A 226,450-nucleotide genomic window follows, 5' to 3' on the forward strand; every position below is an offset into this window, starting at 1 on the left:
CGGCGTTCTTGTCGAAGCCGGCGGCCAGTCCGAAGGGGCTGTGCAGGCGCAGTCCGAGCGCCTCGGTGCGCAGTTCCTCGTACCGCGGGGCGAGCACGGCGGCGACGAAGGTGCGCAGCACGGGGACGCGGGCGACGCGGCGGATCCAGCGGAAGGCCATGTGGTGGGCCTCCTCCGGGTCCATCCGGGAGAAGAGCAGGGTGAAGAGAATCCTGTACATGGTGTCCTCATGGAGAGGGGGACACCGTTTCCGGTGTCCCCCTTCGGGCTACTGGTCCTCGCGGGCCGCGGTCAGATGTTCCGCGTGTTCCTGGAGCGAGCGGACTCCCACGTCGCCCCGGTTGAGCGCGTCGATGCCCTGGACGGCGGCGGCGAGCGCCTGGACCGTGGTGAGGCAGGGCACCGAGCGGGCCACGGCCGCGGTGCGGATCTCGTAACCGTCGAGCCGGCCGCCCGTGCCGTACGGGGTGTTGACGATGAGGTCGACCTCGCCGTCGTGGATGAGCTGGACGATGGTCTTCTCGCCGTTGGGTCCGGTGCCCTCGAACTGCTTGCGCACGACGGTGGCCTTGATGCCGTTGCGCTTGAGGACCTCGGCGGTGCCGGAGGTGGCGAGCAGCTCGAAGCCGTGCGCCACCAGCTCGCGCGCCGGGAAGATCATCGAGCGCTTGTCCCGGTTGGCGACCGAGATGAAGGCGCGGCCCTTGGTGGGCAGCGGACCGTAGGCGCCGGCTTGCGACTTGGCGTAGGCGGTGCCGAAGACGCTGTCGATGCCCATGACCTCGCCGGTGGAGCGCATCTCCGGGCCGAGGACCGTGTCGACGCCGCGGCCGTGGATGTCCCGGAAGCGGGACCACGGCATGACGGCCTCCTTGACGGAGATCGGCGCGTCCAGCGGCAGTTCGCCGCCGTCGCCCTTCGCCGGGAGCAGGCCCTCGGCGCGCAGCTCGGCGACGGTGGCGCCGAGCGAGATGCGCGCGGCGGCCTTGGCGAGCGGCACCGCGGTCGCCTTCGAGGTGAAGGGAACGGTGCGGGAGGCCCGCGGGTTGGCCTCGAGGACGTAGAGGATGTCCCCGGCCAGCGCGAACTGGATGTTGATCAGACCGCGCACGCCGACACCGCGCGCGATGGCCTCGGTGGAGGCGCGCAGCCGCTTGATGTCGTGGCCGCCGAGGGTGATCGGGGGCAGGGCGCAGGCCGAGTCGCCGGAGTGGATGCCGGCCTCCTCGATGTGCTCCATGACGCCGCCGAGGTAGAGCTCGGTGCCGTCGTAGAGGGCGTCGACGTCGATCTCGATGGCGTCGTCGAGGAAGCGGTCGACGAGGACCGGCCGGGAGGGGCTGATCTCGGTCGACTCGGCGATGTACGCCTCGAGCCGGTTCTCGTCGTAGACGATCTCCATGCCGCGGCCGCCGAGCACGTAGGACGGGCGGACGAGGACCGGGTAGCCGATCTCGTCGGCGATGGCCTTGGCCTCGGCGAAGGTGGTGGCGGTGCCGTGCTTGGGGGCCGGCAGGCCCGCCTCGGCGAGGACGCGGCCGAAGGCGCCGCGGTCCTCGGCGGCGTGGATGGCCTCCGGGGAGGTGCCGACGATCGGCACGCCGTTGTCCTTGAGCGCCTGGGACAGGCCCAGCGGGGTCTGGCCGCCGAGCTGGACGATCACACCGGCGACCGGTCCGGCCTGCTGCTCGGCGTGGACGATCTCCAGCACGTCCTCGAGCGTGAGCGGCTCGAAGTAGAGCCGGTCGGAGGTGTCGTAGTCCGTGGAGACGGTCTCCGGGTTGCAGTTGACCATCACCGTCTCGTAACCGGCGTCGCTCAGGGCGAAGGAGGCGTGGACGCAGGAGTAGTCGAACTCGATGCCCTGGCCGATGCGGTTCGGGCCGGAGCCCAGGATGATCACCGCGGGCTTCTCCCGGGGCGCGACCTCGGTCTCCTCGTCGTAGGAGGAGTAGAAGTACGGCGTCTGCGCGGCAAACTCGGCGGCGCAGGTGTCGACCGTCTTGTAGACCGGGCGGATGCCGAGCGCGTGGCGGACCTCGCGGACGACGTCCTCGCGCAGGCCGCGGATCTCGCCGATCTGATGGTCGGAGAAGCCGTGCCGCTTGGCCTCGGCGAGCAGGTCCGGGGTCAGCTCGGGGGCGGCGGCCAGCTCGTCGGCGGTCTCCTTGATGAGGAAGAGCTGGTCGACGAACCACGGGTCGATCTTCGTGGCGTCGAAGACCTCCTCGGGGGTGGCGCCCGCGCGGATGGCCTGCATGACGGCGTTGATGCGGCCGTCGGTGGGCCGGACGGCCTCGCGCAGCAGCTCGGCCTTGTCGCCGGGCTCGCCGGTGAAGGTGAACTGGCTGCCCTTCTTCTCCAGGGAGCGCAGCGCCTTCTGGAAGGCCTCGGTGAAGTTGCGGCCGATGGCCATGGCCTCGCCGACCGACTTCATGGTGGTGGTGAGGGTGGAGTCGGCGCTCGGGAACTTCTCGAAGGCGAACCGCGGGGCCTTCACGACCACGTAGTCGAGGGTCGGCTCGAAGGAGGCCGGGGTCTCCTGCGTGATGTCGTTCGGGATCTCGTCGAGGGTGTAGCCGACGGCGAGCTTGGCGGCGATCTTGGCGATGGGGAAACCGGTCGCCTTGGAGGCGAGCGCGGAGGAGCGCGAGACGCGGGGGTTCATCTCGATGACGATGACCCGGCCGTCCTCGGGGTTCACCGCGAACTGGATGTTGCAGCCGCCGGTGTCGACACCGACCTCGCGGATGATCGCGATGCCGACGTCGCGCAGCACCTGGTACTCGCGGTCGGTCAGCGTCATCGCCGGGGCGACGGTGATCGAGTCGCCGGTGTGGACGCCCATGGGGTCGAAGTTCTCGATGGAGCAGACGACCACGACGTTGTCGTTCTTGTCGCGCATCAGCTCCAGCTCGTACTCCTTCCAGCCGAGGATGGACTCCTCGAGGAGCACCTCGGTGGTCGGCGAGAGGGTGAGGCCCTGGCCGGCGATGCGGCGCAGTTCCTCCTCGTTGTGCGCGAAGCCGGAGCCGGCGCCGCCCATGGTGAAGGACGGGCGGACGACGACGGGGTAGCCGCCGAGCTCCTCGACGCCCTTGAGGACGTCGTCCATGGAGTGGCAGATGTAGGAGCGGGCGGACTCGCCGTGGCCGATCTTGCGGCGGACCTCCTCCACGACCTCCTTGAACAGGTCGCGGTCCTCGCCCTTGTGGATCGCCTCGACGTTGGCGCCGATCAGCTCGACGCCGTACTTGTCGAGGACGCCGTTCTGGTGCAGGGAGATCGCCGCGTTGAGGGCCGTCTGGCCGCCCAGGGTGGGCAGCAGGGCGTCCGGCTGCTCCTTGGCGATGATCTTCTCGACGAACTCGGGCGTGATCGGCTCGACGTAGGTCGCGTCGGCGATCTCCGGGTCGGTCATGATCGTCGCCGGGTTGGAGTTGACCAGGATGACGCGCAGGCCCTCGGCCTTGAGCACGCGGCAGGCCTGGGTGCCGGAGTAGTCGAACTCCGCGGCCTGGCCGATGACGATCGGGCCGGAGCCGATGACCAGGACGGACTGGATATCGGTGCGCTTAGGCACGCTGGCCCTCCATGAGCTTCACGAAGCGGTCGAACAGGTAGGCGGCGTCGTGCGGGCCCGCTGCCGCTTCGGGGTGGTACTGGACGCTGAAGGCCGGCTTGTCGAGCAGCTGGAGGCCCTCCACCACGTTGTCGTTCAGGCAGACGTGGGACACCTCGGCGCGGCCGAACGGGGTGTCGGAGACCTGGTCGAGCGGCGCGTCGACGGCGAAGCCGTGGTTGTGCGCGGTGACCTCGACCTTGCCGGTCGTACGGTCCTGCACCGGCTGGTTGATGCCGCGGTGGCCGTACTTCAGCTTGTAGGTGCCGAAGCCGAGGGCGCGGCCGAGGATCTGGTTGCCGAAGCAGATGCCGAACAGCGGGGTGCCCCGCTCCAGCACGCCCCGCATCACGGCGACGGCGTGGTCGGCGGTGGCGGGGTCGCCGGGGCCGTTGGAGAAGAACACGCCGTCCGGGTTCACCGCGTACACGTCGTCGACGCTCGCGGTGGCGGGCAGCACGTGCACCTCGATACCGCGCTCGGCCATCCGGTACGGGGTCATGCCCTTGATGCCGAGGTCGACGGCGGCGACGGTGAACTTCTTCTCGCCCTGCGCGGGGACGACGTACGCCTCCTTGGTGGCCACCTCGGCGGAGAGGTCGGCGCCCGTCATCTCGGGGGCCTGGCGGACCTCGGCGAGCATGGTGCCCTCGTCGGGCAGGGCGTTGCCGGAGAAGATGCCGACGCGCATGGCGCCCCGCTCGCGCAGGTGCCGGGTGAGGGCGCGGGTGTCGACGCCGCTGATGCCGACGACGCCCTGGGCGGCCAGTTCCTCGTCGAGGGTGCGGCGGGAGCGCCAGTTGGACGGCACGCGCGCGGGGTCGCGCACGACGTAGCCGGAGACCCAGATCCTCTTGGACTCGGCGTCCTCGTCGTTGACGCCGGTGTTGCCGACGTGCGGGGCGGTCATCACCACGACCTGGCGGTGGTACGACGGGTCGGTGAGGGTTTCCTGGTAGCCGGTCATGCCGGTGGAGAACACCGCTTCGCCGAAGGTCTCCCCCACCGCCCCGTAGGCACGGCCCCGGAAGATCCGGCCGTCCTCCAGGACGAGTACGGCGGGAACCTTGGCGGTTCCCCTGGTGGAGGTTGTCATCGTGCGCCTTCCGTCTTGTTGATCATGTTGGTGAGGGCGTCGACCCACTCGGTGTGCTCCGCCGCGTGGTCGGAGCGGAACCCGGAGTCGATGAGCCGGTCGCCGTGCTGCCAGGTGATCACCAGCAGGCCGCCCTCGGTGAGGACCTTGCCGGCGATGCCCTTGTCGAGCCGGGCCTCGCGCAGTGCGTCAGCCGGGACGAAGAAGTTCTCCGCGCCGGGGCGCACGACGTCCAGTCCGGCGTCGCTGAGCGTCAGCTCGGCACGGCTGCGGGTGCCCAGGCCGTGCGCCACGATGCGGTCCAGCCACTGACCCGCGGTGGTCGAGCCGTGGTAGCGGCCGCTCATGGTCAGTGTCGCCGGGCCGGGGTCGTCCGGCGCGCTGTGCAGCTCGGGCAGGTCGCTCTGGAGCGTGCCGCGCCACTTCCAGCCTTCGCGCATCAGCCAGTAGACGAGCGCGACGAAGAGGGCGAGCCCGACGACCCAGCCGATCCGGGCGGCCCAGTCGGTCACTTCCGCCGATTCCTTCTCGGCGGCCAGCAGGATGAGAGATGTCACGTGAGCTTCCCGTCGACGAGCGTGGCCTTGCCCCGGAGCCAGGTGTGGGTGACACGGCCCGGCAGCTCGCGGCCCTCGTAGGGCGTGTTGCGGCTGCGCGAGGCGAAGCCCGCGGGGTCCACCGGTCCACGGTATGCCGTGTCGACGAGGGTGAGGTTGGCGGGCTCACCTGCCGAGACGGGCCGGCCGTGGCCCTCGGCGCGGCCGATGCGCGCGGGGGCGAGGGACATGCGCTCGGCGACGCCGGCCCAGTCCAGCAGGCCCGTGTCGACCATCGTCTCCTGGACCACCGACAGCGCGGTCTCCAGGCCGACCATGCCCATGGCCGCGGCGGCCCACTCGCAGTCCTTGTCCTCGTGCGGGTGCGGGGCGTGGTCGGTGGCGACGATGTCGATGGTGCCGTCGGCGAGCGCCTCGCGCAGGGCCAGCACGTCGCGCTCGGTGCGCAGCGGCGGGTTGACCTTGTAGACCGGGTTGTAGGAGCGCACCAGCTCGTCGGTGAGGAGCAGGTGGTGCGGGGTGACCTCGGCGGTGACGCGGATGCCGCGGGACTTGGCCCAGCGGACGATCTCCACGGAGCCGGCGGTCGACAGGTGGCAGATGTGGACGCGGGAGCCGACGTGGTCGGCGAGCAGCACGTCACGGGCGATGAGCGACTCCTCGGCGACGGCCGGCCAGCCGCCGAGGCCCAGCTCGGCGGAGACGACGCCCTCGTTCATCTGGGCGCCCTCGGTGAGGCGGGGCTCCTGGGCGTGCTGGGCGACGACGCCGTCGAAGGCCTTCACGTACTCCAGGGCGCGGCGCATGATCACGGCGTCGTGGACGCACTTGCCGTCGTCGGAGAAGACGGTGACGCCGGCCGCGGACTCGTGCATGGCGCCCAGCTCGGCGAGTTTCCTGCCCTCCAGGCCGACGGTGACGGCGCCGATCGGCTGCACGTCGCAGTAGCCGTGCTCCCTGCCGAGCCGCCAGACCTGCTCGACGACGCCGGCGGTGTCGGCGACCGGGAAGGTGTTGGCCATGGCGAACACATTGGTGTAGCCGCCGCTCGCCGCCGCGCGGGTGCCGGTGAGGACGGTCTCGGAGTCCTCGCGGCCGGGCTCGCGCAGATGGGTGTGCAGGTCGACCAGGCCCGGCAGCAGCACCTTGCCGCCGGCCTCGACCACCTCGGCGCCCTCGGCGGAGAGGCCGGTGCCGACCTGAGTGATCGTTTCGCCGTCGATCAGGACGTCCTGGGGCTCGCCGCCGAGCACCTTCGCACCACGGATCAGGGTCTTGCTCATCGTTGTCAGCTCTCCTCGGCGGTACGGGCGGGGGCGGCGGGCGTGCTCGGGGTCTGGAACTCGGCTCCGCCGAGCAGCAGGTACAGGACGGCCATCCGGATGGAGACGCCGTTGGCGACCTGCTCGACGACGGTGCACCGGTCGGAGTCGGCGACCTCGGCGGTGATCTCCATGCCGCGGACCATCGGGCCGGGGTGCATGACGATGGCGTGCTCCGGCATCCGCGCCATGCGGTCGCCGTCGAGGCCGTAGCGGCGGGAGTACTCGCGCTCGGTGGGGAAGAACGCGGCGTTCATCCGCTCGCGCTGGACGCGCAGCATCATCACGGCGTCGGACTTGGGCAGCGTGGAGTCCAGGTCGTAGGAGACCTCGCAGGGCCAGGTCTCGACGCCGACCGGGAGCAGGGTGGGCGGGGCGACGAGGGTGACCTCGGCGCCGAGGGTGTGCAGCAGGTCGACGTTGGAGCGGGCGACCCGGCTGTGCAGGACGTCGCCGACGAGGGTGATGCGGCGGCCGTTCAGGTCCTGGCCGAGCCCGGCGTCCCGGCCGACGAGCCGGCGGCGCATGGTGAGGGCGTCGAGCAGCGCCTGGGTGGGGTGCTGGTGGGTGCCGTCGCCGGCGTTGATGACGTGCGCGTCGATCCAGCCGGAGGTGGCGAGCCGATAGGGGGCGCCGGAGGCGCCGTGCCGGATGACGACCGCGTCGACGCCCATGGCCTCCAGGGTCTGGGCGGTGTCCTTGAGGGACTCGCCCTTGGAGACGCTGGAGCCCTTGGCGGAGAAGTTGATGACGTCCGCGGACAGCCGCTTCTCGGCGGCCTCGAAGGAGATCCGGGTGCGGGTGGAGTCCTCGAAGAAGAGGTTGACGACGGTACGTCCGCGCAGGGTGGGAAGTTTCTTGATCGGCCGGTCGGCCACCCGGGCCATCTCCTCGGCGGTGTCGAGGATGAGGACGGCGTCGTCGCGGGTGAGGTCGGCGGCCGAGATGAGATGACGCTGCATCTGTCAGGCTCCGTAAAGGCAGTTCAAAGAGGCGAAATCGGGCAGACGGGTACGCGCGTGGGCGTGCCGCGCCGGCGCACACCTGTCCGGCGCGCGCTTCGCGGTGCTACTGGGGGGTCTGCTTGGCTCCGAGCAGCACGGTGTCGCGGCCGTCCTCCTCGGCGAGCAGGACCTTGACCGTCTCCCGCAGCGACGTGGGGAGGTTCTTGCCGACGTAGTCGGCGCGGATGGGCAGTTCGCGGTGGCCGCGGTCGACGAGCACGGCCAGCTGGACCGCGCGGGGGCGGCCGATGTCGTTCAGCGCGTCGAGGGCGGCGCGGATGGTGCGGCCGGAGAAGAGCACGTCGTCGACGAGGACGACCAGCTTGCCGTCGATGCCGTCACCGGGGATCTCGGTGCGGGCCAGGGCGCGCGGCGGCTGCAGGCGCAGGTCGTCGCGGTACATGGTGATGTCGAGCGAGCCGACCGGGACCTTGCGCTCGGTGATCTGCTCGAGCTTGTCGGCGAGCCGCCGGGCGAGGAAGACGCCTCGCGTCGGAATGCCGAGGAGCACCACGTCGTCGGCGCCCTTGGCGCGTTCGACGATCTCGTGGGCGATGCGGGTCATGACCCGGGCGATGTCGGGGGCCTCGAGAACGGGCCGTGCGTCCGCCTGCGACGCGGGCGGCGGTTGCGGATCGTGCGTGTCCATACGAAACGGACCTCCTTCTCCGCCTCACGGGACGGACCTTAAAGGACGTCGGATTGCGCCCCCAGGCTAGCAGGTCGTTTTCCGGCCGCAGCGACACCCCCGATCACCCGTATGGAGCAACCGATCTTCGCTACCACGGAAGAGTCGGTGTGGACCATTCGGCTTGACGCACGAGAGTAACGCTGCGTAACCTCACAGTGAGTTACCAGCCGCGCGGCATGGAATCCAGCCATCCGCGTCGACACAGTGCCGGGGAGCTATATGTCCAGCGAATACGCCAAACAGCTCGGGGCCAAGCTCCGGGCGATCCGCACCCAGCAGGGCCTTTCCCTCCACGGTGTCGAGGAGAAGTCCCAGGGCCGCTGGAAGGCGGTCGTGGTCGGTTCGTACGAGCGCGGCGACCGCGCCGTGACCGTACAGCGCCTTGCGGAGCTGGCGGACTTCTACGGCGTCCCGGTGCAGGAGCTGCTGCCGGGCACGACCCCGGGCGGCGCCGCCGAGCCGCCGCCGAAGCTGGTCCTGGACCTGGAGCGGCTGGCCACGGTGCCGGCCGAGAAGGCGGGCCCTCTGCAGCGCTACGCGGCGACGATCCAGTCGCAGCGCGGTGACTACAACGGCAAGGTGCTGTCGATCCGCCAGGACGACCTGCGCACCCTCGCCGTGATCTACGACCAGTCGCCCTCGGTCCTCACCGAGCAGCTCATCAGCTGGGGCGTGCTGGACGCGGACGCACGGCGTGCGGTGGCGTCCCACGAGGACGCGTAGGCGCTCCGCGGGGGCGCAGAAACGTGCCGCCGGGGTGCCGGAACCTTTGGGTTCCGGCACCCCGGCGGTTTTTTCGTCTGCCGGCTGCGGCCGGATGTCGGCCGCGGGCCGTTCGGGGCTGAGCGCGCAGTTCCCCGTGCCCCTGACGGGGCGCTCTACTGCTCGTCGCGGCGAAGGGAGGGCTTGAGTTCCTTCAGGCGGCCCAGCAGGCCGTTGACGAACGAGGGGGACTCGTCCGTGGAGAACTCCTTCGCCAGCTGCACCATCTCGTCCAGCACGACCGCGTCCGGGGTCTCGTCGACCCAGATCAGCTCGTACGCGCCGAGCCGCAGGATGCTGCGGTCCACCACGGGCATCCGGTCGAGCGTCCAGCCGACCGAGTACTGGGCGATCAGCTCGTCGATGCGCTTCGCGTGCTCCGCGTAGCCCTCGACGAGCTGCATCGTGTACTCGCTCACCGGCGGCTGCCGGGGGTCGGTCCGGGAGTGCCGGATCCAGTCGGCGAGGACCGTCAGGACCTCGGTGCCGCGCTGGTCGCCCTCGAAGATGATCTGGAAGGCGCGCTTGCGGGCCGTGTTGCGGGCAGCCACGGTTAGCTGTTCACCCGGCCGAGGTAGTCGCTCGTACGGGTGTCGACCTTGATCTTCTCACCGGTGGTGATGAAGAGCGGGACCTGGATCTGGTGGCCGGTCTCCAGCGTGGCGGGCTTGGTGCCGCCGGTGGAGCGGTCGCCCTGGACGCCCGGCTCGGTCTCCTGGATCGTCAGCTCGACGGCGGCCGGCAGCTCGACGAAGAGCACCTCGCCCTCGTGCTGCGCGACGGTGGCGGTGAAGCCCTCGACGAGGAAGTTGGCGGCGTCGCCGACGGCCTTGCGGTCGACCATGAGCTGGTCGTAGGTCTCCATGTCCATGAAGACGAAGTAGTCGCCGTCCATGTAGGAGAACTGCATGTCGCGCTTGTCGACGGTGGCCGTTTCGACCTTGACGCCGGCGTTGAAGGTCTTGTCGACGACCTTGCCGGAGAGCACGTTCTTGAGCTTGGTGCGCACGAAGGCCGGGCCCTTGCCGGGCTTGACGTGCTGGAACTCGACGACGGACCAGAGCTGGCCGCCTTCGAGCTTGAGCACCATGCCGTTCTTGAGGTCGTTCGTGGAAGCCACGGTTGCGGAATCTCCTGGACTGGACTGACGTGGACGACGGCCGGGGCGAGGGCAGGCGCACTGCGCGAGGTCAGAGCGCGAGCAGCTCCTTGGTCGTGATGGTGAGTAGCTCGGGTCCGCCGTCCGCCTCGGGGCGCACGACGAGCGTGTCATCGATCCGGACGCCGCCCCGGCCGGGGAGGTGGACCCCCGGCTCGACGGTGACCGGCACGCAAGCGTCCAGTTTACCCATGGCCGCGGGGGTCAATTGAGGGTCCTCGTCGATTTCCAGTCCGACGCCGTGACCTGTGACGACGGGAAGCGCCTCCGCGTACCCGGCGGAGTCCAGCACCTGGCGGGCCGCACGGTCCACGTCACGGCATGCGGCGCCGGGCGCCAGGAACTCGCGTCCCGCGCGCTGGGCGGAGAACACCAGGTCGTACAGCTCGATCTGCCAGTCGGCCGGGGCCGTGCCGATGACGAAGGTACGGCCGATCTCGCAGCGGTAGCCGCGGTAGGTGGCGCCGAGGCAGACGGAGAGGAAGTCGCCCTCCTCCACCCGCCGGTCGGTGGGGCGGTGACCGGGGCGTCCGGCGTGGGGTCCGGTGGCGACGGAGGTGGGGAAGGCAGGGCCGTCGGCGCCGTGGTCGACGAGGCGGCGCTCCAGCTCCAGGGCGAGGTGGCGTTCGGTGCGGCCGACCAGGATGGACTCCAGGAGTTCGCCCAGGGCCTGGTCGGCGATCTCCGCGCCGATGCGGAGACAGGAGATCTCCTCCTCGTCCTTGACCACACGCAGCTGTTCGACCGCGCCGCCGACGCCGGTGAGGCGCAGCCGTGGGGCGAGGTCGCGGATCGCGCGGTGCCGGGTGACGGTGAGGTGGTGCTCCTCGACGGCGAGCGCGTCGACGCCCTGGGCGACCGCGAGGTTCGCGGCCTCCACGGCGGGGTCGCCGCCGATGCCGGTCATGACGTGCAGACGCAGCGCCTCGTCGGGACGGTTGTGCGGGACGCGGTCGTCCGGGGGCTCCGCGCACACCAGTACGTCCTCGGTCCTGCCGAGCAGCAGCACGGCGTTCTCGGGGGCGGCGCCGGACAGGTAGCGGACGTTGGCGGGCCGGGACACCAGCGCGGCGGTGCTGCCGCTCGCGTTGCAGCGTTCCCGGAGGCGCGTCCGGCGGACCGCGTAGACCTCAGACATGGTTCGAGCGTAGGAGCGGCGGCGGGATGTCGCCGGTCGAGCGGGGCCGACCGGGGGCAGCGCGGCCGCCCCGCGCCGGGGTCCGCGACCCCCAGGGCCTGTCCGGCGGATCAAGTCGGGGGAAAGGCGCAGCGTCTTGCAACCCAGGTGAGCGGGGTCTGGTGCGTCCAGCTGCAAGGCGGAGGAGGGAGTCGACGCGGAGCGTCGGCGAGTGACGACAACGCCGCAGATGGGCGTGCCAGACCCCGCGTCCTCGGCGTGATCCGCCGGACAGGCCCTAAGAGACGCGTGTCACCACTTCGGGGGGCTGGCGATCGCCCGGGTGAGGACGTCGTCGAGGACGCGGGCCGTCTCCGGCACGTCCAGCTGGGAGTTGTCGATGATCGGCAGCCCCGAGCCGTACCAGCCGGCCATGCGGCCGTGGATGCGGGCCACCTCCTCGTCGCCGAGGCGGCGGTTGCCGGTGCGCTCCGCGTTGCGCTCCAGGACGACGTCCAGGCCGGGCAGGAGGACGACGGGCAGCAGGCCGGGTCCGACGTGCCGCTTCCAGCCGCCGAGGCCGACGACCGGGCGGTCGGGGAAGACCGCGTCGTCGAGGATGCAGGAGATGCCGTTGGCCAGGAAGTTGCGGGCGGCGAAGCCGCAGGTGCGGCGGGCCAGGCGGTACTGCGCCTCGGAGTTGTCGTTCCAGCCGGTCTGCGGGTCGGCGAAGCCGGAGCGGACCCATTCGCGGACGTCGTCGAGGCTGATGTGCGCCGTGGGCACACGGCGGTGGTCCGCCCAGTACTTGGCGACGCTCGTCTTGCCGGCGCCCGCGGGGCCGATGAGCAGCACGGCGAGGGTCGTCGCGGTCGGGTCGGGGGTCGCCGGGGCCTGCGGCACGCTCGGTATGCCGACCGGGCCGCCGGGCGGCAGCGTGACATGGCCGGTGGCGTCCGGCGGCGGGGACATGGAGGCGTGCTGGGGGCCCGCCGGGGGCGGGGGCGCCGGGTAGCCGGGAGGCTGGGTGTGCGCCGGGGCCGCGGGGCCCTGCTGCTGATGCTGACCTGGGTGGTGCGCGGCCGGTGACCAGCCGGCGGCCGGTCCGTGCCCCGGCTGGTGGGGCGGCGGCAGCGGAGAACCCACTGCGTGCTGCATCCGGTGCCACTCCGTCTCGTACAGGCAATGGGTCACTGACAGCGGGGGGCCGTCCCCGCGTTACCGAACGGTACCGCCCCCTGCCGCCGTTGTGTGAACGGCCGGGGGCGGTGATGAGTGCCCGTCAGGCGGCTACTGCCCCACCTCGCCGTAGGCGGCGAGCAGGACGGCCGGGTCGGGGCCCTCCAGCACGGTGGGCTTGGCGAGCCCGTCGAGGACGACGAAGCGCAGCAGGTTGCCGCGGGACTTCTTGTCGACCTTCATGTTCTCGACCAGCTTGGGCCACTGGTCGTGGCGGTAGTGCAGCGGCAGCCCGAGGGACTGGAGGACCGTGCGGTGGCGGTCGGCGGTGGCGTCGTCCAGGCGGCCGGCGAGGCGGCCGAGTTCGGCGGCGAAGTGCATGCCGACGGCGACGGCGGCGCCGTGGCGCCACTTGTACCGCTCGTTCTTCTCGATGGCGTGGCCGAGGGTGTGGCCGTAGTTGAGGATCTCGCGGAGGCCGGACTCCTTGAGGTCGCTGGAGACCACGTCGGCCTTCACCCTGATCGAGCGTTCGATCAGCTCGGCGGTGTGCGGTCCGGCCGGGGTGCGGGCGGCCTCGGGGTCGGACTCGATCAGGTCGAGGATCACCGGGTCGGCGATGAAGCCGGCCTTGACGACCTCGGCGAGCCCGGAGACGTAGTCGTGGACCGGGAGGGAGTCGAGGGCGGCGAGGTCGCAGAGGACACCGGCGGGCGGGTGGAAGGCGCCGACGAGGTTCTTGCCCTCGGCGGTGTTGATGCCCGTCTTGCCGCCCACGGCCGCGTCGACCATGCCCAGCACGGTGGTCGGCACGGCGATCCAGCGCACGCCCCGCAGCCAGGTCGCGGCGACGAAGCCGGCCAGGTCGGTGGTGGCGCCGCCGCCGACGCCGACGACGACGTCGGTGCGGGTGAAGCCGGACTGGCCGAGCGCCTTCCAGCAGTAGGCGGCGACCTCGGCGGTCTTGGCCTCCTCGGCGTTCGGCACCTGGATGGCGACGGCCTCGTAGCCCTGCCCGGCGAGGTCGGCGCGGAGCGCCTCACCGGTCTCGGCGAGCGCCTCGGGGTGAATGACGGCCACCCGCTGGACGCCGTCGCCGATCAGGCCGGGGAGTTCGTCGAGCAGCTGCCGGCCGACCAGGACGTCGTACGGCTCGGTGCCCGCCGTTCCCGCGACGTGGATGCGGGTCACTGCCTCGTTGCTCATGCTTCCTTCAGCTCCAGTGCGTCAAGGACCGCCTCGGCGACCTCTTCGGGCGTACGGCCGTCGGTCGGCACGACGGCCGTCGCGGTCTCCTCGTACAGAGGGCGGCGGGCCTCCATCAGCTCGCGCCACTGCCTGCGCGGGTTGACCGCGAGGAGCGGGCGGGCGGCGCCGAGGCCGGTGCGGCGGACCGCCTCCTCGACGTCCATCGACAGGTAGACGACCCGCTCCCCGGCGAGCAGCGCGCGGGTGTCCGCGTCGAGGATCGCGCCGCCGCCCAGGGAGAGGACGCCGTCGTGCGAGGCGAGCGCCTGCCGCACGGCCGCCTTCTCCAGGGCGCGGAAGGCGGGCTCGCCGTCCTCGACGAAGATGTCGGAGATCTCGCGGCCCTCGGCGGCGACGATGTCGTCGTCGGTGTCCCGGTAGCCGACGCCGAGACGCTCGGCGAGGAGCTGCCCGACGGTGGACTTGCCGACGCCCATCGGGCCGGTCAGGACGAGCCGCGGGCTCACCGGATCGCCAGGTTGTCGAGGTACGAGGTGACGTTGCGGCGGGTCTCGGTGACGCTGTCGCCGCCGAACTTCTCCGCGACCGCGTCCGCCAGCACCAGGGCGACCATGGCCTCGGCGACGATGCCGGCCGCCGGGACGGCGGAGACGTCGGAGCGCTGGTGGTGGGCCTGCGCGGCCTCGCCGGTGGTGACGTCCACGGTCTTCAGTGCGCGCGGCACGGTGGCGATGGGCTTCATCGCGGCGCGGACGCGCAGCAGCTCGCCGGTGGACAGGCCGCCCTCGGTGCCGCCGGCCCGGCCGGAGACCCGCTTGATGCCGTCGGGGGTGTTGACGATCTCGTCGTGCGCCTTGGAGCCGGGCACGCGGGCCAGCTCGAAGCCGTCGCCGATCTCGACGCCCTTGATGGCCTGGATCCCCATGAGGGCTCCGGCCAGGCGGGCGTCCAGCTTGCGGTCCCAGTGCACGTGCGAGCCGAGGCCCACGGGGACGCCGTAGGCCAGCACCTCGACGACGCCGCCGAGGGTGTCGCCGTCCTTGTGCGCCTGGTCGACCTCGGCGACCATCGCCTTCGACGTGTCCGCGTCCAGGCAGCGCAGCGGGTCGGCGTCCAGCTTCTCCACGTCGGCCGGCGTCGGGTACACGCCCTGCGGCGCCTTCACCGAGCACAGCTCGACGACGTGGGAGACGATCTCGATGCCGGCCGTCTCCTTGAGGTACGAGCGGGCCACCGCGCCCAGCGCCACACGGGCGGCGGTCTCGCGGGCGGAGGCGCGCTCCAGGATCGGACGGGCCTCGTCGAAGCCGTACTTCTGCATGCCGGCGAGGTCGGCGTGGCCGGGGCGCGGGCGGGTCAGCGGCGCGTTGCGCGCGAGGCCGGCCAGCACCTCCGGGTCGACCGGGTCGGCCGCCATGACCTGCTCCCACTTCGGCCACTCGGTGTTGCCCACCATGATCGCGACCGGCGAGCCCAGGGTCAGTCCGTGCCGGACGCCGCCCAGGAACGTGACCTCGTCCCGCTCGAACTTCATCCGGGCACCGCGACCGTAGCCGAGCCGCCGCCTCGCCAGGTGGTCCGCCACCATGTCCGTGGTGATCGGCACGCCGGCGGGAAGGCCCTCCAGCGTCGCGACGAGTGCGGGACCGTGGGACTCCCCCGCGGTCAGCCAGCGCAACCTGCTCAACGGTGCTCCTCCGTGTTCGCGCCCCGGTACTGCCCTGCGCACGCTCGTGTTCGCGTGCGCGCGCGGCGGGACGGGGTGCGCGGGTCCCGGTCCGCCGTCCTCCGATCCTCCCACGTCGGGCGCCGTGTCCGGCCGCCGGTCCACCTGACGGACGACTCGGATCACCAGGCGGCCGCGGTGATCAGCCCCGCCCGCCGTCCTCACGCCGCGGGGCGTAGGCGCCGAGGAAGTCGGCTCCGCTGGGCTCGCGGCCGCCCGGGTGGGCGGTCCCGCCTGCTTGGTTCCGCGGGGCGTACGGGCCGAGGAAATCGGCCCCGCTCCCCTGCGCGTGGACGGGCGCGCCCGCACGCAGGGCGCGGCGGGCGGCGATCCGGCGCTTGAGTTTCAGCACCCAGCTCGTCAGGACGGCGAGCACCACCAGCGCCAGCACGGTGATCTGCACCCAGTCGGGCAGAAAGCCCAGCAGCGACTCGAAAATCTGCGTCTTCCAGGACGCCAGCGGCACGCCTGCGGACATGAAAAAGGGTCCCCTCCCCCGGAGTTCCGCCCCCTGCGGAACGCTGAGGGATCCTACCGGGCGGCCAGGGCCTTTTCGCCCGCGCGGCGCATGGCCTCCAGCGGGGCCGGGGAGCGGCCGGTCATCTGCTCCACCTGGAGCACCGCCTGGTGCACCAGCAGGTCGAGCCCGCTGACCACCGCACCGCCGTACGCGGACCAGCGGGCCGCGAGGACCGTCGGCCACGGGTCGTACAGCACGTCGAACAGGGCCGCCGGGCGCTCGGGCACGGCGTGGGCGAGGGCGTCGGTGACGCCGGCGGGGGTGGTGCTGACGACCAGCGGGGCGTGCAGAGCCTCCGCGGCGTCGTCCCACGAGGCGATCCGCACGGTGACGTCGAGGCGTTCCGCCCACTCCCGCATCTCGTCGGCGCGGGCCTTGCTGCGTACGTGGACGACGATCTCCCCGGTGCAGACGCGGGACAGCGCGGCGAGCGCGGAGGAGGCGGTGGCGCCGGCACCGAGGATCGCGGCGGTGTCGACCTTGTCGATGCCGTGCTCGTGCAGGGCGGCGACCATGCCGGGGATGTCGGTGTTGTCGCCGGTGCGGCGGCCGTCCTCGGTGAAGACGACCGTGTTGACCGCGTCGACGGAGGCCGCGGTCTCGCTGATCCCGTCGAGCAGCGGGATGACGGCCCGCTTCAGCGGCATGGTCAGCGACAGCCCCGCCCACTCCGGACCGAGAGTCTCGAAGAACCCGGGCAGCGCCTTCTCGTCGACCTCGAACCGGTCGTACGTCCAGCCCTCCAGGCCCAGCTCGGCGTAGGCGGCGCGGTGCAGGACGGGCGAGAGGGAGTGGGCGATCGGGGAGCCGAGCACGGCGGCACGGCGGGCGCCCGGCATCAGTTCCCCCTCGACGCGTTGAACTTGTCGACGAGCCTCTGGTGCTCGGCGATGGTCTTGGCGAACTCGGTCTTGTCCATGCCGTCCGTGGCCACGAAGTACATCCAGCCGTCCCTGGTCGGTTTCAGCGCGGCCTGCAGCGCCTCTTCGCCCGGGTTGCCGATCGGACCGGGCGGCAGACCCTTGTTCGTGTACGTGTTGTACGGGTCGGGGTTGCTGTTGATCTCCGACTCGGAGATGTCGATCTCGCTCTGGCCCAGGAGGTAGTTGAACGTGGAGTCGAACTGGAGCTTCTGGTTCGTCTCCGTGTTCGTCGGCTTCAGCCGGTTGTAGACGACCTCCGACATCTTGCGGAAGTCGTCGTGCGTCTTGCCCTCCGCCTGCACCAGGCTGGCCACCGTCACCAGTTCCCACGGCCCCTCCAGGCCGAGGCTCTTCGACTTGGTCTCGAAGCCCAGGGACTCGTACTTCTCGGTGGCACGAGCCACCATCTGCTTGAGCACGTCCTCCGGCTTCTGCCCCTTCGCGACGGCGTAGCTGGAGGGGAAGAGGAACCCTTCGAGCGGGTCCTTCACGTCCGGGTGGTTCATGGCCCAGTCGGGCAGTCCGAAGGTCTTCCACTTGGTCTCGGCGACCTTGGCCGTGGTGCCCTTCTTGACCTCGAGGCGTGCGTCGATCATCTCGTAGACGGCGGCGTTGCGCTTGCCCTCGGCGATGATCAGGTTGTTGCGGCTCTTCGGGCTGAGCATCAGTTCGACCGCGCTCGCCGCCGACATCTCCTTCTGGAGCGTGTAGACGCCGTCCTGGATGCTCTTGCCGTCCGGGTTGGCCGCCTGGGCCGCGACGAACGCGTCGACGCTCTTGACGACGCCCATCTTCTTGAGCACCTGGCCGATGGCGTAGCCGCCGGAGCCCTTGGGGATGGTGACGGTGACCTGCTCGCCGTTACCGGAGCCCGCGAAGTCCGGGGCGCTGCCGAAACGATCCTGGTAGAACTGGTAACCGAAGTAGCTCACCCCGGCCAGTCCGCCGCCGAAGACGGCGACGACCACGAGGCAGGCCAGTCCGCTGCGCCGCTTCTTCTCCTTGCCGCCGCCCCTGCGGTCCCCGCCGCCCCGGCGCTCGCCGCGTCCGCGCCGGTCGGGCTCGTCGTCGCGGCCGTCCTCGTCGTCACCGGCGAAGAACGCGTGTTCGCCCTGATCGGGTCCCGGGTCCCAGTCGGTCTGCGGTTCGGGCCCGCGCTCCGGCTCGGGCCGCCGCCGGCCCGGGGGCTCGGGCGGCGGGTAGGCCTCGGGGGTGCCGTAGTAGTCGGACTGCTGGCCGCCGTAGGGCGCGGGCTGCTGTGCGTACGGGTCCTGCGGGCCGCCGGCGTACGGGTCCTGGGGATAGGAGCCCGTCGGCCAGCCGTTCTGGTCGTACTGCTGCTGCGGGTGCTGCTGAGGCGCCTGGTGCTGATGCGGGTGCTGCTGGTGCTGCGGCTGCTGAGGCGCGTACTGCTGACCGTACTGGTCGTACTGGTCGTACTGCGGGTACGACTGGTCGCCGTACCCCTGCTGATCACCCGTGCCCCAGTCGCCGTACTGCTGCTGCGGCTGCTGCGGGTACTGCTGCTGGCCGCCGTAGGACTGCTGGGCCTGCTGGGCGGCCTGCTGTCCTCCCCATCCGCCGTCCCCGTACAACGGGTCGTCCGGATGCCACGGTTCGGAGCCTTGGCCCCGGCCATACTCAGTCATCGATCCCCTAGAGCCGCGAGGCGGCGGCAGCCCGGCCACCTGAAGACCAAGGCGTGCGTTCCGCCTCTCTCTGTGCGGCGGCTGTTCGAACACCGCCCGCATCGCGCGGAACGTTACCGTATCGCGATCAGATGACCACTTCGACGCCCTCGCCGGGTGGTCTGCCTGACACCCGTTCGGATTCGAGTGCCTGCTGGAGGATGATCACAGCGGCGGCCTGGTCGATGACGGAGCGCCCCTTCTTGGACTTCACGCCCGAGGCGCGCAGTCCCTGACTGGCCGTCACCGTGGTCATGCGCTCGTCCACGAGCCGCACCGGGACCGGCGCGATCACGCGTGCCATCTCCTGCGCGAAGCCGCGGACTTTGGCGGCGGCGGGGCCCTCGCCCCCCTTGAGGGAGCGAGGGAGACCGACGACGACCTCGATGGGTTCGTACTCCTCGACGAGCTGCCTCAGCCTGCGGTGCGCGGCCGGGACGTCCCGGCCGGGGACGGTCTCGACCGGGGTGGCGAGGATGCCGTCGGGGTCGCAGGAGGCGACCCCGATCCGGGCGTCCCCGACGTCGACCGCCAGGCGGCGGCCGCGGCGCATGGCCGGGCCGTCCGCCTGCTCGTGCGCGGGACCGTTCACTTGGCGGTGTCCGCCACGAGACGCTCCACCGCGTCGATGGCCTCGCCGACGGCGGCCGGGTTCTGGCCGCCGCCCTGGGCGACGTCCGGCTTGCCGCCACCGCCGCCGCCGAGGGTCCTGGCGGCGGTGCGCACCAGCTCGCCGGCCTTGAGTCCGCGCTCGCGGGCGGCCTCGTTGGTGGCGATGACGGTGAGCGGCTTGCCGTTGACCGTGCTGAACAGGGCGACGACGGCGGGCCGTCCGCCCTGGATGCGGCCGCGCACGTCGAGCACCAGCTTGCGCAGGTCGTCGGCGGTGGTGCCGTCCGGGACCTGGCCGGTGACCACGGCGACGCCCCTGATGTCCTTGGCGGACTCGGCGAGGCCGGCGGCGGCCTGGAGCACCTTCTCGGCGCGGAACTTCTCGATCTCCTTCTCGGCGTCCTTGAGCCGGCCGAGCATGGCGGAGACCTTCTCGGGCAGCTCCTCGGCGCGGCCCTTGAGCAGCTCGGTGAGCTGGTTGACGACCGTGTGCTCCCGGGCGAGGAAGTTGTAGGCGTCCACGCCGACGAGGGCCTCGATGCGGCGCACGCCGGAGCCGATGGAGGACTCGCCGAGCAGCTTCACCAGGCCCAGCTGGGCGGTGTTGTGCACGTGGGTGCCGCCGCACAGCTCCTTGGAGAAGTCGCCGATGGTGACCACGCGCACGCGGTCGCCGTACTTCTCGCCGAACTCGGCGATGGCGCCCTGCTTCTTGGCCTCGTCGATGCCCATGATGTCGGCGCGCACGTCGAGGTCGCGGGCGAGCACCTCGTTGATCTTCTGCTCGACGTCCGTCATGACCGTCTGCGGGACGGCGGACGGGGAGCCGAAGTCGAAGCGGAACCGGCCGGGCTGGTTCTCGGAACCGGCCTGGGCGGCCGTCGGGCCGAGGGCGTCCCGCAGGGCCTGGTGGGTGAGGTGGGTCGCCGAGTGGGCGCGGGCGATGGCCTTGCGCCGGCGGTCGTCGATGGCGGCGTGGGCGCGGGAGTCCACGGTGACCTCGCCGACCTGGACGACGCCCTTGTGCACATAGACGCCCGGTACGGGCTTCTGGCAGTCGCGGACCTCGATCACGGCGCCGGACTCGGTGCGGATGCGGCCGGTGTCGCCGATCTGGCCGCCGCCCTCGGCGTAGAAGGGGGTGCGGTCCAGGACGATCTCGACCTCGTCGCCCTCGGTGGCGGCGGGCGAGGGCACGCCGTTGACGAGGATGCCGACGATGGTGGACTCGCCCTCGGTGTCCGTGTAGCCGATGAAGTCGGTGGCGCCGGCCCGGTCGGCGATCTCGCGGTAGGCGCCGAGGTCGGCGTGGCCGGTCTTCTTGGCCTGGGCGTCGGCCTTGGCGCGCTCCCGCTGCTCCTTCATCAGGCGGCGGAAGCCCTCCTCGTCCACGGAGAGGCCCTGCTCGGCGGCCATCTCCAGGGTGAGGTCGATCGGGAAGCCCCAGGTGTCGTGGAGCAGGAAGGCCTTGTCGCCGGGCAGCACGGTGGAGCCGGAGGCCTTGGTCTCGGACACGGCGGTGTCGAGGATGTTGGTGCCGGCCTTCAGCGTCTTGAGGAAGGCGTTCTCCTCGGCGAGGGCGACCTTCTCGATGCGCTCGCGGTCGGTGATCAGCTCCGGGTACTGCTGGCCCATCATGCCGATGACGACGTCGATGAGGTCCTTGACGACCGGGCCGGTGGCGCCGAGGAGGCGCATGTTGCGGATGGCGCGGCGCATGATGCGGCGCAGCACGTAGCCGCGGCCCTCGTTGCCGGGGGTGACGCCGTCGCCGATGAGCATGGTGGCGGTGCGCATGTGGTCGGTGACCACGCGCAGGGAGACGTCGGAGCTCTGGGCGTCGCCGTAGCGGACGCCGGTCAGCTCGGTGGCCTTCTCGATGACGGCCATGGAGGTGTCGATCTCGTACATGTTCTGCACGCCCTGCAGAATCATGGCGAGCCGCTCGAGGCCGAGGCCGGTGTCGATGTTCTTGCTGGGCAGGTCGCCGAGGATCTCGAAGTCGTCCTTGCCGGTGCCCTCGCCCCGCACGTACTGCATGAAGACGAGGTTCCAGATCTCCACGTACCGCTCGTCGTTGACGGCGGGGCCGCCCTCGGCGCCGAACTCGGGGCCGCGGTCGTAGTTGATCTCGGAGCAGGGGCCGCAGGGGCCGGGGACGCCCATGGACCAGAAGTTGTCCTTCTTGCCCAGGCGCTGGATGCGCTCCTTGGGCACGCCCACGACCTCGTGCCAGATCTGCTCGGCCTCGTCGTCGTCCTTGTAGACGGTGATCCAGAGCTTCTCCGGCTCGAGGCCGTAACCGCCCTTGTCCTGGGGTGTGGTGAGAAGCTCCCAGGCGAGCTTGATGGCGCCCTCCTTGAAGTAGTCACCGAAGGAGAAGTTGCCGCACATCTGGAAGAACGTGCCGTGGCGGGTGGTCTTGCCGACCTCTTCGATGTCGGGGGTGCGCACGCACTTCTGCACGCTGGTGGCGCGGGAGAAGGGCGGCTTGACCTCGCCGAGGAAGTAGGGCTTGAAGGGCACCATGCCGGCCGGGACGAGGAGCAGAGTCGGGTCGTCCGCGATGAGCGACGCCGACGGGACGACGGTGTGCCCGCGCTCCTCGAAGAAGCTCAGCCAGCGGCGGCGGATCTCGGCCGACTCCATCAGTGGTCCTCATTCCGGTTGTACGGGTACGTCGGGTACGTCGACTTCTTCGGGCCCTCGACGTACGGGGGGCTGTTGCGGTTCTCGATCACGGCGTAGCCGCGGGGCGCGGGCAGTTCGCGGTCGACGGGGGCGCCCAGCCCGAGCGCGTCGCCGAGTTCGGCCTCGCGCCGGTCCATGTGGTCGCGGACCTCGAGGGCGAAGTCCACCGCCCGGTCCTTGAGCCGGCCGCCGGCCTCGATCGCCTTGTTGGCCGCGGCGACGGCGAGGTGCTCGGGGGTGAGCTGCTTGAGCTTGCGGTTGACCTTGGTGGTGGCCCACACGCCGGCGGCGACGCCGGTGGTGAACCAGAACGTACGGCGGAACATCGTCGGGTCAGTCCCTCTTTCCCCGGGTCCGCTTGTCGCGCCGCGCGCCCGGGACGGTGCGGCCCACGATCACGTCGCGCCGGGTCCTGGCGGCCGGCGCGTCCTCCTTGCGGCCGCCGAGGGCCCGGCGCACGCCGTAGCCGAAGGCGGCGACCTTGACCAGGGGCCCGCCGAAGGTGGAGGCCACGGTGGTGGACAGCGCGGAGGCGTTGGAGGTGACCTCCTGGACGTCGGAGGCGATCGCGTCGACCCGTTCGATCTGGGTCTGCGCGGACCGGACCGCCGTGGAGGCGTCCGCCAGCAGCGGGACGGCCTGGTCGGTCACGTCCGCCACCAGCTTGGTGGTCGCCCGGAGCGTCTGGGCCAGCCTCGCCAGTGCGACGGCGAGGAAGGAGACCAGGATCGCCCAGAAGACGGCCACCAGGATTCCGGCCACCTCGCCACCGGACACTGTGTGCACCCGCTCCCTTGAAACGCGCCTGAACATCGAGAAAGTCGTGTGACCGAGCCTATCGCGCCGGTGACGGGTCTCCGTACCGGATTACCGTCCGCCACGGCGCGGGTCCCGGCGGACGGCGGCGGAAGGGGCCCGGGCGAGGACGAGCCCGCCGCCTCCCCGCCCCGGAGGGCGGAGGGACGACGGGCTCGGGATACCGCGCGCCTGCTGGATCAGCGGGCGTAGTACTCGACGACGAGCTGCTCGTCGCAGATCACCGGGATCTCCTTGCGGTTCGGCTCGCGGTCCAGGCGGAACGCCAGGGCCTTGAGGTTCACCTGGAGGTAGCGCGGGATCTCACCGTCGGGGGCGAAGCCACCCTCACGAGCGATCGTGAAGAGCGTCTTCTCCTTGCTGCGCTCGCGGACCTCCACGACGTCGTCCGGGCGGACACGGAAGGAGGGCTTGTCGACCTTCTTGCCGTTCACCTGGATGTGGCCGTGGGTGACCATCTGGCGGGCCTGGTAGATCGTGCGGGCGATGCCCGAACGCAGGACCAGCGCGTCGAGACGGCGCTCGAGCTCGATGACCAGGGCCTCGCCGGTCTTCATCGAGGTCTTGGAGGCGCGCTCGTAGGCACGGACGAGCTGGCGCTCGGAGAGGTCGTACTGCGCGCGCAGACGCTGCTTCTCCAGCAGACGGACCTTGTAGTCCGAGTTCTGCTTGCGGCCACGGCCGTGCTCACCCGGGGGGTACGGGCGGGCCTCGAAGTACTTGACGGCCTTCGGGGTCAGCGCGATACCGAGGGCACGCGACTTCTTGACCTTGGGGCGGGACTGGTTCGCCACTTCTTTTCCTTTTCCTTTTCGGCTGCCTCAGGGTTACGGGAGGTCGCATCCGCAGCCCGGGAATCCCGGCAGGTCCGCGTGGGACGAGCCAGGCAGCCGCTCCCTGGTCTGGGCACATACGTGCAGCACACGAACGGCCCACCGACCGGTCCCTGGACGTACGGGGTGGTGGTGGGCTGCCCGCGACACCTACGACGGTGCGCGACGCTCCTGGATCGAAAGATCCGGCTGGTCGTCCCGCCTGAGGCGCCGACCGGAGCCGGACACGGGACACAGCACTTCGCGTGATTCTACAGGGTGCTCAGGACCGCCTGCGACCGAGGTGCTTCCTGGTCCACTCCACGGCGTCCGCGTACCGCGCCTCGGCGCCGTGCCGCGTCGGCTCGTAGTACTCGCGGTCCTTCAGGGCGTCCGGGGCGTACTGCTGCTCGGCGATGCCCTCGGGCAGGTCGTGCGGGTAGGTGTAGCCCTTGCCGTGGCCGAGCTTGCCGGCGCCCTTGTAGTGGCTGTCGCGCAGATGCGAGGGCACCGGTCCGGCCAGTCCCTTGCGGACGTCCTCCAGGGCGGCGCCGATCGCGGTGGTGGCCGCGTTGGACTTGGGGGCGAGCGCCAGGGCGATGGTGGCGTGGCTGAGGGTGAGGGCGGCCTCGGGGAAGCCGATCATGGCGACGGCCTGGGCGGCGGCGACCGCGATCTGCAGGGCGTTCGGGTCGGCGAGGCCGATGTCCTCGCTGGCGGAGATCATCAGGCGTCGGGCGATGAAGCGGGGGTCCTCGCCGGCCTCGATCATGCGGGCCAGGTAGTGCAGCGCGGCGTCCACGTCGGAGCCGCGGATGGACTTGATCAGGGCGCTGGCCACGTCGTAGTGCTGGTCGCCGTCGCGGTCGTACTTCACGGCGGCCCGGTCGACCGTCTCCTCCAGGGTCGCCAGGCTCACCTCGGACTCGCCCTTGTCGAGCGCGGCGCCGGCGGCGGCCTCCAGCGCGGTGAGCGCGCGGCGGGCGTCCCCGCCGGCGATGCGCAGCAGGTGCTCGGCGGTGTCGTCGGGGAGGGTGACGGCGCCCTTGAGGCCCCGCTCGTCGGTGAGGGCGCGCTTCAGCAGGCCCCGGACGTCGTCGTCGGTGAGCGGCTCGAGGGTGAGCAGCAGGGAGCGGGAGAGCAGCGGGGAGATGACCGAGAAGTAGGGGTTCTCGGTGGTCGCGGCGATGAGCGTGACCCAGCGGTTCTCCACGGCGGGGAGCAGGGAGTCCTGCTGCGCCTTGCTGAAGCGGTGGATCTCGTCGAGGAAGAGGACGGTCTCCTGGCCGTACCCGCCGGAGGCGCGGCGGGCGCCGTCGATGACCGCGCGGACCTCCTTGACGCCCGCGGTGATCGCGGACAGCTCCACGAAGCGCTTGTTGGTGGCCTTGGAGACCACGTAGGCGAGGGTCGTCTTGCCCGTGCCGGGCGGGCCCCAGAGGATCACCGAGGAGGGTCCCGCGGGGCCCGAGGAGCCCTCGCCGACCAGTCTGCGCAGGGGGGAGCCCGGCTTCAGCAGGTGCTGCTGGCCCACCACCTCGTCGAGGGTGCGCGGGCGCATCCGGACCGCCAGCGGGCTTCCGGCGGGGTCCTTCTCCTGGCGTTCTTCTGCTGCGGCGGTGAACAGGTCGGGCTCCACGCTGAAACCCTAAAGCACCGCGCCGACAGCCCGGGCTGGCGGTCAGCTGGTCCAGAAGTCCCACCAGCGGGTCAGGATCAGCATGCCGATGATCCCGATGTGCAGCACGGGCAGGACCCAGGTGAACTCGCCGAAGAAGCTCTTGAGCCAGGAGGGCGCGGGCAGGAAGCCCTTGCGGACGTTGAAGGAGGTCACGTACCAGAACATGACGATCGTGGCGACCCAGGCGAGGCAGCACCACAGGCACAGGGCGTTGATCCGGTACAGGGACTGGACCATCAGCCAGGCGCAGAAGCCGACGCCGAAGAGGGTGCCCGCGTTGAAGGTGAGCCAGTACCAGCGGGGGAAGCGGGCCCGGGCGAGCAGGCTCATGCCGACGCAGACCACGATGCCGTAGGTGACCAGGCCGAGCATCGGGTTGGGGAAGCCGAAGACGGAGGCCTGGTCGCTCTCCATGACGCTGCCGCAGGAGACGACGGGGTTGAGGCTGCAGCCGGGGACGAACGTCTCGCCCTTGACCTTGGCCTCGAGCAGCTTGAACTTGTCGAGCGTGATCACCCAGGCGGCGAGCACGCCGGCCGCGCCGGTGATCACCAGGAGCAGCGCGAGGGCACGGCTCGCGCCCTCGGTGCGCGGTGCGTCCGCTGCTCGCTGCTGCGAGGCGGAGGGTTCTGGCTCCATGTCGACGTCCCTGACTGTCGTCCTGCTCATACGCCGATTCCGTCACTGGTGAGTCTGGACCTGCTTCGGGCAGGGGTCATTGTGCCGTACGGCCCCGTGAACGCGCCGTTGGACCCGCATAAGAACGCACGGGCGTTCGACCCCGGGTGCGGGGTTTCGGCCGGTCCTCACGGGCGCTTCGCACGCGCGTCCGGCCCGGGGCTCCCGGCGGGGTGACCTGGAGATCCGTGCCGTTGACGCACGCGGGCGCCGGGCCCCTCGCAAGGGGACCCGGCGCCCGGGACGGGACGACGTCTCAGCCGAGGCGGGACTCGAGCTCCGCCACGATCTCGTTCATGCCGACCGCGGTCTGCTCGCCGGACTCCATGTCCTTGAGCTGGACCACGTCCTGCTCGATGTCGCGCTCGCCGAGCACCAGCGCGTAGCGCGCGCCCGAGCGGTTGGCCGCCTTCATCGCGGCCTTGAGACCCTTGCCGCCGAAGGCGAAGTCCGCGGCCACGCCGTTCTTGCGCAGCTCGGTGACCTTCGCGAACAGCACCCGGCGGGCCTCGTCGCCGAGCGGCACGGCGAACACGCTGGTGGTGGCGGGCAGTTCGAGCTCGACGCCCTCCGCCTCCAGGGCCAGCACCGTGCGGTCGACGCCGAGCGCCCACCCGACGGACGGCAGCGCGGGGCCGCCGATCATCTCGGACAGGCCGTCGTAGCGGCCGCCGCCGCCCACCGCGGACTGGGAGCCGAGGCCGTCGTGGACGAACTCGAAGGTGGTGCGGGTGTAGTAGTCCAGGCCGCGCACCAGCTTGGGGTCGTCCTCGAAGACCACGCCCGCCGCCGTGACCAGCTCGCGCACCTCCTCGTGGTACGCCTTGCAGGCGTCGCACAGGTAGTCGCGCAGCAGCGGGGCGCCGCCGAGCTGCTTCTGCACCGACTCGCGCTTGTCGTCCAGGACGCGCAGCGGGTTGATCTCCGCGCGGCGCAGGGTGTCCTCGTCCAGGTCCAGGCCGCGCAGGAAGGTCTGCAGGGCCTCCCGGTAGACGGGACGGCACTCCTTGTCGCCCAGGCTGTTGAGCAGGATGCGGAAGTTCCGCAGGCCCAGGGAGCGGTACGCCTGGTCGGCCAGGATGATCAGCTCGGCGTCCAGCGCCGGGTCCTCCGCGCCGATCGCCTCGGCGCCGACCTGCGAGAAGTGCCGGTAACGGCCCTTCTGCGGGCGCTCGTAGCGGTAGTACGAGCCCGAGTACCAGAGCTTGACCGGGAGGTTGCCCGCCTTGTGCAGGTTGGCCTCCAGCGCGGCGCGCAGCACGGAGGCGGTGCCCTCGGGGCGCAGGGCGAGCCGGTCGCCGCCCTTGGTCTCGAAGGCGTACATCTCCTTGGTCACGATGTCGGTGGACTCGCCGACACCGCGCGCGAAGAGCTCGACGTTCTCGAAGCCGGGCGTCTCGATGTAGCCGTAGCCGGAGCCGCGCAGCGGGGCGGCGATCGCCTCACGGACCGCCAGGAACTTGGCGGAGTCCGGCGGCAGCAGGTCGTAGGTGCCCTTGGGGGCCTTGAAGGTGCTCACGGAAGGTCTCGTCACATTCCTCGTCGGGGAGCCTCGGTCCGGGCTCCCGGGCCGGCGGCCACCTGCCGCAGATAGGGGTTGGCGGCGCGCTCCTGGCCGATGGTGGTCTGGGGGCCGTGGCCGGACAGCACCACGGTCGAGTCGTCGAGCGGCAGGCACACGCGGGCCAGCGAGTCGAGCATCTCGGCCATGTCACCGCCGGGCAGGTCGGTGCGTCCGATGGAGCCGGCGAACAGCAGGTCGCCCGAGAACATGACCGGCGGGATGTCGGCCGACTCGGGCAGGCTGAAGGTCACCGACCCCTTGGTATGGCCCGGGGCGTGCGCGACGGAGAACTCCAGACCCGCCAGCTTCAGCGCGGCGCCGTCGGTGAGCTCCTTGACGTCGTCCGGCTCCCCCACCGTCAGCTCCCCCATGAGCGGCATGCCGATGGCGCGGCCTATACCCTTCTCCGGGTCGCTCATCATGTACCGGTCCTCGGGGTGGATCCAGGCGGGCACGTCGTGCGCGCCGCAGACCGGGACCACCGAGGCGACGTGGTCGATGTGGCCGTGGGTGAGGACGACGGCGACGGGCTTCAGCCGGTGCTTGCGGACCGCCTCCGCCACACCGTCGGCGGCCTGGTGGCCCGGGTCGATGATCACGCACTCCTCGCCGGCGGCGGGGGCGACGAGATAACAGTTCGTCCCCCATGCCCCGGCGGGGAACCCGGCAATGAGCACGATCGTCCTTCGTTTGTGTCGGTACGGGAGGCTTGCGACGGGCTGCGCCCGTGGTCAGAGCCTACCGGCGCTGCCGATTCCTCAGCGAACCCATATACGGTACGGGGCACACGCAGGCGGTCGGCTCACCGCACGCACGCACGCGTACCGGCCGGCACACGAGACGCATGAGGAGAGAACCCGGTGGTCAGCCAGGAGCAGCGGCGGCGTCAGCTCGCCCGGGAGAAGTTCTTGCGGCAGCAGCAGCGGCGGACCGAGGCGCGGCGCAAGGCGCGCGTCCGCAACGCGGTCATCGCGTCGGTGCTCGGTGTGACCCTGATCGGCAGCCTCGCGCTGTACACGACCGGGGTGCTCAAGCAGGACGACGACAAGACCAACGCGGCCGCGGAGGTCACGCCGGAGGCCGAGGCGCCCTCGAAGGCCCCGGACCCGTGCGAGAAGCCGGCCCCGGGCGAGGTCGGGAAGCAGACGTGGAAGAAGGAGCCGGCGATGTCGATCGACAAGTCGGCGAAGTACACGATGAAGCTCGAGACAACCTGCGGGACGATAGACGTCGCACTGAAGACGTCGGCGGCCCCGCACACGGTCAACTCGTTCAACTTCCTCGCGGGCAAGGGCTATTTCGACCACACCAAGTGCCACCGGCTCACCACCGACGGCATCTACGTCCTGCAGTGCGGCGACCCGACGGGCACGGGCAGCGGCGGTCCCGGCTACACGATCCCGGACGAGAACCTGAAGGACGCCGGCCTCAAGAACAACACCTACCCGGCGGGCACGGTCGCGATGGCCAACACCGGGCAGAAGGACAGTGGCGGCAGCCAGTTCTTCCTGGTCTACGAGGACAGCCAGCTTCCGCCCAACTACACACCGTTCGGCACCGTCTCGGACGCGGGCCTGAAGGTTCTGAAGAAGATCGCCGACGCCGGGGAGAGCACCGGGGCCGGCGACGGGGCGCCCAACGCGACGGTCGTGATCGACAAGGCGACCGTCACCGCATCCTGAGCCCCAACTGCGTAATTTCGGTCGCGCGGGATGCGGACAGGCATCCCGTCGGTCGCCTATGTTGGCCGTGACGAAACTGTGGACGATGCCCGGGGGAGCACACAGGCCCCTCGACGGCATCATGTGGAGGAGGCGCTGTGAGCAGCGACCCGTGGGGCCGCGTCGACGAGACGGGGACCGTGTACGTGCGTACGGCCGACGGCGAGAAGGTCGTCGGTTCCTGGCAGGCCGGCTCCCCTGACGAGGCGCTGGCCTACTTCGAGCGCAAGTACGAGGGCCTGGTTGTCGAGATCGGCCTCCTCGAGAAGCGGGTGAGGACCACCGACCTGTCGTCCAAGGACGCCATGGCCGCGATCGACCACCTGCGCGAGCAGGTCGACGCCCATCACGCGGTCGGCGACCTGGACGCCCTCAGGGTCCGGCTGGACAAGCTCGTGGAGCTGGTCGACAAGCGCCGCGAGGAGCGCAAGGCGCAGCGGGCCCGGCAGTCCGAGGAGGCGCGACAGGCCAAGGAGGCGCTGGTCGCCGAGGCCGAGGAGCTGGCGCAGTCCGACCAGTGGCGGGCGGCCGGCGAGCGGCTGCGGGCGCTGGTGGACACCTGGAAGGGGCTGCCGCGGCTGGACCGCAAGTCCGACGACGAGCTGTGGCACCGGTTCTCGCACGCGCGGTCGGCGTTCTCCAAGCGGCGCAAGCAGCACTTCGCGCAGCTGGACGCGCAGCGCGAGGACGCCCGCCGGGTCAAGGAGCAGCTGGTCGCCGAGGCCGAGGCGCTGTCGGGTTCGACGGACTGGGGCCCGACCGCGGCCCGGTACCGCGACCTGATGGCGCAGTGGAAGGCCGCGGGCCGTGCCCAGCGCGAGCACGAGGAAGAACTGTGGAACCGCTTCCGCGGCGCCCAGGACGTCTTCTTCGCGGCCCGTTCCTCGGTGTTCGCGGAGCGTGACGCGGAGCAGGCGGAGAACCTCAAGCTCAAGGAGGAACTGGCCGGCGAGGCGGAGAAGCTGCTGCCGGTCACGGATCTGAAGGCCGCCAGGGCCGCGTTCCGGGCGATCAACGAGCGCTGGGAGGCCATCGGCCATGTGCCGAGGGACGCCCGCCCGAAGGTCGAGGGCCGGATGCACGCCGTGGAGCGGGCGATCCAGGAGGCCGAGGAGGCCGAGTGGCGCCGGACGAACCCGGAGGCCCGTGCCCGGGCCGAGGGTCTGACCGGTCAGCTGCAGGCCGCCGTGGACAAGCTGAAGGACCAGATCGAGCAGGCCCGCGCGCAGGGCAACACCGCGAAGGCGGAGAAGCTGGAGCGCGAGCTGGAGGGCCGCCAGGCCCTGCTGGACCAGGCCCTGAAGGGTCTGCAGGAGTTCGGCGGCTGAGCCGAGGCGACAAGCACGACGAAGGGGCCGCCGTACCTGAGGTACGGCCGCCCCTTCCGTGTGTCTTGCCCGCGTCATAGGGCCTGTCCGGCGGATCAAGTCGGGGGAAGGGCGCAGCGTCTTGCAACCCAGCCGCGTCCTCGGCGTGATCCGCCGGACAGCACACCTAGCCGCGGTTGCGGGCCGAGGTGACGCGGTAGACGTCGTAGACGCCCTCCACGCCGCGTACGGCCTTCAGGACGTGGCCCAGATGCTTCGGGTCGCCCATCTCGAAGGTGAAGCGGGAGGTGGCGACCCGGTCGCGGGAGGTCTGGACGGCCGCGGACAGGATGTTGACGTGCTGGTCGGACAGCACGCGTGTGACGTCCGACAGCAGCCGGGAGCGGTCGAGGGCCTCGACCTGGATGGCGACGAGGAACACCGAGGACTGGGTGGGCGCCCACTCGACCTCAAGGATCCGCTCCGGCTCACGGGACAGCGAGTCGACGTTCACACAGTCGCTGCGGTGGACGGAGACGCCGCTGCCCCGGGTGACGAAGCCGATGATCGGGTCGCCCGGCACCGGGGTGCAGCAGCGGGCCAGCTTGACCCACACGTCCTCGACGCCCTTGACGACGACGCCAGGGTCGGCGCTGGAGCGGCGCTTGCGGCGGCTGCGGGTGGGCGGGACCGACTCGTCGATCTCCTCGGTGGCCGCCTCCTCGCCCCCGAGGGCCTGCACCAGCTTCTGCACGATGTTCTGCGCGGAGACGTGCCCCTCGCCGATCGCCGCGTACAGCGCGGAGATGTCCGAGTAGCGCATCTCGTGCGCGAGCGTGACCAGCGAGTCGCCGGTGAGGATGCGCTGGATGGGCAGGTTCTGCTTGCGCATGGCGCGGACGATGGAGTCCTTGCCCTGCTCGATCGCCTCGTCGCGGCGCTCCTTGGAGAACCAGGCGCGGATCTTGTTGCGGGCGCGGGGCGACTTCACGAAGCCGAGCCAGTCGCGGGAGGGGCCCGCGCCGGCCGCCTTGGAGGTGAAGACCTCCACCAGGTCGCCGTTGTCGAGGGTCGACTCCAGCGGCACCAGACGGCCGTTGACCCGGGCGCCTATGGTGCGGTGACCGACCTCGGTGTGCACGGCGTACGCGAAGTCCACGGGAGTGGCGCCCGCGGGCAGCGCTATGACGTCGCCCTTGGGGGTGAAGACGAAGACCTCGTTGCGCGAGAGGTCGAAGCGCAGCGACTCCAGGAACTCGCCCGGGTCCTCGGTCTCCTTCTGCCAGTCGAGGAGCTGCCGCAGCCACGCCATGTCGTTGAGGTGGTCGTCCTTGCTCTTGCCGGACGACTTGGGCGCGTCGGTGCGGATCTTGGAGGCGCCGGCGACGGCCTCCTGCTTGTACTTCCAGTGCGCGGCGATGCCGTACTCGGCGCGGCGGTGCATGTCGAACGTGCGGATCTGCAGCTCGACGGGCTTGCCGCCGGGGCCGATGACCGTCGTGTGCAGCGACTGGTACATGTTGAACTTGGGCATCGCGATGTAGTCCTTGAACCGGCCGGGGACCGGGTTCCATCGCGCGTGCACCGTGCCGAGGGCCGCGTAGCAGTCGCGGACGGTGTCCACGAGGACGCGGATGCCCACCAGGTCGTAGATCTCCGCGAAGTCACGGCCGCGGACGATCATCTTCTGGTAGACGCTGTAGTAGTGCTTCGGGCGGCCGGTGACGGTCGCCTTGATACGGGCGGCCCGCAGATCCTGCTGGACCTCGTCGGTGACGATGGCGAGGTACTCGTCGCGCTTGGGGGCGCGCTCGGCCACCAGACGGACGATCTCGTCGTACATCTTGGGGTAGAGGATCGCGAAGGCGAGGTCCTCCAGCTCCCACTTGATGGTGTTCATGCCCAGGCGGTGGGCGAGCGGCGCGTAGATCTCCAGGGTCTCGCGCGCCTTCTTCTCCTGCTTCTCGCGCTTGAGGTAGCGCATGGTGCGCATGTTGTGCAGGCGGTCGGCGAGCTTGATGACCAGGACGCGGGGGTCCTTGGCCATGGCGACGACCATCTTGCGCACGGTCTCGGCCTGGGCGGCCTCGCCGAACTTGACCTTGTCCAGCTTGGTGACGCCGTCGACGAGCAGCGCGACCACGTCGCCGAAGTCGCGGCGCAGGTCCTCCAGGCCGTACTCGGTGTCCTCGACCGTGTCGTGCAGCAGCCCCGCCATCAGCGTGGCCGGGTCCATGCCGAGCTCGGCGAGGATGGTGGTCACCGCGAGCGGGTGCGTGATGTACGGGTCGCCGCTCTTGCGCTTCTGGCCGCGGTGCCAGCGCTCGGCGACCTGGTAGGCCCGCTCGATCTGGCGCAGCGTGGCGTTCTCGATCTTCGGGTCGTTGCTGCGGACGATCCGCAGCAGCGGCTCCAGCACCGGGTTGTACGGGTTGGCCCGCTGGACGCCGAGCCGGGCCAGGCGGGCGCGGACGCGGTTGGAGGAGCCGGAGCGGGGCTGGCCGGTGTTGGGGCGGGACGCGGAGCGCTCGGGAGGGGACGGCTTGGGAGCCGGCTGCTCGGGCTTGTCCACGGGAGCCCCCTGGGCACGCTGGACCGGCCCGCGGGTGTCGTTCTTCGCCTGGGGCGTGTCCGGCGCGGGCTTGGCCGCCGGCGCCGAGGCGGGCTCGGGCTTGGCGGCGGTCAGGTGCTGGGCCTCGTCTGGCAAGAGGGCTCCTCGTGCGCGATCCGGGTCCCCGGTCAGGCTCCGGAGACCCCATGGTAGCGAGCCCGGGCTCGCCGAACGTCTCCGGAGCGGTGTGAGGACCGTCAACAGGAGAAACGCACGAGGCGGACGCCGGATTCCTCCGGGTCCGCCTGCGTGCTGTTTCCGGGGCCGTCTCCGGCGCCCCAGGGGTTTCTCAGACCGTGAGCAGCGCCTCCAGCGGGGCGCCCGCCAGGGCGGGCTCGAGCCGGGCCCGGCCGTCGAGGAAGCCGAGCTCCATCAGCACCGCGAGGCCCGCGACCTCGGCGCCCGCCCTGCGGATGAGCTGCACGGACGCCTCGGCGGTGCCGCCGGTGGCCAGGACGTCGTCGACGACCAGGACGCGGTCCTCGGCGCCGAGGTCCTCCGCGTGGACCTCGATCTCCGCCGAGCCGTACTCCAGGTCGTACGACTGCCTGAGGGTGGCCCCGGGGAGCTTGCCCGCCTTGCGGACGGGGATGAAGCCGAGGCCGGCGCGGACGGCGACCGGGGCGCCCAGGATGAACCCGCGGGCCTCCAGGCCGACGATCTTGGTGGCGTCGGCCCGGCGGGCGACGTCCGCGAGAGCATCGGTGAGCGCGTCGAACGCCTTGGGGTCGGCCAGGAGCGGGGTGATGTCCTTGAACATCACGCCCGGCTCCGGGTAGTCCGCCACGTCCCGGATGCGGCTCAGCAGCAGGGCGGACAGGTCGGCGTGGTCGCTCATCGGCGCTTCCCCGAGGGTCGGCCGCGGCCACGGGCACGGGACGCGGGCTGGTTGCGGGGCCCGACGACCGCCGCCGCGACGTCGGGCTCGTCCTGGTCGTCGTCGGGCACGAGGGCGTCCTGGCCCTCGTCCGGGTCGCCGCCCTGGGCGCGCTTGGCCAGCACGCGCTTCTTCAGGCTCTTCATGGCCGGCTCGCGCTCCTTGAGGTCGGCGACGAGCGGGGTGGCGATGAAGATCGAGGAGTAGGCGCCGGCGGCGAGGCCGACGAACAGCGACAGGGAGATGTCGTTCAGCATGCCGGCGCCCAGGACGCCGCCGCCGATGAACAGCAGGCCCGCCACCGGGAGCAACGCGACCACCGTGGTGTTGATCGACCGCACCAGGGTGCTGTTGATCGACCGGTTGGCGATCTCGCTGTAGGTCCAGCGGGTCTGCTTGGTGATGTCCCTGGTCTGTTCCTTGAGGCTGTCGAAGACGACCACCGTGTCGTACAGGGAGTAACCGAGGATGGTGAGCAGACCGATCACCGTGCCGGGGGTGACCTCGAAGCCGACGAGGGCGTAGATCCCGACCGTGATGGTGATGTCGTGGATCAGCGCGACGAACGCGGCGAGCGCCATCCGCCACTCGAAGGCGATCGCCAGGTAGATCACCACCAGGATCAGGAAGATCCCCAGGCCCTGCCAGGCCTTGTTGGCGATCTGCTCACCCCAGCTGGGGCCGACCAGTTCGGCGTTGATCTTCTCCGCGTCGACCTTGAGGTCCTCGGCGAGCCGGTCCTTGATGGTGTCCGAGGTCTTGGTGTCGATGCCCGCGACCTGGATCCGCATGCTGCCGTCGCCGAGCTTCTGGACGATGGCGTCGTGGCCGGAGGCGTCCTCCGCGTAGCCCTCGGCGGTGGACACCGAGACGCTCATGTTCTTCGGGGTGGTGAAGACCGCGCCGCCCTGGAACTCGATGCCCATGTGCAGGCCGCGCACCGCCAGGCCGACGATGGCCGTGATGGTGATGAGGATCGAGATGCCGTACCAGATCTTGCGGTTCTTGACGAAGTCGTAGCCGATCTCGCCGTGGTGCAGTCGGGCGCCGAGGGTGCCGAGCTTCGACATCTCTCACGCCTCCTTCGTCTGGGCAGGGGCGGAGGGACGACGGGTGCGGCGCAGCGGCGGTTTCGCGCCCAGCGCCTTCGGGTCGAGACCGGACCACTTGTGGCCGCTCGCGAAGAACTTGCGGCGGGCCATCAGCGTCAGCAGCGGCTTGGTGAAGAGGAACACCACCACGACGTCGAGGACGGTGGTCAGACCCAGGGTGAACGCGAAGCCCTGCACCTTGCCGACGGTGACCACGAAGAGCACTGCGGCGGCGAGGAAGGACACGAAGTCGGAGACCAGGATGGTGCGCCGGGCGCGCGGCCAGGCCCGCTCCACGGAGGGGCGCAGCGAGCGGCCCTCGCGGATCTCGTCCCGGACCCGTTCGAAGTAGACGATGAACGAGTCCGCCGTGATGCCGATGGCGACGATGGCGCCGCAGACGGCCGGCAGGTTCAGCGCGAAGCCGATGGTCGGGCCGAGCAGCGCCATGATCACGTAGGTGAGGGCCGCGGAGACCATCAGCGACGCGACGGCGATGAACGACAGACCGCGGTAGTAGAAGAGCAGGTACAGGATCACCAGCGCGAGGCCGATGGCGCCGGCGATCAGACCGGCCTGGAGCTGCTCGCCGCCGAGGGCGGCGGTGACGGTGGTGACGCTGTCCTCGCGGAAGGTCAGCGGCAGCGCGCCGTAGGACAGCATGTTGGCCAGCTCCTGCGCCGACTGCTGGTTGAAGTTGCCGGAGATCTCGGCGTTGCCGCCGGTCAGGGCCTGCCGGACGTACGGGTCGGAGACGACCTCGCCGTCCAGGACGATCGCGAACTGGTTCTGCGGGGACTGCTTCTGCGCGAGCTGGCCGGTGATGTCGGCGAACTTCTTGGAGCCCTCGCCCGTGAACTTCATGGTCACGGTCCAGCCGGCGCCGGACTGCGTGTTCAGGACGGCGTCGGCCTCGTCGACGTCGGTGCCGTCGACGGCGGCCGGGCCGAGGATGTACTTCTGCCACTGGCCCTGGGAGTTCTGGCCGCAGGCGACGGTGGACTCGGTGGCCTTGGCGCCGTCACCGGCCGTGGCGCGGACGCTCTCCTTGGTGCAGTCGAGCTTGGCGTACTCGGCCTGGAGCTTGGCGTCGGGGTCGTCGGACGCGCCGCCCGTCGCGGACGGGGAGGGGCTGGCCTTGTCCGTGGCGGCCGGGCTCTCGTCGGCCTTCAGGGCGTCGGTGACCGCGCGGCCCTGGGTGGTGGCGCTCGCCGAGGGGTCGGCGGACGCGGAGGAGCCGTCGGTGGCCTTCTCGCTCGCGCCGTCCGTCGCCTTGTCCCCCTTGTCGCCGGCTTTGTCGTCGGCCTTGTCGCCGGAGGGGGCGGCGGAGGGCTCGCCGGTCGCGCTGGGCTGCGGGGCGGCGCCGCCCTCGGCCAGCTCGGTGGCGATCACGGGACGGAAGTAGAGCTTGGCGGTGGTGCCGACCTGTTCCCGGGCCTGCTTGGAATTCGTGCCCTTGGGAATGTTGACGATGATGTTGCGGTCGCCCTGCGTCTGGACCTCGGCCTCGGAGACGCCCAGACCGTTGACACGCCGCTCCATGATGGAGACCGCGGTGTCCATGTTGGTCTTGTTGATCGCGGACTCCTGGCCCGCCTCGGGGACCGCTGCCAGCGTGATGCTCGTTCCGCCGGCCAGGTCGATGCCGAGACGCGGAGTGGTGTGCCCGGAGGCGAACATCCCTCCGGTGAGCGCCACGATGGCGATCAGGATCAGAGCCAGCGAGCGCCACGGCTTGCTTGTGGCGCTCGCGTTCCGTCCCTTTTTGAGTGCTGCCACCTTCTCGTACTCCCTCTCGGGCCGCCTCGTCCCCGGTCGGGAGGCCGGCGGCCATGACATGGTGTCGGGATGATCCCGTGCGAGCCGGGCATGATCCGGGGCGCGCGGGCTCCACCCGCGCGCCCCGGAACGCGGCTACTTCGCGTCGGAGTCGCCCTCGGACTTCTTCGCGTGCGCGTCCGCCGTGGCGTCGGCCGGCTCGTCCTCCGCGTCCTTCTTGCCGAGGTCGACAGGCGTGTCGTCGGAGTCGGCGGCAGCGTCGGAGGCGTCGTCGGTCTCGGTGAGGGAGGAGGCGTCGTCGGGGACGACGTCGGCGTCGGACTTCAGGTCGTGCTCGATGCCGTGCACGATGCGGTTGTACTCCTCGTCGGTCAGGACGGCACCGATCGAGTTCTTGGCGAACAGCAGCTCCACACCCGGCCCGGCGTCGAGGAGGACGGTGTCCTCGTTGACCTCCTTGACCGTGGCGTACATGCCCCCGATCGTGCGGACGCCGGAACCGGGCTGCATCTGGTTCCGCATCTCGATGGCCTGCTGCTGCTTCTTCTTGGCCGACCGGGTCATCAGGAACATGGCCCCGATGAGCACAATGAACGGGAGGAGGGTCAGGAGACTCACGGGTCGGAACTTCCTTCACACGACCGCGTTGGTGAACGGCCTGATGGTTGGGGGTATGTGGTGCCGCCGGCAAGGGCGGCATCGGCGGAGTCTAAGCGAGTCCGCACCAACGGAACAACGCTCAGCATGGCACCGGGGTTCCTGCCCGGACCAGCGTGCTCGCCGTCACGCCCCGAACAGGTCCCCTTGTCCGTTTCCGGCGGCCTGCCGGCGCGGCGGCGTGAGGCCGAGATGCGACCAGGCCGCGGGCGTCGCCACCCGTCCCCTCGGGGTACGGGCGAGCAGACCCTCCCGGACCAGGAAGGGCTCGGCCACCTCCTCCACGGTCTCACGCTCCTCCCCCACCGCGACGGCGAGCGTGGACAGGCCGACCGGGCCGCCGCCGAACAGTTTCAGCAGCGCCTCCAGCACCGCGCGGTCCAGCCGGTCCAGGCCCCGGGCGTCCACCTCGTACACCGCGAGGGCCGCGGCGGCGACGTCCTGGGTGATCCGGCCGTCCGCCTTGACCTGCGCGTAGTCCCGGACGCGGCGCAGCAGGCGGTTGGCGATGCGGGGCGTGCCGCGGGAGCGTCCGGCGATCTCGGCGGCGCCCTCGGCGTCGATCTCCACGTCGAGCAGGCTCGCCGAGCGGTGGACGACCCGCTCCAGCTCGCCCGGCTCGTAGAACTCCATGTGCGCGGTGAAGCCGAAGCGGTCGCGCAGCGGGGGCGGCAGCAGGCCGGCCCGGGTGGTGGCGCCGACCAGGGTGAAGGGCGGCAGCTCCAGGGGGATGGCGGTGGCGCCGGGTCCCTTGCCGACGATCACGTCGACGCGGAAGTCCTCCATCGCCATGTAGAGCATCTCCTCGGCGGGCCGGGACATGCGGTGGATCTCGTCGAGGAAGAGGACCTCGCCCTCCTGGAGGGAGGAGAGGATCGCGGCGAGGTCGCCGGCGTGCTGGATGGCGGGGCCCGAGGTGATGCGGATGGGGGCGCCCATCTCCGCGGCGATGATCATGGAGAGGGTGGTCTTGCCGAGGCCGGGGGCGCCGGAGAGCAGCACGTGGTCGGCGGTGGCGCCGCGGGCGCGGGCGGCGCGCAGCACCAGGTCGAGCTGCTCGCGGACCTTCTCCTGGCCGATGAACTCACCCAGGTCCTTGGGGCGCAGCGCGGCCTCGACGGCCTGGTCCTCGCGGTCGGCGACCGATTCCACCAGCCGCTCGGAGGCGGCGGTGTCGTTCGTGTCGTCCCAGTTCATGTGCGTGTGCCTCAGCTCTCCGTACGGACTCGGGCGCGGTCGTGGGCCGGCGGGCGGCGGTCTATCGGGCGCGGTTCAGCGTCTGCAGGGCCGCCTTGAGCAGCTGCCCCACCGGTACGGCGCCCTCGGCGGCCTCCGCCTGGGGGGTCACCGCGGCCACCGCCTCGTCGGCCTCGCGGGTCGCGTACCCCAGGCCGATGAGGGCGGCGTGCAGCTGGTCGCGCCAGCCGGAGGTGACGGGCGCGCCGACGGCGGGGGCGCCGGTGGGCTCGCCGAGCCGGTCCTTCAGCTCGAGGAGCAGCTTCTGGGCGCCCTTCTTGCCGATGCCGGGGACGGCCATGAGCGCCTTCTCGTCGCCGGTGGCCACGGCACGGCGCAGGGCGTCGGGGCTGTGCACGGCGAGCATGGCCTGGGCGAGCCGGGGGCCGACGCCGCTGGCGGTCTGGAGCAGCTCGAAGACCTGGCGGCCGTCCTCGTCGGCGAAGCCGTACAGCGTGAGGGAGTCCTCGCGGACGACGAGGGAGGTGGCGAGCTTCGCGGGCTGTCCGACGCGGAGCGTGGACAGCGTGTCCGGCGTGCACCGGACGGCCATGCCGACGCCGCCGACCTCGACCACCGCGGTGTCGGGGGTGAGGGCGGCGACCGTGCCGCTGACGAAGGCGATCATGCCGTACGGCCTTTCGATGCGTGACGGGCCGCGGGGGCCCGGGGTGTGGTCGGCGGGGTCCGCGCCGCGTGGGCGGCGACGGCCTGCTGGAGGCGGTTGTGGGCGGGGGCGCGCCAGATGTGGCAGATGGCGAGCGCGAGGGCGTCGGCGGCGTCGGCCGGCTTGGGCGGCGCGTCGAGCCGCAGCAGGCGGGTCACCATGGCCCCGACCTGGGCCTTGTCGGCGCGGCCCGAGCCGGTGACGGCGGCCTTGACCTCGCTGGGCGTGTGCAGCGCGACGGGGATGCCGCGCCGGGAGGCGCAGAGGATGGCGACGGCGCTGGCCTGGGCGGTGCCCATCACCGTGCGCACGTTGTGCTGGCTGAAGACGCGCTCCACGGCGACGAACTCCGGGCGGTGCTCGTCGAGCCACTGCTCCAGACCCTGCTCGACGGCGACCAGGCGGTGCCCGAGGTCGGCGTCGGCGGGTGTGCGGACGACGCCCACGCCGAGCATGGTCAACGGGCGTCCCGCGACCCCTTCGACGACGCCGACACCGCACCGGGTCAGCCCCGGGTCCACCCCCAGTACGCGCACGCGTCGCCCCCTTGCTCGATCACCTGTTTGTGCAGGCTATCGGGTGCCACCGACAAAGCGGCGGGCCGACGGGGTGTGTCCCGTCGGCCCGCCGCCGTGCTACGCGTCAGGCGTCGACCTTCTCCATGATCTCGTCGCTCACGTCGAAGTTGGCGAAGACGTTCTGCACGTCGTCGCTGTCCTCCAGCGCGTCGATGAGCTTGAAGATCTTCTTCGCGCCCTCCTCGTCCAGCTGGACCTGCATGGTCGGGACGAAGTTGGCGTCGGCCGACTCGTAGTCGATGCCGGCGTCCTGGAGCGCGGTGCGGACCGCGACCAGGTCGGTCGGCTCGCTGATCACCTCGAAGCTCTCACCGAGGTCGTTGACCTCCTCCGCGCCCGCGTCGAGCACGGCGGCGAGGACGTCGTCCTCGGTCAGGTCGCCCTTGGGGACGATCACCACGCCCTTGCGGTTGAACAGGTACGACACCGAGCCCGGGTCGGCCATGGAGCCGCCGTTGCGGGTCATCGCGACCCGGACGTCGGAGGCGGCGCGGTTGCGGTTGTCCGTGAGGCACTCGATGAGGACCGCGACGCCGTTGGGGCCGTAGCCCTCGTACATGATCGTCTCGTAGTCGGCGCCGCCGGCCTCGAGGCCCGCGCCGCGCTTGACCGCGGAGTCGATGTTCTTGTTCGGCACCGACTGCTTCTTCGCCTTCTGGATGGCGTCGTACAGCGTCGGGTTGCCGTCGGGGTCCGCTCCGCCCATCCGGGCCGCGACCTCGATGTTCTTGATGAGCTTCGCGAAGAGCTTGCCGCGCTTGGCGTCGATCACGGCCTTCTTGTGCTTCGTCGTGGCCCATTTAGAGTGGCCGGACATCTGCCTGTCTCCTTCGCGTAACCCATCTCTGCAACGAACGCAGGAATCCTACAAGGACTCGCCCCGCCGGTCCGCCCGCACCATGTCGGCGAAGAAGCGGTGCACCCGGTGGTCCCCGGTGAGTTCCGGGTGGAAGGACGTCGCCAGCGCGTTGCCCTGGCGGACCGCGACGATGTGTCCGCCGTGCTCGGCGAGCACCTCGGCGGACGCGCCGACGGACTCCACCCAGGGGGCGCGGATGAAGACACCCTCCACGGGTTCCCCGGAAATCCCCTTGACCTCGACGGCGGCCTCGAAGGACTCGTTCTGCCGTCCGAAGGCGTTGCGGCGCACGATCATGTCGATGCCGCCGACGGTCTCCTGCCCGGAGCGCGGGTCGAGGATCTTGTCGGCGAGCATGATCATGCCGGCGCAGGTGCCGTAGACGGGCATGCCGGCGCGCACGCGGGCGCGCAGGGGCTCCATGAGGCCGAAGAGCACGGCCAGCTTGGAGATCGTGGTGGACTCCCCGCCCGGGATCACCAGGCCGTCGGCCTCGGCGAGCTCCTCCGGGCGGCGGACGGGCCTGGCCACGGCGTCCGCCGCGGCCAGGGCCACCAGATGCTCCCGTACGTCACCCTGGAGTGCGAGCACTCCGATCACGGGAGCGGTCATCACCAGCCCCGGTTGGCGTAGCGCTCGGTCTCGGGCAGGGTGTCGCAGTTGATCCCGACCATGGCCTCGCCCAGGTTGCGGGACGCGTCCGCGATGATCTTCGGGTCGTCGTAGAAGGTGGTCGCCTTCACGATGGCCGCGGCGCGCTTGGCGGGGTCGCCGGACTTGAAGATGCCGGAGCCGACGAAGACGCCCTCGGCGCCCAGCTGGCGCATCAGCGCGGCGTCGGCGGGGGTGGCCACACCGCCGGCGGAGAACAGCACGACGGGCAGCTTGCCCAGCTCGGCGACCTCCTTGACCAGCTCGTACGGGGCGCGCAGCTCCTTGGCGGCGGCGTACAGCTCGTTGTTGTCGTAGCCACGCAGGCGGGCGATCTCGTTCTTGATCTGGCGCAGGTGGCGGACGGCCTCGACGACGTTGCCGGTGCCGGCCTCGCCCTTGGAGCGGATCATCGCGGCGCCCTCGGCGATGCGGCGCAGGGCCTCGCCCAGGTTGGTGGCGCCGCAGACGAACGGGGTGGTGAACGCCCACTTGTCCGAGTGGTTGACCTCGTCGGCCGGGGTGAGGACCTCGGACTCGTCGATGTAGTCGACGCCGAGCGACTGGAGCACCTGGGCCTCGACGAAGTGGCCGATGCGGGACTTCGCCATCACCGGGATGGACACGGCGTCGATGATGCCCTCGATCATGTCCGGGTCGGACATGCGGGCCACACCGCCGTCCTTGCGGATGTCGGCCGGGACGCGCTCCAGGGCCATGACGGCGACGGCGCCCGCGTCCTCGGCGATCTTCGCCTGCTCCGGCGTGACGACGTCCATGATCACGCCGCCCTTGAGCTGCTCGGCCATGCCGCGCTTCACGCGCGCGGTGCCGGTCTCGGGACCCTGGTTTTCGGAGAGCGTGCTGGACACGAATGACCTCGCTGGGATGAGGGGGATTCTGCAGCACCGAGGAAACGTGACCGGAGCAGGCCACAGCAAGGGCCAATGATGAGCCGGTGGCTCGTTTTCGGTCGGGGCGGGGGTGCCGGGTGGCCGGAAACCGCTGTCGGGCCTCAGGCGGCCCGCTCGATCAGCGCGGCCGGGGGCTCGTCGTCCATCTCGAACGCCATCGGGAACGGGGCGTGTCCGGCGAGCCGGAACCAGCGGACCTTGCGGTGCAGGCGGAGCGCGCGGGCGGCGCGTACGGCGTCGTTGTGGAAGCGGCGGGCCATGGGGACCCTGCGGACGGCCTCGGCGAGTTCCAGGGCGGCCTCCTCCCCCCCGGGGGCCTCCTTGACCGCGTCCACCTGCTGGGGGTCGGCGAGGACCGCCCGCAGCGCCTGGCTGAGCTCGCTCTCGGCAACCTCGCGCTGTTCCTCGACGGCCTGCCTCGCGGCGTGCGCGGCCTCGTACAGCACGATCGAGGCGGCGGGGTCGAGCACCCCGGAGGTGGCCAACTCCTGCGCCACGGAGGCGCGGCGCAGCAGTTGCGCGTCGAGCGCGGCCCGGGCGGCGTCGATCCGGGCGTGCAGGCGGTCCAGCCGGCCCGCCGTCCAACTGAGGTAAAGCCCTACGGCGATGAGGACGACGAGGATCCAGATGAGGGTTGGGGTCACGGGCGGCAAGGCTAGTACCGGCTGCGCCGGGTTCTGTCCTGGGGGCGTACGCCCACCGCCGCCTGCGGGCAGTCGTGCCGCTTGGGGCGGCACGGGTGGGCGCAGGCGGCACCCTCCCGGCGAGGCTCGGCTGCAGCGCCGTACCTGCGGCTGACGGGGTTGCCTCGCGGCGTCGTACGCCGGGTGCGGTCCGTCGAGGGCTCGTCGCGCAGTTCCCCGCGCCCCTTTGGAGGTGCAGCCGCCGCCGTCTGCGCCAGCCCCCCGCCGCCTGCGGGCGAGTCGTGCCTCCCCCAGTGCCTTGAGGGCCTGGGAGGTGCCCCCAGGGCGACGGGGGTCCCCCGCTCGGGCGAAGCCGAGGTGGGCCCAGGCGGCACCCCTCAGCGGGCCTCGGCTGCAGCGCCGTACCTGCGGCTGACGGGGTGCCTCGCAGCGTCGTACGCCGGGTGCGGGCCGTCGGGGGCTCGTCGCGCAGTTCCCCGCGCCCCTCCGCACGTTCACCCCGCCGATGTCGGCGAGGGCTCAGTCCCGGGCCAGGCCCAGGCGGGCCCTCAACCCCGTCGCCCTGTCGTCCGTCGCCACCGCCGCCGCGCCCGCCGTGACCGTCTCGTAGACGGACAGGATGTCCGCCCCCACCGTGGACCAGTCGAAGCGCCGCACATGCGCACTCCCCCGCGCGCGGAGCTCCTCCCGGCGCTCCGGGTCGCCCAGCAGCCGCACCGCCGCGTCCGCGAGCGCCTCCGCGTCCTCGTTGGCGAACAGCTCCCCCGCCGCGCCCTGGTCCAGGACCTGTGCGAAGGCGTCCAGGTCGGACGCCAGCACCGGCGCCCCCGCCGACATCGCCTCGACGAGGATGATGCCGAAGCTCTCCCCGCCCGTGTTCGGCGCCACGTACAGGTCCACGCTGCGCAGCAGCCGCGCCTTGTCCTCGTCGCTGATCATGCCGAGGAACTCGACCCGGGAGCGGAGTTCCCTCGGCAGGTCCTCCACGGCCTCCTTCTCGTCGCCCCGGCCCGCGACCAGCAGCCGCGTCTGCGGCCGGGCCGCGAGGATCTTCGGCAGGGCCCGCATCAGCACCGGCAGTCCCTTGCGGGGCTCGTCGATGCGGCCGATGAAGCCGATGGTGTCGCCCTGCCACTCGGGCCTGGGCTCGGCCTTGGCGAAGAAGTCGACGTCGACGCCGTTGGGGATGACGACGGCGTCCCCGCCCAGGTGCTCCACCAGCGTGCGCCGGGCGTACTCGCTCACCGCGATCCGCGCGCTGATCTTCTCCAGCGCGGCCTGGAGGATGGCGTACGCGGCGATCATCGCCTTGGAGCGCGGGTTGGAGGTGTGGAAGGTCGCCACCAGCGGCCCCTGCGCCGCCCAGCAGGTCAGCAGGCCCAGGGACGGAGACGACGGCTCGTGGATGTGCACCACGTCGAAGGAGCCGTCGTGCAGCCAGCGCCGTACCCGCGCGGCGGACAGGAACCCGAAGTTCAGCCGGGCCACCGAGCCGTTGTACGGCACCGGCACCGCGCGGCCCGCGGACACGACGTACGGGGGCAGCGGGGTGTCGTCGTCCGCCGGGGCGAGGACGGACACCTCGTGCCCCTGGCGGATGAAGTACTCGGCCAGGTCGCGGATGTGGAACTGGACGCCGCCCGGCACGTCCCAGGAGTACGGGCAGACGATGCCGATCCTCACGCCGTGCCCTCCCGGTCCCGCCCGGGGGCGCGCGCGGGGTCGAGGTCCTCGGTCCACAACCGCTGCAGCATGTGCCAGTCCTCCGGATGCTCGGCGATTCCCGTGGCGAAGGCGTCGGCCAGCGCCTGTGTCATCACAGACGTCTTCTCGGCGCGCGTACCTGACGCGGGAACCTCGACCGGGGGATGCACCCGGCCCTGCATCACGGGCGACTCGTCGTACCAGAGGGTCACGGGCAGCAGCCGCGCGCCGGTCTGCTGGGCCAGCAGGGCCGGCCCCGCGGGCATGCGGGCGGCGTGGCCGAAGAAGTCGACCTCGACGCCCGAGGCGGACAGGTCCCGGTCGGCGACCAGGCAGACCAGGCCGCCGTCACGCAGCCGCCGGGCGAGCGTGCCGAAGGCGGAGCCGCCGCTGTGCGGGAGGACCTCCATGCCGAGGCCCTCGCGGTAGGCGACGAACCGGTCGTACAGCGTCTCCGGCTTCAGGCGCTCGGCGACGGTGGTGAACGGTATGCCGAGCTTGGTGGTGACCCAGGCGCCGGCGAGGTCCCAGTTGGCGAGGTGCGGCAGCGCCAGGACGACGCCCTTGCCGGCCGCCATGCCCTCGTTGAGATGGTGCAGGTCCTTCGCCGTGAAGGACTCGGCGATCCGCTCCGGTCTCCAGGCGGGCAGCCGGAAGGACTCCATCCAGTACCGCAGGTACGACCGCATCCCCGCGCGGGACAGCTCGGCGAGCCGCTCGGGGGTCGCGTCGGGCACCACGCGCGCGTAGTTGCTCTCCAGCCGCTGCACGCCCTTGCCGCGCTGCTTCCAGGCGGCGTCGGCGATGGTCCGGCCCAGGCGCACGGCGACCGGCTCGGGCAGCTTCTTCACGGTGCCCCAGCCCGCGCCGTACAGGGCGTCGGTGAGCCGCTCCCCGGCGCTCACTGGGCGGCCTCGCTCCCCTGCGCCTGCTGCTCCGCGGCCTCCGCCTCGGCGGACTCGCGGCGCACGGTGACCACGCGCTGGATCAGCGTGACGAGGCTGCCGACGGCGACCGCCCACAGGGCGATCGGCAGCAGGTACTGGATGCCGGGCACGCCGAACTTGTGCATGCCCGCGAGCCCGGCCGCGACCAGCGAGATCACCAGCCGCTCGGCCCGCTCCACCAGCCCGTTGACGGCGACCGGCAGCCCGATCGACTCGCCGCGCGCCTTGGTGTACGACACCACCTGGCCGCTGGCGAGGCAGAAGATCGACACCGCGCACAGCACGTTGTCGTTTCCGGAGCCCGCGTACCAGAGGGCGAAGCCGCCGAAGACCGCGCCGTCCGCGACCCGGTCCAGGGTGGAGTCCAGGAAGGCGCCCCAGCGGCTGGAACGGCCCAGCTGCCGGGCCATGTTGCCGTCGACCAGGTCGGAGAACACGAACAGCGTGATGACGACCGTGCCCCAGAAGAACTCGCCGCGCGGATAGAACACCAGCGCGCCGGCCACCACGCCCGCGGTGCCGATGAGCGTGACCGTGTCCGGGCTGACCCCCCGCCGGATGAGAAACGCGGCGAACGGTGTGAGGACACGCGTGAAAAATGCACGCGCGTACTTGTTCAGCATGGCCTTCCCGACGGTCGGTGTGGCCGTGTGGCCCCTGCTGGCCACCGGCGGGCCCATCGTAGTCACCGCGCGCGGGCGTGGCTGCGGGGCACCCGGACCGCCGCGCGCGGGCCGCCGCGGCGTCCCGCCGGGACCGGGGCCGCGGCGGGGATCACGTCCTTCGTATGGACGCGCCGTGACGGGAGTGGAAAGCTCGAAGAACCGCGGGCGCCGCCGGAGCCGCACCGCAGGCGATGCCCCCGGACGGGGTCCGGGGAAGGCTTCCACGGGTCCGCGCCCACAGTGACCTCACCGTGCACGGGAGGCAGGATCATGGGCGACAAGGCGCACACACACCCCGGGGCCGCCGGCAGGGCACAGGCGGCCGACCGCCCCACGTCCGTACGGAACGTGGTGCTGGTCGGCCACTCCGGATCGGGCAAGACGACTCTGGTGGAGGCCCTCGCGCTGACCGCGGGGGCGGTGAACCGGGCGGGCCGCGTGGAGGACGGCGGCACCGTCTCCGACTACGACGAGATCGAGCACCGGCAGCAGCGTTCGGTGCAGCTCTCCCTGGTGCCGGCGGAGTGGAACGGCATCAAGGTCAACCTTCTGGACACCCCCGGCTACGCCGACTTCGTCGGGGAGCTCAGGGCCGGTCTGCGAGCGGCGGACGCGGCCCTTTTCGTCGTCTCGGCCGCGGACGGCGTGGACGGCTCGACCCGCATGGTGTGGGACGAGTGCGCGGCGGTCGGCATGCCCCGCGCCATCGTGATCACGCACCTGGAGGCGGCCCGCGCCGACTTCGAGGAGATGACCCGGGTCTGCGCGGAGACCTTCGGCGGGGACGACCCGGACGCGGTGCTGCCGCTGTACCTGCCGCTGCGCGGCCCCGAGGGACCGGACGGGCACCGGCCGGTGACCGGGCTGATCGGGCTGCTGACGCGCAAGCTGTTCGACTACTCGAGCGGCGAGCGCGTGGCGAACGAGCCCGTCGGGGACCAGGTGCCGCTGATCGAGGAGGCGCGCGGCCGGCTGATCGAGGGGATCATCTCCGAGAGCGAGGACGAGACCCTCATGGACCGCTACCTCGGCGGTGAGGACGTCGACGTCAAGACGCTGATCGACGACGCGGAACGCGCGGTGGCGCGGGGCGTCTTCTTCCCCGTCCTGGCCGCGGCGCCCGCCGCCCCCGGCGCCCGCCAGGGGCTCGGCACCGTGGAACTGCTCGATCTGATCACCGGCGGCTTCCCGACCCCGCTGGAGCACGGCACCCCGCAGGTGACCACGCCGGACGGCAGGCCGCGCGAGCTGAAGCCGTGCGACCCGGACGCCCCACTGGTCGCGGAGGTCGTGAAGACGTCGTCCGACCCCTACCTGGGCCGGCTGTCGCTGGTGCGGGTCTTCTCCGGGACGCTGCGCGCCGACCAGACCGTGCACGTCTCCGGACACGGCCTGAGCGACCGGGGCCACGAGGACCACGACGTCGACGAGCGGGTCGGCGCGCTGTCCACGCCGTTCGGCAAGGTGCAGCGGCCGGTGTCGCACGTCATCGCGGGCGACCTGGCCTGCGTGGCGAAGCTGTCCCGCGCGGAGACCGGCGACACCCTGTCCTCGAAGGACGACCCGCTGGTCATGGAGCCGTGGGACATGCCCGATCCGCTGCTGCCGCTGGCCATCGAGGCGCACAGCAAGGCGGACGAGGACAAGCTGTCCCAGGGGCTGTCCCGGCTGGTGGCCGAGGACCCGACGATGCGGCTCGAGCAGAACCAGGACACCCATCAGGTGGTGCTGTGGTGTCTCGGCGAGGCGCACGCGGACGTGGCGCTGGAGCGGCTGCGCAGCCGGTACGGCGTGCAGGTCGACGTGGTGCCGCACCGGGTGTCGCTGCGGGAGACGTTCGGCTCCGACGCGTCCGGGCGCGGACGGCACGTCAAACAGTCCGGCGGGCACGGGCAGTTCGCGATCTGCGAGATCGAGGTGGAGCCGCTGCCGAACGGCTCCGGCATCGAGTTCGTGGACAAGGTCGTCGGCGGCGCCGTACCGCGGCAGTTCGTCCCGTCGGTGGAGAAGGGGATAAGGGCCCAGGCGCAGAGGGGAGTTGCGGCCGGGCATCCGCTCGTCGACGTGCGGGTGACACTGCTCGACGGCAAGGCGCACTCGGTGGACTCCTCGGACGCCGCGTTCCAGACGGCGGGCGCGCTGGCGCTGCGGGAGGCCGCCGCGGACGCGAAGATCCATCTGCTGGAGCCGGTGGCGGAGGTGTCCGTGCTGGTCGGCGACGACTACGTGGGCACCGTGATGAGCGACCTGTCCGGGCGCCGCGGCCGGGTGCTGGGCACCGAGCAGTCGCCCGGCGGGCGCACGCTGATCCGGGCGGAGGTGCCGGAGATCGAGATCGGCCGGTACGCCGTCGACCTGCGGTCGCTGTCGCACGGCACCGCACGCTTCAGCCGCCGCTACGTCCGCCACGAACCGATGCCGCCGCAGGTCGCGGAACGGGTCAAGGGGGAGGCGCGCGCCGCCTCCTGACGCGCCGGGCGCCCGCTCACCGCCCGGCGGGCGCCCGTGTGCGCGGCCGCGCTTCCGCTTCACCCCGTCACGTCTCCCCCGTACCGGAGAACGGCTTGGAACGACCCCCGGCGGACGGCGGTGGCTGCCTATACGCTGAAGACCTGATCAACAGGTGTGCGCAGCACGGAAGTCGGGAAGGCCGCAAGACGACAGTCGCGGCGATCGGGGGCGGGAATGACCGTTGAGAGCGGTTACGCGGAGTTCTTCGGTCCGCAGGTGCCGCGCACGGGCGACGAGGGCCAGACGCCCACGTTCGCGCTGGCCTCGGCGGCCTACCGGGACAACGAGGCCGAGGAGATACTCAAGGCCAACAGCGAGTGGCACAAGTCGGAGGTCGGCAAGCCGCGGATGAAGCTGTTCCGGCCCAATCTCGGCGAGGCGTTCTCCCGGGCGATCATCGACCGGATGCTGGGCTCCGGCCGCGCCCCGCTCATCCAGTCCTTCGGCACCCAGCCCCAGGTCGTGGTGGAGCACGCGCTGGCGGCCCACCGCATCCGCCGCGAGCGCGACAACTGGCTGACCGCCGTGATGGTGCTGTGCGGGCTGCTGTTCCTGCCCGGCCTGCTCCTGTGGCTGCTGGTCTTCCAGATCCGTACGACGATGGCCAAGCGCGAGGACAAGCGGGCCGGCGCGCTCGCCACCGCCCTGCTGGTCGGCGTGGGCGCGCTCGCCGTGCTGTTCCTGCTGCGCATGCCGTTCACCGGGTTCTGGGCCTGGTACGCGCGCGCGGCGGTCGTGGCCCCGGTGCTCGGCTGGTTCTGGGCCAAGCAGATCTGCGAGCGCACCGCCCGAGACCTGCGGGAGCGCTGGGACAGCCTGCTGTCGGGCAGCAGCATCGGCGCCAAGGTGCCCGAGGCGGTGCCCAGCAGCCCCGGCGAGACGGCGGCCGAGCAGCTGCGCCAGTCGCTGGCCCGGCTCAGCGCCGAGCAGCAGTCCAACTCCGTCTTCTACGCCGGCCCCAAGGGCATCCTCGGAATGGGCACCCGCTGGGGCAGCTGGCAGCTCGCCGAGGACCTGGTGCCCGCCGACCCCGGCCGGGAGATCCACCCGTTCCGCAGCTGGGACGTCATCAAGGCCATCCACGACCGGCTGCGCATGCTGGAGCGCGGCCCGCTGAACACGGGCGGCTTCCCCAAGCCGTCGATTCGCCACTGGATCGTCACCCCCATCGGGGAGAACGCCACGGCGGTCACCCGGCCCGAGGGCACGGACGTCGAGGCGTACCAGGTGAAGCAGCACGCCGTGCAGGAGATCTGCAACAAGCAGCAGTTCGGCGCGGGCGACCGGCACTACCTGGGCGTGCAGTGGACCCTGTGGGACGGCCAGCTGGTGATCACGATGCTGATCACGGTGACCGTGCTGCACGAGACGCTGCGCATCGAGGTCACCGGACACGCCCTGGGCCCGGTGCACTCGCTGTTCACCACCAAGCCGGCGGCGAAGGAGAAGGAGGTCCAGAAGTCGGTCAAGTTCTGGGAGACCCGGAAAATCAAGCTCCCGCTGGTCGACTCGGACGAGGTGGTACGCCTGGCCGCCCGCGCGCCCCTGACCAAGTACCCGCCGCTGCTGTACTGGCTGGGCGGCAAGCTGACCCTGCCGGAGCCGTTCGGGCTGCGGCACGCCTGGGCGGACAAGCCCTGGCGGCACCGGTTCATGGCGGACGACGCGCTGCGGGCGGCGACGCCGGTGCTGCGCGTGGTGCACTCGGCGGCGATCAAGGTGCTGGACGAGAACGGCGTGGACACCACGAAGTTCGGCTCCCGCTCGTCGTCCCTGTCCACGGCGGTCCAGGAGGCGACGCCGAGCAAGGCCGACCTGTACGACGCGTAGCCGGAAGGCGGGCGGGGTGCGCCGCTGCGGACCCCGCCTCTCCCCCGCGTCCAGGGCGTCAGGCCGCCGGCCAGGCCTCCGCGAGCATCTTGCGGGTATCGGCCAGCAGCTGCGGCAGCACCTTGGTGTGGCCGATGACCGGCATGAAGTTGGTGTCGCCGCCCCAGCGCGGGACGACGTGCTGGTGGAGGTGGGCGGCGATGCCCGCGCCCGCGACCGTGCCCTGGTTCATGCCGATGTTGAAGCCGTGCGCGCCCGACGCCGTGCGCAGCGCCGTCATCGCCTGCTTGGTGAGCGCGGCGAGCTCCGCCGTCTCCTCGACGGTGAGCTCCGTGTAGTCGGCCACGTGCCGGTAGGGCACGGTCATCAGATGGCCGCCGGTGTACGGATACAGGTTGAGCACCGCGTACACCAGCTCGCCGCGGCGCAGGATCAGCCCGTCCTCGTCGGACGCGGCCGGGAGGGAACAGAAGGGGCAGCCGTCGCCGGCACCGGGGCCGCTCGGCTTGTTCTCGCCCTGGATGTAGGCCATCCGGTGGGGCGTCCACAGACGCTGGAACGCGTCCTGCGTGCCCACTCCCAACTGCTGCTCCGGCTCACTCGTCATGCGTGCAGCATATGGCGTGACCGCGGGGAGGCGGCAAAAAGGCCCCCGGGTCGTACCCAGGGGCCTCGAAGCCCCGCTGCGGCGGGGAGCACGGCACCTTGTGCTTGTGGGCCTTCCGCATCGGGCCATCCCCGCTGACGCGGGGAGTGGATCACACGTGCACGCGGCGCTCTACGACGTCAAAGAGCTTCGCCAGCGCTTCGTCACGCGGGATGCCGTTCTCCTGCGAGCCATCGCGGTACCGGAACGACACCGTGCCCGCGTTCATGTCGTCGTCACCCACGATGATCATGAACGGGACCTTCTGCCGCTGCGCCGTCCTGATCTTCTTCTGCATACGGTCCGAGGAGGAGTCGACCTCCACGCGCAGGCCCTTCTGCTTGGCCTCCGCGGCGAACTTCTCCAGATACTCGACGTGGGCGTCACCCACGGGGATGCCCACCGCCTGCACCGGCGCCAGCCACGCCGGGAACGCGCCCGCGTAGTGCTCCAGGAGCACCGCGAAGAACCGCTCGATGGAGCCGAACAGCGCGCGGTGGATCATGACCGGGCGCTGCTTGGATCCGTCCGGACCCGTGTACTCCAGGTCGAAGCGCTCCGGCAGGTTGAAGTCGAGCTGGATGGTCGACATCTGCCAGGTGCGGCCGATGGCGTCCTTCGTCTGCACGGAGATCTTCGGGCCGTAGAAGGCGGCGCCGCCCGGGTCCGGGACCAGCGGCAGGCCCTGCTTCTCGGCGACCTGGCGCAGCGTCTCGGTCGCCTCCTCCCAGGCCTCGTCCGAGCCGACGAACTTCTCCGGGTCCTTGGTCGACAGCTCCAGGTAGAAGTCGGTGAGGCCGTAGTCGCGCAGCAGGTTCAGGACGAAGGTGAGGGTCTTGTCCAGCTCCTCGGACATCTGCTCGCGCGTGCAGTAGATGTGCGCGTCGTCCTGGGTGAAGCCGCGGGCGCGGGTCAGGCCGTGCACCACACCCGACTTCTCGTACCGGTACACGGTCCCGAACTCGAACAGGCGCAGCGGCAGTTCGCGGTACGAGCGGCCGCGCGCGTCGAAGATCAGGTTGTGCATCGGGCAGTTCATGGGCTTGAGGTAGTAGTCCACGCCGTCGTCGAGCTGCATGGGCGGGTACATGCCGTCGGCGTACCAGTCCAGGTGGCCCGAGGTCTCGAAGAGCTTCCCCTTCGTCGCGTGCGGGGTGTAGACGAACTCGTAGCCCTCCTCCTCGTGCCGGCGGCGCGAGTAGTCCTCCATGACCCGGCGGATGATGCCGCCCTTGGGGTGGAAGACGGCGAGGCCGGAGCCGATCTGCTCCGGGATGGAGAACAGGTCGAGCTCGCTGCCGAGCTTGCGGTGGTCGCGCTTCTCGGCCTCGGCGAGGAACTCCAGGTGCGCCTTGAGCTCCTCCTTGGAGGGCCAGGCGGTGCCGTAGATGCGCTGGAGCATCGGGTTCTTCTCGCTGCCGCGCCAGTAGGCGGCCGCGTTGCGCATCAGCTTGAACGCCGGGATGTTCCGGGTGGTGGGCAGGTGGGGACCGCGGCAGAGGTCCTTCCAGGCCACCTCGCCGGTCTTGGGGTCGATGTTGTCGTAGATCGTCAGCTCACCGGCGCCGACCTCGACGTCCGCGCCGTCGTCGTGCGAGGCGGAGCCCTTGAGGCCGATCAGCTCCAGCTTGTACGGCTCGTCGGCGAGTTCCTCGCGGGCGGCCTCGTCGGTCACCACGCGGCGGGAGAAGCGCTGGCCGCGCTTCTGGATCTCCTGCATCTTCTTCTCGATGGCCTTGAGATCCTCGGGCGTGAAGGGCTTCTCCACGTCGAAGTCGTAGTAGAAGCCGTCCCGCACCGGCGGGCCGATGCCCAGCTTGGCCTCGGGGAACAGCTCCTGCACGGCCTGGGCCATCACATGCGCGGTGGAGTGGCGCAGGATGTTGAGGCCGTCCTCGGAGGAGATCTCGACGCCCTCGACGGTCTCGCCGTCCTGGACCTCGTACGAGAGGTCCTTGAGTTCGCCGTTCACCCGGGCGGCAATGATCGAGCGCTCGCCGGCGAAGAGCTCGGCGGCCGTAGTGCCCGTCGTCACCACGCGTTCTTCCCGCTCGGAATCGCGTTGGATGATCACACGGACGTCTGACACCGGTCTCTCCTGACTGAAGGCTGTGGTCGCGGCGCCATACCGGAGCGCACGCATGGGTGCGATCGTACCGACCCGGGACCGGTGCAGGCGAAATCAGCTGTCGCAGGACGGCCCGAAGGCCTCCCCGAAGTCGTCCGCGCTCTCCTGGAGCACCTTGAGCAGCCGGTCGCGTTCGGCCTCGTCGGCCTGGACCGGCGCGACCTGCCGGACCTCGGTGAGTCGCCGGAACCCGCTGCGTCCGGCCAGCCGGCCGCGCATCCGCACCGGGAGCCCCATGAGGTGGGCGTGCCCGGCGATCCGGTAGTCCTCCTCGCCGAGCGTCACCCGGAGGTGCCCGACCTCGGCGCCCGCCAGCACCCGCAGCCGCACCAGGCCCTCGCCCCGGGGCTGCGACCGGTACATCCGCACGACGGCCCCGGTGACGGAGGGTTCCGCGCGCTGGTAGCGGCGGCCGGCCTCCAGCAGGACGGGCAGGTCGCCGGGCGTGAACGCGACGGGCCCGGCGGCCGCGCACCCCTCGGGCACCCCGGCCGCCGGCGCCCAGTCCACGCCGACGCGGGCGCCCTCGGCGCCCCGGACCAGAGCGACGAGGGCCTCGGTGAGCTCGTGGCTGACGCCCGCGCCGACGGCGGTGGCGAAGGCGTCCATGGAGCCGGTGGCCCGCCGGTGGTCGACGGCCTCGCGGGCGGCGTGCAGGGCGTGGAACAGGCACACGGCGAGCGGGCGGCCGGTGGCGACGGGCACGAAGGCGGTGAGGCCGCGGCCGTCCGGGGCGGGGCCCACCAGCACGCCGTCCAGGGCGGCGGCGGCCGGCGGTGGCGGGCGCCGTGGTAGCCGCGCGGGCGCGGTGGCGAGCGCGGCGGCGAGCAGGGTGCGGCGGGCGGCGGTCCTGAGCTGTTCCTCCGCCGTCCAGGCGACGGCGTCGCCGGGACCTGTCGGGAGGTCGCGGGACCAGCGGATCTCGTCGCTGGGCACGGCGAGGGCGAGCAGGATCTCGCGGGCGGAGGGCGTGCCGCTGCGGGACAGCGCGTCCAGGGCCTCGGCGAGCAGGTCCTCACTGTCGGGGAAGGTCCGGCCGGCCGGGACGAGGAGGCTGGTGCCGGTGCCCGGGCCTGGCGGGGTCCAGCGGCCGTAGCGTCCGGGGGCGCCGCCGCGCCGCTCCCAGCCGTGCCGGCGGAGCAGGGCGGTGAGCACGGCGGGGTCGGCGCCGGAGGCCTCGGGCGGCGGGGCGTCGGGGAAGGCGTCGGCGGGGTGCGGGCGTACGGGCCGGGCGGGTTCGCCGGTGGGGCGGTGGGTCATGGTCTGCCTCCCCTGCCGACCCGCGTCATGATCTCGCACAGCGCCCGGTCGTCGAAGATGCGTGAGGTGGGGATCCGTACGGTGGTGCGGCGGCGGCCGGTGACGGGGTGTCCGGCGAGGTTGACCCAGTAGCAGCAGTGGCGCAGGTCGAGCCGGTCGTGTCCGGCGCGCAGCCAGTCGTCCTGGGAGCGCGGCAGGATCATCACGACGAGGATCTTGTGCACGGTGACCGGGGTGCGGGCGAGCTTTTCCAGGTGGGCGTTGTCCAGGGTGAAGGAGAAGGAGCGTCCCCGGGGGTGGGGGGCGATCTGCGAGGTGGCCTTGAGCTGCACCTTGATGGTGACCTCGTCGTCGACGAGGTGGCCGGGGGCGCTGTGGCTGACGTGCCAGTCGATGCCGTTGTCCGGGAAGGGCTGGGACAGCGAGCAGCCGGCCGCGGCGGCGACGGCGTGGAGGTAGCCGACCTGCAGGGTCTCCATGCAGGCGGTGGTGGCGAGGGTGCCGCGAGCGGCAGGTGTGCGCTCCGGCAGCAGCCCGCCCCGTTCGGGCTGCGCGATGGCCATGACCAACAGCCTTCCAGAACAGTCGAATCCCATGCGCGGGTCGCTGAACTGCAAAGACCCGTACTCCTGTTGTCTCCTCCCCGCGTAGTGCGCAAACAGGGCGGGTATCACCGCTGCGAGCAGTGGACGGCACGTCAACTGCTGGTGGTGAGCGAGGGGTTGGTGGGTATGACGTGCTGGTACGAAGGGCCGCTGGCCGCCTTCGATACGGAGACCACGGGTGTGGACGTCGAGACCGACCGGATCGTGTCGGCCGCCCTCGTCGTCCAGGACGCGCCGGGCGCCCGGCCTCGGGTGACGCGCTGGCTGGTGAATCCGGGCGTGCCGGTGCCGGCCGCGGCGACGGAGGTGCACGGGCTGACGGAGGAGCATCTGCAGCGCAACGGCCGCTGGCCGGCGCCGGTGATGTACGAGGTGGCGCAGGCGCTGGCGGAGCAGGCGGCGGTGGGCCGGCCGGTGGTGGTGATGAACGCGCCGTTCGATCTGACGCTGCTGGACCGGGAGTTGCGCCGGCACCGGGCGTCGTCGCTGAACCGCTGGTTCGAGCGGACGCCGCTGCTGGTGCTGGACCCGCGGGTGCTGGACAAGCATCTGGACCGCTACCGCAAGGGCCGCCGCACGCTGGCCGACCTGTGCGCGCACTACGAGGTGGAGCTGGAGGAGGCGCACGACGCGGCGGCGGACGCGGCGGCCGCGCTGGAGGTCACCCGGGCGGTGGGCCGCCGGTTCGCGTCCCGGCTGGAGCGGCTGTCCCCCGGTGAGCTGCACACCTTGCAGGCGGTGTGGCACGCGGCACAGGCGCGGGGCCTCCAGGCGTGGTTCGCGCGCACGGGCACGGAGGAGATCGTCGACCCGGCCTGGCCGCTGCGCCCGGACCTGCCGGCGGCGGCGTGACCTTGTGTCTCCGGCCCACGAAAACACCGTGGGCGGGGGTGTGGGTGGCGGAGCCCCCACACCGCGCGGCGAAGCCGCGCACAACCGAAGAGAGCGACGTGTGTCCGTCTTTGACGGACACACGTCGCTCTCGCGAGCGTGGGCGATACTGGGTTCGAACCAGTGACCTCTTCGGTGTGAACGAAGCGCTCTCCCACTGAGCTAATCGCCCGGGAACGCACTGAACAATACAGGTCCCAGGAGGCTTCGTTCAAACCGCTTGAAGGTGCGCCTCCAGTCCGCGCCGCCCGGCCCGCAGCATCAGCGCGTGGTTGGCCCGGAAGAGCGGTCGTCCGGGGACGGCGAGCACCCGCAGCAGCCGCGCCCGGACGTCGGCCTCCTGCTCGTAGTGGGCGGCGCAGCCGTGCGCGCCGAGGTCGGTGACGGTCCACCGCGCCCAGCCGTCGATGTCGCCGGACAGCCCTGCCTCCAGCACGCCGTTCTCCCGGTCCCGCCGCCCCTCCCGCAGGGTGAAGGTGAGGTCGTACGGGAGGACGGAGCGGATCGTGACGATGCCGGTGGTGTCGTCGAGGCGGGCGACCTCCCGCACCTGCGGCCACCACCGGGGGTAGTCCTCGATCCGCTCCAGCGCGCCGTACACCGTCGCGGCGGGCGCGGACAGCGTCCACACGGTGCGGAAGCGGTAATGATTCCGGTCCATGTACGGAGTGTGCCCGCCCGCGCCCTCCTCGTGCGTCACGGCATGCGGTCCCCCAGCAGGGCGAGGTTCTCGATGGCGGCGAGTCCGTAGAGGGCGGTGTCGTTGGTGGAGACCCAGGGTGCCTCGCTGCCGGCGACCAGGGCGGTGGTGCCGCTCACCTTCTCGGTCCTCCAGGGCGCGGACTCCTTGTAGCCGTCGGAGTCGTAGAACTTCGCCCAGGCCCGCTTGGCCAGCGCCTCGTCGCCGGTGCGTACGGCGGCGTAGGCGTCGAGGCGGGAGTGGCCCTGGAAGAGGATCAGGCTGCCGAAGTCGGTGCCGTAGCGGGCGGCCTGTTCGGCCTTGGTGGCGTTGAAGTAGCGGCAGTAGTCGTAGTACGCCTCCTCGAACTCTGGCATGTCGACGAGGTCGATCAGTTCGGCGCACAGTTCGTTGAGGCCGAAGACGGCGGACAGGTGGGAGACCTCCACCTTCGGGGTGTCGGCGACGGCGAACCGGCCGGTTTCGAGGTCGTACAGGCCGCTGCCCTGGACGAAGCCGTTGGGCTGGGCGGCGATGGTCTCCATGGTGGAGAGCACGCGCGCCCGGGCCTTCTGCCACTGGGGGCCCTTGCGTTCCCACTCGGTGAGCCAGGCGGAGACCAGGCCGCTCCAGTCGGTGCCGAAGCCGATGGACAGGGCGCCCGGGTCGGGGGTGTACGGCTCGGTGCGGATCTTGCGGAGCGGGTCGAGGGCGAGGAAGGTCTCGTCGGAGTCGACGTTGGCGTGCATGAGGTCGCCGGTGCGTTCGTCGGCGGTGAGGAAGTAGTAGAAGCGCCGGTAGGTGGTGTTGGCGATGCGCTGCTGCTTGGCGCTGTCGGCGTAGTGCTGGACGCCGTGGCGGGTGCCGAGTCCGGCCCATTCGCCGAGGTGGTAGACATCGACCTCGCCGGTGTGGCGGGTCATGGCCTCGGCGAAGCGGAAGATGTCGGCACGCCCGGAGCGCAGGTAGGCGTACCAGAGCCACAGGTCCGGCGAGAGTTCGCTGTTGTCCCAGGCGTAGCCGCCGACGTCGTAGCGCCACTGGTGCCGGACGGTGTCGTAGGTGTGCATGATGTCGCCGTAGTCCCAGAAGCCGTACCAGCGGCGCTGCTCCACCTGGTCCTTGTAGTAGGTGAAGAGGAAGTCGAGGTGGTCCTCGATCTTCTGCTTGGCGGGGGTGGAGCGGTCGGGCTCGGCGAACAGGCCCTTGCCGAAGACGCCGGCGGTGACGAGCTGCCGGGGCGGCGCGGCGAGCTGCGGCAGCACGCGTACGGCGCGGGCGCGGGCGGCGAGCTGATCGGCGTCCGGGGTGGCGGCCTCGGCCCAGAACAGCAGCTCGGAGGTGCGGGCGATGCCGTAGGGGGTGCCGAAGCCGGGCTCGTAGTCCTCGTAGGTGATGTTGAGGCCTTCGAGCTGTTCGGGGAAGGTGTCCTGGCCCATGCCGTCGTGGTAGAAGCGCAGGTCCATGGGCTGGGCCTCGGGCGACCAGAGCCAGAGGGTGACCTCGGCCGTGTCGGTGTGCGCGTCGCGGATGTCGAGCTGGGCGGGGTGCTTCTCCCAGAAGTCGCGCAGTCCGAAGGAGAGGCCGCCGCTGACGCCGCCGACGTAGCCGTAGCCGGAGGCGCGCCGCCCGCCTCCGGCGCCGATCCAGCCGTGGCCCCTCTTCGTGCGCTTGCGGACGGTGAAGCCGTCGGCGGAGAGCTGGGAGAGGGTGTGGTCGCCCCATTCGGGGATGTACTGGAGGCGGCTGGTGACGCGCTGGTCCCAGGTGGTCGGGTCGGGCAGCTTGCGTCCCTCGAACTGGGCCTGCTGCACGGCGGTTCCGGGGTCGCGGCGCAGCCCGGTGATGCCCTTGACCGCCTCGCGGAGCATCCCCTCGCCCTCGCCGCCGAGCCGGACGTGCCGGTCGTACGTCGCGTCGCGCAGCGGGACGGAGAAGCGGACGCCGATGCCGCGCACGAAGTCGCCCTTGGCGCGGCCGGGTTCCTGCTTCCCGTCGTAGGTGATGGTGTGCACCATGCGGAAGGACTCGGCGCCCGCGTAGAAGTAGAGGCGCACGGAGAAGGGCAGCAGGGTGTCACGGCCCTTGCGGTGGGTGCCGTCGACGCGGACGACCGCGCGGACGGGGCCGTCCTGCTCGACGGTGACGCCGGAGACCGTGCCGTCGAAGCGCTCGGTGCGGACGGTGGTGCGGTCGCCGTCCTCGATCTCGGGCTGGCGCACCACGACGAGGCGTCCGTCGCGGGCGATCTCGGTGGAGCCGCGGGTGACCGAGCGGACCAGGGTGTCGCCGCCGGTGCCGATCCGGGCGGTGATGACGCCGGTGGAGACGGTGACGGTGGCGCCGCGCCGGGTGACGGTGACCTTCTTGCCGGGCGCGGCGGGCGTGCCGGTCTTCAGGGTGAGCCGGCCGGTGCCGGAACTGACGGCGTGCGCGGTCCATTTGAGGGAGCCGTCGGGCCAGTACGCGAGCGGCCAGGTCTGCACGGGGACGTCGTTGCCGTCGGCGTCGGTGACGGCGAAGGTGCGCTCCTCGGGGTGGGCGCCACGGGGCCAGGGGACGCCGACGGTGGAGCCGGGGGCGGCTCCCAGGCCGCCCTCCTCCAGCCAGTCCAGGGTCACCGGGTCGGCGCCGCCGGGCGCGGCTGCGGGCGCCGCGGCGGCTTCCCTCGCGCCGAGGGTCCAGCCGGCCTGGGTGGCGGCGCCGGCGACGGCGGCCGCCTTGATGAGGGTTCTGCGGGGGATGGGAGACATGGCCCGTCCTTTCCATGGCTGCGGAGTTGCACAGTGATGTCAGGGGCATGACAGCCAGAGGTGCGGCGCCGAAGCGCCCACCCCGGTGGCGGCACCGCCCGTCAGCGGTGCCGGTGACGCTCCGCCACGGCGACGGCGGCCGCCGCGACGGCCCCCAGCACGGGGACCGCGAGGGGGGTGCTGAACCAGGCGGAGCAGACCACGACGGCCAGTCCGCCGATGAGCAGGAAGGATCCGGCGGGGTCGCGGACGGTGTGCCGCCCGGCCCGCGCCATCAGCGGCCGCCAGGAATCACCGGGCCGCCACAGCGCCGCCGCCCGCAGCAGCGCGGCGGCGGCCCCGATCAGCGCGAGCACCCCGACGGCCCCGACCAGCGGACCGCCCGGCAGCCCGGCCCGTACGGCCCGCAGGTCGGTCCAGACAACGGCCACGGCCGCCCACCCGGCGACGCCGACGAGCCAGCCGCCGCGCACCGCCGCCTTGAAGTCGGCCGTGAACTCCCGCCATCCGCCCTGCTCGTGGGCCAGATGGCGGCGCAGGTGCCGGGCCCCCGCCGCCAGCGCGGCGGGGTAGGTCACGAGCGGCAGCGCGGCCAGCGCGATCCAGACGCCGGTGAGCAGGCACTCGGCGAAGAGCGCGAACCTCCCCCAGGCCCTCGACCCGGTACGTGCCAGGGACATCGTCAGCTCACTCAGCCCTTCAGTCCGGAGGTCGCCATGCCGTCGATGAGGTAGCGCTGGAAGGCGAGGAAGAAGGCCAGCACGGGCAGCAGCGCGACCAGCGACATGGCGATCATGCCGCCGTAGTTGGCGAGTCCCTCCTGGTCGACGAACATCTTCAGCCCGAGGGAGACCGTGTACTTGCTCGGCTCGTTGAGGTAGATCAGCGGGCCCATGAAGTCGTTCCAGGCGTTGATGAAGGTGAAGATGGCGCTGGTGATCAGCGCCGGCCGGCACAGCGGCAGCACGATCGACCAGTAGATGCGCAGATGCCCGCACCCGTCGAGCCGCGCCGCCTCGTCCAGCTCCCGCGGCAGGTTCCGCATGAACTGCACCATCAGGAAGACGAAGAACGCCTCCGTGGCCAGGTACTTCCCCAGCAGCAGCGGGGTGTACGTGTTGATCATGTCGAGGTTGCGGAACAGCACGTACTGCGGGATCAGCAGCACGTGGTACGGCAGCAGCAGCGTGCCGATCATCAGCGTGAAGAGCAGATTGCGGCCCGCGAACCGGATCTTGGCGAAGGCGTACGCGGTGAGCGAGCAGGAGACCAGGATGCCGATCACCGAACCGACGGCGAGGAACAGCGAGTTGAGGAAGAAGGTGAAGATGGAGATGTCGGCGATGCCGTCGGCGAGGCTGGTGTAGTTGGACACGACCGGGTCGGCCGGGAACAGGTCCAGGCTGCCGACGATGTCCTCGCTCCGCTTGAACGACCCGCCGACGACCCACACCACCGGGTAGAGGATCACCGCGAGGAGCGCCAGCGCCCCGACGTGCCAGGCGAGCGAGCCGGGCAGCCGGCGCCGCAGGGCGCCCTTCGCCGACGGGGTACGGGTGATGTCGGTGGCCTGTGCGGTCATCGGCCGCCCTCCTCGTAGTGCACCCAGCGCTTCTGGGACCAGAACAGCACCGCTGTGACCAGGGCGACCGCGACCAGCAGCATCCAGGCCATGGCGGAGGCGAGGCCCATGCGGCTGTTCTCGAAGCCCTGGACGTACAGGTAGCAGGTGTAGACCATGGAGCCGTCCGCCGGACCGCAGGCGTTGCCGCCCGCGCCGCCGCCGACGATGTAGGCGGAGCTGAAGATCTGGAACGAGTGGATCGTCTCCAGCAGGACGTTGAAGAACAGCACCGGCGAGATCATCGGCAGGGTGATGTTCCAGAACTGCCGCAGCCTGCCGGCCCCGTCGACGTCGGCGGCCTCGTACAGCTCCCGCGGCACCTGCTTCAGCCCGGCCAGGAAGATGACCATCGGTGCGCCGAACTGCCAGACGGTCAGGGCGACCAGGCTGTAGATGATGAGGTCCGGGTCGCCGGTCCAGCCGCCGGCGTCGATGCCGAACACCTTCTGCGTCCGGTCGACGACGGCGTCGTCGGAGAAGATCGCCTTCCAGACGATGGCGACGGAGACGCTGGCCCCGATCAGCGACGGCGCGTAGAAGGCGGCCCGGTAGAAGGCCTGCCCGCGCCGCTTCTGCGCGAGCAGCAGGGCGACGCCCAGCGCCACGAGCAGCTTGACCGGCGTGCCGACGACGACGTACCAGAGGGTGACCCGCACCGAGTGGCGCCAGCGCGGGTCGCCGAACATCTCGGAGAAGTTGTCCAGGCCGATCCAGCGCGGGGCGTCGAACAGGTTGTAGTCGGTGAACGCGAAGTACAGCGAGGCGGCCATCGGGCCCGCCGTCAGCAGCAGGAACCCGGCGATCCACGGGGACATGAAGAGGTAGCCGGCCAGGTTCTCCCTGCGGCCCCGCCGCTTCAGGTCGGCGGGGCGCGGGGATGTGTCCGGACCGTGCCGCGGCTCGGGGTCCTTCGCCCGGACCTCCGTCGCGGGGGCGTGTGTCACGGCGGTTCCCATCAGCTGCTGAGGGCGGTCTTCGACTCGTTGAAGAACTGCTCGACGGCGTCGGACACCGACCGCTTGCCCAGTCCCAGCTCCTCGCCGATGCGCAGGAACGCGGCCTCGCAGATGTCGGCGCCGTTCGGGTGCGGGGTGATGGGCTCCAGCACGCCCGCTTTCACGAGGGACTCCTCGTAGGCGGCGATCGCCTTGTTCACCGGGTCGGTGGGCCGGTACGCCTCGTACTGCGCGGTGGTGGCGGGCACGCCGCGGTCGTAGCCCATGATCGTGGCGACCTCGGGGTCGTGCACCATGAAGTCGATGAACGTGGCGACCTCCACCGGATGCTGGGTGCGCCGGGAGGCGCTCAGCATCAGCGAGCCGAGGTACTGGCCGGTCCGCTTGCCGTCGGTGGTGGGGATGGGCGCGAGGCCGTACTCGCTCTTGCCCTCGGAGGTGTAGCGGACGGTGAAGTTGTCCCAGGTGAACTCGGAGCCCGCGAGTTCGGCGGAGAGCGCCGACTTGGGCTTGATCTGCGCGACCTTCTTGGGGTCGGCGAAGAGCCCGGAGCGCACGCCCTTCTCGGCCTTCGTCCACCACTGGGTCAGATCCGCCTCGGTGAAGCCGAGACCGTCCTCGGTGAAGAAGGCCTTGCCGTTCTGGCGCAGGTACAGGTCGTAGAGGTACATGACGCCGTACATGCCGCTGTCGCCCGCGCGGCCGGTGCGGTCGCGCACCCGGGCCATCGCCTCGTCGAAGTCGTCCCAGGTCCAGCCCATTTCGGGGGTGATGCCGGCGCGGGCGTAGACGGGCTTGTCGATGACGAGGGCCATGGAGTTGGAGCCCACGGGGACGCCGAGGAGTTTGCCGTCGATCTCTCCGAACGTGTCGAGGCCCGCCCGGAATCCCTCCATGCGCAGGTTGCCGGCCTTCACCTGCTCCTTGAGGTCCAGGAGCACATTCTTCGCATCGTATTTGCGGAGGAATCCGATGGCATTCTGGAAGACGTCCGGCGGATTCCCGCCGGAGGCCTGCGTGTTGAACTTCTTCCAGAAATCCGGGTACGGCTGGAAGTCGGTCTTGACCTTGATCTTCGGGAACTTCTTCTCGAAGAGATCGATGGTCTTGTTGATGCGCTGCGCCCGGTCCTCGGCGCCCCACCACGCATAACGGATCGTCACCGTTCCGTCCCCGGAACCGCTTCCGCCACCGCAGGCGGTGGCCGTCGCACCGAGCCCCGTGACGGCGAGCGAGGCCCCCGCCGCTTTGAGGACCGTCCGCCTCTCCACACCCTTGCCCTGCTGCATACGAGCCTCCCCGCGACGGTCCCGACCGCCCCATGAATCGTTTCAAGTAAGCGCTTGCTGGCACAAGGTACGGAGGGCCCAGGGGCGCGTCAATGATTCGGACAGGAATTGGTGGCGGGTGCTCGCGGGGCGGGGCGGCGGGGGCAGCCGGGGACCGTCCGGGGCGGGCGGGAAAGCGGCAGGTCCCCGGCCTTGTGGCCGACCGGCCGAACGGGGTGGCCGCGGCCGCGGCGGGGCGGGAGGCAGGTCACGGTTGGGTGAAGCGTGGGCCAAGCGGAACGGGGCGGCGAGCGGCGCCGGCGGGCCGCCCCGGGAACGACGAAGCGGCCCGGCTCACTCTTGGTGAGCCGGGCCGCTTGATCCCGGTGGGCGATACTGGGTTCGAACCAGTGACCTCTTCGGTGTGAACGAAGCGCTCTCCCACTGAGCTAATCGCCCGGGCGCAGGAAGAACATTACCCCATGTCAGGGGGTGGCTGTGACCAGCCCTGACGGTGGGCGGCCGTGACCGCCGGGGACGTGACCGCCTCGCGGGGCCGTCGCTGCCGGGGGCCGGCCGACCGGCTCCCGGACCGTGTCACTGGTCCTTGATCTTCCAGGGCATCTGCAGGCCGAACTTCCACAGGTAGAAGCCGGCCAGCGCGCCCACGACCACCAGGCCGACCGACGTCAGGATGATGTTGCGGCGGCGCACCCGCGGGTCCAGCGCCTTCTGGGCCGCCTCGGTGACCTTGCGCTTGGTCCAGCGCAGCACCAGCTGGGCCCAGACGAACTCGGTCGCCCAGATCGCCATGCCACCGAAGATCACGACCCATCCGGGGCCCGGGAGCGGCAGCATGATCACGCCGGCGGCCACCACTGCCAGACCGACGACGAATACCCCGACCTGCCAGCTCAGATGCAGCGCACGCCGCTGCTTCACGAACTCGGGCGCCCTCGACCCGAGTCCCCGCTCGTCCCGACGTTCGCTCTCGTCCACCGTCACCCCGTGGGCCGCGGTCACGGCCTCGCCGGACTCGTTACTCCCCGTGTTCATACAGCCCAACACTACCGGAGCGAATGACATCACCGGAATGGACGCAGGGCGCGAACGATCTCTCGGCCGGAAGAGTTACGTAATCCCACGCAAAACCCCCAGAGGGGTTTACAACGGCACCGTAGGTGGCATGTCGATTTCGCCGACGTGCGAATCCCCGAGCGCACACTGAGCGAAAGGCCCTGGCGCTTATGAACACCACGGTCAGCTGCGAGCTGCACCTGCGCCTCGTTGTGTCGAGCGAGTCCTCCCTGCCTGTCCCCGCAGGCCTGCGGTACGACACGGCCGACCCCTACGCCGTGCACGCCACCTTCCACACCGGAGCCGAGGAAACCGTCGAGTGGGTGTTCGCCCGCGACCTCCTCGCCGAGGGACTTCACCGCCCCACGGGCACCGGCGACGTCCGCGTCTGGCCGTCGCGCAGTCATGGTCAGGGCGTCGTGTGCATCGCCCTGAGCTCTCCGGAGGGGGAAGCCCTGCTCGAGGCCCCGGCACGGGCTCTGGAGTCCTTCCTGAAGCGCACAGACGCCGCTGTGCCTCCCGGCACGGAACATCGGCACTTCGATCTCGATCAGGAGCTCTCGCACATTCTGGCGGAGAGCTAGCGCGCCGCGCTCCGCCGTGAAGCTGTTCGGCGCCGTCGACTCGGGGTGACGGCGCCGGCCCGACAGTCGGATCCATGGGCGTCGGCCCGCGGGGTTTTTGCCGTGGGCCGGCGCCCGTGTGTTTGTGCGGGGGTCGGCGTGGGTGGGGGCGCGTAGGGGGTGAGGGCTGGGATTTCGCTGGCGGGTGCGGGCCGTCCGGGGCTGGTCGCGCAGTTCCCCGCACCCCTGGGGGGTGTCGCTCCTGACGGGGTGGGAACCCTCAGGGGTCGCTCCGCGTTGGAATCGAAGCCGTGTGCGGGCGGGGGAGGTGCTCGGTGGGGTCGAGCCACTACCATCGGCCAGCATCGGCGGGCGCCCGCCCGACCCCCAGGCCAGGGAGCGAATCGTGCTGATCACCCATGACACCCGGTGCGCGCTGGACACCGTGGTGGATCTGGTGAACACCGCACCGGAGGACGACGCGACTCCGGACGGACTGGCGGACGTCGCCGCCCTCGAGGCGTTCGTGCGGGACCACAAGGTCAGCGAGGTCGGGGTGCTCACCGAGTTCGACCTGGCCGCGGTGCGCAAGATCCGCGGCCGGTTCGCCGCGGTGTTCGCCGCCCCCGACGCCCGCAGCGCCGCCACGACGATCAACGAGCTGATCGCGGCCGCCGGCACCACGCCCCGGCTCACCGACCACGACGGCTACGACTGGCACGTGCACTACTTCGCCCCCGGCGCCTCCGTGGCCGACCACCTGGCCGCCGACTGCGGGATGGCGCTGGCGTTCTTCGTGGTCGCCGGTGAGCAGGAGCGTCTGCGCCGCTGCGAGGCGCCGGACTGCCGGTACGCCTTCGTCGACCTGTCCCGCAACCGCTCGCGCCGCTACTGCGACAGCCGCACCTGCGGCAACCGGCTGCATGTCGCCGCCTACCGGGCGCGCCGCAAGGAGGCGGCGGGCTGACCCCGCCGGGCCGCCACGGAGCGTGACGGGAGACACCGTGCCGACGCGGTCCCGACGGGTGACGCCGGGAACCGCGGGTACGGCTCACAGCCACAGCAGGTCGTGCAAGGCGGCCGTGAGCAGCAGACACCCGATCACCGCAAGGAAGATCATCAGCGGTGGCTGGGATAGGGCGAAGAGGCATCCGCGCGGCTCGTCCTGCTGCGGCGCGGCATCGCTCTGTGTCGTGTCCAGCATCTCGCCGCGATGATGACGCATCGGACGGGCCGGACGCGATCAACACCCAGGGAAAACATCCGCGCACACGGAAAGCGCGGTCCAACGGTCAGGGCGTGATCACTTCGGTCAGATTCCGTGCTTCTTGAGGATGGCCTCGATGTCGCTGAAGTCGTCGTCACCCTGCGCGGCCGGCTTCTGCCGGGGCGCGGGGCTCTGCGCGCGGGTGGACTGTCCCAGGGCAGGCGCGGAGGCGCCGGGCGACGTGGCGGCGGGGGCGGCCGCCTCCCGTGCCGCCTTGCGTTCCTTGCGGGTGCCGCCCCGCCGGCGCTCCACCGCGCGGGTCGTGGCGAACATCAGCCAGGACAGGCCCAGCACGCCGAAGCCCGCCCAGGCGATCGGGCTGAAAGCGGTGTCCGCGAGCCACTCGACGATCCCGGTCATCACCAGACCGAGCGGCACCAGCGCGTACGCCGCGATGCGGGCCGCCGTGAGGTAGCGCTTGCGGTAGGCCGTGACCACCGCGATGCCCAGGCCTGCCGCGGCGACGGCGGAGCAGACGGTCTCGGCAATCATCCGGTCCTCCAGGGCAGCGTGCGTGCGGTCACGACGGGCTTGGCCTCCGTCCCTTCCATCCTGCACCCGCCGTGCGCCGAGCGGCCATGGTCCGGGCGGACATCAGGGACATCTCCGGGTCCCGGCTCCTTCCCAGGTGCCGGCCGGCGCACCCCTACGGGATCCCGGGGCCGGATTGGGTGGTGGCGGGGCGCTGCTGGAAGACTGTCGGCCATGAACGACTCCTCCCCCGCCCGCTCCTCCGCCCCCGTTCTCGACGTGTGGTGCGAGCTGCAGTGTTCCGACTGCCGGACCGCCCTGGACGACCTCCGCGCCCTGCGGGCCCGGTACGGCGACCGGCTGGACATCCGGCTGCGGCACTTCCCGCTGGAGAAGCACAAGCACGCCTTCGCCGCGGCCCAGGCCGCCGAGGAGGCCTGGGAGCAGGGCCGTGGCTGGGAGTACGCGGAGGCCGTGCTCGGCCGGGTCGAGGAACTGGAGCGCCGGGGCGAGGCCGTCCTGGTCGAGGTCGCCCGGGAACTGGGCCTCGACGCCGACGAGGTCGACACCGCGCTGATCGACGGCCGGCACATCCTGGTGGTCGACGCGGACCAGGCCGAGGGCAAGGCGATCGGGGTGACCGGGACGCCGACGTACGTCATCGGCGGGGAGCGGCTCGACGGCGGCAAGAGCCAGGAGGGGCTGCGTGAGCGGATCGAGGAGATCGCGGACCGGCTGCTGGCCGGGCAGGACGCCTGACCCCGTGCGTCCCCTCCGCCCGGGCGGCTACAGCAGCGGCTTGTACAGCGAGCAGCGGGTCGTGGTGTAGCCGAGCGAGTCGTAGAGCCGTTCCGCCGGGGTGTTGTCCGCGAAGACGTTCAGGCCGATGGTCCGGTTGCCCGCCGCGGTCGCCTGGGCCTCGGCGAGCAGCATGAGGCTGCGCCCGTGGCCCCGGCCGCGGTGGGCGGGCCGGGTCTCGACGTCGAAGACGTACGCGCGCTCCCCGCGCACCGCGAGCCACAGCGTGCCGACGACCACGCCCTCGTGTTCGAGGACGCTGAGGAGCATGTCCTCCGTGGCGAGGCCGTCGGGCAGCAGCGCCGCCTGGTCGGCGGCGGCCTTGGCCAGCGCCTCCGTCTCCGGCACCCCGCGCCGCGCCCACTCCCGCGCGTAGTCCGCGGAGCTCTCGGCCTGCCAGGCGACGTACTCCCCCTCGGTCATGGGCCTGGCGAGGGCGCCGTCCGGCAGGGCGGGCGGGGTGACGCCGAGGGGTTTCTCCATGTTCCGGTTGCGGACGACGTAACCGAGGGCCGTGGCGAGGGCGAGGGCGGTGCCCGGTTCGGCGGGGACGGTGACCTCGATGCGGCGGCAGCCCCAGCCGCGGGCCACTTCCTCCGCCGCGAGGGCGGCCACCGTGCCCCGGCCGCGCCGGCGGTCGGGTTCGTCTACGCGCAGGCTGACGATCCTCGCCACGGCGTCGCCGAAGACGGGGTCCGTGGCGAGGTGCACCTCCCCCACGGGGCGGCTGTTCACGCAGACGTGGAAGCGACGCGAACGCGTCCCGTCGGGGTTCCGCTGGAGCGGCTCGGCCGGCCGCAGGGTGGTGGTCATCACGGGTGTTCTACCCCGCGCGGCCCCCCGTTTCAGCCGGTTTTCCGGTCCCTCACGGGTCGATGTCCGCCGCGGACCGCTCGTCGAAGATCCGCATGGCCTTGGCCGTCACCGGGCCGGGCGCGCCGGACAGTTCGCGGTCGTCGACGCGGTGCACGGCCTGCACGTCGCGCAGGGTGGAGGTGAGGAAGATCTCGTCGGCCTCGCGCAGGACGTCCAGCGGCAGGTCGGTCTCCTTGGCCCCGGTCCACTCGGCGACCAGCTGGCGGGTGATGCCCGCGAGGCAGCCGGAGTGGAGCGGCGGGGTGTGGATCTCGCCGTCGAGGACGACGAAGACGTTCGACCCGGTGCCCTCGCAGAGCTGTCCGACGGTGTTGCCGAACAGGGCCTCGGTGGCGCCGTGTTCGTGCGCGCGGGCGAGGGCGACGACGTTCTCGGCGTACGAGGTGGTCTTCAGGCCGGTGAGCGCGCCGCGCTCGTTGCGGGTCCAGGGCACGGTGACGACGGCCGTGGTGTCCGGGCGGCGGGTGGTCTCGCCGAGGGCGACGACGAGGGTCGGGCCCTTGTCACCGCGGTCGGAGCCGAGCGGGCCGTGTCCGCCGGTGTAGGTGAGGCGCAGCCGGCCGAGCGGCACGGGGTTGGCCTCGAGGACGGCGGCACAGGCGCGGCGGACCTCGTCGAGGTCGGGGTCGGGCAGTCCGAGGCCCCGGGCCGAGTGGGTCAGCCGGCCGAGATGCCGGGTGAGGGCGAACGGCCGGCCGCCCACGGCCTTCACCGTCTCGAAGATGCCGTCGCCCACGGTCAGTCCGTGGTCGAAGACGGAGACGCGGGCGGACTCGGAGTCCCGCAGCGCGCCGTCGAGCCAGATCTTCACGTCTGGATCCTTTCGCTCACCTGGTACGTCCCCGACGCTACCGCGAGCAGCCGGGAAGCCTTCAGTTCGGTCTCCCGCCACTCCCCCTCGGGGTCGGAACCCCAGGTGATCCCGGCGCCGGTGCCGAAACGCAGCACGGCCGGACCGTCCGCCTCCCGGTCGATCCAGAAGGTGCGGATGCCGACCGCGAGCACGCCGGTGCCGCGGTCGGCGTCGACCCAGCCGACGCCGCCGCAGTAGGGGCCGCGCGGGGCGGTCTCCAGGGCGTCGATGATCCGCAGCGCGCTGGACTTGGGGGCCCCGGTGACGGAGCCGGGCGGGAAGGCGGCGCGCAGCAGCCCGGGCCAGCCCTCGCCGTCGCGCAGCTCGCCGCGGACCGTGGAGACGAGGTGGACCAGGCCGGGGTGCTTCTCGACGGCGCACAGGTCGGGCACGGTGACGGTGCCGGTGGCGCAGACCTGGCCGATGTCGTTGCGGACCAGGTCGACGATCATGACGTTCTCGGCGTAGTCCTTCTCCAGCAGGTCCGCCTCGGTCCGGCCGGTGCCCTTGATCGGCCCGGACTCGACGGCCCTTCCGTCCCGGCGGAGGAACAGCTCGGGCGAGGCGGTGGCGATCTCCACGCCGTGCCGCGGAAGCCGAATCGTTCCTGCGTACGGCGCCGGGTTGCCGCGGGCCAGCAGGGCGGTGAGGGCGTCCACGTCGGCGTCCGGGGGTACCGGCGCGGACAGGACGCGGCAGAGGTTCGCCTGGTAGACCTCGCCCGCCGCGATGTGGTCGCGGATGCGGCGCACGCCCGCCGTGTACGCGGCGCGGTCGAGGGACGACGTCCAGTCGCCGGCCGCCGGCCCGTGCCAGGCGCCCGGGGCGGGCGGCGGCACCGGCTCGGTGCGGACGTCCCGGAAGCGGGCGCAGGTCAGGCGCCCCTCGAAGTCGGCGGCGACGGCCCAGAAGCCCGAGGAGTCCAGGGCGGCGGGGTCGTCGGTGACGTCGGCGAGGCCGGTGGCGACGCGGTCACCGAAGCGCGCGAGAGGTGGCAGGTCGTGCACGCCACGAGTCTATGGCGGGGGCGCGCGGGTGACGTGGCCACGCCCGTGAGCAGCCGCAGCGCAGCACGCTGCGCAAACGGGTTTTTGTACTGGCCCCGGAATCCGCTAGAGTTCAGTTCGTCGCCGGGACGCGGAAGCGGACCGAAACGACAGGCGGACGTAGCTCAGTTGGTAGAGCGCAACCTTGCCAAGGTTGAGGTCGCGAGTTCGAGCCTCGTCGTCCGCTCGAAGGAAGAGGGGGCTTCCCGGTCCCCTACACTCCTGGTGGAGTGGCCGAGAGGCGAGGCAACGGCCTGCAAAGCCGTCTACACGGGTTCAAATCCCGTCTCCACCTCCAAGGACGATTAGCTCAGCGGGAGAGCGCTTCCCTGACACGGAAGAGGTCACTGGTTCAATCCCAGTATCGTCCACTGGATCTTCGGATCCTGGATCTGTGAAGATCCGAACCCCGCGCGATTAGCTCAGCGGGAGAGCGCTTCCCTGACACGGAAGAGGTCACTGGTTCAATCCCAGTATCGCGCACGCAGTGCCCATGATCCGCTCCGCGGAGTGGTCGTGGTCCCGAGGACGATTAGCTCAGCGGGAGAGCGCTTCCCTGACACGGAAGAGGTCACTGGTTCAATCCCAGTATCGTCCACACGGCTCGAAGCCCCCGGTCCTGCGACCGGGGGCTTCGTCGTGTGCCCGTCAGCTGGAGAAGAGCATGTGGCCGAAGCTCTTGTGACGGCGGTGGCCACCGTAGTGACCGCCGTGCGGCGCTCCCCACGCCGGTGCCTGCGGGGCCACGGCCGACGGGTACGCCTGGGGCGCGGCCGGCGGGGGCGGGGCGGGCTGCGCCCACTGGGACTCGAGCCGGGTCAGCGCCTCCAGCTCGCCGTAGTCGAGGAAGATCCCCCGGCACCCGCTGCACTGCTCGATCTGGACACCGTTGCGGTTGTACGTGTGCATGGGGGCACGGCACTTCGGACACTGCATGGTCGGGTCAACTCCTCGCCGGTCGTACCTGCTTCGCGTATCAGCTGGACAGACTCTGTCCGGCTGTGGGCCGGTTGCACCCTACGTCGGGGAAATTCGTCTCAGTCCGCCGGGGCGGCGGCCGGTACGGACCGCATACGGGCGCAGGCGTCGACCAGCCACTCCTCCACCTCGTCCAGCGGCCGGCCCGCCGCGGCCGCCTTGGTCACGGCGCGAGCGGCGGTCTGCGCGGTGAGCGCCCGGGCCGGGACGTCCAGTGCGGGCCAGGGGTCGCCGTCAGGCGGTACGGCGGGGCCGCCGGCGGCGCGGTAGGCGGTGAGGAAGCGGTGCCAGGCGTCGGGGTCGAGCATTCCGACGGCGTACCAGGCTGCGGGGCGGGCCAGGTCCCAGACCGGCGGGCCCGCGCCGAGGTCGTCCACGTCGATCAGCAGCCAGGGGCTTCCCGGAGCGGGGCCGCGTATCAGCTGGCCGAGGTGGAAGTCGCCGTGGCAGAGGCATAGGGGTCCCGGCGCGGGCGCCTCGCCACGGGCCCACGGCGGGAGGTCCGCCCAGGCGTCGAGTACGAGGGAGGCGGCCGGGTGGCTCGGGACGAGGTCGCGGAGGAGCGCCACGGCGCGGGCGGCCTTCTCGGGTCCGCGCATGGAAGGGAGGGGATCGGGGAGCGGGGTGCGGTGCATTCGGCCGAGGAGGGCGCCCGCCTCCTCCCAGGGGGCGGCGTCCGGATCGTCCGGGTCCACGGGCGTGCCGTACGGCCAGTACGTGACCGGGCGGCCGTACACCCCGGCCGGGGCCGGGGCGAGCAGAGGCAGCAGGATGCCGGGGAGGCGGGCGGCGACGGCGGTGCGCACGGCGAGCGCGGCGGTGTCCGTGTCCGGGGCGTGCGCCTTGGCCACGATGGCGCCGTGCCGCACGACGGTGGTGTCCTCGCGGTGGGCAAGGGTGGCCGCGGCGCAGGAGCAGGCGGGGTCACGGGCGTGGGCCGCCTCCGCGGCACGGGCGGTCAGGGCGGGGAGGAGATCCTCGGTCACGGGGTGAGGCTACGCCGGGCGGGCGGGTGGCCTGGCGGGCGCGGGTGAAGACGCCGGCGAAAGCCGGACGCTTCCGTGAACGCCGGTGAAAGGACGGGCGTCCCCGCGGGCGCGGTGAAGGCCCGGCGTCCCCGCGGGCGCCGGTGGAAGACGGGCGTCCCCGCGGCGTCGGCCGAAGGTGTCGGGGAAAAGCAATGCCGGCGCAGCTCCCCAGCTGCGCCGGCATCTTGCCGTCCGCCGCACCCCCGTCCCCACGGGGTTTCATGGGTGGATGTCCCCGCCCGGACCGCTCTTCCGGGCCTGGGGTCGCCGAATTCAGCGCCCCAGCATCTCGCCCACGGACGACGCCTGTGTGGTCACCAGCTCCCACCCGTCGAAGACGAGGAGGAGCAGGACCGCCAGGGGCAGGGCCATGAGCGTCGCCACCAGCGGGTGCCGGCGGCCCTCGCCGCGATCCCGCGTGCGGAGCAGCGTCCGCGGTGCCGTGTACGCCATGGCCCCTTCTCCTGACCGTTTCTGTTGTCCTTGGCAGCGGCGGGCGTCCGACCTCGGGGGACGAGTGCTGCACCCGCCGCTTGACATCGAATCTAGGGGTTTCCGGCTTACGGCACGTCATGCCCTCGTACCGATCGGTGGGCCTCCCCGAGGATGAGCGGGGCGCCGCGCCGTACTCCCCTGGGTGGAGACGGAGTCCTACGCCTCGGGGACATCCCCGAGGGGACGGCCGCCGCGGCCCGCTCCCTCCGAGGTGTCCTGGCGCGGAACGGGCTGCTCGACCAGGGCGAGCACCCGGTTCGCCATGAAACGCGCGGTCCGCACCACAGCCCCGGTTCGGGTGACTTCGCTCACTTCGACCACCCCTCGTCGCACCGCCGTCTCGACCCTGCGGCCCGCCCGCGAGGCCACCACCTCGTACGTACGCGTCGTGTCCCCCGCGTCCACGACGATCTCGACCCGGTCACCCTTCACGCGATCAATCCCCCTTCGGCGTCGGGTGGTTGGGACCGGCCGGGTCCGCCCTCGCGCGAACCGGACCTGCTCGTGCCCTCCCTGACCACTCTTCAAGTCTCCCACCGGCCACTGACAATCCGTCGGACGGAGAGGGCGCGGCCTCTGCGCACGGACGGCTGTGGAAACGTAAGCTGTGGCACGTCACAGGACCGGGCAGCGGGGATGAACATGGCGATGATGCGCCTGAGGCGCGAGGACCCGCGCGTCGTCGGCTCTTTCAGGCTTCACCGACGGCTCGGCGCGGGCGGGATGGGCGTGGTCTATCTGGGCTCCGACAAGAAGGGGCAGCGGGTCGCGCTGAAGGTCATCCGCCCCGATCTCGCGGAGGACCAGGAGTTCCGCTCGCGGTTCGCCCGTGAGGTGTCGGCGGCCCGGCGCATCCGCGGCGGCTGCACCGCCCGGCTGGTCGCCGCCGACCTGGAGGCGGACCGCCCCTGGTTCGCCACCCAGTACGTGCCCGGCCCGTCGCTGCACGACAAGGTCGCTGACGAGGGTCCGCTCAGCGCCGCCGAGGTGGCCGCCGTGGGCGCCGCGCTCTCGGAGGGGCTGGTCGCGGTGCACGAGGCGGGGGTGGTGCACCGGGACCTCAAGCCGTCCAACATCCTGCTGTCCCCGAAGGGGCCGCGGATCATCGACTTCGGCATCGCCTGGGCCACCGGCGCGTCGACGCTCACGCACGTGGGCACGGCCGTCGGGTCGCCCGGCTTCCTCGCGCCCGAGCAGGTGCGCGGTGCGGCCGTCACGCCGGCCACGGACGTGTTCTCGCTGGGCGCCACGCTCGCGTACGCGTCGATGGGCGACTCGCCCTTCGGGCACGGCAGTTCCGAGGTGATGCTGTACCGCGTGGTGCACGAGGAGGCCCAGCTGCAGGGCGTCCCCGACGCGCTGGCCCCGCTGGTGCGGGCCTGTCTGGCGAAGGATCCCGAGGAGCGGCCGAGCACGCTGCAACTGTCGCTGCGGCTGAAGGAGATCGCCGCGCGGGAGGCGCAGGGGCTCGCCGACGTGCGGCCGCCCGCACCGCGTACGCCCGAGTCCGAGCGGGCCGGTGGCCGGCTCGCCGACACCTACCCCGACCGGGGCGCGCGCCGGCAAGGTGGCCGGGCCACTCCCCCGCGCGGCAGCTCCGCCTCCCGGAGCAGCGGCCCCTCGTCCTCGCGGGGCGGCCGCAGCGTGCCCCCGTCGCGGGGCACGGCTCCGGCGGAACGGGCGCCGCGCCAGGGCACACCGGCCCGTCCCCGCCCGCGCAACGCCACCCCGTCCCGCGGAGGAACCCGCCCCGGCACGGGAACGGGCGCCCGCCGCCCGGCGTCCCGCACCGGCTCGGGGCTGCGCCCGGCGAACCCCCGGCTGCTGAGGCAGCGGCTGTTCGTGTTCGTGGTGGTGACGCTGGTGGTGGCGTTCGGGATCGCCCTGGTGCAGGGGTGCCAGGGGCCGTCCTGACGGACGCGCCGCATCTTTCTGGCGGCCCCCGCCTTCGTGTCGCGAGCGCCGCCCTGGCCACACTCGGCGCGCCCTACTCCTGCGGGCGCCCCGCCGTCACCGCGTAGAAGGCGACCGCCGCCGCCGCGCCCACGTTGAGGGAGTCGACACCGTGGGACATCGGGATGCGGACCCAGGTGTCGGCGGCCGCGAGGGCGCGCGGTGAGAGGCCGGTGCCTTCGGCGCCCAGCATCAGGGCCACCCGGTCCATGCGGTGCGGGGCCGTCTCGTCGAGAGCGCGGGCGCGTTCGTCCGGGGTGAGGGCGAGGACGGTGAAGTCCAGTTCCTGGACCGTCGTCAGATCCTTGGGCCACGTCTCCAGGCGGGCGTACGGGACGGAGAAGACGGCGCCCATGGAGACCTTGACGCTGCGGCGGTACAGCGGGTCGGCGCAGTCCGGGGAGAGCAGCACCGCGTCCATGCCGAGGGCGGCGGCCGAGCGGAAGATCGCGCCGATGTTGGTGTGGTCGTTGACCGACTCCATGACGACGACACGGCGGGCCGTGCGGAGCACGTCGGCGGGGTCCGGCAGCGGCCGGCGCTGCATGGAGGCGAGCGCGCCGCGGTGCACGTGGTAGCCGGTGACCTGTTCGGCGAGCGCGGGCTCCACGACGTACACGGGGGCGTGGGAGCGGTCGATGACGTCCTTCATGACGTCGACCCACTTCTGCGACAGCAGCATGGACCGCATGCCGTAACCCGCGTCGCCGGCCCGCCGGATGACCTTCTCGCCCTCGGCGATGAACAGGCCCTCGGCGGGTTCGCGGCGGCGGCGCAGTTCGACGTCGGTGAGGTTGGTGTAGTCGTGCAGGCGCGGGTCGGCGGGGTCGTCGACGGTGATGATCTCGCCCATGTCAGGCGGCCGTCCCGTCCGGTCCTACGGCCACGACGTCGCCGATGACGATGACCGCCGGGGGCTTCACGTCCTGGGCGACGGCCGTCTCGCCGACCGTGGCGAGGGTGGCGTCGACGCGGCGCTGGGCGGCGGTGGTGCCCTCCTGGACGAGGGCGACCGGGGTGTCCGGGGACTTGCCGTGCGCGACCAGGGTCTCGGCGATGCGGCCGATCTTGTCGACGCCCATGAGGATCACCAGGGTGCCGGTGAGCTTGGCCAGGGAGGGCCAGTCGACGAGGGAGCGCTCGTCGTCGGGGGCGACATGGCCGCTGACCACGGTGAACTCGTGGGCGACACCCCGGTGGGTGACGGGGATGCCGGCCGCGCCCGGCACGGAGATGGAGCTGGAGATGCCGGGGACGACGGTGCAGGGGATGCCGGCCTCGGTGAGGGCGTGCAGTTCCTCCATGCCGCGCCCGAAGACGTACGGGTCTCCGCCCTTGAGGCGGACCACGGCCTTGCCCTGCTTGGCGTGCTCGATCAGCGCGTTGTTGATGGCCTCCTGGGCCATGAACCGCCCGTAGGGGATCTTCGCCGCGTCGATCACCTCGACGTGCGGCGGGAGTTCGGCGAGGAGGTCGCGCGGGCCGAGGCGGTCGGCGATGACGACGTCGGCCTCGGCGAGCAGACGGCGGCCGCGCACGGTGATCAGGTCGGGGTCGCCGGGGCCGCCGCCGACGAGGGCGACGCCCGCCGTGCGCGTGCGGTGGTGCGGGGCGACGAGGGTGCCGTCGCGCAGGCCTTCGACCACGGCGTCGCGGATGGCCGCGGTGTGCCGGGGGTCGCGTCCGCGGGCGTCGGTGGTGAGCACGGCGACGGTGACGCCCTCGCTGTGTCCGGTCGCCGGGGTCCAGGCGGTGGCCTGGTCGGCGTCGTCGGAGCGGACGCACCACACGCGGTGGGCCTCGGCCTCGGCGGACGCTGCGGTGTTGGCGTCCGGGTCGCTGGTGGCGATCAGCGCGTACCAGGCGTCGGCGAGGTCGCCGTCGGCGTAGGGGCGGCGGTGCCAGGTGATCTCACCGGCGTCCGCCATGGCCTCCACCGAGGGGGTGGCCTCGGGCGACACGAGGTGGATGTCGGCGCCCGCCTTGATCAGGGCGGGGAGACGCCGCTGGGCGACCTGGCCGCCGCCGAGGACGACGACCCGGCGTCCGGTGAGGCGGAGGCCTACGGGGTAGGGCGGGTGTTCGGCCATCAGCTGGGGCTCCTCGGACGAGCGATGGGTCAGCGGGCACGCTGCGGCGTCGGAGCGGGCCTGACGTGGCATTTTATGCCCGCGGGCGGCGAGGGTGGGGTGGGTCCGGAGAGTGGGACGGGTCTCACCGAGGACCGGCACGCCGGGCGCGGCCACCACGGGCGGCGTCCCCGCCCGCCCGTGGTGAGACGGGTGGACGGGGACGCCGGTCCTGCTACTTCTCGGTCACGCCCGCGGAGTCGAACGTGGCGACCTCGTGCATGGCGCGGGCCGTGCTCTGCACCAGCGGGAGCGCGAGCAGCGCGCCCGTGCCCTCGCCGAGCCGCAGGTCGAGGTCGACCAGCGGGCGCAGGCCCAGCTTGTTGAGCGCGGCCACATGCCCGGGCTCGGCGCTGCGGTGGCCGGCGATGCAGGCCGCGAGGACCTCCGGCGCGATGGCGCGGGCGACCAGCGCGGCGGCGCCTGCGCTGACGCCGTCCAGGATGACCGGCGTACGCAGCGACGCGCCGCCGAGCAGCAGGCCGACGACGGCCGCGTGCTCGAACCCGCCGACCGCGGCCAAGACTCCGAGCGGGTCGGACGGGTCCGGCTGGTGCAGGTCCAGGGCGCGGCGCACGACCTCGGTCTTGCGGGCGAGCGTCTCGTCGTTGATGCCGGTGCCGCGGCCGGTGACCTCGGCCGGGTCGGCGCCGGTGAACACGGAGATGAGGGCCGCGGACGCCGTGGTGTTCGCGATGCCCATCTCACCGGTGAGCAGGGCCTTGTTGCCGGCCGCGACCAGGTCGCGGGCCGTCTCGATGCCCACCTCGATGGCCTGCTTGGCCTCCTCGCGGGTCATCGCGGGTCCGGCGGTCATGTCGGACGTACCGGCGCGGATCTTGCGCGGCAGCAGTCCGGGCGTGGCCGGCAGGTCGGAGGAGACGCCCACGTCGACGACGCAGACCTCAGCGCCGACCTGAGCGGCGAAGGCGTTGCACACCGCTCCCCCGCCGAGGAAGTTCGCCACCATCTGGGCGGTGACCTCCTGCGGCCAGGGGGTGACGCCCTGGGCGTGCACCCCGTGGTCGCCGGCGAAGATCGCGACGGCCGCGGGCTCCGGGATCGGCGGCGGGCACTGCCGGGACAGCCCCGACAGCTGGGCGGAGATGATCTCCAGCATGCCGAGCGCTCCGGCCGGCTTGGTCATGCGCTTCTGGCGCTCCCACGCCTCGCCGAGCGCCTTGGCGTCCAGCGGGCGGATCTGCGCGACGGTCTCGGCAAGCAGGTCGTGGGGGTCCTCTCCGGGCAGGGCGCGGCGGCCGTACGTCTCCTCGTGCACCACCCAGGACAGGGGGCGCCTCTTGGACCAGCCGGCCTGCATCAGCTCGGGCTCGTCCGGGAACTCGTCGACGTAGCCGACGCACAGGTAGGCGACGACCTCCAGGTGCTCGGGCAGGTCCAGGGCGCGGACCATCTCCCGCTCGTCGAAGAAGCTGACCCAGCCGACGCCGAGGCCCTCCGCGCGGGCGGCGAGCCAGAGGTTCTCCACCGCGAGCGCGGAGGAGTACGGCGCCATCTGCGGCTGGGTGTGCCGGCCGAGGGTGTGGCGTCCGCCGCGCGTGGGGTCGGCGGTGACCACGATGTTCACCGGGGTGTCGAGGATGGCCTCGATCTTCAGTTCCTTGAACTGCTTGGCCCGGCCCTTGGGGAGGGTCTTGGCGTAGGCCTCGCGCTGGCGCATCGCCAGTTCGTGCATCCGGCGCCGGGTCTCCTCGGAGCGGATGACGACGAAGTCCCAGGGCTGCGAGTGTCCGACGGAGGGCGCGGTGTGGGCGGCCTCCAGGACGCGCAGCAGCACCTCGTGCGGGATGGGGTCGCTGCGGAAGCCGTTGCGGATGTCGCGGCGCTCGCGCATCACCTTGAGCACGGCCTCGCGCTCGGCGTCCGCGTAGCCGGGGGCGGCCGGGCCGGCCTGCGGCGCGGGCTCGGGCTCGACGCCGGCGCCCTGGGTGTCCAGGTCGTCGGGGTCCTGGGCGAGTTCGGCGTCGGCGTCGGGGGCCTCCGGTACGGCGGTCTCCGCGACGGGGGCCTCGGCGGGGGCGGGCCCGGGGGCCCTGCGGCGGGGTCGGGGCGAGGGTGGGGCGGTGGGCACCGTGCCGCCCACGGGACGAACTGACCCAGCGGCTGGTCCGCCTCGGGCTCGAGCGCAGGGTGCCGGGAGCGGGTCGCGTGCGCGGGCGTCTGCTGGGGGCCTGCACGGCTCCGGGGCGGCCGGGGCTCGACCGACACGGGGTCGGGGTGGGCTCGGCGGCCTCCGCAGCGACCGCGCCTGGGGAGCGGCCGTTCGGCGGGTGCGGGGCCTCCTCGGCGACCGGCTCCGCCGCGGCGCCACGGCTTCCGGCGCGGCGCCTGCTCACCGGCCGGACCTGGTCCGGGGCCTTCGCGGCAACGTTCTGCGGGTCCTCGGCTGCCGGTACGCGGTGTCGGGGCGTCGCGGCGGGTCTGCGGTACCTGTGCCTCCTGGGGCTCTACGGCGTCCTGGACGGGGGCGGGCTCGGACGCCTGTGCGTCCTGCGGCTGCACGGCGTCCGGCACGGGGCAGGCTCGGGCGCCTCGGCGCCTCGGGCGCCTGCGCCTCGATGGCCTCCCTGCACAGGCGCAGGCTCCTCCGCCGCCGGAGCGGCCTCGGGCGCGCCCGCCTCCACGACGGGGCCTCCTGCGGCACCTCGGCGGCGGCCTCAGGCGTACTGACCGTCTCGTCAGCGGCCACCTGCGGCACGTCACCGTCGACGACAGCGGCCTGAGCGGCGTCGCCCTCCGGTGCCTGCGCCTGCTCGGGCACGACCACCGCCGCGTCGGCGTCCTGCGCCTCCTGAGCCCGGCTCGTCAGCGACAGGCTCCTGGGCGGCGGGCTGCCCGCGCCACGGCTTCCCGCGCGCCTCAGCACCCTGGACCTCCGCCACGGGCACGCCACCGTTTCCCGCCGCACCGGCGTCCGGAACGGCAACGCCCTCGGGCGCCGTGACCGGGCCGCGTGCACCGGCACCTCCGCACCCTGGGCCTCCGGCGCGGCACGCCGCGTCCCCGGGCACACCCTGCTCCGGCACGACCGGTGTGCCCTGCTCGCCGTACGCCGCCACGGGCGTCTGCTCACCCTCGGCGGTGACCGCCGTGCCGACCGCCTGGGTGGCGACCCGGGCGACGGCCGCCCGGGCCGCGTCCGGACGCCTGTGGCCTGGGCGACCCAGGGTGCGGCCTGCCCGGCCTGGGGCCGCAGCCTCACGGGCGCGCGGGACGTCGAGGTACTCGGGGCCGAGGGTCGGCGGGCCCGGCTGACGGGCCGGGAGGTCGGCGGGGGTCGGCGAGGGAGCGGAGCGGGGGCCGGTGAGGGCGCGGGCGCCGGCGTCTGCTGCTGCGGCTCGGGCGGGCGGACGCCGCCGAGGTCGACGGAGCCGCTGTCGCGGCCGTCCGTCTCGTGCGGGCCCGGCTGGTGGACGGTCTCCACGACCGGCGCGGGCGCGGGCGGCGCGATCTCGTTGCCCCAGGCGCCCTGGGCGCCCGGCAGCAGCAGGTCTTCGTCCTCGGCGGGACTGTCGGAGAGGTAGGTGTACGCGTCCGGCGCGGCGACGCCCGGCTGCTCCACCCTGCCTGCGTTCTCCGGCAGTCCCTCGCCCGGGACCTGGCCGGTGTCGGTCATGCGTACCCCTCGCCCATCGGTTAGTGCTCCTACGACCAGCTCACCCGGAACGGCGCACCGACCGCCCCACACTGAAGAACGAGCGTGCGTCCCCAGCGGCACGAACGGCCCGCCCGAAAAAGGCGACAAAGCCATTCACTGGCATTGTCGCGGGCGCACCGCCGTCGCGTCAGCTTGATCGGCGACGGTTCCGCTGTGGACTGCGCCACGTTGCGCGTCCTCCGGTTCCTGCCGTACCACGACCCACCCCAAAACGGGCGCGCTTTTTGGACATTGACCGACGAAGTGCCGGGTGCCCAGTGCGGTACAACGATCGGCCAGCCTACCGCGCGCAGTACGACAAACCGATCACGGGGAGGGCTGGAGGGCTCAGCGGCCGCGGGCGGGCAGCACCCCGCTGAGCAGGAACGCGACACTCCGTTCCTTCTCCGTCCAGGCCCGGGTGTCGAGTTCGACGGACTGGAGCAGGGAGCACTCGACGCGGTAGCCGTGTTCCGTCAGGTTCCGGCCGATCAGTTCGGCGGCGTCGCGGGTGGCGGCGTGCGTGACGATGCGCTGCGGACGGCGGTCGGCCACGGCGGAGACGACGGCCGCTCCCCCGCCTCCGACCCGGACCACGTCGGGTTCGGGGAGGTTCTCCAGGATCTGCGGCGCCGTGCCGTGGACGATCTGCATCTGAACGCCGTGGCGGCGCGCGGCGGCGTCGGTGCGGGCGCAGGCGTGGCGGTCGCGGTCGACGGCGATGACGGCGGCACCGGCCCGCGCCGCGTCGGTGGCGAACGCGCCGGAGCCGCAGCCGATGTCCCAGACGAGGTCGCCCAGGGCCGGGCCCAGGCGGGCGAGTTGGCCGGTGCGCACGGGTTCCCGCTCGCCCTCGCCGAGGTCGCCGCCGTACTCGCCGGCGGGCAGGGTCCAGCCGCGGGGCCCCGCGGAGGGGTTGCGTCCGGCGATCCAGCCGGCGGAGTCGCCGGAGGCCACGGGGCCCCCGATGACGATGACCACGTTGGGGTCGCGCCAGGTGTGGTCGGCGGCCTTGTCGGAGGTGACGACGGTGACCTGTTCACGCTCCGTGCCGAGTTCCTCGCAGATGACGAAGGAGCGGTGGACGCCCTCCATCAGCAGGCCGAGTTCGGCGGGTCCGGCGCCGGGTGAGGTGAGAACCGCCACTTTGGTGTGGGCCCGGCATACGTTCACCGCGCGGCGCAGGGTACGCGGGTGGGCGACGACCACCTCCGCGTCGTCCCAGGGCATCCCGGCCCGGGCGAAGGCGGCGGCGACCGAGGAGACCGCCGGCACGACCTCGACCTCCAGGCCGAACTCGGGTGCGCGCAGGGTGCGCACGACCCCGAAGAAGCCCGGGTCGCCGTCGGCGAGCACGACCGCCGTGCCGCGGTGGGCGGCGATGCGGCGGGCGGCGAGGGAGACGGAGCCCAGGCGGATGCGCTCGGCGGAGGCGGGCACCTCGGGGAGCGCCAGGTGGTGTGCGGCGCCGGCGACCAGCGTGGCGGCGCCGAGCGCGGCGCGTGCCGCGTCGGTCAGCGGCGAGCCGTCCCAGCCGATCACCGTGACCCGGTCGGCCATCGTCGTCAGTCTCCTGAGGTTTGCGCAGGTCGTCGTCGGCTGTTCCGCCCGGAGGCGGTCTGCTGAGATTACCTGGTGCGGTCACGGGCCGCCGCGCCGGTGCAGGCCGCCGTACGCCCCTCGGACGTCAGTTCCAGTCGGTGTAGCCGGGGAAGCCGCCGCTGTCGGCCAGTTGTCCGTCCGCGCCCTCGATGTCCTCGGGCAGCAGGCTCCACACGATGTAGTCGGTGCGGACCTCGCTCCAGCCGCCGTCCTCGCCGCGGACCCTGGCTATGCAGGCGTTGCGCAGCACGCCCTCGCTGATGCAGCCGATCTTCTGGGCGACCTGCTGGGCGGCGGTGTTGTCGGCGGCGGTGCGCAATTCGATGCGCTGGAGCTTCTGGTCGCCGAACAGCCACTGGGCCGTGGCGAGGGCGGCCTCGGAGGCGTACCCCTCGCCGCGGGCCCAGGGGGCGACGATGTACGACAGCTCGGTGGAGCGGACGTGCCAGTTGGTGCGGGTGAGCCGGATGAGGCCGACCAGGCGCTGGGTGAGGAACTCGGCGACGGCGAGGTCCAGGCCGTGTCCGGCGGCGCGTTCGGCGGGGGCGTACTCGGTGATCCAGGTGCGGGCGGTGTCCTCGGTGAACGGCTGCGGGACGCCGGTCCAGGCACCCACCTGCTCGTCGCTCATCATCGCGGCGAGGGCGGGGACGTCGTCCGTGTCGAGGGGACGCAGCACCAACCGCTCCGTGCTGAGGGAGATGTCGGGGAAGGTGCTCGTCATGCGCCGCTCCGTAACTGAGAGACCGTCGGGTGCTGCTGAACTGCCCAGCATGCAGCATGAAAGCACCGGAACGCACCACGGGGTCCACCCCTTGCGCGGAGTGGACCCCGTGGCCGGTGCGGGGCCGGATCAGAAGGAGGCGAGCACCGAGCCGGCGTACGTGTCCTCGATGAACTTCTTCACCTCGGGCGAGGTGAGGAGCTTCGCGAGCTTCTTGACGCGCGGGTCGTTCTCCTGGCCCTCCTTGACGGCGAGGAGGTTGCTGTTCGGGTTGTCCTTGGCCTTCTCGAGGACCAGGGCGTCCTCGGCGGGCTTCAGGTCGGCCTCGATGGCGTAGTTGCCGTTGACCACGGCGGCGTCCACGTCGTCCAGGGAGCGCGGGGTCTGGGCGGCCTCGAGCTCCTTGAACTTGAGGTTCTTGGGGTTCTCGGTGATGTCCGCGGGGGTCGCCGAGGTGCCGACGCCGTCCTTGAGGGTGAGCAGGCCGTTGGCGGCGAGCAGCTGCAGGGCGCGGCCCTCGTTGACGGTGTCGTTCGGGATCGCGATCGTGGCACCGCTCTTCAGGGCGTCGGCCTTCTTCACCTTGTGCGAGTAGAGGCCGAGCGGCTCCAGGTGCACGTCGACGACCGACACGATGTGGGTGCCGTTCTTCTTGTTGAAGTCGTCGAGGTACGGCTGGGTCTGGAAGTAGTTGGCGCCGACCGAGCCGTCCTCCGTCGCGGTGTTCGGGGTGACGTAGTCGGTGAACTCCTTGACCTCGAGGTCGAGGCCGGCCTTCTCGGCGAGGTTGTCCTTCACGAAGTTCAGGATCTCGGCGTGGGGCACGGGGCTCGCGGCGACGACCAGCGGTCCGGAGGTGTCGGCGGCGGCGTCCTTGTCCGAGCCGCAGGCGGAGAGCCCGAAGGTGAGAGCTCCGGCGGCGAGGACGGCGGTGGTGATCTTGGCGGTGTTACGCACGAAAAGTGCCTTTCCTTGGGTGGTGCGACCCCGTCTTGGTGCACGGGGAGTCGGAGGGAGGGTGGTGCGGGCGGCCCTGCCGGGTCAGGCGACCTTGCCGACCTCGGCGGGGGCGGGCTCCTCGCCCTTCAGCAGCCGCAGCTTCGGACCGGGTCCGGAGCGGGCGCCGCGGCGGTGCAGGGAGCGGGCCGCGAAGTCGCCGGCGAACTGGATCAGCGAGATGACCACGGCGAGGATCGCCACGGTGATCCACATCAGGCCGGTCTCGAAGCGCTGGTAGCCGTAGCGGACGGCGAGGTCGCCGAGTCCGCCGCCGCCGACCGTGCCGGCCATGGCGGAGTAGCCGATGAGCGCGATGACCGTGGTGGTGGTCGAGGCGATCAGCGAGGGCAGCGCCTCGGGGACGAGGACCTTGCGGACGATGGTCCAGGTGTTGCCGCCCATCGCCTGCACGGCCTCCACGAGCCCGTCGTCCACCTCGCGCACGGCGGTCTCGACGAGCCGCGCGAAGAAGGGGATGCCGCCGATGGCCAGCGGCACGATCGCGGCCTCGCTGCCGATGGTGGTGCCGGTCACCCAGCGGGTGAAGTTCATCAGGGCGACCATGAGGATGATGAACGGCAGCGAGCGGCCGATGTTCACGATCTGCCCGATGACCTTGTTCACCACGGTGTTCTGCAGCAGTCCGCCCTTGTCGGTGAGGACCAGCAGGATGCCGAGGGGAAGGCCGCCGACGACGGCGATCAGGGTGGACCAGCCGACCATGACCAGCGTCTCGGTACAGGCCTGTTCCAGCAGCGGCTGCATCTCGGACCAGGTCACTTGGCACCCTCCTTCACCAGCGCGGGCTCGTCGTGGTCGACGACGTCGATCTGGAGGCCCTGCTCGCGCAGGAAGCCGATGGGCACGACGTTGTCCTCGTAGCGGCCGGGCAGTTCGATGCGCATCCGGCCGACCTGGAGCCCGCCGACGGTGTCGATGGCGGCACCGAGGATCGATATGTCGATGTTGTAGGTGCGCGACAGCTGGGAGATGACCGGCTGGGTCGCGCTCTCGCCCTGGAAGGTCACGTCGACGACGGTGCGGTCGTCGCCGCTCGCCTCGCCGCCGACGGGGAACAGCGCGGCGGCGAGTTCCGAGCCGGGGGTGGCCAGCAGGTCGGTGACCGTGCCGGACTCGACGATGCGGCCGTTCTCCATGAGGGCGGCCGAGTCGCAGATCGACTTCACGACGTCCATCTCGTGCGTGATGAGCAGGACGGTGAGGCCGAGCTGGCGGTTGAGGTCGCGCAGCAGCTGGAGGATCGAGCGGGTGGTCTCGGGGTCCAGGGCGCTGGTGGCCTCGTCGGAGAGCAGCACCTTGGGGTCGCCGGCGAGGGCGCGGGCGATGCCGACGCGCTGCTTCTGGCCGCCGGAGAGCTGTGCCGGGTAGGCCTTGGCCTTGTCGGCGAGGCCGACCAGGTCGAGCAGTTCCAGCGCCTTGCGGGAGCGTTCCTTGCCGGACTTGCCGAGGATCTCCAGCGGGAGTTCGACGTTGTCCTGCACGGTGCGCGAGGACAGCAGGTTGAAGTGCTGGAAGACCATGCCGATGCGGCTGCGCGCCTGGCGGAGCTCCCGGCCGGCGCGGGGGCCGCGGCCGGCGAGCGCGGTGAGGTCCTGCCCGGCCACGGTCACGGTGCCCGAGGTGGGACGCTCCAGCAGGTTGACGCAGCGGATGAGGGAGGACTTGCCGGCGCCGGACTGGCCGATGACGCCGTAGACCTCGCCCTCGCGGACGTGCAGGTCGACGCCGTCCAGGGCGGTGACCTCGCGGCCGCGCGAGCGGTAGACCTTGGTGAGGCCCGAGGTGGTGATCACGTGGGTTTTCCGTACTGTCGAGTGCGCGGCGCGTCGTGGGCGCCGGGCACGTGGCATGCAGGGAATGGCGGCAGGGCGGCACGGATCTCGCGGACATGCGGAAGACCGGGGAGAAACGTGCGCGGGGCGTGGCTCGGTCGCGCGTGCGGGGCACGCGGGCGGACGCGAGCCGGCTCTCGCTTCGGGGCGCGAGGCTCAGGCGGTGCGGGGGCCCTCTAGAAGGCGCGCATTCGGAGGGGACACATACAACGAGCACCGGGCGTCATGGTCGCCTCGGTCGCAGGGGTGCGGTCGCTCGTCGTGGTCATGTTCGCCAGTAAAGCAGACGTTCACTTCTGAACGGACCCGGCCGTCCGCATAGTGGACAGTCGTGGACACCCCCGCCCGCGTGTCAGGACCGTACGGCGATCTCGATCCCGGCATCCGTGACCAGTGCGGACAGGGCCGACAGGTCCTTCACGACCAGGTCGGCGGTCAGCTCCTCGGCGCGGTGGGTTGTGGCCAAGGCCACGGTCGTCATGCCGGCGGCGCGGCCTGCCTGGAGCCCGGCGGGGGCGTCCTCGAAGACGACGCAGTCGGCGGGGTCGACGCCGAGCAGGCGCGCGGCGAGCAGATAGGGCTCGGGGTCGGGCTTGCCGCGGGTGATGTCGTCGGCGGCGACCAGGGTCTTGGGCAGGATGCCGGCGGCGCCCAGGCGGGCCTCGGCGAGCCGCCGGGTGGCGGAGGTGACCACGGCCCAGCGCTCGGCGGGCAGTCCGGAGAGGAAGTCCTTCGTGCCGGGCAGCAGGCTGACGCCGCCGTCGGCGACGTCCTCCACCTCCAGGTCCTCGATGCGCGCCACGGCCTGCGGCACGACGTGGGCGGGCAGCAGGTCGGCGGCTATCTCGGCGGCCGGACGGCCGTGCAGCTCGATGCGCGCGAAGTCCTCGGCCGTCAGCCCGTACTCCACGGCCCACCGCGTCCAGCAGCGGTTGACGGAGTCCAGGGAGGACACGAGGGTCCCGTCGTTGTCGAAGAGCAGAGCACGCGCATGGATGGTCATGCCATCGACCCTACGGGGCGCGGGACGGTGACCGGGAACGGCGGCCGCGGGGCCGACGTCGGCGCGGCTTTTCCGGCGTAATAGGCTCCCTGCCATGCTGGATGTCCTGACCGTGGTGACCGCTGTCGCCGCGCTGCTGCTCGCCGCCTGGTGCGGCTGGGCCGCCTACCGTGACCAGCCGACGAAGGACTGGCATTTCATCGGCATGGCCGTGGTGACGCTGCTGGCGCTGGTGCAGCTGGTGGTCGGGATCGTGCAGCTGGCCCGGGGCGAGAAGCCGGAGCAGGGCACGACGATCTTCGTGGCGTATCTGCTGGGCTCGTTCGCCTGTGTCCCGGCGGCCGGGTTCCTGTCGCTGGGCGAGCGCACCCGCTGGGGTTCGGTGACCGTCGCGGCGAGCGGCGTGGTGCTGGCCGTGCTCGAGGTGCGGCTGTTCGACATCTGGGGAGGCTGAGGTGGCCGCGACGCAGGAGAGGCCGAACCGGACGCGGCTGGCGAGCGGGCCCGGGCTGCTGCTGGTCTGGCTGTACGGCGTGATGGTGGTGGGCGCGGTGTCGCGCTCGGCGTACCAGATCGCCACCGAGTTCGACCGGGCGCCGCTCGCCTACACGCTGTCCGCGCTGGCCGGCGTGGTCTACGGCTTCATCACCTACACACTGGTGCGCGGCGGGGAGAAGGCCCGCAGGGCGGCGCTGGTGTGCTGCGCCGCCGAACTGGCGGGCGTGCTGACCGTCGGCACCTGGACGCTGGTGGAGCCGTCCGCCTTCCCCGACGCCACCGTGTGGTCCGACTACGGGATGGGCTACCTCTTCATCCCGGTGCTGCTGCCGCTGACCGCCGTGTACTGGCTGCGCCGGTCGCGCGTCCAGGAGCCGGCCGCCTGACGGGCGGCCGGCTCCTGTCGCATCGTCACGTCAGGCGGTCGTCGCGTACGTCTCCGCGTTCTTCTCCAGCACGATCATCGGTACGCCGTCGGCGCCGCGGGACGTGCCCACCCGCTGGTAGCCGACCTTGCTGTAGAGGCGGAGGTTGCTCTCGCTGCGGTGTCCGGCGTGCAGCCGGAACGTGCGCGCGCCGCGCTCGCCGGCGAGGGCGGACTCGGCGGCCTTCAGGAGCCGGGCGCCGATGCCGTGGCCCTGGAGGCGGGGGTGGACGCAGAGCTTGCCGATCGCGGCGGCGCCGTCCTCGGTGATCCTGCCGTGCACCGACCCGACGATCTCGTCGCCGAGGCGCGCGACGAACACGCAGTCCCGGGCGACCTCCTCGCGGACCGAGTCGAGGGTCTGGACCAGGGGATCGATGCGGTAGTTGCCGTAGAGGGCCGCCTCACTCTGGAAGCACAGGTACTGCAACCTGAAGATCTGCTCCGCGTCCTGCTCGGCCGCCGCAGAGATGGTCACGCTCATGCCCATGTGCGCACGCCTCCCGCTCACCTGATCACCTGTCGTCCCCCACTCCTATCCCCGTCCTCAGCCCGCCGCAACCTCCGCCGCGAGTAAACGACGCAGACATCCCAGGCATCTGGAGCGTTCCGGACCGAGACTGCCCTGTGAGATACCCAACTCCCCTGCGATTTCCCGGTATGTCGGGTCGCGCGGGGACAGCAGCGCGGCGAGCAGACCGGGGCAGCGGCCGGGGAGCCTGCGCACCGCCTCGCGCAGGGCGCGGCGATGGGCGGCGACGAGCGCGAGGCGCTCGGGATCGTGCCGGCCGGCGTCGGCGGGTTCGCAGGTCAGCGCCGTTTCCCGGCGGACGGTGCGGCGGATGCGGCGGGACTCGGCGCGGATCGCGCGGCGCAGCCAGAGCGGCGGGTCTGCGGGCGGTCCCCCGCGGCTGAGCCGCTCGAGGAGGCGGAGCCAGACCGCCTGTTCCAGGTCGCCCGGTTCGGCGCCGCTGCCGGAGGTCTCGGCGGCGGCCTCGGCGGCGAGGAGAGGGCCGAGCCGGGCGATCAGCTCGTCGGCGGGAAGCGCGTGGGTGCTCACATGCGCAACGACCCGTGCGCCCCGGGCGGGGTTGCCCGGGGCGCATGTACCTCACCCCTTCCGGGGCGGTGCGGGTCAGCGGTTGACGAAGTCCTCGCGGGCCAGCAGTCCGGTGTCCGGCTGGTCGGTGAAGACGCCGTCGATGCCGGTGGCGAAGTAGGCGCGGTAGGCGCCGAAGACGTCGCCGTAGGCGTCGGGGTCGGAGCCCTTGCGGAACTCCGCGGGCAGGAACGGGTTCTCGTTGCGCATGGTGTAGGGGTGCAGGATCAGGCCCGCGCGGTGGGCGTCCCGGACCAGCGTGGTGGGCTCGGTGAGCCGGCCCTCGGAGTCCCGCGGAATGATCAGGTTCAGGGTGGGGCCGATGCCCTGGGCGTAGGAGGCCATCTCCTTCAGACCCCTGGGCGTGATCAGGTCGTCGACGGTGCGCGGGTCGCCGGCCTCGGTGAAGTCCCAGGGGCGGGTGCCGGCCGCGTCGAGCAGGACGACGAGCGGGTTGCCGACCAGCCGGCTCATGCGCTCGACGGCCGTCGGCTCGAACGACTGCAGGATGACGGGCGAGTTCCGGCGGTCCTTGCCGTGCCGGCGCAGCACCTTCGCCACCCGCTCCTCCAGGCCGAGGCCGAGCTTGCGGAAGTAGGTGGGGTGCTTGAGCTCGGGGTAGATCCACACCTGCTTGCCGCGCCTGCGGGTCTGCTCGTCCTGCCAGCGCAGCACCTCCTCGAAGGTGGGGATCTCCCAGCGGCCGTTGTAGAGCGTGTTGTGCGGGCGGTTGGCCGGGATGCGCTCCACGGCGCGCAGCCGCTTGAGCTCCGCGAGCGTGAAGTCCTCGGTGAACCAGCCGGTGACCTGGACGCCGTCCAGCGTCTTGGTGGTACGTCGGCCGGCGAACTCGGGGTGCTCGGCGACGTCGGTGGTGCCGCCGATCTCCGGCTCGTGACGGCAGACGAGGTGGCCGTCCTTGGTCGGGACGAGGTCGCCGGCCTCGACGATGTCGGCGCCCATGTCGAGGGCGAGCTGGTACGAGCCGAAGGTGTGCTCGGGCCGGTGGCCGCTGGCGCCGCGGTGACCGATGACCGTCGGCACGGGCAGGCTGTCGAGACCCCGGCCGCGTCCGCTCCCCCGTCCGGCGCCCTGGGCCGCGCGGGCCGTGCCGGCGAGCCCGAGGACGGTGCCGCCCGCGCCGAGGACCGCCGCCCCGAGCACGGACCGCCGGCCGGTCCCGCTCGCCTGTTCGTTCGACTCCGATGTCGCCATGAACGCCTCCTGTGTCGGCTGGTGCGGTGCGGGCCGATCGTAGGTGCGCCCGGTTGACGCACGGGAGACCTCGGACCGAACACACGGGTGGTGTCGCATGACGTACATCCCTCCTGCGGATGACGTACGTCTGTCGTATTCCGGCGGGGATGTGACGGCGCGTCCGGTTCGTGTCCGCGGGCTCGGGTACCCGGGCGGTGCGCGGGTCCGGGCGAGCTGCGTCACAGCGTGACGGCCGTGTTGCGCGCCGCCCGCGGACACGGTCGCGCAGGTGAACCCGGGTCAAGAGTCCGTAAGACCTCGGTTAACTGCCACGAGCCCGATGTGCGCGACTCCCCGGACCGCGAGTAATGTCCTCACCTGCACAGACTCATACGGCATTCGTCGACGTCCGCTTCCCACCGGAGGGCCCGTTGTCCCGCTTCGCGCTCATCAAGGCAGTGCTCGGTCCGATCATGCGCCTGATGTTCCGCCCACAGGTGGAGGGCGCGGAGCACATCCCGGGCGACGGTCCGGTGATCCTGGCCGGCAACCATCTGACCTTCATCGACTCGATGATCCTGCCGCTGGTGTGCGACCGGCAGGTCTTCTTCATCGGCAAGGACGAGTACGTCACCGGCAAGGGCCTCAAGGGGCGGCTGATGGCGTGGTTCTTCACCGGCGTCGGCATGATCCCCGTGGACCGCGACGGCGGGCGGGGCGGCGTGGCCGCGCTGATGACCGGCCGCCGGGTGCTGGAGGAGGGCAATGTGTTCGGGATCTACCCGGAGGGCACCCGCTCCCCCGACGGCCGCCTCTACCGCGGCCGCACCGGCATCGCCCGGCTGACGCTGATGACCGGCGCGCCGGTGGTGCCGTTCGCGATGATCGGCACGGACAAGCTGCAGCCGGGCGGTGCGGGGCTGCCCCGGCCCGGGCGGGTCACCGTCCGGTTCGGTGAGGCGATGGAGTTCTCCCGCTACGAGGGGATGGACCGCGACCGGTACGTGCTGCGGGCGGTCACCGACTCGGTGATGGCGGAGGTCATGCGGCTGTCGGGGCAGGAGTACGTGGACATGTACGCCAGTAAGGCGAAGGAGGCGGCCTAGTGACCTGAGTCAGGCCGACGCTTCTTTTCCGGCGGGCGCCGGCGGAGGTTTCTCCGCCGGCGCCCGCCGCCGCTTCGGGACACCAGCGGGTGCGTGGGGGCAGGCGCGCCGTTCCCCGCGCCCCTTCCGGCGCGCGCCCGTGGCCGTTGACACCTGCGGGTGCTCGGGGGTTTCTCGCGCCGTTCCCCGCGCCCCTAAGGGGTGTTGTCCAGGCGTTCGTTCTTCAGCATGAACCAGGCTGCTGCTGAGGCTGCGAGGAGTACTGCTGCTCCCGTGCCTGCTGCCAGGGTGAGGCCGTCGACGAAGGCCTCGCGGGCCGTATCCAGCATGGTCCCGGCTGTGGCCGGGGGCATGTGGGTCGCCGCCTCCACCGCGCTGCCCAGGGATTCGTGGGCGGCCGCCGGGGTGCCGTCGGGGGCGGGGAAGTCGCGGTAGACGCCCGTGACGATCGAGCCCAGGATCGCGATGCCCAGGGCCGCGCCCAGTTCGTAGGCCGTCTCCGAGACCGCCGATGCCGCGCCCGCCTGTTCCTTCGGGACGCCGGAGAGGATCACGTCCGCCGTCACCGTGAACGAGAAGCCCGCGCCCGCGCCGACCACCAGGAGGGCCGTCCCCAGCAGGGGGTAGCCGGTGGACTGGCCGATGAGGGTGAGAGCGGCCAGGGCCAGGCCGATGGCCGCCAGGCCTCCGGCGACAACCGAGCGCACCGAGAAGCGCCGGGCGGTCCGGCCCGCGACCAGGCCGGCCGCCACCGCGCCGACCGCGGCGGGGAGTTCCGCGAGGCCTGCCTCGAACGGGCGCCGTCCCTGGACCAGTTGCAGGTACTGGGAGAGGAAGAAGACCAGGCCGGACAGGCCGAGGATGGTCAGGAGGTCGGCGAGCACGGCCCCGCTGAAGCCCCGGCTGCGGAACAGCCGCATGTCGAGCAGGGGCTTCGGGAGCGCCAGTTGACGGCGGACGAACAGGTACAGGGCCGTCGCGCCCAGCAGACCCGCCGCGAGGGCGGCCGCGCCGGCGCCGTGGCTCGCGGTCTCCTTCACCGCGTAGACCACACCGATCATCCCGGCGAGGGACAGGGCCACGCTGGTCAGGTCCCACGGGCCCGGTTCGGGGGTGCGGGACTCCGGCAGGAGCTTGATGCCGACGAGCACGAGCACCGCCATGACCGGCAGGTTGATGAGGAACACCGAGCCCCACCAGAAGTGTTCGAGGAGCAGTCCGCCGAGGATCGGGCCGATCGCCGTGCCCGCGGAGGCGGTCGCGCCCCAGATGCCGATGGCGAGGCTGCGCTCGCGCGGATCGTGGAAGAGGTTGCGGATCAGGGCGAGGGTGGCCGGCATCAGCGTGGCCCCGGCGACGCCGAGCAGGGCGCGCGCCGCGATCATCACCTCGGGCGTGTGCGCGTAGGCGTTGAGCACGGAGATCAGGCCGAACGCGGCGGCGCCGTACAGCAGGATCCGTTTACGCCCGATGCGGTCGCCGAGGCTGCCCATGGACACGAGCAGGCCGGCGAGCACGAAGGAGTAGACGTCGCCGATCCACAGCAGCTGGGAGCCGGTGGGGGCGAGGTCCTCGCTGATGTACGGGGTGGCGAGGCCGAGGACGGTCGCGTCGACGGCCACCAGCAGGACGGCGAGCACGAGGACCGACAGGGCGAGCCAGCGGCCGGGGCGGGGCGCCGTGTCCTCCGCCGAGGCCGCCGTCCGCAGGGCGCTGGTCATGATTCCTTCCCTGCCGCCGGTTCGTCCGGGCGTCGTACGCCGCCGAGCAGCAGCTCGACGATCATGTGGGTGAAGTCCCTGGGGGCGACCCTGCCTTCGGCGACCGCCCAGGCGGCGGAGGCGAGCAGGCCGTAGAGGGCCTCGGTGAGCCAGGCCGGGGTGAGGTCGATGCGGAACTCGCCGCTCGACTGGCCGCGCCGGAACAGCGCGGCGATGCGCTCGTCGATCCTCGTCCACCCCTCGTTCTGCTCCTCGCCCTCGAAGAGCTGGTTCTCGGAGTAGAGGAAGGCGAGCAGGCCCGCGTGCGGTTCGATCTCGGCGACCAGGCGCCGTACGGCGTCGGTGGCGGCGCCCTCGTCGGTGCGGGCGGCGGCGAGGGCGGCCTCGCACTCGGCGATGCCCAGCGCCTCCAGCGCGCGCACCAGCGCGTCCCGGCCGGCGAACTGCCGGTGCAGGGTGGCGCGGCTGATCCCGGCGGCCCTGGCGACCTCGTCCATGGTCGCGGTGGATTTGCGGGTCAGCAGGGCCGCGGCGGTGCGCAGCACATGGTCTCGGTCGACAGCCATGAGACGACGGTACCCCATGTGAGACGTTTATGTCTCAATAGGGGTCCAGGCGTCTCATGGCGCGGATGCGCTTCTGCCGGGATCAGTGCCAGGGCAGTGTGCCCCGGTGCTCCCAGTACGCCTCGGGCGTTTCCGCCAGCGGGGCCAGGCGCGCGAGCTGGTCGTCGGTGAGGTCGACGGCCGCCGCGTGCAGGTTGGAGGTCAGCTGGACGACCGTCGCCGCGCCGGAGAGGACGACGCCTGCCCAGGGCTGGCGCAGGATGGCGGCGAGGGCGACCGCGTCGCAGCCCAGTCCCGTTTCCTCGGCAACCGCGCGCAGCGGCTCGGGGGCGTGCGGTGCGGCCAGACGGCCGTTGGCCATGCCCTCCTTCACGATCACCGTGAGTCCGGCGTCGTGGGCCTCGGCGAGCGCGGGGCCCGCGGAGGTCTCCAGGACGTTGTAGGTGGACTGCACAGTGCGGAACAGGGGTTCGCTGTCGACGGTGACCTCCAGGGCCGCGCGGATGGCGTCCGCCTGGCGGGGGCCGCTGGTGGAGAAGCCGACGGTCACGCCCCGCGCCGCCTCCTCGGCGAGGCGGGCGTGCAGGTCCTTGTCGGTGAGGGCGGGGCTGTCCGGGGTGACCGAGTGGATCTGGTAGAGGTCCAGGCGGTCGCCGAGGATCGCCTCGGTCTCGGCGCGCTGGCGTTCGTACGCGGCGAGGGAGTGGTCCTTGACCTCGTGACGCTCCGCGTCGGTGGTCCAGCCGGCGGTGTAGGTGTAGCCCCACTTGCTGCCGACGACCACGTCGGTGACGTCGGGGCGGCTCTTCAGCCAGTCCGCGAGGAACTCCTCGCTGCGGCCGTAGGAGCGGGCCGCGTCGATGTAGCGGACGCCTTGGGCGTAGGCGGCGTCGAGGAGTTCGTGGGTGCGGGTGCGGAGGTTTTCGACCGTGCGGTCGTCTTCTTCGCCGAGGGCTTCGGTCCGGTCGAGGGTGATGTAGGCGGGGCGGCCTACCGCGGCGAGTCCTAGGCCCAGGTGGGCGGTGGGGGTGGTGGCGGTGGCCAGGCGGGAGAAGGGCATGGCGACTCCGTCGGTTGGCTGCGGGATGGCTGTGCCAACGTAACCCGTGGGGTGGGTGCGGGGTCGCCTATGGGCTCGGGACTTGCCGAGGTACGGCGGGTGCGGCGGGGTGGGGGCTTGTCGCGCAGTTCCCCGCGCCCCTGGAGGGGGTGGGCCCTCCGGAGGCGGGATGCGTGGGGGTTTCTCGCGCAGTTCCCCGCGCCCCTTTGGGTGTCCTGCTCTACTGCTTCTTCGCAGTCGACCACTCGTGCTGGAGGGCTACGTTCTCCTTCAGCTCCGCGAGCTGGACGGCTACCGCGCTCGGGGCCGTGCCTCCCCTGCCGTTGCGGGAGGCCAGGGCGCCGGGGACGTTGAGGACCGTGCGGACCTCGGGGGTGAGGTGGGCCGAGATCTTCGCGAACTGTTCGTCCGTGAGGTCGTTCAGTTCCTTGCCCTCCGACTCGGCGACCTTGACGCACTCGCCGGCCACCTCGTGGGCGACCCGGAACGGGACGCCCTGACGGACCAGCCACTCGGCGATGTCCGTGGCGAGGGAGAAGCCGGCCGGGGCCAGTTCCTCCATGCGCTCCCGGTGGACCGTGAGGGTGGCCATCATGCCCGTGAAGGCCGGCAGCAGGATCTCCAGCTGGTCGATGGAGTCGAAGACCGGCTCCTTGTCCTCCTGGAGGTCGCGGTTGTACGCGAGCGGGAGGGCCTTGAGGGTGGCCATCAGGCCGGTGAGGTTGCCGATGAGGCGGCCCGACTTGCCGCGCGCCAGCTCGGCGATGTCCGGGTTCTTCTTCTGCGGCATGATCGACGAGCCCGTGGAGAAGGCGTCGTGGAGGGTGACGAAGGAGAACTCCTTCGTGTTCCAGATGATGATCTCCTCGGCGATCCGGGAGACGTTCACGCCGATCATCGCGGTGATGAAGGCGAACTCGGCGACGAAGTCACGGGAGGCCGTGCCGTCGATGGAGTTGCCGGCGCTGCCGTGCTCGAAGCCGAGGTCCTTGGCGACCGCCTCCGGGTCCAGGCCGAGGGAGGAGCCCGCGAGGGCGCCGGAGCCGTACGGGGAGACGGCGGTCCGCTCGTCCCACTGGCGCAGCCGCTCGGCGTCCCGGGACAGGGACTGCACGTGGGCGAGCACATGGTGGGCGAAGAGCACGGGCTGGGCGTGCTGGAGGTGGGTACGGCCGGGCATCGCGACGTCCGGGTGGGCCTCGGCGAGCCCGATGAGCGCGTCCTGGAGGTCGGCGATGAGACCGCCGATGGTCCGGGCGTGGTCGCGCAGGTACATCCGGAAGAGCGTGGCGACCTGGTCGTTCCGGGACCGTCCGGCGCGCAGCTTGCCGCCGAGGTCGGGGCCGAGCCGCTCCAGCAGGCCGCGCTCCAGGGCGGTGTGGACGTCCTCGTCGGCGATGGTGCCGGTGAAGGCGCCGGAGGCGACGTCGGCCTCCAGCTGGTCGAGCCCTTCGAGCATGCGGGTCAGCTCGTCGTCGGTGAGCAGGCCCGCCTGGTGCAGCACGCGCGCGTGGGCACGGGAGCCGGCGATGTCGTAGGGGGCGAGCCGCCAGTCGAAGTGGACGGACGCCGACAGCTTCTCCAGGGCCTCGGCGGGACCGTCGGCGAAACGGCCGCCCCAGAGCCGGACGTCACCGCTGTTGCTGCTCACTGCGTGCTCCTCGAGGGTTCCGGATGTGCCGCCGCCTCCCCACGGGTGTGTGAGGAGGCGGCTGTCAGGCTAGTGCGTGTGAGGGGTCGTCAGGCGTTACGGCTCAGGCGAGGTCGCGCTTGGCCGCGATCTTCGACGACAGGCTGTAGATGTCGATGAAGCCCTTGGCAGCGGCCTGGTCGAAGGTGTCACCCGTGTCGTAGGTGGCCAGGTTGAAGTCGTACAGGGACGACTCCGAGCGCCGGCCGGTGACGACGGCGCGGCCGCCGTGCAGGGTCATCCGGATGTCGCCGTTGACGTGCTGGTTGGCTTCGGCGATGAAGCCGTCGAGGGCGCGCTTCAGCGGGGAGAACCACTGGCCGTCGTAGACCAGCTCGCCCCAGCGCTGCTCGACCTGCCGCTTGTAGCGGGCCAGCTCGCGCTCGACCGTGACGTTCTCCAGCTCCTGGTGGGCGGTGATCAGGGCGATCGCGCCGGGGGCCTCGTAGACCTCGCGGGACTTGATGCCCACGAGACGGTCCTCGACCATGTCGATCCGGCCCACGCCCTGGGCGCCGGCGCGCTCGTTGAGCTGCTGGATCGCCTGGAGGACGGTGACGGGCTTGCCGTCGATGGCGACCGGGACGCCCTCCTTGAAGGTGATGATCACCTCGTCGGGCTCCCGGGGCACGGCCGGGTTCTGGGTGTACTCGTACACGTCCTCGATGGGCGCGTTCCAGATGTCCTCGAGGAAGCCGGTCTCGACGGCGCGGCCGAAGACGTTCTGGTCGATGGAGTACGGGGACTTCTTGGTGGTGGCGATCGGCAGGCCCTTGGCCTCGCAGAAGGCGATGGCCTTGTCACGGGTCATCGCGTAGTCGCGGACCGGGGCGATGCACTTCAGGTCGGGGGCGAGGGCGACGATGCCGGCCTCGAAGCGGACCTGGTCGTTGCCCTTGCCGGTGCAGCCGTGGGCGACGGTGGTGGCGCCGTGCTTCTGCGCGGCGGCGACGAGGTGCTTGACGATCGTCGGCCGGGACAGCGCGGAGACCAGCGGGTAGCGGTCCATGTAGAGGGCGTTGGCCTTGATCGCCGGGAGGCAGTACTCCTCGGCGAACTCGTCCTTGGCGTCCGCGACCTCGGCCTCGACGGCACCGCAGGCGAGCGCGCGCTTACGGATGACGTCCAGGTCCTCGCCGCCCTGGCCGACGTCGACCGCAACGGCGATGACCTCGGCGCCCGTCTCCTCGGCGATCCAGCCGATGGCGACGGAGGTGTCCAGACCGCCTGAGTAGGCGAGTACGACGCGCTCGGTCACGGGTTTCTCCTCACAGTGCATTCGCTGACATGCATGAGTATGCAGGAGTCCGCATGATTCGTCAATTCCCCTGGTCGCGGACGTCCGCCGGGACCGCACCGGGGCGATGTCGCACGGAAGTTGAACGCGGGAAACCGCTTGCGCGTAATGCTTACCGGACGCAGGCGCCGCGTCGCTCCACCCGAGACACCCCCGACCCGAGTGAGGCATTCGCATGTCCAGGGCTCTTCCGAAGTACAACAAGCGCCGCGTCGGCCTGATCGGCGGCGCCGCCGCGGTGGCACTGACCGGCGCCGTGATCGCGGGCACCGCGCTCGCGGGCGAGTCGTCCGACGTCGGCGGCGCGGACGCCCGGACCCTGGCCGCACCGGGCACGATCTCCTGCCCGGACGTCGCCTCGCAGCTACCGGCCGTCCCCGCCTCGGCGCAGGCCGAGGTCGACCGGAACCTGGACCAGCTCGACCAGCAGGTCGCCGAGGCCAACAAGCGGCTGGTCGACACCGTCGGCCAGGGCGGCCCCAACTTCGTCCGGAACGCCATCCTCGGCCCCCTGGAGGACAAGCGGATCGCCACCGTCAACCGCATCGCCACCGCCATCGGCCGCACCGCCGACCGTCCGGCCGGCCTCGACGCGCTCGCAACCTGCTCGCTCGACGCGCAGGGCGATCCGGCCGCTCCGGGGCAGGAGCAGAGCGGAGGCGACGCGGACGCGGGCGGCGGGGACGCGGGCGCCGGTCAGGGCGGGGACGCCTCCGGCGTCGGCACGATCTCCTGCCCGGACGTCGCCTCGCAGCTCCCGGCCGTCCCCGCCTCGGCGCAGGCCGAGGTCACCCGGAACCTGGACCAGCTCGACCAGCTCGACCAGCAGGTCGCCGAGGCGAACAAGCGGCTGGTCGACACCGTCGGCCAGGGCGGCCCCAACTTCGTCCGGAACGCCATCCTCGGCCCGCTCCAGGACAAGCGCGCCGCCGCCATCGAGCGCATCGCCATCTCCGTCGGCCGTACCGCCGGGCGCCCGGCCGGTCTCGACTCCCTCGCCGCCTGCACGCTCACCCAGTGACGTGACAGGCGCCGTGGCCGCCCCGTTCAAGCGCCGGCCGGGGCGGCCACGGTCAATTCCTTCCGACGCCGGGCCGTCAAATGCTTAGACAGGCGAAAGATCTGCCCGGATAATCGGTGGACATGGGAAAAACGTATGAGCGTATCGACGGGCGGCTCCGTACCTTCATCGAGGAGCAGCCGGTCTTCTTCACCGCCACCGCTCCCCTGTCCGCCGACGGCACGGTCAATCTCTCCCCCAAGGGGCTCAAGGGTTCCTTCGCGGTGCTGGACGACCTCACCGTGGCCTACCTGGACTTCGCCGGATCCAACGCCGAGACCGTCGCCCACCTCCGGGAGAACGGCCGGATCACCCTGATGTGGTGCGCCTTCCAGGGCCCGCCGAACATCGTGCGCGTGCACGGGCGCGGGGAGCCCGTGTTCCGCGACGACCCGCGGTTCAAGGAGCTGCTCGCCCACTTCCCCGACATCGACCCGTGGACCCACGGACTGCGCGCGGTCGTGGTCGTCCGCGCCGAGCTGATCCGGGACACCTGCGGCTACGCCGTGCCCTACATGGCGTACGAGGGGGAGCGGGACCTGCACGAGAGGCGGTTCGCCCGGGAGGACGACGCGTCCCTCGACGCGTACTTCACCAAGAAGGAGCACGTCGCGACGAGCCTGGACGGACTTCCCGGGCTGCCGTTGCCGCTGCCCCCGTCCAGCATGTGAGCCATGCGCCCACGTCGTGTCTCCGTCGCCGTCCTCGTGTCCCTGTCCCTGCTCTCGCTCGGCACCGCGCAGCGCCCCGCGTCGCCGCTGCCGGAGCGGATGGCGGACACCGGCGGCGGCAGCCAGCTGATCACGGCGGTGGCGGCGCGGACCGGGTCCACCACCGGCACGGTCACCTGGTGGGACCGTAAGGGCGGGCGCTGGGTGGCGGCCGGGTCCGCGAAGGCCCGCTTCGGCGCGAATGGGCTCACCGAGGGCACCACCCGCAAGCAGGGCACGAACACCACCCCGACGGGGCTGTACGGACTCCCCTACGCCTTCGGCATCGAGGCGGCCCCCTCCGGCACCCGGTACGCCTACCGGCCCGTGCGGCAGAACTCCTGGTGGTGCCAGGACAACAACTCCCGCCTCTACAACCGCTGGACCGAGCCCCGGGCCGCCGACTGCCGGGCGAGCCAGGCCGAACACCTGATCACCTACCGCACGCAGTACGCGCACGCCCTGGTCGTGGACTTCAACTACCGCCGTCCGGTGCGCGGCCGGGGCGCCGGCATCTTCCTGCACGTCAACGGCCGCGGCACGACAGCCGGTTGCGTGTCCGTGCCGAAGAGCGCGATGCGGAAGATCCTGCGCTGGGCGAACCCCGCGCGAGCCCCGCACCTCGCGATCGGCACCACCGGCGGGCGCACCGCGATCACCCGCTACTGAAACGGGCGGCGAATCCACGGTTTCCGCTGAACACTCCCGCGTGGCGGCACGTATGTGAGGGCCAAGGGCCCAGTCCCACGGAGGAACCGTGACCACCACGCTCGCCGGCGGCCGTGCCGCCCGCCGCCAGACGATGCGCCGCATCCGTCCGCGCCGCTCCCCCGCCGTCCCGCTGCTGCTCGCCGTGGGTGCGGGCGCGGGGGCCGTGCTGTGGCTCTGGTGGACGAGCACGCCGTCCATCGCGGACACCACCGGGAAGATCATCGCCGCGGGCCGGATCACCGGTCTGCTCGCCGGCTATCTGATGGCCCTGGTCGTGCTGCAGATGGCCCGGGTGCCCGCGCTGGAGCGGCGGGTCGGCTCGGACCGGGTCGCCCGCTGGCACGCGATGAGCGGTCGCTACACCGTCAGCCTGGTCGTCGCCCACGTCTTCCTGATCATGTGGGGCTACGCCCGTCAGGCGGGGAAGACCCTCTCCGACATCGTGTCGCAGACGATCACCTCCATCGACACGCTGCCCGACATGGGCAAGGCCGCCATCGGCACCGGCCTGCTCTTCGTGATCGCCTTCCTGTCGGTCGGCCCGGTCCGGCGCCGGATGCCGTACGACGGCTGGTACCACGTGCACCTGCTGACGTACGCGGCGGTGTTCCTGACGTTCTGGCACCAGATCACCACCGGCAACGAGTTCGCCGTCACCCCGTCCGCGAAGACCTTCTGGTACGGGCTGTACGGCGCCGTGACCATGCTGGTGCTGTGGTACCGGATCTTCACCCCGATCCGGCTGAACCTGCGGCACCGGATGCGGGTCCAGGCCGTCATCGAGGAGACGCCCGGCGTGGTGTCGGTGCTGATCAGCGGGCACCGGCTGCACCGGATGGGCGCCGAGGCCGGGCAGTTCTTCCGCTGGCGCTTCCTGGCCCCCGGGATGCGGTTCAGCTCCCACCCGTACTCGCTGTCCGCGGCGCCCCGCCCGGACATGCTGCGGATCACCGTCAAGGCGATCGGCGACCACAGCTCCCGGCTGCGCGAGCTGGAGCCCGGCACCCGGGTGTGGGCGGAGGGCCCCTACGGGGCGCTGACCGCGCAGCGCCGCAGCCGCGGCAAGGTGCTGCTGGTCGCGGGCGGGGTGGGCATCACCCCGATGCGCGCCCTGTTCGAGACGCTGCCCGGCGCCTCCGGCGACATCACCCTGCTGTACCGGGCGAACAGCACCCAGGACCTGGCTCTGTGGGGCGAGCTGGCGAAGATCGCCGACGAGCGCGGCGCCCGGCTGATGTACGCGGTGAACAGCCCCGACGGGGAACGCCCGGACATCTCGGCGGAGAGCCTGCGCCGCAAGATCCCCGACGTCGACCGCCACGACGTCTTCATGTGCGGGCCGCCCGGGTTCGCCCAGCAGGTGTACGCGGCCCTGCGGGACGCCGGGGTGCCCGCGCGCCGGATCCACCACGAGTCGTTCGAGATGTGAGCGGCGGGCCGTCGGCCCCGATCGCCCGTTACCCATCAGGAGCTTGAGAAGCGATGAGGAAGAGTCACCCCGTCCGGCGCACCGTGCTGGCGACCGCCGCCACCGTCTCCGGGATCGTGCTGCTGCTGTCGCTGAAACCCGCGTCCGACCCGGGGTCGGCCGAGGCGGCGGGCGGCGCCCCGCCCGCGGCGGAGTCCGTGCAGGGCGGCGCCCGCCCCATCGGCGACGGCACGGTCACCGGCGACGCGGCGCAGACCCAGTACGGGGCGGTGCAGGTGCGGCTGACCGTCAGCGGCGGAAAGATCACCAAGGCCGAGGCGGTCCAGGCCCCCAAGGGCGGCCAGAGCGACCAGATCACCTCCAACGCCGTGCCCAGGCTCAACCAGGCGGTCGTGCGGGCGCAGAGCGCGGACATCGACGCGGTGTCCGGCGCGACGTACACCAGCAACGGCTACAAGGAGTCCCTCCAGTCGGCCATCGACAAGGCGCGCGCCTCCGCGCCGGCCGACACGGGCAACGGCGGCGGCGCCGCGGCCCAGGCGAAGACGGTCACCGGTGACGTCGCGCAGACCCAGTACGGCCCGGTCCAGGTACGGATCACCGTCACCGGCGGAAAGATCACCAAGGCCGAGGCGGTCCAGGCCCCCAAGGGCGGCCAGAGCGACCAGGTCACGTCCAACGCCGTGCCGAAGCTGAACCAGGCGGCCGTGCAGGCCGGCACCGCGGACATCGACGCCGTGTCGGGCGCGACCTACACCAGCGAGGGCTACAAGGAGTCCCTCCAGTCCGCCCTGGACAAGGCCGGTGGCTGAGACGGTGGCGGAACCCGTGGAGGCGCCCGCCGCGGAGCGTCGTGTGGTGGAGACGATGGGCACCGTCTTCTCCCTCGACGTCCGCGGCGGGGAGCCCGGCGCGGTGCGCGCGGCGCTGGAGGAGGCCGCCGCCGGACTGCGCCGGGTCGACGAGGTGTTCAGCACCTACCGCGAGGACACCCAGATCTCCCGTCTGGTGCGCGGCGAGCTGGACGTCGGGCAGTGCGACCCCGAGGTCGCCGAGGTGCTGGAACTGGCGGCGGAGGCGGAGCGGGTCAGCGACGGCTGGTTCAGCACGCGCTACCGGGGGCAGCTCGACCCGACGGGCATCGTGAAGGGCTGGGCCACCGAGCGCGCGGCCCGCAGGCTCCTCGCGGCCGGGGCGTCCGGGGTGAGCGTCAACGGCGGCGGCGACGTCCAGCTGCTCGGCTCACCGGGCACGGGCCGCCCCTGGCGGGTCGGCGTGTCGGACCCGCTGCGCCCGGGCGGCCTCGCCGCGGTGGTCTCGGCGGCCGGGGCGCGGGAGCTGGCGGTGGCCACGTCCGGCACCGCGGAGCGCGGCGATCACATCGTCGACCCGCGTACGGGCCGCTCCGCGGTGACCGACCTGGTCGCGGTGACGGTGATCGCCCCCCGCCTGACCTGGGCGGACTGCTGGGCCACGGCGGCCTTCGCGATGGGCTCCCGGGAGGGCCTGCGCTGGCTGGACGCCCTCCCCGACACGGAGGCCCTCCTGATCACAGCGGGCGACGAGGTCCGCTGCACAGCACACCTCGCCCGGTGGCTGGGCTGACGAGCACCCCGAAAGGGGCGCGGGGAACTGCGCGACCAGCCACGACGTGGCCGCGCCCGGCATGCAACAGGTACTGGCACCCCGGTGGCCGCACGGCGATGCGGTGCAGGCCCGCTGCAAGGTGCCGCCTGCGCCCACCCGTGCCGCCCCGAGCGGCACGACTGCCCGCAGTCGGCAGGCGCCTCAGGAGGCGTGGCCAGCCCCTCAGCCCCCGTTCTGAGCCAGCCGAAGCAGGTGATCAGCGAGCGCCTGCCCGCCCGTAGGCTCCCGGCTGATCAACAACAACGTGTCGTCCCCGGCAATGGTGCCGAGAATGTCATGCAGCTCGGCCTGATCGATGGCGGAAGCCAGGAACTGCGCCGCCCCCGGAGGCGTCCGGAGCACCACAAGATTCGCGGACGCCTCCGCGGAGATCAACAGCTCCTGCGAGAGCCGCCGCATCCGCTCCTCCTTGGCGGACTCCCCCAACGGCGCACGCGGCGTGCGAAACCCGCCCTCGCTCGGCACCGCGTAGATCAGATCCCCGTCGTTGTTGCGGATCTTCACCGCGTTCAGCTCGTCGAGGTCGCGGGAGAGCGTCGCCTGGGTGACGCTCAGCCCGTCGTCGGCGAGCAGCTTCGCGAGCTGGCTCTGCGACCGCACCGGCTCCCGGTTGAGGATGTCCACGATCCGGCGGTGCCGCGCGGTACGGGTCTGCGGCACGGCAGGCCCGGCCTGGCCCGCCGTACGCCCCTGGTCCTGCTCCTGGCTCATCGTCGTCTCATTCTCCGGATCGTCCTTCCCCACCCGCGCGTCCGGCGGCGTCCAGGATGCCGGGCAGCGCCCCGAGGAACGCGGCCACCGCGTCGTCCCCGAGGTTCAGCGGCGGCATGAGCCGTACGACGTCGGGGGCGGCGGCGTTCACGAGGAACCCGGCGTCCTGAGCCGCCTGCTGCGCCTGGGGCGCGAGCGGCTCGGTGAGCACGATACCCAGGAGCAGGCCCGCTCCCCGGACGTGGTCGATCAGGGCGTGCCCGAGACCCTCGACGCCCTCGCGCAGCTTCTCGCCCTGCCGCTTGGCGTTCTCCAGCAGTCCGTCGCCGGCGATGGTGTCGAGCACCGCGAGTCCGGCGGCGCAGGCGACCGGGTTGCCGCCGAAGGTGGTGCCGTGGTGGCCGGGCTCGAACAGCTGGGCCGCGCGGCCGAAGGCGACGGTGGCGCCGAGGGGCAGTCCGCCGCCGAGCTGCTTGGCGAGGGTGACGACGTCCGGCAGGACGCCCTCGTGGGCCTGGTAGGCGAACCAGTCCCCGGTCCGGCCGACGCCGGTCTGCACCTCGTCCAGCACGAGCAGCGCGCCCTTGGCGGCCGTGATGGCGCGGGCCGCCTTGAGGTAGCCCGTCGGCGGGACGACCACGCCGAGTTCGCCCTGGATGGGTTCGAGGACGACGAGGGCCGTGTCCTCGGTGACGGCCGCGTCCAGCGCCTGGGCGTCGCCGAACGGCACGTGGGTGACGTCCCCGGGCAGCGGCAGGAACGGCTCCCGCTTGCCGGCCTGCCCGGTGAGGGCGAGGGCGCCCATGGTGCGGCCGTGGAAGGCGCCCTCGGTCGCGACGACGTGGGTGCGCCCGGTGAGCCGGCCGATCTTGAAGGCGGCCTCGTTGGCCTCGGCGCCGGAGTTGCAGAAGAAGACCCTGCCGTCCCGGCCGAAGAGCTGGAGCAGCCGCTCGGCGAGGGCGACGGTCGGCTCGGCGAGGAAGAGGTTGGAGATGTGGCCGAGGGAGGAGATCTGCCGGGTGACGGCCTCGACGATCGCCGGGTGGCCGTGGCCGAGGGCGTTGGTGGCGATGCCGCCGACGAAGTCGAGGTACTCCTTGCCGTCGGCGTCCCAGAGCCGCTCCCCCTCGCCCCGCACGAGGGGGAGGCGGGGCGTGCCGTAGTTGTTCATCAGCGCGCCCTGCCACCGGGCGGTCAGTTCCGCGTTGCTCACGACTCCCCCTGTTCGTCGGGCACGACCATGGTGCCGATGCCCTCGTCCGTGAAGATCTCCAGCAGGATCGAGTGCTGGACCCGGCCGTCGATGACGCGGGCGGTGTTCACGCCGCCCCGCACGGCGTGCAGACAGCCCTCCATCTTGGGCACCATGCCCGAGGACAGCTCCGGCAGGAGCTTCTCGAGCTGCGACGCGGTGAGACGGCTGATCACCTCGTCGCTGTTCGGCCAGTCCTCGTAGAGGCCCTCGACGTCCGTGAGGACCATGAGGGTTTCGGCGCCCAGAGCAGCAGCGAGTGCCGCAGCCGCCGTATCAGCATTGACGTTGTAGACATGGTGGTCGTCCTGGGAGCGGGCGATCGACGAGACGACCGGGATGCGGCCGTCGGCGAGCAGGGCCTCGATGGCGCCCGTGTCGATCTCGGTGATCTCGCCGACCCGCCCGATGTCGACCAGTTCCCCGTCGATCTCGGGCTGGTGCTTGACGGCGGTGAGGGTGTGCGCGTCCTCGCCGGTGAGGCCGACGGCGAGCGGGCCGTGCCGGTTGAGCAGGCCGACCAGCTCACGCTGGACCTGCCCGGCGAGCACCATCCGTACGACGTCCATGGCGTCCTCGGTGGTGACGCGCAGGCCGGCCTTGAACTCGCTGACGATGCCGTGGGTCTCGAGGGCGCGGCTGATCTGCGGGCCGCCGCCGTGCACGACGACGGGCTTCAGTCCGGCGTGCCGCAGGAAGACGACGTCCTGGGCGAAGGCGGCCTTCAGGTCCTCGTCGACCATGGCGTTGCCGCCGAACTTGATGACGACGGTCTTTCCGTGGTGCCGGGTGAGCCAGGGCAGGGCCTCGATGAGGATCTGCGCCTTGGGCAGCGCGGTGTGCTTACGGGTGACGGTCATGAGGAATAGGCGCTGTTCTCGTGGACGTAGTCGGCGGTGAGGTCGTTGGTCCAGATGGTGGCGGTGGCGTCGCCGGCGGACAGGTCGGCGACGATGTGCACCTCGCGGTAGCGCATGTCGACCTTGTCGCGGTCCTCGCCGACGCCGCCGTTCTTGCACACCCAGACGCCGTTGATGGCGACGTTGAGCCGGTCGGGCTCGAAGGCGGCCTTGGTGGTGCCGATGGCGGAGAGGACGCGGCCCCAGTTGGGGTCCTCGCCGTGGACGGCGCACTTGAGGAGGTTGTTGCGGGCGATGGAGCGGCCCACCTCGACGGCGTCGTCCTCGGTCGCGGCGTTGATCACCTCGACCTTGATGTCCTTGCTTGCGCCCTCGGCGTCCCGGATGAGTTGCTGGCCGAGGTCGTCGCACACCTGCCGTACGGCCTCGGCGAAGTCGGCGTACCCGGGGGTGACGCCACAGGCGCCGGAGGCGAGCAGCAGCACGGTGTCGTTGGTGGACATGCAGCCGTCGGAGTCGACGCGGTCGAAGGTGACCTTGGTGGCGGCGCGGAGCGCCTGGTCCAGGGTCGCGCTGTCGAGGTCGGCGTCGGTGGTGAGGACGACGAGCATGGTGGCGAGGCCGGGGGCGAGCATGCCCGCGCCCTTGGCCATGCCGCCGACGGTCCAGCCGTCCTTGGTGACGACGGACGTCTTGTGGACGGTGTCGGTGGTCTTGATGGCGATGGCGGCCTTCTCGCCGCCGTGCTCGGAGAGCTGGCCGGCGGCGGTCTCGACGCCGGGGAGCAGCTTGTCCATGGGGAGCAGGACGCCGATGAGGCCGGTGGAGCAGACGGCGACCTCGCCGGCGCCGACGCCGAGCACCTCGGCGGCCTTCTCGGCGGTGGCGTGGGTGTCCTGGAAGCCCTTGGGGCCGGTGCAGGCGTTGGCGCCGCCGGAGTTGAGGACGACGGCGGCGAGCTGCCCGCTCTTGAGAACCTGCTCGGACCAGAGCACGGGGGCGGCCTTCACGCGGTTGGAGGTGAAGACGCCGGCGGCGGCGCGTCGGGGGCCGTTGTTGACCACGAGGGCCAGGTCGGGGTTGCCGTTCTCCTTGATCCCGGCGGCGATGCCCGCCGCCGTGAATCCCTTTGCTGCCGTCACACTCACTGTGTCTCCTCGTTCGCCCCGCCGCGGTAGCGGCTGATGTCCTGGCCGCCCGTGCAGCGCGGAGGTGCGGGCATCGTGCTCGTCTGCGGCCCGGCGGCTGCACGTGCGTCGCTCACGGCGCGACTCCGGTCGTCGAAAGCCCACAGGTCTCGTCGAGACCCAGGGCGATGTTCATGCTCTGGACGGCACCGCCCGCGGTGCCCTTGGTGAGGTTGTCGATGGCACTGATCACGACGATCCGCCCGGCCGCCGTGTCGTGGGCGACCTGCACCTGGACGGCGTTGGAGCCGTACACGGAGGCGGTGGCGGGCCACTGTCCCTCGGGGAGGAGGCTGACGAACGGCTCGTCGGCGTACGCCTTCTCGTAGGCGGCGCGCACGGACTCGGCGGTGACGCCGGGCTTCGCCTTCGCGGAGCAGGTGGCGAGGATGCCGCGGGGCATCGGCGCCAGGGTGGGCGTGAAGGAGACGGTGACGCGCTCGCCGGCCGCCGCGCTGAGGTTCTGGATCATCTCGGGGGTGTGCCGGTGCCCGCCGCCCACGCCGTACGGCGACATGGAGCCCATGACCTCGCTGCCCAGCAGGTGCGGCTTGGGCGACTTGCCCGCGCCGGAGGTGCCGGACGCGGCGACGACCACGGCCTCGGCCTCGGCGAGCCCGGCGGCGTAGGCCGGGTACAGCGCGAGGGAGACGGCGGTGGGGTAGCAACCGGGCACCGCGACACGCTTGGACCCCTCCAGCGCGGCGCGGCCACCCGGCAGTTCGGGCAGGCCGTAGGGCCAGGTGCCGGCGTGCGGGGAGCCGTAGAACGCCTCCCAGTCGGCGGCGTCCTTCAGGCGGAAGTCGGCGCCCATGTCGATCACGAGCACCTCGTCGCCGAGCTGCTCGGCGACGGCGGCGGACTGGCCGTGCGGCAGCGCGAGGAAGACGACGTCGTGCCCGGCGAGCGCCTCCGGGGTGGTGGGCTCCAGCACCCGGTCGGCCAGCGGCAGCAGGTGCGGCTGGAGCGCGCCCAGGCGCTGTCCGGCGTTGGTGTTCCCGGTCAGGGCGCCGATCTCGACCTCGGGGTGGGTCAGAAGCAGACGCAGCAGCTCACCGCCCGCGTACCCGCTCGCTCCGGCCACCGCCGCACGTACCGCCATGGAAAACCCTCCTCCTGGATGGCATGACTATACGTTTCCCTGCACGTTTATGCAACGTGCTGCGCGGTGGGCGGCCCGGGCCGCGTCCGGCCGGCCCCGCACCCGTCGCCGTGGGCCCCTCAGCCGGGTTCGCCGAGCATGACCTTCCACACCCGGGTCGCGACCTGGAGGTTGAGGCGGTCCTCCACGTCCGTGAGGTCACGGCCGCTGATCTCGCGGATGCGCTGGAGCCGGTAGCGCAGTGTGCTGCGGTGGATCGTGAGGGACTGCGCGGTCTCGGCGTAGTTGCCTCCGCAGTCGAAGTACCGGGACAGGGTCTCCACGAGCGCCGCGCGGTGCAGGCCGTCGTAGTCGACGAGCCGCCCCAGCCATTCCCGGACGAACCCCTCCAGCTCCTGGTAGTCGCCTCCGGGGCCCAGGATGCGGTAGAGGCCCAGGTCGTCGAAGAACGTCGTGCCGTACCGGCTGCGGGAGCGCCGGCGCACCTCCAGGGCGCGCAGTGCCTCCTGGTAGCCGCCGGGGATGCCGGCGAGGGTGTCGCAGCGGGCGCTCACCCCGATCGTCCCGTCGTGCGTCCCGGTCTCCCGGACGAGCGCCTCGTACAGGGCGCGGTCGTGGGGCCTGCCCTCGGCGACCAGAACCACGTGGCCGGAACGCCGGGTCACCAGTGACCGCATGCCCACGGCCGAGGCCGCCCGGCCCACGGTCCGCGCGAAGGCGTCGTCGGGGGCCTGGCTGCTCCACCGCACGACGACCACGTACTGATCGCGGCGCAGGTCGTGTCCCAGCGCCTCGGACCGGGCGTAGGCGCTCGTCTCGTCCGTCCCGGCCAGCAGGTCGTCGACCAGTTCGCGGCGCAGCCGCAGCTCCACCTCCGCGAGATGCCGCAGGTGCGACAGTTCCATGGCGAGCGACGTGGCGGCGTGCTCCAGGGCGAACTCGGCGTAGTGGTCGGCCTCGTCCCCGGGATCGACCAGGGCCAGCACGCCGAGGACCTCGCCGCGGGGGCGTATCACGCGGATGAGCCGGTCCTTGACCCGGACGGGTCCGCCCCGCCGGGCGGCCTGCTGCAGCACCTCCTCGTGGCGTGCGGGGTCGGGGTCCGGGTAGGGGTCGGGCCGGCCGGGGCCGGTCCAGGACCTCAGCCGGCCGAAGCGGTCCTCCAGCAGGACCGGAAACCCGGTGAGCTCGTGCAGCACGCCGGTGATGGCCTCCTGGCCGCCGCCGGAGGCCGCGACGTCGGCGAGCGCCTGGTGCACGGCCCGCTGGTGTCCCGCCTCGACCACGAGTGAGATCATCCGCTGCTGGAGGGTCGCCCGTTCCCGTCGCAGCCGGTGCAGCTCCAGCGCGTCCTCCTGCCGGCGGCGGTGCGCGACGGCGGCCGAGAGCGCCGCGGCGGTGAGGCGTACCAGCATGGCGAGCAGGACGTCGTGGGCATCGGTGGGCCGGGAGCGGCACGTCACCACCAGGTAGCCGTGCACGCCGCCGGGTCCGCGCAGGGCCAGGGCCCGGCCCGGTGACCGGCCGGGAACGTCCACGGGGCCGTCCCGCCCCGCCAGCTCCCGCACCGCCCGGTCGACGGCCGGCGGGTGGTCCGTCCCGGCTCGCGGGACGGGGGCCAGCCGGCCGTTCACCCTGAGGTATCCGGCCTCGGCCGTGTACGGGCCGACGGCAGACACGTGCTCCATCGCCAGGCGCAGGATCTCGTCCTCGTTCCGGGCGTCGGTCAGGGCGTGGGAGACCGTCAGCAGTTCGCGGGGGAGTTCGGCCGGGCCCGGGCGGTGCGTGCCGGCCTCATGCCACGGGGCGGTCGGGTGCCGCACGGAACGGCTCCGCGGAAGGCTGCCGTCCCGGGCGGGACGGCCTCGGCCCATGTTCCGGGTGACCCGGCGATCAACCATGGGATCACTCCCTTCGCGTGCTGTCACAGGGGTGAACAGATGCCGCGTACCCCCCACCGCTTTCCGCTCACCTGAGGCTTTCACCGGTTTTGTCCTCGTGCTCATGGGGCGACCGGTTCCGCCGTTCTTCGACCTGCCGGGCGCAGGCACGGGACTGCCCGGTTCGCGAGCCTGGGGCGTGCTGGTGCCGGAGCGCACGACGCAGGAAGGACCGGGCGATGACCGAACAGCCCCGCGGGCCCGTTGCCGCGTACGGGACGTACCAGGAGGCCGGACGCGCCGTCGGCCGCCTCCCGGAGCAGAGGGGGTGAGAGCGGCATGAGCACTGTGCGAGCCACCGACGTCACGTGCCCGCGCTGCGGGCGCACCAACCGGGTGCCCGTGGCCGCCGCGGGCCGGCCCAGGTGCGGCAACTGCGAGGGGCCTCTGCCGTGGATCGCCGACGCGGGCGACGACGACTTCGCCGAGGTCGTCGAGCGGGCGACCGTCCCTGTCGTCGTGGACCTGTGGGCCACCTGGTGCGGTCCCTGCCGCATGGTGAGCCCGGCGCTGGAGAAGGTCGCCGCCGATCTCGCGGGACGGATCAAGCTGGTCAAGGTGGACGTCGACAGGAATCCGCGTCTGGCGCGGCGCTTCGAGGTACAGGCGGTACCGACGCTGCTGGTCCTGGACAAGGGGCGGACCGTCGCCCGGCAGACGGGGGCCGCGCCTGCCCCCGTCCTGCGGCGGTGGGTGGAGCAGTCGATCGCCGGCCGTGCGCCGGCGGGGAAAGGGTGATCGGCCATGCCCGTACGGACCGACCCCCACCTCGCCCTCGCACGCCCCGTGACCCCGCGCGCCGCGGGATGCGAGGAATGTCTGGCCACGCGTTCGTCCTGGGTCCATCTCAGGGTCTGCCTGACCTGCGGTCACGTCGGCTGCTGCGACTCGTCGCCGAACCGGCACGCCCGTCGTCACGCGGCCGCCCAAGGGCATCCGATCGCGGCGTCGCTCGAGCCCGGTGAGGACTGGCGGTGGTGTTTCGTCCACGAGGCCTTCGTGTGATGCCCGGCGACGAGACGCGGCCGGACACCACGCCTGTGCCGGACGAGGGCGTCCCCCTCGAGACGCCCGACATCCATGGCGCCTATCCCCGGCTGTCGGAGGAGCAGACGGCCCGCCTGGCGGAGCAGGGCAGGCGCCGCGCCGTCGGCCCCGGTGACGTGCTGATCCGCGAGGGTGAGCGGTGCGAGACGTTCTACGTCATCCTCAGCGGCGCGGTGGCCGTCGTCGAGGGGTACGGCACGCCCGACGAGCATCTGCTCCGGGTGCACGGCCCCGGCCGCTTCATCGGCGAGCTCGGCCTGTCGGGCGGACAGGTGGCCTTCTACACCGCCGTGGTCCGGGATCCCGGCGAGATCCTCGTCCTGTCCGTGGACCAGCTGCGTGACCTGGTGACCCGGGACTCCCTCTTCGGTGACCTGGTGCTGCGCGCCTGTCTGGGCCGCCGTGCCCTGCTCGTCGGACAGGGTGCGGGCTTCCGCATCATCGGCTCACGCTATTCGCCCGACACACGGCGGCTGCGTGAGTTCGCCGCCCGCAACCGGCTGCCGTACCGCTGGATCGATCTGGAGACGGACCAGGAGGCCGAGGCGCTGCTGCGCCGCTTCGCCGTCGGTCCGGAGCAGACGCCGCTGGTGATCTGGCGGGACACGACCCTGCTGCGCAACCCGAGCAACGCCGAACTGGCCCGGCTGATCGGCCTGCCGCCCCTGCCGTCGGGCAACGGCCGCGGCGATCTCCTCGTCGTCGGCTCCGGTCCGGCCGGTCTCGCCGCCGCGGTGAACGCCGCCTCGGAGGGCCTCCGCACGACCGTGGTCGAGTCCCTGGCGACGGGCGGGCAGGCCGGGACGTCGACCCGCATCGAGAACTGCTTCGGCTTCCCCTCCGGCATCTCCGGCGCCGAACTCACCGAGCGCGCCGTGCTCCAGGCGGAGAAGTTCGGCGCCCGGATCAGCGTCCCGGCGGAGGCGGCCCGGCTCGAAGCACGCGAGGACCACGTCGCCGTCGGGTTCGCCGACGGCAGCGAGATCACGGCCCGTGCCGTCGTCCTGGCCACCGGCGCCCGCTACCGCCGCCTCGACGTGCCCGGCATCGAGCCGCTGGAGGGCTCGAGCGTGCACTACTCGGCCACGGTCCACGAGGCCCAGCAGTGCCGTTCCGACCCGGTCGCGGTGGTCGGCGGCGGCAACTCCGCGGGCCAGGCGGTGCTCTTCCTCGCGGGATTCGCGCCGGAGGTGTATCTGCTGGTCCGCGGGCCGAGCCTCGAGGCCCGCATGTCCCGGTACCTGATCGACCAGATCGAGCGCCATCCGCGGGTGCGCGTGCTGCTGCACACGCGGCTGACCGAGGCGTTCGGCGACAAGGCGCTGGAGCGGATCACCGTCGTCGATCTCCGCACGGGCCGGCAGCGCGACCTCGCGGTGCGGGCCCTGTTCGTCTTCACCGGGGCCGACCCCCACACCGAGTGGCTGTCCGGCGCGCTCGCGCTCGACGCACGCGGCTACGTGCTCACCGGGGCCGAGGCGCAGGCCTGCTCCGTGCCCGGACTGTGGCAGAGCCAGGGCCGCGACTGCCTGACCCTGGAGACCAGCCTTCCCTGCGTCTTCGCCGCGGGCGACGTCCGCAGCGGCTCGGTGAAACGCGTGGCCTCCGCGGTGGGCGAAGGCGCGATGAGCATCCACTTCGTGCACCGCTGCCTCGACCGCACGGCCACCCCCGGCGGCGCCGGCAGCTTCCCGCTCGTCCGATCGAAGGAGTCCGCTTGGCTCGCATGACACCCAGGCCGCGAGGAGATCACCGAAAGAGGAGGCAAGGGGAATGACCACGCCCGTACGGCGTCACCCCGGTGGCGCGACGCAGGACAGGACCGTCGGCTGGGCCCGCAATCCGCTCACGGAGTTCGACCAGCTGATCAACGAGATGACCGGGCTGCTCGAGTCCACCGTGGGAAGCGCGGCGCCCGCAGCGGCGTGGACGCCCATGGCGGACGTCACGGAGTCCGACGACGCCTTCCACGTCGAGATCGAACTCCCCGGCGTCAAGGCCAAGGACGTCGACGTGGAGGCCAACAGCCAGGAGCTGGTGGTCACCGGAGAGATCAAGGAGAGGGAACGCAAGGGCGTCCTGCGCCGGAGCACCCGCCGCACCGGAGCCTTCGAGTACCGGCTGCGGCTGCCCGGAGAGGTCGACATGGACAAGATCACCGCGCAGATGTCGGACGGCGTGCTCAGCATCACCGTCCCCAAGGCCGACGTCGCCAGGCCCCGGCACATCGAGATCAGCGACACGAGTGAGAGCTCGGGGAACAGCTCCTGAGACGCCACCGCGGTTCCGGACGGCGTCCGGAACCGCGGCCGGGCGGACGAGGCTCGAACTTCCGGCGGTGACTCATGAACAGGCGTCCCCTGCCACACCTTCCTACCGCGACCGGGGCACGGTACGCGGTCCGCCGTCGCCCCTGTCACCGCGCCGACGCCAGGCGCGCAACAGGCGGAGGGGAAGGAGACCCAGCGGCGCGCGCCGGCCCAGGTCGGCCTGGTCCTCGCGGTCGAACGCCCGCGCGTAACGCTCCGCGTCCCGCGCCGTCGGATATCGCTTGCTTCCCTCAGTCCCGCACCCGCGCGCGCAGTGCCAGCGCATCGTCTCGCCCTCGTGGAAGAAGCGAAAACGGTGTCCCAGCAGGTGGCAGCGCAGCATGGACGACCACATTATCCGTATAGGTGCCTTTCGTCCTGTTCCGCTCCCCCAGGCATCAGCCCGTCAACCTGATCGAGGAGGCATGCGCATGACCAGCACCTCCGAACTCGGCGTGGTGACCACCAAGGTTCCCGCCCGGCTGGACCGGCTGCCGTGGTCCCGCTTCCACTGGAGGATCGTCATCGGCCTCGGCACCGTCTGGATCCTGGACGGACTCGAGGTGACGATCGTCGGGGCGGTCGCCGCCCGTATGACCGAAGCGGGCAGCGGCATCCACGTGACCAGTGCCGACATCGGCACCGCCGCCGCCATCTACGTGGCGGGAGCCTGCATCGGCGCCCTGCTGTTCGGCAGGCTCACCGACCGTTTCGGGCGCAAGAAACTGTTCATGGTCACGCTCGGCATCTACATCCTCGCCACCGTCGCGACCGCGTTCGCCCGTGACCCCTGGTACCTGTACCTCGCCCGTTTCGTCACCGGCATGGGCATCGGCGGGGAGTACGCCGCGATCAACTCGGCCATCGACGAGCTGATCCCCGCCCGCAACCGCGGGCAGGTGGACCTCGCCATCAACGGCAGTTACTGGGTCGGTTCGGCGATCGGCAGCCTGGTCGCCGTGCTGCTCCTCAACGAGAGCCTGCTGGCGGCCGACCTCGGCTGGCGGCTGGCCTTCGGCCTGGGCGGCGTCCTGGGCCTGGCCATCATGCTGGTACGCCGCCATGTGCCCGAGAGTCCACGCTGGCTGTTCATCCACGGGCACGAGGACGAGGCCGAACGCATCGTCGACCGGATCGAGGCCGAGGTGCGTCAGGAGACCGGCCGGGAGCTGCCGGAGCCGGGCGAGGCGGTCACCGTGCGGCAGCGCAAGGTCATCCCGTTCCGGGAGATCGCCGGCGTGGCCCTGCGGCGGTACCCGCGTCGCGCCCTTCTCGGCCTGGCGCTCTTCGTCGGACAGGCGTTCCTGTACAACGCGATCGTCTTCGACCTCGGCACGCTGCTGAGCGGATTCTTCGACATCGGGTCCGGCACGATCCCGTACTTCCTCGCCCTGTTCGCGATCGCGAACTTCCTCGGGCCACTCCTTCTCGGACGGCTGTTCGACACCGTGGGCAGGAAGCCGATGATCACCGCCACCTATATCGGGTCGGCCACCGTGGCCACCGTCCTCGCGGTCCTGCTGATGACCGGGTCCCTGACCACGCTGTGGTTCTTCCTGCTGGTGTCGCTGACCTTCTTCGTGGCCTCCGCGGGAGCGAGCTCGGCCTATCTGACGGTGAGCGAGGTCTTCCCCATGGAGACCCGCGCCCTGTCCATCTCGCTGTTCTTCGCCATCGGCACGGCCGTGGGCGGGATCACCGGGCCGCTGCTGTTCGGCCACTTGATCCACACGGGCAACGCCGACCTGGTGGCCATCGGCTTCCTCGTCGGAGCTGCGGCCATGGCGCTGGGCGGTCTCGCCGAGGTCTTCTTCGGCGTGCGCGCCGAACAGCAGTCCCTGGAGAACATCGCCCGGCCACTCACCGCCGAGGAGGCGGAGGCGGACTGGCGCGGCGAGCCCGCGCCGCAGACCGAACGGGACCGCCGCCGGCCGGCCGAGGTGCAGCAGGCGGCGCACGAGCGGGACCTGCGGATCGCCGACCGCACCGCCCGCCGCCGGGAGCGGCAGCGCGCCGGACTCCGCCGCTACCGCCCGGGCACCGGGCAGGGCAACAGGATGTACTCGCCGGGGATGGCCGGCACCGCGGGCGCGGCGAGCCGTACGTCCGCCATGGCCGAGCAGCGCCTCGACGACGAGATCGAGCAGATCACCCACGCCCTCCAGGAATCCGGCCCGACGAGCCGCGATGAGCTCAAGAAGGCCGTGGGCGGCCATTCCTGGGGCCCCCGGCGCTTCCGGCGCGCCCTGCGCGAGTCCAAGCGTGAGTCCAGGGTGAAGGACGTCGGCCACGACACCTACGCGCCGGCGGACGGACACGGCGGGTCCGGCAGCGCACCGGGCGCCCCACGCCGGCGGTGACCGGAACAGAAGGAGGCAGCGATGAAGTACGACGAATTCCTCGCCCGGGTACGTGAGCGCGGCGAGTACAAGGACAACGACGAGGCCGCGCACGTCACCAACGCCGTGCTGGAAGTGCTGGCCCAGCGGATCAGCCCCGGAGAGGTCAGGGATCTGGCGTCACAGCTCCCCGGCCCGCTGGGACAGGTGCTGGTGAACGCCGCGCCGCAGCAGGCGCGGAGCTTCGGGATCGAGGAGTTCCTGCGCCGGGTCGCCGAGCGCACCGGGGCCCGGCCGCGTACGGCGGAATGGGACGCCGGCGCGGTCCTGTCCACCCTGGGGGGCGCCGTGACCGGCGGAGAACTGAACCAGATCATCAGCCAGCTCCCCTCGAGCTACGCGGCCCTGTTCGGCAAGGCCGACCTGGCGGGCTGAGCCCGCAGCACCCGGAACGAAAGGCCCACACAAATGGTCGACACAGGCTTTTCCTCGTTCGACACGATGGTGGACAAGGCCAACCGGCTCCTCAAGGACATCGAGGAGGCCTTCGGATGGCCCAAGGACCGGCGCAAGCAGTCCTACGCAGCGCTGCGGGCCGTGCTGCACCCGCTCAGGGACCGGCTCCCGGTGGACACGGCCGTGCAGTTCGGCGCCCAGTTGCCGACCCTCGTCAGGGGTGTCTACTACGACGGCTGGAAACCGGCCGAATCGCCCGTGCGGATGAGCAACGACGAGTTCATGGCACGGGTCAGGAGCGAATTCCCCTACGCGGTCGAGGGCGGCTCCGAGAAACTGGTGCGCACCGTCCTGAAAACCCTGGCGCTGCATGTGAGCGCCGGCGAATGGGAGCACCTCAAGTCCCGCGTGCCGAACGCGTTCGCCGCGCTCCTGCCGTGACCCTGCCGTTTGCGTCCCCTGGTCACGGATCGGGTTGGTCCGGATCAGGGGGCTGCCACTCGAACATCAGGATGGTGGCGTCGTCGCTGAGCTTGTTGTGCCGGTGGTCGAGGATGGAGTGGATGAGCAGGCGCAGCACTTCCGGGGCGTTCTGCCCCGCCGCGGTGGACCGGATGATGTAGTCGGTGAAGCGCTCCAGGCCGAACTGCTCGCCCTCCTCGTTGCGTGACTCGACGACGCCGTCCGAGTAGAGAAGGATGCGGTCACCCGGTTCCAGGCGGACCTCGTGCACCTGACGGGCGGTCTCGGCGAGACGCGCGGGCAGGCCCAGAGGAGGCTCGGGCGGCCGCTCGAGCGCCTTGTGGAGCAGCCGGTGGCGGCGGATGAGCAGCGGGGCAGGATGGCCGCAGTTGCACCACCTGAGCACACCGGTGGGCATGTGCAGTTGCGTGAAGACACCCGTGCAGAACTGCTCCGGGAGCCACTTCGCCAGCGCGTCGTCCACGGTGCCCACGAGTTCGTCGAGGCCCGCCCCGCTGCGCCGGGCGTTGCGGCAGCCCGCCATGGCGACGGAGGTGGCGAGTCCGGACGCCAGATCGTGCCCCATGCCGTCGAGGATCGTGGTGTGCAGGATGTCCTCGGTGAACACATGGTCGAAGGCGTCGCCGCCCAGTTCGTACGCCGGCTCCAGGGCCGCCGTGGACACCACCCGCCCGGTTCCGATCGACCGGGGAGGGAGGAAGGCGCGCACCATCTCCGTGGGGAGATGCATGGGCCTGGTCCGCATCCGCTGCGCGATGGTGTCGCTGTAGGTGCGCTTGGACGTGATGATCAACGCGAGGAGCGACGCCGCCGTCCGGCAGCGCCGCAAGGTGACCCCGTCCAGCGAGTCCATGGTCAGTTCCAGAACGCCCAGCCGCTCCGCTCCGTTGGCGAGGGGCAGCCATACGTTCAGCTGGCCGGACGGAGTCTCCTCCACGCGGAGGGAGTCGGTGCGGTAGGTCCAGCCCGCCAGCGACGTCTCAAGGTCCAGGTCCGGCTCGCCCTCGACGAACGGCACCAGCAGTCTCTGCTGGATGTCGACCAGGTAGATCGCGGCCGTTCCCAGGCCCATGGCCTCGGCGTACCGGTTCAGGATGACGGGCAGTTCCGCGGGGGACGCCAGCTGGGCCGCCCTGACGAGTTCCTCCAGCAGGAGTTCCCCCGAGCCGACGGACGCGTTTCTCTCCATACGTTCGAGGATCCCTGCCACCGCTCACAGAAGCAGGTCGAAGACGGCTCGGGCTTCGTCCCAGTGCTGGGTCTGGGGGTTCTTCAGGTCGGGGTGGAGGATCTTGAAGCTCTTGGCGAGGGCGAGGCTGAGTCCGCCGATGATCTCCGGATAGGCCGCCTCGGTCTCCTCGTCGGGCGTGCGGTCGAGAGCGGGGTGGGTGGCCAGCTGTTCGAGGATCGGCTCGAGCTCCACTTCCTCGTCGATCTCCCGGAAGCGGTGGATGCTCTCCTGCAGGCCCTTCGTGATCGGAAGGTCCCAGGTCCGGACGATGTCCCGCCCGTTTGCCTTGGCCGTGGCCTGGGCGACGGTCAGCAGGTCGTAGAGCTTGGTGTCGACGAAGTCGCTGTAGCGCTTGAGATCGTTCTTGTCGACGTCCAGCCCCGCGGCCGCACGGAAGAACCTCTCGAACCTGGCGATGGACATCACGGTCATGACGGCACCTCCGGCTGCGGGGGCCGGGCGACTCCCGGCCCCCAGTCCTCCCGCCAGCGTGGCCGACGGGGCATCCGAGCGCTTGCGCATGCCAGGCCGAACCGGCCCGTGCCGCCTTGCCCTGCCAGGCCCATAAGGCCGACGGGCCTCCTCCGGGGCCGGCCGTCCTGGCCGGCCCCGAGGGTCACGCGTTCCCTGTCGTCACCTCCGGGCGGTCCTCAGGAACGTCACCGCGGCGGGAAGGTGTACTCGAATGTCGGCGCCACTCCCCGGAACGTCGAGGTCACCGGGTGGCCCGGGTGTCCGTCCCGGTGTTCGTGTCGTCCGGGGCGGCGGCCGGCGTGGTGGGTGCGGTGCCGGGCGGTGCGTGACATGGATGCTCCGCGGCTCTTGGGGGAGATGAGCGGTCGTTCGCGATGTCGGACACTGTGCAGCAGTTCGAACGGCAAGATAGGGAGGGGCAGGAGCACGTCAATGGGGCGTGCGGCGCAGCGGAACACGAGCGAGCATGGGAGAACGGGACGCCATGGGCGAGTTCTGGCCGGTACCCGACGTACTGGCGTATCTGGGCGGCACATGGCGGGCCGAGCGCGTGGTGCGGGACCTGGCGGGCGGGGACGAGGGGCGGTTCACCGGGACCGTGCTGTTCGAACCGCTCGAGGACGACGAGGGCCTGCTGCAGCGGGAGTCCGGCGACTTCACCTGGCGGGGCGTCACCCGGCCCGCCGAGCGCACGCTCCGGTTCCTGCGCGGCCCCGACGGCACGGCGGACGTGCGGTTCGCGGACGGCCGCTTCTTCCACGGCCTGGACCTCAGGTCCGGCCGGCACATCGCCGACCATCCGTGCTCGGCGGACCTCTACCGCGGCGATTTCACCGTGCGGGACGCGGACCACTGGCGGGTGGTGTGGCGGGTGCGCGGCCCGGCGAAGGACCTGGAGCTCGTCACGGAGTACGCACGCACTCCCGTCGCGTGAGGTCAGGCGCGCAGGGGCTGAGCCGAGACGCTCTCCAGCCGCAGGCTCCAGCGGCCCGGCCGCCCGGCGACGCTGATCGTCGACAGGGAGCGGACGTCGATGTTCCAGTAGGTGCCGGGCGGCGCCTTCAGCGCGTAGACGAGCGCCGCGCGGATCACCGACGGCTCGGCCACCGCGACCACCCGGCAGCCGTCCTCGGCGGGCCGGGTGTCGAGCCAGTTGCCGACGCGTCCGATGAAGTCCAGCAGGGACTCCCCGCCGTGGGGTGTGGACCTCGGGTCGGCGAGCCAGGCGTCCACCGCCTCCGGCTCCCGGGCCATCGCCTCACCCAGGGTCAGTCCGCGCCAGCGCCCCATGTCGCAGTCGCGCAGGGCGAGCTGGACGAGCGGCGCGTACCCGAGGCCCTCCCCGGTGGCGCGGCTGCGGGGCGCCGGGGAGCAGTAGCGCAGGTCGGCCGCGGCAAGCGGCAGCAGTTCGTGGGCGACGCGTTGCACCTCGCTCCATCCGGCCTGGTCCAGCGGCCGGGAGTCCTCGAAGCGCTCGGACAGCACCGTGGAGCTCCCCGCCGCTGCGACGAACGTGACCCGAAGTGCCATGCGGCGATGGTCAGCCGCCGGGGCCGGGTGGTCAAGGGGTGCCGACCGGCCATGACGCTTGGTGGCGCGGGCCTCACCCTCCGCCGAGGGCATACGGCACAACCCCGCCCTATGCCCCCACGGTGGCGGGCGTCACGCCTGCTCGAAGATCAGCGCCATCCACTGGTCCGGCCGCTCCAGTGGCCGGAACCCGATGGGCGCGTACACCTCGTGCGCGTCGTGCGTGGCGAGCAGGACGCGCCGCACGCCGTACGCGCGCACGTCGTCCCGTACGGCGGTGACGAGCGCGGTGCCGATTCCCTTGCCGCGGACGGCGGGGTCCACGTACACGTCGCACAGCCAGGCGAAGGTGGCCTGGTCGGTGATGACGCGGGCGTACGCCACCTGCGCACCGGTGACCGTGTCGTACACGCCGAAGTTGCGGGAGCCGCCGATCGCCTTGTCCTGCGTCTCGCGAGGGCGGCCGAGGGCCCAGTACGCGTCGGTGGACAGCCAGCGGTGCACCGTGTCGGCGTCGATGCGGGCGGGGTCGGCGGAGATTTCGTAGCCCTCGGGCAGGCGGGGATCAGCAGTCATGCGCCGATGCTGGCAGCCGGTGGCGGCGGGCGTCGAGCCGTTATCCCACCACCTGGGACCAGGCCGTACGCAGCCGGCGCACGCCCTCCGTGATCTCGCCGGTGCCGGCCACGGCGGCGAAGCTCAGGCGCAGGTGTCCGGCGGGCGGTTCGGCGCTGAAGTAGGGGCGTCCGGGGGTGACGGCGACGCCCGCACGCAGGGCGGCGGCGGTCAGGGCGGACTCGGACGCGCCCTCGGGGAGGCGGAGCCACAGGTGGTAGCCGCCGGAGGGGATGTGCGGCAGGGACAGGCCGGGGAGTTGGAGGCGCAGAGCGGCGGTCATGGCGTCGCGGCGGGTGCGCAGGGCCGTGGAGACGGCGCGCAGGTGGCGGGGCCAGGCGGACGAGCCGACCAGTTCCAGGGTGGCCTCCTGGAGCGGGCGCGGCACGAAGAAGGTGTCGACGATCTGGATGGCCCGCAGCCGCTCCAGCACCGGGCCGTGCGCGGCGAGGGCGCTCACCCGGAAGCTGGGCGAGGTGGCCTTGGTGAGCGAGCTGACGTGCACCACCACGCCGTCGGGGTCGTCGGCGGCGAGCGGGCGCGGCAGCGGGCCCGCGTCCTCGTGCACCAGCCGCCGTACGAAGTCGTCCTCGACGACGAACGCGCCGGCCTGCCGGGCGATGCGCAGCACCTCGGCGCGCCGTTCGGGGGCGAGGACGGCGCCGGTGGGGTTCTGGAAGAGGGGCTGGCAGACGAAGACGCGGGCGCCGGTCGCGCGGAACGCGTCGGCGAGCAGGGAGGGGCGTACGCCGTCGGCGTCGACGGGGACGGGCACCGGGCGGAGTCCGGCGGCGCGGGCGATGGCGAGCATGCCGGGGTAGGTGGGCGACTCGACGAGGACGGGGGCGCCGGGCGGGGCGAGGGCGCGCAGGGCGGTGGTGAGGGCGGACTGTCCCCCCGCGGTGACCAGTACGCCGGCCGCCGTCACGGGTCCGCCGATGGCGCGCGCGAACCATTCGCGCAGCTCGGGCAGCCCCTCCATGGGCGGCCTCCCCCACGCGCCCGGTCTGCGTCCGGCGCGGGCCAGCGCGGCGGCCATGGCGCGCTCCGGCTGGAGGGAGGGGTGCAGATAGCCGCCGTTGAACTCGATCACCCCGGGGGCGGGGGCGGCGAGGGAGACGAGGACGCCGGACGCGTCGACCGAGCGCGGGACGAGGTCGGCGGCGCCGTCGGCGCTGAGGGCGACCTCCTGCCAGGAGGTGTCCCCGGTGGGGGCGGCCGGTGTGCGGGGCACGGCACGGAAGGCGCCGGCGCCGGGGCGGGTGACGACCAGTCCCTCGGCGGCGAGCCGCGCCAGCGCGCGGGAGACGGTCACGGGGCTGACCCGGAACCGCTCGACGAGGGCGCGGCTGGACGGGAGCTTCTCACCGGGAGAGTAGCGGTCCAGCTCCTGCCGCAGTCGTTCCGCCAGTTCACCCACACTGCTACTCTCGTGCATGAGAGCACAGAGTAGCGCTACTGCCCGGGCGCCGATAGCGGTTCCCGCTCCGCCGCGCGGCCGGGGCTTCGGCACCCTCCAGGCCGCCCTCGGGGTGGTCGCCTTCTCCCTGACCTTCCCCGCCACGGCCTGGGGCCTGGAGGGCTTCGGCCCCTGGTCGCTGGTGGCGGCGCGCAGCGCGCTCGCGGCGGTGATCGCCGGGGGCTGTCTGCTGGCCCTGCGCGTCCCGCTCCCCGCCCGGCACCACTGGGCGGGGCTGGCGGTGGTCGCGGCGGGGGTGGTGCTGGGCTTCCCGATGCTGACCACGCTTGCGCTGCAGACGTCCACGACGGCGCACGCGGCCGTGGTGGTCGGCCTGCTCCCGCTCACCACGGCCCTGTTCTCGTCCCTGCGGACGGGCTCACGCCCCTCGCGCACCTTCTGGGCCGCGGCCCTCGTCGGCGCGGCGGCGGTGGTGGCGTTCACCGTGCAGCAGAGCGGGGGCGCGCTGACGACGGCGGACCTGTATCTCTTCGGCGCCCTGCTGGTCTGCGCGGCCGGTTACACCGAGGGCGGCCGGCTGGCCGGGGCGATGCCGGGCTGGCAGGTCATCGGCTGGGCGCTGGTGCTGTGCCTGCCGCTCACGGTGCCGGTGGCCGCGGTGGCCCTGACCACGGAGCCGGTCGAGCTTACCGCGCACAGCGTGACCGGCCTGCTGTGGGTGGCGGCGGGCTCCCAGTTCCTCGGCCTGATCGTCTGGTACCGGGGCATGGCCGCCGTCGGCATCCCGAAGGCCAGCCAACTCCAGCTGGCCCAGCCGCTGCTGACCCTGTTCTGGTCGGTGTTCCTCCTGGGCGAACACCTCCCCCTGGCAGCCCCGCTGACGGCGGTGGCGGTGCTGGTGTGCATCGCGGTGACGCAGCGGGCGCGGGGGTAGGCTGCCGTGGCGGCCGACTGAACAGGACGCCGCGGTCCGGCGCGGAGCCAGGCCGCACGCACGGCCGACCGAACAGAACGCCGTCGGCGGGCACGGAGGCGGGGCCGAGCGCAGCCGACGGAGCAGGACGCCACGGTCCGGCACGGAGCCAGGCCGCACGCACGGCCGACCGAACAGAACGCCGTCGGCGGGCACGGAGGCGGGGCCGAGCGCAGTCGACTGAGCAGGACGCCGCGGGCGGAGGCGTAGCCATGCGTACCCGGGGGCGGCCGGCCTGGCGCGGGCGGGGCGGGCACAGCAGGCGCCGCCGACGGAGCTCGCCTTCGGGATGCCGCAGGACGCCGCGGGCACAAGCGTGGCCATGCGTACCCCGGGGGCGGCCGGCCTGGCGCGGGCGGGGCGGGCACAGCAGGCGCCGCCGACGGAGCTCGCCTTCGGGATGCCGCAGGACGCCGCGGGCACAAGCGTGGCCATGCGTACCCCGGGGGCGGCCGGCCTGGCGCGGGCGGGGCGGGCACAGCAGGCGCCGCCGACGGAGCAGGAGGCCTGGGGCTGAAGCGTGGCCGTGCGTACCCCCGGGCAGGTGGCCCGGCCCTCGGCGGTGCGGGCACACGCAGGCGGCTCGAAAGCCCGTCGGGCCGGGTGACGTCTCGCCCGGGGATCGCGCGGACGCGCTGCACGCGGGCCGTGACGGCCGAGCGCGGTCGTGTCCGCCGGCGCGCATCCGGCCGTCCTGCGGCGCCGGACTCCCGGCGGCACCGACGGCACCGACGGCGAGGCCTGCCTGACCGCCGGGACGGCTCCTCAGGCTGGGCGCGCCGGCCTCAGGGGCGCCGGAGTGCGTATGCCCCAGCGGGCGCGCACCCACCCACGTGCGTCTCCCGCCTCTGGTCCGTAACCCCGTCGCACACGCCCCCGCCGGCCGGGAACTGCCGGGACTTGGCACCTCCGGCCGGCCACGCCCCCGCCGGGGGGAATCCCCTCCGGCCGCGTGCCCCAGCAACGCGGCCGACCCGCTGCCGCGTTCCGCCCCCCGCCGTAGACTCGAAGGAGCATGGACCGCTGCTCCCTTCAGGTGAGGAGGCGACGATGCGCGCAACCGTGGGTGACCAGCTTGTCCAGCACGGCAGGGTGGTCGGCCAGTACGACAAGGTCGGCGAGATCGTCGAAGTGCTCGGCCGGAACGGCGACCCGCCGTACCGGGTCCGGTTCGAGGACGGGCACGAGGGCATCTGCTCCCCCGGCCCCGACACCGAGATCCGGCACCGGGAGGTCGTGACCCGGCACTGATCAGGACGGGGGCCCGGCGGGCCGGCCGTAGTGGTCGGCCACCACCCGTGCCATCGCCCCGGCCGGATCCGCCGTCACCTCGCGCGCCGCGAAGAACACGTGCCCCCGCACCTCGGGGTACCGCTTCGCCAGCGTGAGGTGACGGGACAGTTCGGCGGGGTCCTGCCAGGCAGCGGGCTGCGCCGGGTCCCCCGCCTTGTACAACGCCTCCCCCGCGTACAGCCGCGTGCCCGAGCCGCGTACGACGTCGGCCCACCAAGGAACCAGCTTCGCGTAGTCCGCGGCGGCGAAGCCGATGTTCCAGTACAGCTGCGGACAGATGTAGTCGATCCAGTTCTCCCGCGCCCACTTCCGCGTGTCCGCGTGCAGGTCGTCGTACGACTGCACGCCCGCGCGGGTGGCGGAGCCGCGCGGGTCGACGTCGGCGTTGCGCCACACCCCGAAGGGGCTGATGCCGAAGCGGGTGCCGGGGCGGATCGTCCGGATCGCCTCGGCCGTCTCGTGGACCAGCCGGTCGACGTTGTCCCGCCGCCAGGCCGCGCGGTCGGGGAAGTCGGCGCCGTACCGGTCGTACGTGGCGTCGTCGTCGAAGGTCTGCCCGGCCACCGGGTACGGGTAGAAGTAGTCGTCGAAGTGGACCCCGTCGACCGGGTAGCGCCGCACCGCGTCCAGCATGGCCTCCCGCACGAACGCCCGGACCTCGGGAAGCCCCGGGTCGTAGTACAGCTTCCCGCCGTACGGGATCACCCAGCCGGGGTTGCGGCGGGCCGGGTGGGAGGCGGCGAGCCGCGTGGGGTCGGCGTGCAGGGCGACCCGGTACGGGTTGAACCAGGCGTGCAGGTGCAGCCCGCGGGCGTGCGCCTCGGCGACCGCCGTGCCGAGGGGGTCCCAGCCGGGGTCGGCGCCCTGCGTGCCGGTGAGGTACTGCGACCACGGCTCGTGCGGCGACGGCCACAGCGCGTCGGCCGTGGGCCGCACCTGGAGCATCACGGTGTTGAGGCGGGCGCGGACGGCTGCGTCGAGGTGGGCGAGCAGTTCGGCGCGCTGCCGGCCGGCGCTCAGGCCGGGCCGGGACGGCCAGTCCCGGTTGGTGACGGTGGCCACCCACATGCCCCGCATCTCGCCGGTCGCCGCTCCTCCCCGTCCGGGCCCGCCCGCCGTGCCCGTGCCGGGTTCCGGCCGTGGCGCGGCGGACCCCTGCGTCATGGCCGTCAGCGCGGCCAGCGCCGCCGCCGCGAAGCCCCTGCGTGACACCCGCACCCTCGCCCCTGCCTCTCCCCTGACGCCCCTCTGCGGCGACATCCGTCCCGATCGTCCCGGAACCGCCTGGTCAGGGCGGGTCACCCGGCCAGGATGCCCCACCCCCGCGATCGATCATCGATACTTCGGAGTAACGTGCACGAACGGAGCAGGCGCCGGGACCCGGCACCCTGCCACAGCCGTAAGCAGTAGCGAAAGGGACGATGTGACCGACATCGAACGCGTCGGAGTGGTGGGCTGCGGTCAGATGGGCGCGGGTATCGCCGAGGTGTGCGCCCGTTCCGGGCTGGACGTGAAGGTCGCCGAGACCACCGGCGAAGCCCTGGAGATCGGCCGCACCCGGCTGTTCAACTCCCTGTCGAAGGCGGCGGAGCGCGGCAAGATCAGCGACGAGGAGCTGGAGGCCACCCAGGCCCGGCTGACCTTCACCACGGACCTCGGCGAGTTCGCCGACCGTGACCTGGTGATCGAGGCCGTCGTCGAGAACGAGCAGGTGAAGACGGAGATCTTCCAGGTCCTCGACCAGGTCGTGACCCGCCCCGACGCGATCCTGGCGTCGAACACCTCCTCCATCCCGCTGGTGAAGCTGGCCGTCGCCACGTCCCGCCCGGACCACGTCATCGGCATCCACTTCTTCAACCCGGCCCCGGTGCAGAAGCTGGTCGAGCTGATCCCGGCGCTCACCACCTCCGAGGGCACCCTGAGCCGCGCGCAGGTCTTCACCGAGAAGGTGCTGGGCAAGCACGCGATCCGCGCCCAGGACCGCTCCGGCTTCGTCGTCAACGCGCTGCTGATCCCGTACCTGCTGTCCGCCATCCGGATGTTCGAGTCGGGCATCGCCAGCCGCGAGGACATCGACAACGGCATGGAGATGGGCTGCGCCCACCCGATGGGCCCGCTCAAGCTCTCCGACCTGATCGGCCTGGACACGGTCGCCTCGGTCGCGTACTCGATGTACGAGGAGTACAAGGAGCCCCTGTACGCCGCGCCGCCGCTGCTCCAGCGCATGGTCGACGCGGGCCGGCTCGGCCGGAAGACGGGGTCGGGCTTCTACAGCTACGACTGACGGTCCGGACGTCGGCTCATCCGCGGGTCCCTGGCCGGTCGTCCGGCCCGGGGCCCGTCGTGTTCGTGCCGAACGCCCGCCGGCAGTGCGTGAGCAGGGCGCGCAGCGCCGGGGTGCGGGCGGGGCGCCAGACCAGGGCGAGCAGGGCCGGGACGTGCGCGTCGGCGATGACGTGGGCGGTGAGGCGGTCGCGGTAGGCGGCCGCCATCGACTCGCTGAGGACGGCGACGCCCAGGCCGCGGGCGGCGAGGCCGGTGACGCCGCCGGGGTCGCCGCGCTCTACGAGGAGGAAGCGGTGCTGGCCTGTCCGCCCGGCGAGCTGACGGTCGGGCGGGAGGCGATCCGCGCGCTGTGGGAGAAAGTGCTGGCGAACTCCCCCCGGTTCGATCCGGAGCCGCCCCTGCCGACGCTGGTCAGCGGGGACATCGCGCTGACCTCGACGCCGCCGAGGGACGGGGCGGGCGCACGGGCCCAGGTGGTCCGGCGGCAGCCCGACGGGAGCTGGCTGCGGGTGCTGGACCAGCCGGAGTTCGTACGGCCCGCTTCCTAGAGGCGCAGGTGGTGCAGGAGGAGTAAGGCGGCTGCCATGTTCGCCGCCGGGACCTCGCCCCGGGTGATCAGGTCCGGGACGACCTTGAGCGGGACCCACTCGCGGCGGTCCGACTCGAAGGCGTCCACCGGGTCGCCGACGTACTCGCCCTCGTGGGACCAGTAGATGTGGTGGCGGGCGTCGGTGAGGCCGTTGGACGGCTCGACGCTCATCAGATGGTGCAGGGGGCCCGGGCGCCAGCCGGTCTCCTCCTCCAGTTCCCGGGCCGCCGCGGCGGCGACGTCCTCGCCGTCCTCCACCACGCCCGCGGCGAGTTCCCAGCCCCAGCTGTCGGTGATGAAGCGGTGCCGCCACAGCAGCAGGACCTCGTTGGCGTCGTTGACGACCGTGGCCACCGCGACGGGCCTCAGCCGTATGAGGAAGTGGTCGAGGTGTCGGCCGTCCGGGAGTTCGACATCCGCGAGATTGACGCTGAACCAGCGGTTTGAGTACACAGGCTGTTCGTTTTGTTTCGTCCACTGCATGGTTCTGCCGCCTTCCGATGGGTAAGGGGCAATATCGCAGCAGCGGCGGTCGTACAGCAGGCGCACGGAGGGCCGCCCGTGACGCATGGGGCGGCGCGGTGAGGCGCGCGCCGGGCGCGGCGAGGTCATGGCCGCCCCTCGTACGCCGGAGGCGGCCCTCCGCCGTCTACAGCGGCACCCGCAGCGCCCCGTCGATGAGTTGGGCCGCCTCGGCGGTGCCCGCGCACCCGCTGCGGATCAGATGCTCGCGCACCTCACGCAGCCGGTCGCGCAGCCGCTGCGACTCCATGCCGCGCGCCTGCTCGGCCATCTGCACGGCGACGGCCACCGCCCGGTCGGCGTTGCCCTGGCGCAGTTCGACGGTGCACAGCATGGCCAGCCGGTGCACCCGGCCCCGGTCGTGCGCCGGGGTGTCCACGGCCGCCGCCGCGTGCTCCCCCGCCGCCGCCAGCTCGCCGAGGCTCAACAGCGCCTCCGCCACTTGTACGTTGACCAGTCCCGGCTGGACATAGCCGGTCTCGTCCGGCTCATGGCCGCGGTGGATGCGCTCGGCGGACTCCTCGGCCCGCCGGATGCAGGTCAACGCGCCTGCGGCGTCTCCGAGGTGGGCGTACGCCTTCGCCTGCATCGCGTACAGGTCCGAGGCGAGCGCGGGGGTGATCCGGTGCCCCGCGGCGCGCAGCGCGGCCTCGGCGAAGGCGACGGCCTGTCTGAACTCCCGCATGCAGAGGGACTGGTTGACGAGCAGAGCGATGACGTACGCGCCGAGGCCCCGGTCGCCGCTGGCCTTGGCGAGCCGCAGCGCCTGGTGGAAGTAGCGCTGGGCGAGGCCGTGGGCGTCGGAGTCGTAGGCGCAGATGCCGGCGATCGCCACCAGCCCGCCCGTGGCGCGGTGGAGCTGGCGGCCGGTCTCGTCGGTGTAGCTGCCGCGCAGCAGCGGGGCCGCCTCGGCGTTGAGGAAGCCGACGATGCGGGCACGGGTCGCCATGCCGCCGGCCTTGCGGTACATCTGCTCGTAGTGGGCGCGGGCGGCGCGCAGCATCTCCAGGTCGCCGGGGGTGACCCGGTGCGGTCCGCCGCGGGAGACGTCCACGTCCTCCGGCGGGTTCTCCCACTCCCATACGGGGATCACGGCCGGGGTGCCGGTGACGGCGGGGGCGCCGAGGAGGTGCGGGCGGCCCTGCTGGTCGGAGCGCCACAGGGCGGTGGCCCGCTCGACGAACCCGGAGAGCGAACCGGCGTGCGGGACGGCCGGTTCGCCGGGGACGCCCAGGCCGATGTCGTCGAGGGTGACGGGGCGGCGGAGGCGGGCGGCGAGCACCTCGCAGATCAGGTCGGGCACCTGGCCCCGGGGGCGCTGCCCTTTCAGCCACCGGGCCACGGCGGTGTGTTCGTAGCGCAGCGTCAGCCCGCGCGCCCGGCCCGCCTGGTTGACGTGTGCGGCCAGCCCCGCGTGGGAGATGCCGGCCTCGTCGAGGATCGCGTCCAGCAGAGTGTTGGGCTGCATGTCGGGCCCCCCGGTGGCTCGGTGCGGACAGGGTAGTGGCTGCGCGTTCACACGGGGTGTGAACGGAGTGCCCGCATCCGCAGTGTGCACGCGCTGTCGCGGAAAGTGCCCGGCCGGTTGACTGAATTGCCTCGAAAGAGGCCGGCCGGGCCGCCGGCTCCCCCTCGTACAGCGGCGGCCCGTATGTTCGCCGTCCGCCCGGCCGCCTGCCCGACACTCCGTGGCGGGGCGGACGGCCGCCGGCCTCTCACGGTGCGGGCGTTCTCCGTCACCGGTCGGCGGTGGCCGAGCGCGGGACGCTGCTGGTCGGCCGTGAGGGCGGGGAGCAGCGCTCGTTCCTGAGGATCAGCAGGGCCACGTCGTCCTTCGGCGGGCCGACGCTGTGGTCGAGCAGGGCGGTGAGGACCGTCCGCAGGACGGCCTGGGGCGTCTGCGGGCGGTCGCGGGCCGCCTCGGTGAGGACGTCGGGGAGCGGGAAGAAGCGGCCGTCGGCGTCGCGGGCCTCCTCTGCGCCGTCGGTGTGCAGGACGAGGATGTCGCCGGGGAGCAGCCGGCCGCACGCGGTGGCGGGCAGCTCGCCCGGGAGCGGGAACAGGCCGAGCGGCGGGAGGGGATCGGCGCGGGCCAGCGGCTCGGCGCCCGCGCCGGTCAGCCGGTACGGCCAGGGGTGGCCGCAGTTGAGGGCGTGCACCTTGCCGTCCGGGAGGATCTCGAGCAGCAGGACGGTGACGAACTCCTCGGCGGCGGGTGCGGCGTCCTGGACGGGGTGGTCGTCGTGCCCCCGCTCACTCAGATGCCGGTCCATGGCGCGCTCCAGGCGGCGCAGCACCCCGTCGAGGGTCTTCTCGTCGTGGGCGGCCTCGCGGAAGCTGCCGAGGACGGTGGCGCCGGTACGGACGGCGCCGAGGCCATGGCCGCGGACGTCGCCGATGACGGCCCGTACGCCGTGCTCGGTGGCCGTCACCTCGTACAGGTCGCCGCCGATGCGGGCGCCCAGGTCGGCGGAGAGGTGGACGGCGGCGACGGCCAGACCCTCGACGCGCGGCGGCGGGGGCCGTAGCAGCACGCTCTGGGCGGCCTCGGCGATCCGGCGGGCGTGCCGGACCTCGCTGAGCATGCGGCGCCGGATGTGCAGGACGATGCCGGTGCCGACCGCGCACAGCACGGCGCTGCTGACCAGACGCGCGCCGATGGCGTCGTCCCGGGCCAGCGGGCAGGTCATCCGGTAGGCCACCGCGACGGCGCCCCACGCCGTGGGCACCGCGAGGGAGCGCAGTCGTGACAGGAACCGGGGCGGGACGCCGCGGGGAGCCCCAGGGATGAAGCGGATCATGCCGATGGCCCCCCAAATAGGCCCGGACAGCGCAGACCGGCCTCAAGAGGCCGGTCCGATTCTGTCGACCGCGACCCCCGTTCCGGCCGCATCACCCGACTCAGTCACCCGAATGAGTGAGTAACCGGCGGGACGCCGTAGTTCCGCTCACTGACCAGCCCTGACATGCCCGCACCCACCCCCGCATATGCCCGAACCGGAACCCACCCTCCGCCCCTCAGGGGCTCCTCTGTCCCACCTCGCGGCCCCATCGGGGCCGCGAGGTGGCGCGTGCGGGCGCCGGCCCTGTCGCTGCTCCGGCGGAAACGGCGACGGGCCGGCACTCCCCCGACACCGCAGGAGCCGTGCCCCTCGGCGCATGCCGCGCCGCGCGCGTCGGGCAATGCGGCGCCGGCCGCGCTGACCTGGAGGTGACCTCCGGGGACCCCGCCCGCGCCTTCACCGTCCGCCGCGCGCGTCGGGCGGCGTCCACGGCCGCGCTGACCCGGAGGTAACCTCCGGGGACCCCGCCCCCGCCTTCACCGTCGCGGTGCGAAGCTCGCAGCGGCCGCTCCCCGGCCCCACGAGGCGCCGCCCACCGCCGCCTGCGGGCAGTCGTGCCTCCCCCAGTGCCTCAAGGGCCTGGGAGGTGCCCGCAGGGCGATGGGGGTACCTCCCGCTCGAGCGAAGCCGCGAGTGGGGGAGGGCGGGCGCAGGCGGCACCCCCTCAGCCGGTCGCCCGAAGGACGCACGCCCGCGAGCGTCCGGCCCTCGTCGCCCGCCGCCTCGTGGGCCGGGGCCCGACGGCACCGCAGCTCACCGCACCGCGAAGCCGGGCGCCCCCGAGGCCCCGACCTCCTGAACGACCCTCCCCCGCCTGCGCCCGCGGGCTGGACGAAGCGCCTCGGCGGCAGCCCTCGGCGCCGCGCCCACCACATCGTGCACGCGTCTGACGCACCCTGGCCCCTACCACGAGCCCCGTCCCCCGACGCACCACGGGCCGGTCCCAAGGCGTCCTGCCTCGGTACCGGCCCGTGTAGGGAACAGCGTGCGGTGTCAGCCGCGGAGTACCGCGCCTGTGCGGTCCGCCGCCAGGGCGACCGCCGCTTCCCGCGCCGCCGACGCCTCGTCGACCGTCAGGGTGCGGTCGTCCGCGCGGAAGCGCAGGGCGTAGGCCAGGGACTTGCGGCCCTCGCCCAGCTGCTCGGCGTTCTCGTAGACGTCGAACAGGCGGATGGACTCCAGGAGTTCGCCCGCGCCCTCGCGGAGCGCCGCCTCCACGTCCGCGGCGGGCACGTAGGCGTCGACGACGAGCGCGACGTCCTGCGTGGCGACCGGGAAGGTGGAGATGGACGGCGCCTGCGGGACCGTGTTGCCCACCTGCTGCAGAACGTCCAGGTCCAGCTCCATCGCGCAGGCGCGCGCGGGCAGGCCCAACGTCTTCAGGACGCGCGGGTGCAGCTCACCGGCGTGGCCGACGACGCGCTCGGCGCCGTCGACGGTGACGGTCAGCTCGGCGCAGCGACCGGGGTGCCAGGGCCCGTACTGCCCCTTGCGGACGCCCAGTTCGGCGCCGGCCTCGCGGGCGACGGTCCGGGCGGCCTCGACCGCGTCGGCCCAGTCGGCCGGGCGGCCCTTGCCCCACCAGCCCGCCTGCTCGCGGGCGCCGGCCAGGACCACGGCGACGTGCCGCGGCTGGTCCGGCAGCGCGGCGTTCAGCGCGGCGATCTCGTCGGGGCTCGGGCGCCGGTCGACGGGGAGGTTCGCGGCGACCTTGGCGGCGTCGCGCGGCTGGAAGACCAGGCCGGTCTCGAACAGCGCCAGGTCGTGCGAGCCGCGGCCGTCGTTGCGGCGCAGGGCTGCGAGCAGCCCGGGCAGCAGGGAGGTCCGCAGCGCGGGCTCCTCGTCGCTGAGCGGGTTCACCAGCTTGACGACGCGGCGCGCCGGGTCGTCGGCCTCCAGACCGAGCTGGTCGAAGACCTGCTCACTGACGAACGGGTAGTTCGGCGCCTCCACGTACCCGGCGCCGGCGAGCGCCCGGCCGACGCGGCGGTGCAGCCGCTGGCGGCCGGTCAGGCCCCGCCCGGCGGGCGGCCTGGGCAGGGTGGAGGGCAGGTTCTCGTAGCCCTCCAGCCGGATGACCTCCTCGGCGAGGTCGTTCGGGTCGGTGAGGTCGGGCCGCCAGGACGGGGCGGTGACGATCAGCTCGTCCTGCCCGCCCGTCGCCCGACCACCACCCCCCACGGACGCGCTGCGCGCGGCAGCATTTCCGTAGACGTCGCAGCCGACCTCCTGAAGGCGGCGTACGACGGTCTCCCGGCCGTAAGTCACACCGGCGACCTTGTCCGGGTGGTCGACGGCCATGGTGATGGTGTGCGGCGCGCTCGGGGTGATCACCTCGGTGACGCCGGCCTCGGCGGTTCCTCCGGCGAGCAGCACCAGCAGGTCGACGGTGCGCTGCGCGGCGGCGGACGCGGCCTGCGGGTCCACACCGCGCTCGAAGCGGCGGGACGCCTCCGAGGACAGCTTGTGGCGGCGGGCCGTGCGGGCCACCGACACCTGGTCGAAGTGGGCCGCCTCGATGATCACGTCGGTCGTCGCCCCGGCGCCCTCCTCGGAGGGGTCGTGGTCGGCGATCTCGGTGTCGGCGCCGCCCATGACGCCGGCCAGGCCGATCGGACCGCGGTCGTCGGTGATGACGAGGTCCTCGGCGTGCAGCTTCCGCTCGACGCCGTCGAGGGTGACGATCTTCTCGCCCTCCTGCGCGCGGCGCACGCCGATGGCGCCCTGGACCTGGTTGCGGTCGTAGGCGTGCAGCGGCTGGCCGAGCTCCATCATCACGTAGTTGGTGACGTCGACGGCGAGGGAGATCGGGCGCATGCCGACCTTCTGCAGCCGGCGCTGGAGCCAGATCGGGGAGCGCGCCTCGGGGCTGAGGCCGGTCACCGTGCGGGCGGTGAAGCGGTCGCAGCCCATGGGGTCGGAGACCTTCACCGGGTAGCCGAACTCGTTCGGTCCGGGCACGTCGATCAGCGCCGGGTCGCGCAGCGGCAGACCGTAGGCGATGGCGGTCTCGCGGGCGACGCCGCGGATGGACAGGCAGTCGCCGCGGTTGGCGGTGACGGCGATGTCCAGGACCTCGTCGACCAGTTCGAGCAGCTCGATGGCGTCCTTGCCGACCTCGGTCTCCGGCGGCAGCACGATGATGCCGTGGCTGCCGTCGTCGCCCATGCCCAGCTCGTCGCTGGAGCAGATCATGCCGTGCGAGACCTTGCCGTAGGTCTTGCGGGCGCTGATCGAGAAGCCCCCGGGCAGGGTGGCGCCGGGCAGGACCACGACGACCTTGTCGCCGACGGAGAAGTTGCGGGCGCCGCAGACGATCTCCTGGGGCTCGCCGGTGCCGTTGGCCTGGCCGACGTCGACCGTGCAGAAGCGGATCGGCTTCTTGAAGCCCTCCAGCTCCTCGATGGTCAGCACCTGGCCGACGACCAGGGGGCCCTTGAGGTCGGCGCCGAGGTGCTCGACGGTCTCGACCTCGAGGCCGGCCGAAATCAGCTTGGCCTGCACGTCGCGGCCGGTCTCGGTGGCCGGCAGGTCGACGTACTCCCGCAGCCAAGAAAGCGGGACCCGCATCAGATCTCCATCCCGAACGGCCGGGTGAACCGGACGTCACCCTCGACCATGTCTCGCATGTCCTCGACGTTGTGGCGGAACATCAGCATCCGCTCGATGCCGAACCCGAAGGCGAAGCCGCTGTACTTCTCCGGGTCGACGCCGCAGGCGGTGAGCACCCGCGGATTGACCATGCCGCAGCCGCCGAGCTCGATCCAGCCCTCGCTGGAGCAGGTGCGGCAGGGCCGGTCGGGGTTGCCGACGGACGCGCCCTTGCACACGTAGCAGAGCATGTCCATCTCGGCGCTGGGCTCGGTGAACGGGAAGAAGTTCGGCCGCAGCCGGGTCTTCATCTCCTCGCCGAACAGCGACTGGACCATGTGGTCCAGGGTGCCCTTGAGGTCCGCCATGGTCAGGCCCTCGTCGACGGCGAGCAGCTCGACCTGGTGGAAGACGGGGGTGTGCGTGGCGTCCAGCTCGTCGGTGCGGTACACGCGGCCGGGGCAGATCACGTAGACCGGCAGCTCACGGTCGAGCAGGGAGCGGATCTGCACGGGCGAGGTGTGCGTGCGCAGCACGACGCCGGACTCGGTGCCGCCCTCGGGGCCCTGCACGAAGAACGTGTCGGCCTCGCCGCGCGCCGGGTGGTCCGGGCCGATGTTGAGCGCGTCGAAGTTGAACCACTCGGCCTCGACCTCGGGGCCCTCGGCGACCTCGTAGCCCATGGCCACGAAGATGTCCTCGATGCGCTCGGAGAGCGTGGTGAGGGGGTGGCGGGCACCGGCGGGGACGCGGTCGTAGGGCAGCGTGACGTCCACGGACTCCTCGACGAGGACGCGGGCGTCGCGCTCGGCCTCCAGCTCCGCCTGGCGGGCGGCGAGCGCCTTGTTCACGGCGCCGCGCGCCTGGCCGACGCGCTTGCCGGCCTCGGCCTTGGCGTGCGGGGGCAGCGCGCCGATCTCGCGGTTGGCCAGGGCCAGCGGGGACGCGCCGCCGGTGTGGGCGACCTTCGCCTCCTGGAGCGCGTCGAGGGAGTCCGCGGCGGCGAAGGCGGCGAGCGCCTCGTCCCGCATGCGCTCGATCTCTTCCGGTTTCAACGCCTCGACCTCGACAGGGTCGTACGACTTATTCGGTGCCGACATCTCTTCCCGTGCTTCCGTTGGCTGGCTGATGGTCCCCGTCATCGACTCGTGGACGAACGGTCCGGCGCGCGTCTGCTCGGCGTCGCGGCTTCCGTCCTCGGGACGCAAAGGTGCCAAAGGCCGAGTCTAACGGGGTGGGGACAGGCGAAAGCGCCCGTGGGGGCCGCAGGCGTCTCAGGTGAGATACGCGGGGGCCGCCACGGGCAACGTAAATCGGAACTCCGCGCCGCCGCCGGGGGCGCGTCCGACCGTGATGGTGCCGCCGTGGGCCTCGACGATGCCCTTGACGATGTACAGCCCGAGGCCCGTGCCGCCGCGCTTGCTGCCCCGCCAGAAGCGGGTGAAGACGCGGTTCATGGACTCCTCCGGGATGCCGGGCCCCTCGTCGCTCACGGTGACGGACGTGGCCGCTGGTTCGGTGTGCTCGCGCTCGCGCGGGGACGCCGAGGGTGTGATGTCGATGGTGACGGTTCCCTCGCCGTGGCGCACGGCATTTTCCAGCAGGTTGCTCAGCACCTGGTCGATCTTGTCGGGGTCGGCCCACAGCGCGGGCAGCGGGTGCTGCACCCGCAGCAGGAACCGGTCGGCTGGCTGGCCCGCGGCGACGTGCGCCTGGATGTGCCGGCCGACGGCGGCCCCGATGTCGACGGGCTGGCGGCGCACCTCGAGGCGCCCGGAGTCGATGCGGGATATGTCGAGCAGTTCGGCGATGAGCCGGGTGACGCGGTCGGCGTCGGCGTCGACGGTCTCCAGCATCAGCCGCTTCTGGTCGTCGGTGAAGCGTTCCCACTTGGCGAGCAGGGTGGCGGTGAAGCCCTTGACCGAGGTGAGCGGGGAGCGCAGTTCGTGCGCGACGGTCGCGATCAGCTCGGCGTGGCTGCGCTCGGTGCGGCGCCGCGCCTCGGTGTCGCGGAGGGTGACGACGACACGGCGGACGGGCCCGGTGGGGCGGGTGCGGACGTAGCGGGCGGAGACGAGGACCTCACGGCCGCCGGGCAGCAGGAGGTTGCGCTCGGGCTGGCCGACCCGGATGGCGAGGCCGCCGTAGGGGTCGGTGAGCTGCCACCAGCGGCGCCCCTCCAGGTCCTCTAACGGCAGCGCGGTCTCCAGGGACCGGCCGAGGGCCTGCGCGGCGGGGACGGCGGTGATGCGTACGGCGGCGGCGTTGAAGCAGACGACCCGTCCGTGCTCGTCGGCGACGACGAGTCCGTCGGGGAGCTGGTCGGGGTCGATGCCGAGGTCGGCGAGGTCACCGGGCCGGGGCGCGGGCGGGCGCGCCGTGCGCTCTGCTCCCGGTGCGCTGCTCGTGCCGACGCTCATCCCCGTACCCCACCTCTCGGAACGTCCTCGGGGCGCCCCGGTCCCGGGCCCCGGCCGAGAGCTTGGGGAGGTCCCCGAGCTGGTCAGCCTACTAGTTCTCGGTGACGGAGCGGGACCCTCCGGCGGCGCGCTGTGCACGTGCCGACGCGTAGAGACATACGGCGGCGGCGGTGGCGAGGTTCAGACTCTCCGCCTTTCCGTGGATGGGGACGCGGACGACGGCGTCGGCGAGGGCGCGGGTCTCCTCGGGCAGGCCCCAGGCCTCGTTGCCGAAGATCCAGGCGGTGGGGCCGCCCATGGTGCCCTTGTCGAGCTCCTCGTCGAGGTCGCGGTCGCCTGCCCCGTCGGCGGCGAGCAGCCGTACGCCGGCGTCGCGCAGCCCGGTGACGGCGCGTTCGACGGGTACGCCCACGGCGACGGGCAGATGGAAGTGCGAGCCGACGGAGGCGCGGACGGCCTTGGGGTTGTACAGGTCGACGGAGGCGTCGGTGAGGACGACGGCGTCGGCCCCGGCGGCGTCGGCGCAGCGCAGCACCGTGCCGGCGTTCCCGGGGTCGCGGACGTGGGCGAGGACGGCGACGAGGCGGGGACGGGCGGCGAGGATCTCCTCGAACGGCGTGTCCAGGAACCGGCAGACGCCGACGAGGCCCTGCGGGGTGACGGTGGTGGAGATGTCGGCGACGACCTCGTCGGAGGCGAGGTGCACGCGGGCGCCGGCGTCCCGGGCGGCCCCGACGATGTCGGCGTAGCGCTCGGCGGCCTCGGGGGTGGTGAACAGCTCGACGAGGGTGGCGGCGTCCCCGGTGCGGTGCGCGGCGGCCTCACGGACGGCCTGCGGTCCCTCGGCGAGGAACAGGCGCTCCTTCCCCCGGAAGTTCCGCTTGGCGAGCCGCCGCGCGGCACTCACCCGGGCGGACCGAGGAGAAATCAGCTCAGGACCGACGGACACCATTCAAGTCACCTTCAGCAAAGTCGGCCAGGGGCGCGGGGAACTGCGCGACCAGCCACGGCGAACCCGCGGCCGACGACCCGGCCGAGGGCAACGACAGCAACGGGACCCGCAGGCCGAAGCCTGCGGGTCCCGGAGAGAAGAACGTCGGCCAGGGCCGACGACCTCACGCAGCCTTGGGCGCGTTCACGTCCGCCGGCAGCGCCTTCTGCGCGACCTCGACGAGCGCGGCGAAGGCGGTGGCGTCGTTGACAGCCAGCTCGGCCAGGATCTTGCGGTCCACCTCGACGTTGGCGGCCTTCAGACCCTGGATGAAGCGGTTGTACGTGATGCCGTTGGCGCGGGCAGCGGCGTTGATGCGCTGGATCCACAGCTGACGGAAGTCGCCCTTGCGCTTCTTGCGGTCGTTGTAGTTGTAGACCAGCGAGTGGGTGACCTGCTCCTTGGCCTTGCGGTACAGGCGCGAGCGCTGACCGCGGTAGCCGGAGGCCTGCTCGAGGATCGCCCGGCGCTTCTTGTGGGCGTTGACTGCCCGCTTGACGCGTGCCACTTGTTAACTCCTTGTAGCGGGGCCGTGGTGGTCCTCACACGGCCCGGTATCGAATGGGTCCCGGTCTGACGAACGTGCGGCGCTCACGCGCCGGGGCGTCACTTGCCGAGAAGCTTCTTGATCTTCGCGGCGTCGCCCGGGGCCATCTCGGCGTTGCCGGTGAGGCGACGCGTCACACGGGACGACTTGTGCTCGAGCAGGTGGCGCTTGCCGGCGCGCTCGCGGAGCACCTTGCCGGAGCCGGTGATCTTGAAGCGCTTGCTGGCACCGCTGTGCGACTTGTTCTTCGGCATAGCGCCGTTCTCTCCTCGTCGGTGGCGCTCCTGTGCCCGGTCGTGAAACCGGGCACTGTGGAGCGTCGTACTTGTGTCGGGTTGCTTCCTGGGACTCACGCCCCGGGGAGTCACGCCTCGGCCGGCTCCTCGGCCGCCTGGGCGCCGTCCGCGTCCGCGGCGTTCTGCGACTTGCCGGGGTTGGCCTTCGCTTCCGCCTTGCGGGCTTCCTGCGCCTGGCGAGCCTCGGCCATCGCCTCGGTCTTCTTCTTGTGCGGACCGAGGACCATGATCATGTTGCGGCCGTCCTGCTTCGGGTTCGACTCCACGAACCCGAGGTCGGCCACGTCCTCCGCGAGCCGCTGCAGGAGCCGGTAACCGAGCTCCGGCCGGGACTGCTCGCGACCACGGAACATGATCGTGATCTTGACCTTGTCGCCCTGCTTGAGGAACCGGACGACGTGACCCTTCTTGGTGTCGTAGTCGTGCGGGTCGATCTTCGGCCGGAGCTTCATCTCCTTGATGACCGTGTGCGCCTGGTTCTTGCGCGCCTCACGGGCCTTCATGGCCGACTCGTACTTGAACTTCCCGTAGTCCATGAGCTTGCACACGGGCGGACGGGCGTTCGCCGCGACCTCCACGAGGTCGAGGTCGTACTCCTGCGCAAGCTCCAGGGCCTTGGCAAGCGGGACAATCCCGACCTGCTCGCCGCTGGGACCGACAAGTCGCACCTCGGGAACGCGAATCCGGTCGTTGATGCGGGGCTCGGCGCTGATGGATCCTCCTCGGTAGCACCACGCGACGGTCTGGCGGACAGCCGCGTAACGTCTGTGTTCGTTAGACCTAACCGCGCCGAGACACGAAAAATGCCCCGGACGATCACAGGCGGGGCTCCTCGAACTACCGGAGCACCGCCACGGAGACCGCGGGGCGCGCTTTCGGGCCGATCGCCGACTCGGGGACGGGATCTGCCTGACCGGTGACCCGCCGCCCTGAGGGCGGCCAGGTGGGAGTTCGAAAGCCTCCACTTGTGGGCCGGGCTCGCGTGCCGTGAGACATACGGGTCCGACCGGTCGTTACACAAGGTTAGCAGCTCCCGGAGACGGGCACCAACCGGCCGTCCGCCCGGCTCCTGGCGTCGGGAGCGCTCCGGGCTGCGCCTATCGTGTGGGGCATGAGTGAGACCTCCCCCTCGGACACCCCCGAGACCCCCGGCAACCCCGACTTCGACGCCATGGCCCGCGACATCGCGGAGGTCCCGGCGGTCGAGGTGATCGTGACGGTCGCCGTCAACCTGATGAGCGCCGCCGCCGTGAAGCTCGGTCTGACCGAGGAGGGCGACCAGCACAAGGACCTGGACGAGGCCCGCAAGCTGGTGCACGCGCTGGCCGGTCTGCTGGACGCCTCGGCGACCGAGATCAGCTCGTTCCACGCGGCGCCGCTGCGGGACGGCCTGAAGTCGCTGCAGCTCGCCTTCCGCGAGGCCTCCCTGGTCCCGGACGAGCCGGGCAAGGGGCCGGGCGAGAAGTACACGGGCGCGGTCTACGGCTGACGGCTCGTCCTCGTCACCGACGTACGTACAGGGGCTCGCCGGGTGGCGTCGCCTCGGCCGGCAGGACTGCCAGGTCGAGGCCGCGCACCAGGCGGGCCCTCAGCGTCTCGTCGGCGGCGATCCGCTGCGCCACGGCGCGGGCGGCCTCGGCGACCGGCGCGGACGGGTCGAAGATCAGGGCGAGGGTGCCGTCGGCCTGCCCGGGCCCGAGGTGGGCGCGGACCACGGAGGGCTCGGCGGCGACGGCGTTCCGTACGGCCTCGACGACGGCGGGGTCCTTCAGCGGGTCGGTGCTGGTGCGGCCCTCGGCGAGGGCCAGCAGCGTGGGCCCGGTCAGTTCGAACGGCACCGGGCCCGCCAGGTCGAGGACGACCGTGTCCGCCTTCTCGTGCGCGGCGGCCTGGAGCGCCTGGTGCAGCGGTACGGCGACGGGGCGGGCCGCCGGGTCCCAGCGGGTGAGGGCGTCGGTGGAGGTGAAGGCGGGCAGCGCCTTGCGGCCTCCGGCCTTCAGGGTCGGTACGGCCATGTCGCTGGTCTTCTCGCGGCGCAGCCCGCCCACCCGTCGCCCGCCGCCACCCTTCCAGGGAGCTTCGCGCCCCTCTTCTTCGCCCTCCTCCACCTCGCCCAGCACGGCCACCACGGGGACGAGCAGCCGGGCGTCCTTGAGGGCCTCCAGGACCGGGCCGACGGCGTTGCCGTCCTCCGCCCAGGCGGCGAGCGCGGCGCTCAGCCGGGGGTCGGCGGAGCCGTCGTCGTCACGGAAGGGGGAGTCGGGAATGTTCTTGTTCGCCACGGTCACCGACCTTAGCGGCCGTGACCGGGACGCCCGGACGCGGGCGGGAGGGAGCGTGAGGTGACGGACGGGCCGAGGGTGTCGGCGGCGGCATTGGATCTGGCGAGCGGGGAGACGTACGCCTCGGGCGAGGGGGTCTTCGTCACGGCGAGCGTGGTGAAGGTGGACATCCTGACCGCGCTGCTGCTGACCGCGCGGGACGCGGGCCGCGGACTCACCGCCGCCGAGCGGGCGTACGCGGAGGCGATGATCGTACGCAGCGACAACGACGCGGCGACGGCGCTGTGGCGGGTGGTGGGGCGTGCGGCGGGCCTGGACGCGGCGAACGCCCGCCTGGGTTTGACCCGTACCGCGGCCGACGCGCGCTGGGGGCTGACCCGCACGACGGCCGCGGACCGGGTGAGGCTGCTGCGGCGGGTCTTCGCGCCGGGGGACGCGTGGGCGCACGTACGGGAGTTGATGGAGCGGGTCGTGCCGGAACAGGCGTGGGGCGTGCCGTCCCTGGCCGACCGGGGCACGCGGTGGGCCGTGAAGAACGGCTGGCTGCCACGGGACGCGACGGGCCTGTGGGTGGTGAACAGCACGGGGTGCGTGACGGTGGGCGGGCGCGTGTACGCGGTGGCGGTGCTGTCGGACGGCCACGCGTCGATGACGGAGGGGGTGGCCCGGGTGGAGCACGCGGCGAGGGAGGCGGTGCGGCGCGCTTTCAAGGGCCGCGGCGGAAGCACCCCTTAGGGGCGCGGGGAACTGCGCGACCGGCCACCGACGTCCCCGCACCCGGCGTTGGCGGGATGCCGCTGCGCCCACCCGTGCCGCCCCAAGCGGTGCACTGTCAGCGGGCCGTAGCGGAAGCACCCCTCAGGGGCGCGGGGAACTGCGCGACCAGCCATAAACCACCCGCACCCGCCAACGCGGCGCCAACACCCCTCACGGCACGGCGACCTGAACCAATGGGCGCCAGGCGCAATCAGAACGCGTCGGTCTCGCGGCGGCCCCGCCACAGAACGACCGCCGCGACCAGAAGAACACCGCCGGCCCCGCCGGCCAGCGGCGCCGCCCAGTCCGCGGTGTCGTCGCCGGGTGCGTCGGCGGCCGGCCCCGGGCCGAAGTACTCGTCGCCGTACGCCGCCGCCCTCAGCCCCTCCGGCTTCAGACGGCCCGCGGCCTCGATCGCTGCGGCCGGGTCGATGAAGCCGTAGCCGCGGGAGTCGTCGCGTCCGGAGGCGGGCGCGTTGCGGGCGGTGTCCTCCAGGAGCCGCTTGATCTGGGCCGGGGTCAGGTCCCGGTGGGCGGCCTTCAGCAGGGCGACGGCGCCGGAGACGAACGCGGCGGCGGCGCTGGTGCCCCAGCCCTCGTAGTACCTGTGGTCGGGGTCGGCGATGATCACGTCGACGCCGGGCGCGCTGACCGTGGCGTACCAGCGGCGGGTGGAGAACGGGGCGCGGGTGCCGTAGCGGTCGACGGCGGTGGCGGCGATGACGCCCGGGTAGGCCGCCGGGTAGGAGATCCGGTCGCCCTTCTCGCCGCCGTTGCCGGCGGAGGCGACGACGACCACGCCCTTGCGCAGCGCGTACTGGATCGCCTCGTCCTCGCCCTCCTCCGGGTGCGCGGAGGCGGAGTCGTCGCCGAGGGAGAGGTTGATGACGTCGGCGCCGTGGTCGGCGGCCCAGCGGATGCCTTCGGCGAGGGCGCTGCCGCGGGTGCTGCGGGCCTTGGCGCGGGCCGGGTCCTTGTCCTCGAGGATGACGCGGACGGGGAGGATCTTCGCCTCGGGGGCGACGCCCAGGACGCCGTCGCCGTTGCCCGGGCCGTGTCCGTGACCGGCGATGATGCCGGCCATGGCGGTGCCGTGGCGGGCCCAGGCCTCGTCGCCCTCGCGTGCGCCGAAGCCGACGAGGTCCTTGCCCTCCAGGACGTTGCCGTCGAGGTCGGGGTGGTCGGCCTCGACGCCGGTGTCCAGGACGGCGACGGTGATGCCCGCGCCGCGCGTGGTGGGCCAGACCTGGTCGGCGTGCAGGGCGTCCAGGGCCCACTGCCGGTCGCGGATGGTGTCGGCGTGCGCGGTGGTCGCGGGGACCAGGACGAGGGCCGCGGCGAGCAGGCCGCCGAGGGCGGCGGCTGGGCGCTTCCTCATGAGGGACGCTCCGTGGGGGTGCCGGCCCGCTGGCGCAGGGCGCGTTCGAAGCGGTCGGCGAGACCGCGGGCCTCGTGGCCCAGGCCCGCCTGGGCGGGGGCGGAGGTGGCGCCCGGCTGCATGGCGTCCTCGGCGGGCTGCGGCTCGTCGACGGGACGGCCGTCGGCCCAGCCGGAGACGGCGTAGACCACGACGGGGGCGTCGGTGAGCACGGAGATCGCCCAGGAGGCCCGCTGCTCGGAGCCGAAGCCCTCGGCCGCGGTGCCCTTGGCCCCGTACGGCATCGGCATCAGGTCGCTGCGGCGGTCCAAGCGCTCCCGGTCGAAGCGGCGGGCGAGGGCCTCCATGCCGGGCGCGTCCGCCTCGGTGAACAGCAGGCCGACGGTGGTGACATGGCTCTGCGTGGCGTCGGTGTAGGTGGCGCGCAGCAGGCGCTCGCAGCCGACGGGGGCGAGGGCGCGGCTGAGCAGGGCGTCGAAGGCGCCCTTGCAGCCGCTGTCGGGGGCGACGGCGATCCGCGTCCAGACGCGGTCGGCCTCCCCGGGGCCGGCGCCCCGGCCCTGCACGGTGGGCGGGAACAGCTGGTCGACGGGCACCTCGTGCCACAGGTCGCCGGCGACCGCGAAAGCGTGGCGGGTGCCGGGGCCCTCGGGGCCGTCGGCGAGCCAGGCGCCGGTGACGGCCCCGCCGATCAGTCCGGTGCCGAGGACGAGACAGACGGCCGCGGCGACGACCTGGCCGCGGGTGCGGCGGGCGAACGGGCGGGGCCGGCTGTCGGGTTCCCCGAACGTCACGGCGGGCCGCCCCGCACCGGGCACGCCGCCCGGGGACATGGGCGCGCTCCAGGACAACGCGGGGTCCGGCTCGGCGGGGACGGGGCGGAGCCGGGTGGTCGTCTCGGAGCGGGTCTCGGCAGGGGCCTCCGTACGGGGCCGGTGCGCGGGGCTCGGCGGCACGGAGGGGCGGGCGGTGCGCTGGGCGCGGACATGCCGCGACCGCTGTCGGACGTCACGACACGCCCCCGCCGACGGTGGGCGCGCGTCGGGGAAGCGGGCGGAGGCCTCGCGGCGGGCGCGGTGCGGTCGGGGTGCCGTCGCCGTCCGGGGGACGGGGGGTGCGGCGGGGCGAGGGGTGTGACCTTGCGGTCGGGCGCGTCGCCGGGGGCGGTGGGTGGGTCGGCGGAGGCCGCACCGGTGCGACGCGCGTCGGACGGGGCGGCGTGGTCGGGTGGCGGCGGTGCCCGCACCGCGCGTCCCCGACGCGGCAGACGTCGCCGGGCGGGACGTCGGATCGGCGGGAACCCCGCCACGGGAATCGCCGTCGCGCCGAGCGTCGGGCGCAGGACGCTGGGCGCCCACCGTGCCGTTGCCGCTCGGGCGGTACGCCCCCTCCTCCGCACCCGCACCGCGCGTCCCCGACGCGGCAGACGTCGCCGGGCGGGGCGTCGGATCGGCGGGAGCCGCACCACGCTGGGCGGCGACTGTGCCGGACGGCCGTTCCGTGCGGGGCGCGCCCGTGTCGTCGGACGCACGGGGCGCCGTCGTACCCGCGTCCCGCGTGCCGGACGGCTCCCGTTCGTCGGACGCCGGGCGCCGGGCCGCCACCCGGTCCGTGTCCTCGGGGGCGGGCTGTTCCAGCGGGGTGCGGGGGTCGAACGGTCCCGGGTTGCCTGCGGTGCGGGGGGCGTGGGGCGGGCGCGGGGGGAGGGAGGCGCGGCGCGCTTCCGTGCTCATGCACCCCCCGTTTCCTCGTGCCCGGGCCGGTCCCTGTCGTCCGCGGCCGGTGTGTCGCTGCCAGATGGCCCGGCGCGGACGCGTCCCGGGCACAGATACCCGCACGACCGGCGCGTCACCCGCCCGGGCGTCCGGGCCGGCCCCGTACCGCCGTGCGTGCGCGTCACTCTACGGCGTGCGGCGCGCCGAACGGGAACCAGTCCACAGGCCCGCGGCATCTGCCCGGAACGTCCCCCTACCCTGCGGTAATCCGGTCTGGCAGGCTGCGTTCATGACTGCGCGCGCCACCGACCGGGCCCGTTACGACCGGGCCACCGCCCAGCTCGACGCCCCCGTCGCGATCGTGGATCTGGACGCCTTCGACGCCAACGCGGACGATCTGGTCCGCCGTGCCGGGGGCAAGCCGATCCGGGTCGCCAGCAAGTCCGTGCGCTGCCGGGCGCTGCTCGAACGCGTCCTGGCCCGCGAGGGTTTCACGGGGATCATGTCGTTCACGCTCGCCGAGTCGCTGTGGCTGGCGCGCTCCGGTTTCGACGACGTCCTTCTCGCCTACCCGTCCGCCGACCGCGCCGGGTACGCCGAACTCGCCGCCGATCCCAAGCTCGCCGCCGCCGTCACCGTGATGGTGGACGATCCGGCGCAGCTGGATCTGATCGACTCGGCGCGGGCCGGCGGCACCGAAGTGGTGCGGGTGTGCCTGGAGTTGGACACCGCGCTGAAGCTGCTCGGCGGCCGGGTGCGGATCGGCGCCCGCCGCTCCCCGCTGCACTCCCCCGCCCAGGTCGCCGAGGTGGCCCGCGCGGTGGCCCGCCGGCCGGGGTTCAGGGTCGTCGGGATCATGGCGTACGAGGGGCATGTGGCCGGGGTGGGCGACGCGGTGGCCGGTCGGCCGCTGCGGTCCCGCGCGGTGCGGCTGATGCAGGCGGCCGCGCGCCGTGAACTCGCCGAGCGGCGGGGCGCGGTGGTGCGGGCGGTCCGGGAGGTCGTGCCGGACCTGGAGTTCGTCAACGGCGGCGGCACGGGCAGTGTGCAGCACACGGCGGCCGAGGACGCGGTGACCGAGATCGCGGCCGGTTCGGGGCTGTACGTGCCGCGGCTGTTCGACAACTACACGTCGTTCAGGGGGCGTCCGGCCGCTCTGTTCGCCCTGCCGGTGGTGCGGCGGCCCGGGGTCGGCGTGGTGACGGTGCTGGGCGGCGGCTACCCGGCGTCCGGGGCGCCCGGCGCGGACCGGCTGCCGGTGCCGTATCTGCCGGAGGGGCTGCGCTACGACCCGCAGGAGGGCGCGGGCGAGGTGCAGACGCCGCTGCTGGGGCCGGTCGCGGACGATCTGCTGATCGGCGACAAGGTGTGGTTCCGGCACGCCAAAGCGGGCGAGCTGTGCGAGCGGTTCGACACGCTGCACCTGGTGGAGGGGGACGCGGTCACGGCGACCGTGCCGACGTACCGGGGTGAGGGGCAGACCTTCCTGTAACCCCCACGTCTGCTCAGCCGGTCGGGCCGATGCTGCTGCCCACTCCGCCGCCGGACGCCTGGTCGGCGGTCGAGCGGATGCCCTTGGTGATGCGGTCCATGTCGGCCACGGGCGGTCCGTCCGGGCCCGCCTCGAAGAGGAACCGGACGAGGACCGGGGACTCGGTGCCGACGCTGGACGGGAACACGAGGGACTGGACGTAGCCGCCGGAGCCCTTGGCGGTGGTCACCCGCCAGCGCACCAGGTATCCGGCGCGGCCCGCCACCGCGACCGGGCCCGCCTCGACGACCTGGTGGGACGTCATGCCGCCGTAGGGGCGCTTGCCGAGGGTGTCCTCGTCGAAGGCCTCCTCGGCGGCCTCGGAGACGTCCGCCTCGGCGAGGGCGCGGGGCGAGGTCTCGTCGGTGGCGGTGACCGTACGGGAGACGACCATGCCGCCGCGGCAGAGGGAGCCCTCGCCGGGGCAGTCGTGGGTGCCGACGGTGGTCATGACGGCGTCCTTCTCGATGACGTGCTGCGGGCGGACCCAGCCGTCGAGGAGCGGGAAGGTGACGCCGTTCAGCTCGTCCACGACCGCGCCCTCGTCCTCCGGGGCGGGCTCGGAGGACGAGGGCGACGGCGACGGCTGCGTGGACCGTGTCATGGGCGCGGGGGCGGTCGGGCTGGGCCCGGTGCGGACCTCCGGATCCCCCTCGTCACGGGTGAGCGCCACCGCCCCGGCGACGACGGCGGCGACCAGCACGGCCCCGGCGGCGGTCAGGGCGACGGCCTTGGCCCCGCCGGAACCACCGGCACCGCCCGAGCCGCCGGATCCGCTTCTGCCGCCGGTACCGCCTCCACCGGGCACGGCGGCCGGAGGACCGAAGCCCCCCGGCGCGCTGCCCGGGGAACTCGGCGCGCCCGGCGGGCCGAAGCCACCCGCCCCCGGCGTCCGCCGGTGCTCGCTCCAGCCCGTGCCGTCCCACCAGCGCTCCAGATGCGGGGCGTGCGGGTCGGGGTACCAGCCGGGCGGGGGCGTCATGCTCATCCGGGCACTGTAACGACGGGCGTCACCGCCGCGTGCCGCCCGCTACAGGGGTGTGACGTACGCCCCCGAGATGCCGCCGTCGACGAGGAAGTCGGTGGCGTTGACGAAGGACGAGTCGTCGCTGGCCAGGAAGGCGACGGCGGCGGCGATCTCCTCGGCCTCGGCGAACCGGCCGAGCGGGATGTGCACCAGCCGGCGCGCGGCCCGCTCCGGGTCCTTGGCGAACAGCTCCTGCAACAGCGGGGTGTTCACCGGCCCGGGGCACAGCGCGTTGACCCGGATGCCCTCGCGGGCGAACTGCACGCCCAGCTCACGGGACATGGCGAGGACTCCGCCCTTGGAGGCGGTGTACGAGATCTGCGAGGTCGCCGCGCCCATCCGGGCCACGAAGGACGCGGTGTTGATGATGGAGCCCCTGCCCTGCTCGCGCATATAGGGGATGGCGGCCTTGCAGCACAGGTAGACGGAGGTGAGGTTGACCTCCTGGACCCGCTTCCACGCCTGAAGGCCCGTCTCCAGGATGGAGTCGTCGTCGGGCGGCGAGATGCCCGCGTTGTTGAACGCGACGTCCACGCTGCCGTACGTCTCGTACGCGGTGCGGAACAGCGCCTCGACCTGCTCGGCGTCGGTGACGTCCGTCTTGACGAAGATGCCGCCGGTCTCCTCGGCGGCGGCCTTGCCGCGGGCCTCGTCGACGTCCGCGCAGACCACGTTCGCCCCCTCGGAGGCGAGGCGGCGCGCGGAGGCGAGCCCGATGCCGCTGCCGGCTCCGGTGACGACGGCGGTGCGGCCGGTCAGGCGGCGGCAGATGATGTCCTCGCTCATGTGCGGTCAGGCCTCCGTGCTGATGAAGACGTTCTTGGTTTCGGTGAAGGCGGTCAGGGCGTCCGGGCCCAGCTCGCGGCCCACGCCGGACTGCTTGAACCCGCCGAAGGGGGTCCAGTAGCGCACGCTCGCGTGGGAGTTGACGGACAGGTTCCCGGCGCGCACGGCGCGGGAGACGCGCAGGGCGCGGCCGACGTCCCGCGTCCACAGCGAGCCGGCGAGTCCGTAGTCGGTGGCGTTGGCGAGGCGGACGGCGTGGGCCTCGTCGTCGAAGGGGAGGACGACGGCGACGGGTCCGAAGACCTCCTCGACGGCGACCCGGTCGCCGGGCCGGACGCCGGTGAGGACGGTGGGCGGGAACCAGTAGCCCGGCCCCTCGGGGGCCTTGCCGCGGATGCCGTCGAGGGTGTCGGGGACATAGGAGCGGACGCGGTCGAGCTGGGTGCGGGAGATCAGCGGGCCCATGTCGACGTCCGCGTCGCCGCCGGGGTCGCCGACGCGGACGGCCTCGATCGCGGGGGCGAGCAGTTCCAGGAAGCGGTCGTACGCGGTCCGTTCGACGAGGATGCGGGTGCGGGCGCAGCAGTCCTGTCCTGCGTTGTCGAGGAAGGACATGGGGGCGGCGGCCGCGGCGGCCTCCAGGTCGGCGTCGGCGAAGACGATGTTGGGGCTCTTGCCGCCGAGTTCGAGGGTGACGCGCTTGAGGTGGGCGGCGCCCTTGGCCCACACCTGCTTGCCGACGGCCGTCGACCCGGTGAACACGATCTTGGCGACGCCGGGATGTTCGACGAGGGCGTTCCCGGCGACCGCGCCGTGTCCGGGCAGCACCTGGAACAGGCCCTCGGGGAGCCCCGCCTCCAGGGCGAGTTCGGCGAGGCGCAGCGCGGTGAGGGGGGTGGTCTCGGCGGGTTTGAGGAGGACGGCGTTTCCGGCGGCGAGGGCGGGTGCGGTGCCCCAGGCCGCGATGGGCATGGGGAAGTTCCAGGGCGCGATGACGCCGACGACGCCGAGGGGTTCGAGGAAGGTGACGTCGACGCCGCCCGGGACCGGGATCTGGCGGCCGGTGAGGCGTTCCACTCCCCCGGCCGCGTAGTCGAGCAGGTCGCGGACGTTGCCCGCCTCCCAGCGGGCGTTGCCCGGGGTGTGGCCGGCCTCGCGGACCTCCAGCCGGGCGAGTTCCTCGACGTGGTCGTCGACGGCGGCGGCGAACCGGCGCAGCAGACGGGCGCGTTCGCCGGGCGCGAGGGCGGCCCAGACGGTCTGCGCGCGGGCCGCGCGGGCGACGGCGGCGGCCACGTCGGCGGGGCTCGCGGCCGGGACGGTGGCGATGACCTCCTCGGTGGCGGGGTTGCGCACCTGGAGCTCGGCGGACTGGTCGGACACTCGGGGCCTCACATACGTTCGAAGGAGCGGCGCAGCTCCCAGTCGGTGACCGCGGCGTCGAAGGCGTCGATCTCGACGCGCGCCATGTTGCGGTAGTGGGCGACGACCTCCTCGCCGAAGGCCGCCTTGGAGATCTCGCTGCGCTCCCACAGCTCGGCGGCCTCGCGCAGGGTCGTCGGGACGTGCTCGAAGCCGGCGGTGTACGCGTTGCCCGCGCAGGCCTCGGGCAGTTCGAGACGCTGCTCGATGCCGTGCAGGCCGGCGGCGACCATGCCGGCCACGGCCAGGTACGGGTTGACGTCGCCGCCGGGCAGCCGGTTCTCGAAGCGCAGGGAGCGGCCGTGGCCGACGACGCGCAGCGCGCAGGTGCGGTTGTCGTGGCCCCAGGCGACGGCGGTCGGGGCGAAGGAGCCCGGCTGGAAGCGCTTGTAGCTGTTGATGTGGGGGGCGTAGAGCAGGGAGAACTCGCGGAGCGCGGCGAGCTGTCCGGCGAGGAAGTGCCGCATCACCTCGGACATGCTGTCCGGGTCCTCCGGGGACTCCGGCATGGCGCTCTCCCCGCCGAGGCCGGCGAGGGAGAGATGGATGTGGCAGGAGTTGCCCTCGCGTTCGTTGTACTTGGCCATGAAGGTGATCGAGACGCCCTCCTGGGCGGCGATCTCCTTGGCGCCGGTCTTGTAGATCACGTGCTGGTCGCAGGTGACCAGGGCCTCGTCGTAGCGGAAGGCGATCTCGTGCTGGCCGGGGTTGCACTCGCCCTTGGCGGACTCGACGGTGAGGCCGGCGCCGGCCATCTCGTTGCGGATGCGGCGCAGCAGGGGCTCGATGCGGCCGGTGCCGAGCACCGAGTAGTCGATGTTGTACTGGTTGGCCGGGGTGAGGCCGCGGTAGCCGGCGTCCCAGGCCTGCTCGTAGGTGTCCTTGAAGACGATGAACTCCAGCTCCGTGCCGACCTGGGCGGTGTAGCCGAGGGCGGCGAGCCGGTCGAGCTGCCGGCGCAGTATCTGGCGGGGCGCGGCGGCCACCGGGGAGCCGTCGGCCCAGGCGAGGTCGGCGGTGACCATCGCGGTGCCCTCGTTCCACGGGACGCGGCGCAGGGTGTCCAGGTCGGGGTACATGGCGAAGTCGCCGTAGCCGGTCTCCCAGGAGGACATGGCGTAGCCGTCGACGGTGTTCATGTCGGCGTCGACGGCGAGCAGGTAGTTGCAGCCCTCGGTGCCGTGGTGGAGGACCTCGTCGAGGAAGAAGCGGGCCGCGAACCGCTTGCCCTGGAGGCGGCCTTGCATGTCGGGGAAGGCCAGGACGACAGTGTCGATCTCGCCGCCCGCGACGAGGGTGTGCAGCTCCTCGACGGAAAGCGGGGGTGTGCGGTCTGCCACGGGAGGGCCTCCTCGGGCTTCTTCGGTCAGCCGGGAGCCATAAGGTATTGCCGGGAACCATTGCTTGGGAAGGGGGCACGACCAGATGCCCAAGGATGCGGTCGGCGCGGTCGGGGACCGGCTGGCGCCGGTGCTGCGGCAGGTCCGTGCGGGCAACGGCTTCGAGGAGGCGCTGGAGCAGATCCTCCAGGTGGTGCGTCTTGGCCTGGTCGCCGGCGGGGAGCGGCTGCCGGCCGAGCGGGAGCTGGCGGAGCGGCTGGGGATCAGCCGGGTGACGCTGCGCGAGGTGCTGAAGGTGCTCCAGGACCAGGGCCTGGTGGAGTCGCGGCGCGGCCGGTACGGCGGGACGTTCGTGCTGCCCCGCCCGACGGACGCAGGCGAGGAGGAGCTGCGGCGGCGGATCGCCGAGGTGGACATCGAGGACGTGCTGCGCTTCCGGGAGGTGCTGGAGACCGGCGCGGCCGGGCTGTGCGCGGCGCACGGGCTGACTCAGGAGCAGGCGGGGCGGCTGCGGGAGGCGCTGGCGGGCACGCAGGAGGCGCCGCTGGGCGACTACCGGCGGGCGGACACGCTCTTCCACCTCACCCTTGCGGAGCTGTCCGGCTCGCCGACGCTGACCGCGCAGTACGCGGCCGTCCGGGCGACGGTGAACGACCTGCTGGACTGCATCCCGCTGCTGGTTCGCAACCTGGAGCACTCGCAGCGGCAGCACGCGGCGCTGGTGGAGGCGGTCCTGGAGGGCGACGCGGACGGGGCGCGTGAGGTGATGAGGGAGCACTGTGCGGGTACGGCGGCGCTGCTGCGGGGGTTCCTGGCCTGACGGTGTGGCGCGCGGCGGGTCCGGGCAGGGTTTACCGCGGCTTAACGCACGGGGGTTGCGCTCACGTCCGCCACGCCACGAAGGTATGGGCCCACAAAGGTCTGGATCCGTTCCATTACCACCTTCCGCGCCACACCGCCTCCTGGGGAGCCGTGCCGTGAGCCTTCCATCCGCATCCCGTGAACCCGCCGGTGAGCCCGACGACTACCTGGAGCGCCGGAAACTGCGCCGGGGCAGCGCCGGCTGGCTGCTGCTGACCGGCCTCGGCGTCGCCTACGTGGTGTCCGGCGACTACTCCGGCTGGAACTTCGGGCTGGCCGAGGGCGGCTTCGGCGGCCTGGCGGTCGCCATGGTCCTGATGGGCGCCATGTACACCTGCATGGTGTTCGCGCTGGCCGAGCTGTCGTCGATCCTGCCCACGGCGGGCGGCGGCTACGGCTTCGCCCGCCGGGCGCTCGGCCCGTGGGGCGGCTTCCTCACCGGCACGGCGATCCTCATCGAGTACGTCCTCGCGCCGGCCGCGATCTCCATCTTCATCGGCGACTACGTCGAGTCGCTCGGCCTGTTCGGTCTGGAGTCCGGCTGGCCGGTGTACCTGGCCTGCTTCGTCATCTTCATCGGCATCCACCTGTGGGGCGTGGGTGAGGCCCTCCGCTTCAGTTTCGTCGTCACCGGCATCGCGGTGGCCGCGCTGGTGGTGTTCGTGCTGGCGGCGCTGCCCGAGTTCGACGCCTCGTCGCTGGACGACATCCCGGTGGACTCCTCGGCGGTGGGGGCGAGTTCGTGGCTGCCGATGGGACTGCTCGGGATCTGGGCGGCGTTCCCGTTCGGCATGTGGTTCTTCCTGGGCGTGGAGGGCGTGCCGCTGGCCGCGGAGGAGACCCGGGAGCCGGCCCGTACGCTGCCGCGCGCGATCCGCTGGTCGATGGGCATCCTGGTGGTGCTGGCCCTGATGACCTTCTTCACCGCGGCCGGTGCGCGCGGCTCGTCCGCGATCCAGGACGCGGGCAACCCGCTCGTCGAGGCGCTCCAGCCGGACGGCGAGGCGACGGCGTGGAGCAGGATCGTGAACTACGCGGGACTCGCGGGGCTCGTCGCCTCGTTCTTCTCCCTGATCTACGCCGGGTCGCGGCAGCTGTTCGCCCTGTCCCGGGCGGGCTACCTGCCCCGCTTCCTGTCCCTGACGAGCAGCCGGCGCGCCCCGTACCTCGGTCTGGTGGTGCCGGGCGCGATCGGGTTCGCGCTGGCCGCGAGCACGGGCAACGGGGCGCGGATGCTGAACATCGCCGTGTTCGGTGCGACGATCTCCTACGCGCTGATGTCGCTGTCGCACATCGTGCTGCGGCGCCGCGAGCCGGAGCTGCCGCGGCCGTACCGGACGCCGGGCGGGGTGCTGACCTCGTCGGTGGCGCTGGTGCTGGCCTGCGCGGCGCTGGTGGCGACGTTCCTGGTGGACGTGACGGCGGCGTTCATCGCGCTGGCGGTGTACATCGTGGCGCTGGCCTACTTCGGGCTGTACAGCCGGAAGCACCTGGTGGCGAAGGCGCCGGAGGAGGAGTTCGCGGCGCTGGCGGCGGCCGAGGCGGAGCTGGCGCGGGACTGAGGAAGAGGAGGTGCCCGGGTGTCGGGCAGGCCACTGATCGGCATCAGTACGTACGCGGAGTCGGGCGTGCGGTGGGGCGTGTGGCAGCTGGACGCCGCGCTGCTGCCGGCCGGCTATCCGCGGCTGGTGCAGCGCGCGGGCGGACTCGCGGCGATGCTCCCGCCGGACGCGCCGGAGCACGCGGCGGCGGCCGTGGCCCGGCTGGACGGCCTGGTGATCGCGGGCGGGCCGGACGTGGAGCCCGTCCACTACGGCGCCGAGCCCGACCCCCGCACCGGGCCCCCGGCCCGGGCCCGGGACGCCTGGGAGCTGGCGCTGATCCGCGCCGCCCTGGAGCGGGGCATGCCCCTGCTCGGCATCTGCCGGGGCATGCAGCTGCTGAACGTCGCCCTCGGCGGCACCCTGGTCCAGCACATCGACGGCCACGCGGAGGTCCCGGGCGTCTTCGGCCACCACCCGGTCAAGCCGGTCCCGGGCACGCGGTACGCGGAGGCGGTCCTCGAGGAGACGTCGGTCCCGGCCTACCACCACCAGGCGGTCGACCGCCTGGGCACCGGTCTGATCCCGTCCGCCCACGCGGAGGACGGCACGGTGGAGGCGGTCGAACGACCGGACGGTCCTTGGGTGGTGGGGGTGCAGTGGCATCCGGAGATGGGGGAGGACGAGCGGGTGGTGCGGGCGCTGATCAGGGCGGCGGGGGGCTGACCCGGACGGGCTCCGGCGGCAGCGCGGGGTGGCCGACGCAGCGCCCTGGGACACGGACGCCTGCCAGGGGCCGGACCGGGCTCGCGTCGGGGCCGGGCATCCAAGGCACCAGCCGCATGCCGTACGGAGCCATGGCCCATGGCAGACGGGAGCCCGCACCGCCCCCGGCCACCCCTGCGCGCCGGGCCTCTCGGGCCGTGCGCCTGCCCGTCGCCGGGAGCGGACGTCCGGACCCTGCGCGGCGACCTCGAGAGTGCCGCAGACATGCGCTCACCGTGAGGGCACCGAGGCGCAAAGGCCCGCGCGCCAAGCCGCCGTCGAGCCCGGACACCGGCTCACGGGCTTGTGCCGGACGCCGAAGAACGGGTGGGGCCCGCAGGGCCGTGCCGTCCCGCCGGGACGACACTGCCGTCAGCCGTCCTCCGGCCCTGGGGATGTGGCAGGCGACCCTGAGGACCGCGGCCGTCCTCGGCGGGCGCGAACCCGAACGTCAGCTGCGCGTCAGCGTCAGCAGGTCCCGGGCCGGGCCCGTCGGGCGGTGGCCCGTGGGCCAGACCGCCCGGAGGTCGCGGGCCAGGGCGACCGACTGGACCGGGATGCGGACCAGGCGGCGCATCCCCAGCTCCTCCCCCACCGCCAGTTCGCTCAGCACCGCGGGTCCCGCGCCGCCGACCGCCGCCGCCTTGACCGCCGTCGTCGAGGACAGCTCGATCAACGGGCGGGCCAGGCCGCCGAGCGCCGCGTCCAGCACCTGACGGGTGCCCGAGCCCTCCTCGCGCAGGACCAGCGGCGTGGCCGCCAGTTCCTCCGCCGCGAGGGGGCGCCTGCGGCGGGCCCAGGGGTGCGTGGGGGCCGTGACGACGACCAGGCGGTCGTGGGCGATCACCGCGGAGTCCAGTCCGGCCGGCACCGTCAGCCCCTCCACGAAGCCGAGGTCCGCCTCCCCCGCCAGCAGCCGTTCCGCGACCGCCGCTGAGTTGCCGGCGAGCAGGGACACCGCCGTGTCGGGCCGCTGCGCGCGCAGCGCGACGAGCCAGCCGGGCAGCAGGTACTCGGCGATCGTCATGCTCGCCGCGACCCGCAGGCGTGAGTCCCTGCGGTCCCGCAGCGCCTGCGCGCCCGCGTCGAACACCTCGGCCGCCTCGACGATCCGCCGGGCCCAGTCGGTGACCAGGGCGCCCGCGTCGGTGAGCCGCGACCCGCGGGGCGAGCGGTCGACGAGGGCGACGCCGAGCTGCCGTTCCATCGACCGGACCCGGCTGCTCGCGGCGGGCTGGGTGATGCCCAGCTCGCGCGCGGCCCGGCCCAGACTCCCCACCCGCGCCACGGCGAGCAGCAGCTCGAGCGCACCGAGGTCGGGCACCCGGTGCGCGAGCGAACCGCCGTTGCCGGGCCGTTCGCCGCCGTGGTCTTCCGTCCTGCTCATAAGCCCAGCTTATGCAACGTGCGGCAGCCTCCCGCCGCACGAGCACACGCCGTCAGACGCGCACCGCCCGCAACTCCCGCCCCAGCACCCCCGGCGCCTCCGCCAACGACGGTCCGTACCAGGTGAGATGGCGTCCGCCGACGAGGGCGCACGGCACCTCGGGGAACGCCTCCGGGCCGTCGTCCGCCGTGAAGCGGTACGGCTCGTCGGGGAGGACGACCAGATCCGGCCGTGCCGCGCGCAGTTCGCCGAGCGGGACGCGCGGATACCGCTCGGAGTGGTCCGCGTACAGCGTGCGTACGCCGAGGCGGGCCAGCAGGTCGCCCGCGAAGGTGGCGCGGCCGAGCACCATCCACGGGCGGCGCCAGACCGGCACGACCGCCGTGCGCGGCTCCTCGAACGCCGGCGGCGTCTCCCACGCCGCCTCCGCCGCGTCCAGCCACCCGGGCCGGCTCCGCACCCCGCACGCCGTCAGGACGCGGTCCAGTTCGGCGAAGGCCTGCGGCAGGGTCCGTACGTGTGTGACGAGCACGTCGAGACCGGCCGCGCGCAGGGCGTCCAGGTCGGGCGCGCGGTTCTCCTCCTCGTTGGCGATCACCAGGTCGGGGGCGAGTGCCACGATGCGGTCCACCGCCGGGTTCTTGGTGCCGCCGATCCGGGCAACGTCGAGCCCGGCGGGGTGCGTGCACCAGTCGGTCGCCGCGATCAGCGCGCCGGGCGCCGACACCGCCACCGCCTCGGTGAGCGAGGGGACGAGGGACACCACGCGCGGGGTGCTCATCGGCGCGGCTTGGTGTCCCGCAGCGCCTCGATGTGCTCGGCGACGGCGACGACCAGCAGCCGGGTCTCCGGCACCGTGGCCCGCCAGCGGTGCCGTACGCCGCCGGTGAGGTACAGGGTGTCGCCGCGTCCGAGGCGGTAGGCGCGCCCCTCGGCCTCTATCTCCACGGCGCCTTCCGCGACGTACATCAACTGGTCGTTGCGGAACTGCAGTTCGCGACCGGCGTCGTGGTCCCCGGTGAACTCCTGGGCGTGCATCTGGTGGTGGCCCCGGACCAGGGACCGCACCCGCGGCTCCGCCCACTCCTCCATGCCTTCGGCGCGCACGACGTCCACGCTGCACGCCGGGTCGGCGGCGGCGAGCAGTTCGACCGCGGTGGTGCGCAGCGCGTCGGCCAGCTTCTCCAGGGAGCTCTGGCTGGGACGCGCGCGCTCGTTCTCGATCTGGCTGAGGAACGGGACCGACAGACCGCTGCGCTCGGCCACGACGGCGAGGGTGAGGTCCAGCGCGCGGCGTCGCCGCCGCACGGCCGCGCCCACCCGCAGGGGCTGTTCTTTGTGGTCGCCCATCGCTCCGGCTCCCTCCTTCGCCGCTCGTCGTACCCGACCGCCGGGGTTCCGGCGCTCTTTCCTTGCTGAGTTGTCTGCACCCTACGCATGTTCGGCAAACCGTTTCAGGCGCCTGTCACGTCGCCGTCACGCACGGCCGGTGCGGACCTCACAGTTCACGCCAGCCGCCCGCCGGGTCCCTCGGCGCCTCCTGGGTGCGATAAGGGGTGTTCCCGCCATTGTTCACCGTCTTCGCCGGAAGGTCACGAGGAGGAACGGAGAGGTTCGGGCAGGGTTTCACGCTCTGCGGTTGTCCGGATTCCTACGGTGGCGGGGGGCGGCTCGGGACGGCGCGAGGGGCGGGTCCGGGCGCCTGCGAGGGACGCTCCGGGACCCGCCCCTCGCAGGACGTGACCGGTACGGCGACGGCTACCGCGGTGTCATCCGCTCCACCATGTCCGGGTGCTCCTCGAGCCAGGCGGCGACGGCCTCCTCCTCGTGACCCTGGCCGCGGTTCTTGATCTCCGCCTCCAGGGAGCCGAGCTCGTCCTCACTCATGTGAAAGCCCTTGATCCACTTCGTGAGTTCCGGGTACTGCTCGGGGAACTTCTTGCTGGCGATCGTGCGGATCGTGTTCCCCTCGCCGAAGGCCTTCCTGGGGTCCTTCAGCTTGGTCAGCTCGTACTCGCTGTAGGCCCAGTGCGGCGACCACAGGGTGACCGCGACGGGCTTCTTCTGCGCCAGGGCGCGCTTGAGCTCGGCCAGCATCGCGGGCGTGGAGCCGTCGACGACCTTGTACTCGTCCTCGAGGCCGTAGCCCGGCAGCACCTCGTTCTTCAGGAGCTGCATCTCGCCGGTGCCGGGCTCGATCCCGATGATCTTCCCGTCGAAGAGGTCGGCCTTCCCCTTGAGGTCGGCGAGCGACTTCACGTCCTTGACGTACGACGGGACGGCGATCTCCAGCGAGGTCGGCTCGTACCAGGTGCCGAGGTCGGTGAGTCTGTCCTTGCTCTTGTCCCAGTAGTTCTTCTGCGCGTACGGCAGCCACGCGTCGAAGTTGAGGTCGAGGTCGCCGGAGGCGAGTCCGGTGTAGACCGGGCCGACGTCCATCTGCTTCAGGTTCAGCTTGTAGCCGCGCCGCTCCAGGACGTTCTTCCACAGGTAGGTGACGGCGATGTCCTCGTCCCAGGGGAACCAGGCGACGTCCAGCGGCCGCTTCGCCTCGGCCGGCGTGCCGCCGCCCTTGGACTCCGCGGGGGCCAGCTTGTCGACGACGTCCGGGTTGGCCTTCAGCCAGGTGCGCACGGCGTCCTGCTGCCTGCCCTTGCCGGCCTTGTTGATCTCGGCCTCCAGGCTGGTGAGTTGCTCCTCGGTCATCGAGAAGTTCTTCAGCCAGTCGCCGACGGTCGGGTTGTCGCCGGCGAAGCCCTTGCGGGACAGCGTGTGCACGCCGTCGCCCTCGCCCCAGGCGCCCTTGGGGTCCTCGAGCTTCTTCAGGTCGAGGTCGTTGTACGCCCAGTGCGGGGACCAGAGCGTGACGACGATCGGTTCCTTCTTGCTCATGGCGCGCTTCAGCTCGGCCAGCATGGCCGGGGTGGAGCTGTCGACGACCTGGTACTCGCCGTCGAGGCCGTACTCCTTGAGGACCTTGCTCTTCAGCAGGGCCATCTCGCCGGCGCTGGACTCGATGCCGGTGATCTTCCCCTTGAACTGCCCGGCCTTGCCCTTGAGGTCCGCGAGCGAGTTCACGTCCTTCATGTAGGCGGGGACGGTCAGCTCCAGGGACGTCTCGTCGTACCAGGAACCCAGGTCGTCGAGGCGGGAGCCGTACTTCTTCCAGTACTGCTCGTGCGTGGTCGGCAGCCAGGAGTTGGTGACGACGTCGATGTCGCCCTGCGCGAGGGAGGTGTAGAGCGGCCCGGCGTCGAACTGCTTGGCCTCCACCTCGTATCCGCGCTGCTCGAGGATCTCCTTCCAGAGGAAGGTGGAGGCGATGCCCTCGTCCCACGGGACGTAGCCGAGGGAGACCTTCTGGCCCTTGCCGACCTTGCCGTCGCCGGCGGTGTCGGAGGAGCCGCCGGAGCCGCCGAACACGCCCATGCCGCCGGCCACCAGGGCCAGCACGACGACGCCGATCACGGCGACCTGCGGACGCGGCCGGTACGACCAGATCTTCATGCGGCCCGCGGCGCGGGCACGGGCGGCGGCCCGCCGGCCCAGCGGGGACACCTGGGTGCCCAGGGCGCTGGTCATGCGGTCCAGGTAGATCGCCAGGATGACGATGGCGACACCGGCCTCGGAGCCGAGGCCGACGTTGAGCTGGCCGATGGCCTCGTTGACGTCGCCGCCGAGACCGCCGGTGCCGACCATGCCGGCGATCGCGGCCATGGACAGGCCCAGCATGATCACCTGGTTGACGCCCGCCATCACCGTGGGCAGCGCCAGCGGGAGCTGGACGCGCAGCAGGGTGTTGCGGGGCGTGGTGCCGAACGCCTCGGCCGCCTCGACGAGTTCCTTGTCGACCTGCCGGATGCCCAGCTCGGTCATGCGGACGCCGGGGGCGAGCGCGAAGATGAGGGTGGCGACGATGCCCGCGGAGGCGCCCGTGCCGAAGAACAGGATCGCCGGGATGAGGTAGATCATCGCAGGCAGCGTCTGCATGAAGTCCAGCACCGGCCGCACCAGTGAGCTGACGCGGTCGGAGCGGGCCGCCCAGATGCCGACCGGCACCGCGACGACCAGTGCTATCAGCGTGGCGACCAGCACCAGCGACAGCGTGATCATCGCGTTCTCCCACAGCTCCATCGACACGATGAACGCGAAGCCGAGGAAGGTGAGGACACCGGCGAGCGCGCCGCGCAGCCAGAAGGCGATCACCGCGAAGATCGCGACGAGCAGCAGCGGCTCGGGCGCCTGGAGGACGGCGTTGATGCCGTCGTAGGTGCCGGTGAAGACGGTCTTGAAGAAGTCGAACAGCCAGCTGACGTGGGCGAGAAGCCAGTCGACGGTGGTGTTGACCCAGTCGCCGAGCGGAATCCTAGGCATGGGCCATCACCTTGCCGCCCTGGTCCTTGGGGCTGCAGACGCCGGGGGCCGCCTCCTCGTCGCCGAGGAAACCGACCAGACGCTGCCGGGGCACGACGCCGACGAGGTCGCCGTCGTCGACCACGGCCACCGGGTGCGGCACGCGCGCGCTGATGGCGCACAGGTCCGTGAAGGACGTGCCGGGCGTGGCGGTCTCGCAGGCGCAGTCGGCCTCGTCGCCCTGCACCTCGGTGTCCATGACCGCCTGCGCGGTGAGCACACGGGAGCGGTCGACGTCCTGGGTGAAGGAGGCCACGTAGTCGTTGGCCGGCCGGATCAGGATGTCCTGCGCGGTGCCGATCTGCACGATGCGGCCGTCCCGCATGACGGCGATGCGGTCACCGAGGCGCATGGCCTCGTTGAGGTCGTGGGTGATGAAGACGATCGTCTTCTTCAGCTTCTTCTGCAGCTCGATCAGCTGGTCCTGCATGTCGCGGCGGATCAGCGGGTCGAGGGCGCTGAAGGACTCGTCCATCAGCAGCAGGTCGGCGTCGGTGGCGAGCGCGCGGGCCAGGCCCACGCGCTGCTGCATGCCGCCGGACAGCTCGTCGGGCCACGAGTCCTCCCAGCCGGCCAGGCCGCACAGGGCGAGCGCCTCGTCGGCGCGGCGTTCGCGCTCGGCGCGGGGCACGCCCTGCACTTCAAGACCGTAGGCAGCGTTGTCACGGACGCTGCGGTGCGGGAAGAGCGCGAAGTGCTGGAAGACCATGCTGATCTTCCGGGACCTGACGTCCCGCAGCTCGCGGTCGGACAGGCCGGTGAGGTCCTGCCCGTCGAAGCGGACGTGTCCGGCGGTCGGTTCCAGCAGACCGTTCAGCATCCGCAGCAGGGTCGACTTGCCGGAGCCCGAGAGGCCCATGACGACGAAGATCTCGCCCGGCTCCACGGAGAAGGACGCGTCGATGACGGCGGCGGTGACGCCGTCGGCCCGCAGCTCCTCACGGTCCGCCGTAGTGGTGCGCAGTCGTTCGACTGCCTGGTCCGGTCGTCTGCCGAACACCTTGAACAGGTGCTCGGCCTCAAGCCTTGATGACACACGTACCTCTCGTCTCGGCGACAGATGCCGGAACGATGCGGCGGACCGAACGGCCCGCGACAGGTTGAAACAGAAACCGGCATCGTTCCGCCGCCGCGCCTCCCCGGATTCGAACGGCGCAAACGTTTCGTGTGCTGCCTCACAGATGTGGCGCAGGACGCAACACGTCGCGCGACGGGCCACGGGGGCGCGCCGAGGGGCCGGTGCTGTCGGTGGGGTGCGGCATGATGCGGGACGTGACCGGACTGATGCTTCTCGACACCGCCTCCCTCTACTTCCGCGCCTACTTCGGCGTCCCGGAGTCCGTCAAGGCGCCGGACGGCACGCCGGTGAACGCCGTGCGCGGGCTGCTGGACTTCATCGACCGCCTGGTCAAGGACCACCGGCCGGAGCGCCTGGTGGCCTGCATGGACGCCGACTGGCGCCCGCAGTGGCGGGTGAAGCTGATCCCCTCCTACAAGGCGCACCGCGTCGCCGAGGAGCAGGAGACGGGACCGGACGTCGAGGAGGTGCCGGACACGCTGTCGCCGCAGGTGCCGGTGATCGAGGAGGTGCTCGACGCGCTGGGCATCGCCCGGGTGGGCGTGGCCGGGTACGAGGCGGACGACGTGATCGGCACGTTCACCGCGCGGGCGGAGGGCCCGGTCGACATCGTCACCGGCGACCGCGACCTGTACCAGCTGGTGGACGACAGGCGCGGGGTGCGCGTGCTGTACCCGGTGAAGGGCGTCGGCACGCTGCAGCTCACCGACGAGGCGGCGCTGCGCGCGAAGTATGGGGTGGACGGCAAGGGGTACGCGGATCTGGCGCTGCTGCGCGGCGACCCGAGCGACGGCCTGCCGGGCGTGCCCGGCATCGGGGAGAAGACGGCGGCCAAGCTGCTGGCCGAGTTCACGGACCTGGCCGGGATCCTCGCGGCCGTGGACGACCCGCGGTCGAAGCTCACGCCGGCGCAGCGCAGGCGTCTGGACGAGGCGCGGCCGTATCTCGCGGTGGCGCCGAAGGTCGTCCGGGTCGCGGACGACGTGCCGGTCCCGGACGTCGACACGGCCCTGCCGCGCGCCCCGCGCGACCCGGCCGCCGTGGAGTCCCTGGCCACGCGCTGGGGCCTCGGAGGCTCGGTCACGCGTCTGTTGGGGACTCTCGCGGAGCGGTAGGTGCTAACTTAGGCATACCTAACTGCGAGTGGGAGGCCCTCATGGCAGAGCGACCGGCACGCGCGCCGCGCACCCCGCACACCGGCGTGGTCGTCCGCACCGAGCGGCTGACCCCGCACATGCAGCGCGTGGTGCTGGGCGGCGAGGGCCTCGCACGCGTCTCGGCGGACACCTGCACCGACCACTACGTGAAGCTCCTCTTCCCGGCGCCGGGCGCGGTCTACCCGGAGCCGTTCGACCTGGAGCGGATCCGCGCCGAGTTCCCGCGCGAGCAGTGGCCGGTGACCCGGACGTACACGATCCGCCACTGGGACCCCGAACACCGTGAGCTGACCCTCGACTTCGTGATCCACGGCGACGAGGGCCTGGCCGGCCCCTGGGCGATCAACGCCCGCCCCGGCGACGTCGTACGCTTCCTCGGCCCCGGCGGCGCCTACGCCCCTGATCCGTCCGCCGACTGGCACCTCCTGGCCGGCGACGAGAGCGCGCTGCCCGCGATCGCCCGCGCCCTGGAGTCGCTCCCGCGGGGCGCCCATGCGGTCGCGTTCGTGGAGATCTCGGGCCCGGAGGAGGAGCAGAAGATCGACTCCGACGTGGAGATCCGCTGGCTGCACCGGGGCGACCGGAGGGTCGGCGAGGCCCTGGTGGAGGCGGTCCACGCCCTCGGCTGGCCGGAGGGCCGCGTCCACGCCTTCGTCCACGGCGAGGCCCACTTCGTGAAGGAACTCCGCCGCCTCCTCCGCGTGGACCGCGCGATCCCCCGCGAGGACCTCTCCATCTCCGGCTACTGGCGCCTGGGCCACAACGAGGACGGCTGGCAGGCCTCGAAGAAGGAGTGGAACGCGAGCATCGAGGCGGAGCAGGAAGGTACGTCCACTTCGTAGGCACCCCCTGGGGGCCAACCTCCTAGGGGCGCGGGGAACTGTGCGCTCAAACCCCCACCGGCCGGCACAAACGGACGCACAGCACGCACCACCCCCCCTCAGGGGCCCGGGGAACTGCGCGACCCACCCCCACCGGCCCGCACCCGACAGCCACCCCCCACACCCCCGTACCCTTGCCCCCCGTGAGACGCCGACGCACCCCCACCCCACCCCCGCCCCTCCCACAACGGGACGGCGTGGACCCGGTCCGGGTCCGTCTCCCCGCAGGCGCCCCAGGCGCAACCCTCCGTGACCACCTGGTCCAACGCCTGGCGGCGCCCCCCGCCAAGATCGACGCCCTCTTCACCGCAGGCGACATCGTCGGCGCCGACGGCCGGCCCGTCCCCCCGGACACCCCCTGCACCCCCGGCCTCACGGTGTGGTTCCACCGCGAGATGCCCCCCGAATCCCCCGTCCCGTTCCCCCTGCACGTCGTGCACCAGGACGACCACGTCGTCGTCGCGGACAAACCCCACTTCCTCGCCACCACCCCCCGCGGCAGCCACGTCCGCCAGACGGCCCTCGCCCGCCTCCGCCACGACCTCGGCCTGCCGCGGCTGACGGCCGCACACCGCCTGGACCGCCTCACCGCGGGACTCGTGCTGTTCACCGTGCGCCCCGAGGAACGCGGCGCGTACCAGACCCTGTTCCGCGACCGCAGGGTGCAGAAGGAGTACGAAGCCGTGGCCCCCTTCAACCCCACCCTCGCCCTCCCCCGCACGATCCGCAGCAGGATCGTCAAGGAGCGCGGAGAGCTGACCGCACGCGAGGTCGACGGCGAACCGAACGCGGAGACCCGGGTGGAGCTGCTCACGCACCGCGAGGACGGCCTGGCCCGGTACCGGCTGGTCCCCGACACGGGCCAGACCCACCAGCTCCGGGTGCACATGAGTGCCCTGGGGGTGCCGATCCTGGGCGACCCCTTTTACCCCGAGGTGACCGCTCCGGTCCCGCCCGGCGACTTCCGCCGCCCCCTCCAACTGCTGGCACGGGAACTTGCGTTCACGGACCCGGTCACGGGCACGGAACGCCGGTTCACCAGCAGCCGGACGCTGGAGGCCTGGACTTCGTACAACACCTGGGCGGCGTACCGGTGACGCGGCGGAATCAGTAGCCGCGCCACCACCGCAGGAACCGCTGCCAGGCGCCCTTCGGCGGCTCGGGCTGCGCGGGCGGGGGCGGCACGGGCACCGCGGCCGGAACCGGCCCGGCGTCCGGCACCCCGCCGACACCCGCGTCCGCACCACCCACAGACGCGCCCACCGCAGCGGGCGTCGGCGCAGGCGTCTGCCGAGGCACTCCCCCGATCTGCCAGTCGTACGCGGCAGGCGGCTTCGTGTCGACCTCATGGCTCGGCGCCTGCGTGATCTCCTGCTGCGGCCGCGGCGTGAAGTGCACCGGCAGCGACACCAGATGGCGGGAGGCGATCGATTCGGTGAAGGTCAGCTCCTCCTCGTCGCAGCTCAGCTCCACGTCCGGCAGCCGCATCAGCAGGGCGTCGACCCCGACCTCGGCGATGACACGGCCGATGTCCTGGCCGGGGCACTCATGGGTGCCGCCGCCGAACGCGAGGTGCGAGCGGTTGCCCTGCATGTCGGCGGTCGGGTCGGGGCGTACGCGAGGGTCGACGTTGGCCGGCGCGGGCGCGAACAGCAGCCCGTCGCCCTTGCGGATGCGCTGCCCGCCCAGCTCGGTGTCCTGCTTGGCGTAGTAGGCGAAGACGGTGCTGAACGGGGGTTCGTCCCACAGGAGTTGCTCCACCGCCTGGGGCACGGTCATCTGGCCGCCGTTGAGCTGGGACCGGAAGCGCGGGTCGATCAGCACCTGGCGCAGCACGTTGGCGAGCAGGTTCGCCGTGGCCTCGTAGGCGGCGATCAGCACCACCCGCAGGTGCTGGCTGACCTCCTCGTCGGACAGTCCGGCCGGGTGGCTGACGAGGTGGCCGGTGAAGTCGTCCTGCGGTTCCTTGCGGCGGCGGACGGTGAGGCGGTTCAGCGCCTCCATCACGTAGGCGTTGCTCGCGATGGCGGTCTCGGTGCCGCGGATCATGTCGCGGGCGGCCTGCACCATGCGGTCGTCGTACTCGTCGGGCATGCCGAGGACGTGACACATCACGGCCATCGGCAGGTGCTCGGCGTACTGGCTGACCAGCTCGGCCTCGCCGACCTCGCAGAACCGGTTGACGACCCGCTGCACGCTGCGGTTGACGTACCGGCGCAGGGAGCGGAAGTCGGTGGCCGCGACGGCGGTGTCGATGGCGCCGCGCCAGCGGTGGTGGTTCTCGCCCTCGGTGTGGGCGCACATCGGCTGCCAGGCGATGTGGGGCATGAGCGGATGGTCGGGCTTGACCAGGCCGTCGCGGAGCGGGGACCAGATGCGGCTGTCCTTGGTGAACTGCGCGGGGCTGCGCACCAGTTGCTGGCTCTCGGCGTGGCCGAGCACAATCCACAGCGGCAGGTCGTCGTGAACGAGCACGGGTGCCACGGGGCCGTGCTTCTCGCGCAGCTGCTCGTAGAGGCTCTTGAGGTCGTCCGACTCGTGGAGCCGGGCGAGTCCTCCGGGGCCCAGGCCGTGTGCGGGGCATCCGGGGGGCGGTCCGGGCCGGGTGCTGTCACCGGCCGGGCGGTCCGGCGTCTGGGAGTGGGATTCAGGCGTCACTGTGGTCGCTCCGAAAAGGGGGAAAGCCTAAAAAGGTTCCGGGGAAGGGGAAGAAGGTCCCGCGCGTCAGGCGAGGGAGCCCGTCATCGCGAGCGAGTGCAGGAAGCGCATCAGGGTCATCAGCACGTCGCGGCTGGAGGCGCGGCGCCGCACGTCGCACTCCACGATGGGGATCATCTCGGACAGGTCGAGCGCGGCCCGTAGATCAGCGACGGGGTAACGGGGGGCGTCCGGGAAGGAGTTGACGGCGACGACGAACGGCACGCCGCGTTCCTCCAGCCGCCCCATGACGTCGAAGCTGACCTCGAGGCGGCGGGTGTCGACCAGCACGACCGCGCCGAGCGCGCCCTCGAACAGGCCGTTCCACAGGAACCAGAAGCGTTCCTGGCCCGGCGTGCCGAACAGGTAGAGCACCAGCTCGTCGGTGATCCTGATGCGGCCGAAGTCCATGGCGACGGTGGTGGCCGTCTTGGACGCGGAGCCGTAGTTGTCGTCGACCCCGATGCCGGCCTGCGTCATGGTCTCCTCGGTGGTCAGCGGTTTGATCTCGCTGACCGAGCCGACCATCGTGGTCTTGCCGACCCCGAACCCGCCGACGATCACGATCTTCACCGCGGACTGCGCCGTGTGGGGCAGCTGGTCCTCGGCGCGTGGGCCCGGGATGGTGTCAGAGCCGTTGAAGTCCATGCATCACCGCTTCGAGAAGGGAACGGTCCGGGAGCGCCTTGCGCACGATCGGGGAGCGCGCCTGGACCAGTTCCGCCGTCAGCAGTTCGGTGATCAGCACGGTCACCACGCTGAACGGCAGACTGAGATAGGCCGACAGCTCGGCCACGGACAGGGGGGCGACGCAGAGCCGGAGCAGCGCCGCCTGCTCGGGGGTGGCGGAGGGCGGGGGGTCGGGGGAACGCGCCACGATCAGCGTGACCAGGTCGATGTCGGCGCGCTCGCCGTCCGGTCCCGCGACGACGTACAGCCGTTCGGGGTTGCCGCCCTCGCCCTCCTTCCGGGCCGGGGCGGCCGGCTGTGCGGGGGTGCCCTGCGCGGGAGTGCGCCTCTGGCGTCGGGGAGGAGTCATACGGTCTGCCCGTTCCGTCGGGGCGGACTGGTCAGATGGGCGCCGATGCGGACGACGAGGTCGCGCATCATGCCGCCCATGCGGCCGGGTTCGCAGGTCATGTCGGAGAGCACCGCGAGGTAGGCGTTGGCGCCGGCCGCCATCAGGTAGAAGTAGCCCTCGTCGATCTCGATGAGCACCATCTTCATCTCGCCGTCGCCGTGCGGGAGTTCCTGTGCGACGGCGGCGGCGAGGCTCTGCACTCCGGCGCAGGCGGCGGCGACCCGGTCGGCGGCGTCGGGCTCACCGCCGTAGCGGGCGATGCGCAGGCCGTCGGCGGAGAGCACCACGATCATCTCGACGCCGGGTACGCCGTCGGCGAGCTCCTTGAGCATCCAGTCGAAGTTGGCTCGTTGCTGGATCACTTGAGGTCCCCCTCGTCCTCGGCCTCGGTGCGGGCCGGTTCGTTGATGAGATGCAGGTAGGCGGTCGGGTTCCGGGTGAAGTCGGTGGGGTGGACGTCCGGGTCGAGGTCCTTCTTCAGGCCCTCCCAGAAGGCGTCGACCCACAGCCCGGGTTCGCGGTTGTTCTGCTTCTTCTCGGGCTCGGCCACGGCCCAGATGTCGTGGTACTCCTCGCCGCGCTCCTTGGCCTCGCGCTCGGCGCGCTCGGCGGCGGCCTGCTCGGCGTAGCGCTGGGCGAGCGGGGTCTTGACGCGGCTGCGGCGCTGCGGGAGGCCGCCCGCGGTCCATTCGGTCACCTCGGGGACGTCGTCCTCCACGGCGGCCGTCTCGGGGATGCGGGGGCTGGTGGGGCGGCGCTTCTTGGGGGCGCGCTGCGGGCCGGGGAGGGCGTCGACGGGGCGGGGCACGGAGGTGGCGCCGATGCCGTGGGCGAGGCCGACGCCGGGCTGGTCGGTGATCATCTCGCTGGGGACGACCAGGACGGCGCGGACGCCGCCGTAGGCGGAGGCGCGCAGCGACACCTGCATGTTGAACTGGGTGCACAGGCGGCCGACGACGGCGAGGCCGAGGCGCGGGTTGCCGCCGATCTCCTGGAGGTCGACGCCGCGCTGGGCGCGGTCGAGGATGCCCTCGATACGGGCGCGGGCCTGCTCGTCGAGGCTGACGCCGGCGTCCTCGATCTCGATGGCGACGCCGGTCTGCACCTCGGTCGCGGTGACGCTGACCTTGCTGGTGGGCGGCGAGTAGCGGGTGGCGTTGTCGAGGAGTTCGGCGGCGGCGTGGATGACCGGCTCGACGTAGATGCCCTTGATGTTGATCTTGGCGATCGACTTCAGGTCGATGCGGCGGTACTCGAGGATGCGGGACATGGCGCCGCGCAGCACGCTGTAGAGCGCGACCGGCTTGGGCCACTGGCGTCCGTGGCGGCCGCCGCCGAGGACGGAGATGGAGTCGGCGAGGCGGCCGATCAGCGCGGTGCCGTGGTCGATGCGCAGGAGGTCGTCGAAGACCTCGGGGTTGCGGCCGTGGTCCTCCTCCATCTCCCGCAGTTCCTTGGCCTGCTGGTGGACGATCGCCTGGACGCGGCGGGCGATGGAGACGAAGGAGCGCTGCGAGGAGTCACGCAGGTTCTCCTCGTCGTCGATGATCTTGAGGACCTTGCGCAGCAGTACTTGCTGGTATGTGGGCAGGTCCCGCCAGGAGGGCTTGAGCCTGGGAAGGTCGCGCATCACCTCGTCCGGCTCGTTGCCGGCGTGCAGGTGGTTCAGGCAGGCGGGGAAGACCTTCTGGATGAAGTACTCGGTCTCCGTGTCGTGGGCGGCGATCCGCGCCTCCAGATACGCACGGTGACGCTCGTGCTCGGCGCGCGCCTCCCGCAGGACGCGGCCGCGGCGCACCGCCTCGGCCGCGGCGGCGGCCACCAGCAGGGTCGCCACGGCACCGCATACGCCGACGGCGATCCGGGCGGGCTCCGTCACCAGGGCGACGGCGGCTCCGGTCGCCGCGGCCATCACTATGGCCGGCAGCAACAGCACGCGTGCGTAAGGAAGTTGGACACTCGCCATGTGAGCCCTCTGAAGCGTATCGACTGACGGTCGGGAACGTGCACATAAGGGAACAAGCGCACGAATTCAGCTGAACTCGGTGCGCTGCGGGCGAGCCTAGTCCGACGGGATCATCGCCATGTCATATTCAGCAAGTGCCGGAAACGGCCCGTGAGGCAGGAGTACGCTCGGGGCCATTTGCACGGTCCGGCATGATTCGAACACGCCACGTAACGGCGTGCAGACGTACGACGGCCACTCACCGTCACGGGTGAACCGGGCCCGCGGAGGGCCCGGCCACGGCCTCGCGGAGGCCTCAGCATCCCTTCCCGCGCACGCGGCCGGTGATGCGGCCGCACGAGGGCGCGCACAGTGCGGAAGCCCGGCGCGCGGGGGGCGCACCGGGCTACCGGAGTCGATGTCGAGCGGGGTCAGCCCACGGAGGAGTAGGCCACCACCCCGCGCAGCAGATCCTCCACGGCCCTGCGGGCGTTCTTCGCGACCGTCGAGCCCTCGGCGACCGGGGCCGCCGCGGCGATCTGCCCCAGCACGTCGATGACCTGCTTGCACCAGCGCACGAAGTCGCCGGCCGGCATCTCCGCCTCGCGCAGCACCTCGTCGAGGCCCTTGCCGGAGGCCCACATGTAGGCGGCCCAGGCGAAGCCGAGGTCGGGCTCGCGCTGGCCCACGCCCTCGGTCTGGCTGATCCGGAAGTCCTCCTCCAGCGCGTCCAGCCGGCCCCAGATGCGGACCATCTCGCCGAGCGCCGCCTTCGCCTTGCCCGAGGGCAGCTTCGGCGCCGTCGCGTCGTCGGCGACCCGCGACTCGTACACCAGCGCCGAGACGCACGCGGCGAGTTCGGCGGGGCCGAGGCCCTCCCAGACCCGCTCGCGCAGGCATTCGCTGGCCAGCAGGTCGAGTTCGCCGTACAGCCGGGCCAGCCGCCTGCCGTGCTCGGTGACCTCGTCGCCGCGCAGGTAGTCCATCTCCGTCAGCAGCGCGACGATCCGGTCGAAGGTGCGGGCGATGGTGTTCGTCCGGCCCTCGATGCGCCGCTCCAGCTGCGAGGTGTCCCGCAGCAGCCGGTGGTAGCGCTCCGCCCAGCGCGCGTGGTCCTCGCGGTCCTGGCAGCCGTGGCACGGGTGCGCCCGCAGCGCCTTGCGCAGCCGCGCGATCTCCCGGTCGTCGGCGGCCGGGGCGCGGTTCTTGCGGTGCCGGTCCGGCACGATGTGGCCGGCCTTGGTGCGCAGCGCGGAGGCGAGGTCCCGGCGGGACTGCGGGGAGCGCGGGTTGAAGGACTTCGGGATCCGCATCCGCTCCAGCGCCTCCACGGGCACCGGGAAGTCGACCGACGCCAGCCGCTTCACCTGCCGCTCGGCGGTCAGCACCAGCGGGCGCGGACCGTCGTGGTACTCCACGCCCCGGTGGCCGTTGGTGCGGCCCGCGGGCAGCCCCGGGTCGAGCACCAGCGCCAGCCCGGCGTACTTGCCGGTGGGCACATGGATGACGTCGCCCGGCTTGAGCTTCTCCAGCGCGACGGCGGCCTCGGCGCGCCGCTGCGCCTGGCCCTGGCGGGCCAGCTCGTTCTCCCGGTCCTTCAGCTCCCGGCGCAGCCGCGCGTACTCCTCGAAGTCGCCGAGGTGGCAGGTCATGGACGCCTTGTAGCCTTCCAGGCCCTCCTCGTTGCGCTGCACCTGACGCGAGATGCCGACGACCGACTTGTCCGCCTGGAACTGCGCGAACGACGTCTCCAGCAGCTCCCGCGAGCGGTGCCGCCCGAACTGCTCGACCAGGTTGACCGCCATGTTGTACGACGGCTTGAAGCTGGAGCGCAGCGGATACGTGCGTGTGCCGGCCAGGCCCGCGAGGTGGTCGGGGTTCATCCCGCGCTGCCACAGCACCACGGCGTGGCCCTCGACATCGATGCCGCGGCGGCCCGCACGGCCGGTCAGCTGGGTGTACTCGCCGGGGGTGATGTCGGCGTGCTGCTCGCCGTTCCACTTGACGAGCTTCTCCAGCACCACCGAGCGCGCCGGCATGTTGATGCCGAGCGCCAGGGTCTCGGTCGCGAACACGGCCTTCACCAGACCGCGCACGAACAGCTCCTCGACGACCTCCTTGAAGGTCGGCAGCATGCCCGCGTGGTGCGCGGCTATGCCCCGTTCGAGGCCCTCCAGCCACTCGTAGTAGCCGAGGACGTGCAGGTCCTCCGGCGGGATGGAGGCGGTGCGCTCCTCGACCAGGTCGCGGACCTGGGCCCGTGCCTCCTCGTCGTTGAGCCGCAGGCCCGCGTACAGGCACTGCTGCACCGCGGCCTCGCAGGCGGCGCGGCTGAAGATGAACGTGATGGCGGGGAGCAGGCCCTCGGCGTCGAGCCGTTCGATGACCTCGGGCCGGCCCGGCGTCCACACGCGCGAACGCTGTCTGCGCTCCCGCTCGCGGTCCGCCTCCCGCATGCCGTTGCGGCCCCGGCGGCGGTCGCCCCAGGACGGGCGGCTCGCCTCCAGGCGGGCCATGCGCGTCAGGTCGGGGTTGACGGCCCTCTTGTGGCCCTCCCCCTCCTCGAACAGGTCGTACATCCGGCGTCCGGCCAGCACGTGCTGGAACAGCGGCACGGGCCGGTGCTCGGAGACGATCACCTCGGTGTCGCCCCGGACGGTGTCCAGCCAGTCGCCGAACTCCTCGGCGTTGGACACGGTCGCCGACAGGGAGACCAGCGTCACCGACTCCGGGAGGTGGATGATCACTTCCTCCCAGACGGCGCCCCGGAAGCGGTCGGAGAGGTAGTGCACCTCGTCCATCACCACGTAACCGAGGCCGAGAAGGGTCTGCGATCCGGCGTACAGCATGTTCCGCAGCACCTCGGTGGTCATCACGACCACGGGCGCGTCGGAGTTGACGCTGTTGTCACCGGTGAGCAGGCCCACCTTGTCGGTGCCGTAGCGGCGGCACAGGTCGGCGTACTTCTGGTTCGACAGCGCCTTGATGGGTGTCGTGTAGAAGCACTTCTTGCCCTCCTGGAGGGCGAGGTGGACGGCGAACTCGCCGACGATCGTCTTGCCGGATCCGGTGGGGGCGGCGACCAGCACGCCCTTCCCGGCCTCCAGTGCCCGGCAGGCCTCCACCTGGAAGGGGTCGAGGCCGAAGTCGTACATCTCGCGGAAGGAGGCGAGCGAGGTGGCCTGCTCGGCAGCGCGCCTGCGTGCTGCCGCGTACCGCTCGGCCGGTGAGAGGTCCTCTGTCATCGTGCTTTCGAGCGTACCGGGCCGCACCGACAACGTGACGATCATTATCGGGATCGGCCACGTGAGGGGGCGGAACGCCTGATCAGGGGCCGACGACCCGGACCGCCCCCGGCACGCAGTGCGCGGTCAGCGGCAGCGGCCCGACGTACTCGCCGTCCGCGTAGCCGGTGACGTCCTCGGCGACCAGCTCCACGCTCGCCGCGCGCATGACGGTCACCACGGGGTGGTCGACGTGCGTCCCCTTGTAGACCCGCGGGAAGACCCGCAGCAGCGTGGCGCGGCTGCACTCGCCGACCACCGTGATGTCGAACAGCCCGTCGGTGAGGTCGGCGCCCGGGCATATCCGCATGCCCCCTCCGTACGAGGGCCCGTTCCCCACGGCCACGAGCGTCGCCTCGACCTCGCGGACCTCCCCGCCGTCCAGGGTGATCCGGTACCGCAGCGGCCGGAAGGCGGCCAGCTCGGCGATCATCGCCACGTCGTACTTGAAGCGGCCGAGGGGGGCGCGCATCCGGTTGCCCCGGTCGTTGACCCGGGAGTCGAAGCCGGAGGCGAGCACGGCGCCGAACCAGCGGTCGCCGATCCGGCCGAGATCGACGTCACGGGAGCGCCCGCTCTTCAGGGCGTCGGCGATCATCCGGCCGGAGGTGGCGGGTTCGCCCAGCGGCATGCCGAGCGCGCGGGCGAAGTCGTTGCCGGTGCCCGCGGCCACCAGGCCGAAGGGAGTGCCGGTGCCGACGACGGCCTGCAGGGCGAGGTTGGCCATGCCGTCGCCGCCGACGGCGACCAGGGCCCCGGTGCCCTCCTCGACGGCCGTACGCGCCCGGGACAGCGCGTCCTCGGGGCCGTCGCCCGTCACGGTGTCGACGTGGAAGCCGGCGTCGCGCAGCGCGGCGGCGGCCGTCCGCGCCGCGCGGGCGCCCCGGCCGCCGCCCGCGGTGGGGTTCACGAAGAGGGTGATCTCGCTGGTCACGGGGATGACCCTACGAGGTGCCGGCCCGTCCTCAGGTCACGTCGTCATAACCGTTGACGCGGTCCCGGGAGCTCTGTTCGGGCAGCGCGGTGACCGGTTCGGCCGGTTCGACGGCTTCCGGGGTGTGATCGAGCTCGGAGGCCTCGTCGTCGGAGAGCCCCTCCGCCTCCGTGCGGGCGCGCCGTCTGTCGTTCAGCAGGGAGATGCCCACGGCGAAGAAGAACAGGACGATGATCGGCACGGACAGCGCCAGCATGCCCACCGGGTCGGTGGTGGGCGTGGCGACCGCGCCGAAGACGAAGACGCCCATGACGACACCGCGCCACCAGCCGAGCATCCGGCGGCCGGAGACGATGCCGACCATGTTCAGCATGACCAGCAGGAGCGGCAGCTCGAAGGCCAGGCCGAAGATCAGCACCATGCGGATGGTGAAGTCGAGGACCTCGTCCAGCGACAGGATGTTCGCCGATCCCCCGGGCGTGAGACTGAGCAGCACCTTGATGCTGACCGGGAGGATGACGTACGAGAGGAGGGCGCCGCCGGCGAACAGCGGGACCGCGGCCGCGGTGAAGACGTAGGTGTACTTCTTCTCGTGCCGGTGCAGACCGGGGGCGACGAAGGCCCACAGCTGGTAGAGCCAGACCGGGCTGGAGACGACCAGGCCCGCCATGAGGCTCACCTTGATCGTCGTGGTGAACGGCGACGTCAGGGTGTTGAACGACACGATGGCGCAGTTGCCGCCGTCGCTGTTCGTCAGGGAGTCGCACTTGGGCACCGGCTCGGCCAGGAACTGCATGAGCTGTTCGCTGTAGAACGCGGCGACGACCGACACCACGACGATCGCGAGCACGGCCTTGGCCAGGCGGTTCCGCAGCTCACGCAGGTGTTCCACGAGAGGCATGCGCCCCTCGGGATCTCTCTGCTGTTTGCGGGCAGACTTGAGCAACCCACGTTCCCATCTCGTGCGGCGGGCCGGATGTCACCGGCCCTGCGTCAGCGCTTGGTCGTGTCCGTCGGCTCGGTGACCGGGCGGGAGCTGGTCACGTCGCCGGGGGCGGCCTGGATGGTGCGCTGCGCCGGGGGCTGCTCGCCGGTCGCCGGCGGGTCGGCCGGAGCGGAGGACGTGTTGTCCTCCTTCATCGCCTTCGCCTCGCTCTTCAGGATGCGGGCGGACTTGCCGAGCGACCGCGCCATGTCGGGAAGCTTCTTCGCACCGAACAGCAGGATGATGACGACGAGGATCAGAATGATCTCGGTAGGTCCGAGCCGTCCCATAAGTCTTTACCTTCTCACCGAGGCGGGTGGGTGGGTGGCTGTCCGACCGGTCGGACATGCGTCCGAAGGACGGTGCAGACAGCGATCGTAACGCCCAGAGGTAAACGTGCGGCAATCCCTGTGCGTACTCCCGTCCGCGGCCCGTGCCTCGTTCTCCGGGCCGCGATCAGCAGCGTACCTGCCGTGCCCCGGCCCGTGACAGGGCGGCGGCGACGGCCCGTCCGGAGGGCCGGGACACGTCGCGGGGGTTACAGGGCCTCGGCCGAGCGTGCCGTGCTGGTGGCCGCGCGCTCCAGGTCCTCCGCCGCGCGGCCGATACGGCGGGCCGAGTCGGCGACCTGCCTGCCGAGGCGCTCCGCCTCGACGAACACCCGGACGGCGAGCACTGCGAGCACCAGCAGCCCCAGGAAACCCAGGGCCACGGCGAACATCGGCCAGAACATGGGTCGAGCCTAGACGGTCGAGTGCAGCCGGAGCGTACGCACCCCGCCGCCGGTGAGCAGCTCGACGATCCGCTCCCCCGCCGGCTTGCGGACGGCGGCGCCGCACTCGGGGCAGGTGAAGGAGTAGAACGTGGTGCGGCTGCTGGCGCCGATGGCCAGCCGCAGCGCGCTCGCGGAGAGTTCGAAGCGCTCCCGGCAGTCCGGGCAGCCCGCCCGGAACATCACCGGGGCCACGTTCCTCATCCCGGCGAACGCGGACGCCGCCGTCATGCCCCGTGCCCCTGTGGTCGCCGACTCGCTCAAAGCCCTCGCTCCTGACTGTCGTCCTGCACGGTCATCCCGCCGCCCCGGCCCCGTCGTACGCCTCCAGCGCCTCACGCGCCGCCCGGCGGGCGCTCTCGGCCAGCTCCTGCGGCTCCACGATGCGTCCGTCGCGGCCGAGCCGCAGCGCCAGCCGCTTCAGCGACGCGGGATCGGGGGTGCGCAGGGTGATACGGAGCCCGCCGTCGGGGAGCTCGTCGGCGCTGTCGTGCGGGTAGTACTCGGCGACCCAGCGCCCGCCGGGACCGACCTCGACGACCACCTCGGGGTCCTCGGCGGAGGGCTGCACCAGCCCCTCGGACAGGTCGCGCAGCTCCACCTCGGGCGGCGCGGACGGCTCGTCGAGGATCCTGATCTCGGCGACCCGGTCCAGCCGGAAGGTGCGGCGCGCCTCGGAGCGGCGGCACCACGCCTCGACGTAGGTGTGCCCGACGCTGACCAGGCGGATGGGGTCGATCTCCCGTTCGGTGACCTCGTCGCGGGCGGGCGAGTAGTAGCGGATCCACAGCCGGCGGCGCTCGGCGATGGCCCGGTCGACGTCCGCGAAGACGCCGCCCTCGGACTCGAAGGTCACCGAGAGCCGGGAGCTGGCGCCTGCCGCCTCGCCGGCCGCGGTCTCCACCTTGGCGGTGGCGCGCAGCAGCGCCTGGCGGTCGCTCTCACGCAGCCCGGGCAGCGTGGCCACGGCGCGGGCGGCGACGAGCAGCGCGGTCGCCTCGTCGGCGGCCAGGCGCAGCGGCTCGGCCGCGTCGGCGCCCAGGGCGGCCGGGTTGTGCCACCAGATGCGCTCGCCGTCGGTGTCGATGTCCAGCAGGTCGCCGCCGCGGAAGCTGGTGCCGCACATGGGCAGCACGTCGAGGTCGGAGACGAGTTCGTCCTCGGTGATGCCGAAGGCGCGCGCGACGTCCTCGATGCGGGCGCCCGGGCGCTCGCGCAGATATGTCACCAGGGACAGCATCCGCCGGGTCTGGTCGATGGCGTTCACGGGCCTGACCGGTTTGCCTGCCACGTTGTCGTCCGCTCCCCCTCAGCCCTTGGCCACGGCACGCAGCCGGTCCACCACGTCGGCCCGCAGTTCCTCGGGCTCCAGCACCACCACGTCCGGTCCGAACTCCACCAGCCAGGCGTCGAGTCCGTGTCCGTACGGAATCTCCAACTCGTCCCAGCCGTTCCCGAGTTCCCGGACCGAGGTGGCCTTGGCCCGCAGCGGGAAGCCGGCGTCGGAGCGCAGCCGGATGCGCGCGGAGCGGTCGGCGGTCTCCCCGGCCCAGCTCGCCACGGTCTCCCGCACGGTGACGACGTCGGGCACCGGCACGGTGAACCGGCCGGCGCGCGAGCGCACCTTGCCGGTGATCCGGGAGAGCCGGAAGACCCGCTCGGCGCCGCGGTCGCGGTCCCAGCCGGCCAGGTACCAGTGGCCGCGCCAGCACTCGAGGGCCCACGGCTCGACGTGCCGCTGCTCGGGCTGGGCGGCGTTGGCCTTGCGGTAGTCGAAGACGACCGGGCGGCGGTCGCGGCAGGCGAGCATCAGCGGCTCGAACGCGGCCTCGTGCACCGGGATGCGCGGCTCCAGCGCGCTGTGCGCGCCGTACGGGTCGACATCCTCGGGGAGTCCGGCGGCGCGCAGCTTCTGGAGGGCGCCGGAGGCCGCACCGGCCAGCCGGGCCTGCTGCCACACCTTGGCGGCGAGCCCGAGGGCGGCGGCCTCCTCGGCGTCCAGGGTGATGGGAGGCAGCCGGTTGCTGTCGCGGCGGGCGAGGTAGCCCGTGTCGCCCTCGAGGTTCTCGACGGTCTCGATGACCAGTCCGAGTTCGCGCAGGTCGTCCTTGTCGCGCTCGAACATGCGGTTGAAGGAGTCGTCGGAGCCCGCCTCGAGGTACGCCTCGATGGACTCACGCAGCTCGCGCTTGGTGAGCGGCCGCCGCGTCCCGAGCAGACACAGCGCCAGATTCATCAGCCGCTCGGCCTTGGCAATCGCCATCGACGCGCTTCGCCTCCCTATGGTGCTTACGACCGATGACCGTACCGCCCCGGGGTGGCGTGGTAAAAGCCGAGGGCCCGTGCCCGGACAGGCACGGACCCTCGGCGATCGACTCCGGTCGGATCAGACGCCGAGCAGGTCGACCACGAAGATCAGGGTCTCACCGGGCTGGATGGCCGGGGTGGGGCTCTGGTTGCCGTAGGCGAGGTGGGCCGGGATGGTCAGCTGGCGGCGGCCGCCGACCTTCATGCCCTGCACGCCCTGGTCCCAGCCCTTGATGACCCGGCCCGCGCCCAGCGGGAAGCGGAAGGGGGTGCCACGGTTCCAGCTGGCGTCGAACTCCTCGCCGGTGCTGAAGGCGACGCCCACGTAGTGGACGGTCACGGTGTGACCCGCCTTCGCCACCTCGCCGTCGCCCTCCCAGATGTCCTTGATCTCGAGGTCCGCCGGGGGCTCGCCGCCCGGGAAGTCGATCTCGGGCTTGTCGATGCTCACGTCTTCATGCTCCTGCTTTGTCTGCGGAAAGGCGAACACGCACAGTCTTTCATCCCGGCGGGGTCACAGCTTCGCGAGGATGTCCACGGAGAAGACCAGCGTGGAGTCCTTCTGGATGCCGCTGCCCTGCGGCGGGTTGTCGCCGTAGCCCAGCTCCGGCGGGATGACGACGAGGACGCGGCTGCCGACCTTCTTGCCGGTGAGTCCCTGCGCCCAGCCCTTGACGACCTGCTGGAGCGAGAAGGACGTCAGCTGCCCGCGGCCGTACGTGGAGTCGAACTCCTTGCCGCCGTCCCACAGCACGCCCTTGTACTGCACCAGGACGCTGTCCTCGGCGCCGACCTTCTCGCCGTCGCCCTCGATGACGTAGTTCGCCACGAGCTTCTTCGGGGCCTGGGTGTCGGGCACGTCGATGGAGGGGGCCTTGCCGTCGGTGTTGGTGCCGACCTTCGGCAGGTCGATGTCGTCCTGGGCGACGTCGGTGCCCTTGGCGGAGCTCTTGGCGTTGAACGTGTCCTGCACGTCGACCACGAACACCAGCGTGTCGGTGCCCTTGATGCCCGCCTGGGCGTTGCCCTGCTCGCCGTAGCCCCAGGTGGGCGGGATCGCCATCTGGACGCGGCTGCCGGTCTTCTTCCCCACGAGCCCGTAGCGCCAGCCGTCGATGATGGTGCCCTGGGCGAGCTGGATGGCCAGGGGCTCCTTGCGGTCGTAGGAGTTGTCGAACACCTTGGCGGTGCTCCAGACCTGGCCCAGGTAGTGGGCGACGATGAAGTCGTTCTCCGCGATCGTGCGCCCGCCGCCCGCGATGACCGTCTTGACCGCGAGGTCCTTGGAGGGGTCGCCGCTGCCCTTCGCGACGGTCGGCTTCTCGCCGAACTTGGTCCCGGCCGTGATCGCCGGCAGCGGGCCCTCGACGATCTTCGGCGACGGCGCCGCCGACTCCTTGGACTCGGAGGGCGCGGCCGTCTCGCTGGCCTTGCCGGAATCGGACTTGTCGTCGCCGCACGCGGCGAGGGTGGCCAGTCCAGCGGGGACGGCAATGAGAAGTGAGCGTCGGCGCACGGTGGGGGCCTCGTAATCATCGATCTTGTGGGTGGCGTCCGCGCAACTCTACGGCGTGAGAAGGGCGCCGCACGGTGTAACGTACGGCGCCCGTGTGACGTTCCGGGTGTTTCGTCAACTCCCGGGAGACAAGTCGGCTCCCGGGGGTGACGCGTCCTCTCACATGCCGGCGATCAGCTTCTCCACCCGCTCGTCCACCGAGCGGAACGGGTCCTTGCACAACACGGTGCGCTGGGCCTGGTCGTTGAGCTTGAGGTGCACCCAGTCGACGGTGAAGTCCCGCCGCTGCTCCTGGGCGCGCCGGATGAAGTCGCCGCGCAGCCGGGCCCGAGTGGTCTGCGGCGGCACGGACTTGCCCTCGAAGATCTTCAGGTCGTTGCAGATCCGGGCGGCTTGTCCCTTCTTCTCGAGCAGGTAGTACAGGCCACGACGGCGGTGGATGTCGTGGTAGGCGAGGTCTATCTGCGCGACCCGCGGGTGCGACATGGTCATGTTGTGCTTGGCGCGGTAGCGCTCGAGCAGCTTGTACTTCATGACCCAGTCGATCTCGGTGCCGATGCGGTCGAGGTCCTCGGACTCGATCGCGTCCAGCGTGCGGCCCCACAGCTCCAGCACCTGGTCGACGGTGCCGGTGCGGATGCCGCGGCGCTCGCAGAAGTCCAGCGCCTTCTCGTAGTACTCGCGCTGCACCTCCAGCGCGGACGCCTCCCGGCCGCTGGCCAGGCGCACCTTGCGGCGGCCCGTGATGTCGTGGCTGACCTCGCGGATCGCCCGGATCGGGTTCTCCAGGGTGAGGTCGCGCATGACGGTGCCCGCCTCGATCATGCGGAGCACCAGGTCGGTGGCGCCGACCTTGAGCAGCATGGTCGTCTCGGACATGTTCGAGTCGCCGACGATGACGTGCAGCCGGCGGTAGCGCTCGGCGTCGGCGTGCGGCTCGTCGCGGGTGTTGATGATCGGCCGGGAGCGGGTCGTCGCCGAGGAGACGCCCTCCCAGATGTGCTCGGCGCGCTGGCTGACGCAGTAGACGGCGCCGCGCGGCGTCTGCAGCACCTTGCCGGCCCCGCAGAGCAGCTGCCTCGTCACCAGGAACGGGATGAGGATGTCCGCGAGCCGGGAGAACTCCCCGTGGCGTGCGACGAGATAGTTCTCGTGGCACCCGTAGGAGTTGCCCGCCGAGTCGGTGTTGTTCTTGAAGAGGTAGACGTCGCCCGCGATTCCCTCCTCGTGCAGGCGTCGTTCGGCGTCCACCAGGAGTCCTTCGAGAATGCGCTCGCCGGCCTTGTCGTGGGTGACCAGTTCGGTCACGTTGTCACATTCCGGCGTTGCGTATTCCGGATGTGACCCCACGTCGAGATAGAGGCGGGCGCCGTTCCGCAGAAAGACATTGCTGCTTCGGCCCCATGACACGACACGGCGGAAGAGGTACCGCGCCACCTCGTCAGGCGACAGGCGGCGCTGTCCCCTGAACGTGCACGTGACGCCGTACTCGTTCTCCAGCCCGAAAATGCGGCGGTCCATGAGGGAACATTACGCCCGATCCTTCGAGCTGAAACGGGGTTCGACGGCACGGTTCGGATCATTTTCCGAACCGGCCGCGACAACCGCCGTCCTGGCCGGAACCGCCAATACCCGTCCGGTGGCGGTCAAAACCAGCAGCGACACGCCGCCCGCCGCACCCGGTACGGCGAATCCCCAGAGCGCCCCGCCGGCCTCGACCACGGGCCCGGTCACACCGGTGCCGAGCGACGCGCCGACGGTGAAGGTGGTCACCAGCCAGGAGAACGCCTCGGTGACCGTCCCGCGCGGCGCGTGCCGGTCCACCAGCACGAAGGCGCAGGCGATCGCCGGGGCCAGGAACACGCCGGCGAGCACCATGAGCAGCGTCATCGCCACGGGGCCCGGCATCAGTGTCAGCGGCAGGTAGAACACGGCCAGCAGCGCCACGATCGCCTGGAGCCGCCGCGCGGGCTGGCCGGCCCACTGCCGCGCCCCGTACACGATGCCGCCGACCAGCGCGCCCAGCCCGATCCCGGCCATCATCCAGCCGTAGACGACGTCACCGCCGTTGTCGTCGGCGTACGTCACGGCGGCGACCGTGATGGAGCCCAGCGCCATGCCGATGGCCAGGAAGGCGCCGAGCAGCGCTATGAGCCCCGGCGAGCGCAGTGCGCCCAGCCAGTGCGCCTCACGCGGGGCGGAGCGCCAGGCCCGCGAGGGCGGCGAGACGACCACGGACAGGGCGCCCAGCACCCCGATGACGTTCAGCACGAGCAGCGCGGCCTGGGCCGACCACACGGAGACGCACACCGTCACGAGCAGCGGCCCGACGGCGAACATCACCTCCTGGGCCACGGCGTCGAGCGCGTACGCGCGGTGGACGTGCTCCTCCTTGGGCAGCACCGAGGACCACAGCGCGCGCAGCCCGCCCTCCAGAGGCGGCGTGAAAAGCCCGGCAAGAGCAACAGCGGCGTACGCGACGACCAGTGACCCGGTGCCCACGAAGGCGAACACGGCCATCGCCAGCGCCGACAGCAGCGCCGCGGGCAACTGCACCCGGGGCTGCCCCTTCAGGTCGACGAGCCGCCCCAGCACCGGCTGCCCCACGGCGTTCGACACGCCGTACACCGCGGCGAGCACACCGGCGAGGCTGTACGACCCGCCTTCCGCCCGCACGAACAGCACGATGGCGATCGGCGCGGTCGCGTTCGGCAGCCGCCCGACCAGCGTGCCCACGAGCAGCCGGGTGGCGTGCCGCGCCCGGAGGATGTCCAGGTATCCCGTCGCCATCCCGACCCTCTCGCCGACGTTTTACGTATAACTAAGTCCTCCATACGTACCATGACCGCGGTTCACCAGTCCAGACGAAGGAGCGCCGGTGCCCAGAGCCAGGACCCGCCCCACGAGCCGGGACGTCGCACGGGAAGCAGGCGTCTCCCAGGCCGCGGTGTCCCTGGTGCTGGGCGACAAGTGGCGCGGCCGGGTCTCCGCGACCACGGCGGAACGCGTCCGCGAGGCCGCGCGCGCCTTGGGCTACCGCCCCAACCTCGCGGCCCGCAATCTGCGGCTGGGCCGCACCCGTACGGTCCTGCTGGTCGTGCCGGCCCTGACCACGGAGTTCTTCGCGGGCGTCTACACGGGCGCGGCGCGGGTGGCGTCCCGGCACGGCTTCGGCGTGGTCCTGTACCCCTCCCCCGAGGGCATCGGCCCGGCCCGTGACCCCTTCGCGTCGGCGCAGGCCGCCCTGGACGGCGTCATCGCGTCCTCGATGGCGGCGGAGGCGCTCACCGCCATCCGGGGCGACCAGCTTCCCCTCGTGATGCTGGACAGCGATCCTGCCGCCCCCGGCACCACGGTGAACCTGGACATCGCGGACGGGGTCCGCCAAGTGGCCGAGCACCTTCTCGGGCTGGGCCACCGCCACTTCCTGCACCTCGGTGCGGACGTGCCGAGCTGGACCTTCGAGGTCCGCGCACGGGAGCTGGAGGCGCGGCTCCGCCGCGTGCCGGGCACGTCCCTGCGCACGGCGCGCTCGCCGATCTCCATCAAGGGGGCGGAGGCGGCGGCGGAGACCGCGCTCGCCTCGGGTAACGGGGCGACGGCGGTCGTCTGCGACGACGACCAGCTGGCGGCGGGCGTCTACAAGGCGGCACGCCGCCTGGGCCTGCGTGTCCCCTCCGACCTCTCGGTCACGGGGATGGACGACCTGGCCCTGGCCACGGCGATCGACCCCGAGCTGACGACTGTCCGCCTGGACGCGGAACTGTTCGGCGAACGGGGCATGGAGGCGCTGCTCGCCGTCCTGAACGGGGAACCCCCTTCCGGCACGAACATCCCGGTCCACCTGGAGGTACGGGGTTCCACGACCCGGGTCCCGTAACCACGGGGTGCTGGTATCGGCGCACCCGGCGCCAACCAGGCTGCACGACGGTCGCAGCCGTCGGCCACAACTGGCACCCGCGTTGGTGTGCCCGGGGGGTGTCGGCGCACCTCGGCGCCAACGAGGTGCCGCCGCGCCCACCCGTGCCGCCCCAGCGGCACGACTGCCCGCAGTTGGCCGGGGGCCCGCCCCCGGTGTCGGTGTAGCCGCTCGCGGCGGGGAGGGGACGGGGTGGGGGTGGGCGCCCGCAGCGGCTGGCGCGTCCGCGCCGTTCACGTACAAGCTCGCACTCTCGCGCCAGACCGAGGACGACCGCCCCCACCGCGGCCCCGCACCACCCACCGCCCGTAGGCGCTACACCCGCCCCCACCGGACAGGTGGATGCGCCGCAGGCGTCAGACCGCAACCCCCACCGGACAGGAACCCGCCCCGCAGGCGCCACACCGCAACCCCTACCGGACGGGAACCCGCGCCGCAGGCGCCACACCGCAACCCCCACCCGGACGGGAACCCGCCCCGCAGGCGTCAGACCGCACCCCCACCGGACAGGAACCCGCCCCGCAGGCGTCACACCGCAACCCCCACCGGACAGGAACCCGCCCCGCAGGGCGTCAGACCTCAGCGGCCCCCGGACAGGAACCCGCACCGCAGGCATCAGACCGCAACCCCCACCGGACAGGAACCCGCCCCGCAGGGCGTCAGACCTCAGCAGCCCCCGGACAGCGATCTACTCCACGTCCCCACCCGACAGCGTCTCCTCCGAGGACCCGCCAGCCGCCTCCAGGAGGCGAACCAGCCGCCGCCCCTCGATCCGCTTGAACTTCCGCTTCTGCGGCCGCGTCCGGTCCAGCACCGCCACTTCCAGCCGCTCTGCGGGAATCTCCCGCTCGCTCCCGTTCGTGTCCCGCGACAACGCCTGGACCGCCAGCTTCAACGCCTCCGCCAGCGTCATCCCGTCCCGGTGCCGCTGGTCGAGGTACCCGCTGATCTGCTCCGCGTTGCCCCCCACCGCCACCGAGCCGTGCTCGTCCACGATCGACCCGTCGTGCGGCAGCCGGTAGATCTGGTCGTGCTCCGGGGTCTCCCCGACCTCGGCCACCACCAGCTCCACCTCGTACGGCTTCTCCCCCACGCTGGAGAAGATCGTGCCGAGCGTCTGCGCGTACACGTTCGCCAGACCGCGCGCGGTGACGTCACCGCGGTCGTAGGTGTATCCCCGCAGATCGGCGTACCGGACGCCCCCGATCCGCAGGTTCTCGTACTCGTTGTACTTACCGGCCGCGGCGAACCCGATCCGGTCGTAGATCTCGCTGAACTTGTGCAGCGCACGGGACGGGTTCTCACCGACGAACACGATCCCGTCGGCGTACTGCAGCACGACCAGGCTGCGTCCTCGGGCGATTCCCTTGCGGGCGTACTCCGCCCGGTCCGCCATCGCCTGCTGAGGTGAGACATAGAACGGCGTAGACACCGGTTACCCGTCCCTTTCTGTCGAAGTCACTGGACCACCTGAACGAACCTCTTGACCTGCCCGCTCCTGCCCTACAGCAACGAGGCCCGCGGCCCGTCCGGCTGCTCCAGCCGGCGCTCCAGCACGGACCGCGCGATGCCGGACGACTCGTCCTCGGAGAGCCGGCGGTAACCGTCCTCGGTGATCACGGTGACGATCGGATAGATCCGGCGCGCGACATCGGGACCACCGGTCGCCGAGTCGTCGTCTGCCGCGTCGTACAGCGCCTGCACCACCAGCGTGGTGGCCTCGGCCTCACTCAGATCCTCACGGAACAGCTTCTTCATCGCACCGCGCGCGAAGATCGACCCGGACCCGGTCGCGGCGAACCCGTGCTCCTCGGAGCGTCCGCCGGTGACGTCGTAGGAGAAGATGCGGCCCTTCTCCCGGTCCACGTCGTACCCGGCGAACAGGGGCACCACGGCCAGGCCCTGCATGGCCATGCCCAGGTTCGAGCGGATCATCGTCGAGAGCCGGTTGGCCTTGCCCTCCAGCGACAGCTGCGCGCCCTCGACCTTCTCGAAGTGCTCGAGCTCGAGCTGGAACAGCTTGACCATCTCCACGGCCAGACCCGCGGTGCCGGCGATGCCGACCGCCGAGTACTCGTCGGCCGGGAACACCTTCTCGATGTCCCGCTGCGCGATCACGTTCCCCATCGTGGCCCGCCGGTCACCGGCGAGGACCACACCGCCGGGGAAGGTGACGGCCACGATGGTCGTGCCGTGCGGGGCCTCGATCACGCCCTGCACGGGCGGCAACGTCCTCCTGCCCGGCAGCAGCTCCGGCTGGTGCTCGGAGAGGAAGTCCATGAAGGAGGAGGAGCCCGGCGTCAGGAAGGCAGCCGGCAGACGCCCGGTGCCAGAAGTATTGGCTTCCACGAAGTTCCTTCCAGGTAGGCAGCTGCCCGACGAACAGCGTCGGGATCATCTCCCAACTTGCCGATGGCCGAATTGCAGTTGAAGCACATTACGCCACGGACCCTACCCGCCCCACAGCAATGATCCACATTTCCGACAACAGCTTCCGGAAGAGCCGGCCGCACTCCCTCCGCAACCTGCCGGCACGCCCGCGACACGCCTCAGAGGCGAGCGAACGCCGCCCGCGACCGGCCACAGGACCGACCACGGACAGCGTCCACCTCACACCACCGCTTCCGCGGTGACTGCCGAACCGGCGAAGCCGGTGAGGCTACTCGCCGCCCTTCTGCACGAAGGACCGCACGAAGTCCTCGGCATTGGCCTCGAGCACGTCGTCGATCTCGTCCAGGACGTCGTCCACGTCGTCGCTGAGCTTCTCGTGACGCTCCTTGAGGTCCTCCGAAGACTGCGCCTCTGCCGCCTGCTCCTCGACCTCCTCGGTGGACCGCGTGGCCTTCTGCTGTCCGCCGCCGGTGTCCTTGGTCGCCATCACCCTCACCCCGCTCGGTTCGCCCGACACAGTTGCTCGGTCAAGATCAGACCCTACTCGCCGGGTCCGACAATGCCCCCGCAGTTGCTCCAACGTACGGGGACCACCTCGATGATTCCCGGACGAGCGGATTTCCACCCCGTCCGGCCGGTCCGTCCCGGGTATCCGCAGGTACCCGGAAGGGCGCGGATCACCCGCTCACCCGCCGGAAAGCACCCTGACCAGGTCTTCCGCCGTCCGGCAGCGGTCCAGGAGCGCCTTGACGTGATTACGCGTTCCGCGAAGCGGTTCCAGGGTTGGGACCCGCTGGAGCGAGTCCCGGCCCGGCAGATCGAAGATCACCGAGTCCCAGGAGGCCGCCGCGACGTCGTCCGCGTACTGCTCCAGGCACCGCCCGCGGAAGTAGGCGCGGGTGTCCTCCGGAGGCTGCGTACGGGCACGCTCGACCTCGGACTCGTCGAGCAGCCGCTTCATCCGTCCGCGGGCCACCAGACGGTTGTAGAGGCCCTTCTCGGGGCGCACGTCGGCGTACTGCAGGTCGACCAGGTGCAGCCGGGCGGCGTCCCAGTCGAGGCCGTCGCGGCGCCGGTAGCCCTCCATGAGCTCCCGCTTGGCGACCCAGTCGAGCTCGCCGGCGAGGCTCATCGGGTCGTTCTCCAGCCGCGTGAGCGTGTCCTCCCAGCGGGCGAGGACGTCCTTGGTCTGCTCGTCGGCGTCGGCCCCGAAGCGCTCCTCGACGTATTTGCGGCCGAGCTCGTAGTACTCCATCTGGAGCTGCACGGCGGTCAGCGTGCGGCCGCTGCGGAGCGTGACGAGGTGCTTCAGGGACGGGTCGTGCGACACCTGGTGCAGGGTCCGTACCGGCTGGTCGACGGCCAGGTCCACGGCGATGAACCCGTCCTCGATCATGGACAGCACCAGCGCCGTCGTGCCGAGCTTGAGATAGGTCGAGATCTCGGACAGGTTCGCGTCGCCGATGATCACATGCAGCCGCCGGTACTTCTCGGCGTCCGCGTGCGGCTCGTCGCGCGTGTTGATGATGGGGCGCTTCAGCGTGGTCTCGAGGCCGACCTCGACCTCGAAGTAGTCCGCACGCTGGCTGATCTGGAAGCCGTGCTCGTGGCCGTCCTGGCCGATGCCGACGCGGCCGGCGCCGGTGAAGACCTGCCGGGAGACGAAGAACGGCGTCAGATGGCGCACGATGTCCGAGAAGGGGGTCTCCCGCTTCATCAGGTAGTTCTCGTGCGTGCCGTAGGACGCGCCCTTGTTGTCGGTGTTGTTCTTGTACAGGTGGATCGGCTGGGCGCCGGGAAGCGCCGCGGCCCGCTCCGCCGCCTCGGCCATGATCCGCTCGCCGGCCTTGTCCCACAGCACGGCGTCCCGCGGGTTGGTGACCTCGGGGGCGCTGTACTCCGGATGGGCGTGGTCGACGTAGAGCCGCGCGCCGTTGGTCAGGATGACGTTGGCCAGGCCGATGTCCTCGTCGGTGAGCTGGCTGGCGTCGGCGGCCTCGCGGGTGAGGTCGAAGCCTCGCGCGTCCCGCAGCGGGTTCTCCTCCTCGAAGTCCCAGCGGGCCCGGCGGGCCCGGTGCATCGCCGCCGCGTAGGCGTTCACGATCTGGGACGAGGTGAGCATGGCATTGGCGTTGGGGTGGCCGGGGACGGAGATTCCGTACTCCGTCTCGATGCCCATTACTCGCCGTACGGTCATGCGGCCCTCCTTGCCCGGCGGCGTCCCCGGTCGGGGGCGCCGCAGTACCGCTGGCGCTCCGGTGCGTGTGCGGTGCCCGTCCCCGCACTGCGCGACTCGGCGGTACGGAAGAGCCTAGAACGCCTTTGCCCTGGTGGGGAGATCATTTGCGTCATTGCTGTGCTCCAGCCGTGGCACCGAAAAGCAGTCGGCTGCGGGTACCCGTGGTGGGCACCCGCAGCCGCCCTCGCTTTTACAGGTACTGACCGGTGTTCGCCACCGTGTCGATGGAGCGTCCGGTGTCCGCGCCCTGCTTTCCGGTGATAAGGGTGCGGATGTAAACAATCCGCTCGCCCTTCTTTCCGGAGATCCGGGCCCAGTCGTCCGGGTTGGTGGTGTTGGGCAGGTCCTCGTTCTCCTTGAACTCGTCCACGCAGGCCTGGAGGAGGTGGGAGACCCGGAGGCCCTTCTGGCTCTTCTCCAGGAAGTCCTTGATCGCCATCTTCTTGGCCCGGCCCACGATGTTCTCGATCATGGCGCCGGAATTGAAGTCCTTGAAGTACAGGACTTCCTTGTCACCGTTGGCGTAGGTGACTTCCAGGAAGCGGTTCTCCTCGGATTCCGCGTACATCTGTTCCACGGCGGTCTGGATCATGCTCTGGACCGTCATGGCCTTGTCGCCGCCGTGCTCGGCGAGGTCGTCGGCGTGCAGCGGGAGGCGCTCGGTGAGGTACTTGCCGAAGATGTCCTTGGCCGCCTCGGCGTCCGGACGCTCGATCTTGATCTTCACGTCCAGCCGGCCGGGACGCAGGATGGCCGGGTCGATCATGTCCTCGCGGTTGGAGGCGCCGATCACGACCACGTTCTGCAGGCCCTCGACACCGTCGATCTCGGCGAGCAGCTGCGGGACGATGGTGTTCTCCACGTCCGAGCTGACACCGGAGCCACGGGTCCGGAAGAGTGACTCCATCTCGTCGAAGAAGACGATGACGGGGGTGCCCTCGCTGGCCTTCTCCCGGGCCCGCTGGAAGACCAGGCGGATCTGCCGCTCGGTCTCACCGACGTACTTGTTCAGCAGCTCGGGGCCCTTGATGTTGAGGAAGAAGCTCTTGCCGGCGGCGACACCGGTGACCTCGGCGACCTTCTTGGCCAGCGAGTTCGCCACGGCCTTGGCGATGAGCGTCTTGCCGCATCCAGGGGGCCCGTAGAGCAGGACGCCCTTGGGCGGCCGCAGCTCGTGCTCCTTGAACAGGTCCGGGTAGAGGTACGGCAGCTCGACCGCGTCGCGGATGGCCTCGATCTGGTTGCCGAGGCCGCCGATCTGCTCGTAGCCGATGTCGGGGACTTCCTCGAGGACGAGCTCCTCGACCTCGCTCTTGGGCACGACCTCGTAGACGTACCCGGAGCGGGGCTCCAGGAGCAGGGCGTCGCCGGCGCGGATGGTGACGTCCAGCAGCGGCTCGGCGAGCCGCACCACCTTTTCCTCGTCGGTGTGGCCCAGGACCAGGGCCCGCTCGCCGTCCTCCAGGATCTCCTTGAGGGTGACGATCTCGCCCACGCGCTCGAACTCCATGGCCTCGACCACGTTGAGCGCTTCGTTGAGCATCACTTCCTGGCCGCGCCGGAGGTCCTCCAGCTCGACGTTCGGGCTGACGTTCACCCGCAGCTTGCGGCCGCCGGTGAAGATGTCGGCCGTGCCGTCCTCGTTCGCCGCGAGGAAGACGCCGAAGCCGGCCGGGGGCTGGGCGAGCCGGTCGACCTCCTCCTTGAGGGCCACGATCTGGTCGCGGGCCTCGCGGAGGGTGCTCGCCAGCCGTTCGTTCTGGGCGGACACGCCGGCCAGATTGGTCTGCAGCTCGACGATCCGCTCTTCGAGAATTCTCGTGTGCCGCGGAGAGTCGGCGAGCTTGCGTCGCAGGACGGCGATCTCCTGCTCAAGGTAGGCGATCTGCCCGGCCGGGTCGTCGGACCCGCGTCCCGGGCGGATGCCGCGGTTCATGTCGTCGTCGTGGGCTGCCACGGTCCTCACCTCCTCCAAGGGGAGCTGGACGCTTCCAGACCCTACCTGGGCGGGTGTCGATTGAAACCCCTAGATCACAAAGACGGTCGGGGTGTGTCCGATCTTCACCCTTGCGCTCTCCCTCACGCCAGGGGAATACCCAACGAGAATGATCGGAACCCAGTCGGCGTTAGGGTCGACGTGTTCAACACCCGCCAGAGCTGGCCTGATTCCCGCACAGCTCGGCGAACCCGACGGCAGGAGAGACGATCGTGCAGCAGGAGGCCGCAACCGGCGCCGAGGCCCTGGAGGTCTGGATCGACCAGGATCTGTGTACCGGCGACGGCATCTGCGCCCAGTACGCGCCCGAGGTGTTCGAGCTGGACATCGACGGGCTGGCGTACGTGAAGAACGAGCAGGACGAGCTGCTCCAGGACAAGGGCGCGGCAACGCCCGTCCCGCTGACGCTCCTCACGGACGTCGTCGACTCCGCGACGGAGTGCCCCGGCGAGTGCATCCATGTACGGCGCGTTTCGGACAGCGTCGAGGTGTACGGGCCCGACGCGGGGTGACCGCCGCCGCACGGCCGGTCACATCCTCGCTTGTCTGATTTCTCACGCCCGGGAGCGTGTGACCGGCGCGCGCCCGCGTGCGGGTCACACGCTCCGTGCGTCGGAGGGCGCGGAGCGGACGAACGCGCCGTTCTCCCAGCGCCACTTCACGGTCTCGCGCACGTCGGGGCAGCAACGGGGCACGTCGCCCGACGAGTAGCCGAGCAGCGTGGCGACGACGTCCCCGCCGCGTACGGCGAAGTCCTCGACGTTGCTGCGGTCCTTGGGGTCGACGAGCGTGGCCACCAGGCGCGGCTTCGCGTCGGCGGCCTGGGTGATCACGTAGACGCCGTCGGGCGGGGTGCCCATCGGGGCGTCGCAGTGGACCGCGGCGACGGTCTCGGGGCGGCCGTCGCCGTCGAGGTCGCCGGACGCGCGCTTCTTCACCACCAGCTTCACGGAACCGCAGTCGAGCGGGAACTCCACGTCGGCCGGGTCCGGCGGCAGCGCCTGCGCCGGCGCACTCCTGGTGTGCGGGGCGCCCGGCGCGGCGGCGGTCGCGTGGCCGGGCTGCAGGACGGAGGAGAGCGCCACGACACCGGCGACGGCCGTGGCGGTGGCGACCCAGTGGATGGGCCGGGCGTGCGTGTGGGCGAGCTCCGGTACGGCGGAAGACTGCACGAGGAGTGTCTCCTGTGAGGGCTGTGCCGGTGGGGGGGTGGCCAGCATCGTGCCACACGTCACAGGACGGAGGGAACGGCGGGGTCCGCAGTCGTCGCGCGGGGGTGCCGTGGAAGGCCGGTGCGGGCCCGGGCGTCAATGCGTCGACGCCGTGGTGCAGTTCCCGCGGGGATGGGGGAACTGCACCACGGCGCCGGAGCGTTGGGGAGGTGCGGACCGTGTCAGCGGCCGGTGCCTCCGTCGGCGTTGGGGCCGGAGTAGTCCTCGCCGTAGGCGCCCTTGGCCGGGCGGCGCCGGCGCATGGGCGGCTCGACGCCGTCGGCGAGCCGGCGGGCGGTGAGCAGGAAGCCGGTGTGGCCGATCATCCGGTGGTCGGGGCGGACGGCCAGGCCCTCGATGTGCCAGTTGCGGATCATCGTCTCCCAGGCGGTCGGCTCGTTGAAGCAGCCGATCTCCCGGATGGACTCGACGGTCCGGGCGAGCTGGGTGGTGGTCGCCACGTAGCAGCAGAGGATGCCGCCGGGGACGAGCGCCTTGGAGACGGCCTCCAGGCACTCCCAGGGGGCGAGCATGTCGAGGATGACGCGGTCGACGTCCGTGTCGGACAGGTTGTCCTGGAGGTCGCCGACGGTGAGCTGCCAGGCCGGGTGCGGGCCGCCGAAGTAGCGCTCGACGTTCTGCCGGGCGATGTCGGCGAAGTCCTCGCGGCGCTCGTAGGAGTGCAGCATGCCCTGGTCGCCGATGGCGCGCAGCAGGAAGCTGCTGAGCGAGCCGGAGCCCACGCCCGCCTCGACGACGCGCGCGCCGGGGAAGATGTCGGCGAAGGCGAGGATCTGCCCCGCGTCCTTCGGGTAGACGACGGCTGCCCCTCGGGGCATGGACAGGACGTAGTCGGGGAGCAGGGGGCGCAGCGCGAGATAGGCGACGTTCCCGGTGGTGCGGACAACGCTGCCCTCGGGAGCGCCGATCAGTTCGTCGTGGGGGAAGGAACCCTTGTGGGTGTGGAAGTTCTTCCCGGCCTCGAGCGTGAACGTGTAGTGGCGGCCCTTGGGGTCGGTCAGCTGTACCTGGTCCCCGACCTTGAAGGGCCCGCGCCTGCGGGCGGCACCGGTCGGTTCGGACATGTGACCAGCCTACCGGTCCCGGGAGGGCCCGCCGACCACGGCCGGCGGCGGGGGCGGCGGGTCAGGAGGGGCGCGCCATGGCCTTCACGAAGGCCCGCTCCACGTCGGCGGCGGACAGCACACCGTAGATCTCGCCGGTCTCCTCGACCACCAGGTACTCGGTGGCGGGCGTCGCACGCAGCGCGTCCAGCAGCTCCTCCCCGGCCAGTTCCGCGGAGACGCGCATGCCCTCGGTGATGTCCTGGGCGAGGGTGCCGACCGGCACCCAGGGGCGCCGGTGCTCAGGGACGCCGACGATCGCGGCCTCGCGGACCAGGGAGACGGGCACGCCGTCGGCGTCGACGACGACCAGCGCGCGGGCGCCGGCCGCGTTGGCCCGGCGCAGCGCCTCGGAGAGCGGGGTGTCGCTCTCCACGGGGACCGCGCGGCGGGTGAGGGTGCGGGCGCGCAGCTCGGGCAGGTGTTCGCGCAGGCGGGCCATGCGCAGGCTGTTCCCGGCACCGGTCCAGATGATCGCGGCGAGGATGGCGGCGAGCAGGGCGTCCAGGACGGTGTCCATGCCGACGTTGTCCACGGCCTCGGAGCCGAGCGCCCCGGACTGGGTGAGCAGCGGCAGCCCGATCAGCACGCAGACGGCGAGGGCGCGGCCCACCCAGGCGGCGGCGACGGTGCCGGTCATGGGCCGGCCGGTGATCGCCCAGACGACCGCGCGGAGCATCCGGCCGCCGTCCAGCGGCAGGCCGGGGAGCAGGTTGAAGGCGGCCACGATGAGGTTGGACACCATCAGTCCGGCGAGCAGCACGCCGGGCACGCTGGCGGGGTCGACGGCGAGCAGGCCGAGGTAGAACAGCCCGGCGAGCACCAGGGAGAGCAGGGGGCCGACGAACGCCAGCACGAACTCTCTGCCGGGTGTCTCCGCCTCCTTCTCGATCTCGGAGACGCCGCCGAAGAACTGGAGCTGGATGCGGCGCACCGGGAGCTTGAAGCGGAGGGCGGCGAGGGTGTGGGCGAGCTCGTGCACCAGCACGGAGGCGTAGAAGGCGACCGCGAAGAAGAGGGAGACCAGGTAGCTGACCGCGCCGAGCTCGGGCAGGACGCGGTCGATCTGGCCGCCGAACACCCAGGTGATGAGGATGGCGACGAGGAACCAGCTGGGCGCGACGTACACGGGGACGCCGAAGGGGCGGCCCATCAGCAGCCCGCCGCGCTTGCGCTCCTCGGGGCGCTGGGGGGGCTGTCCCTTGCCGCTGCCGGAGTGGGCGAACGGGTGGTCGGGGTGCTCGGGGTGCCCGGCGGGGGTGTGGGAGGGGCGGGCGGGGGGTTCCGTGTGCGCCGGGGTGCGGTGGTGGTCCTGGCCGGGCGCGGGGGTCTGGCCGTCGGGGGTGGCACCGTGGTCCGGGCCGGCGCCGGTGTCCTGGGGCGCCCCGCTCTCGGGGCCCTCGGGCCGGGCGTCCTGCGCGTCGGCGGGCGTCGGGGCGGAGGGGGTCGTGGGAGCGTCGCCGGTGCCGCCGGGGGTCTGGGCCTCGGGCCCGGTGTGCTCGGCCGACTCGTCGTTGCCGGGCTGCGGCTGTCCGCGCCCGCCGCTTACGTCCACCGGTGTCCCCTCGTTCGCTGCGTCTCCCGCGCCTGCCGGACGGGAGGGTCCTGGGTCGATGGTATGCGGCGTCCGCCGCCCCTTCCGCCCCGCACCCCTGTCTCTACCCCCTCGTTCCCCTTCCTCCCCACGCTCCCCCTTTCGCACTCCCCGCCCTGGTGCCCCGGGGGTTGTCCACAGGGTCATCGCGATGTCGGCGGCGGGCCGTAAGGTCTGTGGTCATGGAGACGAGCACCGAGGGCGCGACGCGGCCCGACATCGGCCCGGACGGGCCCGGCGAAGCAGTGGACACGGTCGTGGTGGCCGCTCCCCCCGCCTCGCTGTCGCCGTCGCGTGCGAGCGACTTCATGCAGTGCCCGCTGCTGTACCGGTTCCGGGTGATCGACCGGCTGCCGGAGAAGCCGAGCGAGGCGGCGACCCGCGGCACGCTGGTGCACGCGGTTCTCGAGCGGCTGTTCGACGCCCCGGCCGGCGACCGCACCGTGCCGCGTGCGAAGTCGCTGATCCCCGGCCAGTGGGACCGGCTGCGCGAGAGCAGACCGGAGGTCGAGGAGCTGTTCGCGGACGACCCGGAGGGCGAGCGCCTCGCGCGCTGGCTCACGGAGGCGGAGGCACTGGTCGAGCGGTGGTTCACGCTGGAGGACCCGAGCCGGCTGGAGCCCGCCGAGCGGGAACTGTTCGTGGAGGCGGAACTGGACTCGGGGCTGCGGCTGCGCGGCATCATCGACCGGGTGGACGTGGCGCCCACGGGCGAGGTCCGGATCGTCGACTACAAGACGGGCAAGGCGCCCCGCCCGGAGTACGCGGAGGGCGCGCTGTTCCAGATGAAGTTCTACGCCCTGGTGGTGTGGCGCCTGAAGAACGTGATCCCGCGCCGGCTCCAGCTGGTGTACCTGGGCAGCGGGGACATGCTGACCTACGACCCGGTGCTCGCGGATCTGGAGCGGGTGGAGCGCAAGCTGCTCGCGCTGTGGGAGGCGATCCGGAAGGCGACCGAGACGGGCGACTGGCGGCCGCGTCCGACGAAGCTGTGCGGCTGGTGCGACCACCAGGCGCACTGCCCGGAGTTCGGCGGCACTCCCCCGCCCTACCCCCTGCCCCTGAGGGCGCCTGAGTCCGGCGGGGCCGAGCAGGGCAGAATGGGGCCGGACTAGCGAAGGAGACTTACGTGGCCATCCGCGTCCTACTGGTCGACGACCAGCCGCTGCTGCGCACCGGATTCCGGATGATCCTGGAGGCCGAACAGGACCTCGCGGTCGTCGGCGAGGCCGGGGACGGGCTCCAGGCCCTGGACCAGGTGCGGGCGCTGCAGCCCGACGTGGTGCTCATGGACATCCGCATGCCGCGGATGGACGGGGTGGAGGCCACCCGTCAGATCACCGGCCCGGAGCGGGACGGCCCGGCGAAGGTGCTGGTGCTGACGACGTTCGACCTCGACGAGTACGTGGTGGAGGCGCTGAAGGCGGGGGCCAGCGGCTTCCTGCTGAAGGACGCCCCGGCGGGCGAGCTGGTGCAGGCGATCCGGGTGGTGGCCGCCGGTGAGGCGATGCTCGCGCCGAGCATCACGCGCCGGCTGCTGGACAAGTACGCCACGCATCTGCCGTCCGGCGAGGAGCCGGTGCCGGACACGCTGCACACGCTGACCGACCGCGAGGTCGAGGTGCTGAAGCTGGTGGCGCGCGGGCTGTCCAACGCGGAGATCGCCGCCGATCTGTTCGTCAGCGAGACCACGGTGAAGACGCACGTCGGCCATGTGCTGACCAAGCTGGGCCTGCGCGACCGCGTGCAGGCCGCGGTGTACGCATACGAGAGCGGGCTGGTGCGCCCCGGCGCCCAGTAGCGCGCGCGTCTTCTCCGCACCACATGAGCGTGGGGGCGCCCTCCCGGCCGGGAGGGCGCCCCCACGCTCATGTGGTGCGGCGGGTCAGCTGCTCTTGCTCAGCTCCCAGAAGCGGAACACGGTGGACGCGTCGAGGCAGTACTCCAGCCCGTAGACGCCGTCCTGGACGACCGCGTACTGCTTGCCCTGCCAGATGGGCAGCACCGGGACGTCCTCGGCGACCTTGTCCTGGATCGCGCCGAACTCCTTGTCGGTGGCGCCGCGGTCGCTCTCGGCGGCCGTGCGCGGCAGGAGCGTCTTGGTGATCTCGCCCGCCTTGTAGTTGTTGGAGAGGACGTTGCCCTCGCCGAAGAACGGCGCGGTGAAGTTGTCGGCGTCCGGGTAGTCCGGCACCCAGCCCTTCACGTAGACGCCGTACTTGCCGGCGGCGACGTCCTTCTCGTACTGGGCGAACTCGACGGACTTCACGTCGGCGTCGAACAGGCCGCTGGCGTTGAGCTGCTCGGCGATCGCCTCGAGCTCCTGGTCGGTGGCCGGGCCGTAGCGTGCCGGGGTGGACCAGAGGGTCAGCTCCACCTTCCCGGTGATGCCCTCCTCCTCCAGCGCGGCCTTGGCCTTGGCCTTGGAGGGGCGGGCTCCGTAGGTGTCGAAGAAGGCCGTGTTGTGGCCGGCCACACCGGCCGGGATGATCGAGTACAGCGGGGTGGCGGTGCCCTCGTACACCTCGTGCATCAGGGCGTCGCGGTCGATCAGGTAGGCCATGGCCTTGCGGACGCCGAGCCGTCCGGCGACCGGGTCGTCCATGTTGAAGACCAGGTGCTGCACCTCGGCGCTGCTGCCCTCGACGACCTCTATGCTGCCGTCGCCGGTGTCGGCCTTCTCGATGTCGCTGATGGCCTGGGCGGTGAGACCGCGGTAGGCGATGTCCACGTCGCCCTTCTCCAGGGCCTTCTTCAGACCGTCCTGGTCGCCGTGGAAGAACTGCAGCGTCACACCGGAGTTCTGCGGTTCGGCCGAGCCGCTGTAGTGCTCGTTGACGGAGAAGACGGCCTTGCCGTCGTCGAAGGAGTCCAGCTTGTACGGGCCGGAGCCGACCGCCTCGCCGTCCTCGCGCAGACCGTTCGCGTCGTACTCGCGGTGGTTGACGATGGCGCCGGCACCGGAGGCGATCTTGCTGGGGAAGGTGGCGTCGGCCGTGTTCAGGCGGAAGACGACCGTCTTCTCGTCCGGCGTCTCCACCTTCTCCAGGGTCGGGAACATGACCGCGGGACCGTCGGGGTCGTCGATCTTCAGCATGCGGTCGAAGGAGAACTTCACGTCCTCCGAGGTGAGCGGGTCACCGTTGCTGAACTTCAGTCCGTCCCGCAGCGTGCAGGTGTAGACGCGGGTGGCGCTGTCGCTGAACCCACAGCTCTCCGCGGCGTCCGGCTGCGGCTCGGTGCCTCCCTTGGGGAAGCCGAGCAGCGACTGGAAGACGTTGTTGAACAGCAGCCAGGATCCGGGGTCGTACCCGGAGGCGGGGTCGGTGGCCAGGACGTCGTCGGACATGCCGACGACGATCGTGGAGCCGTTCGACGCCGCGTCCCCGTCCTCGGAGCCGCAGCCGGTCAGCAGGCCGGAGGCCAGCACGGCCACGAGGGGCAGTGCCGGCCACTGGGTGCGCAGGTTCACGAGCGATGCCTTGTCGTTTCCGTGGGTCCGGACCGAGCCACCGGATCCCGGCGTACAGATTCGTCAGCCGCTGACGCCGCGTCCGAGCTCCCACAGCTGGAGCGTGGAGGAGGAGTTGAGCGCGTAGGCGGTGCCGGTGATGTCGTCACGGGCGGCGAGGTACTGCTTGCCCTGCCACAGCGGCAGCACGGGGACGTCGTCGGCGACGATGTCCTGGATCTCCGTGAAGCTCTTCGAGGCATTGAGGCGGTCGGCCTGGCGGCGCGACTGCGGGATCAGGTCCTTGCGGACTGCCTTGTTGACGTAGGGCGAGTTGAGGAAGTTGTCCTCGGCCAGGAAGGGCGAGAGGAAGTTGTCGGCGTCCGGGAAGTCCGGGAACCAGCCCATCCCGTAGACGTCGTACTTGCCGTCCTGGCCCGCCTTGCGGAACTTGTCCCAGGAGGTGCCCTCGATGTCCGTCCGGAACAGGCCGCTGTCGTTGAGCTGCTTGCTGAGCTGCTCGAACTCCGTCTTGGTGGCCGGACCGTAGTGGTCGGTCGTGTAGTGCAGCGTGAGCTTCACCGGGGTGTCGACGCCAGCGTCCTCGAGCAGCTCGCGGGCCTTGACCACGTTCGCGTCGCCGTACTTGTTGAAGAAGGCGTTGGAGTGGCCGGTGACGCCGGCGGGCACCAGCGAGAACAGCGGCTCGGCCTGGCTGCCGTAGACCTTGGCGACGAGCTCGTCGCGGTTGATCAGCTGGGCCATCGCCTGGCGGACGGCCTTGTCCTTCACCGGCTCGGCCTTGGTGTTGAAGGCCAGGTAGCGGATCTCCAGACCCGGGCTCTCCACCAGCTCGATGTCGCCGTCGGTGGCGTTGGCCAGCTTCTGGATCTGCTCGGGCGACATGCTGCGGGTCATGACGTCGATGTCGCCGGACTCGAGGGCCTCGCCCATCAGGTCGGCGTTGTCGTAGGCGACGAGCTCGACCTTGTCGTTGTTGACCTGCAGCGCGCCCTTGTACGACGGGTTCTTGGTGAAGGTGGCGCGCACCAGGGCGCCGCCCTTGACCTCGCTCTCCATCGTGTACGGGCCGGAGCCGTCGACCTCGAAGCCCTCGCGCAGCTTGTCCTGGGCGTAGTCGTCCTTGTTGACGATGCCCGCGACCGGGGTGGACAGCTTGTACGGGAAGGTCGCGTCGGCCGCCTTGAGGTGGAAGATCACCTCGCGGTCGCCCTGGGTCTCGACCGTGTCGACGGTGGACAGCAGGGCGAAGACACCGCTGTCGCCCTTGAGGGAGAGGGCTCGGTCGATGGAGTACTTCACGTCCGCCGCGGTGATGGGGTCGCCGTCGGCGAACTGGAGGCCGTCGCGCAGGGTGCAGCTGTAGCGCTCGTTGCCGGCGTCGGTGAAGCCGCAGGACTCGGCCGCGTCGGGCACGGGTTCGCCGTCGCCGCGGGGCTGGACCATGAGGGTCTGGACGGTCTGCCGCAGGATGTTCCAGGTGCCGACGTCGTAGGCCCAGGCGGGGTCGAGGGGGGCGAGGCCCTCCTCCTCGGATGCGGTGAACCGGTCCGTGGTGCCCACGACGATCGCATCGCCGTCGCCGCTGCCGCTCTCGGTGTCACCACAGGCGGCGAGCACCGGCGCGAGCAGGCCCATCGCGGCCGCCAGCACCAAAGTCTTGCGGTTCATGCTCGAGTTTCTCCAGGACGTCGTCGACTCCGTGCCGTCCGCGCGTGCAGGGGTCGGCACGGCGACGGGCAGGGAGGGGGGTGGTTCTCGCGACGACATTAGTCCGCGTCCGCAGGAGGGTTGCCGGCCCCCGGAGTTGGGGCCTCATCACGCAGTGGCACCAGGTGTGAACGGACCGACAGGGATGACCGGGGAAGGATTGGTGCAGCTTCCCACCAATCAGGACACATGGGCGCGCCGGGCATCTCCCCAATCGGGCGGGATGCGCGCCCGGACATCGTTGTCGCGCCCTGTGAATGTGGTGAATATCACCTGTGAAAGGGTCTCGGTGGCCTTAGGCATTCGGCCACCGGCGGCCGGAAACGCATGCGGCCGGCTCGGACGGTACGGCCCCTGAACGGAGCGCCGCGCATGCCGGTTCCGGCGGAGCTGCACACCGCGTGACCGGTCAGCGCAGGTCCGTCATCAGACCGCGCAGGAACGGCAGGTCCACGACGTCCAGCGACGGGACGACCGTGCGCCGGGCGGCCGGGGTGATCGGGCCCACGGAGGGCACGGCGACGACCTGGCAGCCGGCGGCCTCGGCGGCGGTGACACCGGTGACCGTGTCCTCGACCACCGCGCAGCGCACCGGGTCGGCGCCGAGTCCGGAGGCCGCCGCGAGGTAGGGGTCGGGGTGCGGCTTGGTGCGCGGCACCTCGTCACCGGCGACGGACAGGGCGAAGTACTCGGCGCCCAGGACGGGCAGGACCCGGTCGATGATGCGCCGGTGGGAGGCGGAGACGAGCGCCGTCGGGATCTCGTGCTCGGCCAGCTCGGCGAGCAGCCGCGTGGCGCCCGGCATCAGCGGCAGGTTGTGGTCGATGCGGCTCTCGAAGGCGTCGTTGAGCAGGACCGTGAGCTCGTCGAGGCCGATGTCGGCCCCGGTCGCCTCGATCAGGAATCCCGCGCTGCGGGTCATGGGGCCGCCGACCACCACATGGCGCCAGGCCTCGTCGAGGGTGTGGCCGAGGGAGCCGAAGACCTCCGTCTCGACGTCCCACCAGAAGCCCTCGGTGTCCACCAGGGTGCCGTCCATGTCGAGGAGTACCGCCTGGAGGGCCGAGCCTTCGGCCGTAAGGGTTCCGAGCGCGGGGAGCGTACTGGTCATCCACCTACCTCCTGTAGGGACGATCAGGCCGGTTCCCACGTGGGGAACCGGCCTGCAGTGGACCGACCAGTGTACGTCGTGCGCGCCGGAAGTGCCTGGTGCGGCCGCCGGGGCGGCGGCCGCACGGGCCCGGCGGGCGTCGCCGGACCGGGTCAGCGGGCGTTGAAGTACTTCGCCTCCGGGTGGTGGATCACGATGGCGTCGGTGGACTGCTCGGGGTGCAGCTGGAACTCCTCGGAGAGCTGCACGCCGATACGCTCCGGCTCCAGCAGGTCCGCGATCTTGGCGCGGTCCTCCAGGTCGGGGCAGGCGCCGTAGCCGAGGGAGAAGCGGGCGCCCCGGTACTTCAGGGCGAACATGTCCTCCATGGCGTCCGGGTCCTCACCCGCGAAGCCCAGCTCGGAGCGGACACGGGCGTGCCAGTACTCCGCGAGGGCCTCGGCGAGCTGGACGGACAGGCCGTGCAGCTCGAGGTACTCGCGGTAGGCGTTGGCCTCGAACAGCCGGGCGGTCTCCTCGCCGATGCGGGAGCCGACGGTGACGACCTGCAGGCCGACGACGTCCTTCTCGCCGGACTCCTCCGGGCGGAAGAAGTCGGCCAGGCACAGCCGGCGGCCGCGGCGCTGGCGGGGGAAGGTGAAGCGCGTGCGCTCGTTGCCCTCCTCGTCCAGGATGATCAGGTCGTCGTCCTTGGAGACGCACGGGAAGTAGCCGTAGACCACGGCCGCCTCCAGCAGGTTCTCCGTCTGGAGCCGGTCCAGCAGACCGCGCAGCCGCGGCCGGCCCTCGGTCTCCACCAGCTCCTCGTAGGTGGGGCCGTCACCGGTGCGGGCCTGCTTCAGACCCCACTGGCCCTTGAACAGCGCGCCCTCGTCGAGCCACGAGGCGTACTCCTTGAGCTGGATGCCCTTGACGACGCGGGTGCCCCAGAACGGCGGGGTCGGGACCGGGTTGTCGGTGGCCACGTCGGAGCGGACGCTGCCCTCCTCGGGGCGCTCCTCGATCTCCACGGTCGCCGCGCGCACCCGGCGCTGTTTCAGCTCGGGGAGCTTGGCGCCCGGGACGCCGCGTTTGATGCCGATGAGGGCGTCCATCAGGCGCAGGCCTTCGAAGGCGTCGCGGGCGTAGCGGACCTCGCCCTGGTAGATCTCGTGGAGGTCCTGCTCGACGTAGGCGCGGGTGAGGGCTGCGCCGCCGAGGATGACGGGGTAGTCGGCGGCCAGGCCGCGCTGGTTGAGCTCCTCCAGGTTCTCCTTCATGATCACCGTGGATTTCACCAGCAGACCCGACATGCCGATCACGTCGGCCTTGTGCTCGTCCGCGGCCTCCAGGATCGCCGACACCGGCTGCTTGATCCCGAGGTTGACGACGTTGTAGCCGTTGTTCGACAGGATGATGTCGACCAGGTTCTTGCCGATGTCGTGCACGTCCCCGCGCACCGTGGCCAGCACGATCGTGCCCTTGCCGGCCTCGTCGGTCTTCTCCATGTGCGGCTCCAGATGAGCCACCGCCGTCTTCATCACCTCGGCCGACTGCAGCACGAACGGCAGCTGCATCTGCCCCGACCCGAACAGCTCGCCCACGACCTTCATGCCGTCCAGCAGGGTGTCGTTGACGATGTCCAGCGCCTTGCGCGTCTCAAGCGCCTCGTCCAGATCGGCTTCGAGACCGTTGCGCTCGCCGTCGATGATGCGCCGCTTGAGCCGCTCGTCCAGCGGCAGCGCGGCCAGTTCCTCGGCCTTGCCCGCCTTCAGCGACTTGGCGGTGGCGCCCTCGAACAGCTGCATGAGCTTCTGCAGCGGGTCGTAACCCTCCGAACGCCGGTCGTAGATCAGATCGAGGGCGGTTCGGACCTCTTCCTCGCTGAAGCGGGCGATGGGGAGGATCTTCGAGGCGTGCACGATCGCCGAGTCCAGGCCCGCCTTCACACACTCGTCCAGGAACACGCTGTTGAGCAGGATGCGGGCGGCCGGGTTCAGGCCGAAGGAGATGTTCGACAGGCCCAGCGTGGTCTGCACGTCCGGATGACGGCGCTTGAGCTCACGGATGCCCTCGATCGTGGCGATGCCGTCCTTGCGGGACTCCTCCTGACCGGTGCAGATCGTGAACGTCAGACAGTCCACGAGGATGTCCTCCTCACGGATGCCCCAGTTCCCGGTCAGATCCGCGATCAGCCGCTCGGCGATCTCGACCTTCTTCTGCGCCGTGCGCGCCTGGCCCTCCTCGTCGATGGTCAGCGCGATCAGCGCCGCCCCGTGCTCCCGCGCCAGCTCCGTCACCCGCGCGAAACGGGACTCAGGACCGTCACCGTCCTCGTAGTTCACCGAGTTGATCACCGCGCGGCCGCCCAGCTTCTCCAGCCCGGCCCGAATCACGTCCACCTCGGTGGAATCCAGCACGACCGGCAGCGTCGAGGCGGTCGCGAACCGGCCGGCCAGCTCCCGCATGTCCGCCACACCGTCCCGGCCCACATAGTCGACGCACAGGTCGAGCATGTGCGCGCCCTCACGGATCTGCTCGCGCGCCATCTCCACACAGTCGTCCCAGCGGCCCTCCAGCATCGCCTCACGGAACTTCTTCGACCCGTTGGCGTTCGTCCGCTCACCGATCGCCAGATACGAGGTGTCCTGCCGGAACGGCACCGACTGGTACAACGACGCCGCACCCGGCTCCGGACGCGGATCGCGCTCCACCGGCTCCAGCTCCCGCACCCGCTCCACCAGCTGCCGCAGATGCTCCGGCGTGGTGCCGCAGCAGCCGCCCACCAACGACAGCCCGTACTCCCGCACGAACGTCTCCTGCGCGTCCGCCAGCTCGGGCGCGGTCAGCGGGTAGTGGGCGCCGTCCTTGGTCAGCTCGGGCAGACCGGCGTTCGGCATGCACGACAGGCGGACGCGGGAGTGACGCGCCAGGTAGCGCAGGTGCTCGCTCATCTCGGCGGGGCCGGTCGCACAGTTCAGGCCGACCATGTCGATGCCCAGCGGCTCCAGCGCGGTCAGCGCCGCGCCGATCTCCGAACCGAGCAGCATCGTGCCGGTGGTCTCCACCGTCACGGACACGATCAGCGGCACCTCGAGGCCGATCGCCTCCATGGCGCGGCGGGCGGCGATGACGGACGCCTTGGTCTGCAGCAGGTCCTGCGTGGTCTCCACGAGCAGCGCGTCGGCGCCGCCGGCGAGGAGGCCCTCCGCGTTCTGCTGGTAGGCGTCGCGGATGGCGCCGAACGTGGTGTGGCCGAGGGTGGGCAGCTTGGTGCCCGGACCCATGGAGCCCAGCACCCAGCGCGGGCGGCCGTCGCGGCCGGTGAACTCGTCCGCCGTCTCGCGAGCGATGCGGGCGCCCGCCTCGGACAGTTCCAGCACGCGCTCGGCGATGTCGTATTCGCCCAATGCGGTGAGGTTGGCTCCGAACGTGTTGGTCTCGACGCAGTCGACGCCCGCGTCGAAGTACTCGGAGTGGACCGAACGGACGATGTCGGGGCGGGTCAGGTTCAGGATCTCGTTGCATCCCTCGAGGTTCTGGAAGTCCTCGAGAGTGGGGTCCTGGGCCTGCAGCATCGTGCCCATGGCTCCGTCGGCGACCACCACACGGGTGGCCAGGGCCTCTCGGAGCGCGGACACACGGGTCCGGCTGTCGGCGGAAGGGGTCAGCGGCAACGAGGCCATGAAAGGGGCTCCCTCAGGTGCGACGGCTGTCGGCTTTGCGGCTGCCCGGAAAAGTCATCTGTTCGAGCTTCCCCGGCAGGGCGCACGCCGTCAGGGTATCCGGGACAGTCCCCTGACGTCGGGGGCGTCCACGGGCCGGACGAATATGGCCGACGGGCGACGGTCGGGGTGGGAGAGACGCGACCGATCATGACCGACCATTAGCGAAGGGTCGGCATCGACCGGTAGTGTTCGGCATTGCCGAACAGCGGCAGCGACGTCGCGAGTCGGCGCTCGAAGGGGACGGAGGCAGTACGGCGATGGCACGGAACATCCAGTCGCTCGAACGGGCGGCAGCGATGCTGCGCCTGCTCGCGGGCGGCGAGCGACGGCTCGGCCTCTCGGACATCGCCTCCTCGCTGGGCCTCGCCAAGGGCACCGCCCACGGCATCCTGCGCACCCTCCAGCAGGAGGGGTTCGTCGAGCAGGACGAGGCCTCGGGCCGCTACCAGCTGGGCGCGGAGCTGCTGCGCCTGGGCACCACCTACCTGGACGTGCACGAGCTGAGGGCCCGCGCCCTGGTGTGGACGGACGACCTGGCCCGCTCCAGCGGGGAGAGCGTCTACCTGGGGGTGCTGCACCAGCAGGGCGTGCTGATCGTGCACCACGTCTTCCGGCCCGACGACAGCCGCCAGGTGCTGGAGATCGGCGCCATGCAGCCGCTGCACTCCACGGCCCTGGGCAAGGTGCTGTCGGCGTACGACCCGGTCGCGCACAGCGAGGCCCTGGAGGCCGACCGCAAGGCGTTCACCGACCGCACGGTGTGCGACGTCGAGTCCTTCGAGGAGATCCTCGACCTCACGCGCGCGCGGGGCTACGCGGCGGACGTGGAGGAGACCTGGGAGGGCGTGGCCTCGCTCGCCGCGCCCATCCACGACCGGCGGCGCATGCCGGTCGGGGCGGTCGGCATCACGGGCGCCGTGGAGCGGCTGCGCAAGGACGGCGAGCTGCGGCCCGAGCTGATCGCGGCGGTGCGGGACTGCGCCCGCGCGGTGTCGCGGGACCTGGGCGCCGGACGCTTCTGAGCGGACCGCCGCGCGCCGGCGGTCACCCCACGACGGAAACACACAGCACCCGGACGCCCCGACGGCGGACCGGGGCTCACGCACGCCCGCGGACGCATATGCCCGCCGACGGGTCCGACCCGGTCGGCCCAGCGATCAGTAACGATCGCACTTTCGACAACCGAGACTCTTGACGCATCTTCGGTGCCGGGCAAGACTCCCGTCCATCGGTCGGCATTGTCGAACACCTACCGGCAATACGCGCTAGAGTGGGACAACGCCAAGGGCCGGCAACGCTCTCACCCCCTGAGGGCGCCAATCCCCGGAGGGACCCGGGGGTCGGCATCCCTGGACGAAGGACAAAGGAGTCGCGGGTGTCCAGCTCCGACATCTTCATCGGCGAGACCATCGGTACCGCCATACTCATCCTGCTCGGCGGCGGTGTGTGCGCCGCCGTGACGCTCAAGGCCTCCAAGGCCCGTAACGCCGGCTGGCTCGCCATCGCCTTCGGCTGGGGCTTCGCCGTCATGACGGCGGTCTACATATCGGGGCCGCTCTCCGGCGCGCACCTGAACCCGGCCGTGACCCTCGCGCTCGCCATCAAGGACGGCGGGTGGGCGAACGTTCCGACCTACTTCGCGGCGCAGATCCTCGGCGCGATGATCGGCGCCACCCTGGTGTGGCTCGCGTACTACGGCCAGTTCCAGGCGCACCTCACCGACAAGGAGATCGTCGGCGGCCCGGGCGCCCAGACGACCTCCGCCAAGGCGGTCGAGGCGCAGGAGAAGGGCGCCGGCCCGGTGCTCGGCATCTTCTCCACGGGTCCGGAGATCCGGAACACGGTGCAGAACCTCGCCACGGAGATCATCGGCACCTTCGTGCTGCTGCTCGCCGTGCTCACGCAGGGCCTCAACGACGCGGGCAACGGCCTCGGCGTGCTCGGCGGTCTGATCACCGCGCTCGTGGTGGTCTCGATCGGTCTGTCGCTGGGCGGCCCCACGGGGTACGCCATCAACCCCGCCCGTGACCTCGGCCCCCGTATCGTCCACGCCCTGCTGCCGCTGCCCAACAAGGGCGGCTCCGACTGGTCGTACGCCTGGGTCCCGGTGGCCGGTCCGCTGATCGGCGGCGCCATCGCGGCCGGTGTCTACAACGTCGCCTTCGCATAGATGACCTCGCAGGCTTCCCCCGCGTTCGTTGTAGTAGCGCCGAACCCACTGCCCCGTAACCAAGGAACTTCCAGGAGCACACCGTGACCGACGCCCACACCGCCGGCCCGTTCATCGCCGCGATCGACCAGGGCACCACGTCCTCCCGCTGCATCGTCTTCGACCGCGACGGGCGCATCGTCTCCGTCGACCAGAAGGAGCACGAGCAGATCTTCCCCAAGCCCGGCTGGGTGGAGCACGACGCCACCGAGATCTGGACGAACGTCCAGGAGGTGGTCGCCGGCGCCGTCGCCAAGGCCGGCATCACCCGGGACGACATCAAGGCCATCGGCATCACCAACCAGCGCGAGACCACCGTGCTGTGGGACAAGAACACCGGCGAGCCGGTCCACAACGCGATCGTCTGGCAGGACACCCGCACCGACGCCCTCTGCCGTGAGCTGGGCCGCAACGTCGGCCAGGACCGTTTCCGCCGCGAGACCGGCCTGCCCCTGGCCTCCTATTTCGCCGGTCCCAAGGCGCGCTGGCTGCTCGACAACGTCGAGGGCCTGAAGGAGCGTGCGGAGGCGGGCGACATCCTTTTCGGCACCATGGACACATGGGTCATCTGGAACCTCACGGGCGGAACGGACGGCGGCCGGCACGTCACCGACGTCACCAACGCCTCCCGCACGATGCTGATGAACCTGCACACCATGCAGTGGGACGCGAAGATCGCCGAGTCGATCGGCGTCCCGACGCCGATGCTGCCGGAGATCCGTTCCTCCGCCGAGGTCTACGGCGAGATCAAGGGCGGCAAGCTGGGCGACCTGCTCGGCGGCATCCCGGTCGCCTCCGCGCTGGGCGACCAGCAGGCGGCGCTGTTCGGCCAGACCTGCTTCGCCGAGGGCGAGACCAAGTCGACCTACGGCACCGGCACCTTCATGGTGATGAACACCGGCGACAAGATCATCAACTCCTACAGCGGCCTGCTGACCACGGTCGGCTACCAGATCGGCGACCAGAAGCCGGTCTACGCCCTGGAGGGCTCGATCGCCGTCACCGGTTCGCTGGTGCAGTGGATGCGCGACCAGATGGGCCTGATCTCCACCGCCGCCGAGATCGAGACCCTGGCGCTGTCCGTCGAGGACAACGGCGGCGCCTACTTCGTGCCGGCCTTCTCCGGCCTGTTCGCCCCGTACTGGCGCTCCGACGCCCGCGGTGTGATCGCCGGCCTCACCCGGTACGTCACCAAGGCGCACCTCGCGCGCGCCGTCCTGGAGGCCACCGCCTGGCAGACGCGGGAGATCGCCGACGCCATGACGAAGGACTCCGGCGTGGAGCTCGCCGCCCTCAAGGTCGACGGCGGCATGACCTCCAACAACCTGCTGATGCAGACCCTCGCCGACTTCGTGGACGCTCCCGTGGTGCGCCCGATGGTCGCCGAGACCACCTGCCTCGGCGCCGCCTACGCCGCCGGCCTGGCCGTCGGCTTCTGGAACAGCACCGACGACCTGCGCGCCAACTGGCGCAGGGCCGCCGAGTGGACCCCCCGCATGGACGCGGACACCCGCGACCGTGAGTACAAGAGCTGGCTCAAGGCCGTCGAGCGGACCATGGGCTGGCTCGAGGACGAGGAGTAGAACCGCCATGACCACCGAAGCCACCCTGCAGTCCGTACCTGCCCTGGGGACGCACCCGGCGTCCGGCCCGAACCCGAGCCGTGCCGAGACCCGGGAGCAGCTCTCCAAGGCGTCGTACGACCTCCTCGTCATCGGCGGCGGCATCCTGGGCATCTCCACCGCCTGGCACGCCGCGCAGTCCGGTCTCAGGGTGGCTCTGGTGGACGCCGGCGACTTCGCCGGAGCCACCTCTTCCGCCTCCTCCAAGCTGCTCCACGGCGGTCTGCGCTACCTGCAGACCGGCGCGGTGAAGCTGGTGGCGGAGAACCACTTCGAGCGCCGTGCGGTCTCCCGTCAGGTGGCCCCCCACCTGGCGAACCCGCTCACGTTCTACCTCCCCGTGTACAAGGGCGGGCCGCACGGTGCGGCGAAGCTCGGGGCCGGTGTGTTCGCCTACTCGGCGCTGTCGGCCTTCGGTGACGGCGTGGGCCACCTGCTGTCGCCGGCGAAGGCCGCGCAGGACGTGCCGGAGCTGCGCACCGAGAACCTCAAGGCCGTCGCCGTGTACGGCGACGACCAGATGAACGACGCGCGCATGGCGCTGATGACGGTCCGCGCGGCCGCCGAGTCGGGCGCGGTCGTCCTCAACCACGCCGAGGTGACGGGTCTGCGCTTCACCAAGGGCCGGGTCACCGGCGCCGAGCTGCGGGACCGGATCTCCGGCGAGGAGTTCGGCGTCAACGCGCGGCTGGTGCTCAACGCCACCGGCCCGTGGGTGGACCACCTGCGCCGCATGGAGGACCCGGACGCGGCCCCGTCGATCCGGCTGTCCAAGGGCGCGCACCTGGTCCTGAAGCGGACCTCCCCGTGGAAGGCCGCGCTGGCCACGCCGATCGACAAGTACCGGATCACCTTCGCCCTCCCCTGGGAGGACATGCTGCTGCTCGGCACCACCGACGAGGAGTACGAGGGCGACCCGGCGGACGTCGCGGTGAACGAGAAGGACATCGCGCAGATACTCGACGAGGCCGCGTTCTCCATCCGCGACCAGCAGCTCAGCCGTGATCTGATCACGTACTCCTTCGCCGGTCTGCGGGTGCTGCCGGGCGGTCCGGGCGACACGGCGAAGGCCAAGCGGGAGACGGTGGTCACCGAGGGCAGGGGCGGGATGCTGTCCGTCGCGGGCGGCAAGTGGACCACGTTCCGTCACATCGGCCGTACGGTGATGCGCAAGCTGCAGGAGCTGCCCGGCCACCCGCTGGGCGAGGACTTCGAGCCGGTGGGCGCGCTGCCGAAGAAGCTGCCGCTGCCCGGTGTGGCCAACCCGCGCGCCGTCGCCCACCGCCTCCTGGTGGACGGCCCGGCGCCCGGCCCGCGCATGGCGGCGGACACCGCCCGTCACCTCGCCACCCACTACGGGTCGCTGGCCTTCGACATCGCCCGCCTGGCGAACGAGGACCCGGCGCTGGCCCGGCGTGTCCACCCGGACGCCCCGGAGATCTGGGCACAGGTCGTGTGGGCCCGGGACCACGAGTGGGCCGAGACGGCGGACGACGTGCTGCGTCGCCGCACCACCCTGACCATCCGCGGCCTGGCCACGGACGAGGTCCGGGCGGACGTGCAGGAGCTGCTCGACAAGAAGTGAGCGTGCCCGCGCCGGCTCCCCCGCACGGGAGTCGGCGCGCGGTGAGGGGCGGCCCGCGCCGACGGGGCCGCCCCTCACCGCGTTCCGCGGTCCGGCGCGCGGGGTGTTTCCCGCCGCCGTGCGGGGCAGTGTTGGGGCACTCCCCTTGTGCGGGGAGTTGCGGGAGCCCCCGTGGACACGCCGTAAGGTTGGTGCGTACACGAGGGCACGTCGGAAGGAGGCGCTGGGTGATCGAGCTCGAGGGGGTTCCCGAGCTGATCGACCCGGTCATGGTGGCCGCGTTCGAGGGCTGGAACGACGCCGGTGACGCCGCCTCCACCGCGGTCGCGCATCTGGACCGGGAGTGGAAGGGCGAGGTGTTCGCGGCGCTCGACGCCGAGGACTACTACGACTTCCAGGTCAACCGCCCCACGGTGTTCCTGGAGAACGGCGTGCGGAAGATCACCTGGCCGACGACGCGGCTGTCGGTGGTGCGGGTCGGCGGCGAGAAACCGCGCGACCTGGTACTGGTGCGCGGCATCGAACCGTCCATGCGCTGGCGCTCGTTCTGCAACGAGATCCTCGGCTTCGCGCACGAACTGGGCGTGGAGCTGGTGGTGGTGCTGGGCGCGCTGCTCGGCGACACCCCGCACACCCGTCCGGTCCCGATCAGCGGGACCACGTCCGACCCGGACCTGGCCCGCCGCATGGACCTCGAGGAGACCAAGTACGAGGGGCCCACGGGCATCGTCGGCATTCTCCAGGAGGCGTGCACGCACGCGGGCGTCCCCGCGGTGTCGCTGTGGGCGGCCGTCCCGCACTACGTGTCGCAGCCGCCCAACCCGAAGGCCACCCTGGCCCTGCTGAACCGCCTCGAGGACCTGATCGACGTGCGGATCCCGCTGGGCGAGCTGCCCGAGGACGCGCGCGCCTGGCAGGTGGGCGTGGACCAGCTGGCCGCGGAGGACAGCGAGGTCGCCGAGTACGTGCAGACGCTGGAGGAGGCGCGGGACACCGCGGAGCTGCCGGAGGCGTCCGGCGAGGCGATCGCCCGGGAGTTCGAGCGGTATCTGCGGCGGCGGGACGGGGCGTCGGGCCCACCCGGGGGGCCCGGGCACGCTACCGCCGAGGGCACCGACGGCGGGCCGTCGTTCCGTCGGGACGGGCCCGGTGGGCGGTCTCGGCCGTCCAAGCCGCCTCGGCGGGACACGGATCAGGACGGCGACGAGTCGTCCGAGGAGTGACGTGATGTGAAGAGGGGCCCCGTTCTGGGAACGGGGCCCCTCTTCACTGTTGTTCGGGGGGTGCGGCGCCGTTGTGGCGGGTCGCGCAGTGCCCTCGCCCTTCAGGGCGTTTCCCTAGAGGGCGACTCCCAGGAGGGCGTCCACGGCTCGGGAGACTATGCCCGGGGCGCCGGGGTCGGTGCCGCCCTGCTGTTCCTGGAGGACCGTCCAGCGGTCCACGGCGGCGAGCGCGGCCGGGGCGTTGAGGTCGTCCGCGAGGGCGTCGCGGATCTCCTCGACGAGCGCCTCGGCGGGCGGGCCGTCGGGGCGGGAGACCGCGGCGCGCCAGTGCTCGAGGCGGGTCACGGCGTCCTGGAGGACCTGGTCGGTCCACTCCCAGTCGGAGCGGTAGTGGTGGGCGAGGAGCGCCAGGCGGATGGCCGCGGGGTCGACGCCGTCGCGCCGCAGCTGGGAGACGAAGACCAGGTTGCCCTTGGACTTGGACATCTTCTCGCCGTCCAGGGCGACCATGCCGGCGTGCACGTAGGCCTTGGCCATCGGGTACTCGCCGGTGAGCACCTGGGCGTGGGAAGCGCCCATCTCGTGGTGGGGGAAGACCAGGTCGGAGCCGCCGCCCTGGATGTCGAAGGTCATGCCCAGGTGGTCGAGGGCGATGGCGACGCACTCGATGTGCCAGCCGGGCCGGCCGCGGCCGAGCGAGCCGCCGTCCCAGCTCGGCTCGCCCTCGCGGGCGGCCATCCAGAGCATCGGGTCGACGGGGTTCTTCTTGCCCGGGCGGTCCGGGTCGCCGCCGCGTTCGGCGGACAGCATCCGCATGGTGGCCGCGTCCAGGTGGGAGACCTGGCCGAAGTGCCGGTCGGACTCGACGGAGAAGTAGATGTCGCCGTCGATCTCGTAGGTGGCGCCGAGCTCACGGAGCCGCTCGACGATCGGGACGATGCCGGGTATGGCCTCGACCGCGCCTATGTAGTGCCGGGGCGGCAGCATCCGCAGGGCCGTCATGTCCTCGCGGAACAGGGCGGTCTCCTGCTCGGCGAGCGTGGTCCAGTCGACGCCGTCGCGCTCGGCCCGCTCCAGCAGCGGGTCGTCGACGTCGGTGACGTTCTGGACGTAGTGAACCTGCCGCTTGTTGTCGAGCCACACGCGCTGCACCAGGTCGAACGCGTTGTAGGTCGCCGCGTGTCCGATGTGGGTGGCGTCGTAGGGCGTGATGCCGCAGACGTAGAGACGGGCGACGGGGCCGGGGTCGAGGGTGACCGGACCGTCGGTCGCGGTGTCGTGGATCCTCAGGTCGCGGCCCTGACCGGGCAGGGCGGGGACTTCGGAAGCGGGCCAGGCATGCATGTCATGAGCCTAACCGGACCGCAGTTCCGGATACGAACCGGAACGGGCCGTATGGCCGGGAAGGCGTTCTTGCGCGTCGCCGCGCCGTGTGCCTCACCGGCCTCCGTCACGTCAGACGGGCGGCCAGGGAATGGCGGGCCAGTCGCCGCCCGGTTCCGGATGGGTGCCGGTGGCGAGCAGGGAGTCCACGCGGGCGCGGGTGGCGTCGATCTCCGCGGGGGTGATCAGCGGGGTCAGGGCCGCGGTGAGGGGCCCGTCGGGCGTGAGGGCGTCCCTGAGGCCCTTGAGGACGTCCAGGGCCTCCTCGGGCAGCGGCTCCCCCGCCCAGCCCCACAGCAGCGTGCGCAGCTTGTTCTCGGCGTTGAAGGTGACCCCGTGGTCGATGCCGTAGAGGCGGCCGTCGGCCGTGGGCAGCAGGTGGCCGCCCTTGCGGTCGGCGTTGTTGATGACCGCGTCCAGCACGGAGAGGCGGCGCAGCCGGTCGTCGTCGGCGTGCACCAGCAGCGCGGTGCGGCCCTCGCCGACCTCGGCGAAGCCGATCGCCTTCCAGCCCGGCTCCGGCTCCTCGCCGTCCACCAGGGCGAGCAGCTCGGCGCCCGGCTCGGTCGCGATCCACAGCTGGACCATGCCCTCGCCGTACGGGCCGTCGCGCAGCACGGTCGGCGGCACCAGGTCCCAGCCGGTCGCCCGGGACACCTCGTACGCGGCGGCCTCGCGGCCGGCCAGGGTGCCGTCGGGGAAGTCCCACAGGGGCCGCTCCCCCGCGACGGGCTTGTAGACGCAGGCGGCCTCGCGGTCCTCGTGGGTGACGGTGCAGTACAGGGCGGCGTTCGACGCCTCACGGATGCTTCCGCGCACGGTCAGCTCGCCGCGGGCGAGCAGTTCGGCCGCGGCCGGGTCGGTGGCGGTCACGCTCCGCGGCGGTATCCGTTCTGGCGCGGACATACGTGTCCTTCCGGGTCGAGCGGGAGGCTGCACAGCGGGCACGGCGGCCGTCCCGCGTTGACGACGTCCAGGGCGCGCTTGGCGAAGGCCCGCGCCTGCGCCCCGGTGAGCCGGACGCGCAGCATCGGGGGGCCGTTCTCCTCGTCCTGCAGGAGCCGCTCCTCCGCCTCGGCGAGGTCCTCGTCGGAGTCGGCGTCCAGCTCGACGAGGGCCTGCGCCTCCACGACCATGCGCTGCTCCTCGCCGTCCCAGGCGAGCGCCATGGTGCCGACGCGGAACTCCTCCTCCACGGGGGTGTCCAGGGGCGCGGTGTCGGTGATCTCGGCCGGCGCCATCGCGGGCACCGCCGCGCTGCCGCCGCTGCGGCGCACCACCTCGTCGAGCAGTTCGTCCATCCGTTCGGCGAGCGCCGCGACCTGGGTCTTCTCCAGGGCCACGCTGGTCACCCGGGAGCCGGCGGAGGCCTGGAGGAAGAACGTACGGCGCCCTGGCAGTCCGACCGTGCCGGCCACGAAACGTTCCGGTTGGTCGTAGAGGAACACCTGACGGGACACGTCCTGTCTCCATGGGAAGTCGGGGATCGGGCGATGGGTGGATCGCACGCGACTCTGCGGTCGCTTCACCCTACTGCGGGGAACGATCACGGTGCGCCCGCGTCGCCCCCCACCGTGGCGTCGCCGGCGGGCGGCTCCTCGCGCGGCGCCAGGGACGCGAAGTCGCCGGTGTCGCCGAGCCTGAGGAGAAAGGGGCGCAGCCGGGTGTACCGGATCGCGGTGACGGAGCAGGGTTCGACGGAGATCCGCTGGAAGAGGTCGAGATGAAGTCCGAGGGCGTCCGCCACGAGGGACTTGATGATGTCGCCGTGCGAGCACATCAGGTACACGGCGTCGGGTCCGTGGTCGCGCTCCACGCGCGCGTTCCACTCGCGCACCGCCTCGGCGGCGCGCGTCTGCATGGCGCGCATGGACTCCCCGCCGGGGAAGGCCGCGGCGGACGGGTGCGCCTGCACGACCTCCATGAGCGGCTCGTCCTTGAGTTCGGAGAGCTTGCGTCCGGTCCAGTCGCCGTAGTGGCACTCGCCGATGCGGTCGTCGGTGTGGTGGACGAGGCCGGGGCGTGCCTGGAGCAGCGGGCCGACGGTCTCCCGGCAGCGGTCGAGCGGGCTGGTGACGACCTCGGCCAGCGGCAGCGGGGCGAGCCGTGCGGGCAGGGCGGCGGCCTGTGCGGTCCCGCGGTCGTCGAGGTGGACGCCGGGCGTCCAGCCGGCGAGCAGTCCCTCGGTGTTGGCGGTGGATCGTCCGTGCCGGACCAGGAGCAACGTGGGCATGCCGCCCAGGGTAGGCGCAGGGACCCGCGCGGGGGCCGGGGCGTGTGGACGACGGCGGGACGGGAACGCGACGGCAGACCGGCTGTCGTAACGGGAGGGCACGCTTCGTGATCGTCGACTGTGGCGTCTACCAGGAGGGACACAGGTCGGAGGGGTCCCAGGACTTCTCCGGCGCGCTGGAGCGGGCACGGTCGGCGGGAGGTTTCGTCTGGATCGGGCTGCACGAGCCGACGGCCGAGGAGTTCGACCTGGTCGCGCGGGAGTTCGGGCTGCATCCGCTGGCCGTGGAGGACGCCCTCAAGGCGCATCAGCGGCCCAAGCTGGAGGTGTACGACGACTCGCTCTTCGTGGTGCTCAAGCCGGTGGTGTACGAGCCGGACAGCGACAAGGTGTCGTCCGGCGAGATCATGATCTTCCTCGGCGACGCGTTCGCGGTGAGCGTACGGCACGGCCGTGGCGCCCCGCTGGAGGCGGTGCGGGACCGGCTGGAGCAAGAGCCGCGGCTGCAGAAGGAGGGGCCGACGGCGGTGCTGTACGCGGTCGCCGACGCCGTGGTCGACCACTACCTGGACGTGGCGACCGAGCTGCAGACCGACCTGGAGGAGCTGGAGACGGAGGTCTTCACCCCCGACGCGGGCGGCTCCGGGCAGACGGCGTCCCGGATCTACGACTTCAAGCGGCAGATCCTGGAGTTCCGCCGGGCCACGGTGCCCCTGTCGGCGCCCATGACCCGGCTCGCGGGAACCGGCGCGTCGGGGACGCGGGTGCCGTTCGTGGAGGAGGGCGCGCGGCCGTACTTCCGTGACGTCCACGACCACCTCACCCGCGTCAACGAGTCGGTGGAGGGCCTGGACCGGCTGGTGTCGGACGTGCTGTCGGCGCATCTGGCGCAGGTCGGCGTCCAGCAGAACGACGACATGCGGAAGATCTCCGCGTGGGCGGCCATGGCCGTGGTCCCCACGATGATCGCGGGGATCTACGGCATGAACTTCGAGCACATGCCCGAGTTGCACTGGACGTGGTCGTACCCGGTGGTGATCGCGCTGATGGCCGCGCTGGAGGTGGTGCTGTTCCGCACCTTCAAGCGCCGGGGGTGGCTGTGACGGTCGCCGGGGCGGTCAGGCCGCTTCCGGTTCCGGGGTCGCGGGTCCGCCCAGCGCGTCGCGCCGCTCGGGCATCCGCAGCGAGACCATACGGCGCCAGCCGCCCAGGCGTTCGTACAGGTACACGGCGTGGATGCCGGCCGCGAGGAGCGCCGCCTTGGGCTTCGGCCAGCCCAGGACGCGGCCCATGTTTCCCATCACGGCGAGGCTGACGTCGCGGTAGACGCGGATCTCGGCGAGTGCGCACGCGCGCAGGGTGCGCTGGATGGCACGGCCGTGTCCGGCGTAGGCGAAGCGGAGCAGTTCCTCGTGACAGTAGGCGAGGTGGCTGTCCTCGTCGTTGGAGATCATCCTCACCGCGCGGCCGATGTCGGGGGGGTCGGCGAAGTGCTTGCGCAGCAGCTCCATCTGCTCGGAGGCGCGCTGCTCGGTGACCCGGCTGTGGGCGAGGTAGGTGACGATGTCCTGGACGGTGAGCGGCTCGTCGCGCTTGAGCTTGTCGTGGGCCAGGCCGATGCCGTTCCGCTCCAGGAGCATCGTGTAGTCGGTCTCCGGGGGCACGGGGACGGGCTCCAGACCGCGCTTCTTCAGCAGGGCGTTGAAGATCCGGCCGTGCTTGTCCTCGTCGGCGCCGTGCCGGGTGATCTTGGGAGCGAGGTCGCGCTGCGACTCGGGCACGAGTGCCGCGATGCGGGCGTTCTCCCAGCCGCCCTGGGACTCCCCGCTGGCCGCGATCGAGCAGAACAGCGCGAAGGACTCGTCGTTGTCGAGGATCTCCTGGAACAGGCTCTTCGCCGACAGCATGGGGCCCACCTCTCCGCGGCGTCCGCGTTGCGCGGTCCGCATGTCCACAGTTGTCGCAAAGAAAGAGTCAAATGCGGCTGCGGGGGTGCGGCAACAGGTGCGGCGGACAACTCCGCCGATCGGCGTACGCGCGGGGACGAGGGGCGTGCGCGCGAGGGCCGCGGGGCGCGGGAGGCAGGCGTAACCCTTGTGGGGTCCGGGCGTTGTTGTGGGTGACGGCCGTGGCGGGGTCGACCCCCGAGCCCCCACCACGGCCGCAGGACTCGGCCGCCGCCGCGGGGGACGCGGCGGCGGCCGGACGGTCAGGCCAGGCCCGCGCGCTCCAGGGCCTCGACGCCGGCGCGCAGCGAGGCCAGCCGCTCGTCGAGGGTGAAGCCGGCCGGGGCGAGGGTGAGGGTGGTGACCCCGGCGGCCGCGTAGGCCTTCATGCGGTCGGCGATGCGGTCGACCGAGCCGAGCAGGGTGGTGCGGTCGATCAGGTCGTGCGGGATCGCGGCGGCCGCGCCCTGCTTGTCGCCGGACAGGTACTTGTCCTGGATCTCGGCGGCCTCCCGCTCGTAACCCATCCGCTGGGCGAGCTGGTTGTAGAAGTTCTGCTTGCGGCTGCCCATGCCGCCGACGTACAGCGCCGTGTAGGGGCGGAAGGTGTCGGCGAGGGTGGCCACGTCCTTGTCGTCGCCCAGGGCGAGCGGCACGGTCGGGCAGATGTCGAAGCCCTCGAGGGTCTTGCCGGCCTTCTCACGGCCCGCGCGGATGTGCTTGACCGCGGTGTCCTCGAGGTGGTCGGCGGACGGGAAGATCAGCAGGGCGCCGTCGGCGATCTCACCGGTCTGCTCGAGGTTCTTCGGGCCGATCGCGGCGATGTACAGCGGGATGTGCTCGCGCTGCGGGTGCACGGTGAGCTTGAGGGGCTTGCCCGGACCGCCGGGGAGGGGCAGGGTCCAGTGCTCGCCCTCGAAGGAGAGGCGCTCGCGGGTCATCGCCTTGCGGATGATCTCGACGTACTCGCGGGTGCGGGCCAGCGGCTTGTCGAACTTGACGCCGTACCAGCCCTCGGAGACCTGGGGGCCGGACACGCCGAGGCCGAGGCGGAAGCGGCCCTCGGACAGCGAGTCGAGGGTGGCCGCGGTCATCGCGGTCATGGCCGGCTGGCGGGCCGGGATCTGGAAGATGGCCGAGCCGACGTCGATGCGCTCGGTGCGGGCGGCGACGAAGGCGAGCACGGTGGCGGCGTCGGAGCCGTAGGCCTCGGCGGCCCAGCAGACCGCGTAGCCGAGGCGGTCCGCCTCCTGGGCCACGGCGAGATTGTCCGCGTCCATTCCGGCGCCCCAGTAGCCGAGGTTGATCCCTAGCTGCATGGCCGACTCCCCTTACCGATCAGTAACGTGACTTGCGCAGACCCTATACCTCCCCCGCCCGCGGGCAAGGGGCACGGGAGGCGCGGCGGTGCGGGTCCGGCCACATGCGCGAGCGGTCGCGGGACGCCCGGAAAACGGTTGTCCACAGGCCCCCACACGCACAGCTCCGGCCAGTAATCTCGGCGTTCATGGAGCAGAGGCATCTCGGCCGTACCGGCCTGCGTGTGTCCCGGATCGGGCTCGGGACCCTCACCTGGGGCCGTGACACCGACGAGCACGACGCGGCAGAGCTCTTGAAGACGTTCTGGGAGGCGGGCGGGACGCTCGTCGACACGGCGGACGTGTACGGCGACGGGGAGGCCGAGTACCTGCTCGGGCGGCTTATGGACGGTCTGGTGCCGCGCCGGGACCTGGTGATCTCCACGAAGGCGGGCAGCGTGCCCGACCCGGACCGCCGGTTCGACTGCTCACGCGGGCATCTGCTGTCCGCACTGGACGCCTCGCTGGCCCGCCTCGGCACGGACCACGTCGACGTGTGGCACGTCCACGCCTACGATCCGGCCACCCCGCTGGAGGAGACGCTCCAGGCGCTGGACATCGCCGTCGCCAGCGGCCGCGTGCGGTACGCGGGCGTGTCCAACTTCTGCGGCTGGCAGCTCGCCAAGGCCGCGACCTGGCAGCTCGCCGCGCCCGGCGCGCGCACGCGGCTGGCGAGCACCCAGATGGAGTACTCGCTGCTGCAGCGCGGGGTGGAGCGGGAGGTGCTGCCCGCCGCGGTCGACCTCGGCATCGGCATGCTGCCGTCCTCCCCGCTCGGGCGGGGCGTGCTCACCGGCAAGTACCGCGGGGACGCCACCCCGGCCGACTCGCGCGGCGCCTCGGAGCATCTCGCGCCGTTCGTCGCGCCGTACCTGGACGACACGGCGAGCCGGATCGTGGACGCGGTGACGACCGCGGCGGACGGGCTCGCGGTGACCGCGCTGCAGGTGGCGCTCGCGTGGGTCCGCGACCGGCCCGGGGTGACCGCGCCCATCGTGGGCGCGCGCACGGCGCAGCAGCTCACGGCGGCGTTGTCAGTGGAGGCGCTTAGTCTTCCTGACGAGATCTGCCGGGCGCTCGACGACGTGTCGGCTCCGGTGCACCGCTATCCCGATCACGACTGGAGCACGCTGTGAGCACGCCGGAGACCCCTGAGGAGCCGAGGAGCGCGGACGACGGCACGCCCGCCGAGGGCGCGCAGGTGTCCGAGGCCGAGGCGGAGCTGGCCGCGCAGCGCCTGGAGCGGGAGCGGATCGAGCGGCGCAAGGCGGAGCGGCAGGGCCCGATCGAGGCCGGCACCAAGCTGAGCGGCACGGCGGCCGAACTGCTCGCCGCCGTACGGGCCGTGGAGAGCGGCGAGAAGCCGCCGGCCACCGTGTTCGAGGAGGCCGTCCAGAGCCGCGCCCGAGCCGGTGCGGCGGCCCGGTGCCCCGAGGCACCGGCCGCGCCCCGCGAGGCACCGGGGCGAGTGGCAGAGTGCTGACGCGGGCGGGCGCCCCGCCGCGCTCGCCGCGCCGGCCGCGGGCCCTGGGCGAGGTGCCGCGGAGCTGCTGCGGGAGGACCCCTGGCAGTTGCTGCGGGTGCCGGGCGTGCGGCCCGAGCAGGCGGACGGGTTCGCCCGCGCGCTGCTCGGCGGAGAGGCAGGGCCCGGCGACGGGCGGCGGGGCCGCGCGCTGACCGTGTGGCTGCTGGAGCAGGCCGCGCCCGCCGGGCACACGGTGCTGGAGATGGCCGCGCTCACCGAGGCGCTGGGCCGCCAGGGGGTGCCCGCCCCGGAGGACGCGGTGCGCGACGCCATCGCCGAGGGAGACGTCCTGGTCTTCCAGGACGCGATCGGCGAGCCGGTCGGGGAGGACGAGGAGCAGCCCGTCCGGGTGCTGGTCGGTCTGGAGCGCTGCGCCCTCGCCGAGGAGAGTCTCGCCGACGGCCTGGCCCGGCTGATCAACTCGGCGCCCAAGCAGGACGGGGCGGCCGAGGAGTGGGAGCGGGCGGCCGCCGCGGCGGAGGGCTCCGCGGCCGACCTGATCCGCGCGGTCTCGGGGCACGGGCTGGTGCTGCACACCGGCGGGGAGGCAGCGCTGGCCGAGCCGGCGGCGCTGCTGGACGCGGCGCACGGCATGGGCCTGCGCGCCTGGGCCGCCACGCACAGCCCGGTCGGGCGGGAGCGGTTCGCGTCCCGCGTCGACGGCCCGGGCGTCGCCACGGTCGCGGGGCTGCTGTCCGGCGCGGAGGGACCCGGGCGGGACCCCGAGGGCGCGCTGGCCGTGGACCTGCTGGTGGTGCTGGACGCGCCGCAGCTCGACGTGGAGACCGGCGCGCTGCTCACGGAGTCCATGCCGGACGGGGCGCGGCTGGTGCTGTCCGGCGACCCGGCGGTGCTGTGGTCGGTCGGTCCGGGGCGGGTGTTCGCGGACCTGCTGGCCGCGCGGGCCTGCCCGCAGGTCGCCTCCCGGCGCCCGGACCCGGGGCCGTTGGGGGAGCTGGTCTCGGGCATCGGCGTCGGCGAGCTGCTCCAGGTGGAGGCCCCCGGGAAGGAGGTCGTCATCGTGCCCGTGCGGGACGCGGGCGAGGCGGTGCACCGGACGGTGCAGCTGGTCGCGGACTCCGTGCCGCGCGCCATCGGGGTGCCGGCCGAGGACACCCAGGTGATCACCCCGGGCCACGGGGGCGCGGTCGGCACACGCGTGCTGAACGCGGCGCTGAAGGAACGGCTCAACCCGGGCCCGGGCCGCTTCGCCGGCTTCGACCCCGGCGACCGGGTGGCGTACTCCCCCGTTCCCGGGCGCACCCTGCCGGGACGCGTGACCGGGGCGGACGCCGAGGGCCTCCGCCTGGACTGCGCGGGCGAGGAGGTCGTCGTGCCGCGCGACCGCGTCGAGCAGACGGTCCGCCACGGGTGGGCGCTGACCGCGCACCAGGCGGTGGGCGCCCGCTGGCCGGCGGCGGTCGTGGTCCTCCCCGGCGACGCGGTCCCCGCCCTGAACCGCCCCTGGATCTACACGGCCTTCAGCCGCGCCGACCGCCACCTGTCGGTGGTCCACGGGGTGGACCAGGCCCTGCAGCGGGCGGTCGCGGAAGTCACGGCGAAGCCGCGCACGACGCGGTTGCCTGTGCTGCTGGCACCGCAGTTGCCAGGGGCGGCGGAGTAGGTCTCGAGGCGCGCCTGGCTCCGTCCGGGCGCCCCTGCACACGAACGGCGGCGGCACCCCTCAGGGTGCCGCCGCCGACGGTGCCAGCTCAGCGGTCCGCGTCCAGCGGTTCCAGGTCTTCCTCCGCGTCGGGGGACAACGCCGTTTCCAGGTCGTCGTCCTCTTCGTCGTCCTCGTCGTCGTCGAAGACCGCGCTGACGTCGAAGCGGCACACCACCGCCTCGGGGTCCACCTGCTCGAAGGGGGCCTCGAGCCACTCGCCGGGGTCCGGGATCTCGTCCGATGCCGTGACCCAGAGCGTGGAGTCGCCCTCCTCCAGGCCGAACTCCTTGTGCCGGGAGGCGATCTCGTCCGGTTCGTACTCCCCGAACAGCAGGCCCAGCGCGCCGTGGACGGTGCCGGAAGCCTCGGAACTCTCGTCGTCCGCCTCCTCGATCCGCTGGGCGTGCGCCAGCAGCCGCTGCGGCTCGACGACGGCGTAGTCGCGGCGGATCAGCACGCTGAGGGCGTTCGGTTCCTCGGGGCCGCCGTACGGGGGCAGGGCCTCCTCGGCGCTGGGGATCTCGAAGGGCGTGACCTCGTCATAGCGGTCGTAGAGCAGTTCGTCGTACGTCTCCGCGGCCGCGGCCAGCTGGTTGAAGGCCTCGTAGACGGCCGGGTCGTCGTCACCCGACCGGCTCTCGACCGCGGCCAGGTGGCGGTCGAGCGCGGTCTTCACCGCCTCGGCGGCGGCGCGTACCTCGGCAGCGGTGGGCTGCGCAGCATCAGACATAGTGCAGACGCTATCCGTACCGGGGCCCGGCCCGCACAATAGATGCGATGCCGGAATACGAATTTGTCGACGTGTACGTGCCGCGCGGGGTCTCCCGCAAGGAGACGGCGCGTCTGCTGACGGACCATGCCGAGTACGGTCACTGGGAGTTGTACCGCCTGACGCTGATGCGTGACGGCAGCCGCAGGGTGCGGCTGCGGCGGCGGATCATCCGCCAGGTGCGCGCCACCTGGTGAGCTGAGCGCGCCCGACCGGAGTCATCAGGCGGAGTGGACCCCGCGTCGGTCGCGGGGTCCACTCCGTGTGTCCAAGGTCACGCCGCGGTGCGTGCCCTGCGGTACAGGATGCCGCCGGCGAGCAGCGCGCCCGCGCCGGCCGGCAGCACGAGGCCGAGCGGCAGTTCGCTGCCGGTCTCGGCGAGCTGCGCGTCGCCCTGCGGGCCCGGCTGGTTGCCGGTGGACGGGCTGTCCGGAGTGCCGGGCGTACCGGGCGTACCGGGCTCACCCGGGTTCCCCGGCTCACCGGGGTTGCCGGGGTTGCCCGGGTTACCGGGCTCACCGGGCTCCCCCGGATTGCCGGGCTCACCCGGGTTACCGGGCTCACCGGGCTCACCGGGCTCACCCGGGTTACCGGGTTCACCGGGCTCCCCCGGATTGCCGGGCTCCCCCGGATTGCCGGGCTCCCCCGGGTTGCCCGGCTCGCCGGGCTCACCGGGCTCGCCCGGGTGCCCCCCGCCGTGCCCCGTGTTCGCGCAGTCGTTGTGGGCCGCCCCGTTGCCCACGCCGATGACGTCGACGCTGTTGCCGCAGACGTTCACCGGCACGTGCACCGGCGCCTCCACCACGTTGCCGGAGGCCACGCCGGGCGAGCCGGTCGCCTTGCCGTCGGCGTGCGAGCCGCCGTGGTGGCCGGAGCCGCCCTTGTTGACGCAGACGTTGCCGACCGCCGGGTTGAGGACCCCGACGACGTTGACCGTGTTGCCGCAGACGTTCACCGGCACGTGCACCGGCGCCTGCACCACGTTGCCGGAGAGCACGCCCGGCGACCGCGGCTCCGCCCGCCGCGCCGGTGTCGGCGTGGGCGGCGGCCCCGCCCGCGGCGGCGAGCACACCGGTGGCGGCGGCCATGGTCATCAAGCCCTTGCGGGTGACCTGTCGCATTACTGAATTCCCTGTCCTCGGACCTGCTGCCGGGAGACGGAGCGTGCCGCGTCCCGGAATTCTCGACGGATGAGGAACCGGTCGGCCCCGGAGCGCATGGCGCGCGCTCCGGGGCCGACGGGCTCGAACCCTCAGCGGGCGTTGCCCAGAGGGCGAGACACGAACGTCAGGCGTTGACGCAGGTGTTGCCGAAGGCGGGGTTCAGCAGACCGATCACGGAGATCGTGTTGCCGCAGACGTTCACGGGAACGTGAACCGGCACCTGCACGACGTTGCCGGACAGGACGCCCGGGCTGTGCACGGCGGCACCCTGGGCACCCGAGTCGGCGGCGGCCATGCCCGCGCCCGCGAGAACCAGACCACCGGTGGCGGCCGCGACAGCGACGACCTTCTTCAGCATGTGTTCCTCCTAGTTGGCAATGTGATCCAAAGTCGCGGATCACATCACAGGTAACGAGGAGGAAGTAATGAGGCTACGAGCTTATGGTCGCATTCACTCTTCCCGGTCAAGTCCGTACACCTGACCGATTCTTGAGGATCTCCAGAGGCCCTGCCTCAGGTTCCTCAAGAGGCGTCCAGGAACCGGTCGAGCACACGGACGCCGAACTTGAGGCCGTCCACCGGAACCCGCTCGTCGACGCCGTGGAACATGCCCGCGAAATCCAGCTCCGGCGGCAGCTTCAGCGGCGCGAAGCCGAAGCAGCGGATGCCGAGGTCGTCGAAGGACTTGGCGTCGGTGCCGCCGGAGAGCATGTAGGGCACGGCGCGCGCGATCGGGTCCTCGGCGCTCAGCGCGGTCTGCATGGCGTCGACGAGCCGGCCGTCGAAGTCGGTCTCCAGCGCCTTGTCGGAGTGCACGTCCTCGCGCCGCACACGCGGGCCGAGGATGCGGTCGAGGTCGGCGAGGAACTCCTCCTCGTAGCCGGGCAGGAAGCGGCCGTCGACGTGCGCGGTGGCCTGGCCGGGGATGACGTTGACCTTGTAGCCGGCGCCGAGCTGGGTGGGCGCGGCCGAGTTGCGCAGGGTGGTGCCGATCATGCGGGCGATACCGCCGAGCTTGGCGAGGGTCTCGTCCATGTTCTCCGGGTCGAGCTCGGTGCCGAGCGCGTCGGAGAGCTCGTCCAGGAAGGCGCGGACGGTCTTGGTGACCCTGACCGGCCACTTGTGGCGGCCGAGGCGGGCGACGGCCTCACACAGCTCGGTGATGGCGTTGTCGTCGTTGGTCATCGAGCCGTGGCCCGCGGTGCCGTCGACGGTGAGCCGCATCCAGTGCATGCCCTTCTCGGCGGTCTCCACGAGGTAGAGGCGCAGCTTCTCGTTCACCGTGAAGGAGAAGCCGCCGACCTCGCCGATCGCCTCGCTGACGCCCTCGAACAGCTCGGGGTGCTTGTGCACGAGGTGCTTCGCGCCGTACGTGCCGCCGGCCTCCTCGTCGGCGAGGAAGGCGAGCACGATGTCGCGCGGGGGCTTGCGGCCGCTGCGCATGCGCTCGCGGACGACCGCGAGGGTCATCGCGTCCATGTCCTTCATGTCGACGGCCCCTCGCCCCCACACGCATCCGTCGGCGATCTCGCCGGAGAAGGGGTGGTGGGTCCAGTCGTCCGCGTTGGCGGGCACGACGTCGGTGTGGCCGTGGATGAGCAGGGCGGGCCGCGACGGGTCCTCGCCCTCGATCCGGGCGACCGTGGAGGCGCGTCCCGGGTGGGACTCGAAGATCCGCGGTTCCAGGCCGACCTCGGCGAGCTTCTCGGCGACGTACTCGGCGGCCTTGCGCTCGCCGGGGCCCGAGTGGTCGCCGTAGTTGCTGGTGTCGATCCGGATCAGCTCGCGGCAGAGGTCCACGACCTCGTCCTCACCGGTGACGCCCTTGGCCGTGTCCGTCTCGCTCACGTGCTTCCTCCCGCTGCTGGTGTTCCCGCTGGGTTCCCCCTCATCCTCCCTCCCCGGCGCTCCGGCCCCAAGACCCGCCCCGGCCCGTCACACGCCGTTCACGCGACGGCGCGCCGGGGGTGATCGGCCACCCCGGAACACCTGGTAATGTTTATGTCGTCGCCGCGGGGGGAAACCCGCGCGACAGACACCTTGTCCGGGTGGCGGAATGGCAGACGCGCTAGCTTGAGGTGCTAGTGCCCTTTATCGGGCGTGGGGGTTCAAGTCCCCCCTCGGACACATGGAACTGAGGGCCGCGACCGCGAGGTCGCGGCCCTCGGGCGTTGTACGGAAGGTGCTGCCCCATGACGTCTCGTACGCCCTGCCCCTGCGGTCTCCCCGAGCCCTACGAGGAGTGCTGCGGCCGCTTCCACGCCGGCGCGGCCTCCGCACCCACCGCCGAGCGGCTGATGCGGTCGCGGTACGCGGCGTTCGTCCGGCGGGACGGGGCGTACCTGCTGCGGACCTGGCACCCGCGCACCCGCCCGGCCCGCCTCGACCTCGACCCGGCGATGCGGTGGACCGGCCTGGAGATCCTCGCCGCGGAGGACGGCTCAGCCTTCCACTCCACCGGCACCGTGACCTTCCGCGCCTCGTACCAGGGCGGCTCCCTGCATGAGCGCAGCCGCTTCGAACGGGCCGACGGGGCCTGGGTGTACGTCGACGGGGACTTCCTGAGCTGATCGCCCGGGCGCAGGGGCCGGCTCAGGCGGGCAGCCGGGTGTCGACGACGAAGGCGATCTCCAGGAGCTGTCCGGGCAGGGTCAGTTCGGTGACGCCGAGGACCGTGCTCGCGGGGCGGTGGCCGTCGAAGTACGCCAGGTTGGCCTCGGCGGTGGCGGCGGCGTGGCGGCCGAGATCCGCCACGTAGAGGGTCTGCGAGACGATCTGGCGGCGGGTGGCCCCGTAGTGGGCGAGGACCCAGTCCATGTTGGCGTGGGTGAGCTCCAGTTGGGCGGCGAAGTCGCCGGGATGCGGGAAGCCGCCCGTCTCGTCGAAGGCGAGCTGGCCCGAGACGTGGATCAGGTCGCCGGAGCGGACCGCCTGCGCGTATCCGAAGTCGGTCTCGGCCGGGATTCCGAAGGAGAAGACGTCACTGGTGGAGGCCATGGGTCGGTTCATCCTTTTCCTGCCGCTCTCTTGTGGTTACCCGGGAACTGTAGGAGAGTGAGCGCCGGCCTGGAAGAACGCACTTTTTCGTAACTGGGGAACCTCATGGTGACCAAGCGTGTGCCGGCGGGACTGCCGGAGGACGCCGATCTGCGGCGCGCGGACTCCCTGGCGCGGGAGATCTTCTCGGACGTCGCCAACAAGTGGGCGCTGCTGATCATCGAGGCGCTCGGCGAGGGCACCCTGCGGTTCAGCGAGCTGCGGGACGAGGTGGAGGGCGTGAGCCACAAGATGCTCACGCAGAATCTGCGCATGCTGGAGCGCAACGGCCTGGTCGAGCGGACGGTGCACCCCACCGTGCCGCCGCGGGTCGAGTACACGCTGACGGAGCCGGGCCGGGAGCTGCGCACCGCTGTGGACGCGATCTGCGGCTGGACGCACGAGCATCTGGACCACGTCGAGCAGGCGCGGGAGCGGTTCGGGGAGCGGTGACCGCGGCCGGGGGCGGATCAGGGCGCCAGGATGTCGAGTTCCTGGAGGGCGCCCTCGGTGATCTCTCGGGTGAGTTTCTCCGCGCGGGCCGCGTCGCGGGCTCGGACGGCCTCGGCGAGCTGGACGTGGAGGGTGACGGCGGCCGGGTCGGGGTCCTCGAACATCACGTCGTGGTGCGTGCGTCCGGCCAGTACCTCCGCGACCACGTCGCCGAGGCGGGCGAACATCTCGTTGCCGGAGGCGGTCAGGATGACGCGGTGGAACGCCACGTCGTGGAAGAGGTAGCCCTCCAGCTTGTGGCCGCGTGAGTTCGCGACCATCCCCAGGGCGCACTCGGTGAGTTCGGCGCACTGCTCGGCCGTCGCGTTGCGCGCGGCGAGGCTCGCCGCGACCGGTTCGATCGCGGAGCGCAGCACGGTGAGGGAGCGCAGCTGACGGGGGCGGTCGGCGCCGGCCAGGCGCCAGCGGATGACCTGCGGGTCGTAGACGTTCCACTCGTGGGACGGGAGGACCGTGACGCCGACGCGGCGACGGGACTCCACCAGGTGCATGGACTCCAGGACGCGGACCACCTCGCGCATCACGGAGCGCGACACGTCGAAACGCTGGGCGAGCTCGTCGGTGCGCAGCACACTGCCGGGCGGGTACTCGCCTGCGGTGATCTCGGGGCCGAGGGTGTCCAGTACGCGGCCGTGCAGCCCCCGGCCCGTGGTGCTCATGCACTCAGAGTACGGGGCGGATCACACGAATAAAAAGTCAGACTTATTCGTCACAGCCTCTTGAAGTTGTCCTACTTATAAGTTTCAGTTGCGGTCGGCATCATCGGCAAGGTGTCGACGAGGACAGCAGACAGTGAGGCAGCGATGAACACCCCCCACGTCGTCGTGGTCATGGGCGTCGCCGGAACGGGCAAGACCACCATCGGTCCTCTGCTCGCGGCCCGCCTCGGCGTTCCGTACGCCGAGGGCGACGACTTCCACCCGCAGAGCAACATCGCCAAGATGTCGGCGGGCACCCCGCTCACCGACGACGACCGGTGGCCCTGGCTCGACGCCATCGGCGACTGGGCGCACGGGCGTGCGGGTCTGGGCGGAGTGGTCAGCTGCTCGGCGCTGAAGCGGTCGTACCGCGACCGGCTGCGGGCCGCCGCACCCGGCGTGATCTTCGTCCACCTCACCGGTGACCGCGCCCTCATCGAGGACCGGATGTCGCACCGGCAGGGGCACTTCATGCCCACGGCACTGCTCGACTCCCAGTTCGCCACGCTCCAGCCGCTGGGGCCGGACGAGGCCGGGGTCGCCGTGAACGTGACGGGCAGCCCCGAGGAGATCACCGAACGGGCGGCCGCCGCCCTGACGTCGCTCTCCGAGCCGGCCCCGTAGGACCCCACCCCCCACCGGCCCCTTTTCCCCAGGGGCCGGCACTCTCCCCCGACCCCGTACACCCTAGGGATCCACCGTGACCAGACTCAGCGTCGAGATGCTGGCAGCGGACGTACCCGAGCCGATCACCTCGGCCGGCCACGCTCAGCTGGGCATCGCCGTCCTGGCGGGCATAGCCGTCATCGTCCTGCTCATCACC

At 72.0% G+C, this 226,450-nt stretch carries 211 protein-coding genes, 8 tRNA genes and 3 pseudogenes (2 of these 222 cut by a window edge); 65 read left to right on the plus strand and 157 right to left on the minus strand.

Going from position 1 to position 226,450, the window contains the following annotated elements:
• The 7 genes from AY578_RS05175 to pyrR all read right to left on the minus strand — a co-directional run.
• Positions 1–220: the beginning of a quinone-dependent dihydroorotate dehydrogenase gene (locus AY578_RS05175; protein ID WP_019523741.1), read on the minus strand. It extends 887 nt beyond the left edge of the window; only the first 220 of its 1,107 coding nucleotides appear in the window; the start codon lies at positions 218–220; its stop codon lies beyond the left edge, outside the window.
• 48 nt (positions 221–268) lie between these two features.
• Positions 269–3,583, minus strand: coding sequence for a carbamoyl-phosphate synthase large subunit (gene carB, locus AY578_RS05180; protein WP_136237613.1), 3,315 nt, complete (start codon positions 3,581–3,583; stop codon positions 269–271).
• A complete protein-coding gene (gene carA, locus AY578_RS05185) occupies positions 3,576–4,718 on the minus strand; it encodes a glutamine-hydrolyzing carbamoyl-phosphate synthase small subunit (protein ID WP_019523743.1) in 1,143 nt (380 codons plus the stop codon). Before carA ends, carB begins: the two co-directional genes overlap by 8 nt.
• On the minus strand, positions 4,715–5,275 hold the full coding sequence (locus tag AY578_RS05190; protein ID WP_019523744.1) for a PH-like domain-containing protein: 561 nt from the start codon (positions 5,273–5,275) through the stop codon (positions 4,715–4,717). The genes carA and AY578_RS05190 overlap by 4 nt, the downstream gene beginning before the upstream one ends.
• The gene (locus tag AY578_RS05195) at positions 5,272–6,558 is read right to left on the minus strand and encodes a dihydroorotase (RefSeq protein ID WP_258902127.1); all 1,287 of its coding nucleotides are present in this window, start codon (positions 6,556–6,558) and stop codon (positions 5,272–5,274) included. The genes AY578_RS05190 and AY578_RS05195 overlap by 4 nt, the downstream gene beginning before the upstream one ends.
• A 5-nt stretch (positions 6,559–6,563) precedes the next feature.
• Positions 6,564–7,559 (minus strand): aspartate carbamoyltransferase catalytic subunit, encoded by a 996-nt coding sequence (locus AY578_RS05200; protein WP_258902128.1) that lies wholly within the window; start codon positions 7,557–7,559, stop codon positions 6,564–6,566.
• 106 nt (positions 7,560–7,665) lie between these two features.
• Positions 7,666–8,250, minus strand: a complete 585-nt coding sequence (pyrR, locus tag AY578_RS05205) for a bifunctional pyr operon transcriptional regulator/uracil phosphoribosyltransferase PyrR (RefSeq protein WP_019523747.1) — start codon at positions 8,248–8,250, stop codon at positions 7,666–7,668.
• A gap of 261 nt (positions 8,251–8,511) precedes the next feature.
• On the opposite strand from pyrR, the gene bldD reads away from it, so the two are divergent.
• Positions 8,512–9,015 carry a transcriptional regulator BldD gene (gene bldD / locus AY578_RS05210; RefSeq protein WP_006131213.1) on the plus strand — a complete coding sequence of 168 codons (504 nt, stop codon included), beginning with the start codon at positions 8,512–8,514 and terminating at the stop codon, positions 9,013–9,015.
• 155 nt (positions 9,016–9,170) lie between these two features.
• On the opposite strand, the gene nusB is transcribed toward bldD, so the two are convergent.
• The 19 genes from nusB to AY578_RS05305 all read right to left on the minus strand — a co-directional run bounded on the left by nusB (position 9,171) and on the right by AY578_RS05305 (position 28,106).
• A complete protein-coding gene (nusB, locus tag AY578_RS05215) occupies positions 9,171–9,605 on the minus strand; it encodes a transcription antitermination factor NusB (protein ID WP_019523748.1) in 435 nt (144 codons plus the stop codon).
• A gap of 2 nt (positions 9,606–9,607) precedes the next feature.
• Positions 9,608–10,174, minus strand: coding sequence for an elongation factor P (efp, locus tag AY578_RS05220; protein ID WP_006131211.1), 567 nt, complete (start codon positions 10,172–10,174; stop codon positions 9,608–9,610).
• Positions 10,175–10,244: 70 nt separating this feature from the next.
• The gene (locus AY578_RS05225; protein WP_019523749.1) at positions 10,245–11,351 is read right to left on the minus strand and encodes an aminopeptidase P family protein; all 1,107 of its coding nucleotides are present in this window, start codon (positions 11,349–11,351) and stop codon (positions 10,245–10,247) included.
• Positions 11,352–11,642: 291 nt separating this feature from the next.
• Complete coding sequence (locus AY578_RS05230) at positions 11,643–12,488, minus strand: Pro-rich N-terminal domain-containing protein (protein ID WP_161108417.1); 846 nt, start codon at positions 12,486–12,488, stop codon at positions 11,643–11,645.
• A gap of 132 nt (positions 12,489–12,620) precedes the next feature.
• The gene (gene aroB, locus AY578_RS05235) at positions 12,621–13,715 is read right to left on the minus strand and encodes a 3-dehydroquinate synthase (RefSeq protein WP_019523751.1); all 1,095 of its coding nucleotides are present in this window, start codon (positions 13,713–13,715) and stop codon (positions 12,621–12,623) included.
• A complete protein-coding gene (locus AY578_RS05240; RefSeq protein ID WP_019523752.1) occupies positions 13,712–14,224 on the minus strand; it encodes a shikimate kinase in 513 nt (170 codons plus the stop codon). Before AY578_RS05240 ends, aroB begins: the two co-directional genes overlap by 4 nt.
• Positions 14,221–15,405 carry a chorismate synthase gene (gene aroC, locus AY578_RS05245; protein ID WP_026243666.1) on the minus strand — a complete coding sequence of 395 codons (1,185 nt, stop codon included), beginning with the start codon at positions 15,403–15,405 and terminating at the stop codon, positions 14,221–14,223. Before aroC ends, AY578_RS05240 begins: the two co-directional genes overlap by 4 nt.
• A gap of 181 nt (positions 15,406–15,586) precedes the next feature.
• The gene (locus tag AY578_RS05250) at positions 15,587–15,922 is read right to left on the minus strand and encodes a hypothetical protein (RefSeq protein WP_028960953.1); all 336 of its coding nucleotides are present in this window, start codon (positions 15,920–15,922) and stop codon (positions 15,587–15,589) included.
• A gap of 53 nt (positions 15,923–15,975) precedes the next feature.
• Positions 15,976–16,803 carry a shikimate dehydrogenase gene (locus AY578_RS05255; RefSeq protein ID WP_161232989.1) on the minus strand — a complete coding sequence of 276 codons (828 nt, stop codon included), beginning with the start codon at positions 16,801–16,803 and terminating at the stop codon, positions 15,976–15,978.
• Positions 16,803–18,536, minus strand: a complete 1,734-nt coding sequence (mltG, locus tag AY578_RS05260) for an endolytic transglycosylase MltG (protein ID WP_258902129.1) — start codon at positions 18,534–18,536, stop codon at positions 16,803–16,805. Before mltG ends, AY578_RS05255 begins: the two co-directional genes overlap by 1 nt.
• A gap of 127 nt (positions 18,537–18,663) precedes the next feature.
• The gene (gene ruvX, locus AY578_RS05265) at positions 18,664–19,128 is read right to left on the minus strand and encodes a Holliday junction resolvase RuvX (protein WP_026243667.1); all 465 of its coding nucleotides are present in this window, start codon (positions 19,126–19,128) and stop codon (positions 18,664–18,666) included.
• Positions 19,129–19,163: 35 nt separating this feature from the next.
• Positions 19,164–21,836, minus strand: a complete 2,673-nt coding sequence (gene alaS, locus AY578_RS05270) for an alanine--tRNA ligase (RefSeq protein WP_019523758.1) — start codon at positions 21,834–21,836, stop codon at positions 19,164–19,166.
• Positions 21,836–22,204 (minus strand): hypothetical protein, encoded by a 369-nt coding sequence (locus tag AY578_RS05275; protein ID WP_019523759.1) that lies wholly within the window; start codon positions 22,202–22,204, stop codon positions 21,836–21,838. Before AY578_RS05275 ends, alaS begins: the two co-directional genes overlap by 1 nt.
• A gap of 7 nt (positions 22,205–22,211) precedes the next feature.
• The gene (locus AY578_RS05280) at positions 22,212–22,664 is read right to left on the minus strand and encodes a DUF948 domain-containing protein (protein WP_086020138.1); all 453 of its coding nucleotides are present in this window, start codon (positions 22,662–22,664) and stop codon (positions 22,212–22,214) included.
• Positions 22,665–22,873: 209 nt separating this feature from the next.
• The gene (rpsD, locus tag AY578_RS05285) at positions 22,874–23,488 is read right to left on the minus strand and encodes a 30S ribosomal protein S4 (RefSeq protein ID WP_019523761.1); all 615 of its coding nucleotides are present in this window, start codon (positions 23,486–23,488) and stop codon (positions 22,874–22,876) included.
• A 301-nt stretch (positions 23,489–23,789) separates the two neighbouring features.
• Positions 23,790–25,145 (minus strand): replication-associated recombination protein A, encoded by a 1,356-nt coding sequence (locus tag AY578_RS05290; protein ID WP_028960950.1) that lies wholly within the window; start codon positions 25,143–25,145, stop codon positions 23,790–23,792.
• A gap of 42 nt (positions 25,146–25,187) precedes the next feature.
• Positions 25,188–25,856 carry a vitamin K epoxide reductase family protein gene (locus tag AY578_RS05295; RefSeq protein ID WP_136237618.1) on the minus strand — a complete coding sequence of 223 codons (669 nt, stop codon included), beginning with the start codon at positions 25,854–25,856 and terminating at the stop codon, positions 25,188–25,190.
• Positions 25,857–26,121: 265 nt separating this feature from the next.
• Positions 26,122–27,384 (minus strand): histidine--tRNA ligase, encoded by a 1,263-nt coding sequence (gene hisS, locus AY578_RS05300; protein ID WP_136237619.1) that lies wholly within the window; start codon positions 27,382–27,384, stop codon positions 26,122–26,124.
• Between the two features lie 11 nt (positions 27,385–27,395).
• The gene (locus AY578_RS05305; protein WP_136237620.1) at positions 27,396–28,106 is read right to left on the minus strand and encodes an MBL fold metallo-hydrolase; all 711 of its coding nucleotides are present in this window, start codon (positions 28,104–28,106) and stop codon (positions 27,396–27,398) included.
• A gap of 183 nt (positions 28,107–28,289) precedes the next feature.
• Here AY578_RS05305 and AY578_RS05310 point away from each other — a divergent pair, with 183 nt between their 5' ends.
• Together AY578_RS05310 and AY578_RS05315 are read left to right on the plus strand one after the other, a co-directional pair.
• Positions 28,290–29,111, plus strand: coding sequence for a peptidylprolyl isomerase (locus AY578_RS05310; RefSeq protein ID WP_028960948.1), 822 nt, complete (start codon positions 28,290–28,292; stop codon positions 29,109–29,111).
• 137 nt (positions 29,112–29,248) lie between these two features.
• The gene (locus AY578_RS05315) at positions 29,249–30,478 is read left to right on the plus strand and encodes a DUF349 domain-containing protein (protein ID WP_136237621.1); all 1,230 of its coding nucleotides are present in this window, start codon (positions 29,249–29,251) and stop codon (positions 30,476–30,478) included.
• A gap of 166 nt (positions 30,479–30,644) precedes the next feature.
• Here AY578_RS05315 and relA read toward each other — a convergent pair whose 3' ends face one another.
• The 15 genes from relA to pgsA form a co-directional block, all read right to left on the minus strand.
• Positions 30,645–33,164: a GTP pyrophosphokinase gene (gene relA / locus AY578_RS05320; protein ID WP_028961213.1), complete on the minus strand. Its 2,520-nt coding sequence runs from the start codon at positions 33,162–33,164 to the stop codon at positions 30,645–30,647.
• Positions 33,165–33,357: 193 nt separating this feature from the next.
• Positions 33,358–33,906: an adenine phosphoribosyltransferase gene (locus tag AY578_RS05325; protein WP_019523769.1), complete on the minus strand. Its 549-nt coding sequence runs from the start codon at positions 33,904–33,906 to the stop codon at positions 33,358–33,360.
• Positions 33,903–35,015 carry a protein translocase subunit SecF gene (secF, locus tag AY578_RS05330; RefSeq protein ID WP_019523770.1) on the minus strand — a complete coding sequence of 371 codons (1,113 nt, stop codon included), beginning with the start codon at positions 35,013–35,015 and terminating at the stop codon, positions 33,903–33,905. The genes AY578_RS05325 and secF overlap by 4 nt, the downstream gene beginning before the upstream one ends.
• Before the next feature lie 3 nt (positions 35,016–35,018).
• Complete coding sequence (secD, locus tag AY578_RS05335) at positions 35,019–36,815, minus strand: protein translocase subunit SecD (protein WP_078611500.1); 1,797 nt, start codon at positions 36,813–36,815, stop codon at positions 35,019–35,021.
• A 135-nt stretch (positions 36,816–36,950) separates the two neighbouring features.
• The gene (gene yajC / locus AY578_RS05340) at positions 36,951–37,433 is read right to left on the minus strand and encodes a preprotein translocase subunit YajC (RefSeq protein ID WP_019523773.1); all 483 of its coding nucleotides are present in this window, start codon (positions 37,431–37,433) and stop codon (positions 36,951–36,953) included.
• A 165-nt stretch (positions 37,434–37,598) separates the two neighbouring features.
• Positions 37,599–38,669, minus strand: a complete 1,071-nt coding sequence (gene ruvB / locus AY578_RS05345) for a Holliday junction branch migration DNA helicase RuvB (protein WP_019523774.1) — start codon at positions 38,667–38,669, stop codon at positions 37,599–37,601.
• A 61-nt stretch (positions 38,670–38,730) separates the two neighbouring features.
• Positions 38,731–39,336 (minus strand): Holliday junction branch migration protein RuvA, encoded by a 606-nt coding sequence (ruvA, locus tag AY578_RS05350; RefSeq protein ID WP_019523775.1) that lies wholly within the window; start codon positions 39,334–39,336, stop codon positions 38,731–38,733.
• Positions 39,333–39,911 carry a crossover junction endodeoxyribonuclease RuvC gene (gene ruvC, locus AY578_RS05355; protein ID WP_019523776.1) on the minus strand — a complete coding sequence of 193 codons (579 nt, stop codon included), beginning with the start codon at positions 39,909–39,911 and terminating at the stop codon, positions 39,333–39,335. Before ruvC ends, ruvA begins: the two co-directional genes overlap by 4 nt.
• Positions 39,912–40,017: 106 nt before the next feature.
• A complete protein-coding gene (locus tag AY578_RS05360) occupies positions 40,018–40,770 on the minus strand; it encodes a YebC/PmpR family DNA-binding transcriptional regulator (protein ID WP_019523777.1) in 753 nt (250 codons plus the stop codon).
• Positions 40,771–40,818: 48 nt separating this feature from the next.
• Positions 40,819–41,424, minus strand: coding sequence for a pyridoxal 5'-phosphate synthase glutaminase subunit PdxT (gene pdxT / locus AY578_RS05365; RefSeq protein WP_019523778.1), 606 nt, complete (start codon positions 41,422–41,424; stop codon positions 40,819–40,821).
• Positions 41,424–42,335 (minus strand): pyridoxal 5'-phosphate synthase lyase subunit PdxS, encoded by a 912-nt coding sequence (gene pdxS, locus AY578_RS05370; protein ID WP_019523779.1) that lies wholly within the window; start codon positions 42,333–42,335, stop codon positions 41,424–41,426. The genes pdxT and pdxS overlap by 1 nt, the downstream gene beginning before the upstream one ends.
• A 143-nt stretch (positions 42,336–42,478) precedes the next feature.
• Positions 42,479–43,021 (minus strand): LemA family protein, encoded by a 543-nt coding sequence (locus AY578_RS05375; RefSeq protein WP_020700071.1) that lies wholly within the window; start codon positions 43,019–43,021, stop codon positions 42,479–42,481.
• Between the two features lie 519 nt (positions 43,022–43,540).
• Positions 43,541–44,704 (minus strand): glycosyltransferase family 4 protein, encoded by a 1,164-nt coding sequence (locus tag AY578_RS05380; protein WP_019523781.1) that lies wholly within the window; start codon positions 44,702–44,704, stop codon positions 43,541–43,543.
• Complete coding sequence (locus tag AY578_RS05385) at positions 44,701–45,630, minus strand: phosphatidylinositol mannoside acyltransferase (RefSeq protein WP_136237622.1); 930 nt, start codon at positions 45,628–45,630, stop codon at positions 44,701–44,703. The genes AY578_RS05380 and AY578_RS05385 overlap by 4 nt, the downstream gene beginning before the upstream one ends.
• Entirely contained in the window at positions 45,627–46,352 is a 726-nt protein-coding gene (gene pgsA / locus AY578_RS05390; RefSeq protein ID WP_019523783.1) for a phosphatidylinositol phosphate synthase, read from the minus strand. Before pgsA ends, AY578_RS05385 begins: the two co-directional genes overlap by 4 nt.
• Positions 46,353–46,607: 255 nt before the next feature.
• On the opposite strand from pgsA, the gene AY578_RS05395 reads away from it, so the two are divergent.
• Positions 46,608–48,806 (plus strand): elongation factor G-like protein EF-G2, encoded by a 2,199-nt coding sequence (locus tag AY578_RS05395; RefSeq protein WP_258902131.1) that lies wholly within the window; start codon positions 46,608–46,610, stop codon positions 48,804–48,806.
• A 216-nt stretch (positions 48,807–49,022) separates the two neighbouring features.
• On the plus strand, positions 49,023–50,678 hold the full coding sequence (locus tag AY578_RS05400; protein WP_019523785.1) for an AbeC-like domain-containing protein: 1,656 nt from the start codon (positions 49,023–49,025) through the stop codon (positions 50,676–50,678).
• Between the two features lie 58 nt (positions 50,679–50,736).
• Here AY578_RS05400 and AY578_RS05405 read toward each other — a convergent pair whose 3' ends face one another.
• The 4 genes and pseudogenes from AY578_RS05405 to AY578_RS05420 all read right to left on the minus strand — a co-directional run bounded on the left by AY578_RS05405 (position 50,737) and on the right by AY578_RS05420 (position 55,275).
• Entirely contained in the window at positions 50,737–51,285 is a 549-nt protein-coding gene (locus tag AY578_RS05405; protein WP_026243670.1) for an HIT family protein, read from the minus strand.
• Positions 51,286–51,436: 151 nt separating this feature from the next.
• Positions 51,437–53,413 carry a threonine--tRNA ligase gene (thrS, locus tag AY578_RS05410; RefSeq protein WP_258902132.1) on the minus strand — a complete coding sequence of 659 codons (1,977 nt, stop codon included), beginning with the start codon at positions 53,411–53,413 and terminating at the stop codon, positions 51,437–51,439.
• Between the two features lie 93 nt (positions 53,414–53,506).
• Positions 53,507–54,712, minus strand: a pseudogene (locus AY578_RS05415) (hypothetical protein).
• Positions 54,709–55,275 carry a DUF4365 domain-containing protein gene (locus AY578_RS05420; RefSeq protein WP_019523789.1) on the minus strand — a complete coding sequence of 189 codons (567 nt, stop codon included), beginning with the start codon at positions 55,273–55,275 and terminating at the stop codon, positions 54,709–54,711. Before AY578_RS05420 ends, AY578_RS05415 begins: the two are co-directional and overlap by 4 nt.
• Positions 55,276–55,443: 168 nt before the next feature.
• Between AY578_RS05420 and AY578_RS05425 the strand changes: the two genes are divergently transcribed.
• On the plus strand, positions 55,444–56,169 hold the full coding sequence (locus AY578_RS05425) for a 3'-5' exonuclease (RefSeq protein WP_019523790.1): 726 nt from the start codon (positions 55,444–55,446) through the stop codon (positions 56,167–56,169).
• Positions 56,170–56,308: 139 nt separating this feature from the next.
• Here AY578_RS05425 and AY578_RS05430 read toward each other — a convergent pair.
• The 9 genes from AY578_RS05430 to AY578_RS05470 form a co-directional block, all read right to left on the minus strand.
• Positions 56,309–56,380, minus strand: a tRNA-Val gene (locus AY578_RS05430).
• Positions 56,381–56,419: 39 nt separating this feature from the next.
• On the minus strand, positions 56,420–56,869 hold the full coding sequence (locus AY578_RS05435; RefSeq protein ID WP_136237627.1) for an SRPBCC family protein: 450 nt from the start codon (positions 56,867–56,869) through the stop codon (positions 56,420–56,422).
• 35 nt (positions 56,870–56,904) lie between these two features.
• Positions 56,905–59,640: an exo-rhamnogalacturonan lyase family protein gene (locus AY578_RS05440; protein WP_258902133.1), complete on the minus strand. Its 2,736-nt coding sequence runs from the start codon at positions 59,638–59,640 to the stop codon at positions 56,905–56,907.
• Positions 59,641–59,741: 101 nt separating this feature from the next.
• Positions 59,742–60,320, minus strand: coding sequence for a hypothetical protein (locus AY578_RS05445; protein ID WP_258902134.1), 579 nt, complete (start codon positions 60,318–60,320; stop codon positions 59,742–59,744).
• An 11-nt stretch (positions 60,321–60,331) separates the two neighbouring features.
• Complete coding sequence (locus AY578_RS05450; protein WP_258902135.1) at positions 60,332–61,222, minus strand: carbohydrate ABC transporter permease; 891 nt, start codon at positions 61,220–61,222, stop codon at positions 60,332–60,334.
• Positions 61,219–62,220 (minus strand): carbohydrate ABC transporter permease, encoded by a 1,002-nt coding sequence (locus AY578_RS05455; RefSeq protein ID WP_258902136.1) that lies wholly within the window; start codon positions 62,218–62,220, stop codon positions 61,219–61,221. Before AY578_RS05455 ends, AY578_RS05450 begins: the two co-directional genes overlap by 4 nt.
• Positions 62,220–63,509 carry an ABC transporter substrate-binding protein gene (locus tag AY578_RS05460; protein ID WP_028961202.1) on the minus strand — a complete coding sequence of 430 codons (1,290 nt, stop codon included), beginning with the start codon at positions 63,507–63,509 and terminating at the stop codon, positions 62,220–62,222. Before AY578_RS05460 ends, AY578_RS05455 begins: the two co-directional genes overlap by 1 nt.
• A 366-nt stretch (positions 63,510–63,875) precedes the next feature.
• A tRNA-Val gene (locus AY578_RS05465) sits at positions 63,876–63,947 on the minus strand.
• Between the two features lie 138 nt (positions 63,948–64,085).
• The gene (locus tag AY578_RS05470) at positions 64,086–64,544 is read right to left on the minus strand and encodes a TIGR02611 family protein (protein ID WP_028961201.1); all 459 of its coding nucleotides are present in this window, start codon (positions 64,542–64,544) and stop codon (positions 64,086–64,088) included.
• 191 nt (positions 64,545–64,735) lie between these two features.
• On the opposite strand from AY578_RS05470, the gene AY578_RS05475 reads away from it, so the two are divergent.
• Together AY578_RS05475 and AY578_RS05480 are read left to right on the plus strand one after the other, a co-directional pair.
• A complete protein-coding gene (locus AY578_RS05475; protein ID WP_004002642.1) occupies positions 64,736–65,149 on the plus strand; it encodes an SsgA family sporulation/cell division regulator in 414 nt (137 codons plus the stop codon).
• A 385-nt stretch (positions 65,150–65,534) separates the two neighbouring features.
• Positions 65,535–66,095, plus strand: coding sequence for a CGNR zinc finger domain-containing protein (locus tag AY578_RS05480; protein ID WP_210636300.1), 561 nt, complete (start codon positions 65,535–65,537; stop codon positions 66,093–66,095).
• 84 nt (positions 66,096–66,179) lie between these two features.
• Here the strand turns inward: AY578_RS05480 and AY578_RS05485 are convergent, their stop codons facing one another.
• Both AY578_RS05485 and AY578_RS05490 read right to left on the minus strand, forming a co-directional pair.
• The gene (locus AY578_RS05485; RefSeq protein WP_019523797.1) at positions 66,180–66,332 is read right to left on the minus strand and encodes a hypothetical protein; all 153 of its coding nucleotides are present in this window, start codon (positions 66,330–66,332) and stop codon (positions 66,180–66,182) included.
• 108 nt (positions 66,333–66,440) lie between these two features.
• On the minus strand, positions 66,441–66,887 hold the full coding sequence (locus tag AY578_RS05490) for a hypothetical protein (protein ID WP_210636301.1): 447 nt from the start codon (positions 66,885–66,887) through the stop codon (positions 66,441–66,443).
• Positions 66,888–67,100: 213 nt separating this feature from the next.
• Between AY578_RS05490 and AY578_RS05495 the strand changes: the two genes are divergently transcribed.
• Positions 67,101–67,625, plus strand: coding sequence for a DsbA family protein (locus tag AY578_RS05495; protein WP_019523799.1), 525 nt, complete (start codon positions 67,101–67,103; stop codon positions 67,623–67,625).
• A gap of 27 nt (positions 67,626–67,652) precedes the next feature.
• Here the strand turns inward: AY578_RS05495 and AY578_RS05500 are convergent, their stop codons facing one another.
• The 3 genes from AY578_RS05500 to AY578_RS05510 are packed head-to-tail and all read right to left on the minus strand — an operon-like array spanning position 67,653 to position 70,400.
• Complete coding sequence (locus tag AY578_RS05500) at positions 67,653–68,477, minus strand: GNAT family N-acetyltransferase (RefSeq protein ID WP_019523800.1); 825 nt, start codon at positions 68,475–68,477, stop codon at positions 67,653–67,655.
• 52 nt (positions 68,478–68,529) lie between these two features.
• Positions 68,530–69,351, minus strand: a complete 822-nt coding sequence (locus AY578_RS05505) for an aminotransferase class IV (protein ID WP_019523801.1) — start codon at positions 69,349–69,351, stop codon at positions 68,530–68,532.
• A complete protein-coding gene (locus tag AY578_RS05510; RefSeq protein WP_019523802.1) occupies positions 69,348–70,400 on the minus strand; it encodes a chorismate-binding protein in 1,053 nt (350 codons plus the stop codon). Before AY578_RS05510 ends, AY578_RS05505 begins: the two co-directional genes overlap by 4 nt.
• A gap of 153 nt (positions 70,401–70,553) precedes the next feature.
• On the opposite strand from AY578_RS05510, the gene AY578_RS05515 reads away from it, so the two are divergent.
• From AY578_RS05515 to AY578_RS05535, 5 genes are all read left to right on the plus strand, one after another.
• A tRNA-Gly gene (locus tag AY578_RS05515) sits at positions 70,554–70,626 on the plus strand.
• Positions 70,627–70,663: 37 nt separating this feature from the next.
• A tRNA-Cys gene (locus tag AY578_RS05520) sits at positions 70,664–70,737 on the plus strand.
• A gap of 1 nt (position 70,738) precedes the next feature.
• Positions 70,739–70,810: transfer RNA gene (locus AY578_RS05525), tRNA-Val, on the plus strand.
• A 40-nt stretch (positions 70,811–70,850) separates the two neighbouring features.
• Positions 70,851–70,922 (plus strand) — tRNA-Val (locus tag AY578_RS05530).
• A 43-nt stretch (positions 70,923–70,965) separates the two neighbouring features.
• A tRNA-Val gene (locus AY578_RS05535) sits at positions 70,966–71,037 on the plus strand.
• A gap of 50 nt (positions 71,038–71,087) precedes the next feature.
• Here AY578_RS05535 and AY578_RS05540 read toward each other — a convergent pair.
• From AY578_RS05540 to AY578_RS05555, 4 genes are all read right to left on the minus strand, one after another.
• Positions 71,088–71,375 (minus strand): TFIIB-type zinc ribbon-containing protein, encoded by a 288-nt coding sequence (locus AY578_RS05540; protein WP_136237633.1) that lies wholly within the window; start codon positions 71,373–71,375, stop codon positions 71,088–71,090.
• A 101-nt stretch (positions 71,376–71,476) separates the two neighbouring features.
• A complete protein-coding gene (locus AY578_RS05545) occupies positions 71,477–72,403 on the minus strand; it encodes a phosphotransferase family protein (RefSeq protein WP_136237634.1) in 927 nt (308 codons plus the stop codon).
• A 315-nt stretch (positions 72,404–72,718) separates the two neighbouring features.
• Entirely contained in the window at positions 72,719–72,898 is a 180-nt protein-coding gene (locus AY578_RS05550; RefSeq protein ID WP_019527115.1) for a hypothetical protein, read from the minus strand.
• Positions 72,899–73,096: 198 nt separating this feature from the next.
• Positions 73,097–73,372: a DUF8836 family protein gene (locus AY578_RS05555; protein WP_093768330.1), complete on the minus strand. Its 276-nt coding sequence runs from the start codon at positions 73,370–73,372 to the stop codon at positions 73,097–73,099.
• 204 nt (positions 73,373–73,576) lie between these two features.
• On the opposite strand from AY578_RS05555, the gene AY578_RS05560 reads away from it, so the two are divergent.
• Positions 73,577–74,854, plus strand: a complete 1,278-nt coding sequence (locus AY578_RS05560; RefSeq protein WP_258902137.1) for a serine/threonine-protein kinase — start codon at positions 73,577–73,579, stop codon at positions 74,852–74,854.
• Positions 74,855–74,927: 73 nt separating this feature from the next.
• Here the strand turns inward: AY578_RS05560 and AY578_RS05565 are convergent, their stop codons facing one another.
• The 9 genes and pseudogenes from AY578_RS05565 to AY578_RS05605 form a co-directional block, all read right to left on the minus strand.
• Positions 74,928–75,746 carry a TrmH family RNA methyltransferase gene (locus tag AY578_RS05565; protein ID WP_136237635.1) on the minus strand — a complete coding sequence of 273 codons (819 nt, stop codon included), beginning with the start codon at positions 75,744–75,746 and terminating at the stop codon, positions 74,928–74,930.
• 1 nt (position 75,747) lies between these two features.
• On the minus strand, positions 75,748–76,983 hold the full coding sequence (gene cobA, locus AY578_RS05570) for a uroporphyrinogen-III C-methyltransferase (RefSeq protein ID WP_019527119.1): 1,236 nt from the start codon (positions 76,981–76,983) through the stop codon (positions 75,748–75,750).
• 214 nt (positions 76,984–77,197) lie between these two features.
• A pseudogene (gene cobT, locus AY578_RS34245) lies at positions 77,198–80,659 on the minus strand (nicotinate-nucleotide--dimethylbenzimidazole phosphoribosyltransferase).
• Positions 80,660–81,028: 369 nt separating this feature from the next.
• Complete coding sequence (cbiE, locus tag AY578_RS05580; RefSeq protein ID WP_136237637.1) at positions 81,029–82,240, minus strand: precorrin-6y C5,15-methyltransferase (decarboxylating) subunit CbiE; 1,212 nt, start codon at positions 82,238–82,240, stop codon at positions 81,029–81,031.
• Between the two features lie 127 nt (positions 82,241–82,367).
• Complete coding sequence (locus tag AY578_RS05585) at positions 82,368–83,006, minus strand: GNAT family N-acetyltransferase (RefSeq protein WP_019527122.1); 639 nt, start codon at positions 83,004–83,006, stop codon at positions 82,368–82,370.
• Positions 83,007–83,135: 129 nt separating this feature from the next.
• Complete coding sequence (locus AY578_RS05590) at positions 83,136–83,963, minus strand: MetQ/NlpA family ABC transporter substrate-binding protein (RefSeq protein WP_028961191.1); 828 nt, start codon at positions 83,961–83,963, stop codon at positions 83,136–83,138.
• Between the two features lie 84 nt (positions 83,964–84,047).
• Entirely contained in the window at positions 84,048–84,785 is a 738-nt protein-coding gene (locus AY578_RS05595; protein WP_019527124.1) for a methionine ABC transporter permease, read from the minus strand.
• Positions 84,782–85,819 (minus strand): methionine ABC transporter ATP-binding protein, encoded by a 1,038-nt coding sequence (locus tag AY578_RS05600; RefSeq protein ID WP_019527125.1) that lies wholly within the window; start codon positions 85,817–85,819, stop codon positions 84,782–84,784. The genes AY578_RS05595 and AY578_RS05600 overlap by 4 nt, the downstream gene beginning before the upstream one ends.
• 391 nt (positions 85,820–86,210) lie before the next feature.
• Positions 86,211–86,861 (minus strand): HAD family hydrolase, encoded by a 651-nt coding sequence (locus AY578_RS05605; RefSeq protein ID WP_136237640.1) that lies wholly within the window; start codon positions 86,859–86,861, stop codon positions 86,211–86,213.
• 94 nt (positions 86,862–86,955) lie between these two features.
• Between AY578_RS05605 and AY578_RS05610 the strand changes: the two genes are divergently transcribed.
• On the plus strand, positions 86,956–87,315 hold the full coding sequence (locus AY578_RS05610; RefSeq protein ID WP_019527127.1) for a hypothetical protein: 360 nt from the start codon (positions 86,956–86,958) through the stop codon (positions 87,313–87,315).
• Between the two features lies 1 nt (position 87,316).
• Positions 87,317–87,745, plus strand: a complete 429-nt coding sequence (locus tag AY578_RS05615; RefSeq protein ID WP_019527128.1) for a hypothetical protein — start codon at positions 87,317–87,319, stop codon at positions 87,743–87,745.
• Between the two features lie 30 nt (positions 87,746–87,775).
• Here the strand turns inward: AY578_RS05615 and AY578_RS05620 are convergent, their stop codons facing one another.
• The 3 genes from AY578_RS05620 to AY578_RS05630 form a co-directional block, all read right to left on the minus strand.
• Complete coding sequence (locus AY578_RS05620) at positions 87,776–88,273, minus strand: GNAT family N-acetyltransferase (RefSeq protein ID WP_028961188.1); 498 nt, start codon at positions 88,271–88,273, stop codon at positions 87,776–87,778.
• Positions 88,274–88,330: 57 nt separating this feature from the next.
• Positions 88,331–88,843 (minus strand): sigma-70 family RNA polymerase sigma factor, encoded by a 513-nt coding sequence (locus AY578_RS05625; RefSeq protein WP_161108399.1) that lies wholly within the window; start codon positions 88,841–88,843, stop codon positions 88,331–88,333.
• A gap of 75 nt (positions 88,844–88,918) precedes the next feature.
• Positions 88,919–90,097, minus strand: coding sequence for a glycerophosphodiester phosphodiesterase (locus AY578_RS05630; protein ID WP_258902138.1), 1,179 nt, complete (start codon positions 90,095–90,097; stop codon positions 88,919–88,921).
• A gap of 413 nt (positions 90,098–90,510) precedes the next feature.
• Here AY578_RS05630 and AY578_RS05635 point away from each other — a divergent pair, with 413 nt between their 5' ends.
• On the plus strand, positions 90,511–91,185 hold the full coding sequence (locus AY578_RS05635; RefSeq protein ID WP_019527132.1) for a lysophospholipid acyltransferase family protein: 675 nt from the start codon (positions 90,511–90,513) through the stop codon (positions 91,183–91,185).
• 194 nt (positions 91,186–91,379) lie between these two features.
• Here AY578_RS05635 and AY578_RS05640 read toward each other — a convergent pair whose 3' ends face one another.
• The 5 genes from AY578_RS05640 to AY578_RS05660 all read right to left on the minus strand — a co-directional run bounded on the left by AY578_RS05640 (position 91,380) and on the right by AY578_RS05660 (position 97,480).
• Positions 91,380–92,906 carry an MFS transporter gene (locus AY578_RS05640; protein WP_258902139.1) on the minus strand — a complete coding sequence of 509 codons (1,527 nt, stop codon included), beginning with the start codon at positions 92,904–92,906 and terminating at the stop codon, positions 91,380–91,382.
• Complete coding sequence (locus AY578_RS05645; RefSeq protein WP_026244165.1) at positions 92,903–93,472, minus strand: TetR family transcriptional regulator; 570 nt, start codon at positions 93,470–93,472, stop codon at positions 92,903–92,905. Before AY578_RS05645 ends, AY578_RS05640 begins: the two co-directional genes overlap by 4 nt.
• A gap of 82 nt (positions 93,473–93,554) precedes the next feature.
• Complete coding sequence (locus tag AY578_RS05650; RefSeq protein WP_258902140.1) at positions 93,555–94,532, minus strand: aldo/keto reductase; 978 nt, start codon at positions 94,530–94,532, stop codon at positions 93,555–93,557.
• A gap of 220 nt (positions 94,533–94,752) precedes the next feature.
• The gene (gene argH / locus AY578_RS05655) at positions 94,753–96,183 is read right to left on the minus strand and encodes an argininosuccinate lyase (RefSeq protein WP_019526134.1); all 1,431 of its coding nucleotides are present in this window, start codon (positions 96,181–96,183) and stop codon (positions 94,753–94,755) included.
• A 103-nt stretch (positions 96,184–96,286) separates the two neighbouring features.
• A complete protein-coding gene (locus AY578_RS05660; RefSeq protein WP_019526135.1) occupies positions 96,287–97,480 on the minus strand; it encodes an argininosuccinate synthase in 1,194 nt (397 codons plus the stop codon).
• 214 nt (positions 97,481–97,694) lie between these two features.
• Here AY578_RS05660 and AY578_RS05665 point away from each other — a divergent pair, with 214 nt between their 5' ends.
• From AY578_RS05665 to AY578_RS05690, 6 genes are all read left to right on the plus strand, one after another.
• On the plus strand, positions 97,695–98,540 hold the full coding sequence (locus AY578_RS05665) for a hypothetical protein (protein WP_258902141.1): 846 nt from the start codon (positions 97,695–97,697) through the stop codon (positions 98,538–98,540).
• Positions 98,541–98,662: 122 nt separating this feature from the next.
• Positions 98,663–99,250 (plus strand): pyridoxamine 5'-phosphate oxidase family protein, encoded by a 588-nt coding sequence (locus AY578_RS05670; protein ID WP_019526137.1) that lies wholly within the window; start codon positions 98,663–98,665, stop codon positions 99,248–99,250.
• A gap of 3 nt (positions 99,251–99,253) precedes the next feature.
• Positions 99,254–99,958: a L,D-transpeptidase family protein gene (locus AY578_RS05675; protein ID WP_161108394.1), complete on the plus strand. Its 705-nt coding sequence runs from the start codon at positions 99,254–99,256 to the stop codon at positions 99,956–99,958.
• Between the two features lie 88 nt (positions 99,959–100,046).
• Positions 100,047–101,429, plus strand: coding sequence for a ferredoxin reductase family protein (locus tag AY578_RS05680; RefSeq protein WP_019526139.1), 1,383 nt, complete (start codon positions 100,047–100,049; stop codon positions 101,427–101,429).
• 53 nt (positions 101,430–101,482) lie between these two features.
• On the plus strand, positions 101,483–102,241 hold the full coding sequence (locus tag AY578_RS05685) for an FMN-binding protein (protein WP_136237645.1): 759 nt from the start codon (positions 101,483–101,485) through the stop codon (positions 102,239–102,241).
• A 55-nt stretch (positions 102,242–102,296) separates the two neighbouring features.
• Positions 102,297–103,034 (plus strand): FAD:protein FMN transferase, encoded by a 738-nt coding sequence (locus tag AY578_RS05690; protein WP_136237711.1) that lies wholly within the window; start codon positions 102,297–102,299, stop codon positions 103,032–103,034.
• A 204-nt stretch (positions 103,035–103,238) separates the two neighbouring features.
• On the opposite strand, the gene AY578_RS05695 is transcribed toward AY578_RS05690, so the two are convergent.
• From AY578_RS05695 to AY578_RS05720, 6 genes are all read right to left on the minus strand, one after another.
• Entirely contained in the window at positions 103,239–103,787 is a 549-nt protein-coding gene (locus tag AY578_RS05695) for an arginine repressor (protein ID WP_258902142.1), read from the minus strand.
• A 7-nt stretch (positions 103,788–103,794) separates the two neighbouring features.
• A complete protein-coding gene (locus AY578_RS05700; RefSeq protein ID WP_136237646.1) occupies positions 103,795–105,000 on the minus strand; it encodes an acetylornithine transaminase in 1,206 nt (401 codons plus the stop codon).
• Positions 104,997–105,899 carry an acetylglutamate kinase gene (gene argB, locus AY578_RS05705; RefSeq protein ID WP_136237647.1) on the minus strand — a complete coding sequence of 301 codons (903 nt, stop codon included), beginning with the start codon at positions 105,897–105,899 and terminating at the stop codon, positions 104,997–104,999. Before argB ends, AY578_RS05700 begins: the two co-directional genes overlap by 4 nt.
• Positions 105,896–107,047 carry a bifunctional glutamate N-acetyltransferase/amino-acid acetyltransferase ArgJ gene (gene argJ / locus AY578_RS05710; protein ID WP_026244011.1) on the minus strand — a complete coding sequence of 384 codons (1,152 nt, stop codon included), beginning with the start codon at positions 107,045–107,047 and terminating at the stop codon, positions 105,896–105,898. The genes argB and argJ overlap by 4 nt, the downstream gene beginning before the upstream one ends.
• A gap of 112 nt (positions 107,048–107,159) precedes the next feature.
• A complete protein-coding gene (argC, locus tag AY578_RS05715) occupies positions 107,160–108,188 on the minus strand; it encodes an N-acetyl-gamma-glutamyl-phosphate reductase (protein ID WP_019526146.1) in 1,029 nt (342 codons plus the stop codon).
• Between the two features lie 119 nt (positions 108,189–108,307).
• Positions 108,308–110,062, minus strand: a complete 1,755-nt coding sequence (locus AY578_RS05720) for a helix-turn-helix domain-containing protein (protein ID WP_370879002.1) — start codon at positions 110,060–110,062, stop codon at positions 108,308–108,310.
• Between the two features lie 345 nt (positions 110,063–110,407).
• Between AY578_RS05720 and trxA the strand changes: the two genes are divergently transcribed.
• From trxA to AY578_RS05755, 7 genes are all read left to right on the plus strand, one after another.
• Complete coding sequence (trxA, locus tag AY578_RS05725; RefSeq protein WP_020700181.1) at positions 110,408–110,866, plus strand: thioredoxin; 459 nt, start codon at positions 110,408–110,410, stop codon at positions 110,864–110,866.
• Positions 110,867–110,872: 6 nt separating this feature from the next.
• Positions 110,873–111,133: a UBP-type zinc finger domain-containing protein gene (locus AY578_RS05730; protein ID WP_019526150.1), complete on the plus strand. Its 261-nt coding sequence runs from the start codon at positions 110,873–110,875 to the stop codon at positions 111,131–111,133.
• A complete protein-coding gene (locus AY578_RS05735; RefSeq protein ID WP_136237651.1) occupies positions 111,133–112,905 on the plus strand; it encodes an FAD-dependent oxidoreductase in 1,773 nt (590 codons plus the stop codon). The genes AY578_RS05730 and AY578_RS05735 overlap by 1 nt, the downstream gene beginning before the upstream one ends.
• A gap of 43 nt (positions 112,906–112,948) precedes the next feature.
• On the plus strand, positions 112,949–113,446 hold the full coding sequence (locus tag AY578_RS05740) for an Hsp20/alpha crystallin family protein (RefSeq protein WP_019526152.1): 498 nt from the start codon (positions 112,949–112,951) through the stop codon (positions 113,444–113,446).
• A gap of 469 nt (positions 113,447–113,915) precedes the next feature.
• A complete protein-coding gene (locus tag AY578_RS05745; RefSeq protein ID WP_136237653.1) occupies positions 113,916–115,844 on the plus strand; it encodes an MFS transporter in 1,929 nt (642 codons plus the stop codon).
• A 21-nt stretch (positions 115,845–115,865) separates the two neighbouring features.
• Positions 115,866–116,258 carry a DUF2267 domain-containing protein gene (locus AY578_RS05750; RefSeq protein ID WP_136237654.1) on the plus strand — a complete coding sequence of 131 codons (393 nt, stop codon included), beginning with the start codon at positions 115,866–115,868 and terminating at the stop codon, positions 116,256–116,258.
• Positions 116,259–116,291: 33 nt separating this feature from the next.
• On the plus strand, positions 116,292–116,720 hold the full coding sequence (locus tag AY578_RS05755; protein WP_136237655.1) for a DUF2267 domain-containing protein: 429 nt from the start codon (positions 116,292–116,294) through the stop codon (positions 116,718–116,720).
• 22 nt (positions 116,721–116,742) lie between these two features.
• Here AY578_RS05755 and AY578_RS05760 read toward each other — a convergent pair whose 3' ends face one another.
• The gene (locus AY578_RS05760) at positions 116,743–117,951 is read right to left on the minus strand and encodes a PP2C family protein-serine/threonine phosphatase (RefSeq protein ID WP_136237656.1); all 1,209 of its coding nucleotides are present in this window, start codon (positions 117,949–117,951) and stop codon (positions 116,743–116,745) included.
• A gap of 24 nt (positions 117,952–117,975) precedes the next feature.
• A complete protein-coding gene (locus AY578_RS05765; RefSeq protein WP_028961822.1) occupies positions 117,976–118,425 on the minus strand; it encodes a DUF1931 family protein in 450 nt (149 codons plus the stop codon).
• A 526-nt stretch (positions 118,426–118,951) separates the two neighbouring features.
• Here AY578_RS05765 and AY578_RS05770 point away from each other — a divergent pair.
• Positions 118,952–119,401 (plus strand): DUF6314 family protein, encoded by a 450-nt coding sequence (locus AY578_RS05770; protein WP_019526159.1) that lies wholly within the window; start codon positions 118,952–118,954, stop codon positions 119,399–119,401.
• Positions 119,402–119,403: 2 nt separating this feature from the next.
• Here the strand turns inward: AY578_RS05770 and AY578_RS05775 are convergent, their stop codons facing one another.
• The 3 genes from AY578_RS05775 to AY578_RS05785 all read right to left on the minus strand — a co-directional run bounded on the left by AY578_RS05775 (position 119,404) and on the right by AY578_RS05785 (position 122,050).
• Positions 119,404–119,997 carry a histidine phosphatase family protein gene (locus AY578_RS05775; protein WP_026244014.1) on the minus strand — a complete coding sequence of 198 codons (594 nt, stop codon included), beginning with the start codon at positions 119,995–119,997 and terminating at the stop codon, positions 119,404–119,406.
• A gap of 132 nt (positions 119,998–120,129) precedes the next feature.
• Positions 120,130–120,573, minus strand: a complete 444-nt coding sequence (locus AY578_RS05780) for a GNAT family N-acetyltransferase (RefSeq protein ID WP_136237657.1) — start codon at positions 120,571–120,573, stop codon at positions 120,130–120,132.
• A gap of 40 nt (positions 120,574–120,613) precedes the next feature.
• Positions 120,614–122,050, minus strand: coding sequence for an aminotransferase-like domain-containing protein (locus AY578_RS05785; RefSeq protein WP_161231484.1), 1,437 nt, complete (start codon positions 122,048–122,050; stop codon positions 120,614–120,616).
• On the opposite strand from AY578_RS05785, the gene AY578_RS05790 reads away from it, so the two are divergent.
• The 3 genes from AY578_RS05790 (at position 122,049) to AY578_RS05800 (ending at position 124,256) form a co-directional block, all read left to right on the plus strand.
• Positions 122,049–122,966, plus strand: a complete 918-nt coding sequence (locus tag AY578_RS05790; RefSeq protein WP_161231485.1) for a DMT family transporter — start codon at positions 122,049–122,051, stop codon at positions 122,964–122,966. The genes AY578_RS05785 and AY578_RS05790 overlap by 2 nt on opposite strands.
• A gap of 361 nt (positions 122,967–123,327) precedes the next feature.
• A complete protein-coding gene (locus tag AY578_RS05795) occupies positions 123,328–123,522 on the plus strand; it encodes a hypothetical protein (protein ID WP_258902143.1) in 195 nt (64 codons plus the stop codon).
• A gap of 533 nt (positions 123,523–124,055) precedes the next feature.
• On the plus strand, positions 124,056–124,256 hold the full coding sequence (locus AY578_RS05800) for a DUF1918 domain-containing protein (RefSeq protein ID WP_019526165.1): 201 nt from the start codon (positions 124,056–124,058) through the stop codon (positions 124,254–124,256).
• Here AY578_RS05800 and AY578_RS05805 read toward each other — a convergent pair whose 3' ends face one another.
• A complete protein-coding gene (locus tag AY578_RS05805; protein WP_026244016.1) occupies positions 124,257–125,510 on the minus strand; it encodes a glycoside hydrolase family 10-like protein in 1,254 nt (417 codons plus the stop codon). It abuts the gene before it with no gap.
• Positions 125,511–125,721: 211 nt separating this feature from the next.
• On the opposite strand from AY578_RS05805, the gene AY578_RS05810 reads away from it, so the two are divergent.
• On the plus strand, positions 125,722–126,582 hold the full coding sequence (locus tag AY578_RS05810; RefSeq protein ID WP_019526167.1) for a 3-hydroxybutyryl-CoA dehydrogenase: 861 nt from the start codon (positions 125,722–125,724) through the stop codon (positions 126,580–126,582).
• Positions 126,583–126,598: 16 nt separating this feature from the next.
• Here the strand turns inward: AY578_RS05810 and AY578_RS05815 are convergent, their stop codons facing one another.
• On the minus strand, positions 126,599–126,790 hold the full coding sequence (locus tag AY578_RS05815; protein ID WP_420341333.1) for a hypothetical protein: 192 nt from the start codon (positions 126,788–126,790) through the stop codon (positions 126,599–126,601).
• Here AY578_RS05815 and AY578_RS05820 point away from each other — a divergent pair.
• Positions 126,737–127,132: a YybH family protein gene (locus AY578_RS05820; protein WP_337590529.1), complete on the plus strand. Its 396-nt coding sequence runs from the start codon at positions 126,737–126,739 to the stop codon at positions 127,130–127,132. The two genes, AY578_RS05815 and AY578_RS05820, sit on opposite strands and share 54 nt — an antisense overlap.
• Here the strand turns inward: AY578_RS05820 and AY578_RS05825 are convergent.
• From AY578_RS05825 to infC, 10 genes are all read right to left on the minus strand, one after another.
• Positions 127,129–127,656, minus strand: coding sequence for an NUDIX domain-containing protein (locus AY578_RS05825; protein ID WP_078504636.1), 528 nt, complete (start codon positions 127,654–127,656; stop codon positions 127,129–127,131). The genes AY578_RS05820 and AY578_RS05825 overlap by 4 nt on opposite strands.
• Before the next feature lie 166 nt (positions 127,657–127,822).
• The gene (locus AY578_RS05830) at positions 127,823–129,163 is read right to left on the minus strand and encodes an NsdA family TPR-like regulatory protein (protein WP_258902144.1); all 1,341 of its coding nucleotides are present in this window, start codon (positions 129,161–129,163) and stop codon (positions 127,823–127,825) included.
• 268 nt (positions 129,164–129,431) lie between these two features.
• Positions 129,432–130,496, minus strand: a complete 1,065-nt coding sequence (locus AY578_RS05835) for a PP2C family protein-serine/threonine phosphatase (RefSeq protein ID WP_251144056.1) — start codon at positions 130,494–130,496, stop codon at positions 129,432–129,434.
• A 1,035-nt stretch (positions 130,497–131,531) separates the two neighbouring features.
• A complete protein-coding gene (pheT, locus tag AY578_RS05840) occupies positions 131,532–134,108 on the minus strand; it encodes a phenylalanine--tRNA ligase subunit beta (RefSeq protein WP_019526173.1) in 2,577 nt (858 codons plus the stop codon).
• Entirely contained in the window at positions 134,108–135,229 is a 1,122-nt protein-coding gene (gene pheS, locus AY578_RS05845) for a phenylalanine--tRNA ligase subunit alpha (protein ID WP_019526174.1), read from the minus strand. Before pheS ends, pheT begins: the two co-directional genes overlap by 1 nt.
• A gap of 174 nt (positions 135,230–135,403) precedes the next feature.
• On the minus strand, positions 135,404–136,549 hold the full coding sequence (locus tag AY578_RS05850) for a sensor histidine kinase (protein ID WP_136237661.1): 1,146 nt from the start codon (positions 136,547–136,549) through the stop codon (positions 135,404–135,406).
• Positions 136,550–136,640: 91 nt separating this feature from the next.
• On the minus strand, positions 136,641–137,501 hold the full coding sequence (locus tag AY578_RS05855) for a TrmH family RNA methyltransferase (protein WP_026244017.1): 861 nt from the start codon (positions 137,499–137,501) through the stop codon (positions 136,641–136,643).
• Positions 137,502–137,664: 163 nt separating this feature from the next.
• Positions 137,665–138,048 carry a 50S ribosomal protein L20 gene (rplT, locus tag AY578_RS05860; RefSeq protein ID WP_004933571.1) on the minus strand — a complete coding sequence of 128 codons (384 nt, stop codon included), beginning with the start codon at positions 138,046–138,048 and terminating at the stop codon, positions 137,665–137,667.
• Between the two features lie 98 nt (positions 138,049–138,146).
• Positions 138,147–138,341, minus strand: a complete 195-nt coding sequence (gene rpmI / locus AY578_RS05865) for a 50S ribosomal protein L35 (RefSeq protein WP_003977225.1) — start codon at positions 138,339–138,341, stop codon at positions 138,147–138,149.
• Positions 138,342–138,451: 110 nt separating this feature from the next.
• Positions 138,452–139,096, minus strand: coding sequence for a translation initiation factor IF-3 (gene infC, locus AY578_RS05870; protein ID WP_078504639.1), 645 nt, complete (start codon positions 139,094–139,096; stop codon positions 138,452–138,454).
• A gap of 398 nt (positions 139,097–139,494) precedes the next feature.
• On the opposite strand from infC, the gene AY578_RS05875 reads away from it, so the two are divergent.
• Complete coding sequence (locus AY578_RS05875; protein WP_019526178.1) at positions 139,495–139,872, plus strand: DUF1844 domain-containing protein; 378 nt, start codon at positions 139,495–139,497, stop codon at positions 139,870–139,872.
• 13 nt (positions 139,873–139,885) lie between these two features.
• Here the strand turns inward: AY578_RS05875 and AY578_RS05880 are convergent, their stop codons facing one another.
• The gene (locus tag AY578_RS05880) at positions 139,886–140,665 is read right to left on the minus strand and encodes an SseB family protein (RefSeq protein WP_137210126.1); all 780 of its coding nucleotides are present in this window, start codon (positions 140,663–140,665) and stop codon (positions 139,886–139,888) included.
• Positions 140,666–140,725: 60 nt separating this feature from the next.
• Here AY578_RS05880 and AY578_RS05885 point away from each other — a divergent pair, with 60 nt between their 5' ends.
• Positions 140,726–141,400, plus strand: coding sequence for a serine hydrolase (locus AY578_RS05885; protein WP_258902145.1), 675 nt, complete (start codon positions 140,726–140,728; stop codon positions 141,398–141,400).
• A gap of 232 nt (positions 141,401–141,632) precedes the next feature.
• Here AY578_RS05885 and mycP read toward each other — a convergent pair whose 3' ends face one another.
• Positions 141,633–142,799, minus strand: a complete 1,167-nt coding sequence (gene mycP, locus AY578_RS05890) for a type VII secretion-associated serine protease mycosin (RefSeq protein ID WP_019526181.1) — start codon at positions 142,797–142,799, stop codon at positions 141,633–141,635.
• Positions 142,796–143,593, minus strand: coding sequence for a hypothetical protein (locus AY578_RS05895; RefSeq protein ID WP_026244018.1), 798 nt, complete (start codon positions 143,591–143,593; stop codon positions 142,796–142,798). The genes mycP and AY578_RS05895 overlap by 4 nt, the downstream gene beginning before the upstream one ends.
• Before the next feature lie 1,210 nt (positions 143,594–144,803).
• On the opposite strand from AY578_RS05895, the gene AY578_RS05900 reads away from it, so the two are divergent.
• Complete coding sequence (locus tag AY578_RS05900; RefSeq protein ID WP_136237664.1) at positions 144,804–146,006, plus strand: amino acid deaminase/aldolase; 1,203 nt, start codon at positions 144,804–144,806, stop codon at positions 146,004–146,006.
• Between the two features lie 13 nt (positions 146,007–146,019).
• Here AY578_RS05900 and AY578_RS05905 read toward each other — a convergent pair whose 3' ends face one another.
• The 4 genes from AY578_RS05905 to AY578_RS05920 are packed head-to-tail and all read right to left on the minus strand — an operon-like array spanning position 146,020 to position 150,620.
• Entirely contained in the window at positions 146,020–147,027 is a 1,008-nt protein-coding gene (locus AY578_RS05905) for a DUF2510 domain-containing protein (protein WP_136237715.1), read from the minus strand.
• 48 nt (positions 147,028–147,075) lie between these two features.
• Positions 147,076–147,858, minus strand: coding sequence for a 3-oxoacyl-ACP reductase (locus AY578_RS05910; RefSeq protein ID WP_019521591.1), 783 nt, complete (start codon positions 147,856–147,858; stop codon positions 147,076–147,078).
• A 6-nt stretch (positions 147,859–147,864) separates the two neighbouring features.
• A complete protein-coding gene (locus tag AY578_RS05915; protein ID WP_019521592.1) occupies positions 147,865–149,241 on the minus strand; it encodes an aldehyde dehydrogenase family protein in 1,377 nt (458 codons plus the stop codon).
• An 8-nt stretch (positions 149,242–149,249) separates the two neighbouring features.
• The gene (locus AY578_RS05920; RefSeq protein ID WP_136237666.1) at positions 149,250–150,620 is read right to left on the minus strand and encodes a glutamine synthetase family protein; all 1,371 of its coding nucleotides are present in this window, start codon (positions 150,618–150,620) and stop codon (positions 149,250–149,252) included.
• Between the two features lie 85 nt (positions 150,621–150,705).
• On the opposite strand from AY578_RS05920, the gene AY578_RS05925 reads away from it, so the two are divergent.
• From AY578_RS05925 to AY578_RS05935, 3 genes are all read left to right on the plus strand, one after another.
• The gene (locus AY578_RS05925; protein ID WP_019521594.1) at positions 150,706–151,440 is read left to right on the plus strand and encodes a FadR/GntR family transcriptional regulator; all 735 of its coding nucleotides are present in this window, start codon (positions 150,706–150,708) and stop codon (positions 151,438–151,440) included.
• 85 nt (positions 151,441–151,525) lie between these two features.
• Entirely contained in the window at positions 151,526–153,043 is a 1,518-nt protein-coding gene (gene eat / locus AY578_RS05930) for an ethanolamine permease (protein WP_370878998.1), read from the plus strand.
• An 18-nt stretch (positions 153,044–153,061) separates the two neighbouring features.
• Positions 153,062–153,748, plus strand: coding sequence for a gamma-glutamyl-gamma-aminobutyrate hydrolase family protein (locus tag AY578_RS05935; RefSeq protein ID WP_136237667.1), 687 nt, complete (start codon positions 153,062–153,064; stop codon positions 153,746–153,748).
• 490 nt (positions 153,749–154,238) lie between these two features.
• On the opposite strand, the gene AY578_RS05940 is transcribed toward AY578_RS05935, so the two are convergent.
• From AY578_RS05940 to AY578_RS05960, 5 genes are all read right to left on the minus strand, one after another.
• On the minus strand, positions 154,239–155,174 hold the full coding sequence (locus tag AY578_RS05940; protein WP_019521597.1) for a LysR family transcriptional regulator: 936 nt from the start codon (positions 155,172–155,174) through the stop codon (positions 154,239–154,241).
• Positions 155,175–155,226: 52 nt separating this feature from the next.
• Positions 155,227–155,955 (minus strand): helical backbone metal receptor, encoded by a 729-nt coding sequence (locus tag AY578_RS05945; protein ID WP_019521598.1) that lies wholly within the window; start codon positions 155,953–155,955, stop codon positions 155,227–155,229.
• Complete coding sequence (locus AY578_RS05950) at positions 155,952–156,524, minus strand: helix-turn-helix domain-containing protein (RefSeq protein ID WP_019521599.1); 573 nt, start codon at positions 156,522–156,524, stop codon at positions 155,952–155,954. Before AY578_RS05950 ends, AY578_RS05945 begins: the two co-directional genes overlap by 4 nt.
• A gap of 408 nt (positions 156,525–156,932) precedes the next feature.
• Complete coding sequence (locus tag AY578_RS05955) at positions 156,933–159,548, minus strand: ABC transporter permease/substrate binding protein (RefSeq protein WP_258902146.1); 2,616 nt, start codon at positions 159,546–159,548, stop codon at positions 156,933–156,935.
• Complete coding sequence (locus tag AY578_RS05960) at positions 159,541–160,623, minus strand: quaternary amine ABC transporter ATP-binding protein (RefSeq protein WP_019521601.1); 1,083 nt, start codon at positions 160,621–160,623, stop codon at positions 159,541–159,543. Before AY578_RS05960 ends, AY578_RS05955 begins: the two co-directional genes overlap by 8 nt.
• 227 nt (positions 160,624–160,850) lie before the next feature.
• On the opposite strand from AY578_RS05960, the gene AY578_RS05965 reads away from it, so the two are divergent.
• The 3 genes from AY578_RS05965 (at position 160,851) to AY578_RS05975 (ending at position 163,800) form a co-directional block, all read left to right on the plus strand.
• The gene (locus tag AY578_RS05965) at positions 160,851–161,780 is read left to right on the plus strand and encodes a 5'-3' exonuclease (RefSeq protein WP_234008195.1); all 930 of its coding nucleotides are present in this window, start codon (positions 160,851–160,853) and stop codon (positions 161,778–161,780) included.
• A gap of 41 nt (positions 161,781–161,821) precedes the next feature.
• Complete coding sequence (locus tag AY578_RS05970) at positions 161,822–162,664, plus strand: siderophore-interacting protein (protein WP_019521603.1); 843 nt, start codon at positions 161,822–161,824, stop codon at positions 162,662–162,664.
• Positions 162,665–162,846: 182 nt separating this feature from the next.
• Positions 162,847–163,800 (plus strand): pseudouridine synthase, encoded by a 954-nt coding sequence (locus tag AY578_RS05975; protein WP_370878997.1) that lies wholly within the window; start codon positions 162,847–162,849, stop codon positions 163,798–163,800.
• Between the two features lie 10 nt (positions 163,801–163,810).
• On the opposite strand, the gene AY578_RS05980 is transcribed toward AY578_RS05975, so the two are convergent.
• From AY578_RS05980 to AY578_RS06060, 17 genes are all read right to left on the minus strand, one after another.
• On the minus strand, positions 163,811–165,361 hold the full coding sequence (locus AY578_RS05980) for a cytochrome P450 (protein WP_215189523.1): 1,551 nt from the start codon (positions 165,359–165,361) through the stop codon (positions 163,811–163,813).
• Between the two features lie 66 nt (positions 165,362–165,427).
• Complete coding sequence (locus AY578_RS05985) at positions 165,428–166,048, minus strand: GTP-binding protein (protein ID WP_215189525.1); 621 nt, start codon at positions 166,046–166,048, stop codon at positions 165,428–165,430.
• A complete protein-coding gene (locus AY578_RS05990; protein ID WP_258902148.1) occupies positions 166,029–166,439 on the minus strand; it encodes a DUF742 domain-containing protein in 411 nt (136 codons plus the stop codon). The genes AY578_RS05985 and AY578_RS05990 overlap by 20 nt, the downstream gene beginning before the upstream one ends.
• Positions 166,436–166,843, minus strand: a complete 408-nt coding sequence (locus AY578_RS05995; protein ID WP_006132309.1) for a roadblock/LC7 domain-containing protein — start codon at positions 166,841–166,843, stop codon at positions 166,436–166,438. The genes AY578_RS05990 and AY578_RS05995 overlap by 4 nt, the downstream gene beginning before the upstream one ends.
• Positions 166,840–168,447, minus strand: coding sequence for a sensor histidine kinase (locus tag AY578_RS06000; RefSeq protein ID WP_258902149.1), 1,608 nt, complete (start codon positions 168,445–168,447; stop codon positions 166,840–166,842). Before AY578_RS06000 ends, AY578_RS05995 begins: the two co-directional genes overlap by 4 nt.
• Before the next feature lie 410 nt (positions 168,448–168,857).
• On the minus strand, positions 168,858–171,716 hold the full coding sequence (locus AY578_RS06005; RefSeq protein ID WP_028961840.1) for a DEAD/DEAH box helicase: 2,859 nt from the start codon (positions 171,714–171,716) through the stop codon (positions 168,858–168,860).
• 37 nt (positions 171,717–171,753) lie between these two features.
• Positions 171,754–172,644, minus strand: coding sequence for a diacylglycerol kinase (locus AY578_RS06010; RefSeq protein ID WP_019521611.1), 891 nt, complete (start codon positions 172,642–172,644; stop codon positions 171,754–171,756).
• 31 nt (positions 172,645–172,675) lie between these two features.
• Positions 172,676–173,545 (minus strand): twin-arginine translocase subunit TatC, encoded by an 870-nt coding sequence (gene tatC / locus AY578_RS06015; RefSeq protein ID WP_019521612.1) that lies wholly within the window; start codon positions 173,543–173,545, stop codon positions 172,676–172,678.
• Between the two features lie 92 nt (positions 173,546–173,637).
• Positions 173,638–173,919 (minus strand): Sec-independent protein translocase subunit TatA, encoded by a 282-nt coding sequence (tatA, locus tag AY578_RS06020; RefSeq protein ID WP_019521613.1) that lies wholly within the window; start codon positions 173,917–173,919, stop codon positions 173,638–173,640.
• Between the two features lie 248 nt (positions 173,920–174,167).
• Entirely contained in the window at positions 174,168–174,362 is a 195-nt protein-coding gene (locus tag AY578_RS06025) for a hypothetical protein (RefSeq protein ID WP_019521614.1), read from the minus strand.
• Positions 174,363–174,371: 9 nt separating this feature from the next.
• Positions 174,372–174,632: a hypothetical protein gene (locus AY578_RS06030; protein ID WP_033274974.1), complete on the minus strand. Its 261-nt coding sequence runs from the start codon at positions 174,630–174,632 to the stop codon at positions 174,372–174,374.
• A gap of 64 nt (positions 174,633–174,696) precedes the next feature.
• Positions 174,697–175,692, minus strand: coding sequence for a helix-turn-helix transcriptional regulator (locus AY578_RS06035; protein ID WP_136237668.1), 996 nt, complete (start codon positions 175,690–175,692; stop codon positions 174,697–174,699).
• Positions 175,693–175,710: 18 nt separating this feature from the next.
• Entirely contained in the window at positions 175,711–176,664 is a 954-nt protein-coding gene (locus AY578_RS06040; RefSeq protein WP_136237669.1) for a helix-turn-helix transcriptional regulator, read from the minus strand.
• Positions 176,665–176,787: 123 nt separating this feature from the next.
• A complete protein-coding gene (locus AY578_RS06045) occupies positions 176,788–177,159 on the minus strand; it encodes an FKBP-type peptidyl-prolyl cis-trans isomerase (protein ID WP_019521618.1) in 372 nt (123 codons plus the stop codon).
• 63 nt (positions 177,160–177,222) lie between these two features.
• On the minus strand, positions 177,223–178,224 hold the full coding sequence (locus AY578_RS06050) for an FKBP-type peptidyl-prolyl cis-trans isomerase (RefSeq protein ID WP_137211205.1): 1,002 nt from the start codon (positions 178,222–178,224) through the stop codon (positions 177,223–177,225).
• Positions 178,225–178,383: 159 nt separating this feature from the next.
• Positions 178,384–179,745 carry a Pup--protein ligase gene (gene pafA, locus AY578_RS06055; RefSeq protein WP_006132297.1) on the minus strand — a complete coding sequence of 454 codons (1,362 nt, stop codon included), beginning with the start codon at positions 179,743–179,745 and terminating at the stop codon, positions 178,384–178,386.
• Between the two features lie 9 nt (positions 179,746–179,754).
• A complete protein-coding gene (locus tag AY578_RS06060) occupies positions 179,755–181,014 on the minus strand; it encodes an MFS transporter (RefSeq protein ID WP_258902150.1) in 1,260 nt (419 codons plus the stop codon).
• An 88-nt stretch (positions 181,015–181,102) separates the two neighbouring features.
• Between AY578_RS06060 and AY578_RS06065 the strand changes: the two genes are divergently transcribed.
• Positions 181,103–182,104 carry a LacI family DNA-binding transcriptional regulator gene (locus AY578_RS06065; protein ID WP_136237671.1) on the plus strand — a complete coding sequence of 334 codons (1,002 nt, stop codon included), beginning with the start codon at positions 181,103–181,105 and terminating at the stop codon, positions 182,102–182,104.
• A gap of 727 nt (positions 182,105–182,831) precedes the next feature.
• On the opposite strand, the gene prcA is transcribed toward AY578_RS06065, so the two are convergent.
• From prcA to arc, 6 genes are all read right to left on the minus strand, one after another.
• The gene (gene prcA, locus AY578_RS06070) at positions 182,832–183,575 is read right to left on the minus strand and encodes a proteasome subunit alpha (protein ID WP_026243492.1); all 744 of its coding nucleotides are present in this window, start codon (positions 183,573–183,575) and stop codon (positions 182,832–182,834) included.
• Between the two features lie 71 nt (positions 183,576–183,646).
• Complete coding sequence (gene prcB / locus AY578_RS06075) at positions 183,647–184,492, minus strand: proteasome subunit beta (protein WP_026243493.1); 846 nt, start codon at positions 184,490–184,492, stop codon at positions 183,647–183,649.
• Positions 184,444–184,689 carry an endonuclease domain-containing protein gene (locus tag AY578_RS06080; protein ID WP_078504492.1) on the minus strand — a complete coding sequence of 82 codons (246 nt, stop codon included), beginning with the start codon at positions 184,687–184,689 and terminating at the stop codon, positions 184,444–184,446. Before AY578_RS06080 ends, prcB begins: the two co-directional genes overlap by 49 nt.
• A gap of 113 nt (positions 184,690–184,802) precedes the next feature.
• Positions 184,803–185,021: a ubiquitin-like protein Pup gene (locus AY578_RS06085; RefSeq protein WP_019522698.1), complete on the minus strand. Its 219-nt coding sequence runs from the start codon at positions 185,019–185,021 to the stop codon at positions 184,803–184,805.
• Between the two features lie 198 nt (positions 185,022–185,219).
• Complete coding sequence (dop, locus tag AY578_RS06090) at positions 185,220–186,731, minus strand: depupylase/deamidase Dop (protein ID WP_337654588.1); 1,512 nt, start codon at positions 186,729–186,731, stop codon at positions 185,220–185,222.
• Positions 186,732–186,963: 232 nt separating this feature from the next.
• Positions 186,964–188,730, minus strand: a complete 1,767-nt coding sequence (gene arc, locus AY578_RS06095) for a proteasome ATPase (protein WP_019522700.1) — start codon at positions 188,728–188,730, stop codon at positions 186,964–186,966.
• 251 nt (positions 188,731–188,981) lie between these two features.
• Between arc and AY578_RS06100 the strand changes: the two genes are divergently transcribed.
• Entirely contained in the window at positions 188,982–189,281 is a 300-nt protein-coding gene (locus tag AY578_RS06100) for a ferredoxin (protein ID WP_019522701.1), read from the plus strand.
• Between the two features lie 84 nt (positions 189,282–189,365).
• On the opposite strand, the gene AY578_RS06105 is transcribed toward AY578_RS06100, so the two are convergent.
• From AY578_RS06105 to AY578_RS06115, 3 genes are all read right to left on the minus strand, one after another.
• Positions 189,366–189,941 carry a hypothetical protein gene (locus tag AY578_RS06105; protein ID WP_019522702.1) on the minus strand — a complete coding sequence of 192 codons (576 nt, stop codon included), beginning with the start codon at positions 189,939–189,941 and terminating at the stop codon, positions 189,366–189,368.
• A 221-nt stretch (positions 189,942–190,162) separates the two neighbouring features.
• The gene (locus AY578_RS06110) at positions 190,163–191,065 is read right to left on the minus strand and encodes a tRNA (adenine-N1)-methyltransferase (RefSeq protein WP_019522703.1); all 903 of its coding nucleotides are present in this window, start codon (positions 191,063–191,065) and stop codon (positions 190,163–190,165) included.
• A 61-nt stretch (positions 191,066–191,126) separates the two neighbouring features.
• Positions 191,127–192,659 carry a site-2 protease family protein gene (locus AY578_RS06115; protein WP_019522704.1) on the minus strand — a complete coding sequence of 511 codons (1,533 nt, stop codon included), beginning with the start codon at positions 192,657–192,659 and terminating at the stop codon, positions 191,127–191,129.
• A gap of 221 nt (positions 192,660–192,880) precedes the next feature.
• Between AY578_RS06115 and AY578_RS06120 the strand changes: the two genes are divergently transcribed.
• Positions 192,881–193,813 carry a RecB family exonuclease gene (locus AY578_RS06120; RefSeq protein ID WP_258902151.1) on the plus strand — a complete coding sequence of 311 codons (933 nt, stop codon included), beginning with the start codon at positions 192,881–192,883 and terminating at the stop codon, positions 193,811–193,813.
• Positions 193,814–193,827: 14 nt separating this feature from the next.
• Entirely contained in the window at positions 193,828–194,499 is a 672-nt protein-coding gene (locus AY578_RS06125) for a response regulator (protein ID WP_019522706.1), read from the plus strand.
• An 84-nt stretch (positions 194,500–194,583) separates the two neighbouring features.
• Here the strand turns inward: AY578_RS06125 and AY578_RS06130 are convergent, their stop codons facing one another.
• From AY578_RS06130 to metH, 4 genes are all read right to left on the minus strand, one after another.
• The gene (locus AY578_RS06130) at positions 194,584–196,170 is read right to left on the minus strand and encodes an ABC transporter substrate-binding protein (RefSeq protein ID WP_019522707.1); all 1,587 of its coding nucleotides are present in this window, start codon (positions 196,168–196,170) and stop codon (positions 194,584–194,586) included.
• Positions 196,171–196,233: 63 nt separating this feature from the next.
• Positions 196,234–197,841: an ABC transporter substrate-binding protein gene (locus AY578_RS06135; protein ID WP_019522708.1), complete on the minus strand. Its 1,608-nt coding sequence runs from the start codon at positions 197,839–197,841 to the stop codon at positions 196,234–196,236.
• A gap of 448 nt (positions 197,842–198,289) precedes the next feature.
• Complete coding sequence (locus tag AY578_RS06140; protein ID WP_019522709.1) at positions 198,290–198,991, minus strand: HAD family hydrolase; 702 nt, start codon at positions 198,989–198,991, stop codon at positions 198,290–198,292.
• Between the two features lie 152 nt (positions 198,992–199,143).
• The gene (gene metH / locus AY578_RS06145; protein WP_136237674.1) at positions 199,144–202,656 is read right to left on the minus strand and encodes a methionine synthase; all 3,513 of its coding nucleotides are present in this window, start codon (positions 202,654–202,656) and stop codon (positions 199,144–199,146) included.
• 299 nt (positions 202,657–202,955) lie between these two features.
• Here metH and AY578_RS06150 point away from each other — a divergent pair, with 299 nt between their 5' ends.
• The 5 genes from AY578_RS06150 to AY578_RS06170 all read left to right on the plus strand — a co-directional run bounded on the left by AY578_RS06150 (position 202,956) and on the right by AY578_RS06170 (position 209,337).
• On the plus strand, positions 202,956–203,720 hold the full coding sequence (locus tag AY578_RS06150) for an IclR family transcriptional regulator (RefSeq protein ID WP_019522711.1): 765 nt from the start codon (positions 202,956–202,958) through the stop codon (positions 203,718–203,720).
• A 353-nt stretch (positions 203,721–204,073) separates the two neighbouring features.
• Positions 204,074–204,868: an MIP/aquaporin family protein gene (locus tag AY578_RS06155; protein WP_137210967.1), complete on the plus strand. Its 795-nt coding sequence runs from the start codon at positions 204,074–204,076 to the stop codon at positions 204,866–204,868.
• An 83-nt stretch (positions 204,869–204,951) separates the two neighbouring features.
• Positions 204,952–206,490 (plus strand): glycerol kinase GlpK, encoded by a 1,539-nt coding sequence (gene glpK / locus AY578_RS06160; RefSeq protein WP_019522713.1) that lies wholly within the window; start codon positions 204,952–204,954, stop codon positions 206,488–206,490.
• 7 nt (positions 206,491–206,497) lie between these two features.
• Complete coding sequence (locus AY578_RS06165; protein WP_019522714.1) at positions 206,498–208,114, plus strand: glycerol-3-phosphate dehydrogenase/oxidase; 1,617 nt, start codon at positions 206,498–206,500, stop codon at positions 208,112–208,114.
• Between the two features lie 227 nt (positions 208,115–208,341).
• Complete coding sequence (locus AY578_RS06170) at positions 208,342–209,337, plus strand: PAC2 family protein (RefSeq protein WP_019522715.1); 996 nt, start codon at positions 208,342–208,344, stop codon at positions 209,335–209,337.
• Positions 209,338–209,451: 114 nt separating this feature from the next.
• Here AY578_RS06170 and mshC read toward each other — a convergent pair whose 3' ends face one another.
• From mshC to AY578_RS06190, 4 genes are all read right to left on the minus strand, one after another.
• Positions 209,452–210,681, minus strand: coding sequence for a cysteine--1-D-myo-inosityl 2-amino-2-deoxy-alpha-D-glucopyranoside ligase (mshC, locus tag AY578_RS06175; protein ID WP_019522716.1), 1,230 nt, complete (start codon positions 210,679–210,681; stop codon positions 209,452–209,454).
• Positions 210,682–210,792: 111 nt separating this feature from the next.
• The gene (locus tag AY578_RS06180) at positions 210,793–211,626 is read right to left on the minus strand and encodes an Rv2133c family protein (RefSeq protein WP_370878995.1); all 834 of its coding nucleotides are present in this window, start codon (positions 211,624–211,626) and stop codon (positions 210,793–210,795) included.
• The gene (locus AY578_RS06185) at positions 211,590–212,180 is read right to left on the minus strand and encodes an Rv2134c family protein (protein WP_019522718.1); all 591 of its coding nucleotides are present in this window, start codon (positions 212,178–212,180) and stop codon (positions 211,590–211,592) included. The genes AY578_RS06180 and AY578_RS06185 overlap by 37 nt, the downstream gene beginning before the upstream one ends.
• Before the next feature lie 86 nt (positions 212,181–212,266).
• Positions 212,267–212,953 (minus strand): histidine phosphatase family protein, encoded by a 687-nt coding sequence (locus AY578_RS06190; protein ID WP_019522719.1) that lies wholly within the window; start codon positions 212,951–212,953, stop codon positions 212,267–212,269.
• A 107-nt stretch (positions 212,954–213,060) separates the two neighbouring features.
• Between AY578_RS06190 and corA the strand changes: the two genes are divergently transcribed.
• Positions 213,061–214,056, plus strand: a complete 996-nt coding sequence (corA, locus tag AY578_RS06195; RefSeq protein ID WP_019522720.1) for a magnesium/cobalt transporter CorA — start codon at positions 213,061–213,063, stop codon at positions 214,054–214,056.
• Between the two features lie 15 nt (positions 214,057–214,071).
• Here the strand turns inward: corA and AY578_RS06200 are convergent, their stop codons facing one another.
• Together AY578_RS06200 and AY578_RS06205 are read right to left on the minus strand one after the other, a co-directional pair.
• Complete coding sequence (locus AY578_RS06200; RefSeq protein WP_258902153.1) at positions 214,072–214,860, minus strand: ferritin-like domain-containing protein; 789 nt, start codon at positions 214,858–214,860, stop codon at positions 214,072–214,074.
• Positions 214,861–215,162: 302 nt separating this feature from the next.
• Complete coding sequence (locus AY578_RS06205; protein ID WP_019522722.1) at positions 215,163–216,218, minus strand: LLM class F420-dependent oxidoreductase; 1,056 nt, start codon at positions 216,216–216,218, stop codon at positions 215,163–215,165.
• A 188-nt stretch (positions 216,219–216,406) separates the two neighbouring features.
• Here AY578_RS06205 and AY578_RS06210 point away from each other — a divergent pair, with 188 nt between their 5' ends.
• From AY578_RS06210 to AY578_RS06215, 3 genes are all read left to right on the plus strand, one after another.
• Positions 216,407–217,393 (plus strand): aldo/keto reductase, encoded by a 987-nt coding sequence (locus AY578_RS06210; protein WP_026243494.1) that lies wholly within the window; start codon positions 216,407–216,409, stop codon positions 217,391–217,393.
• Positions 217,390–217,740, plus strand: coding sequence for a hypothetical protein (locus AY578_RS34250; RefSeq protein WP_475360435.1), 351 nt, complete (start codon positions 217,390–217,392; stop codon positions 217,738–217,740). Before AY578_RS06210 ends, AY578_RS34250 begins: the two co-directional genes overlap by 4 nt.
• Positions 217,741–217,837: 97 nt before the next feature.
• Positions 217,838–219,406, plus strand: a complete 1,569-nt coding sequence (locus AY578_RS06215; RefSeq protein ID WP_475360441.1) for an ATP-binding domain-containing protein — start codon at positions 217,838–217,840, stop codon at positions 219,404–219,406.
• Positions 219,407–219,494: 88 nt separating this feature from the next.
• Here the strand turns inward: AY578_RS06215 and AY578_RS06220 are convergent, their stop codons facing one another.
• Complete coding sequence (locus AY578_RS06220) at positions 219,495–220,178, minus strand: hypothetical protein (protein WP_026243496.1); 684 nt, start codon at positions 220,176–220,178, stop codon at positions 219,495–219,497.
• 47 nt (positions 220,179–220,225) lie between these two features.
• Between AY578_RS06220 and AY578_RS06225 the strand changes: the two genes are divergently transcribed.
• A complete protein-coding gene (locus AY578_RS06225; protein ID WP_004933366.1) occupies positions 220,226–220,414 on the plus strand; it encodes a DUF5703 family protein in 189 nt (62 codons plus the stop codon).
• A 77-nt stretch (positions 220,415–220,491) separates the two neighbouring features.
• Here the strand turns inward: AY578_RS06225 and AY578_RS33805 are convergent.
• The 3 genes and pseudogenes from AY578_RS33805 to AY578_RS06250 all read right to left on the minus strand — a co-directional run bounded on the left by AY578_RS33805 (position 220,492) and on the right by AY578_RS06250 (position 223,228).
• Positions 220,492–221,338 (minus strand): annotated as a pseudogene (locus tag AY578_RS33805) (chaplin).
• A gap of 166 nt (positions 221,339–221,504) precedes the next feature.
• Positions 221,505–221,738 carry a chaplin ChpH gene (gene chpH / locus AY578_RS06245; protein WP_006135972.1) on the minus strand — a complete coding sequence of 78 codons (234 nt, stop codon included), beginning with the start codon at positions 221,736–221,738 and terminating at the stop codon, positions 221,505–221,507.
• A 164-nt stretch (positions 221,739–221,902) separates the two neighbouring features.
• Entirely contained in the window at positions 221,903–223,228 is a 1,326-nt protein-coding gene (locus tag AY578_RS06250) for a M20/M25/M40 family metallo-hydrolase (protein WP_019522728.1), read from the minus strand.
• Between the two features lie 194 nt (positions 223,229–223,422).
• On the opposite strand from AY578_RS06250, the gene AY578_RS06255 reads away from it, so the two are divergent.
• Positions 223,423–223,507: transfer RNA gene (locus tag AY578_RS06255), tRNA-Leu, on the plus strand.
• A 65-nt stretch (positions 223,508–223,572) separates the two neighbouring features.
• Positions 223,573–223,950 carry a YchJ family protein gene (locus tag AY578_RS06260; protein WP_019522729.1) on the plus strand — a complete coding sequence of 126 codons (378 nt, stop codon included), beginning with the start codon at positions 223,573–223,575 and terminating at the stop codon, positions 223,948–223,950.
• A 22-nt stretch (positions 223,951–223,972) separates the two neighbouring features.
• Here the strand turns inward: AY578_RS06260 and AY578_RS06265 are convergent, their stop codons facing one another.
• Positions 223,973–224,377, minus strand: coding sequence for a RidA family protein (locus AY578_RS06265; RefSeq protein WP_258902155.1), 405 nt, complete (start codon positions 224,375–224,377; stop codon positions 223,973–223,975).
• Between the two features lie 105 nt (positions 224,378–224,482).
• On the opposite strand from AY578_RS06265, the gene AY578_RS06270 reads away from it, so the two are divergent.
• On the plus strand, positions 224,483–224,869 hold the full coding sequence (locus AY578_RS06270; RefSeq protein WP_019522731.1) for a winged helix-turn-helix transcriptional regulator: 387 nt from the start codon (positions 224,483–224,485) through the stop codon (positions 224,867–224,869).
• 17 nt (positions 224,870–224,886) lie between these two features.
• On the opposite strand, the gene AY578_RS06275 is transcribed toward AY578_RS06270, so the two are convergent.
• Positions 224,887–225,588 (minus strand): FadR/GntR family transcriptional regulator, encoded by a 702-nt coding sequence (locus AY578_RS06275; protein ID WP_019522732.1) that lies wholly within the window; start codon positions 225,586–225,588, stop codon positions 224,887–224,889.
• 144 nt (positions 225,589–225,732) lie between these two features.
• On the opposite strand from AY578_RS06275, the gene AY578_RS06280 reads away from it, so the two are divergent.
• Complete coding sequence (locus tag AY578_RS06280) at positions 225,733–226,251, plus strand: gluconokinase (protein ID WP_028961854.1); 519 nt, start codon at positions 225,733–225,735, stop codon at positions 226,249–226,251.
• A gap of 76 nt (positions 226,252–226,327) precedes the next feature.
• Positions 226,328–226,450, plus strand: partial view of a GntP family permease gene (locus AY578_RS06285; protein WP_019522734.1) — the beginning only. It continues 1,275 nt past the right edge of the window; the window shows 123 of its 1,398 coding nt (coding positions 1–123); its start codon is at positions 226,328–226,330; its stop codon lies beyond the right edge, outside the window.

Source organism: Streptomyces thermocarboxydus (genome assembly GCF_024760485.1).
Lineage (GTDB): Bacteria > Actinomycetota > Actinomycetes > Streptomycetales > Streptomycetaceae > Streptomyces > Streptomyces cellulosae.

What these genes read in the sequence shown, in the direction of transcription:
- AY578_RS05685 (WP_136237645.1), top strand. Translation starts at nt 101,483, where the DNA reads ATGAGGAAGAGTCACCCCGTCCGGCGCACCGTGCTGGCGACCGCCGCC.
- AY578_RS05640 (WP_258902139.1), bottom strand. Translation starts at nt 92,906, where the DNA reads ATGACCAGCGCCCTGCGGACGGCGGCCTCGGCGGAGGACACGGCGCCC.
- AY578_RS05405 (WP_026243670.1), bottom strand. Translation starts at nt 51,285, where the DNA reads ATGACGAGTGAGCCGGAGCAGCAGTTGGGAGTGGGCACGCAGGACGCG.
- AY578_RS06205 (WP_019522722.1), bottom strand. Translation starts at nt 216,218, where the DNA reads ATGCAGCTAGGGATCAACCTCGGCTACTGGGGCGCCGGAATGGACGCG.
- AY578_RS05425 (WP_019523790.1), top strand. Translation starts at nt 55,444, where the DNA reads ATGACGTGCTGGTACGAAGGGCCGCTGGCCGCCTTCGATACGGAGACC.
- AY578_RS05500 (WP_019523800.1), bottom strand. Translation starts at nt 68,477, where the DNA reads ATGACCACCACCCTGCGGCCGGCCGAGCCGCTCCAGCGGAACCCCGAC.
- bldD (WP_006131213.1), top strand. Translation starts at nt 8,512, where the DNA reads ATGTCCAGCGAATACGCCAAACAGCTCGGGGCCAAGCTCCGGGCGATC.
- AY578_RS06165 (WP_019522714.1), top strand. Translation starts at nt 206,498, where the DNA reads ATGACCACCGAAGCCACCCTGCAGTCCGTACCTGCCCTGGGGACGCAC.
- AY578_RS05275 (WP_019523759.1), bottom strand. Translation starts at nt 22,204, where the DNA reads ATGTTCCGCCGTACGTTCTGGTTCACCACCGGCGTCGCCGCCGGCGTG.
- argC (WP_019526146.1), bottom strand. Translation starts at nt 108,188, where the DNA reads ATGGCGGTACGTGCGGCGGTGGCCGGAGCGAGCGGGTACGCGGGCGGT.
- chpH (WP_006135972.1), bottom strand. Translation starts at nt 221,738, where the DNA reads ATGCTGAAGAAGGTCGTCGCTGTCGCGGCCGCCACCGGTGGTCTGGTT.
- pheT (WP_019526173.1), bottom strand. Translation starts at nt 134,108, where the DNA reads ATGCGGGTCCCGCTTTCTTGGCTGCGGGAGTACGTCGACCTGCCGGCC.
- AY578_RS05435 (WP_136237627.1), bottom strand. Translation starts at nt 56,869, where the DNA reads ATGGACCGGAATCATTACCGCTTCCGCACCGTGTGGACGCTGTCCGCG.
- AY578_RS05295 (WP_136237618.1), bottom strand. Translation starts at nt 25,856, where the DNA reads ATGAGCAGGACGACAGTCAGGGACGTCGACATGGAGCCAGAACCCTCC.
- AY578_RS05560 (WP_258902137.1), top strand. Translation starts at nt 73,577, where the DNA reads ATGAACATGGCGATGATGCGCCTGAGGCGCGAGGACCCGCGCGTCGTC.
- AY578_RS06120 (WP_258902151.1), top strand. Translation starts at nt 192,881, where the DNA reads ATGGAGACGAGCACCGAGGGCGCGACGCGGCCCGACATCGGCCCGGAC.
- AY578_RS06210 (WP_026243494.1), top strand. Translation starts at nt 216,407, where the DNA reads ATGGAGCAGAGGCATCTCGGCCGTACCGGCCTGCGTGTGTCCCGGATC.
- ruvB (WP_019523774.1), bottom strand. Translation starts at nt 38,669, where the DNA reads ATGAACTGGGACGACACGAACGACACCGCCGCCTCCGAGCGGCTGGTG.
- AY578_RS05440 (WP_258902133.1), bottom strand. Translation starts at nt 59,640, where the DNA reads ATGTCTCCCATCCCCCGCAGAACCCTCATCAAGGCGGCCGCCGTCGCC.
- AY578_RS05605 (WP_136237640.1), bottom strand. Translation starts at nt 86,861, where the DNA reads ATGACCATCCATGCGCGTGCTCTGCTCTTCGACAACGACGGGACCCTC.
- AY578_RS05875 (WP_019526178.1), top strand. Translation starts at nt 139,495, where the DNA reads ATGAGTGAGACCTCCCCCTCGGACACCCCCGAGACCCCCGGCAACCCC.
- AY578_RS05760 (WP_136237656.1), bottom strand. Translation starts at nt 117,951, where the DNA reads ATGGAGAGAAACGCGTCCGTCGGCTCGGGGGAACTCCTGCTGGAGGAA.
- AY578_RS06060 (WP_258902150.1), bottom strand. Translation starts at nt 181,014, where the DNA reads ATGGCGACGGGATACCTGGACATCCTCCGGGCGCGGCACGCCACCCGG.
- dop (WP_337654588.1), bottom strand. Translation starts at nt 186,731, where the DNA reads ATGACCGTACGGCGAGTAATGGGCATCGAGACGGAGTACGGAATCTCC.
- AY578_RS05745 (WP_136237653.1), top strand. Translation starts at nt 113,916, where the DNA reads ATGACCAGCACCTCCGAACTCGGCGTGGTGACCACCAAGGTTCCCGCC.
- AY578_RS05395 (WP_258902131.1), top strand. Translation starts at nt 46,608, where the DNA reads ATGGGCGACAAGGCGCACACACACCCCGGGGCCGCCGGCAGGGCACAG.
- AY578_RS06000 (WP_258902149.1), bottom strand. Translation starts at nt 168,447, where the DNA reads ATGGCGAGTGTCCAACTTCCTTACGCACGCGTGCTGTTGCTGCCGGCC.
- AY578_RS05630 (WP_258902138.1), bottom strand. Translation starts at nt 90,097, where the DNA reads ATGGCGACATCGGAGTCGAACGAACAGGCGAGCGGGACCGGCCGGCGG.
- AY578_RS05790 (WP_161231485.1), top strand. Translation starts at nt 122,049, where the DNA reads ATGAGAGCACAGAGTAGCGCTACTGCCCGGGCGCCGATAGCGGTTCCC.
- AY578_RS05785 (WP_161231484.1), bottom strand. Translation starts at nt 122,050, where the DNA reads ATGCACGAGAGTAGCAGTGTGGGTGAACTGGCGGAACGACTGCGGCAG.
- mycP (WP_019526181.1), bottom strand. Translation starts at nt 142,799, where the DNA reads ATGAGGAAGCGCCCAGCCGCCGCCCTCGGCGGCCTGCTCGCCGCGGCC.
- AY578_RS05200 (WP_258902128.1), bottom strand. Translation starts at nt 7,559, where the DNA reads ATGCAGCGTCATCTCATCTCGGCCGCCGACCTCACCCGCGACGACGCC.
- AY578_RS05460 (WP_028961202.1), bottom strand. Translation starts at nt 63,509, where the DNA reads ATGCAGCAGGGCAAGGGTGTGGAGAGGCGGACGGTCCTCAAAGCGGCG.
- AY578_RS05620 (WP_028961188.1), bottom strand. Translation starts at nt 88,273, where the DNA reads ATGGGCATGAGCGTGACCATCTCTGCGGCGGCCGAGCAGGACGCGGAG.
- AY578_RS06030 (WP_033274974.1), bottom strand. Translation starts at nt 174,632, where the DNA reads ATGACGGCGGCGTCCGCGTTCGCCGGGATGAGGAACGTGGCCCCGGTG.
- AY578_RS05255 (WP_161232989.1), bottom strand. Translation starts at nt 16,803, where the DNA reads ATGCCGGGCGCCCGCCGTGCCGCCGTGCTCGGCTCCCCGATCGCCCAC.
- AY578_RS05955 (WP_258902146.1), bottom strand. Translation starts at nt 159,548, where the DNA reads ATGCCTAGGATTCCGCTCGGCGACTGGGTCAACACCACCGTCGACTGG.
- AY578_RS05985 (WP_215189525.1), bottom strand. Translation starts at nt 166,048, where the DNA reads ATGGACTTCAACGGCTCTGACACCATCCCGGGCCCACGCGCCGAGGAC.
- alaS (WP_019523758.1), bottom strand. Translation starts at nt 21,836, where the DNA reads ATGGAGTCGGCCGAGATCCGCCGCCGCTGGCTGAGCTTCTTCGAGGAG.
- AY578_RS06005 (WP_028961840.1), bottom strand. Translation starts at nt 171,716, where the DNA reads ATGATCGTCACGTTGTCGGTGCGGCCCGGTACGCTCGAAAGCACGATG.
- AY578_RS05690 (WP_136237711.1), top strand. Translation starts at nt 102,297, where the DNA reads ATGGGCACCGTCTTCTCCCTCGACGTCCGCGGCGGGGAGCCCGGCGCG.
- AY578_RS06140 (WP_019522709.1), bottom strand. Translation starts at nt 198,991, where the DNA reads ATGACCAGTACGCTCCCCGCGCTCGGAACCCTTACGGCCGAAGGCTCG.
- AY578_RS05750 (WP_136237654.1), top strand. Translation starts at nt 115,866, where the DNA reads ATGAAGTACGACGAATTCCTCGCCCGGGTACGTGAGCGCGGCGAGTAC.
- pdxT (WP_019523778.1), bottom strand. Translation starts at nt 41,424, where the DNA reads ATGACCGCTCCCGTGATCGGAGTGCTCGCACTCCAGGGTGACGTACGG.
- AY578_RS06025 (WP_019521614.1), bottom strand. Translation starts at nt 174,362, where the DNA reads ATGTTCTGGCCGATGTTCGCCGTGGCCCTGGGTTTCCTGGGGCTGCTG.
- AY578_RS05250 (WP_028960953.1), bottom strand. Translation starts at nt 15,922, where the DNA reads ATGTCCGCAGGCGTGCCGCTGGCGTCCTGGAAGACGCAGATTTTCGAG.
- AY578_RS06265 (WP_258902155.1), bottom strand. Translation starts at nt 224,377, where the DNA reads ATGGCCTCCACCAGTGACGTCTTCTCCTTCGGAATCCCGGCCGAGACC.
- AY578_RS05990 (WP_258902148.1), bottom strand. Translation starts at nt 166,439, where the DNA reads ATGACTCCTCCCCGACGCCAGAGGCGCACTCCCGCGCAGGGCACCCCC.
- AY578_RS05445 (WP_258902134.1), bottom strand. Translation starts at nt 60,320, where the DNA reads ATGTCCCTGGCACGTACCGGGTCGAGGGCCTGGGGGAGGTTCGCGCTC.
- AY578_RS05835 (WP_251144056.1), bottom strand. Translation starts at nt 130,496, where the DNA reads ATGATCCGCTTCATCCCTGGGGCTCCCCGCGGCGTCCCGCCCCGGTTC.
- AY578_RS05795 (WP_258902143.1), top strand. Translation starts at nt 123,328, where the DNA reads ATGCGTACCCCGGGGGCGGCCGGCCTGGCGCGGGCGGGGCGGGCACAG.
- AY578_RS05905 (WP_136237715.1), bottom strand. Translation starts at nt 147,027, where the DNA reads ATGACGCCCCCGCCCGGCTGGTACCCCGACCCGCACGCCCCGCATCTG.
- AY578_RS06040 (WP_136237669.1), bottom strand. Translation starts at nt 176,664, where the DNA reads ATGGCGATTGCCAAGGCCGAGCGGCTGATGAATCTGGCGCTGTGTCTG.
- AY578_RS05665 (WP_258902141.1), top strand. Translation starts at nt 97,695, where the DNA reads ATGTCCAGGGCTCTTCCGAAGTACAACAAGCGCCGCGTCGGCCTGATC.
- trxA (WP_020700181.1), top strand. Translation starts at nt 110,408, where the DNA reads ATGAGCACTGTGCGAGCCACCGACGTCACGTGCCCGCGCTGCGGGCGC.
- AY578_RS05325 (WP_019523769.1), bottom strand. Translation starts at nt 33,906, where the DNA reads ATGAGCGACCACGCCGACCTGTCCGCCCTGCTGCTGAGCCGCATCCGG.
- AY578_RS05650 (WP_258902140.1), bottom strand. Translation starts at nt 94,532, where the DNA reads ATGCCCTTCTCCCGCCTGGCCACCGCCACCACCCCCACCGCCCACCTG.
- AY578_RS05670 (WP_019526137.1), top strand. Translation starts at nt 98,663, where the DNA reads ATGGGAAAAACGTATGAGCGTATCGACGGGCGGCTCCGTACCTTCATC.
- AY578_RS05780 (WP_136237657.1), bottom strand. Translation starts at nt 120,573, where the DNA reads ATGACTGCTGATCCCCGCCTGCCCGAGGGCTACGAAATCTCCGCCGAC.
- mshC (WP_019522716.1), bottom strand. Translation starts at nt 210,681, where the DNA reads ATGCATGCCTGGCCCGCTTCCGAAGTCCCCGCCCTGCCCGGTCAGGGC.
- AY578_RS05740 (WP_019526152.1), top strand. Translation starts at nt 112,949, where the DNA reads ATGACCACGCCCGTACGGCGTCACCCCGGTGGCGCGACGCAGGACAGG.
- pgsA (WP_019523783.1), bottom strand. Translation starts at nt 46,352, where the DNA reads ATGGGCCCGCCGGTGGCCAGCAGGGGCCACACGGCCACACCGACCGTC.
- metH (WP_136237674.1), bottom strand. Translation starts at nt 202,656, where the DNA reads ATGGCCTCGTTGCCGCTGACCCCTTCCGCCGACAGCCGGACCCGTGTG.
- AY578_RS05675 (WP_161108394.1), top strand. Translation starts at nt 99,254, where the DNA reads ATGCGCCCACGTCGTGTCTCCGTCGCCGTCCTCGTGTCCCTGTCCCTG.
- AY578_RS05485 (WP_019523797.1), bottom strand. Translation starts at nt 66,332, where the DNA reads ATGCTGGACACGACACAGAGCGATGCCGCGCCGCAGCAGGACGAGCCG.
- AY578_RS05925 (WP_019521594.1), top strand. Translation starts at nt 150,706, where the DNA reads ATGCCCAAGGATGCGGTCGGCGCGGTCGGGGACCGGCTGGCGCCGGTG.
- carA (WP_019523743.1), bottom strand. Translation starts at nt 4,718, where the DNA reads ATGACAACCTCCACCAGGGGAACCGCCAAGGTTCCCGCCGTACTCGTC.
- AY578_RS05695 (WP_258902142.1), bottom strand. Translation starts at nt 103,787, where the DNA reads ATGAGCCAGGAGCAGGACCAGGGGCGTACGGCGGGCCAGGCCGGGCCT.
- AY578_RS05490 (WP_210636301.1), bottom strand. Translation starts at nt 66,887, where the DNA reads ATGATTGCCGAGACCGTCTGCTCCGCCGTCGCCGCGGCAGGCCTGGGC.
- AY578_RS05770 (WP_019526159.1), top strand. Translation starts at nt 118,952, where the DNA reads ATGGGCGAGTTCTGGCCGGTACCCGACGTACTGGCGTATCTGGGCGGC.
- AY578_RS05720 (WP_370879002.1), bottom strand. Translation starts at nt 110,062, where the DNA reads ATGGGCCGAGGCCGTCCCGCCCGGGACGGCAGCCTTCCGCGGAGCCGT.
- pheS (WP_019526174.1), bottom strand. Translation starts at nt 135,229, where the DNA reads ATGTCGGCACCGAATAAGTCGTACGACCCTGTCGAGGTCGAGGCGTTG.
- AY578_RS05850 (WP_136237661.1), bottom strand. Translation starts at nt 136,549, where the DNA reads ATGAGCGTCGGCACGAGCAGCGCACCGGGAGCAGAGCGCACGGCGCGC.
- AY578_RS05610 (WP_019527127.1), top strand. Translation starts at nt 86,956, where the DNA reads ATGCTGGATGTCCTGACCGTGGTGACCGCTGTCGCCGCGCTGCTGCTC.
- AY578_RS06200 (WP_258902153.1), bottom strand. Translation starts at nt 214,860, where the DNA reads ATGCTGTCGGCGAAGAGCCTGTTCCAGGAGATCCTCGACAACGACGAG.
- AY578_RS05360 (WP_019523777.1), bottom strand. Translation starts at nt 40,770, where the DNA reads ATGTCCGGCCACTCTAAATGGGCCACGACGAAGCACAAGAAGGCCGTG.
- AY578_RS05950 (WP_019521599.1), bottom strand. Translation starts at nt 156,524, where the DNA reads ATGGGCGACCACAAAGAACAGCCCCTGCGGGTGGGCGCGGCCGTGCGG.
- AY578_RS05765 (WP_028961822.1), bottom strand. Translation starts at nt 118,425, where the DNA reads ATGACCGTGATGTCCATCGCCAGGTTCGAGAGGTTCTTCCGTGCGGCC.
- AY578_RS06110 (WP_019522703.1), bottom strand. Translation starts at nt 191,065, where the DNA reads ATGTCCGAACCGACCGGTGCCGCCCGCAGGCGCGGGCCCTTCAAGGTC.
- tatC (WP_019521612.1), bottom strand. Translation starts at nt 173,545, where the DNA reads ATGCCTCTCGTGGAACACCTGCGTGAGCTGCGGAACCGCCTGGCCAAG.
- AY578_RS05565 (WP_136237635.1), bottom strand. Translation starts at nt 75,746, where the DNA reads ATGGGCGAGATCATCACCGTCGACGACCCCGCCGACCCGCGCCTGCAC.
- AY578_RS05830 (WP_258902144.1), bottom strand. Translation starts at nt 129,163, where the DNA reads ATGCAGCCCAACACTCTGCTGGACGCGATCCTCGACGAGGCCGGCATC.
- AY578_RS06150 (WP_019522711.1), top strand. Translation starts at nt 202,956, where the DNA reads ATGGCACGGAACATCCAGTCGCTCGAACGGGCGGCAGCGATGCTGCGC.
- AY578_RS05825 (WP_078504636.1), bottom strand. Translation starts at nt 127,656, where the DNA reads ATGCAGTGGACGAAACAAAACGAACAGCCTGTGTACTCAAACCGCTGG.
- AY578_RS05550 (WP_019527115.1), bottom strand. Translation starts at nt 72,898, where the DNA reads ATGGCGTACACGGCACCGCGGACGCTGCTCCGCACGCGGGATCGCGGC.
- AY578_RS05475 (WP_004002642.1), top strand. Translation starts at nt 64,736, where the DNA reads ATGAACACCACGGTCAGCTGCGAGCTGCACCTGCGCCTCGTTGTGTCG.
- AY578_RS06275 (WP_019522732.1), bottom strand. Translation starts at nt 225,588, where the DNA reads ATGAGCACCACGGGCCGGGGGCTGCACGGCCGCGTACTGGACACCCTC.
- AY578_RS05755 (WP_136237655.1), top strand. Translation starts at nt 116,292, where the DNA reads ATGGTCGACACAGGCTTTTCCTCGTTCGACACGATGGTGGACAAGGCC.
- AY578_RS05735 (WP_136237651.1), top strand. Translation starts at nt 111,133, where the DNA reads ATGCCCGGCGACGAGACGCGGCCGGACACCACGCCTGTGCCGGACGAG.
- AY578_RS05540 (WP_136237633.1), bottom strand. Translation starts at nt 71,375, where the DNA reads ATGCAGTGTCCGAAGTGCCGTGCCCCCATGCACACGTACAACCGCAAC.
- AY578_RS05815 (WP_420341333.1), bottom strand. Translation starts at nt 126,790, where the DNA reads ATGGCGGCCGCCTACCGCGACCGCCTCACCGCCCACGTCATCGCCGAC.
- AY578_RS05495 (WP_019523799.1), top strand. Translation starts at nt 67,101, where the DNA reads ATGAACGACTCCTCCCCCGCCCGCTCCTCCGCCCCCGTTCTCGACGTG.
- eat (WP_370878998.1), top strand. Translation starts at nt 151,526, where the DNA reads ATGGGCCCACAAAGGTCTGGATCCGTTCCATTACCACCTTCCGCGCCA.
- AY578_RS05855 (WP_026244017.1), bottom strand. Translation starts at nt 137,501, where the DNA reads ATGGTGTCCGTCGGTCCTGAGCTGATTTCTCCTCGGTCCGCCCGGGTG.
- argB (WP_136237647.1), bottom strand. Translation starts at nt 105,899, where the DNA reads ATGACCGTCACCCGTAAGCACACCGCGCTGCCCAAGGCGCAGATCCTC.
- AY578_RS05470 (WP_028961201.1), bottom strand. Translation starts at nt 64,544, where the DNA reads ATGAACACGGGGAGTAACGAGTCCGGCGAGGCCGTGACCGCGGCCCAC.
- AY578_RS05775 (WP_026244014.1), bottom strand. Translation starts at nt 119,997, where the DNA reads ATGGCACTTCGGGTCACGTTCGTCGCAGCGGCGGGGAGCTCCACGGTG.
- AY578_RS05455 (WP_258902136.1), bottom strand. Translation starts at nt 62,220, where the DNA reads ATGGGAACCGCCGTGACACACGCCCCCGCGACGGAGGTCCGGGCGAAG.
- AY578_RS05940 (WP_019521597.1), bottom strand. Translation starts at nt 155,174, where the DNA reads ATGAGCAGGACGGAAGACCACGGCGGCGAACGGCCCGGCAACGGCGGT.
- mltG (WP_258902129.1), bottom strand. Translation starts at nt 18,536, where the DNA reads ATGACTGAGTATGGCCGGGGCCAAGGCTCCGAACCGTGGCATCCGGAC.
- AY578_RS06190 (WP_019522719.1), bottom strand. Translation starts at nt 212,953, where the DNA reads ATGCCCACGTTGCTCCTGGTCCGGCACGGACGATCCACCGCCAACACC.
- AY578_RS06180 (WP_370878995.1), bottom strand. Translation starts at nt 211,626, where the DNA reads ATGTCCGCGCCAGAACGGATACCGCCGCGGAGCGTGACCGCCACCGAC.
- pyrR (WP_019523747.1), bottom strand. Translation starts at nt 8,250, where the DNA reads ATGGACACGCACGATCCGCAACCGCCGCCCGCGTCGCAGGCGGACGCA.
- AY578_RS05400 (WP_019523785.1), top strand. Translation starts at nt 49,023, where the DNA reads ATGACCGTTGAGAGCGGTTACGCGGAGTTCTTCGGTCCGCAGGTGCCG.
- AY578_RS05225 (WP_019523749.1), bottom strand. Translation starts at nt 11,351, where the DNA reads ATGTCTGAGGTCTACGCGGTCCGCCGGACGCGCCTCCGGGAACGCTGC.
- AY578_RS05965 (WP_234008195.1), top strand. Translation starts at nt 160,851, where the DNA reads ATGCGGGACGTGACCGGACTGATGCTTCTCGACACCGCCTCCCTCTAC.
- AY578_RS05230 (WP_161108417.1), bottom strand. Translation starts at nt 12,488, where the DNA reads ATGCAGCACGCAGTGGGTTCTCCGCTGCCGCCGCCCCACCAGCCGGGG.
- AY578_RS06225 (WP_004933366.1), top strand. Translation starts at nt 220,226, where the DNA reads ATGCCGGAATACGAATTTGTCGACGTGTACGTGCCGCGCGGGGTCTCC.
- AY578_RS05800 (WP_019526165.1), top strand. Translation starts at nt 124,056, where the DNA reads ATGCGCGCAACCGTGGGTGACCAGCTTGTCCAGCACGGCAGGGTGGTC.
- secF (WP_019523770.1), bottom strand. Translation starts at nt 35,015, where the DNA reads ATGTCGAAGCTCGGCACCCTCGGCGCCCGACTGCACCACGGCGAGATC.
- tatA (WP_019521613.1), bottom strand. Translation starts at nt 173,919, where the DNA reads ATGGGACGGCTCGGACCTACCGAGATCATTCTGATCCTCGTCGTCATC.
- AY578_RS05910 (WP_019521591.1), bottom strand. Translation starts at nt 147,858, where the DNA reads ATGAGCGAGGACATCATCTGCCGCCGCCTGACCGGCCGCACCGCCGTC.
- AY578_RS06260 (WP_019522729.1), top strand. Translation starts at nt 223,573, where the DNA reads ATGACGTCTCGTACGCCCTGCCCCTGCGGTCTCCCCGAGCCCTACGAG.
- AY578_RS05645 (WP_026244165.1), bottom strand. Translation starts at nt 93,472, where the DNA reads ATGGCTGTCGACCGAGACCATGTGCTGCGCACCGCCGCGGCCCTGCTG.
- AY578_RS06085 (WP_019522698.1), bottom strand. Translation starts at nt 185,021, where the DNA reads ATGGCGACCAAGGACACCGGCGGCGGACAGCAGAAGGCCACGCGGTCC.
- AY578_RS06135 (WP_019522708.1), bottom strand. Translation starts at nt 197,841, where the DNA reads ATGAACCGCAAGACTTTGGTGCTGGCGGCCGCGATGGGCCTGCTCGCG.
- cbiE (WP_136237637.1), bottom strand. Translation starts at nt 82,240, where the DNA reads ATGGCCGACCGGGTCACGGTGATCGGCTGGGACGGCTCGCCGCTGACC.
- AY578_RS06270 (WP_019522731.1), top strand. Translation starts at nt 224,483, where the DNA reads ATGGTGACCAAGCGTGTGCCGGCGGGACTGCCGGAGGACGCCGATCTG.
- pafA (WP_006132297.1), bottom strand. Translation starts at nt 179,745, where the DNA reads ATGGACCGCCGCATTTTCGGGCTGGAGAACGAGTACGGCGTCACGTGC.
- AY578_RS05585 (WP_019527122.1), bottom strand. Translation starts at nt 83,006, where the DNA reads ATGACGAGCACCTTCCCCGACATCTCCCTCAGCACGGAGCGGTTGGTG.
- AY578_RS05730 (WP_019526150.1), top strand. Translation starts at nt 110,873, where the DNA reads ATGCCCGTACGGACCGACCCCCACCTCGCCCTCGCACGCCCCGTGACC.
- AY578_RS05420 (WP_019523789.1), bottom strand. Translation starts at nt 55,275, where the DNA reads ATGGCCATCGCGCAGCCCGAACGGGGCGGGCTGCTGCCGGAGCGCACA.
- AY578_RS06280 (WP_028961854.1), top strand. Translation starts at nt 225,733, where the DNA reads ATGAACACCCCCCACGTCGTCGTGGTCATGGGCGTCGCCGGAACGGGC.
- AY578_RS05900 (WP_136237664.1), top strand. Translation starts at nt 144,804, where the DNA reads ATGACTGCGCGCGCCACCGACCGGGCCCGTTACGACCGGGCCACCGCC.
- AY578_RS05945 (WP_019521598.1), bottom strand. Translation starts at nt 155,955, where the DNA reads ATGAGCACCCCGCGCGTGGTGTCCCTCGTCCCCTCGCTCACCGAGGCG.
- AY578_RS05970 (WP_019521603.1), top strand. Translation starts at nt 161,822, where the DNA reads ATGGCAGAGCGACCGGCACGCGCGCCGCGCACCCCGCACACCGGCGTG.
- AY578_RS05450 (WP_258902135.1), bottom strand. Translation starts at nt 61,222, where the DNA reads ATGACCGCACAGGCCACCGACATCACCCGTACCCCGTCGGCGAAGGGC.
- AY578_RS05195 (WP_258902127.1), bottom strand. Translation starts at nt 6,558, where the DNA reads ATGAGCAAGACCCTGATCCGTGGTGCGAAGGTGCTCGGCGGCGAGCCC.
- ruvA (WP_019523775.1), bottom strand. Translation starts at nt 39,336, where the DNA reads ATGATCGCCTTCGTCAGCGGCACGGTCGCCGCCCTCACCCCCGACACC.
- cobA (WP_019527119.1), bottom strand. Translation starts at nt 76,983, where the DNA reads ATGGCCGAACACCCGCCCTACCCCGTAGGCCTCCGCCTCACCGGACGC.
- AY578_RS06220 (WP_026243496.1), bottom strand. Translation starts at nt 220,178, where the DNA reads ATGTCTGATGCTGCGCAGCCCACCGCTGCCGAGGTACGCGCCGCCGCC.
- aroB (WP_019523751.1), bottom strand. Translation starts at nt 13,715, where the DNA reads ATGAGCAACGAGGCAGTGACCCGCATCCACGTCGCGGGAACGGCGGGC.
- rpmI (WP_003977225.1), bottom strand. Translation starts at nt 138,341, where the DNA reads ATGCCGAAGAACAAGTCGCACAGCGGTGCCAGCAAGCGCTTCAAGATC.
- ruvX (WP_026243667.1), bottom strand. Translation starts at nt 19,128, where the DNA reads ATGCGCCGCGGCCGCCGCCTGGCGGTCGACGTCGGGGACGCCCGGATC.